Source organism: Methylocella tundrae (assembly GCF_038024855.1).
GTDB classification, from domain to species: domain Bacteria; phylum Pseudomonadota; class Alphaproteobacteria; order Rhizobiales; family Beijerinckiaceae; genus Methylocapsa; species Methylocapsa tundrae.
This window is the reverse complement of record NZ_CP139089.1, coordinates 111190-341875: the sequence shown is the minus strand read 5'-3', so window position 1 is coordinate 341875 and position 230686 is coordinate 111190. Positions and strand designations below refer to the sequence as shown.

The 230686-nt window shown below is 62.0% G+C and carries 207 protein-coding genes and 2 tRNA genes (1 of these 209 cut by a window edge); 104 read left to right on the top strand and 105 right to left on the bottom strand.

The features are described 5' to 3' along the window. Positions 1-1152: the 5' end (the start) of a ligase-associated DNA damage response DEXH box helicase gene (locus tag SIN04_RS03995; RefSeq protein WP_423136041.1), read on the bottom strand. It extends 1467 nt beyond the left edge of the window; only the first 1152 of its 2619 coding nucleotides appear in the window; its start codon is at positions 1150-1152; the stop codon falls past the left edge of the window. Between the two features lie 177 nt (positions 1153-1329). On the opposite strand from SIN04_RS03995, the gene SIN04_RS03990 reads away from it, so the two are divergent. The 12 genes from SIN04_RS03990 (at position 1330) to rpmG (ending at position 12253) form a co-directional block, all read left to right on the top strand. Further along, a complete protein-coding gene (locus SIN04_RS03990) occupies positions 1330-1737 on the top strand; it encodes a hypothetical protein (protein ID WP_341264230.1) in 408 nt (135 codons plus the stop codon). Between the two features lie 214 nt (positions 1738-1951). Next, complete coding sequence (locus tag SIN04_RS03985; RefSeq protein WP_134486337.1) at positions 1952-2266, top strand: hypothetical protein; 315 nt, start codon at positions 1952-1954, stop codon at positions 2264-2266. Positions 2267-2335: 69 nt separating this feature from the next. Beyond that, positions 2336-3370 (top strand): ligase-associated DNA damage response exonuclease, encoded by a 1035-nt coding sequence (locus SIN04_RS03980; RefSeq protein WP_341264229.1) that lies wholly within the window; start codon positions 2336-2338, stop codon positions 3368-3370. Then, a complete protein-coding gene (locus SIN04_RS03975; RefSeq protein ID WP_134486333.1) occupies positions 3367-5025 on the top strand; it encodes a cisplatin damage response ATP-dependent DNA ligase in 1659 nt (552 codons plus the stop codon). The genes SIN04_RS03980 and SIN04_RS03975 overlap by 4 nt, the downstream gene beginning before the upstream one ends. A gap of 598 nt (positions 5026-5623) precedes the next feature. Next, the gene (locus SIN04_RS03970; RefSeq protein ID WP_134486331.1) at positions 5624-6319 is read left to right on the top strand and encodes a response regulator transcription factor; all 696 of its coding nucleotides are present in this window, start codon (positions 5624-5626) and stop codon (positions 6317-6319) included. 45 nt (positions 6320-6364) lie between these two features. After that, a complete protein-coding gene (locus SIN04_RS03965) occupies positions 6365-8197 on the top strand; it encodes a stimulus-sensing domain-containing protein (RefSeq protein WP_341264228.1) in 1833 nt (610 codons plus the stop codon). 43 nt (positions 8198-8240) lie between these two features. Further along, positions 8241-8792, top strand: coding sequence for an HPr kinase/phosphorylase (locus tag SIN04_RS03960; RefSeq protein WP_134486329.1), 552 nt, complete (start codon positions 8241-8243; stop codon positions 8790-8792). A 345-nt stretch (positions 8793-9137) separates the two neighbouring features. Continuing rightward, positions 9138-9539 carry a PTS sugar transporter subunit IIA gene (locus SIN04_RS03955; protein WP_134486327.1) on the top strand — a complete coding sequence of 134 codons (402 nt, stop codon included), beginning with the start codon at positions 9138-9140 and terminating at the stop codon, positions 9537-9539. Beyond that, positions 9536-9871: an HPr family phosphocarrier protein gene (locus SIN04_RS03950; protein WP_134486325.1), complete on the top strand. Its 336-nt coding sequence runs from the start codon at positions 9536-9538 to the stop codon at positions 9869-9871. Before SIN04_RS03955 ends, SIN04_RS03950 begins: the two co-directional genes overlap by 4 nt. A 337-nt stretch (positions 9872-10208) precedes the next feature. Further along, the gene (locus SIN04_RS03945) at positions 10209-10658 is read left to right on the top strand and encodes a DUF983 domain-containing protein (protein ID WP_134486323.1); all 450 of its coding nucleotides are present in this window, start codon (positions 10209-10211) and stop codon (positions 10656-10658) included. A 23-nt stretch (positions 10659-10681) separates the two neighbouring features. After that, a complete protein-coding gene (locus SIN04_RS03940; RefSeq protein ID WP_244605658.1) occupies positions 10682-11881 on the top strand; it encodes an MFS transporter in 1200 nt (399 codons plus the stop codon). A gap of 204 nt (positions 11882-12085) precedes the next feature. Beyond that, on the top strand, positions 12086-12253 hold the full coding sequence (gene rpmG / locus SIN04_RS03935) for a 50S ribosomal protein L33 (RefSeq protein WP_134486319.1): 168 nt from the start codon (positions 12086-12088) through the stop codon (positions 12251-12253). A 104-nt stretch (positions 12254-12357) separates the two neighbouring features. Here the strand turns inward: rpmG and recO are convergent, their stop codons facing one another. The 11 genes from recO to pyrH form a co-directional block, all read right to left on the bottom strand. Beyond that, positions 12358-13104 (bottom strand): DNA repair protein RecO, encoded by a 747-nt coding sequence (gene recO, locus SIN04_RS03930; protein WP_134486317.1) that lies wholly within the window; start codon positions 13102-13104, stop codon positions 12358-12360. A gap of 51 nt (positions 13105-13155) precedes the next feature. Beyond that, positions 13156-14127, bottom strand: a complete 972-nt coding sequence (locus SIN04_RS03925) for a quinone oxidoreductase family protein (protein ID WP_134486315.1) — start codon at positions 14125-14127, stop codon at positions 13156-13158. Between the two features lie 101 nt (positions 14128-14228). After that, positions 14229-14708, bottom strand: a complete 480-nt coding sequence (fabZ, locus tag SIN04_RS03920; RefSeq protein ID WP_134486314.1) for a 3-hydroxyacyl-ACP dehydratase FabZ — start codon at positions 14706-14708, stop codon at positions 14229-14231. A gap of 125 nt (positions 14709-14833) precedes the next feature. Further along, positions 14834-15880, bottom strand: coding sequence for a UDP-3-O-(3-hydroxymyristoyl)glucosamine N-acyltransferase (lpxD, locus tag SIN04_RS03915; RefSeq protein WP_341264227.1), 1047 nt, complete (start codon positions 15878-15880; stop codon positions 14834-14836). 317 nt (positions 15881-16197) lie between these two features. Then, complete coding sequence (bamA, locus tag SIN04_RS03910; RefSeq protein ID WP_244605657.1) at positions 16198-18624, bottom strand: outer membrane protein assembly factor BamA; 2427 nt, start codon at positions 18622-18624, stop codon at positions 16198-16200. A 277-nt stretch (positions 18625-18901) separates the two neighbouring features. After that, a complete protein-coding gene (rseP, locus tag SIN04_RS03905; RefSeq protein WP_197731941.1) occupies positions 18902-20047 on the bottom strand; it encodes an RIP metalloprotease RseP in 1146 nt (381 codons plus the stop codon). A 161-nt stretch (positions 20048-20208) separates the two neighbouring features. Further along, entirely contained in the window at positions 20209-21438 is a 1230-nt protein-coding gene (gene dxr, locus SIN04_RS03900; protein ID WP_134486308.1) for a 1-deoxy-D-xylulose-5-phosphate reductoisomerase, read from the bottom strand. A 195-nt stretch (positions 21439-21633) separates the two neighbouring features. Continuing rightward, positions 21634-22569, bottom strand: a complete 936-nt coding sequence (locus SIN04_RS03895) for a phosphatidate cytidylyltransferase (RefSeq protein ID WP_244605656.1) — start codon at positions 22567-22569, stop codon at positions 21634-21636. After that, a complete protein-coding gene (locus tag SIN04_RS03890; RefSeq protein ID WP_134486306.1) occupies positions 22566-23348 on the bottom strand; it encodes an isoprenyl transferase in 783 nt (260 codons plus the stop codon). Before SIN04_RS03890 ends, SIN04_RS03895 begins: the two co-directional genes overlap by 4 nt. A gap of 270 nt (positions 23349-23618) precedes the next feature. Further along, the gene (frr, locus tag SIN04_RS03885) at positions 23619-24179 is read right to left on the bottom strand and encodes a ribosome recycling factor (RefSeq protein WP_134486304.1); all 561 of its coding nucleotides are present in this window, start codon (positions 24177-24179) and stop codon (positions 23619-23621) included. 225 nt (positions 24180-24404) lie between these two features. Next, entirely contained in the window at positions 24405-25163 is a 759-nt protein-coding gene (gene pyrH / locus SIN04_RS03880) for a UMP kinase (protein WP_341264226.1), read from the bottom strand. 324 nt (positions 25164-25487) lie between these two features. Between pyrH and SIN04_RS03875 the strand changes: the two genes are divergently transcribed. Both SIN04_RS03875 and SIN04_RS03870 read left to right on the top strand, forming a co-directional pair. Continuing rightward, positions 25488-26945 carry a histidine kinase gene (locus SIN04_RS03875; RefSeq protein ID WP_341264225.1) on the top strand — a complete coding sequence of 486 codons (1458 nt, stop codon included), beginning with the start codon at positions 25488-25490 and terminating at the stop codon, positions 26943-26945. Continuing rightward, on the top strand, positions 26942-27577 hold the full coding sequence (locus tag SIN04_RS03870) for a response regulator transcription factor (RefSeq protein WP_134486299.1): 636 nt from the start codon (positions 26942-26944) through the stop codon (positions 27575-27577). Before SIN04_RS03875 ends, SIN04_RS03870 begins: the two co-directional genes overlap by 4 nt. A gap of 112 nt (positions 27578-27689) precedes the next feature. Here SIN04_RS03870 and SIN04_RS03865 read toward each other — a convergent pair whose 3' ends face one another. Then, on the bottom strand, positions 27690-28478 hold the full coding sequence (locus tag SIN04_RS03865) for an invasion associated locus B family protein (RefSeq protein WP_134486297.1): 789 nt from the start codon (positions 28476-28478) through the stop codon (positions 27690-27692). A gap of 312 nt (positions 28479-28790) precedes the next feature. Between SIN04_RS03865 and SIN04_RS03860 the strand changes: the two genes are divergently transcribed. The 9 genes from SIN04_RS03860 (at position 28791) to SIN04_RS03820 (ending at position 39021) form a co-directional block, all read left to right on the top strand. Next, on the top strand, positions 28791-30626 hold the full coding sequence (locus SIN04_RS03860) for an extracellular solute-binding protein (protein WP_134486295.1): 1836 nt from the start codon (positions 28791-28793) through the stop codon (positions 30624-30626). 106 nt (positions 30627-30732) lie between these two features. Next, positions 30733-31506 (top strand): SPFH domain-containing protein, encoded by a 774-nt coding sequence (locus SIN04_RS03855; protein ID WP_134486293.1) that lies wholly within the window; start codon positions 30733-30735, stop codon positions 31504-31506. Between the two features lie 249 nt (positions 31507-31755). After that, positions 31756-32409, top strand: coding sequence for a DsbA family oxidoreductase (locus SIN04_RS03850; protein ID WP_134486291.1), 654 nt, complete (start codon positions 31756-31758; stop codon positions 32407-32409). 252 nt (positions 32410-32661) lie between these two features. Further along, positions 32662-36117 carry a chromosome segregation protein SMC gene (smc, locus tag SIN04_RS03845; RefSeq protein ID WP_341264224.1) on the top strand — a complete coding sequence of 1152 codons (3456 nt, stop codon included), beginning with the start codon at positions 32662-32664 and terminating at the stop codon, positions 36115-36117. A 266-nt stretch (positions 36118-36383) separates the two neighbouring features. Beyond that, a complete protein-coding gene (locus tag SIN04_RS03840; protein WP_244605654.1) occupies positions 36384-36770 on the top strand; it encodes an AtpZ/AtpI family protein in 387 nt (128 codons plus the stop codon). Positions 36771-36852: 82 nt separating this feature from the next. Beyond that, complete coding sequence (locus SIN04_RS03835; protein WP_134492241.1) at positions 36853-37593, top strand: F0F1 ATP synthase subunit A; 741 nt, start codon at positions 36853-36855, stop codon at positions 37591-37593. 54 nt (positions 37594-37647) lie between these two features. Then, entirely contained in the window at positions 37648-37875 is a 228-nt protein-coding gene (locus SIN04_RS03830; RefSeq protein ID WP_134486290.1) for a F0F1 ATP synthase subunit C, read from the top strand. A gap of 90 nt (positions 37876-37965) precedes the next feature. Then, positions 37966-38523 (top strand): F0F1 ATP synthase subunit B', encoded by a 558-nt coding sequence (locus tag SIN04_RS03825; protein WP_134486288.1) that lies wholly within the window; start codon positions 37966-37968, stop codon positions 38521-38523. Positions 38524-38538: 15 nt separating this feature from the next. Beyond that, entirely contained in the window at positions 38539-39021 is a 483-nt protein-coding gene (locus SIN04_RS03820; RefSeq protein ID WP_134486286.1) for an ATP F0F1 synthase subunit B, read from the top strand. A 250-nt stretch (positions 39022-39271) separates the two neighbouring features. On the opposite strand, the gene SIN04_RS03815 is transcribed toward SIN04_RS03820, so the two are convergent. Beyond that, positions 39272-40084 carry a transglutaminase-like domain-containing protein gene (locus tag SIN04_RS03815; RefSeq protein WP_134486284.1) on the bottom strand — a complete coding sequence of 271 codons (813 nt, stop codon included), beginning with the start codon at positions 40082-40084 and terminating at the stop codon, positions 39272-39274. A 194-nt stretch (positions 40085-40278) separates the two neighbouring features. Here SIN04_RS03815 and lptM point away from each other — a divergent pair, with 194 nt between their 5' ends. From lptM to SIN04_RS03790, 5 genes are all read left to right on the top strand, one after another. Then, positions 40279-40536 carry an LPS translocon maturation chaperone LptM gene (gene lptM / locus SIN04_RS03810; RefSeq protein WP_134486282.1) on the top strand — a complete coding sequence of 86 codons (258 nt, stop codon included), beginning with the start codon at positions 40279-40281 and terminating at the stop codon, positions 40534-40536. A 12-nt stretch (positions 40537-40548) separates the two neighbouring features. After that, positions 40549-41820: a diaminopimelate decarboxylase gene (gene lysA / locus SIN04_RS03805; RefSeq protein ID WP_134486280.1), complete on the top strand. Its 1272-nt coding sequence runs from the start codon at positions 40549-40551 to the stop codon at positions 41818-41820. Positions 41821-41856: 36 nt separating this feature from the next. After that, the gene (locus tag SIN04_RS03800; RefSeq protein WP_341264223.1) at positions 41857-44631 is read left to right on the top strand and encodes a TIGR02302 family protein; all 2775 of its coding nucleotides are present in this window, start codon (positions 41857-41859) and stop codon (positions 44629-44631) included. Between the two features lie 110 nt (positions 44632-44741). Next, positions 44742-44930: a twin transmembrane helix small protein gene (locus SIN04_RS03795; protein ID WP_134486278.1), complete on the top strand. Its 189-nt coding sequence runs from the start codon at positions 44742-44744 to the stop codon at positions 44928-44930. 68 nt (positions 44931-44998) lie between these two features. After that, a complete protein-coding gene (locus SIN04_RS03790; RefSeq protein ID WP_134486277.1) occupies positions 44999-45592 on the top strand; it encodes a cob(I)yrinic acid a,c-diamide adenosyltransferase in 594 nt (197 codons plus the stop codon). Between the two features lie 27 nt (positions 45593-45619). Here the strand turns inward: SIN04_RS03790 and SIN04_RS03785 are convergent, their stop codons facing one another. The 4 genes from SIN04_RS03785 to SIN04_RS03770 are packed head-to-tail and all read right to left on the bottom strand — an operon-like array spanning position 45620 to position 49397. Continuing rightward, a complete protein-coding gene (locus tag SIN04_RS03785) occupies positions 45620-47206 on the bottom strand; it encodes a peptide ABC transporter substrate-binding protein (RefSeq protein ID WP_134486275.1) in 1587 nt (528 codons plus the stop codon). Positions 47207-47247: 41 nt separating this feature from the next. Then, a complete protein-coding gene (locus tag SIN04_RS03780; RefSeq protein ID WP_134486273.1) occupies positions 47248-48087 on the bottom strand; it encodes a carbon-nitrogen hydrolase family protein in 840 nt (279 codons plus the stop codon). Positions 48088-48095: 8 nt separating this feature from the next. Continuing rightward, positions 48096-48743 carry an alpha-ketoglutarate-dependent dioxygenase AlkB gene (locus tag SIN04_RS03775; RefSeq protein WP_134486271.1) on the bottom strand — a complete coding sequence of 216 codons (648 nt, stop codon included), beginning with the start codon at positions 48741-48743 and terminating at the stop codon, positions 48096-48098. 33 nt (positions 48744-48776) lie between these two features. After that, positions 48777-49397 carry a 2,3-bisphosphoglycerate-dependent phosphoglycerate mutase gene (locus tag SIN04_RS03770; RefSeq protein ID WP_134486270.1) on the bottom strand — a complete coding sequence of 207 codons (621 nt, stop codon included), beginning with the start codon at positions 49395-49397 and terminating at the stop codon, positions 48777-48779. Between the two features lie 306 nt (positions 49398-49703). Between SIN04_RS03770 and SIN04_RS03765 the strand changes: the two genes are divergently transcribed. Beyond that, complete coding sequence (locus SIN04_RS03765; RefSeq protein ID WP_134486268.1) at positions 49704-50066, top strand: DUF6460 domain-containing protein; 363 nt, start codon at positions 49704-49706, stop codon at positions 50064-50066. A gap of 23 nt (positions 50067-50089) precedes the next feature. Here the strand turns inward: SIN04_RS03765 and SIN04_RS03760 are convergent, their stop codons facing one another. Continuing rightward, positions 50090-51175: a quinone-dependent dihydroorotate dehydrogenase gene (locus SIN04_RS03760; RefSeq protein ID WP_423135991.1), complete on the bottom strand. Its 1086-nt coding sequence runs from the start codon at positions 51173-51175 to the stop codon at positions 50090-50092. Between the two features lie 227 nt (positions 51176-51402). On the opposite strand from SIN04_RS03760, the gene SIN04_RS03755 reads away from it, so the two are divergent. Then, positions 51403-52092: a 4'-phosphopantetheinyl transferase family protein gene (locus SIN04_RS03755; protein WP_134486266.1), complete on the top strand. Its 690-nt coding sequence runs from the start codon at positions 51403-51405 to the stop codon at positions 52090-52092. Positions 52093-52170: 78 nt separating this feature from the next. On the opposite strand, the gene SIN04_RS03750 is transcribed toward SIN04_RS03755, so the two are convergent. The 3 genes from SIN04_RS03750 to SIN04_RS03740 all read right to left on the bottom strand — a co-directional run bounded on the left by SIN04_RS03750 (position 52171) and on the right by SIN04_RS03740 (position 54312). Then, positions 52171-52566: a YodC family protein gene (locus tag SIN04_RS03750; RefSeq protein WP_244605652.1), complete on the bottom strand. Its 396-nt coding sequence runs from the start codon at positions 52564-52566 to the stop codon at positions 52171-52173. Positions 52567-52609: 43 nt separating this feature from the next. Further along, entirely contained in the window at positions 52610-53509 is a 900-nt protein-coding gene (gene hemF, locus SIN04_RS03745) for an oxygen-dependent coproporphyrinogen oxidase (protein WP_134486264.1), read from the bottom strand. A gap of 293 nt (positions 53510-53802) precedes the next feature. Continuing rightward, complete coding sequence (locus SIN04_RS03740) at positions 53803-54312, bottom strand: tRNA (cytidine(34)-2'-O)-methyltransferase (RefSeq protein ID WP_134486262.1); 510 nt, start codon at positions 54310-54312, stop codon at positions 53803-53805. A 183-nt stretch (positions 54313-54495) separates the two neighbouring features. Here SIN04_RS03740 and petA point away from each other — a divergent pair, with 183 nt between their 5' ends. From petA to rimO, 9 genes are all read left to right on the top strand, one after another. After that, positions 54496-55023 carry a ubiquinol-cytochrome c reductase iron-sulfur subunit gene (gene petA / locus SIN04_RS03735; protein ID WP_134486260.1) on the top strand — a complete coding sequence of 176 codons (528 nt, stop codon included), beginning with the start codon at positions 54496-54498 and terminating at the stop codon, positions 55021-55023. 96 nt (positions 55024-55119) lie between these two features. Then, positions 55120-56373, top strand: coding sequence for a cytochrome b (locus SIN04_RS03730; protein ID WP_134486258.1), 1254 nt, complete (start codon positions 55120-55122; stop codon positions 56371-56373). A 133-nt stretch (positions 56374-56506) separates the two neighbouring features. Further along, on the top strand, positions 56507-57376 hold the full coding sequence (locus SIN04_RS03725; protein ID WP_341264222.1) for a cytochrome c1: 870 nt from the start codon (positions 56507-56509) through the stop codon (positions 57374-57376). Between the two features lie 154 nt (positions 57377-57530). Beyond that, a complete protein-coding gene (locus SIN04_RS03720; protein WP_244605651.1) occupies positions 57531-57635 on the top strand; it encodes a multicopper oxidase domain-containing protein in 105 nt (34 codons plus the stop codon). 42 nt (positions 57636-57677) lie between these two features. Beyond that, positions 57678-58907 carry a chromate efflux transporter gene (gene chrA, locus SIN04_RS03715; protein WP_197731940.1) on the top strand — a complete coding sequence of 410 codons (1230 nt, stop codon included), beginning with the start codon at positions 57678-57680 and terminating at the stop codon, positions 58905-58907. Positions 58908-59296: 389 nt separating this feature from the next. Further along, entirely contained in the window at positions 59297-60019 is a 723-nt protein-coding gene (locus SIN04_RS03710; RefSeq protein ID WP_134486254.1) for an outer membrane protein, read from the top strand. Positions 60020-60241: 222 nt separating this feature from the next. Continuing rightward, complete coding sequence (locus tag SIN04_RS03705) at positions 60242-61027, top strand: outer membrane protein (protein ID WP_134486252.1); 786 nt, start codon at positions 60242-60244, stop codon at positions 61025-61027. A gap of 257 nt (positions 61028-61284) precedes the next feature. Next, complete coding sequence (locus SIN04_RS03700) at positions 61285-62034, top strand: outer membrane protein (protein ID WP_134486250.1); 750 nt, start codon at positions 61285-61287, stop codon at positions 62032-62034. A 144-nt stretch (positions 62035-62178) separates the two neighbouring features. Continuing rightward, entirely contained in the window at positions 62179-63549 is a 1371-nt protein-coding gene (rimO, locus tag SIN04_RS03695) for a 30S ribosomal protein S12 methylthiotransferase RimO (protein WP_134486248.1), read from the top strand. A gap of 90 nt (positions 63550-63639) precedes the next feature. Here rimO and mltG read toward each other — a convergent pair whose 3' ends face one another. The 5 genes from mltG to fabD form a co-directional block, all read right to left on the bottom strand. Further along, on the bottom strand, positions 63640-65358 hold the full coding sequence (mltG, locus tag SIN04_RS03690) for an endolytic transglycosylase MltG (RefSeq protein ID WP_134486246.1): 1719 nt from the start codon (positions 65356-65358) through the stop codon (positions 63640-63642). Between the two features lie 341 nt (positions 65359-65699). Beyond that, entirely contained in the window at positions 65700-66962 is a 1263-nt protein-coding gene (fabF, locus tag SIN04_RS03685; protein WP_134486244.1) for a beta-ketoacyl-ACP synthase II, read from the bottom strand. 119 nt (positions 66963-67081) lie between these two features. Next, a complete protein-coding gene (locus tag SIN04_RS03680; protein WP_134486242.1) occupies positions 67082-67321 on the bottom strand; it encodes an acyl carrier protein in 240 nt (79 codons plus the stop codon). A gap of 270 nt (positions 67322-67591) precedes the next feature. Next, positions 67592-68329 carry a 3-oxoacyl-[acyl-carrier-protein] reductase gene (gene fabG / locus SIN04_RS03675; protein ID WP_134486240.1) on the bottom strand — a complete coding sequence of 246 codons (738 nt, stop codon included), beginning with the start codon at positions 68327-68329 and terminating at the stop codon, positions 67592-67594. A 25-nt stretch (positions 68330-68354) separates the two neighbouring features. Beyond that, positions 68355-69260 (bottom strand): ACP S-malonyltransferase, encoded by a 906-nt coding sequence (gene fabD / locus SIN04_RS03670; RefSeq protein WP_134486239.1) that lies wholly within the window; start codon positions 69258-69260, stop codon positions 68355-68357. Between the two features lie 347 nt (positions 69261-69607). On the opposite strand from fabD, the gene SIN04_RS03665 reads away from it, so the two are divergent. From SIN04_RS03665 to rplI, 5 genes are all read left to right on the top strand, one after another. Beyond that, on the top strand, positions 69608-70024 hold the full coding sequence (locus SIN04_RS03665) for a hypothetical protein (RefSeq protein ID WP_341264221.1): 417 nt from the start codon (positions 69608-69610) through the stop codon (positions 70022-70024). Between the two features lie 254 nt (positions 70025-70278). Next, on the top strand, positions 70279-70728 hold the full coding sequence (rpsF, locus tag SIN04_RS03660; RefSeq protein WP_134486237.1) for a 30S ribosomal protein S6: 450 nt from the start codon (positions 70279-70281) through the stop codon (positions 70726-70728). Further along, on the top strand, positions 70728-70970 hold the full coding sequence (rpsR, locus tag SIN04_RS03655; protein ID WP_134486235.1) for a 30S ribosomal protein S18: 243 nt from the start codon (positions 70728-70730) through the stop codon (positions 70968-70970). Before rpsF ends, rpsR begins: the two co-directional genes overlap by 1 nt. A 271-nt stretch (positions 70971-71241) precedes the next feature. Next, a complete protein-coding gene (locus SIN04_RS03650) occupies positions 71242-72303 on the top strand; it encodes a hypothetical protein (protein WP_134486233.1) in 1062 nt (353 codons plus the stop codon). A 22-nt stretch (positions 72304-72325) separates the two neighbouring features. Continuing rightward, positions 72326-72895, top strand: coding sequence for a 50S ribosomal protein L9 (rplI, locus tag SIN04_RS03645; protein ID WP_174511974.1), 570 nt, complete (start codon positions 72326-72328; stop codon positions 72893-72895). 231 nt (positions 72896-73126) lie between these two features. Here the strand turns inward: rplI and SIN04_RS03640 are convergent, their stop codons facing one another. Further along, entirely contained in the window at positions 73127-74773 is a 1647-nt protein-coding gene (locus SIN04_RS03640) for a porin (protein WP_341264220.1), read from the bottom strand. Between the two features lie 424 nt (positions 74774-75197). On the opposite strand from SIN04_RS03640, the gene SIN04_RS03635 reads away from it, so the two are divergent. Next, a tRNA-Ser gene (locus tag SIN04_RS03635) sits at positions 75198-75291 on the top strand. Between the two features lie 153 nt (positions 75292-75444). After that, positions 75445-75915: a DUF2147 domain-containing protein gene (locus tag SIN04_RS03630; protein WP_166795835.1), complete on the top strand. Its 471-nt coding sequence runs from the start codon at positions 75445-75447 to the stop codon at positions 75913-75915. Between the two features lie 861 nt (positions 75916-76776). On the opposite strand, the gene SIN04_RS03625 is transcribed toward SIN04_RS03630, so the two are convergent. The 4 genes from SIN04_RS03625 to gatC all read right to left on the bottom strand — a co-directional run bounded on the left by SIN04_RS03625 (position 76777) and on the right by gatC (position 81296). Then, positions 76777-77232 (bottom strand): histone H1-like repetitive region-containing protein, encoded by a 456-nt coding sequence (locus SIN04_RS03625; RefSeq protein ID WP_134486227.1) that lies wholly within the window; start codon positions 77230-77232, stop codon positions 76777-76779. Positions 77233-77917: 685 nt separating this feature from the next. Next, a complete protein-coding gene (gene gatB, locus SIN04_RS03620; RefSeq protein WP_134486225.1) occupies positions 77918-79405 on the bottom strand; it encodes an Asp-tRNA(Asn)/Glu-tRNA(Gln) amidotransferase subunit GatB in 1488 nt (495 codons plus the stop codon). A 64-nt stretch (positions 79406-79469) separates the two neighbouring features. Next, positions 79470-80951, bottom strand: a complete 1482-nt coding sequence (gatA, locus tag SIN04_RS03615) for an Asp-tRNA(Asn)/Glu-tRNA(Gln) amidotransferase subunit GatA (RefSeq protein ID WP_134486223.1) — start codon at positions 80949-80951, stop codon at positions 79470-79472. Positions 80952-81008: 57 nt separating this feature from the next. Continuing rightward, positions 81009-81296 (bottom strand): Asp-tRNA(Asn)/Glu-tRNA(Gln) amidotransferase subunit GatC, encoded by a 288-nt coding sequence (gene gatC, locus SIN04_RS03610; protein ID WP_134486222.1) that lies wholly within the window; start codon positions 81294-81296, stop codon positions 81009-81011. A 200-nt stretch (positions 81297-81496) separates the two neighbouring features. Between gatC and SIN04_RS03605 the strand changes: the two genes are divergently transcribed. Further along, positions 81497-82294, top strand: coding sequence for an alpha/beta hydrolase (locus SIN04_RS03605; RefSeq protein ID WP_134486220.1), 798 nt, complete (start codon positions 81497-81499; stop codon positions 82292-82294). Positions 82295-82404: 110 nt separating this feature from the next. On the opposite strand, the gene SIN04_RS03600 is transcribed toward SIN04_RS03605, so the two are convergent. Both SIN04_RS03600 and SIN04_RS03595 read right to left on the bottom strand, forming a co-directional pair. Continuing rightward, positions 82405-85302: a cation-translocating P-type ATPase gene (locus SIN04_RS03600; RefSeq protein ID WP_134486218.1), complete on the bottom strand. Its 2898-nt coding sequence runs from the start codon at positions 85300-85302 to the stop codon at positions 82405-82407. 168 nt (positions 85303-85470) lie between these two features. After that, entirely contained in the window at positions 85471-86169 is a 699-nt protein-coding gene (locus SIN04_RS03595) for a metal-dependent hydrolase (protein ID WP_134486216.1), read from the bottom strand. Positions 86170-86365: 196 nt separating this feature from the next. Between SIN04_RS03595 and ruvX the strand changes: the two genes are divergently transcribed. Beyond that, positions 86366-86848, top strand: coding sequence for a Holliday junction resolvase RuvX (ruvX, locus tag SIN04_RS03590; RefSeq protein ID WP_134486214.1), 483 nt, complete (start codon positions 86366-86368; stop codon positions 86846-86848). An 84-nt stretch (positions 86849-86932) separates the two neighbouring features. Here the strand turns inward: ruvX and SIN04_RS03585 are convergent, their stop codons facing one another. Continuing rightward, a complete protein-coding gene (locus SIN04_RS03585; RefSeq protein WP_134486212.1) occupies positions 86933-88438 on the bottom strand; it encodes an amino acid permease in 1506 nt (501 codons plus the stop codon). Positions 88439-88700: 262 nt separating this feature from the next. Between SIN04_RS03585 and SIN04_RS03580 the strand changes: the two genes are divergently transcribed. The 3 genes from SIN04_RS03580 (at position 88701) to SIN04_RS03570 (ending at position 91789) form a co-directional block, all read left to right on the top strand. Beyond that, positions 88701-89948 (top strand): NAD(P)/FAD-dependent oxidoreductase, encoded by a 1248-nt coding sequence (locus tag SIN04_RS03580; protein ID WP_341264219.1) that lies wholly within the window; start codon positions 88701-88703, stop codon positions 89946-89948. Between the two features lie 76 nt (positions 89949-90024). Then, positions 90025-91278 (top strand): GNAT family N-acetyltransferase, encoded by a 1254-nt coding sequence (locus tag SIN04_RS03575; RefSeq protein WP_134486208.1) that lies wholly within the window; start codon positions 90025-90027, stop codon positions 91276-91278. 76 nt (positions 91279-91354) lie between these two features. After that, positions 91355-91789, top strand: a complete 435-nt coding sequence (locus tag SIN04_RS03570) for an HIT family protein (RefSeq protein ID WP_134486206.1) — start codon at positions 91355-91357, stop codon at positions 91787-91789. Between the two features lie 79 nt (positions 91790-91868). Here the strand turns inward: SIN04_RS03570 and clpA are convergent, their stop codons facing one another. From clpA to SIN04_RS03555, 3 genes are all read right to left on the bottom strand, one after another. Continuing rightward, a complete protein-coding gene (gene clpA / locus SIN04_RS03565; protein ID WP_134486204.1) occupies positions 91869-94361 on the bottom strand; it encodes an ATP-dependent Clp protease ATP-binding subunit ClpA in 2493 nt (830 codons plus the stop codon). 13 nt (positions 94362-94374) lie between these two features. Then, positions 94375-94776 carry an ATP-dependent Clp protease adapter ClpS gene (clpS, locus tag SIN04_RS03560; RefSeq protein WP_423135990.1) on the bottom strand — a complete coding sequence of 134 codons (402 nt, stop codon included), beginning with the start codon at positions 94774-94776 and terminating at the stop codon, positions 94375-94377. Between the two features lie 521 nt (positions 94777-95297). Continuing rightward, entirely contained in the window at positions 95298-95639 is a 342-nt protein-coding gene (locus SIN04_RS03555; protein WP_134486202.1) for a phasin family protein, read from the bottom strand. Between the two features lie 248 nt (positions 95640-95887). Here SIN04_RS03555 and SIN04_RS03550 point away from each other — a divergent pair, with 248 nt between their 5' ends. After that, a complete protein-coding gene (locus SIN04_RS03550; protein WP_134486201.1) occupies positions 95888-97696 on the top strand; it encodes a serine hydrolase in 1809 nt (602 codons plus the stop codon). A 69-nt stretch (positions 97697-97765) separates the two neighbouring features. On the opposite strand, the gene SIN04_RS03545 is transcribed toward SIN04_RS03550, so the two are convergent. The 3 genes from SIN04_RS03545 to SIN04_RS03535 are packed head-to-tail and all read right to left on the bottom strand — an operon-like array spanning position 97766 to position 99910. Continuing rightward, positions 97766-98506, bottom strand: a complete 741-nt coding sequence (locus SIN04_RS03545; RefSeq protein WP_341264218.1) for a DnaJ domain-containing protein — start codon at positions 98504-98506, stop codon at positions 97766-97768. Positions 98507-98519: 13 nt separating this feature from the next. Next, positions 98520-99257, bottom strand: coding sequence for a VWA domain-containing protein (locus tag SIN04_RS03540; protein WP_341264217.1), 738 nt, complete (start codon positions 99255-99257; stop codon positions 98520-98522). Next, positions 99257-99910, bottom strand: coding sequence for a glutathione S-transferase family protein (locus tag SIN04_RS03535; protein ID WP_341264216.1), 654 nt, complete (start codon positions 99908-99910; stop codon positions 99257-99259). The genes SIN04_RS03540 and SIN04_RS03535 overlap by 1 nt, the downstream gene beginning before the upstream one ends. A gap of 282 nt (positions 99911-100192) precedes the next feature. Here SIN04_RS03535 and SIN04_RS03530 point away from each other — a divergent pair, with 282 nt between their 5' ends. Further along, positions 100193-100882, top strand: a complete 690-nt coding sequence (locus tag SIN04_RS03530) for a DUF599 domain-containing protein (protein ID WP_134486199.1) — start codon at positions 100193-100195, stop codon at positions 100880-100882. A gap of 7 nt (positions 100883-100889) precedes the next feature. Here SIN04_RS03530 and SIN04_RS03525 read toward each other — a convergent pair whose 3' ends face one another. The 6 genes from SIN04_RS03525 to SIN04_RS03500 form a co-directional block, all read right to left on the bottom strand. After that, entirely contained in the window at positions 100890-101684 is a 795-nt protein-coding gene (locus SIN04_RS03525) for a YdcF family protein (protein ID WP_134486197.1), read from the bottom strand. A 53-nt stretch (positions 101685-101737) separates the two neighbouring features. Then, on the bottom strand, positions 101738-101962 hold the full coding sequence (gene yacG / locus SIN04_RS03520) for a DNA gyrase inhibitor YacG (RefSeq protein ID WP_134486195.1): 225 nt from the start codon (positions 101960-101962) through the stop codon (positions 101738-101740). A gap of 22 nt (positions 101963-101984) precedes the next feature. After that, positions 101985-102683, bottom strand: coding sequence for a Maf-like protein (locus SIN04_RS03515; protein WP_341264215.1), 699 nt, complete (start codon positions 102681-102683; stop codon positions 101985-101987). A gap of 63 nt (positions 102684-102746) precedes the next feature. Beyond that, positions 102747-102965, bottom strand: a complete 219-nt coding sequence (gene infA / locus SIN04_RS03510) for a translation initiation factor IF-1 (protein WP_102844496.1) — start codon at positions 102963-102965, stop codon at positions 102747-102749. A gap of 235 nt (positions 102966-103200) precedes the next feature. Continuing rightward, complete coding sequence (locus SIN04_RS03505; protein WP_134492233.1) at positions 103201-104112, bottom strand: CDP-alcohol phosphatidyltransferase family protein; 912 nt, start codon at positions 104110-104112, stop codon at positions 103201-103203. Between the two features lie 169 nt (positions 104113-104281). Further along, on the bottom strand, positions 104282-104815 hold the full coding sequence (locus SIN04_RS03500) for a hypothetical protein (RefSeq protein WP_341264214.1): 534 nt from the start codon (positions 104813-104815) through the stop codon (positions 104282-104284). A 155-nt stretch (positions 104816-104970) separates the two neighbouring features. Between SIN04_RS03500 and SIN04_RS03495 the strand changes: the two genes are divergently transcribed. Further along, positions 104971-105951, top strand: coding sequence for a hypothetical protein (locus SIN04_RS03495; RefSeq protein ID WP_134486191.1), 981 nt, complete (start codon positions 104971-104973; stop codon positions 105949-105951). 22 nt (positions 105952-105973) lie between these two features. On the opposite strand, the gene SIN04_RS03490 is transcribed toward SIN04_RS03495, so the two are convergent. From SIN04_RS03490 to SIN04_RS03480, 3 genes are read right to left on the bottom strand one after another with little or no spacing between them, the layout of a single operon-like run. Then, entirely contained in the window at positions 105974-106957 is a 984-nt protein-coding gene (locus SIN04_RS03490; protein ID WP_166795834.1) for a phosphotransferase family protein, read from the bottom strand. 50 nt (positions 106958-107007) lie between these two features. Next, entirely contained in the window at positions 107008-108411 is a 1404-nt protein-coding gene (gene der / locus SIN04_RS03485; protein ID WP_197731939.1) for a ribosome biogenesis GTPase Der, read from the bottom strand. After that, the gene (locus tag SIN04_RS03480) at positions 108411-109280 is read right to left on the bottom strand and encodes a tetratricopeptide repeat protein (RefSeq protein WP_341264213.1); all 870 of its coding nucleotides are present in this window, start codon (positions 109278-109280) and stop codon (positions 108411-108413) included. Before SIN04_RS03480 ends, der begins: the two co-directional genes overlap by 1 nt. A gap of 411 nt (positions 109281-109691) precedes the next feature. On the opposite strand from SIN04_RS03480, the gene SIN04_RS03475 reads away from it, so the two are divergent. From SIN04_RS03475 to SIN04_RS03440, 8 genes are all read left to right on the top strand, one after another. Continuing rightward, complete coding sequence (locus SIN04_RS03475) at positions 109692-110561, top strand: aldo/keto reductase (RefSeq protein WP_134486184.1); 870 nt, start codon at positions 109692-109694, stop codon at positions 110559-110561. Between the two features lie 102 nt (positions 110562-110663). After that, positions 110664-111092: a cupin domain-containing protein gene (locus SIN04_RS03470; protein WP_134486182.1), complete on the top strand. Its 429-nt coding sequence runs from the start codon at positions 110664-110666 to the stop codon at positions 111090-111092. A gap of 167 nt (positions 111093-111259) precedes the next feature. Then, positions 111260-112177, top strand: coding sequence for a LysR family transcriptional regulator (locus SIN04_RS03465; RefSeq protein ID WP_134486180.1), 918 nt, complete (start codon positions 111260-111262; stop codon positions 112175-112177). A gap of 269 nt (positions 112178-112446) precedes the next feature. After that, positions 112447-113652, top strand: coding sequence for an NAD-dependent formate dehydrogenase (locus SIN04_RS03460; RefSeq protein WP_134486178.1), 1206 nt, complete (start codon positions 112447-112449; stop codon positions 113650-113652). 479 nt (positions 113653-114131) lie between these two features. After that, positions 114132-115292: a glycosyltransferase family 4 protein gene (locus tag SIN04_RS03455; protein ID WP_166795833.1), complete on the top strand. Its 1161-nt coding sequence runs from the start codon at positions 114132-114134 to the stop codon at positions 115290-115292. Positions 115293-115477: 185 nt separating this feature from the next. Continuing rightward, complete coding sequence (locus tag SIN04_RS03450) at positions 115478-116077, top strand: putative colanic acid biosynthesis acetyltransferase (RefSeq protein WP_134486174.1); 600 nt, start codon at positions 115478-115480, stop codon at positions 116075-116077. Between the two features lie 79 nt (positions 116078-116156). Then, positions 116157-117137 (top strand): D-2-hydroxyacid dehydrogenase family protein, encoded by a 981-nt coding sequence (locus SIN04_RS03445; protein WP_134486172.1) that lies wholly within the window; start codon positions 116157-116159, stop codon positions 117135-117137. A 760-nt stretch (positions 117138-117897) separates the two neighbouring features. Beyond that, entirely contained in the window at positions 117898-118149 is a 252-nt protein-coding gene (locus tag SIN04_RS03440; protein ID WP_134486170.1) for a hypothetical protein, read from the top strand. 70 nt (positions 118150-118219) lie between these two features. Here SIN04_RS03440 and otsB read toward each other — a convergent pair whose 3' ends face one another. Continuing rightward, positions 118220-118975: a trehalose-phosphatase gene (gene otsB / locus SIN04_RS03435; RefSeq protein ID WP_244605649.1), complete on the bottom strand. Its 756-nt coding sequence runs from the start codon at positions 118973-118975 to the stop codon at positions 118220-118222. A gap of 2 nt (positions 118976-118977) precedes the next feature. Further along, positions 118978-119418 carry a VOC family protein gene (locus SIN04_RS03430; RefSeq protein ID WP_341264212.1) on the bottom strand — a complete coding sequence of 147 codons (441 nt, stop codon included), beginning with the start codon at positions 119416-119418 and terminating at the stop codon, positions 118978-118980. Between the two features lie 137 nt (positions 119419-119555). Here SIN04_RS03430 and SIN04_RS03425 point away from each other — a divergent pair, with 137 nt between their 5' ends. The 3 genes from SIN04_RS03425 to SIN04_RS03415 all read left to right on the top strand — a co-directional run bounded on the left by SIN04_RS03425 (position 119556) and on the right by SIN04_RS03415 (position 122709). Beyond that, positions 119556-120956 (top strand): cation diffusion facilitator family transporter, encoded by a 1401-nt coding sequence (locus tag SIN04_RS03425; protein ID WP_134486164.1) that lies wholly within the window; start codon positions 119556-119558, stop codon positions 120954-120956. Continuing rightward, entirely contained in the window at positions 120953-122263 is a 1311-nt protein-coding gene (locus tag SIN04_RS03420; RefSeq protein ID WP_134486162.1) for an MFS transporter, read from the top strand. Before SIN04_RS03425 ends, SIN04_RS03420 begins: the two co-directional genes overlap by 4 nt. A 203-nt stretch (positions 122264-122466) precedes the next feature. Further along, a complete protein-coding gene (locus SIN04_RS03415; protein WP_134486160.1) occupies positions 122467-122709 on the top strand; it encodes a hypothetical protein in 243 nt (80 codons plus the stop codon). 32 nt (positions 122710-122741) lie between these two features. Here SIN04_RS03415 and SIN04_RS03410 read toward each other — a convergent pair whose 3' ends face one another. Together SIN04_RS03410 and SIN04_RS03405 are read right to left on the bottom strand one after the other, a co-directional pair. After that, positions 122742-123695, bottom strand: a complete 954-nt coding sequence (locus SIN04_RS03410; protein WP_134486158.1) for a beta-propeller fold lactonase family protein — start codon at positions 123693-123695, stop codon at positions 122742-122744. An 11-nt stretch (positions 123696-123706) separates the two neighbouring features. Then, positions 123707-124261: an SRPBCC family protein gene (locus tag SIN04_RS03405; protein WP_134486156.1), complete on the bottom strand. Its 555-nt coding sequence runs from the start codon at positions 124259-124261 to the stop codon at positions 123707-123709. A 135-nt stretch (positions 124262-124396) separates the two neighbouring features. Between SIN04_RS03405 and pepN the strand changes: the two genes are divergently transcribed. The 3 genes from pepN (at position 124397) to SIN04_RS03390 (ending at position 130579) form a co-directional block, all read left to right on the top strand. Next, a complete protein-coding gene (gene pepN, locus SIN04_RS03400; protein ID WP_134486154.1) occupies positions 124397-127051 on the top strand; it encodes an aminopeptidase N in 2655 nt (884 codons plus the stop codon). Positions 127052-127186: 135 nt separating this feature from the next. After that, positions 127187-127861, top strand: a complete 675-nt coding sequence (locus tag SIN04_RS03395) for an O-methyltransferase (RefSeq protein WP_341264211.1) — start codon at positions 127187-127189, stop codon at positions 127859-127861. A gap of 333 nt (positions 127862-128194) precedes the next feature. After that, entirely contained in the window at positions 128195-130579 is a 2385-nt protein-coding gene (locus tag SIN04_RS03390; protein ID WP_341264210.1) for a sensor histidine kinase, read from the top strand. On the opposite strand, the gene SIN04_RS03385 is transcribed toward SIN04_RS03390, so the two are convergent. From SIN04_RS03385 to SIN04_RS03360, 6 genes are all read right to left on the bottom strand, one after another. Next, positions 130565-133543, bottom strand: a complete 2979-nt coding sequence (locus SIN04_RS03385) for a bifunctional [glutamine synthetase] adenylyltransferase/[glutamine synthetase]-adenylyl-L-tyrosine phosphorylase (protein ID WP_341264209.1) — start codon at positions 133541-133543, stop codon at positions 130565-130567. The two genes, SIN04_RS03390 and SIN04_RS03385, sit on opposite strands and share 15 nt — an antisense overlap. Beyond that, a complete protein-coding gene (locus SIN04_RS03380; protein WP_134486149.1) occupies positions 133540-135006 on the bottom strand; it encodes a sensor histidine kinase in 1467 nt (488 codons plus the stop codon). Before SIN04_RS03380 ends, SIN04_RS03385 begins: the two co-directional genes overlap by 4 nt. Next, on the bottom strand, positions 134990-135673 hold the full coding sequence (locus tag SIN04_RS03375) for a response regulator transcription factor (protein WP_134492231.1): 684 nt from the start codon (positions 135671-135673) through the stop codon (positions 134990-134992). Before SIN04_RS03375 ends, SIN04_RS03380 begins: the two co-directional genes overlap by 17 nt. A gap of 372 nt (positions 135674-136045) precedes the next feature. After that, positions 136046-137620 carry a Do family serine endopeptidase gene (locus SIN04_RS03370; RefSeq protein ID WP_134486147.1) on the bottom strand — a complete coding sequence of 525 codons (1575 nt, stop codon included), beginning with the start codon at positions 137618-137620 and terminating at the stop codon, positions 136046-136048. Positions 137621-137811: 191 nt separating this feature from the next. Then, a complete protein-coding gene (locus SIN04_RS03365; RefSeq protein ID WP_134486145.1) occupies positions 137812-138510 on the bottom strand; it encodes a DUF2155 domain-containing protein in 699 nt (232 codons plus the stop codon). Positions 138511-138607: 97 nt separating this feature from the next. Next, positions 138608-139009 carry an NADH:ubiquinone oxidoreductase subunit NDUFA12 gene (locus SIN04_RS03360; protein ID WP_134486143.1) on the bottom strand — a complete coding sequence of 134 codons (402 nt, stop codon included), beginning with the start codon at positions 139007-139009 and terminating at the stop codon, positions 138608-138610. A 273-nt stretch (positions 139010-139282) separates the two neighbouring features. Between SIN04_RS03360 and SIN04_RS03355 the strand changes: the two genes are divergently transcribed. After that, positions 139283-142939, top strand: coding sequence for a vitamin B12-dependent ribonucleotide reductase (locus tag SIN04_RS03355; RefSeq protein ID WP_134486141.1), 3657 nt, complete (start codon positions 139283-139285; stop codon positions 142937-142939). Positions 142940-143722: 783 nt separating this feature from the next. Here the strand turns inward: SIN04_RS03355 and SIN04_RS03350 are convergent. Continuing rightward, positions 143723-143896 (bottom strand): DUF1328 domain-containing protein, encoded by a 174-nt coding sequence (locus tag SIN04_RS03350; RefSeq protein WP_134486139.1) that lies wholly within the window; start codon positions 143894-143896, stop codon positions 143723-143725. Between the two features lie 281 nt (positions 143897-144177). Here SIN04_RS03350 and SIN04_RS03345 point away from each other — a divergent pair, with 281 nt between their 5' ends. The 10 genes from SIN04_RS03345 to SIN04_RS03300 all read left to right on the top strand — a co-directional run bounded on the left by SIN04_RS03345 (position 144178) and on the right by SIN04_RS03300 (position 151992). After that, the gene (locus tag SIN04_RS03345; protein ID WP_134486137.1) at positions 144178-144561 is read left to right on the top strand and encodes a c-type cytochrome; all 384 of its coding nucleotides are present in this window, start codon (positions 144178-144180) and stop codon (positions 144559-144561) included. Between the two features lie 191 nt (positions 144562-144752). Further along, positions 144753-146063, top strand: coding sequence for an O-acetylhomoserine aminocarboxypropyltransferase/cysteine synthase family protein (locus tag SIN04_RS03340; protein WP_134486135.1), 1311 nt, complete (start codon positions 144753-144755; stop codon positions 146061-146063). Positions 146064-146219: 156 nt separating this feature from the next. After that, positions 146220-147215 (top strand): cysteine synthase A, encoded by a 996-nt coding sequence (gene cysK / locus SIN04_RS03335; RefSeq protein ID WP_134486134.1) that lies wholly within the window; start codon positions 146220-146222, stop codon positions 147213-147215. Between the two features lie 101 nt (positions 147216-147316). Then, positions 147317-147442, top strand: coding sequence for a hypothetical protein (locus tag SIN04_RS03330; RefSeq protein WP_280178122.1), 126 nt, complete (start codon positions 147317-147319; stop codon positions 147440-147442). A gap of 115 nt (positions 147443-147557) precedes the next feature. Next, complete coding sequence (locus SIN04_RS03325) at positions 147558-148130, top strand: hypothetical protein (protein WP_134486132.1); 573 nt, start codon at positions 147558-147560, stop codon at positions 148128-148130. Positions 148131-148226: 96 nt separating this feature from the next. After that, positions 148227-148526: a hypothetical protein gene (locus tag SIN04_RS03320; RefSeq protein ID WP_134486130.1), complete on the top strand. Its 300-nt coding sequence runs from the start codon at positions 148227-148229 to the stop codon at positions 148524-148526. A 419-nt stretch (positions 148527-148945) separates the two neighbouring features. Continuing rightward, positions 148946-149674, top strand: coding sequence for a hypothetical protein (locus SIN04_RS03315; RefSeq protein WP_134486128.1), 729 nt, complete (start codon positions 148946-148948; stop codon positions 149672-149674). A gap of 115 nt (positions 149675-149789) precedes the next feature. After that, complete coding sequence (locus SIN04_RS03310) at positions 149790-150197, top strand: DUF2147 domain-containing protein (protein ID WP_134486126.1); 408 nt, start codon at positions 149790-149792, stop codon at positions 150195-150197. 199 nt (positions 150198-150396) lie between these two features. After that, the gene (locus SIN04_RS03305) at positions 150397-151329 is read left to right on the top strand and encodes a ribose-phosphate pyrophosphokinase (RefSeq protein ID WP_134486124.1); all 933 of its coding nucleotides are present in this window, start codon (positions 150397-150399) and stop codon (positions 151327-151329) included. Between the two features lie 426 nt (positions 151330-151755). Continuing rightward, positions 151756-151992 carry a hypothetical protein gene (locus tag SIN04_RS03300; RefSeq protein ID WP_134486122.1) on the top strand — a complete coding sequence of 79 codons (237 nt, stop codon included), beginning with the start codon at positions 151756-151758 and terminating at the stop codon, positions 151990-151992. 247 nt (positions 151993-152239) lie between these two features. On the opposite strand, the gene SIN04_RS03295 is transcribed toward SIN04_RS03300, so the two are convergent. Next, the gene (locus SIN04_RS03295) at positions 152240-153151 is read right to left on the bottom strand and encodes a sulfite oxidase heme-binding subunit YedZ (protein ID WP_134492229.1); all 912 of its coding nucleotides are present in this window, start codon (positions 153149-153151) and stop codon (positions 152240-152242) included. Between the two features lie 453 nt (positions 153152-153604). Here SIN04_RS03295 and SIN04_RS03290 point away from each other — a divergent pair, with 453 nt between their 5' ends. The 7 genes from SIN04_RS03290 to greB all read left to right on the top strand — a co-directional run bounded on the left by SIN04_RS03290 (position 153605) and on the right by greB (position 166688). Then, complete coding sequence (locus SIN04_RS03290) at positions 153605-155074, top strand: efflux transporter outer membrane subunit (protein ID WP_244605648.1); 1470 nt, start codon at positions 153605-153607, stop codon at positions 155072-155074. Positions 155075-155357: 283 nt separating this feature from the next. Further along, positions 155358-156740 carry an MdtA/MuxA family multidrug efflux RND transporter periplasmic adaptor subunit gene (locus SIN04_RS03285; protein ID WP_341264208.1) on the top strand — a complete coding sequence of 461 codons (1383 nt, stop codon included), beginning with the start codon at positions 155358-155360 and terminating at the stop codon, positions 156738-156740. Between the two features lie 49 nt (positions 156741-156789). After that, on the top strand, positions 156790-159906 hold the full coding sequence (locus SIN04_RS03280) for an MdtB/MuxB family multidrug efflux RND transporter permease subunit (protein WP_341264207.1): 3117 nt from the start codon (positions 156790-156792) through the stop codon (positions 159904-159906). Then, positions 159903-163190: an efflux RND transporter permease subunit gene (locus SIN04_RS03275; RefSeq protein WP_134486116.1), complete on the top strand. Its 3288-nt coding sequence runs from the start codon at positions 159903-159905 to the stop codon at positions 163188-163190. The genes SIN04_RS03280 and SIN04_RS03275 overlap by 4 nt, the downstream gene beginning before the upstream one ends. Positions 163191-163359: 169 nt before the next feature. After that, positions 163360-164313 (top strand): acetyl-CoA carboxylase carboxyltransferase subunit alpha, encoded by a 954-nt coding sequence (locus SIN04_RS03270; RefSeq protein WP_174511465.1) that lies wholly within the window; start codon positions 163360-163362, stop codon positions 164311-164313. 404 nt (positions 164314-164717) lie between these two features. Further along, complete coding sequence (locus SIN04_RS03265) at positions 164718-166061, top strand: L,D-transpeptidase family protein (RefSeq protein WP_134486113.1); 1344 nt, start codon at positions 164718-164720, stop codon at positions 166059-166061. Positions 166062-166118: 57 nt separating this feature from the next. Next, positions 166119-166688: a transcription elongation factor GreB gene (gene greB, locus SIN04_RS03260; RefSeq protein WP_244605647.1), complete on the top strand. Its 570-nt coding sequence runs from the start codon at positions 166119-166121 to the stop codon at positions 166686-166688. A gap of 10 nt (positions 166689-166698) precedes the next feature. Here the strand turns inward: greB and SIN04_RS03255 are convergent, their stop codons facing one another. Then, complete coding sequence (locus tag SIN04_RS03255; protein WP_341264206.1) at positions 166699-168315, bottom strand: fumarate hydratase; 1617 nt, start codon at positions 168313-168315, stop codon at positions 166699-166701. A gap of 244 nt (positions 168316-168559) precedes the next feature. Here SIN04_RS03255 and SIN04_RS03250 point away from each other — a divergent pair, with 244 nt between their 5' ends. Then, complete coding sequence (locus SIN04_RS03250) at positions 168560-169558, top strand: glucokinase (RefSeq protein WP_134486111.1); 999 nt, start codon at positions 168560-168562, stop codon at positions 169556-169558. A 14-nt stretch (positions 169559-169572) separates the two neighbouring features. On the opposite strand, the gene ptsN is transcribed toward SIN04_RS03250, so the two are convergent. The 6 genes from ptsN to SIN04_RS03220 form a co-directional block, all read right to left on the bottom strand. Then, the gene (gene ptsN, locus SIN04_RS03245; RefSeq protein WP_134486109.1) at positions 169573-170073 is read right to left on the bottom strand and encodes a PTS IIA-like nitrogen regulatory protein PtsN; all 501 of its coding nucleotides are present in this window, start codon (positions 170071-170073) and stop codon (positions 169573-169575) included. 586 nt (positions 170074-170659) lie between these two features. Beyond that, the gene (rpoN, locus tag SIN04_RS03240; RefSeq protein ID WP_134486107.1) at positions 170660-172219 is read right to left on the bottom strand and encodes an RNA polymerase factor sigma-54; all 1560 of its coding nucleotides are present in this window, start codon (positions 172217-172219) and stop codon (positions 170660-170662) included. 218 nt (positions 172220-172437) lie between these two features. Next, complete coding sequence (gene lptB, locus SIN04_RS03235) at positions 172438-173388, bottom strand: LPS export ABC transporter ATP-binding protein (RefSeq protein WP_244605646.1); 951 nt, start codon at positions 173386-173388, stop codon at positions 172438-172440. A 170-nt stretch (positions 173389-173558) separates the two neighbouring features. Then, positions 173559-174221, bottom strand: coding sequence for an LptA/OstA family protein (locus tag SIN04_RS03230; protein WP_341264205.1), 663 nt, complete (start codon positions 174219-174221; stop codon positions 173559-173561). A 4-nt stretch (positions 174222-174225) separates the two neighbouring features. After that, positions 174226-174990, bottom strand: coding sequence for a lipopolysaccharide-assembly, LptC-related protein (locus SIN04_RS03225; protein WP_341264204.1), 765 nt, complete (start codon positions 174988-174990; stop codon positions 174226-174228). Between the two features lie 182 nt (positions 174991-175172). Continuing rightward, positions 175173-175787, bottom strand: coding sequence for a ribonuclease H-like domain-containing protein (locus tag SIN04_RS03220; protein WP_341264203.1), 615 nt, complete (start codon positions 175785-175787; stop codon positions 175173-175175). A gap of 191 nt (positions 175788-175978) precedes the next feature. Between SIN04_RS03220 and SIN04_RS03215 the strand changes: the two genes are divergently transcribed. Then, positions 175979-176419 carry a DUF1236 domain-containing protein gene (locus SIN04_RS03215; RefSeq protein WP_341264202.1) on the top strand — a complete coding sequence of 147 codons (441 nt, stop codon included), beginning with the start codon at positions 175979-175981 and terminating at the stop codon, positions 176417-176419. Between the two features lie 269 nt (positions 176420-176688). Here SIN04_RS03215 and SIN04_RS03210 read toward each other — a convergent pair. Then, positions 176689-176773: transfer RNA gene (locus tag SIN04_RS03210), tRNA-Leu, on the bottom strand. 440 nt (positions 176774-177213) lie between these two features. On the opposite strand from SIN04_RS03210, the gene SIN04_RS03205 reads away from it, so the two are divergent. Next, complete coding sequence (locus SIN04_RS03205) at positions 177214-178221, top strand: complex I NDUFA9 subunit family protein (RefSeq protein WP_134486101.1); 1008 nt, start codon at positions 177214-177216, stop codon at positions 178219-178221. A 112-nt stretch (positions 178222-178333) separates the two neighbouring features. On the opposite strand, the gene SIN04_RS03200 is transcribed toward SIN04_RS03205, so the two are convergent. Both SIN04_RS03200 and SIN04_RS03195 read right to left on the bottom strand, forming a co-directional pair. Then, positions 178334-179008, bottom strand: coding sequence for a sulfate transporter family protein (locus SIN04_RS03200; RefSeq protein ID WP_134486100.1), 675 nt, complete (start codon positions 179006-179008; stop codon positions 178334-178336). Positions 179009-179047: 39 nt separating this feature from the next. Then, positions 179048-179242 (bottom strand): YqaE/Pmp3 family membrane protein, encoded by a 195-nt coding sequence (locus SIN04_RS03195; protein ID WP_134486098.1) that lies wholly within the window; start codon positions 179240-179242, stop codon positions 179048-179050. Positions 179243-179473: 231 nt separating this feature from the next. Here SIN04_RS03195 and bioB point away from each other — a divergent pair, with 231 nt between their 5' ends. Together bioB and SIN04_RS03185 are read left to right on the top strand one after the other, a co-directional pair. Then, positions 179474-180460, top strand: a complete 987-nt coding sequence (gene bioB / locus SIN04_RS03190; protein ID WP_134486096.1) for a biotin synthase BioB — start codon at positions 179474-179476, stop codon at positions 180458-180460. Between the two features lies 1 nt (position 180461). Further along, the gene (locus SIN04_RS03185; RefSeq protein ID WP_244605645.1) at positions 180462-181706 is read left to right on the top strand and encodes a PQQ-dependent sugar dehydrogenase; all 1245 of its coding nucleotides are present in this window, start codon (positions 180462-180464) and stop codon (positions 181704-181706) included. A 135-nt stretch (positions 181707-181841) separates the two neighbouring features. Here the strand turns inward: SIN04_RS03185 and trpB are convergent, their stop codons facing one another. The 7 genes from trpB to SIN04_RS03150 form a co-directional block, all read right to left on the bottom strand. After that, positions 181842-183095 carry a tryptophan synthase subunit beta gene (trpB, locus tag SIN04_RS03180; protein WP_134486092.1) on the bottom strand — a complete coding sequence of 418 codons (1254 nt, stop codon included), beginning with the start codon at positions 183093-183095 and terminating at the stop codon, positions 181842-181844. A 101-nt stretch (positions 183096-183196) separates the two neighbouring features. Further along, complete coding sequence (locus SIN04_RS03175; RefSeq protein WP_134486090.1) at positions 183197-183886, bottom strand: phosphoribosylanthranilate isomerase; 690 nt, start codon at positions 183884-183886, stop codon at positions 183197-183199. Positions 183887-183978: 92 nt separating this feature from the next. Further along, the gene (locus tag SIN04_RS03170; protein ID WP_134486088.1) at positions 183979-184305 is read right to left on the bottom strand and encodes a lipopolysaccharide assembly protein LapA domain-containing protein; all 327 of its coding nucleotides are present in this window, start codon (positions 184303-184305) and stop codon (positions 183979-183981) included. A 158-nt stretch (positions 184306-184463) separates the two neighbouring features. After that, positions 184464-184754, bottom strand: a complete 291-nt coding sequence (locus SIN04_RS03165) for an integration host factor subunit beta (protein ID WP_134486086.1) — start codon at positions 184752-184754, stop codon at positions 184464-184466. A 156-nt stretch (positions 184755-184910) separates the two neighbouring features. Next, a complete protein-coding gene (sppA, locus tag SIN04_RS03160; protein ID WP_134486084.1) occupies positions 184911-185885 on the bottom strand; it encodes a signal peptide peptidase SppA in 975 nt (324 codons plus the stop codon). Positions 185886-186071: 186 nt separating this feature from the next. Next, positions 186072-186770 (bottom strand): phosphatidylserine decarboxylase, encoded by a 699-nt coding sequence (locus tag SIN04_RS03155; protein WP_134486082.1) that lies wholly within the window; start codon positions 186768-186770, stop codon positions 186072-186074. A gap of 59 nt (positions 186771-186829) precedes the next feature. Next, positions 186830-188710 (bottom strand): ABCB family ABC transporter ATP-binding protein/permease, encoded by a 1881-nt coding sequence (locus SIN04_RS03150; RefSeq protein WP_423135989.1) that lies wholly within the window; start codon positions 188708-188710, stop codon positions 186830-186832. An 895-nt stretch (positions 188711-189605) separates the two neighbouring features. Here SIN04_RS03150 and SIN04_RS03145 point away from each other — a divergent pair. The 4 genes from SIN04_RS03145 (at position 189606) to SIN04_RS03130 (ending at position 194330) form a co-directional block, all read left to right on the top strand. Continuing rightward, positions 189606-191264 (top strand): hypothetical protein, encoded by a 1659-nt coding sequence (locus SIN04_RS03145; protein ID WP_166795832.1) that lies wholly within the window; start codon positions 189606-189608, stop codon positions 191262-191264. A gap of 391 nt (positions 191265-191655) precedes the next feature. Next, positions 191656-192291, top strand: coding sequence for a TIGR00730 family Rossman fold protein (locus tag SIN04_RS03140; protein WP_244605643.1), 636 nt, complete (start codon positions 191656-191658; stop codon positions 192289-192291). A gap of 6 nt (positions 192292-192297) precedes the next feature. Continuing rightward, on the top strand, positions 192298-193356 hold the full coding sequence (locus SIN04_RS03135; protein ID WP_134486074.1) for an energy transducer TonB: 1059 nt from the start codon (positions 192298-192300) through the stop codon (positions 193354-193356). A 230-nt stretch (positions 193357-193586) separates the two neighbouring features. Then, the gene (locus SIN04_RS03130) at positions 193587-194330 is read left to right on the top strand and encodes a manganese catalase family protein (RefSeq protein WP_341264200.1); all 744 of its coding nucleotides are present in this window, start codon (positions 193587-193589) and stop codon (positions 194328-194330) included. 225 nt (positions 194331-194555) lie between these two features. On the opposite strand, the gene cimA is transcribed toward SIN04_RS03130, so the two are convergent. Genes cimA through cysS form a run of 3 tightly spaced genes read right to left on the bottom strand, consistent with a single transcriptional unit; the run spans position 194556 to position 198072 of the window. Continuing rightward, the gene (gene cimA, locus SIN04_RS03125; protein WP_134486072.1) at positions 194556-196148 is read right to left on the bottom strand and encodes a citramalate synthase; all 1593 of its coding nucleotides are present in this window, start codon (positions 196146-196148) and stop codon (positions 194556-194558) included. Next, the gene (locus SIN04_RS03120) at positions 196145-196639 is read right to left on the bottom strand and encodes a GNAT family N-acetyltransferase (RefSeq protein ID WP_134486070.1); all 495 of its coding nucleotides are present in this window, start codon (positions 196637-196639) and stop codon (positions 196145-196147) included. Before SIN04_RS03120 ends, cimA begins: the two co-directional genes overlap by 4 nt. Further along, positions 196636-198072, bottom strand: coding sequence for a cysteine--tRNA ligase (gene cysS / locus SIN04_RS03115; protein WP_134486068.1), 1437 nt, complete (start codon positions 198070-198072; stop codon positions 196636-196638). Before cysS ends, SIN04_RS03120 begins: the two co-directional genes overlap by 4 nt. Before the next feature lie 297 nt (positions 198073-198369). Between cysS and SIN04_RS03110 the strand changes: the two genes are divergently transcribed. Next, entirely contained in the window at positions 198370-198723 is a 354-nt protein-coding gene (locus tag SIN04_RS03110) for a hypothetical protein (RefSeq protein ID WP_134486066.1), read from the top strand. A 157-nt stretch (positions 198724-198880) separates the two neighbouring features. Here the strand turns inward: SIN04_RS03110 and SIN04_RS03105 are convergent, their stop codons facing one another. Then, on the bottom strand, positions 198881-199450 hold the full coding sequence (locus SIN04_RS03105) for a CreA family protein (RefSeq protein WP_423135988.1): 570 nt from the start codon (positions 199448-199450) through the stop codon (positions 198881-198883). 320 nt (positions 199451-199770) lie between these two features. Here SIN04_RS03105 and SIN04_RS03100 point away from each other — a divergent pair, with 320 nt between their 5' ends. Next, on the top strand, positions 199771-200886 hold the full coding sequence (locus tag SIN04_RS03100; RefSeq protein WP_341264198.1) for a DUF2865 domain-containing protein: 1116 nt from the start codon (positions 199771-199773) through the stop codon (positions 200884-200886). Here the strand turns inward: SIN04_RS03100 and SIN04_RS03095 are convergent. Continuing rightward, the gene (locus SIN04_RS03095; protein ID WP_134486062.1) at positions 200849-202210 is read right to left on the bottom strand and encodes a glutamate--tRNA ligase; all 1362 of its coding nucleotides are present in this window, start codon (positions 202208-202210) and stop codon (positions 200849-200851) included. The genes SIN04_RS03100 and SIN04_RS03095 overlap by 38 nt on opposite strands. 107 nt (positions 202211-202317) lie before the next feature. Here SIN04_RS03095 and SIN04_RS03090 point away from each other — a divergent pair, with 107 nt between their 5' ends. Further along, positions 202318-203457, top strand: coding sequence for a ceramide glucosyltransferase (locus SIN04_RS03090; protein WP_134486060.1), 1140 nt, complete (start codon positions 202318-202320; stop codon positions 203455-203457). 134 nt (positions 203458-203591) lie between these two features. Continuing rightward, positions 203592-204143 (top strand): peroxiredoxin, encoded by a 552-nt coding sequence (locus SIN04_RS03085; RefSeq protein WP_244605641.1) that lies wholly within the window; start codon positions 203592-203594, stop codon positions 204141-204143. A 41-nt stretch (positions 204144-204184) separates the two neighbouring features. Here SIN04_RS03085 and SIN04_RS03080 read toward each other — a convergent pair whose 3' ends face one another. The 7 genes from SIN04_RS03080 to SIN04_RS03050 all read right to left on the bottom strand — a co-directional run bounded on the left by SIN04_RS03080 (position 204185) and on the right by SIN04_RS03050 (position 211885). Next, complete coding sequence (locus SIN04_RS03080; RefSeq protein ID WP_134486059.1) at positions 204185-205915, bottom strand: NAD+ synthase; 1731 nt, start codon at positions 205913-205915, stop codon at positions 204185-204187. 161 nt (positions 205916-206076) lie between these two features. Then, positions 206077-207465, bottom strand: coding sequence for a class II 3-deoxy-7-phosphoheptulonate synthase (locus SIN04_RS03075; protein WP_134486058.1), 1389 nt, complete (start codon positions 207463-207465; stop codon positions 206077-206079). Positions 207466-207680: 215 nt separating this feature from the next. Continuing rightward, entirely contained in the window at positions 207681-208277 is a 597-nt protein-coding gene (locus SIN04_RS03070; RefSeq protein WP_197731937.1) for a GNAT family N-acetyltransferase, read from the bottom strand. Between the two features lie 156 nt (positions 208278-208433). After that, a complete protein-coding gene (gene gor / locus SIN04_RS03065; protein ID WP_134486057.1) occupies positions 208434-209855 on the bottom strand; it encodes a glutathione-disulfide reductase in 1422 nt (473 codons plus the stop codon). A gap of 130 nt (positions 209856-209985) precedes the next feature. Then, positions 209986-210540, bottom strand: coding sequence for a DUF2059 domain-containing protein (locus SIN04_RS03060; protein WP_174511512.1), 555 nt, complete (start codon positions 210538-210540; stop codon positions 209986-209988). A 107-nt stretch (positions 210541-210647) separates the two neighbouring features. Further along, positions 210648-211367, bottom strand: a complete 720-nt coding sequence (rpiA, locus tag SIN04_RS03055) for a ribose-5-phosphate isomerase RpiA (protein ID WP_134486055.1) — start codon at positions 211365-211367, stop codon at positions 210648-210650. A gap of 116 nt (positions 211368-211483) precedes the next feature. Then, positions 211484-211885, bottom strand: a complete 402-nt coding sequence (locus SIN04_RS03050; RefSeq protein ID WP_134486054.1) for a hypothetical protein — start codon at positions 211883-211885, stop codon at positions 211484-211486. A gap of 181 nt (positions 211886-212066) precedes the next feature. On the opposite strand from SIN04_RS03050, the gene SIN04_RS03045 reads away from it, so the two are divergent. Beyond that, positions 212067-212765, top strand: a complete 699-nt coding sequence (locus SIN04_RS03045; protein WP_174511432.1) for an HAD-IA family hydrolase — start codon at positions 212067-212069, stop codon at positions 212763-212765. Between the two features lie 159 nt (positions 212766-212924). Next, positions 212925-213083 (top strand): DUF3309 family protein, encoded by a 159-nt coding sequence (locus SIN04_RS03040; protein ID WP_134486053.1) that lies wholly within the window; start codon positions 212925-212927, stop codon positions 213081-213083. A 181-nt stretch (positions 213084-213264) separates the two neighbouring features. On the opposite strand, the gene ettA is transcribed toward SIN04_RS03040, so the two are convergent. Next, a complete protein-coding gene (ettA, locus tag SIN04_RS03035; protein WP_134486052.1) occupies positions 213265-214917 on the bottom strand; it encodes an energy-dependent translational throttle protein EttA in 1653 nt (550 codons plus the stop codon). Positions 214918-215285: 368 nt separating this feature from the next. Here ettA and SIN04_RS03030 point away from each other — a divergent pair, with 368 nt between their 5' ends. After that, positions 215286-217418 (top strand): P-loop NTPase fold protein, encoded by a 2133-nt coding sequence (locus SIN04_RS03030; protein WP_166795831.1) that lies wholly within the window; start codon positions 215286-215288, stop codon positions 217416-217418. Continuing rightward, positions 217415-217897: a cyanase gene (gene cynS / locus SIN04_RS03025; RefSeq protein WP_134486050.1), complete on the top strand. Its 483-nt coding sequence runs from the start codon at positions 217415-217417 to the stop codon at positions 217895-217897. The genes SIN04_RS03030 and cynS overlap by 4 nt, the downstream gene beginning before the upstream one ends. 65 nt (positions 217898-217962) lie before the next feature. Here the strand turns inward: cynS and SIN04_RS03020 are convergent, their stop codons facing one another. From SIN04_RS03020 to SIN04_RS03010, 3 genes are all read right to left on the bottom strand, one after another. Further along, positions 217963-219615 (bottom strand): OFA family MFS transporter, encoded by a 1653-nt coding sequence (locus SIN04_RS03020; RefSeq protein WP_341264197.1) that lies wholly within the window; start codon positions 219613-219615, stop codon positions 217963-217965. Positions 219616-219750: 135 nt separating this feature from the next. Then, the gene (locus tag SIN04_RS03015) at positions 219751-220959 is read right to left on the bottom strand and encodes a cupin domain-containing protein (RefSeq protein ID WP_134486049.1); all 1209 of its coding nucleotides are present in this window, start codon (positions 220957-220959) and stop codon (positions 219751-219753) included. A gap of 149 nt (positions 220960-221108) precedes the next feature. Then, positions 221109-221339 (bottom strand): hypothetical protein, encoded by a 231-nt coding sequence (locus tag SIN04_RS03010; RefSeq protein WP_134486048.1) that lies wholly within the window; start codon positions 221337-221339, stop codon positions 221109-221111. Positions 221340-221550: 211 nt separating this feature from the next. Between SIN04_RS03010 and SIN04_RS03005 the strand changes: the two genes are divergently transcribed. Further along, positions 221551-222399 (top strand): LysR family transcriptional regulator, encoded by an 849-nt coding sequence (locus SIN04_RS03005; RefSeq protein WP_134486047.1) that lies wholly within the window; start codon positions 221551-221553, stop codon positions 222397-222399. A 180-nt stretch (positions 222400-222579) separates the two neighbouring features. Here the strand turns inward: SIN04_RS03005 and rpsD are convergent, their stop codons facing one another. The 10 genes from rpsD to SIN04_RS02955 form a co-directional block, all read right to left on the bottom strand. After that, entirely contained in the window at positions 222580-223197 is a 618-nt protein-coding gene (gene rpsD / locus SIN04_RS03000) for a 30S ribosomal protein S4 (RefSeq protein WP_134486046.1), read from the bottom strand. A 336-nt stretch (positions 223198-223533) separates the two neighbouring features. Beyond that, positions 223534-224241, bottom strand: coding sequence for an arsenical resistance protein ArsH (gene arsH, locus SIN04_RS02995; RefSeq protein WP_134492213.1), 708 nt, complete (start codon positions 224239-224241; stop codon positions 223534-223536). After that, the gene (arsB, locus tag SIN04_RS02990; protein WP_134486045.1) at positions 224234-225289 is read right to left on the bottom strand and encodes an ACR3 family arsenite efflux transporter; all 1056 of its coding nucleotides are present in this window, start codon (positions 225287-225289) and stop codon (positions 224234-224236) included. The genes arsH and arsB overlap by 8 nt, the downstream gene beginning before the upstream one ends. Positions 225290-225345: 56 nt before the next feature. Beyond that, positions 225346-225771 carry an arsenate reductase (glutaredoxin) gene (gene arsC / locus SIN04_RS02985; RefSeq protein WP_341264488.1) on the bottom strand — a complete coding sequence of 142 codons (426 nt, stop codon included), beginning with the start codon at positions 225769-225771 and terminating at the stop codon, positions 225346-225348. 5 nt (positions 225772-225776) lie between these two features. Further along, positions 225777-226304, bottom strand: a complete 528-nt coding sequence (locus tag SIN04_RS02980) for an arsenate reductase ArsC (protein WP_134486044.1) — start codon at positions 226302-226304, stop codon at positions 225777-225779. A 6-nt stretch (positions 226305-226310) separates the two neighbouring features. Further along, positions 226311-226649, bottom strand: a complete 339-nt coding sequence (locus SIN04_RS02975; protein WP_134486043.1) for an ArsR/SmtB family transcription factor — start codon at positions 226647-226649, stop codon at positions 226311-226313. 46 nt (positions 226650-226695) lie between these two features. Continuing rightward, the gene (locus SIN04_RS02970) at positions 226696-227682 is read right to left on the bottom strand and encodes an NAD(P)H-quinone oxidoreductase (RefSeq protein WP_134492211.1); all 987 of its coding nucleotides are present in this window, start codon (positions 227680-227682) and stop codon (positions 226696-226698) included. Positions 227683-227885: 203 nt separating this feature from the next. Then, positions 227886-228638 carry a sulfite exporter TauE/SafE family protein gene (locus SIN04_RS02965; protein WP_134486042.1) on the bottom strand — a complete coding sequence of 251 codons (753 nt, stop codon included), beginning with the start codon at positions 228636-228638 and terminating at the stop codon, positions 227886-227888. A gap of 371 nt (positions 228639-229009) precedes the next feature. Continuing rightward, on the bottom strand, positions 229010-229627 hold the full coding sequence (locus tag SIN04_RS02960) for an acyl-homoserine-lactone synthase (RefSeq protein WP_134486041.1): 618 nt from the start codon (positions 229625-229627) through the stop codon (positions 229010-229012). A 287-nt stretch (positions 229628-229914) separates the two neighbouring features. Beyond that, positions 229915-230652 carry a helix-turn-helix transcriptional regulator gene (locus SIN04_RS02955; RefSeq protein ID WP_341264196.1) on the bottom strand — a complete coding sequence of 246 codons (738 nt, stop codon included), beginning with the start codon at positions 230650-230652 and terminating at the stop codon, positions 229915-229917. Positions 230653-230686: the final 34 nt, after the last annotated feature.

Genomic DNA, 230686 nt, shown 5'->3' with positions numbered 1-230686 from the left:
ATTGGCCGGCACGAGGATTGCGCGCGAAGGCTCGTCGAGCCGGTGATTGGCGCGGCCGATCCTCTGGGCGAGCCGGCTCGCGCCCTTCGGCGCGCCTATATTGATAACGAGGTCGACGTCGCCCCAGTCGATGCCGAGATCGAGCGTCGATGTACAGACGACGGACTTCAGCCGGCCAGCGGCCATCGCCTCCTCGACCCCGCGACGCTGCTGGACGTCGAGCGAGCCATGATGCAGGGCGATCGCGAGGCCATCGTCGTTGCGCCGCCACAGCTCCTGGAAGATATATTCCGCCTGCGCGCGCGTATTGACGAAAACGAGGCTCATCTTCGCGGCCCTGATCGCGGCGTAGATCTCTCCCAGCGCATGGCGCGCGCTATGACCCGCCCACGGCAGGCGCTCTTTCGTGTCGAGGATGGAGAGGTCCGGCGGCGCGCCCGGCTCCGCGATGACAAGGGCGGCGCAGGCTTCTGCACGCCCCTGCGGCGCAAGCCAGCGCCGCAGTTCGGCGGGATCGCGGACGGTCGCAGAGAGGCCGATCGCCCGCAGCCCCGGCGCCAGCGAGCGCAGGCGCGCGAGGCCGAGGCTCAGGAGGTCGCCCCGTTTGGAGGCGGCGATGGCGTGCAGCTCATCGAAGACGACGTGGCGCAGTCCCGCGAAAAGATGCTCTGCGTCGGGGCTCGCGAGCAAAAGCGCGAGCTGCTCCGGCGTCGTCAGCAGAATGTCGGGAGGATCGCGACGCTGGCGCTGGCGTTTTGCGGCCGATGTGTCTCCCGTCCGCGTCTCGACCTTGACGCCAAGGCCCATTTCGGCGATCGGCGTCTCGAGATTGCGCTCGACGTCGACGGCGAGCGCCTTGAGGGGTGAGATGTAGAGCGTGTGCAAGGCGCGCCGTTTCGCCGGCATTTCGAGATCAACAAGGCTCGGCAGAAATCCGGCGAGGGTCTTGCCGGCGCCGGTTGGCGCGATCAGCAGCGTATTTGTTTCGCGGGCCAAGCGCAGGAGTTCGATCTGATGCCGGCGCGGGCTCCAGCCCCGCGCGGAAAACCAGGCGAGAAAGCGCGGCGGAAGATCAAAGTCGAAGCCAGTCACAAAAGGCCCTTGGAATGTGAGGGGCGGCCCGCGCGCGGGCGGCGCGTCGGGGCGCCCCAGCGTGAAATAGTCATCGCAGCGAAAAATTCTCAGTGCGCGGCAATGACCCCCAACTCTCCTGAAGTTGAACCAATCGGCAGCGTCGTCATTCATTGGACGTTCAGGAGAGGCCCTCCATATGTATGGTTAAGCGGGCGGTGGGTTTGCTTGCCTGCCCTTAGGTTAAGGAGATCGAAAATGATGAGCAGATTGAAGAAAGGCGCCATTGTGGCGGTCTCTACTCTCGCGCTCGCTCTACCCGCTGCGACATTTGTGACGGCGCCTGCGGCGGCGCAGGGCTGGCACGGCGGCGGCGGGCATGGCGGGGGCGGCTGGCACGGCGGCGGCGGCGGCGGCTGGCGCGGTGGCGGCGGCTGGCGCGGTGGCGGCTGGCGCGGCGGCGGCTGGGGCGGAGGCTGGCGCGGCGGCGGCTGGGGCGGTCCGGCGGCGGCCGGTCTGATCGGCGGCCTTGCGGTCGGCGCGCTCGCAGCCTCGGCCTATCCTTATGGCTACGGCGGCTATGGCGGCTGCTATGTCCAGAATCAGCCGGCTTACGACGGCTATGGCTTTTTCCTCGGCTATCGGCCCGTGCGCGTTTGCTACTGACGCTTTTGCTTGGCCGCAAAGTCGAGCAGCGTCGGTTTATTACGGAAGCCCCGTCGAATTGACGGGGCTTGTTTAATTTTTGGCTAATTTTGTTGCGCGATCGGCGCAACTTTCCAGCTTGCGCTGCGTTATAGGTGTGATGCCGCACAGCGTGCCCTGACGTGATGAAGGAAAGTCGTCGTGTCAGACGCGCCGGGTGGAAGGAGACAGGCTGATGGTCAATTCTCGCAAAACAATCGGATTGCAGGCCCTGAAATTCACGATGGCGGGGATTGCGGTTTCGTGCCTTGGCGTGGCTGTCTTCGCGGCGCCGATGACGATGACGCCGAAGAGCAAAATTGCCGACACGAGCCAGATCTTTGAGCATAGGAGCGTATATTCGCCAGGTTACGAGCCGCTGGCTCGGGGTCCGGCAATGCAGCTTGGCCGCGCCGCTCCCGGCGAAGATGAAGATTGCGTGCGCGTCACCCGCGTCACCGGCCCCGATGGCCGCGTCTATGTGACCCGCGGGCTCGTCTGCGCGAACTGAAAGTTTCAATCCGGCGAGGCTTCGCCGGCGGATCTTGCTGACGTCGGGTCTCTTCCCCATCTCGGGATCATGGCGTCAGCTTATTTTCTCTCCCTGACGCCCGCTGGTCTTTATTGCCCGGCGGGCGATTTTTTTGTCGATCCGCTGCGGCCGGTCCCGCGCGCGCTCATCACACATGCGCACTCGGATCATGCCCGCGCCGGTCACGGCGCTGTTCTCGCAACGCGCGAAACGCTGGAGATCATGGCCATTCGGCTCGGCTCCGCTTTTGCCGGGTCGACGCAGACTGTCGCCTATGGCGACCAACTGCGGCTCGGCGCGATCGATGTCAGTTTTCATCCGGCGGGCCATGTCCTCGGCTCTGCGCAGATCCGAATGGCGGACAGGACGTGCGTCATCGTCGCTTCGGGAGATTACAAGCGCGAGGCCGACCCGACCTGCGCGCCATTCGAACCCTTATCCTGCAACGTCTTCATCACCGAGGCGACATTCGGCCTGCCGGTGTTCCGGCGCTCGAAGACGAAGGATGAGATCGAAAAGCTTCTTGCTTCACAAAGTCTTTTTCCCGAACGCGCGCATCTCGTCGGCGCCTATGCGCTCGGCAAGGCGCAGCGCATCATCGCCCTGCTGCGCGCGGCCGGCTATGACCGGCCGATCTATCTGCACGGCGGCGTCGAAAAACTGACGGCCTTTTATCAGGGGCGAGGGATCGAGCTTGGCGAATTGCGCAGTGTCGCTCTCAGCGATCGCGCGAAACTCGCGGGCGAAATCGTGATCTGTCCGCCGGGCGCCTTGCAGGACCTATGGTCCCGGAAATTTCCGGATCCGGTGGCGGCCCTCGCTTCTGGCTGGATGCGGGTGCGAGCACGGGCGCGCCAGCGGGGCGTTGAACTGCCTCTCGTCATTTCCGATCACGCCGACTGGGACGGCCTGACGCAGACCATCATCGAGACCGGCTGCGAAAAGGCGCTGGTGACGCATGGCGAGGCGGAAGCTCTCGTCCATTGGGCGCGCGGCGCCGGGATCGAGGCCGAGCCTTTGCATCTGCTCGGCTATGGCGACGAGGAAAACGAAGGTCAGCCCGCCACGGAGGAGAGCGCTTGAACGCTTTCGCCGAACTCCTCGACCGCCTCGCTTTCGAGCCATCGCGCCTCGGCAAATTGCGTTTGATGACGGAATTTTTCCGCCATCAGCCGGACCCGGAGCGCGGCTATGCGCTTGCGGCGCTCACCGGCGCGCTATCCTTTCAGCACGCCAAGCCCGGCCTTATTCGCGGCCTCATCAGCGAACGCGTCGATCCTGTCCTGTTTGCGCTTTCCTATGATTTCGTCGGCGATCTGTCGGAAACCGTCGCTCTGCTCTGGCCAGATCGCCCTGACGCAAATCGGGACGCCGGCGACAATGGCGCGCCTCTGCTGCTTTCGGATGTGGTGCGCGAACTCGGCTCCGGCGGCAAGATCGGTCTTGCAAGCCGGCTCGCAGCCTGGCTCGACGCGCTGGATGAGACCGGCCGCTGGGCGCTGTTGAAGCTGATCACCGGCTCGCTGCGCGTCGGCGTTTCCGCGCGGCTGGCGAAGACGGCGGTCGCTGAACTCGGCGGCAAGAAACCGAATGAAGTCGAAGAGACATGGCACAGCTTGAGGCCGCCTTACCTTGATCTCTTCGCCTGGATGGAGGGTCGCGAGGACCGGCCGGACCCTTCTGATCCCGCGCCCTTTTGTCCCGCCATGCTTGCTCATGCGATCGAAGAGAGGGATTTCGATGAAATTGTTCCGTCCGATTTCATCGGCGAATGGAAATGGGATGGAATCAGGGTTCAGGCGGCGAGCGGGCGCGACGGCGACGGACGCCGGGCGATGCGTCTGTTTTCGCGCACGGGCGAAGATATTTCCGCAGCCTTCCCGGACCTTACGGAATGTCTCGTGCAGCTTCCCTTCGAGGCTTTTTCGCTCGATGGCGAATTGCTCATCGTCAGGGACGCCCGCGTCGAGCCGTTTGGCGTGCTCCAGCAAAGGCTGAACCGCAAGACGGCTTCGGTCAAACTCCTTGCCGAGTTCCCAGCTCACATTCGCGCCTATGATCTGTTGCGGCAGGACGGCGAGGATTTGCGTGCGCTGACGTTCACCGAAAGGCGCGCCAGGCTCGAAGCCTTCGCCGCGGCGGCCGGTTGTTCCCGGCTTGATCTATCGCCGCTTGTTCCCTTCGTCTCCTGGGAGGAACTGGCGCAGGCGCGGAAAAATCCGGCGGCCTTCGGCGCCGGGCAAAACGCCGAGGCGATCGAAGGCTTGATGCTGAAGCGGAAGGATTCGATCTATGTGCCGGGGCGTCCGAAAGGCCTCTGGTACAAATGGAAGCGCGACCCCTTCACGGTCGACGCCGTGCTCATGTATGCGCAGCGCGGCCACGGCAAACGCTCATCCTATTATTCCGACTTCACCTTCGGCGTCTGGCGCGACGAGCCCGAAGGAGCCCGGCTGGTTCCCGTCGGCAAGGCTTACTTCGGTTTCACGGATGCGGAGTTGATCGAGCTCGACCGCTATGTCCGCAACCACACCGTCAATCGATTCGGTCCCGTGCGGGAGGTCGCCTACGGACGCGCCGAGGGGCTCGTCCTCGAGATCGCCTTTGAAGGGCTGAACCGCTCGAGCCGGCATAAATCGGGCGTTGCGATGCGCTTTCCGCGCATCGCCCGCATCCGCTGGGACAAGCCGGCGCGCGAAGCTGACCGGATCGAAGGGCTTGAAGCTTTGCTGCGGTAGCGTTTCTTCAAGGTACGGCGTCTTGCGCAGGACTCTCAAGTCTCCTTGGCGTTGACGCAAGCTCCGGCAAGTTACGGCGCGCGTTCGTTTGGATGCTTGCCGGCAAGCGGTCGCGTTCAAGAGTCGCAGGGCGAAAGAACGGCCAGGCTCACGCCCTCCCTCTATGATTGCGGCGAACTCAGCCTTTGTCGCAGCGCAAAACAGGCGATAAAACGGCGCCAAACCGGTCAACCGTGGGCTTGCCTTATTTCGGCCGCTGAATTTTCCTGTTATGACATTGAGGCACGCGTGGTAACCGGAAGCAAAATCTGCCGCCGGCTCCTAAAAATCCAACGTTGAAAGCTGTGGCGGTCGAGCTGACGGTAAGTTCAGTGATGATCTTCTAGGCAATAGCCTGTATCGGTGCTATCTGGAGTCTTCCCGATGCTGTCTCGGCGGTTCGTGCAAGTCCTGTCTGGCGCTGGAAAATTCGGTCCGGCGCGGGATTTGGACGAATATCGCGCTGACGCAATCATCAAATCGAGTGACTGAGACTACTGCATTTCCGGTAGTTCACGCGAAGTTCCTTGCGCGCTCACTTTCGAAGTTAGGACCATTCATGCCTATGATTGCCCTGGTCGATGATGACCGCAATATTCTCACCTCCGTTTCGATCGCTCTCGAGGGCGAAGGCTATCGGGTGCAGACATATACGGACGGCTCGACCGCGCTTGACGGCCTCAAGAGCGATCCGCCGGATCTCGCCATTTTCGACATCAAAATGCCGCGTATGGACGGGATGGAGCTGCTGCGCAGGTTGCGGCAGAAATCCGATCTGCCGGTGATTTTCCTCACCTCCAAGGATGAGGAGATCGATGAATTGTTCGGCCTCAAGATGGGCGCCGACGATTTCATCCGCAAACCATTTTCGCAGCGCCTCCTCGTCGAGCGGGTGAAGGCGATTCTGCGCCGGGCCAATCCCAAGGACGCCGCGTCGCAGAAGGAAGCCGATGCGAAAATTCTTGAGCGCGGCCTTTTGAAAATGGATCCGGAGCGCCACGCCTGCACCTGGAAAGACGATGCGGTGACGCTCACCGTCACCGAGTTCTTGATCCTGCAGGCGCTTGCGACGCGGCCGGGCGTGGTCAAAAGCCGCAACGCCCTGATGGACGCCGCCTATGACGATCAGGTCTATGTCGACGATCGCACGATCGACAGCCACATCAAGCGTCTGCGCAAGAAATTCAAGGCTGTGGACGATGAGTTCGAGATGATCGAAACGCTGTACGGCGTCGGCTATCGCTTCAAAGAGTAGCGGTGCGCATTTCTTGATCCGCTTCGCTTGGGGGAAGAGGAAGCGATGAGCCTCGAGGCGCAACAGGACTTAAACTTCGAGCGAACGCGCGTCGCCGCGCAGCGCGCCAAGCGCATGCGCCGCAGCTTTTCCGCGCGGCTGCGCGGGCTGCTGCGCAGCTTGAGCTCGCGTTTTTCCTCGTCGCTGACGCGTCGCATCGTCGTCCTCAATCTCGGCGGCCTCGTCGCCCTGCTCGTGGGATTTCTCTATCTCAACCAGTTTCGCGAGGGCCTCATCGACGCCCGCGTGCAGAGCTTGCAGACGCAGGCCGAAATCATCGCGGCGGCGGTCGCGGCCTCGGCGACGGTCGATACCGATTCGATCACGATCGACCCGGAAAAGCTTCTCCAGCTGGCGCCGGGAGAAAGCTACGGGCTCGCCGACGACAGCACGCCTTCTCTCCAATTTTCGATCAATCCCGAACGCGTCGGGCCCGTGCTGCGCCGCCTCGCCTCGCCAACGCGAACGCGCGCGCGCATCTATGATCGGGACGGCTATCTGCTGCTCGATTCGCGCTCGCTGACCAGCCGCTCGAATATTCTTCGCTTTGATCTGCCGCCTGCCTCCCCTGGCGACAAAATTTCGCTCATCGAGCGGCTGTGGAGCAAACTGACCAGCATGCTCTGGCGCTCCGACCTGCCGCTCTACGAAGAAAACGGCGTCGACAACGGCAGGAACTATCCCGAAGTCATTCACGCCCTCGGCGGCGGCGTCCAGTCGATCGTCCGGGTCAATGTCAAGGGCGAGACGATCGTCTCCATCGCCGCGCCCATCCAGCGCTTTCGCGTGGTGCGCGGCGCGCTCCTGTTGTCGACGGAAGGCGGCGACATCGACAAGATCATCGCCTCCGAGCGCTGGGCGATCGTGCGCGTCTTCCTCGTCTCAGTGATCATCATGTTTCTCCTTTCGCTGTTCATCGCCGGCACCATCGCGGAGCCGATCCGGCATCTTGCCGAAGCGGCGGAACGGGTCAGGCGCGGCACGAAATTGCGCCGGGAAATCCCGGATTTCACCGATCGCTCGGATGAAATCGGCCATCTGTCCGGCGCCCTGCGCGACATGACCAAAGCGCTTTACAACCGCATCGACGCGATCGAAAGTTTTGCCGCCGATGTCGCGCATGAACTGAAAAATCCGTTGACATCCCTGCGCAGCGCCGTCGAAACCTTGCCGAACGCGAAGAAGCCTGAGTCCCAGCAGCGTCTGCTCGCCGTGATCGAGCACGACGTCCGGCGCCTCGATCGGCTGATCAGCGACATATCCGACGCCTCGCGCCTCGACGCGGAGCTAGCCCGCGCCGACATGGACCAGGTCGATCTCGAACTGATCCTCAAAACGGTCACAGCGATCAGCAACGAGATCAAAGCCGAACCGTCCGTCCAGGTCAGCCTGACGATCGCGCGTCTATATCATGACGGGAACCATAGGCTGGAGTTCAGCGTGCTCGGCCATGATTCGCGGCTTGGTCAGGTCTTCAACAATCTGATCGACAATGCGCGCTCCTTTTCGAACCCGGGCGGATGGGTGCGCGTTCACATGCGCCCGGCCAAGGATTGCACGGACGATGGCTATTGGCGCGACGGATTTGAGATCACCGTCGATGATGATGGTCCAGGCATTCCGGCCGACGCCTTCGACCGCATTTTTGATCGATTCTACACTGACCGGCCCAATCAGGGATTTGGCCAGAACTCGGGGCTTGGCCTATCGATCTCCCGTCAGATCATCGAAGCGCATGGCGGCCGGATCTCCGCGCGCAACCGGCTTGGCGCGATGACCGAAGATGAAGAAGCGCCCGTGCTCGGCGCACGCCTGACGATCTGGCTGCCGAAAGGCTGACCCCAGAGGTCTCTTCTCGAGCGCGCGGAAACGCGAAAGACTCATGCCGCAACTCGATGTGCATGCAAGCGCGGTGGCGATCAGGGAGGCCGGCGTTCTCATTCGCGGGCCCTCCGGGTCCGGCAAGAGCCGGCTAGCTCTTGCCCTAATCGCGGGCGCGCGCGGCGCCGGCGCCTTTTCCCGCCTCATCGGGGATGACAGAATAGCGCTTGAAGCGCGCCACGGACGCCTGATCGCCCGCGGCCATCCAAAAATCCGCGGCCAGATCGAACAGCGCGGCGCCGGCATCTTGCGCCTGCCCTACATAGACGCAGCAGTCATCCGGGTCGTCGCCGACCTTGCACCCGCCGATGAAGCAGCGCGCTATCCAGAGCCGGCGAGCGAGGACGCGGAAGCCTGCCCGCTAAACTGCGAAGATTGGGATTTCCGAGGTCTGGGCTCCGTCAATGTCGGCGGCCTCTGGCTACCCTCTCTCGTGCTGCCGGCCTGCGTCGGGGCGAGCGACCTCGCTCTGGTGATCTTGCAGCGTTTTCGCTTCGGCTGCGAGTCTGGCTCCGGTCCGAGGCAAGGCGGCGGTGAAACAATGATGACATAGCTGGAAAGAAAATTTCCGAAATCAGACGCTTCATGATTCATTTCACTTGCCAAGACGGCCGCAACGCACAAAATGAGCGCCGCTTACGCGTCTGCAAGAGGTCACGTCTCCGCAAAGATCGTCCGCGCCGCGGTGGCGCTGGAGGAAACCGCTGGAAATCAGGTCATTTAAGCTGGGTCTTGTCATTTCGGATCTTGTCCATTCGAGACTTTTGCCGCATCGGGTTTTCCACAAGAGGCATTTCTGCTGTGAACCTTCCAAAAGCGCGCGGGTCCCACCTTTGACGAATGTTTGTCCTTTCCGCGCTGATCACCGACGGAGTTCCTGAATGCGCAGGCGCATCCGATGATTGGGATGGTTCTCGTCACCCACGGCCACCTCGCCACGGCTTTTCGTGCGGCCCTGGAGCATGTCGTTGGTCCTCAAAAGCAGATCGAAACAATTTCGATCGGTCCCGATGATGATATCGAACAGCGACGCAAGGACATCGTCGCCGCGGTGGAACATGTCGATAGCGGTTTTGGCGTCGTCGTCCTGACGGATATGTTCGGCGGAACGCCGTCGAACCTTGCAATCTCGGTGATGAATGGATCGCAGGTCGAGGTCGTCGCCGGGATCAATCTCCCCATGCTGATCAAGCTCGCTTCCGTCCGCGACACGTCGAGCCTCGAACAGGCCGTCATTCAGGCGCAGGATGCGGGCCGCAAATACATCTATGTCGCCAGCCGCGTGCTGAGTGGGAAATGATGCATAACGAGCGCGACCCTGCCGATTGGGAGGACTGTCCCGCGTGTCAAGCGCCGGATGGAGCGCTTGTGCGCAACCTCACGATCGTCAACCGCAAAGGATTGCACGCACGGGCGACAGCGAAATTCGTGCGCTGCGTCGATGGCTTTAAGGCCGACGTCATGGTCGGACGCTGCGGAGAGATGGTCGGGGGGACCTCGATCATGGGCATTTTGACCCTCGGCGCGGGACTTGGCATGACGATCACGGTGACCGCGACCGGCGCCGAAGCGCAAAAGGCGCTTGACGCCATCGAGGCGCTTGTGGCCGACCGCTTCGGCGAGGACGAATGAGCGCGAAGGGGCTCCCGTCGCGAGGAAGCTTCTTCATCGCGACCGTCACCTTTGCATGAAGCGACGCTCCTGAAAGCCGGCCGCCATTGCGGCATCGGCGCAGGATGACCATATAAATTAGGATCATGGACGGTCGAAGCTGTCGGGGCTGGCGCCTCGCAGGGATTCCTCGGCGCCGGACTTTCCATGATTTCGCATTTTCCTGTCGCCGAAGGCGGACTCCGCAGCTGAGAGGATGCTCTTTGCGAAAGCGTCTTACGCACGGCGCGAGAAAACAGTATCAGTCGGGCTGAAAATCCTTGATTGCTTTCTGGAATGATTGGATGAGGAGGCGTTCATGCCTACGCCCGCGCTAGACGCGCCGGCCTTTGCGCCGCAGGCTGCCGAGCAGGAAAAGCGCGACGTTTGGCTTTCCATTCGCCGCGGCTTGGCGGGGCATTGTCCGGCCTGCGGAAAAGGCAGGATTTTCGGGCGCTATCTCAAGGTCAACGCCGTTTGCCCGCATTGCGGCGAGGAGCTGCATCACCACCGCGCCGACGACGCTCCGCCTTATGCGACGATCTTTATCGTCGGCCACATCATCGGCACCCTGATGCTGCTGACAGAGGAATTCTGGCCGGACGCGCCGATTTGGCTGCACGCGATGATATGGCCAACGCTGACCGCCATGCTTTCGCTCTGGTTCCTGCCGCGCGTCAAGGGCGGCTTGATCGCGCATCAATGGGCTTTGCGCATGCACGGGTTCGAAACGGCCGCGTCGCCGCGCCCGCCGAAGCCGGCCGCCTAAATCCCAACTCACTGGATATTGCTGTGCTCAACCGGCCTGAACGCCCTGACAAGGGCGGCGGCGTAGCCTCCGCCCAGGGTCCCTTTGGCGCCATCGCCTGCGCGATCGCAACCGTCTCGATCGTCGGCGTCGGCCTCTCGCTGACGATGACGCTGATCGCCGTCCGCCTCGGCGAGCAGGGGTATTCCGCGCGCGCGATCGGATTCAATACGGCGGTCGCCGGCTTTGCGACTTTGATCAGCGCGGGATTCATTCCAGATCTCGCGCGGCGCATCGGCCTTCAGCGATTGCTCTTCGCCGCCCTGCTCCTTTGCGCGCTATGCCTCGCGGCCATGGCGGCCACGGATAATTACTGGGCCTGGCTTGCCCTGCGGGGAATATTCGGCGTCGGCCTCACCGTCCTTTTCGTTCTGAGCGAATATTGGATCAACGCCATCGCCCCGCCGCATCGGCGCGGCTCGGTCCTTGGATTTTACGCCGCGAGCGTCGCGCTCGGCTTTGCCGCCGGCCCTCTCATCCTCGCCGCCGTCGGGACGGCCGGGCCGGCCGCGTTCATTGTCGCGATCGGGCTTTTCACGGCGGCCGCTTTCCCGATCATTCTGGGCAGCGCGGCGGCCCCGGAGCTTACAAGGCAATCCTCTCTGCCGATCCTCAGCTTCCTGCTCGTCGCCCCGGTGGCCACCCTCGCCGGCCTCCTGCACGGCGCCATCGAGACGTCGAGCATGGGATTGCTTCCCGTTTACGCGCTGCGCTCCGGCCTCAGCCCCGAGACCGGCGCCTCATTCGTCACCCTGTTCGCGCTCGGCAGCGTCGCCTTCCAGTTTCCTGTCGGCTATTTGGCGGACCTCATGGAACGTGGAAGGCTGCTGGTCCTCATTGCGCTCATCAGCGTTCTGGGGGCTGTTGTTCTGGCGTTTTCGCCACCCGGGAGTTCGACCGGATTTGGCGCTCTGCTGCTCGTCTGGGGCGGCGTCGTCGGCAGTTTTTACGCCGTCGCGCTCGGCTATCTCGGCTCGCGTTACAAGGGCTCGGAGCTCGCCAGCGCCAACGCGGCCTTCGTTATGCTGTACTCCGCGGGAATGCTGGGCGGACCGCCGGTCATGGGGGTCGGCATGGATGCGCTGGGCCCGCGCGGATTCTTCCTCAGCATAGCCGCGCTGCTCATCGTCTATGTCGTCATCGTTGGGCTGGCGCGCGCCAACGCCTCGAAAGCGCATTCTTGACAAGTGGGCCGCGATCCTTATGGTCGCAACTTTCAGAAATCTTCGCCCCCTAAGCCTTTGGCTTGGGCCTGGGGCGTAGCGCCGCATCCGGAGCATGATCGTTCAGCATTGAATCATCATGTTTCTTTAACGTCTCGTTTCAACGTGTGACAGCATCCGAAAAGTCTGCGACTTTTCGGCGTCACGCCCTAAAGGACTGCTTCGATGGCCAAGGCCGCAATGCTCAAGATCAAGCTCCTGTCCACGGCGGACACGGGCTATTTCTACGTCACTAAAAAGAACGCGCGGACGAAGACCGAGAAGCTGACGTTCAAGAAATATGATCCCGTCGTGCGCAAGCACGTTGAGTTCAAGGAAACCAAGATCAAGTAGCCTCTGACAGTTCCGCGACGCGTTGGGGCGCGCCCGTGTGGCTGGCCGCGCGGCGGATGGAAAAGGCGGGAATGTCTCTGATTTTCAGAAAATCGGAGACATTTTTATTGGGCCCAGTCGGCGCGCTTGGCGAGTTCGGCGAGATAGGCGGATCGCGCTTCCGGCAGGCCGAGGCCGCGCGGCCCGAAAACATCGCGAATAAGAAAAAATTCGGTGAGCCTGAAGCCGTCGCGAATATCGCCGGGGCTCGGGCCGTTTGCTTCGTACGGATCGCCGCCCTGGCGCAAAAAGGGCGGCAGTGGCAGGAGCCGGCCGCGATAGGGCTCCCCCGCTCCCGATGAGACCGCCCGGCCCGATTTCGGCGACACATAGACGAGATCACGCGTGTCGCCCGTCGCCGCGCAGCGGGAAAGGTCGAGCCCGAACCCGGTCTCGGTCAGAATATCGACTTCGAGCCGCACGATCAGAGCTGGAAGCTCCTCGTCATCGATATGATCGGCGATGAACGTCGCCGCGTCATAAAGGTCTGGATGGGGGTCGCGCTCGGCCAGCAGCCGTAGCAGGGCCCCGATAAGGCCGATGGCGTGCAGCGCCTCCGCGCTCGCCATCAGGCGTGCTGTGCGCAACCGTGTCGGCTCAACGGCGAAGAAGCCTAAATGCTCGTCGAGCCGGGCGCGCCAGACGAGGTCTGCGCTATTGCCTGGCTGCAGAAAGGCTTGCATTTTCCGGGATCTACCGCCCTTGACGAGACCAAGATGGCGGCCATGCGCGCGCGTCATCGCCTCGACGATAACGCTCGTCTCGCCATATTTCTTCAACCCGATGATGAGGCTCTCATCACGCCATTCCATAGCGGCGAGTCTCTCGGCGTCCGGCCGCCACCCTCGTCAAGGCCAGCGTCATCAAGGAATGAGCACCATCGCGCCGGTCGTCTCGCGCGCTTCGAGGGCGCGGTGCACACTGGCGACATCGTCCAGCGGATAGGTTCCGTGCAAGGGTATCGTGACATCGCCGTTTTTGACGACGCGCAGCAGATCGCGCGCCATCTTGACGAGATCCTCGCGTTTTGCGGCATAAGTATTGAGCGAAGGCCGCGTTGCGAACAGCGAACCTTTGGCGGCCAGCAGTCCGATGTCGAAGGCCTCGATCGGACCTGAGGCCGAGCCGAAGCTAACGAACATGCCAAGCGGCTTCAGGCAATCAAGCGAGGCGGGGAAGGTCGCTTTTCCGACGCCGTCATAGACAACGTCGCACAGAGCGCCTTTCGTGATCTCCTTGACCCGCGCGGCAAAATCCTCCTCCCGGTAGAGGATCACATGTCTCGCTCCGGCTTTTTTGGCGAGCTTCGCCTTCTCGCGCGTGCCGACAGCGCCGATGACATGGGCGCCAAGCGCCCTCGCCCATTGGCAAAGGATGAGGCCGACGCCGCCCGCCGCGGCATGGACGAGGATCGTGTCACCCGCCTTCACCTTGAACGTCCGCCGCACCAGATACTGCGCCGTGAGCCCTTTCAGCAGCATCGCCGCCGCGACGTCGTAAGGAAAGCCTTTCGGCAATTTGATCAAGCGATCCTCGTTGACGATACGCGCCTCGGCATAGCCGCCGAGAGTCGCAAGGGAGGCAACCCGATCGCCGACCTTGACGCTTTTGACCCCTTTGCCGACTTCGATCACTTCGCCGGCCGATTCATTGCCCGGAGTAAAAGGGAGCGGCGCGGGATAATCGCCCTTACGGAAATAGACATCGATAAAATTGACGCCAATGGCGTGATTGCGAATGAGGACCTCGCCGCGCCCCGGCGGCGGCAGCTCGATCTCCTCGACGCGCATCGCCTCCGGGCCGCCAGTCTCGTGAACGCGAACAGCCTTGACCATGAACGCGCCTCCCATTTCTTGTCCAGCGTCCCTTTTGTGAAACCGGCAAGCCGGCGTCTTGCCGCCCATTCTTACCTTTTTCCCGGCGCACGAAACCGCCGTTATCTCCCGGCCCCGCCATCCTCCGCGACCATCGCGGCGATCTCAGCCTCGCATACGAGAACGCTATCGACGAAAGCCTTGCCCGAATACCACCACATATTGCGTCGGTTATTGGTTTTGGTCATGTGAAACTCGACGCGATCGCCCGGCAGCACAGGCTTGCGGAACTTCGCCTTGTCTATGCTCATGAAATAAACGAGCGGCGGGACCGCGCGGTCCCGGGTGTGGGCCTGGATGCACAGCGCGCCAGCCGTTTGCGCCATTCCCTCGATCAAAAGCACGCCTGGCATGACGGGGCGGCCGGGAAAATGCCCCTGAAATTGCGGCTCGTTGATGCTGACATTCTTGACGCCGATGCCGAAGGCATCGCCTCTCGCCTCGACGATCCGGTCGACCAGCAGAAACGGATAACGATGCGGCAGATATTTCAACAGCTGCAGAATATCAAATGATTCAAGTGTCGCCTCCGGCTCATTCATCTTGACGCTTTTGCCCTCATTTCTTGTGTGCGACGCTACTTTTCCGTGACATCTCCTTTGAGCATCTTCAGGCAAAGGGGATCAAGGTCGAAACGAAGAAAAACCAGCCTAGGCCTCGCCAGACGTCAATTTTTTCCGCGCGTCAATCGCTCGACGATCGCGAGGGCGCGCAGCCAACGGCGCAACGGCCGCGCGGGGGCGCCGGCGTAATGGGCTCCAGCCGGAACATCCGCCCCGACTCCCGATTGTGCGGAAATACGCACGCCGGACCCTATTCGCAGACCTTCCCCGACGCCGGACTGCGCTTCCACGCAGACGAAATCGCCGATGTGCGCCGAAGCGCCAATCATCACCTGCGGCGAAATCCAGCATTTGCGTCCAATCGAGACATCCGGACCAACTTGGGCGAGATTGCCGATTTTGGACGCTTCACCGATCACTGTATCGCGGGCGAAGCCTCGATCGATCGTCGCATTGGCTCCGATTTCGACGTCATCTTGAATGATGACGCGGCCGATCTGGGGCATTGCAAGCGCGTCTGAATGCATGAGACCAATCTCGCTGCGCCGTGACCCCGCTTGGCCTATGCGCGTGCCCGCATGCAGATGGACCCGATTGCCGACCAGCGCATTGGTCAGCGTCGCCTGCCCTCCGATCGAACAGTCCCGGCCGACGCGCACGCCAGCTCCGATAACGCTATTGGCCGCGATGATCGAACCGGAGCCGATCTCGGCGCGAGGCCCGATGACGACCCCCGGATCAATGATGACCCCAGGCTCAAGACGCGCCTCCGGATGGACGGACGCGCCAGGATTGACCCCGGTCGCGGCGAACAAGGAGACCGGCCGGAGCGCCGAAGGAAACATCCGCGCGAGGGCAAGCGCAAAGGCGTGCTCCGGGCGCTCCGTCACCAGCGCCACCGTCGGGGCCGGGACGCGACCCGCGAAACGATCCGTCACGAAGCATGCCGTGGCGTTGGTTTCCTGAAGAAGATCGAGACGCCCTGGATGCGCGAAATAGGTCAGATCGCCGGATTCAGCTTCATCGAAAGGCGCCGCCCCATGGACCAAGAGCGTCAAATCACTGCCATCGGCGACCGCCGCTCCAGTGAGGGCGATGATGTCAGCGAGCGAGAGCTGCATGGCTCTCAAGAAGAAAAGTGGATCACTCATTCAGCGCCCGCGCGGAGGCGAAAATGCAAATCAGACGACCGCGTCCGGAATGGTTCATCCGAAACGTCCCGCGCGTTTCAAACAAGGCCAGCTATCGGCTCTCGTCAAAGGAATGCGGACCACACAGTGAGATCGTCACGCATTTCGAATCCATGGGATCCGGCAACGCATCGACGCCGCATCGCCATGACGAACACACCAGCTCTTTTCGCGAAAGAGAGGCTAAAATTACTCGCCAGGGGACCGCGGCCCCGCTCAGATCGCCGGCTTAAGCCAGGCATACGGGCGCCAATGGCCGTGGCGCCCGGATTCGTGGCTCAAAAGCTCGTGCCACCAGTGAACCGGAAGAACTGGGTCTGGTCAGCATTGCTTTTGGTCACGGCCTTCGCGAAGTCAAACCGGATCGGACCCAAGGGCGACTGCCAGATAAGCGAAGCGCCAAGCGATGAGCGAATGGTCATGGCGGCCCCGCCCAGGACAATGCAGTTGCTCTGGGTATAGAGCGGAGGCATATCATTCAGCGTACAAGTGCCATTCGGGCTGAAATTCGTTTTGCCAGTGAAGCCCCAGAGGCTGCCGGCATCCGCGAATAGCGCGCCTTTAAGGCCAATATCCCGTGGCATATAGGGGATCGGGAATTGCACTTCGGCGCTGCCGCCGAAATAGCTGGTTCCGCCAAGCGCATTACCCTGAGAGTAGTAATAGCCGCTTGACACGTCGCGAGGACCGAGGCCGTTCGGAGCGAAACCGCGCACAAGGCTCGGACCAAGATTGAAATTATCGACGATCCGGAGCGGATTGCCGCCAAAGCCGAAGATCTCGCCGCCCTGCACGTGAATGACGCCGACTATCTGATCCATGATCTCGTGGTAGTAGCGAATGTCGCCGGTCGTGCGCACGAACTGGGATTGACCGCCGGCGCCGGCGATGTCCTGCCGCAGTTCCGCCAGGATGCCGCCCGTCGGATTTTTGTTGTTGTCCAGCGTATTGTACGAAAGCGAATAGCCAAACATGGATGTCAGCGTGTTGCCCTGCGCCTCTTTGAGCGCCAGCGAAGCTTCGCCATTGTTCAGGCAGCTATTGTAATAGTTCGGAACCGTCCAGTTGTAGCCTGGTGTCGTTCCCCAGAGAGGGTAAGTACAATCGTTGTAGGGGAACTGCGCTGAGTTCGGGATCGAGATATTCGTATTATAGATCGAGTAACGGGGCGAGAAGGTGAGCTCGTCGGTGATAGGGAGGCCGAAGCGCACCGTGCCGCCAGTGACGAAATTCGTATAATAGGAATACTGATTGACGCTCGATTGCTTCGCATAGAGATCGAAGCCCGCGGCGAGACGGTTACCTAGGAAATACGGCTCGGTAAAGTTGAGTTCGACGCCGCGCGCATATTGTCCCTCGGAGACCGAGAGGCGCACATATTGCCCGCGTCCCATGAAATTGGTTTCCGTCACGGCGACTTCGGCGATGAAGCCGTCCGAAGTCGAGTAGCCGCCGGACACCGACAGCGAGCCGGTCGGCTGATCTTCGACGTCGACGACGACGATGACGCGATCCGGCGCGGAGCCCTGCTCGTTGGTGATCTTCACCTTCTTGAAGTAGCCGAGATTGTTGAGGCGCCGCTCCGCGCGCTCGATGAGCACACGATTATAGGCGTCGCCTTCGCCGAGCTCGAACTCGCGCCTGATGACATAATCGCGCGTTCTCGTGTTGCCGCGGATGACGATGCGCTCGATGTAGACGCGCGGACCTTCCTCGACGACAAAAACGATGGCGACGGTGCGCGTCGCAGGATCACGATCGCCGCGCGGCCGCACCTGCGAGAAGGCGTAACCGTGGGTGGTGACTTCCTTGGTCAGTGCGTCCGTGGTCTTTTCGACGAGATCGCCGTTGTAGGTCTGCCCCGCAGAGAAGCGCACAAGCGGCCGCAATGTCGCCGCGTCGAGCGTTGGCAGGTGGGACTCAACGTCGACGGATCCAACCGTATATTGAGGACCCTCCTCGACGGTGATGGTGATGATGTAGCCGCCAGCTTCCGGATTATATTGCGCGTCCGAACCGATCACGCGAAAATCGGCGTAGCCATTTTTCAGATAGAACCGACGGATCAGCTCGAGGTCAGACGCGATCTTGTCCGGGTCGTAGACGTCGGACGTCTTGAAGAAGGACATAAAGTTCATTTCCGTCGTCTGCATGAGATCACGCAGCTTGTCGGAAGAATAAACATGATTGCCGACGAAATTGATGGTCTTGATGCCAGTCTTCTCGCCCTCGTCGACGGTGAACACCACATCCATCGTGCCATTTGGCAAATCCACGGTGCGGGCTGTCACCTTCGCCGCGGCGCGGCCAGACCGGCGATAGGCGTCCTTGATCCGCTCGATGTCGGCGTCGACCGTCGCCTGACTGTAAGGCCCACGCGACTTGGACTGAATTTCAGACGCCAGCGTTTCTGTCTTGACCTTGCTGTTTCCCTCGAAGGCGACGCGATTGATGACGTTATTTTCCGTCACTGCAATGACGACGCGGCCGCCTTCATGGAGGACGCGGACATTAGAGAACAAGCCAGTGGCGTAAAGAGCTTTCACGCCCTTGTTGATCGCATCCTGATCGGAGCCGCTGAAATAGGATTGGATCGTCTCGGTGTCGATGCGCTTGTTGCCCTGCACCGAAACGCCCGCGGCGGCGGCCGGCAGCGCGCCGATCAGCCACGCAAGGGCGAGCACGGTGACAAAAAGCCGGTTCATTTGACGACGCACAGACAGCATTAAGACCGGTCTCCACCACGCGCGCTCCCGCCGACTGCCGCCCGAACGCCAGAGTTTGATGCAACTGGCTTTAGGGCGTGGCAGACGCCGACTCGCAAACCCTCAGCTCTGCTTCTACAAGCTTTGCCCCTCGCTGCAAATCAAGATTCACCCGAACGCGGCGTTTTGGACAAGGCGTGGCGATCAAGACACGCTTTGCGGTGAGTAGAAGGTTAACCGTTAAAGTTAATGCTTTGCATCAATGGAGCCGCGGCGCTCAGCCCCAGCGCATCAGCTGCCGTGTCAAGCGTAAAATGTCATTATAGGTCGCGAAGATCATCAACCCCGCGACCAGCGTAAGCCCGACCTTGAAGCCGAATTCCTGCGCTTTTTCGTTCAGCGCCCTGCCGCGCACAGCCTCGACCGCATAGTAGAAGAGATGTCCGCCGTCGAGGAGCGGGATCGGCATAAGGTTCAAAAGCCCGACCGAGATCGACAGGACGGCGGCAAGGTTCAAGAGAGCCGCGACGCCGATCTTGGCCATTTCGCCGGAAACCTCGGCGATACGGATTGGTCCCGATAGCTGATCGGCCGACTCGCGCCCCATCACCAGCCCGCCGAGATAGGAGCCGGTGCGCGCGACGACATACCAGGTTTCTCCGGTCGCGCGCATGAAGGATTCGCCAAGGCCATAACGCTGAAGGCGCCAATTTTCCGGCTTCGCGTGCGTCTCGACGCCAAGAACGCCGACCCGCGTCGTTCCGAAAGGCGTCGAAATATCGCGTCGGCGCGGAGTCGCAACGAGTTCAACCGTCTTGCCCCCGCGATCGACGTCGAAGGTCAGCGCCGTGTCGCTCGCCGTCTGGACGATGCGCTGCATGTCCTCAAAGCTTTCGATCTTCTTGCCATCGATCGAAACGATGAGGTCGCCCGGCAGGAATCCCGCCGCCTCGGCGGCGCTTCCCGCCGTCACGCTGTCGACCAGGGGCGCGAGCAAGGCGCGCCCATTGATGAAATAAATGCCGGTGAATATCACGATCGCCAAAATGAAGTTGGCGATCGGGCCGGCGGCGACGATGGCTGCGCGCTTCCATACGTTCTGCGCGAAAAAGCTGACCGCGCGATCCTCGGGGGACATCGCGGCCGCGGCGGCGCCATCGGTCATGGAGGCGCCATTCGCGTCGCCATGAAACTTGACATAGCCGCCAAGCGGCAAAGCGCCGATGCGCCAGCGCGTGCCGCGGCGGTCAGTGAAATGGAAAAGCTCCGGCCCGAAGCCCAGCGAAAAGGCGTCGACTTTCACGCCGCACCAGCGGCCGACGAGAAAATGCCCGAGCTCATGGAAGAAAACCACGAGGCTCAGGACGAAAATGAACGGCACGATATAGGCCGCGACCGACCAGAGATGGGCAAGGATCGTCATTTCAGCTCCCGGAGCATTTCAAGCGATGCGGCTTGGCGGCTCGCATAGAGAAGATGCAGTAAAACAACATGCTAGGGCGTTTTCTAAAATTCCTGAAATTGCAAAAACTTAATCAAGGCCGCGCGGCGCCCTCTGTGGTTTGATCCCGATGATCGCCGCGATCAGTTGACGGCGGCGCCCGCTCTGCCCGCGAAAGCAAAGCGCGCTCTCTCACGCGTCGCCTGATCGATGGCGAGCGCATCTTCGATCGATTCCGGCTCACGCGCGAGGCCGTCAGCCAGAGCCGAATTGCAAGCCTCCTCGACCATTCGGGCGATCTCATGGAAAGAAATCAGTCTTTTGAGAAAGGCCTCGACCGCGACCTCGTTGGCGGCATTCAAAACAGTGGGAAGTCCGCGGCCCATTCGCAAGGCGTCCAAAGCGACGCGCAAAGCCGGAAACCGCTCGAAATCCGGACGCTCGAATGTCAATTGGCCGACCGCCGCGAGATCGAGACGGCGCGCTTTCGTCGAAATGCGCTTCGGATGGGAGAGGCAATGAGCGATCGGCACCTTCATGTCGGGCGCGGCCAGCCCCGCCGTCACCGAGCCATCGGAAAAAGCGACAAGACCGTGCACCACGGACTGGGCGTGCACGAGAACGTCGAGCCGCGCGGCTTCGACGCCGAACAGATAATGCGCCTCGATGAGTTCAAGACCTTTGTTCATGAGCCCGGCGGAATCGATCGTGACCTTTGGTCCCATAGCCCAGTTCGGATGGTTCAGCGCCTGCTCGGGCGTCGCCCTGGCGATCTCGTCGGCCGTCCAGGTTCGAAACGGTCCGCCGGAGGCGGTCAGCGTGATCATCTCGATGGTGGCGAGATCGGCGTCGCCCATCGCCTGGAAAATCGCATTATGCTCGCTGTCGACCGGCAGCAGTCGCGTTCCCGACGCGGCGGCCTGGCGCATGAAGGCGTGCCCGGCGCAGACGAGGCACTCCTTGTTGGCGAGGGCGACGGTGCGCCCGGCGGCAAGCGCCGCGAAGGTCGGAGCCACTCCGGCCGTTCCGGCAATGGCGCCCATGACGATGTCGGCTGGATGCAAAGCCGCCTCGATCACGGCCTGCGGGCCGGCCGCCGCCTCGATCGAGGTTCCAGACAACGCTTCTTTGAGGTCAGCATAGCCGTCGGGGTCGGCGACCGCCGCGAATTTGGCGCCGAGTTCACGCGCGACCTGGGCGAGCGCCCTGCCGTCGCGCCCTCCGGCGACCGCCTCGACGGTAAAGGCGCCGTCAGCGCCCTTGATGATCTCGGCCGTCGATCGGCCGATCGACCCTGTTGCGCCAAGCACGACGATGCTGCGCGGTCGGGCGGCCTCGTCCACGGCCTGCCGCAGTTGAATGATGCGTTCCATGCAGCCCCATTGTCGCTTTTTTGAGGATAACCAAAGGCGTGCGGTCTCAGGATAAGATCACGCCCGCAAACAATTGGATAGTGAAGCTTTGAAGCGCCGGAAATCGGCGTTCCGGCACATTCCAGAGCGCAATCATCGACGAAACCGATGAGACGCGCGCTTTTCCCGCTTTTGCGGCGGGGTCGGGAACGCCGACTAGAGCCAATCGAACAATCCTGACGCCAAGCTCCAGTCCCCGATTAACGCCGCGACCAGGGCGGCGAATGTCGCCGCGGCGAGAAAGCCGTCAAGCCGGTCCATGAACCCGCCATGACCCGGGATCAGGGCGCTGGAATCCTTGGCGTCGAAGCGGCGCTTGACGAAGGATTCGAAAATATCGCCGCCCTGCGACACCAGCGCGGTGAGAAGGCCGAGCGCGAAAATAGGCAAGGCGAGCCGCGCGCCGCCGAAACCGGCGGCCATCAGGGCGCCGATCAAGGCTCCGGCGAAAACGCCGCAGAGGGTTCCGGACCAGGTCTTCGAGGGAGAAATTCGCGGCCAGAGTTTTGGGCCGCCGATCAAGCGGCCGCCGAAATAAGCGAAAACGTCGGTGCCCCAGACCGTGGCGCAAAGCCAGAAAATCGCTCTCGCGCCGAATGCCGGCAACGCGTAGAGAAGGCTCACCGACACGATGAGGGCGCCTGCGTAAAGAATGCCCGCGAAGGCCCATATCCTGCGGCGGGGGCCCGCCGCCAGAGCGGCCAGCGCGCCAGCGGCCAGCAGCACGCCGCAACCCAGGATGAAACGGCCTTCGGCCGCGAAAAAAGTGGCGAAGGCCAGAGCCGTGGCCGCAATGAAGAAGCGCAGGCGCAGACGCGGCGCGTCAATCAGATTTTGCCATTCCCAGCCAACGGCGAGCGTTGCGCTGAACCAGATCACGGCAAAAATGGCGCCTCCCTGCCAGACCGCCGTGAGCGCCGCGCCGGCGAGCACGAGCGAGGAAGCGACGCGCGGGAGAAGATCGGCGAGCCGCCGCGCGCCCTGGCGCTTCGAGTCAAGGCCCTGCGAGGGTGGCGCGTCGACGCCGCGTGGGTTTTCGGCGCCGTCTTTCAGCATTGAGAGAGGAACCGGCCTATCGAGCAAATGACTCAAGTCCTCGCTTTGCCGGCCTCGACAGCCGGGGTGACGCCGCCGAACCGGCGCTCGCGCGAGCCGAACTCGGCGAGAGCCGCCGCGAAAGCCTTGCGGTCGAAGTCCGGCCAATGCATCGGCAAGAAGACGAATTCGGAATAGGCCGCTTGCCACATCAAAAAATTGGACAGCCGTTTTTCGCCGGAGGTTCTGATGATGAGATCGGGATCTGGAATGCCGGCCGTATCGAGCCGCTGGGCGAAAAGTGTCTCGTCAATATCACAGGCCTTGACGCGTCCGGCGGCGACATCTTCGGCGAGGGCGCGCGCGGCCGCGGCGATTTCCTGGCGCGCTCCGTAGTTGAAGGCGACGACCAGATTGAGCCCGGTGTTCGCGGAGGTCGCCTCCTCGGCCTCGACGAGCAATGTGCGTATATCTTCCTGGAGATCGTCGCGCCGGCCGATCACTCTGATCTTGACGTTAGCCTTATCGAGGTCGCTGAGATCGTGCCTGATGAAGCGCTTCAGCAGCCCCATGAGGTCGGCGACCTCCTGCATCGGCCGGCTCCAGTTCTCCATTGAGAAACTGTAGACCGTGAGATAATCGAGACCGAAATCAATGGCGGCGCGGACGGCGCCGCGCAAAGCTTCGAGACCGCGCCTGTGTCCCTCAAGACGCGGCAGTCCGCGGCTCGCCGCCCAGCGCCCGTTGCCATCCATGATGACGCCGACATGCGCGGGCGCGCCAAAGGGGCGCTGTTGCGCCGCCAGCGCGGGCTTGTCCGAGATCATGCTGTGCATGATGTTGTCCTGGTCGAGAATGGCGCTCGGCGGCCCCGCCCGCGCCTTCGTTCTTTTAAGCGAAATTTCACGGAAAGTCCCAATTCTGCCCGCGCCTTCGACCTGTTAGAAGCTTTAAGAGCCAGCGCCCGGAAGCTTTCAGCCCTGCAACCGGCCGGACCACGAGCGCGCGCTGAAACCGGAAAACCGCAAAGCCGATCGCTGCGCCGCCGGCCGGTTCGCCGCCGGCCCGGCGCCCGGCTCATGTGTCCTTATAACAAAAGACCTCGCTCAAACCTGCATGATTTCGCGCTCCTTGGCGGCGACCGCGGAATCGACCTCGCCGACGCTTTGATCCGTGACTTTCTGCACTTCGCTCTCGTGCCTTTTTTCATCGTCTTCGCTGATCGCCTTGTCTTTCAGCAACTTCTTCAATGTGTCGAGGCCGTCGCGGCGCACATGCCTGACCGCGATGCGCGCGTCCTCGGCATATTTATGCGCCACCTTCACCATTTCCTTGCGCCTTTGCTCATTCAGCTCCGGAATGCGAATGCGCAGGATCTGCCCTTCGACCGTCGGGGAGAGCCCGAGATTGGAGTTTCGAATCGCCTTGTCGACGGCGGCGACCATGCCTTTGTCCCAGACCTGGACCGACAGCATGCGCGGCTCCGGCACGCTGATCGTCGCAACCTGGTTCAGGGGCATCGACTGCCCATAGGCTTCAACATGCACCGGCTCGATGAGGCTCGCGGAGGCGCGCCCGGTGCGCAGTCCCCCCAATTCGTGCTTCAAAGTCGCGATCGCTCCCTGCATTCGCCGCTGGAGGTCTGAAATGTCGAATTCTGCGCTCATCGTAAAATCCTGATGCCTGTCCTCATGCACGGTCCTTTAGACCATTTTCGGGCGAAGGGGGATCTTTCGCGCAAAGAAATGCGCTATAACAAAACGATAGAGCTTTTCGTCGATCCCGCGCAATTGCATGGGCGCCTGAACCCCGCCGAGCGCTATGATCGCCGCGCCAACCGCCGCCCAACGCCGACGTTTGTTCGGCCAGCGCGCCGGAGCGAATTCGAGCCGTCAGGGCGAAACGAGGCTGTAGCGGCCATGGCCCTGAAGCGCGCTGCAGATCGCGCCAGGCTCACGAATCGAGAAAACGATGATCGGAATCCGGTTCTCCCGTGCGAGGGCGAAGGCGGCGGTGTCCATGACGGCGAGGCTTTTGGCGATCGCCTCGTCATGCGTCAGTTGTTCATAGCGGGTCGCGGCCGGGTCGCGCTTTGGATCCGCTGAATAAACGCCATCGACCTGCGTCGCTTTCATGATGAGATCGCAGGACAGCTCCGCCCCGCGCAGGGCTGCTCCCGTATCCGTCGTGAAAAAGGGATTGCCCGTGCCGCCGGCCAGCACCACGATGCGGCCCTTGCCGAGATGATGCAGCGCCGCCTGCCGGGAAAAAGGCTCGCACAGCGATGGCATCGGCACAGCCGACAAGGCCCGCGCGCTCTTGCCTTGTTTCTCAATGGCGTATTCGAGCGCGAGCGCATTCATGACCGTGGCCAGCATGCCGATCGAATCGGCGCGCGCCCGTTCGATGCCCTTATCGGCCCCTGCGATGCCGCGGAAAAAATTGCCGCCGCCGACGACCACCGCCACCTCGACCCCAAGCGCCGCCGCGCCGGAAAGATCCGCGGCGATCTGCGTCAGGGTCGGCATGTCAAGGCCGTGGCTGTGCGCGCCCATCAGCGCCTCGCCGGAAAGCTTGACGACGACGCGCCGCCAGGGCGAAGGCTTGGAGGCGAGGCTGGGCGCAGAGCCCTCTTGGCTGGTCTCGGTCATCAACGCCGCCATTCTCGTTGGTTGAAAATCTTCGCCTGAAATCCGGCCGCTCAGCCGGTCGCGAGCAGGCGGCGCCAAGGCGCCGCTACATGGCGCATGCCGCTTTGACCCGTCAAGTCATATGCAAATTATTGCGACGAAACCATTAAGCGGGCAAGGTGGGCCGGGCGCCCGCGACAAGAGCCGGCGCGCTCCGCTTTGCGCCCATGCCGTGAATAAATTGCTTCTTTCGTATTGGCCACTCATAAAACGCCGAAGTCGCCGGCTGGCGATGAAGGCGCGAACCATTTGTCCAGGATGCTTTCTAAAGAGCGCACCTCCGTCATGCCGCATTTGACCGCGCAAAACTCCATCAGAATGCGGCTTATTCTCATTCCGGCCTGCATTCTGTCGCTCGGCATCGCCGCTGTCATCGGCGTCACTCTCTATGGCGCGAAGGCCCGCATCGCTTCGGAAATCGACTCCGGCCTGACGCTTGGCGATCACCTGATCCGTTATGCGCTTGACGATCTCGCCGATGCGAGAAGCGGCGACGCCACAGCGCAGAGCCAGGCGCTGTCGCGGCTGCGCGAAGGCCTCGCGCATGTTCGCCATATCAAGGTCGCCTATGCCGCGGGGGCGGCCGCCGCCCCGTTCCCGGAATCGGGCGCTCCCCCGAAGCCGAAAACCACGGTCCCCGCCTGGTTTCAGGCCCTGCTCCGGCCGGCGACGATTGAAAAGATCTATCCCGTCACCATCGGCGGCGCGCCGCGCGGCGAGATCGTAATGTCGAGCGAACCCGCCGACGAAATCGCCGAGATCTGGTCCAGCCTTCTGTTTTTGACGGCGCTTTTGATCGCGATCTCGATCGCCATCGTGACGCTGATCCTGTTGACCGCGCGCCATACGCTGGCGCCGCTACGCCAGCTCGTCGATGGCCTCGATCGGCTGGGCCGAGGGCAGTTCGGCGCTGTGGGGGAGATCAGGATCGCCGAATTGCGCCGCATCGGCGAGCACTTCAACAAACTCGCCGCGACGCTCGCGCGCTCCGAAGATAATAATCATCTGCTCATCGACCGTCTGCTGTCGATCCAGGACGCCGAACGCAAAGAACTCGCCCGCGAGCTCCACGACGAGTTCGGCGCTTCCCTGTTCGGCGTCAGGGCCGCCGCCTCCTGCATCGTCGAGGCGGCGTCCGGCTCCCTCATCGGCCCTGCCGAGGCGCGCGAGATCGTCGAGCGCGCGCAAACCATCTCGGCGCTCGCAGACGCCATCCAAAAGCAGAATTATCGCATTCTCGATCGCATCCGCCCGGTCATCTTGCACCAGATGGGCCTACCCGACGCCCTGCGCCAGCTTGCCGAGGCCTGGCGGTCGCAGCACCGTGATTTCTCCTGCGTGATCGATATTGCGGGCCAAGGGCGGATCTTCAATGAAGAGGTCAGCCTGACGAGCTATCGCATCGTGCAGGAATGCCTGACCAATGTCGCACGCCATTCGAAGGGGAGCGCCGTTCGCATCGGCATGTCGGTTGACGCCGCCGCCGCGCCTTCGGGGAGCCCTGAACTCCGCTTGCGGATCGAAGACGACGGCGCCGGCCTGCCGCCTGATTTCAGATACGGCTTCGGATTTTTGGGTATGAGCGAGAGAGTGCGAAAACTCGACGGGCGCCTTAAGATCGGCGCCGGCGCAACCGGAGGAGCCTTGATCGAGGCGTTCATTCCTGTGGGGCCGAAAGCACAGGCAGAGACCGCCGGCGATCAAGCAGGCGGCAGACGGGCGGAAGAGACGGCTATTCCATGACTGAGCGCGTAAAAATCCTGTTGATCGAGGATCATCCGATCGTTCGCGACGGCTGCTTGCGAATCCTCGCGCGGCGATCCGATTTTGACGCGATGGAGGCCAATTCGGCGGCGGCGGGCCTTGCGGCCAACCGCAGCTTTTCCCCGCAGGTTATCATCCTCGATCTCGAATTACCCGACACTGGCGGGCTCGAGGTCATCCCGGAGCTTTTGCGCGACAACCCTTCGACGCGAGTCGTCATTTTCAGCATGTATGAGGCGGCGACCTTCGTCACCCGCGCGCTCGATCGCGGCGCGCGCGGCTATGTCACAAAAAACGACGATCCGAACGCCATCCTTCACGCCGTCGACAAAGTCCTGTCCGGCTCTGTCTATCTTGGCCAATCGGTCGCCCAGAACCTTGCGTTGGCCAATTTCGAACCGAGCGAGGATCCGCTGCGCGTCCTCAGCGACAGGGAGCGGCAGGTCGTGAACCTGCTTGGCGAAGGCATGAGTCTGACGGAAATTTCCGCTTCACTGGCGATTGGCTACAAGACGGCGGCAAATATCGTCTCGGCCGTCAAGCAGAAGCTTCATATCGGCACGAGCCCGGCCTTGATCAAATTCGCCGTCGAATTGAGAAGCAAGGTTTAGAGACAAGCCACAAATGCAAAGTCCGGGAGCCGCGCGGCTCCCGGACCTGAATGACGGGTTTCTGAAGGACAGCCGCCGGGCGACAGATGAACTGGCCCTTACGGCTTGGTCCTTACGGCTTGGCCGGGGCCGCCGGCGCAGCGGTGGGCGGCGCGGCGCCGCCCGTGGCGTCGGGCTTGGCCGCCTCAAGCTTCTTACGCTCTTCCTCGGCCCGCTTCTGCAATTCCTCCTGCAATTTCTTCTGCTGCTCCTCGAGCACTTTCGGATCGACCGGCGGGCCCTCGAAAGCCTTTTCGAAATTGGCCATCGGGACGCTGAAGGTAACCAGATTATTAGCCTGATTCTTGACGTCGATACTCATCGTCGTCCCCTTCTTCATCTCGGCGATGGTCGTTCCCTTGACCCGCGCCTCGGCGAAGCAGCCATTCGGGAAGCAGATTTCAAACGCGCCTTCCTGCGTCGCGCCCTTGTCGATCGCGAAACGAAAGCCTGGCCGGAGCATCAGACCGACCGGCAGCAGGAGACGCACGATGCGCGTATCCTCGCCCTTGATGTCGTAAACCGCGAGCGCGAGAACGGGCGCCTGGTCCTTTTGCGCGCTGAAATCGCGGGTCGTGTAGCAGATTTCCTTATTGGCCGCCTGATCTTTGCCGCAGACCTTCGTCCAGTCGTTCTGGGTCGGGTAAAGCTCAACCTTGAACGGCCCCTGCTGGGGAGCCGGCTGCGGCGCCGGCGAGCCGGGCACAGCCTGAGGCGGAGCTTCCGCCGGAGCGGCGGGCGCCGCCGCGGGAGCCGGCTTGGCTGGCGCCGTCTTTTTTGCTTGCGCGAAAGCTTCCGCGCCGGCCAGCAAAAACAAGCCAGCGAGACCAGCCGCGCCGAAGCGTTTCAACGAGAAAGACATTGGACTTCCTTTCAAATGGTCCGCCCTTATAGTTCAAGCTTTCGGCGAAATCACCCCCGCGCGTGAGCAAATTCAGACGCCAGGCAAAGAAATGCACGCGAGGCAGATAAAACCGATTTTGCGGACGTCGATAAGGATGGCGCTGACGCGCGCCGGTCATTATGTGTCAACGCCGCCATGGCGTTCCGGTTATCCAAGATGCGCGGGGCTGGCAAGCCCGGGTTCAAAATTGGGCGGCCAGGACCAGCGACTCCATCGGTTGCCGCGAGGCGGCGCCAAAAAAATCATGATTGAATGGTCTAAATTGGCGCGATGACTGAGATTTCAACCCGAATCATCGCAGCCGCGTCACTCGTTTGCGCGATTTTCTGCGGCCTCGCCGCGTTAACTTCGAAGGCCCGGGCCGATTCGGCGCCGCAGCCGGGCATCGCCATGCATGGCGAGCCGGCGCTGCCTGACGGTTTCGATCACCTGCCCTACGCCGATCCGGGCGCACTCAAGGGCGGGCGTGTCTCGATCGGCTTTCTGGGCGCTTTCGACAGCCTCAATCCCTTCAACCTCAAGGCGGGCTCGACCGCGCAAGGATTGAACGGCAACGTGTTCGAGACTTTGATGACGCGCTCGCTCGACGAGCCGTTCACGCTCTATGGGCTGATCGCAAAGACGATCGAGACCGACCCCGAGCGCACGCACGTGACCTTCAGGCTCGATCCTCGCGCACATTTTTCCGATGGGACGCCGATCACATCGGACGATGTGCGCTTCACCTTCGAATTGCTCAAGACCAAAGGCCGCCCGCAGCAGCGCGCCGCTTATTCTCTCATCAAATCGATCGAAACGCCGGATCCCTGGACCGTCCGCTATGAGATCGCCGCCGCCGGCGATCGGGAAATGCCGCTGACCCTGGCGCTGATGCCTGTCCTGCCCCGGCACGCCGTCGATCTCGCTAAATTCGACGACGCTAACCTCGACGTCCCGATCGGATCGGGCCCCTACAAGATCGCCGAGGTAAGGCCGGGCGAGCGCCTCATCTTGAAGCGCGATCCGAATTACTGGGGCAAGGATCTGCCGGTCCGTCGGGGTCTTTTCAATTTCGACGAGATCGACATCGAATATTTCCGCGACGCCAACAGCCTGTTCGAGGCCTTCGCCGCCGGCCTCCTCGATTTTCGCGAGGAGACAAGCCCGGTGCGCTGGACCACCGCCTATGATTTCCCGGCTCTTCGCGACCATCGCGATGTGAAAGAGACGTTGCCCGTCGGCGGCCCGAAGGGGATGGAAGGCTTTGTCTTCAATCTGCGCCGGCCGCTGTTCGACGACGTCAGGGTGCGCGAGGCGCTCGGCCTGATGTTCGATTTCGAATGGATCAACGCCAATCTCTACAGCGGCCTTTACAAGCGGACCCAGAGCTTTTTCGATGAATCCGAACTCGCCTCGACGGGGCGGCCGGCAAGCGCCGAGGAGCGAGCCCTGCTCGCGCCATTTCCGGGCGTCGTCCGCGACGACATCCTCGAGGGGCGCTGGCGCCAGCCGGTGACGGACGGATCCGGCAACGACCGGACGATGCCGAAGCGCGCGCTCGCATTGCTCGAAGCGGCCGGCTACGTCTTGAAGGACGGCCGGTTGATGAAGGGAAACGAGCCGCTCGCCTTCGAGATCATGGTGAAGGACCGCAGCCAGGAACGCCTCGCGCTGAACTATTCCGATTCTCTCGCGCGCATTGGCGTCGCGGCGAAGGTGAGACTCGTCGACGAAGTGCAATATCAGCGGCGGCGCCAGAAATTCGACTTCGACATGATGATCGGAAGCTGGATCGCCTCAGCTTCGCCCGGCAATGAGCAGCGTTCGCGCTGGGGATCGAAAAGCGCCGGTCAGGAAGCCTCCTTCAATCTTGCCGGCGTGAAATCGCCCGCGGTCGACGCCCTGATCACGGCCCTTCTCGCGGCCCGGACGCATGAGGAATTCGTCACCGCCGTGCGCGCCTACGACCGCGTGCTGCTGTCCGGTTTTTATATCGTGCCGCTCTTCCATGCCTCTGATGAATGGATCGCAGCCTCGGCGGCGCTGGAGCGGCCGCGTTCGCTGCCGCATTATGGCTCGCCAACCGGCAGTTCGACGCTCGATACGTGGTGGCGCAAACAGCCTTGAAGCATTGGACGCGGATTTTTTTTCATTTTCGGGCGAGGCGGTCGCACTACGCGTCAAAAAACTACGCTAAGCTCGCCAAAATTGCTGCGCCGAAAGGGCTCGGACGATGATCGAGGGCGATGCGACCTTGACCTTTCTGGCCTTGCTGCTTGTGCTTCTCGTCCTTTCGGGTTTCCGCATCGCCAATCAATATGAGCGCGCGGTGGTGCTGCGACTTGGCAAATATCAGCGCACCGCTGGGCCGGGCCTCTATTATCTGATCCCGCTCGTCGACCGGCGCTGGAAAGTCGACCTGCGCACGATGACGACCGAGGTCGGGCAGCAGGAAGCGATCACCAAGGATAATGTGCCGGTCAAGATCAACGCCGTGATCTGGCGGCGCATCGTGAATCCGCAGCGCGCCGTTATCGAGGTCGCCAATGTCGGCGAATCGGTGATCCAGGTCGCCGTGACGGCGCTGCGCAACGTCATCGGCCAGCACACGCTCGACGACGTTCTGAAAGAACAGGAAACCATCGCGCAGGCGCTGCAGACCTCGATCGACCGCGTGACGGAACCCTGGGGCGTAAAGGTCGAGCGCGTGCAGATGCGCAATGTCGAGATCCCGGAATCGATGCAGCGCGCCATGGCGCAGGAGGCCGAGGCGCTTCGCGAAAAGCGGGCCCGCAAAATCAAGGCCGAAGCCGAAGTCGAGGCGGCCGCCTTGCTGCGTCAGGCGGCCGAGATCATCATGCACAGTCCGGCCGGCCTCGAATTGCGCCGGATGCAGATGATCACCGAAGTCGGCGCCGAGCAGAACACAATGACCATCATCATGATGCCAAGCGAGTTCGTCGAAATGGCGCGCGCGTTCTCCGTCAGAAAGGCGGACGGACCCTGAAGCCTTTGAAGCGCCGGTATTGAGCCGGCGCAGCGGCGCAGCCTATGGTTGCGCTGCCGCGCCGCGGCTATTGTCAGTTGAGGCTTGACCATGTATTTTCACCATGAGAGCCTTGTGAAATTCCAGCTGAGGCACGGCGTCGGGCAGCTGAACGGCGCCCCGTTTTTTTGACGCATGATTTGATGTTATTTTCACACGTTTATAATGTTGAATGCGCAAGGTTGGACTTAAAAGCCCCAGGAGCCTTGCATGAGCATCGAAGATCCGTCGCCGATTGCTATTGACCTCGTGGCTGATATCGCCAGCTCCGAGTGCTTCATCGGCTTGCGCCTGATCCGGGCCGTTGTCGGCACGGTGCCGGGGCTTTCCGTCGATATTCGCTGGCGGCCTTTCCAGATAGACCCCGACATGCCGCCGGAAGGGCAGGATCGAGCCGCCTATCTGGCCGAGAAATGCGGCCCTCCGGGCGAGGTTCACGAAGTGCTTGCCAATCTTTCCGAACTCGCGCGCGAGTTCGGGCTCGAGCTTGCCTATGACAAGATCCAGCGCCAGCCCAACACGCTCGACGCGCATCGCCTTATCCGCTTCGCGCGCAACTTCGGCGTCGAGATGGCAATCGTCGAGGCTCTTTTCGAGGCTTTTTTTCTGCGCGGGCAGGACATCGGAGACCGCGGCGTTCTCGCGGCGATCGCCGGCCGCAAAGGCATCGATCCGGAGCTTGTCGAGGCGTTTCTCAGCGGATCGGACGATATCGGGGCGATGAAACAGGAGCTCTCTGGCTTTCGTGCGCTCGGCGTCGAGGATGTGCCGCGCTTTATCATCGCGGGAAAGGAAACCATCACCGGCGTCAAGTCGATCGAAGATTTCGCCGACGCGCTGTTCAGATCGATTGAGGACGAATGAGAGGGTTTTCGATCTGGCGGTTTGCTTGCGTCATAGCCGCCTAACTCCCCTCCCGCCGCTTTGAAGCTTGATGTGCACAGATAAATCACCGCGCGGTCTTGCGCGCGCCGCTTGGCTCGCGCCGTAATCAGGTGCGGCGAATCGCGCGCCTATCTATTTTCGGTTAACCAAAAGCTAACGGGTTCGGTAAACACTCAAATCTGATGCAGGTTTTTTCCGCGGGGCCGTGCGCCTCGCATTCATCTTGGTCCTATGAAATTCACCAAACTGCGCATCGCAGGGTTCAAAACCTTCGTCGAGCCGACCGATTTCCTGATCGAGCCGGGCCTCACGGGCATTGTCGGGCCTAACGGCTGCGGCAAATCCAATCTCGTCGAGGCGATGCGCTGGGTGATGGGCGAGACCTCGTCCAAAAACATGCGCGCCTCCGGCATGGATGATGTGATTTTTTCGGGCGGCGGCAACCGGCCCGCGCGCAACATGGCCGAAGTCGTCCTTTTTCTCGATAATAGCACGCGCACCGCCCCCGCCGCCTTCAACGATAATGACGCCATCGAGGTCTCGCGCCGGATCGAACGCGAATCGGGCTCGACCTATCGCGTCAACGGCCGCGAAACGCGCGCGCGCGACGTCCAGCTTCTGTTCGCCGACGCCTCCTCCGGCTCGCGCTCTCCCGCGATGGTGCATCAGGGGCAGATCGGGCAGATGATCTCGGCGAAACCCCAGGAGCGCCGCCGCATTCTGGAAGAAGCGGCCGGCGTCGCCGGCCTGCACTCGCGCCGCCACGAGGCGGAACTCCGCCTCAAGGCCGCCTCCGACAATCTTTTGCGCCTCGATGATATTTTGCAGCAGATCGAGAGCCAGACCAAAGGTCTCGAACGGCAGGCCCGGCAGGCGTCGCGCTACCGCGACCTTGCCGCCAGCATCCGGCGCTCCGAGGCTTTGCTCGCGCTGATCAATCATCGCGAGGCGACGCAGGCTCTCGCCGACGCCGAAGCCAAGCTCGCATTTTTTGCGTGCGAGGTTGAGGAAAAGACGAGGCTCCAGGCTGAGGCCGCGCGCGCACAAGGCATAGCGGCGCATGCTCTGCCAGTGCTGCGCGAGGCGGAACTCGCCCGCGGCGGCGATCTGCAAAGGCTGATCATCGCGCGGGAGGCCCTCGACGGCGAGGAAAAGCGCGCCAAGGCGCGCAGCGCCGAATTGTCGCAGCGCATCGCTCAAATGAGCAGCGATCTTTCGCGCGAACGCGCGCTGATCGCGGACGCCGCGGGCGTTCTCGAACGTCTCGACGTGGAGGCGGCTGAACTTTCGGACGCCGCCGCGGCTGAAGCCGACATCGAGACGCAGGGCCGCGCCCGCCTGATCGAGGCGGAGGCCGCCCTCGCCGCGGCGGAAGCGGAATTATCCGAGGCGCAGGAGCAGCGCGCGGGAATCGAAGCGCGCCGGATGAGCTGCGAGGCCGCGCTGCGCGACGAACGCGCGAGACTGGCGCGCCTCGAGGCGGAATTCACAAAGGTCGCCGACGAGAAAGCCGCGCTTCTCGCTGACCTCGGCGGCGGCGAGGACCGCGCTCTGCTGCAGGAAGCGCTGGAACAGACGATCGAAACCGCTGGCGCCTATGAAGATGAAATCGCCCAATTCGAGGCGGCCCATGCCGACGCGCGCTCATTGGAAGCCAGCGCGCGCGGAAAGCTGGCGGAGGCCGAACGCAAGGCGCAAAAGCTCGGCACCGAGGCCCAAACGCTCTCGAAGCTGCTGACCGCCGCGAGCGGCGGCTTCTGGCCCCCCGTCACCGACGAAATTACCGTCGCAAGGGGCTTTGAGGCGGCGCTCGGCGCGGCGCTTGGCGATGATCTCGACGCTTCAACCAATCCTTCGGCGCCGGCGCATTGGGCTGAAACCGACAGGCGGGCCGATCCGGCGCTGCCCGAGGGGGTCGAACCACTCGCCGATCTCGTCACGGCGCCCGAGGCGCTCGCGCGGCGGCTCAATCAGATCGGGGTCGTTTCCCGCAGCGAAGGCCCCGCCCTGCTCCCGCTGCTGAAGCCGGGTCAGCGGCTGGTCTCAAAAGAGGGCGACCTTTGGCGTTGGGACGGTTTCGTCCAGGCGGCGGAGGCGCCGACCCCGGCCGCGCGCCGCCTCACGGAAAAGAATCGTCTCGGCGAACTGACCCTTGAGGCCGAGGCCGCCCGCGAGACCGCCGATGCGCTGAAAGCCGAGGCCGAGGAGGCCGAGGCCAAAGTCGCCGCTTGCGCGGCCGCCGAAAGCGGAGCGCGCCAGAGCCACAAAGCCGCCTTGCGCGAGGTCGAAACAGCGCGCGCAAGACATGCCGCGGCCGAACGCGCCGAGGCCAGCGCCGCGGCCCGCCTCTCCGCGCTGGAAGAGGCGACGCAGCGCCTGACCAGCGGTCGCGACGAAGCGCGGGAAAAATTCGCCGAGGCGCAGATGGCGCTCGATGATCTCGCGGATTCCGCCGAATTGGCTGAACGGCTCGAAGTCTGCCGCACGCGAGCCGGCCGCGAGCGCGCCGTCGTCGGCGAGGCGCGCGCCGAACTGCAGGCGCATTTGCGCGAGGCGCAATCGCGGGCGAGGCGCCTCGAGGCGATCGCCAATGAGCGCAAATCCTGGCTGCTGCGCTCGGAAGGCTCCGGCGGTCAGATCAGCGCTTTCGAGGCGCGGATCGAGGAAGCCACAATCGAATATGAACGGCTCGCGGAGGCGCCCGATACGTTCCTCGCAAGCCGCCGGACGTTGATGGATCAGATCGAAGCCGCCGAGGCCGCCCGCAAAGAGGCCGCGGACGAGCGCGCCGCCGCCGAGACGATGGTCGCCGCGGCCGATCGCGAGGCGCGGATGGCGCTTGATGCGATGGGCGCGGCGCGTGAGCAAAAAGCGCGCAGCGAGGCGCGCATCGAAGCGGCGCGGGCGCGTCTCGACGAGGTTTTGCGCGCCATTGGCGCGGAGCTCGACTGCGCGCCTGAAGAGCTTCCGGCGCTGGCGCAAGTCGGCGCCAATGATGATCTTCCGGCGCTGACCGACATCGAACGCCGGCTCGAAGCCTTGAAGCAGGATCGCGAGCGGCTTGGGGCGGTCAATCTGCGCGCCGAGGAAGAACTCACCGAGGCCGAGGCGGCCAAGGCGCGTCTTGCCGCCGAACATGCCGACCTCACCGAAGCGATCCGGCGTTTGCGTCAGGCCATTCAAAGCCTCAACAAGGAAGGGCGCGAGCGTCTGCTCGCCGCCTTCGAAAAGGTCAACGCTCATTTCAGGGAGCTGTTCACGACGCTGTTCGGCGGCGGCTCCGCTGAGCTGCAGCTCGTCGAATCCGATGATCCGCTGGAGGCGGGGCTTGAAATCCTCGCGCGTCCGCCGGGCAAAAAGCCGCAGGTGATGACGCTGCTCTCCGGCGGCGAGCAGGCGCTCACCGCGATGTCGTTGATTTTTGCGATCTTTCTCACCAATCCCTCGCCCATCTGCGTTCTCGACGAGGTGGATGCGCCGCTCGACGACGCCAATGTCGAGCGTTTCTGCGATCTGCTGGAAGAAATGCGCCGCAAGACGGAAACGCGCTTCATCACGATCACGCATAATCCGATCACGATGGCGCGGATGAACCGGCTTTTCGGCGTCACAATGGCCGAGCGAGGCGTCAGTCAATTGGTCAGCGTCGATCTCGAAGACGCCGAACGCCTGCTCGACGCCGGCTGAGTGCGGCGATTCGTCATCGCGGCGGCTTTTGCCAAAAAACATGAATTTTGGTGTAGTTCTAAAGGCTTAGCGCGCGCAGTCTAAGTCTTGACAGGCATTTGCGCCGCCCATATGTTGCCCCCGCTCGCAAGAGTTTGTTCTGCAGTCGCCCTATTCCCGCGCCGCCCGCCCAAAATTCGCCGCCTTTGCTCGCTTTTCGCAGCGAGGCGACCTATAAAACGCTTCCGCGCCTCTTCGTGAGGCGCCTCGAAACGGAGGCGGATGCTGTGGGCGAGCGCGACGACTCTCGGAGCGAAGACCAAAAGCGCGCGGACGCTCGATTTGAAGCGGACCAGCGCGAAGCCGCGGCGCTGCGGTCAAGGCTCGACAAATTGTCGGCCGATCTTGGCGCCAGCAAGGATTCGAGCGCCGGAAACGGCGACAAGGACGCCGACCTTACGGCCGGCTCGTTCGGCGGCGCGATGAGCCTCGGCTTTCGCGTCCTTACGGAATTTGTGTCGGCGGTCGTCGTCGGCGCGCTGATCGGGTGGCAACTCGATAAATGGTTCGGGACCAGCCCGCTGTTTCTTCTCGTCCTCCTCCTGATGGGGACGGCGGCGGGATTTTGGAATGTGTATCGCATCGCCGTCAAACCTCCGGGCACGAAGCCTTGAGGGTTGAAGCGGCGGCTCCGGCGTTTTTAACATCGGGGCCGGAATCAAAGTCATACGAAGGGGTTTGCACGTGGCAGAAGCAATGGATCCGATCCATCAGTTCAAGGTAGAACCGATCATCAGCCTGCATCCTTTCGGCATTGACGCGTCTTTCACCAACTCCTCCCTGTTCATGCTGATTGTCATTCTAGCGGCGTCGGCGCTGATGATCGTCGGCACATCATCGCGTTCGCTCATTCCCGGCCGGCTGCAATCGGCCGCCGAGATGAGTTACGAATTCGTGGCGAATACAGTGCGGATGACCTCCGGCCAGGACGGGATGAGGTTTTTTCCGTTCGTCTTCACGCTGTTTCTCTTCGTGTTCTTCGCGAACATCATCGGGGTCATTCCTTATAGCTTTTCCGTGACGAGCCAGATCATCGTGACCTTCGCGCTCGCGGCGCTCGTCATCGGCATGGTCATCGTCTATGGCGTCATCCGCCACGGAACGCATTTCCTCGGCCTCTTCGTGCCGTCGGGAGTCGCGCCGGCGCTGCTGCCATTCATCGCGCTGATCGAGGTCATTTCCTTCGCTTCGCGCCCGATCAGCCTTTCGGTTCGTCTGTTTGCGAACATGCTGGCGGGTCACATCACCTTGAAGGTTCTGGGCGGCTTCGTCGCCGCTCTCCTCGGCGCCGGCGCTTACGCCATAGTCGCGCCGCTTCCTCTCATTGGCATCGTCGTGCTCACGGGCTTCGAACTGTTCGTGGCCGCGCTGCAGGCCTATGTCTTCGCCATTCTCACTTGCGTCTATCTGAACGACGCAATTCATCCGGGTCACTGAATAAATATCAACAACAGATCAGCGCCCGCTTCCGTAAGCCTCCAGGAGTAAAACATGGATCCCGTTGCAGCTAAATTCATCGGCGCCGGTCTCGCCGCCATCGGCATGGGCGCCGCCGCCATCGGCGTCGGCCTGATTTTCGGCAATTTTCTTTCCGGCGCCCTGCGCAATCCAACGGCATCCGACGCTCAGTTCGGGCGCGCCTTCATCGGCGCGGCGCTTGCGGAAGGCTTGGGCATTTTCGCCTTCCTCGTGGCGATTCTTCTGCTTTTCGTGCTTTAACGTCAAATGCGTTGCGCCCGGACGGAAATAGTCCGGGCGCATCTTTTTGCATCGGACTTTTCGCTCAGGATTTGACGCAGGAATTGGACAATGGCTAGTCATACACCCGAAGGCCACACCAGCGGCACAGTCGAGCCGGCTGACATAGACCATGGGGCGCATGCCTTTCCGCCATTCGATTCGGCCAATTTCTCATCGACGCTGATCTGGCTCGCGATTACGTTCGGGCTTTTCTATTATCTGATGTCGAGGATCGCGCTGCCGCGCGTCGAAAATATCCTCCATGCCCGCGCCGGCAGGATCAGGCAGGATTTGCACGAGGCTCACGCCGCCCGCGAAAAGTCGGAAAAAGCCGCCGCGGAGCAGGACAAAACCATCGCCGACGCCAGAGCCAAGGCGCAGGCCCTCGCCCAGCAAACGCAGGCGAAGATCAACGCGGAAAACGACGAGAAGCGGCACGCGCTGGAGGCCGACCTCAACGCCAAGCTCGCCGCCTCCGAAAAGCAGATCGTCGAAACCAAAGCCAAAGCGATGGACAATGTCGGAATGATCGCTGCAGACGCGGCCGCCGCCATCGTCGAACGGATCACCGGCAAGCCCGCCGACCAGAATGCGGTCAAAGCGGCCGTCACCCAAGCCAAAGCTTAAGGCCGGAGAAAGACGATGCTGAACGAAGAAACTTTCGTCGCCTTTGGATTCATCCTTTTCGTCGGCCTGCTTGCCTATCTCGGTGTCCATAAAAAACTAAACGCGGCGCTCGATCATCGCGCCGACAGGATCAAGGCCGAACTCGCCGAGGCCGAAAGGCTGCGCGCCGAAGCCGAGGCCGTTCTCGCCTCCTTCGGCAAGCGGCTCGCCGACGCCGAGGCCGAGGCGGCAGCCGTTGTCGCGCAGGCTCATGCCGAAGCGGATCGTCTCGCCAAGGAAGCCGCCGACCGGCTACAGGAATTCATCCAGCGGCGCACCAAGCAGGCGCAGGACAAGATCGCGACAGCCGAGTCTCAAGCGACAGCCGAAGTACGCGCAGCCGCGGCCGACGCCGCGACAAGGGCCGCTGGCCTCGTTCTCAAAGATCAGGCGAAGGGCCCCTTTGGCGAGCAGCTCATTCAAAAGGGCATCGCCGATCTGAAAGGGCTGTTTCACTAAAGCATGATGCCGTTGCAGACTTTTCGGACCCACATCATGCGTTCCAAGGCATAAGCCAAAGAAGTTACGAACGTCTCAGAGATCATGCGAGATCAGGAGCGGATGTTGTCCGAGGAAATCGGCAAACCCGCTCTTTTTTTATCGGCGTCTTCTCAGCTGAACTGACGCCCTGCTTGCGTGAAACTTCGGCGGCTGGCGCGGTTAAGGCCGCAGCCACGGAAATGAGGCCGGCGATCCACCGTCCCTGAACTCAGGCGTCCAAGACTTCATCTGTCCACACCCGGAAGCTGGCCAGCGTATTGGGTCCAAACGTCGTCGTAATGGCGACGTCGGCGGCGTCTCTGCCGCGCGCCAGGAGAACGCGGCCGATGCGCGGCTCATTGTTGCGCGCATCGAAGGTGCGCCATTGACCGCCGAGATAGACCTCGAACCAGGCGGCGAAATCGCCTGGCGGATAGGGCGGCGGCATGCCGACGTCGCCGAGATATCCGGTGCAATAGCGCGCCGGAATGTTGAGCGCGCGGCAGAACGCGACGGCGAGATGGGCGTAGTCGCGGCAGACCCCCTGCCCTTCCTGATAGGCTTCCGAGGCTGTGCGCGTCACGCGCGCAAAATGATATCCGAACTCGATGCGCTGATGGGTATAGTCGCAGATCGCCTGAACCCGCTCCCAGCCGGGTTTGGTCTGCCCGAACAAGGTCCAGGCGAGATCCAGCAGACGGTCGCTGTCGCAAAAGCGGCTCGGAAGGAGAAACAGTATCGCCTCTTCGGGAAGGGCTTCGACCGGCATCTGCGCGGCGCCTGGTGCGATGTCATCGACAAGACCCGAGTCGGAGATGATGGCGTCGGTCGACAGCGTCATCCTTCCCGCGGGCGCGAGGATGCGGCTGCACCAGTTTCCGTACATGTCGCGGTAGCCCGAAATCGGAACCGATGGGAACGTCTTGATGTGATCGGGCTCGGCGAGGTCAGCGACGCGCGAATAATGCACGTTCAACATGCCGATCAGCGGGGTCGGCTGGGGAAATTCATAGCTGATTTCGTAACCGATTCGAAGTTTCAAGGAGCGTCTCCGCATTGGGGCCGGCCGGAAGGCGAAGCCGCGTCCGCACAATCCGTCTCTCATGGTAGCAGCTATGCCGCTCGTCGCCTGAGGGTTTATTAGGCACTCATTCGCGCGCCCGGGCAGAGCCGGAGCCGCCTTTTCGTTTCCCATTGCGCTTCATTTATAGTAGCGCTCCTCCCCGGAGCTGCTTCGTGATTTGCTATCGCCCTATCTTCCGCGCCGCCGTCTGCCTCGCCTTCGCCCTGGCCCTTACGGGTTGCGGTCGTCGCGGGCCGCTTGAGGCGCCGCCTGGTTCGACTCCCGTGACGCCGCTGTCCGGGGTTCCCGAAGCCGCGCAGGAGCCGAGAAGCGAACTCGCCTTGCCGGGCGAGGCGACGGCTGCTGCGAAGCCGGCCGCGGCCCCTGTGAAGGCTCCGCCGCGGCCATTCATTCTTGATCCCCTGCTCTGACGTCCTGGCGCCATGCATCACTTTGCGATGAAGAACGGCGTCATGCACGCTGAGGATGTCGATCTTGCCGCATTGGCCGAGGTCGTCGAAACACCCTTTTATTGCTATTCAAGCGCGACGCTGAGCCGGCACTACGAGGTCTTCAAAGGCGCGCTCAGCCATCTCGACGCGCTCGTCTGTTACGCGTTGAAAGCCAATTCCAATCAGGCCGTGCTGACGACGCTGGCGCGGCTCGGCGCCGGAATGGACGTGGTTTCCGAAGGGGAATTGCGGCGCGCGCTCGCGGCTGGCGCGCCCGCCTCAAAGATCACTTTTTCCGGCGTCGGCAAGACGAAATCCGAGATGGCGCTCGCGCTCGAGGCGGGGATTTTGTGCTTCAACGTCGAGTCAGAGCCTGAATTGCGCGCGCTCTCCGAGGTCGCCGCCTCCATGGGCCGGACCGCGCCGATCGCGCTTCGCGTCAATCCCGACATTGACGCGCGGACCCACGCGAAAATCTCGACCGGAAAGGCCGAGAACAAATTCGGCATCCCGATCAGCCATGCCCGCGCCGTTTTCGCGGAAGCGGCGGCGTTGCCGGGGATCAGGGTAAGCGGCATCGATATCCACATCGGCTCGCAAATCACCGACCTCAATCCCTTTGACGACGCTTTCACGCTCACGGCCGATTTCGTCTCAATCCTTCGCTCGGACGGCCACGACATCGACCATGTCGATGTTGGCGGCGGCCTCGGCATTCCCTATCGCGAGAGTGAAGATCCAGACAGCTACCATCCCGACCGTTACGCCAAGATCGTCACAGCGCGGCTCGGCGGCCTCGGCTGCCGCCTGATTTTCGAGCCGGGACGCCTTATCGTCGGCAATGCCGGGATTCTCGTGACCAAGGTCATCTACGTGAAGCGCGGCGAGGCAAAGACTTTCGTCATCGTCGATGCGGCGATGAACGATCTCGTCCGCCCGACCCTTTATGACGCCCATCACGATGTGAGGCCGGTGCGCGCCACCCGGCCGCAGGCGCCGGAAATTCTCGCCGATATTGTCGGCCCGGTCTGCGAAACAGGCGACTATTTGGCGCAGGCGCGCAAAATGCCCGAGCCCCAGCCCGGCGATCTCCTCGCCGTCATGTCGGCTGGAGCCTATGGCGCGGTGCAGGCCGGAACCTATAATTCCCGGCTTCTTGTTCCGGAGGTTCTCGTCAACGGCGGCGAATATGCGCTCGTTCGTCCGCGTAGAACCTACGATGAATTGATTGCGCTGGACAAAATTCCGGCGTGGTTGCGCTAGATAGTCCCGGCTCGCCTCTGGCGAAGACGCGTCAACGTGCTAGCTTTATTGAAGACGAGGCGCGCGCCGGCTCAATATTCAGCCAAACCGCGCGAGAAGCCGCAGACCGCCGATCTGGAGATCTTTTTGCGGATATTTGGACGCCCGATCCCTGGCAACCCCGATGTCTCTCCCGAGGGGGCGCCCCCCGGCGCGTCGAAACATCCCCGGCTTGAGCAACTGGCCGCGAGGACTCGGGCGCTTCTACTCTTTGAACGAAGCTGGCGCCTCCTCGCGCCGCCGCTCATCCTCATCGGCCTTTTCATCTGCCTCTCCTGGACCGGGTTTTGGCTGGAAATCCCGCATTGGGCGCGGGCGCTTGGCGTCGGCGTTTTCGGCATCGGCCTTGTCCTCGGCCTCGCGCCGCTGCGAAAACTGCGTTTTCCGTCACGCCGGGAAGCGCTGGAGCGGATTGATCGCGTCTCGAAGCTAAAGGAACGTCCGGCGGCGGTGCTCGATGACCGACTCGGCAACGCTGGCGAGGATCCCGCGACGGCCGCCTTGTGGAGCCTGCACCGGCAGCGCGCAGCGAAGGCGGTGGCGCTGCTTCGGACAGGGCTGCCCTCGCCCCGCGTCGTCGACGTTGACCGCTATGCCTTGCGCGCCGCGGTTCTCGTCGGCCTCATCGCGACCGCCTTCGTCGCGGGGCCCGAAAAATATGCGCGCATCGCCGCCGCTTTCGATTGGCGGCTCAGCGGCCTGCCCTCCGCCGGGCAGCGGATCGACGCCTGGGTCGATCCCCCCGCCTATACCGGCCGCGCGCCCATCGTCCTTTCAAAGCAGATGGAGGCGCAGAAGATCGCGGCGCCGATCGGCTCGACCATCATCATTCGCAGCTCAAGCGGAGCAGTTGATTATCAGGCGGCCGGCGCCTTGACGGAAGCGCCGATCGAGCCCGCCAAGGATAAACAGACTGACGGCGCGAATGGGCCGGCGCCGGCTGCCGCGAAGGCGCAAAATCCGGGCGAGAAGAGGCTCGTTCTGAACGGCGACGCCAGTCTCACGATCGCCTCGATCGGCGCATTCCAATTCGCGGCGATCGCCGACAATCCGCCCGTGATCGCCTTGACCGACCCGCCAAAGGCGAATGCGCGCGGCTCCCTGACCCTGAAATATCTGATCACCGACGATTATGGCGCGATCAACGCAGAGGCGTCCTTCGCAAATCCGATCGCGCCCGGGGGTAAGCCGGGCAAACGCTCGCTGGTCGATCCGCCTAAGGCGCCGCTCCAGCTTCCACCCGCGGGCGACGAGGCCGGAGAGGCGGAAACGACGATCGATCTCTCCGAGCATCCCTGGGCCGGGGCCAAGGTCGAAATGACGCTGATCGCCCGCGATGAAGGCGGCAATGAAGGCAAAAGCGATCCCGTGACGATCACCCTGCCGCAAAAGCCATTCACCAAGCCGCTTGCCCGCGCGCTTGTCGAACAACGCCGCAATCTCGTGCTTGCTCCGGACGACAAGGGGCGCGTGTCGACGGCTCTCGACGCTTTGATGATCGAGCCTGACGCTTTTGGCGTCAGCGCCGGCGTTTATCTTGGCCTTCGCGTCGCCTCCGAGCGTCTCGCTGCGGCGAGCAAGGACAGCGATCTCGTCGAGGTCGCCGATTATCTCTGGCAGATGGCGCTGCGCATCGAGAACGGCGATCTCTCGGAGGCCGAACGCGACTTGCGCGCGGCGCAGCAGCAATTGCGCGAGGCGCTGCAGCGCAATGCGCCGCCCGATGAAATCAAGAAGCTGACCGAGAATTTGCGCGAGGCCATGGACAAGTTCCTGCGCGAATTCGCCGAGCAGCAGCAAAAGGACATGGATCGGGCGGATCAAGACGCGGATGACAAGCAGAGCAGCGGCAAGGCGATCAGCCAGAAGCAGTTGCAGGCCATGCTCGACAAGATGCAGGATCTGGCCCGGAACGGCGACAACGCCGAGGCTCAGAAAATGCTCGACCAGATGCAGAATATTCTCGAAAATCTGAAGCAGGCGCGGCGGCGCAACGCCGATCCGAAATCGCGCGAACTCAGCCGCGCGATCGACCAGCTCGATCAGATGAGCAAACAGCAGCAGGATCTGCGCGACGACACCTATCAAAGCGGCGAGGCGGCCAAGCGCCAGCAGCGGCGCCAGCGTAATCCGCTGGAGGACCAGGACGAGCAACAGGGCTTGGGCCAGCCACAGGACAATGGCGATAATGATCAGGAGAGCGAAGGCGACAGCCAGGCCGGAAAGGCCCCTCCTCCCGGTCAGAGCCAGGCCGAGTTGCAAAATCGTCAGAATGATCTCCAAAGGCGCCTTGAAGAGCTGCAGAAGCGACTGAACAAGGCGGGTCAAGGAGATACCGGCCTCAGTGAAGCGCAAAAGGCGATGCGCGATGCGCAAAAGGCGCTCGGAGAAGGCGCCCACGGCAATGATCCCGCGGTCGAAGCGCAGGGACGCGCCGTCGACGGGCTGCGTGAGGGCGCGCAAAAACTGGCGCAGGCGCTGCGCAACCAAGGGGAAGGCGAGGGCGAAGGCCAGCCCGGCGAAGGCGAAGGCCAAGGCGAGGGCGAGGGCGAAGGCCAGCAGGGGCAGTTCGGTCAGAATGGCACGGACCCGCTCGGCCGGCCGACGGGCCGCGAACGCGCCTTCAATCCGAGCGCCAAATATGACCCCTTGGGCGTTCCCGCGGCAGAGCGCGCCCAGCGGGTGCTTGAGGAATTGCGCCGCCGCCTCAGCGAACCGTCACGGCCGCGCGAGGAGACGGACTACCTCGAACGCCTGCTGCGCCGGTACTGAATTTTCAGAAGAGTAGCGACGCCTCGCCAGGCGTTTCGTCTCGATTCGATGGATTTCACTGAGTTTTTGTTCGTTCGCTTGCCCTAACTTTTCGCCGGAGCGCTTCAGGCATGTACGCCGCAACCAATTTCATCGCAGCCATCGCCATTGGCGCGGTATTCCTCGTCCTGTTGGCCGGATTCGCCAATATGATCCGTGGCGGCAATCCCAATCTGTCGCAAAAGCTGATGCGATGGCGGGTTGGTTTGCAGTTTGTCGCGATCATCGTCATCATTGGCATATTATGGTTGCGCCGTTGACGTCGGCGGCGAATGGATAAATTTTAATTGGCGCCGTCAAGAGCGCCGCCTTGGGATAATGGAAACGCATGGTAGTTTTGAATCGAATTTACACGCGCACGGGCGACTCGGGGAAAACGTCGCTCGGCAGCGGCGAGCGCCGCCCAAAGAACGATCTGCGGATCGAGGCCTATGGCACGATTGACGAAGCCAATTGCGCAATCGGCCTCGCCCGCGTCTCGACCTCGATCGCGCCGCATTGCGCAAGGGTCGACGCAATGCTGCTTTGCCTCCAGAATGATCTCTTCGACCTTGGCGCCGACCTTTGCGTCCCCGAATCGGATGAGGGCGTCGCGCCACAATATGAGCCGCTGCGGATCGTTCAGGCGCAGGTCGATCGGCTCGAACGCAAGATCGACGAACTGAACGCCGAACTGCCTCCCTTGCAGTCTTTCGTCCTGCCGGGCGGCTCGCCGGCGGCCGCGGCGCTCCACCTCGCCCGCACGGTGACGCGCCGGGCTGAACGGCTCCTCGTCGCCCTCGCCGACGCGCCAGGCGAAAAGGTCGGCGAGCCGGCGCTGAAATTTGTCAATCGGCTCTCCGATTTTCTGTTCGTCGCGGCGCGCTACGTCAACCGCAAGGGCGAAGGCGATATTTTGTGGGTGCCTGGACAAAACCGCTGAGATCAATGATTTATCCGAGCATCCGCTTCACGGCGCGATGGAAATATAGCGGCCGGGATGAACGTCGAGCGCATTCGGCTCCCAGCCGCGCAGTTTTGGCGAGATCAGATCGCTCGAGCGATAATCCATCAGCACGAGATAGGGCTGCTCTTTCAAAAGCAGCGCCTCGGCCTCGTGCAGAATGGCGGAGCGCCGAGCAGGATCGCCCTCCCCGCTCGCCTTGCGCATGAGCGCATCATAGGCTGCGCTGGAAAAGCTTGCGACATTCAAGCCCTGATTGCCGCTTTCGCCAAGGAACAGAAAGTTCTGGGCGTCGGGGTAGTCGGCGTACCAGCTCATTCGCGCGACGTCGAAAGACGGTTTTTCGCGCAAGAGAGCGTAGTGGGTTGCGGCGTCGGAGCCGATGAGGCGCGTCGTGACGCCGATCGTCGTCCACATGTCGGCGATAGCGACGGCGGTGGCGCGGTGGCTGCCTGAATTGTTGAACCGTATCTCGACATCAAGCGTCTTGCCACCCTCTCCGAAGCCCGCTTCACGCAAAAGACGGCGCGCCTCCTCCCGCCGCTGCGCAAGGCTCAAGCCTTTCCAGGACACCTCGGCCGGAGCGCCATAGCTCGCGATGCCGGGCGGCACAAAACTGTAGCTTGGCGACATGACGCCGCCCCAGATGCGGCCGGCAAGAAATTCGCGATCAATCGCCATTGAGAGCGCCTGCCGCACCCTGACGTCGCTGAAAGGCGCCCGCCTCGTATCGAAGGCGTAAAAACAGGCCCCAAGATTGGGCGAAATGCGTAGCGCCTCGCCCAAATTCTTGCGCACGAAAGCGATCTCCTCGACCGGCACTTCATCGTAAGAGTCGATTTCACCGGCCATAAATCGGCGCAACGCAGCCGAGCGGTCTTCCAGCGGAATAAAGACCTCCCGATCGAGCGCCACCTCGTCCGCGTCATGGTAGTGGGGATTTTTGACGAGAACGATGGAATCGTTCGGAATGAATTTCTGCAACGTAAAGGGCCCGTTCGTCACCAAGTGCTGCGGATGGGCGAAGTCGGCGCCGAACGCCTCGATCGACTTTCGATGCAGGGGCTTCGCGGTGAAATGGGCGAGCTGCTCGAGAAAATAGGGCGTCGGGCGTTCAAGCGTGATTTCAAGACGCCCTTCCGCCAAAGCGCGGACGCCCAGAGCCTCAGGCGCAACTTCACCCTTGTTCACTTTTTCCGCGTTCTTCAACGTGTAAAGAATGCTCGCGTAAGGAGCGCCCGTACGCGGCGCCATCAGCCGGCGGAAGGCGAAAACGAAATCATCGGCGGTCACAGCTTCGCCATTCGACCATTTCGCGTCCGGGCGCAGACGAAAAACATAGACGACGCCGTCCTGGCTGACGCTCCAGCTTTCGGCGACGCCGGGAACCAGAGCGCCATGCGCGTCGCGGCTGACGAGCCCCTCGAAGAGATCCTCAAGCACATTATTCTCGATGAGGGTCGTCGCTTTATGCGGATCAAGCGAACCGGGATCGCCAAGCGCGCCGCGCCGCCAGACCATTTCCGCATGCGAGGCGCCGCCGAGGCAGAGAAGCAGCGCAACCATGAGGAGCCCGCGCGAGATCAACGCCATGATCCTTTCGGGCGGCTTCCAACAAGACGCCATCCGCCCGCTCAGTGTTCCGGCGCGGAAAGGTCGAACCGGACCTTATGCTGCGCCACCGGAATTTGCCGGCGCACCCGATCGACCTGCGAGAGATCGATGCGGGTCGATACGATTCCAACGCCATCGGAGGCTTTGGCGATCACATGGCCCCATGGATCGACGACCAGCGAATGACCATAGGTCAGGCGCTTTTCATTGCCGACGACATGGGCGCCCGTCTGCGCCGGGGCGCAAAAAAAAGTCTGCGTCTCAATCGCCCGCGCCCGGCACAAAACCTCCCAATGGTCTTTGCCCGTCTGCTGCGTGAACGCCGCGGGCAGCGCGATCATTTGCGCCCCCCGCGCGGCGAGCGCCTGAAAAAGGTCCGGAAAGCGCAGGTCATAACAGATCGAGCAGCCGACGATCATGTCCTCGCAAGGATAGGTCACGACAGCCTCGCCCGGCGCGAAGGAATTGCTTTCGCGATATTGCGCGCCGTCCGGCGTCGTCACGTCGAACATATGGATTTTCCGATAGCGGGCGATCTCCGTTCCGCCCCGGTCGAAGACAACGGTCGTGTTATGGAGACGATCTCCCTGTTCCGGTTTTTCGAGGATTGAACCGGCATGTATGAAGATTTTGTGACGGCTGGCCAGCGCCTGCATGGCGGCGTAGGCGGGACCATCTGGGAGTTTTTCCGCGGCCCCGAATTTGTCGGCCCGGTCGCCGCCGAGGAAGTCGAAGCATTCCGGCAGGGACACCCAGTCCGGCCCTTCCTCCGCGACAGCCCGTTCAATCAGCCTGGCCGCCGCTTCGATATTGGCGGATTTGTCGCTGACCGAGTTCATCTGAATGAGCGAAACCTTCATCGTACCCTCTAAGGCTTTGGTCTCGTCACCCCGCGCAGGGTGAGATTGATGCGCCCCCCGCCCGGCAGCAGCGACGACGAGCCGGCGAGAATCCGGTCAACGCCGTGGAAGGCGAGCCGGGACGGGCCGCCGAGCACGACGACATCGCCCGAATGGAGCTTGATGCTTCTTGTTGGATCGGCGCGGCTGCGCCCGCCAAAGCGAAAAATGGCTGTGTCGCCGAGCGAGATCGAGACCACCGGGGCGGAGAAATCCCCTTCGTCGCTATCCTGATGCAGGCCCATGCGCGCGCCGGCGTCGTAGAGATTGACAAGACACGCCTGCGGCGGATGCGGATAGGACGAAAGCGCGCTCCAGGCGTCCATCGCCAGTTCAGGAATGGGCGCCCACGGCTCGTCCGTCACGGGATGGCGCGACTGGTAGCGATAGCCGTCGACATCGGAGACCCATCCGAGCGCGCCGCAATTCGTCATCTGGACGGAAAAAGGCTTTCCCGAGCGCGGCATGCGCGGCCGATACCAGGGCGATTGCGCGGCGAGGGCTTTGACGTCCGCGACCAGCTGTTTTTGAGCCGCGGCATCGAAAAAGCCGCGCGCGAGGATCAATCCGGGAGCGAGCTCGGCGTCAACTCGTGACGCTGGAAACAAGTCCTCCATCAAAATCGTCGGCGCTCCTTCGGGATCGCTTGATCAGCCGGCCAAAACCTCTTTGCTGTCCACGGTCGAATCGTACTTCAGCCGGTATAATATGGGGATGCCGGTCGCGAGCTCCATCGATGGAATCGTCTCCGGGGTCAATTTGTCGAGCACCATCATGAGCGCGCGCAAGGAATTGCCATGCGCGACGACGATGACGCGCCGCCCGTCGAGCACGGCCGGCAGGATGGTCTGGCAATAATAAGGGAGAACGCGCGCGACCGTGTCCTTCAGGCTTTCGCCGCCGGGCGGCGGCACGTCATAGGATCTGCGCCAGATATGAACCTGCTCCGGGCCCCATGTCTTTACCGCCTCAGCCTTGTTGAGGCCCGAAAGATCGCCGTAGTCGCGCTCATTGAGCGCAACACTATTCGCCGTCGGCACATCCGGCGCGCCGAGTTCGTCAAGGAGAAGCCGCATCGTCCGTTTCGCCCGCAGCAGATTCGACGTGAACGCGAGGTCGAAGCCGACGCCCGCCGTCTTGAGCCGGCGCCCTGCTATCCTGGCCTCCTCGACCCCCAAATCCGTCAGGTCGGGGTCTTTCCAGCCGGTAAAGATGTTTTTCAAATTCCATTCGCTCTGGCCGTGGCGCACGAGCACGAGAATGCGATCCATCTCTCATCCTTGTTTGGCGAATGAGCGATAACGCCTCTTTGCGCTCACGCTCATCGGCAGGCTTGAACTCCACCGAACTCCTCTAAAGCAATTTTCCGGCCCGGCAAACCCAAGGGCTGAGCGAACCTCGCCGGCCCGCGTGCATACGAAGCCCCGCGCAGGCTTGTGGCGTCAATGGAGAATGATGGCGAGCGGCGTCCGATGGCGCGGCATCTTCAGAGCGCCGCAAAGCCGATTCGCCAAGATCCGCGCAAATCCGATTTTTCGTTTTCTCCGAGAACGGAAAAATGCTCTAAAGGAGCTGCAATGACCGACCGCATGAGTGATCCGACGCGTTCGACGCCAGAACCGCCGCCCGGGTGGACGGCGGGCCAGCGCTCGCCCGCCGCGCCGCGCTCGGGCAGCGCCCTCAACCGTTTTCTCGGCGGCTCCCCCGCCAGCGTCTTTCTGCGCCTCTTTTTTGTCTCCCTTATCGTCGGCGCCCTCTTCATGTGGCTCGACATCAGGCCGATCGACATTTTTCGCGGGCTGACCGATCTCTTCAACCGCATCTATCGCATGGGTTTCGACGCCATTCGGGAGGTTTTCGATTATGTCCTTGTCGGCGCGGCGATCGTCGTGCCGATCTGGCTCGTTCTGCGGCTTTTGAACATGCGCGGAGAGCGCTGAGTTTTGGCTCCAAGGCCCCGGTTTCAGATGTCTTCCGCTGCGATTTTTCCCGCCGCCCAATCTTTCGCCGATGCGCCAACCGCGGCTGCAAGGGTCGGATAGGCGTTGCGCTCCAACGCTGCGAGAAGGCCGCGCTTGATCGTCGCGGGGAGACCGAGACCCTTGTAGACAAGCGCCGAATATAATTGAACGAGGCTCGCGCCCGCCTCGATCTTGGCCAGGGCGCGCGCCGCGCTGTCGACTCCGCCGGCCCCGACCAAGGGAAATTGGCCTTCGACGCGCAGAAACGCGGCGGCGAGCATCTGCGTCGATAATGCGAATAGCGGGCGTCCCGAAAGACCGCCTTGCTGCTTTGCCGTCTGCGTCTCCAAAAGCGTCGCCGGACGCGAGAGCGTCGTATTGGAGATAATGAGACCGTCGATCCTGCGAGCCCTTGCGCGGGCGACGATCGAATCAAGTTCAGCCAGCGAAAGATCCGGCGCAATTTTCAAAAGCACCGGCTTACGGCCAAAAAATTCGATTTGCTCGTCGCGAGCCGCGACGACGCGCGCAAGCAGATCGTCGAGCGCGTCCGCTTCCTGAAGATTGCGCAGTCCTGGCGTGTTCGGCGAAGACACGTTGATCGTGAAATAATCCGCAACCTCGGCGAGCGCAGCAATGGCGCGCACATAATCGGCGGCGCGGTCGGCGCTCTCCTTATTGGCGCCGACGTTGATTCCGATGACGCCCGGCTTTTGCGCGGCGGCAGAGCCTTTGCGCCGCGCAAGACGCTGGCCGACGGCCGCCGCGCCCTCGCTGTTGAAGCCGAAGCGATTGATGACGGCCTCGTCGCGCATGAGTCGAAACAGGCGCGGGCGGGGATTACCTGGCTGCGGCAGCGGCGTGATCGTACCGGCCTCGGTGAAGCCGAAGCCGAGCCTAAAGACAGCGTCCACGGCCTCGCCATTTTTGTCGAAACCTGCCGCCAGCCCCAGCGGATTGGGAAAATCGAGACCGAACGCCTTGACCGCAAGCCGCGCATCGTCCCGCTCCGCCAGAACGGCAAGCGGCAGGCGCGCCAGCGCCTTGATCGCTGCTTTATGCGCGGTCTCCGGATCGAGGCGGAACATTACGGGCTGCGCGAGCGCGCTTAAAAGTGCGATGCAGCGGGAACGATCGATGGGGATGGCTGAAACTCCTTGACGCGCCAGTTGCAACGCAGTGGAGAACCCGATCTATCATTTTCTGATTCCACAGGAATATGAAAAATTTCCGGTGATTGCGTCTCATCGGATATTTGTTAAGCGGCTTCCTGCTCCTTGAAGTTCTCTCCCAATAGGGCGCCCGGAAAAGCTTCATGCAGCACAAAGCGTCTGCCGGTTTGCAAAAGATCGAGAGTCCCGCTGCGACGGTCGAGCTCTGGCTCGTCGACGTTGGAGGAAGCGCTCGCCTCTCCGAGTCGGCTCTTGTCTTATCGGGCGACGAAATCGAACGAGCCAATCGGTTCTATCGTGCGGAGGATCGCGCGCGCTTCATGCTAACGCGGGCCGCCCTTCGGCGCGTGCTCGCCGATGCGAGCGGTCGGCGGCCTGAAGATCTCGCCTTCTCGATCGGTCCTTTCGGCAAACCGGTCCTCGCGGGGCGAGAGGATTTGCATTTCAACGTGTCGCATTCCAGCGCATTGGCCCTGATTGGACTGTCGCCGCTGCGTCCAATCGGCGTCGACATCGAGCTGATGCGCGAGAATATCGACGAGCTCGCGCTGGCTGAGGCTTTTTTCTGCGAGGACGAGCATCGCTTCCTTAAAAACCTTGAGGGAGCGGTGCAACTCGACGCATTTTACAAGATATGGACATGCAAGGAAGCCGTGCTCAAAGCATTCGGGGTCGGAATAACTGCCTATCTCAAGGACTTTCTGGTTGAATTAAGTCCGCAAAGGCTCGACATCCGCCCTCAGCACAATTGCTTCACGCCCGCGCTGGCGCAGGTGCGCGTTGAATCGCTCGAAGTTCCGGCCGAATACGCAGCCACCCTTGCATTGACTTGAACGCGCCGGCGCCGCGCCCCCGCGAGACTTGAATCGGCCTCGCAATGGCGCTTTGTTCATGCGCGCCGGCCAAATGGGTCAATCGTCGCGGCGGCGCTTCTTCTTGCCGGCCTGCTTGCCCTTACGATCGTCATCCTCATCGTCCTCGTCTTCTTCATCCTCGTCCTCATCGAGCACGGTGATTTTTTCGAGTGCGATCGCCGGGATGACATGCGTTTTCAGCTCATCCGTCGCTTCGCCATACCAAAGCACATGGACGCCCTCGGCGTCGACGGAGACGACCGTCATGGCCGGCCCAAAGGACCTCAGTTGAACGATGTCGCCTGGTTCGAAAGTCGCGCTGCCGATGCTGGTCTCGCTCAAGGGCTTGCCTCCCATGTTGTGCGCAAATGCGGCCTCTATTTGCCCGGCGCCGACGAGCTGCGGCGTTTCCTCGCAGCAGCCCGGCGCCAGACTCCCTTGCGTTAAATTCAACGCATGTCGCCGTCGTGACGGTCGCCTCGCGCGAGCCCGAAACTTACGGCCATTTTACTAGCGGCGGCATCGACGACAGGATCGCCTCGACATTGCCGCCCGTTTTCAGTCCGAAAATGGTGCCCCGGTCGTAAAGAAGGTTGAATTCGACATAACGCCCGCGCCGGACGAGCTGTTCGGAGCGATCCTCCGGCGTCCAGGCGAGATGGAAATTGCGGCGGACCAGTTCCGGGTAAATCGAAAGAAAGCTGCGGCCGACAGCTTGCGTGAAAGCGAACGTCCTGGCGAATCTTTCTTCGTCGTCGAGCGGGCATTCGAGATAATCGTAGAAAATTCCGCCGATCCCGCGCGCTTCATTGCGATGCTTCAGGTAGAAATAATCGTCGCACCAATTCTTGAATTTCGCATAATCGGCGAGGGGCTCAGAGCCCTCGCAGGCGCGCGCCATGGCCGCGTGGAAATCTCTGGCGTCCGCGTCGGTCTGGAGCCGGCGCCGGTCAAGGACCGGCGTCAGATCAGCGCCGCCGCCGAACCAGGCCTTGCTGGTTTCGACAAAGCGCGTGTTCATGTGAACGCATGGGACATTCGGATTCCAGGGATGCGCGATCAACGAAACGCCGGACGCCCAAAAGCGCGGATCCTCCTCTGCGCCCGGCATCTGCTTGGCGAATTCTGGCGTGAAGGCCCCGAACACGGTCGAGGTGTGGACGGCCATTTTTTCGAATACGCGGCCCTTGAGGATCGCCATCAGGCCGCCGCCGCCATTATTCGTCCTTTGCCAGGGCTTCGTCTCGAAACGTCCCGGCGCCATGCCGGGCTCGGCGAACGGCCCCGGAGCGTCTTCTTCCAGGCTTTCAAAGCCGGCGATGATCTTGCGCTGCAATGTCTCGAACCAGGCGCGCGCCTGCGCCTGGCGGCTTTCGCCAATTTGGCACTCAACCATTCGTCCAGCCTTCCCCGGCTTTCGCCAATCCGGCGCCGTCCTGAAATCGCTCGCGATCATCGCCCTCGCGCGCGCGTGAACGATCAGGAGCGCGCCGCGATCGCGCCGGCTTATCCGCAGCGCCAATCGCCGCCGGCCGCCGCGTTGAATATCCCGAAGCCGAGGTCTTTGGAAGCTACCCGCCGCATCCGGCGGGCTTCAGGTCTTGCCGAGCTGTCGGAGGCCCCCGCCCACCCGTCAAGGCGCGCGCCCGGCAGACGCCTGGCGTTGCATGACATTACGATGACGCAGCGTTAGCCGCCTTCGACAATATTGGCGTCGGCCAGGCGCGCGATCTGTATTTGCCGCGCCGCCTCTCCCGCGACCATCGCGGCGGCGACGGCGACATTCAACGATCGCATGGAATTTCGCAGCGGAATGAGAAGGCGCGCGTCGGCGGCCTGGTGCACTTCCTCCGGCGCGCCCGCCGATTCGCGCCCGAGCAGCAAAATGTCTCCCGCCTCGAACCGAAATTCCGTATAGGCGAGGCTCGCCTTAGTCGACAGCAGGATGAGCCGCGCGCCCTCGCGGCGGCGCCAGGCGTCGAACGCGCTGAACGAAGCGTGACGGGCGATCGCCACATGATCGAGATAGTCCATGCCGGCGCGGCGAAAGTGGCGGTCGCTGACAGGAAAGCCGGCCGGCTCGATGATCGCGGCGCCAAAGCCGAGACAAGCGCACATGCGCAGGATCGTTCCCGCGTTCTGTGGAATGTCCGGCTGATAGAGCGCAAGGGTCAATCGCGCTGGCGAAGTTCCCGGCATGATGGAGCGCTCCCGGTTCGGCGTCCGGCGGCCCGGCGCAAGTATGATGATTTATTTATGCCAAAAAAAGCGGCGTCGAAGCGTCACACCTTAGTCTGAGATGTTGATTCTTTCCCTACGCTTCATTAGTGCGTAGCGCAGAGGCGTTCGGAACTTGCGGACGCAGCGCCAGTCGAGGATGTCATGGCAGTCACTACGACGTTGCAAGAACCGACCCGCAGAGATTTCCTCTTCATAGCGACCGGCGCCGTCGGAGCGGTCGGAGCGGCTGCGGCGATTTGGCCGCTGATCAGCCAAATGAGCCCCGACGCGACGACTTTGGCTGCGGCTTCGGTCGAAGTCGACATCAGCGGCATAGCGGAAGGCCAGATCCTGACCGTCAAATGGCGCGGCAAGCCGATTTTCGTGTCGCATCGCACGCCCGACGAAGTCAAAGAAGTCCGCGCGGTGCCTTTGAACGAACTGAGGGATCCCGCGACGGATCAATCGCGGGTGCAAAAACCCGACTGGCTCGTCGTCATCGGCATCTGCACCCACCTCGGCTGCGTTCCGCTCAAGAACGAGGGGCCGTTCCGGGACGGCGGCTTCTTCTGCCCCTGCCACGGTTCGGTCTACGATCAATCGGGCCGCATCCGGCAGGGACCCGCGCCCGCCAATCTGGTGGTGCCGCCCTACAAATTCGCAAGCGACATCAAAATCATCATAGGCTAGGCTTGAGGCGAAACGGCATACCGTCCGCGCCTCAGGCGGGCGACCGCAAGCCGACTCGCAGATTTCCACGCGGCACACCATGGCAGAGACGAGAGCATGAGCGGAGATTCGACCTACGTCCCAAAGCATCCGGCTGCGAAGTGGCTTGAAAGCCGGTTGCCGATCCTCGGGTTGATCCACTCCTCCTTTGTGGTTTTCCCCAATCCGCGCAATCTGAATTATTGGTGGACGTTCGGCGGCATCCTCGCCTTCCTGCTGGTCTCGCAGATCGCCACGGGCGTCGTGCTCGCCATGCATTACACCGCGAACGCCGATCTCGCGTTCGACTCGGTCGAACACATCATGCGGGACGTGAATTTCGGCTGGCTGCTTCGCTATTGGCACGCCAACGGCGCCTCGATGTTCTTCCTCGGCCTCTACATCCACATCTTTCGCGGCATGTATTACGGATCCTATAAGGCGCCGCGCGAAGTCCTGTGGCTGATCGGCTTCCTCATCTACCTGCTCTCCATGGCCACCGCCTTCATGGGATATGTCCTGCCCTGGGGTCAGATGAGCTTTTGGGGCGCGACCGTCATCACCAGCCTGTTTTCCGCGATCCCCCTCGTCGGCGATGCGATCACGACATGGCTCTGGGGTGGCTATTCGGTCGACAACGCGACGCTTAATCGCTTCTTTTCATTGCACTATCTGCTCCCCTTCATGATCGCCGGCGTGGTCGTGCTGCATATTTGGGCGCTGCATGTGCCGGGCTCGAACAATCCGGCGGGCGTCGAGCCGAAGAGCGAGAAAGACACGCTGCCCTTCCATCCCTATTTTACTGTCAAGGATGGGTTTGCCCTGACCTGCTTCCTCGTCCTTTATGCCTGGTTCGTGTTCTACATCCCGAATTACCTTGGTCACGCCGATAATTACATCGTGGCCAACCCGCTCCAGACGCCGCCTCATATCGTGCCTGAATGGTATTACCTGCCCTTTTACGCGATTCTGCGGTCGATCCCCTCGAAGCTCGGCGGCTTTCTGGCCATGTTCGGCGCTGTGCTGATCCTCGCCGTGCTGCCCTGGCTCGATACCGCGAAGGTCAAATCGGCGGCCTATCGCCCGCTCTTCAGAATCTTCTTCTGGATCTTCGTCGTCGATGCGGTGTTGCTCGGCTATGTCGGCTCGCAGCCTCCGGCAGGCGGCGCCGTTCTCGCCGGACGCGTCCTCACGGCCTACTATTTCTTCCACTTCCTGGTGATTTTGCCTCTGCTCAGTCATTTCGAGACGACACGGCCGGTGCCCGCCTCCATCTCGGAAGCCGTGCTCGGCGAGCAGGCGGACGCGAGCCCCGCGCTGGCGGGTCACTAGAGACTTTTCCGGTTTCCCGGCGTCGGGAAACTGCCTGCCCGTGTTTGTCGCATTTGCTTAAGTCCGGTTAAGCGTCGCTCGAGAGCGCTCTAAAAAGCAAGATCGACGGCTGATGTCCAAAAGGAATGAATTCATGAGGCTTCGCAGGATATTCGCCGCGGGCGCAGGAACGGCTCTCATCGGCGCCTTGGCCCTGGCTCTGACCGCCGGCGGAACGCGCTCTGTCGCCGCCGACCAATCAGCTGCAACCGCCGCGCCGGCCCTCGAAGAGAATCCCGTGCCGGCGCGCCAGTCCTGGAGCTTTTATGGTCCCTTCGGAAAGTTCGACCGGGCGCAGCTTCAGCGCGGGTATCAGGTCTATCATGAAGTCTGCTCCAACTGCCATTCGATGAAGCTGGTCGCCTTCCGCGATCTGACGTCATCAAGCGGCCCCGCCTTCTCGGAAGATCAGGTCAAGGCGCTCGCGGCCACCTTCAAGGTCAAGGATGGACCCAACGAGGCGGGGGACATGTTTGAGCGTCCCGGCAGGCCGTCGGATTACTTCCCGTCGCCCTTCCCCAATCCTCAAGCGGCGCGCGCCGCCCTTGGCGCCGCTCCGCCCGACATGTCGGTTCTCGCCAAGGCGCGCGACATCGAGCGCGGTTTCCCTCTCTTTATCGTCGACGCCTTCACGCAATATCAGGAGGAAGGCGTAGACTATATTTACGCGCTTCTGAATGGTTACTCGAAGGCCGACAATCCAAATTACAACGAATACTTCCCCGGACACCGCATCGCCATGCCGCCGCCCTTGAGCGATGGCGTCGTTGATTACACTGACGGCTCGCCAAAGACAGTCCCGCAATACGCCAAGGACGTTTCGGCCTTCCTCATGTGGGCCGCCGAGCCCAAGCTCGAAGCACGAAAGAGCCTCGGCTTCGCTGTCATCATCTATCTCGTGATCTTCGCGTCGCTACTCTATCTCGTGAAGAAGCGTATCTGGGCGAAGGTCGGCCCGCACTAGCGGCTCGATCCAGTCAGATTGACCGGTAGAGGCGCTTGAGCTTGAAGCGGGCGTCGGCTGTTGTGAGCCCGCCCGCTTTGGCGTAGTTCGGCCGGCAGAGGCCTTCCTGCGCCATCAGCTGAGACGTGATCCGGCTCCATGAGAGCCGGCCTGAGTGGATCAAGCCGATTTTCGTGGCAATCCGGGCCCGGCGCGCTTCCACTGTCACCAGCAGCTTCACATGGATTTCGGATTCATGGCGCTCTTCAAGTATGCGTAAGCGCCGACGCTCGCGAACCTGCCAATACGGGGGAGAAACGCGATGATGATCGCGGCGCAATCGGCCACGATCAAAGACCAAGGGACAGGCTCGGCGCTTGAAGTGCTGCTTGTCTTCCTCAAGCTTGGCGTCACGTGCTTCGGCGGGCCGATCGCCCATATCGGCTATTTCCGCGACGAGTTTGTCGTGCGCCGACGCTGGCTCGACGAACACGCCTATGCCGATCTTGTCGGGCTGTGCCAGTTTCTACCGGGTCCGACGAGTAGTCAGGTCGGGTTTACCATCGGGCTCCTTCGCGCCCGTTACGGCGGCGCGCTCGCGGCGTGGGTCGGCTTCACGTTGCCGTCGGCGATCGCCCTTGTGCTCTTCGCCTATGGCGCGGCCGCGCTCAGCGGTCCGACTGGCGCCGGGCTGCTGCATGGACTGCAGCTCGTCGCCGTTGCGATCATCGCCCAAGCCGTGTGGGGCATGGCGCGCTCGCTATGCCCCGACCGCGAGCGCGCTTCCATCGCTGTTGTCGCCGCGCTGATTATTCTGTTCAGCGCTTCGTCAGCGGCGCAGATTGCTGCGATCGGGCTGGGCGCGCTTGCGGGGCTGTGGTTCTGCCGGGGCGCGCCGACCTCTCCTGCGGACCATGTTGTCGTGCCTGTCTCGCGCAGGGTGGGATTGGTCGCCTTGACCACCTTTTTCGGGCTCCTCTTTGGGCTCCCGGTCCTGCGCGACCTCGGCGGCTCCCAGCCTGTCGCCCTCTTCGACGCCTTCTACCGCTCCGGCGCATTGGTCTTCGGCGGTGGTCACGTTGTATTGCCCTTACTGCGCGAGGCTTTCGTCACGCCTGGTTGGATTGACGACAACGCCTTCCTCGCCGGCTACGGCGCCGCCCAGGCGGCGCCGGGACCGCTCTTTACCTTCGCGGCCTATCTTGGGACCGTGGTCAGCGCGCAGCCGCGTGGGCTGGCGGGCGCCGTCCTGGGCCTCCTCGCCATCTTTCTTCCCGGCATGCTAATTCTGCTGGGCGCGTTGCCCTTCTGGGATGTCTTCCGGAAGCATCCGAGGGCGCAAGCAATGATGCGCGGCGTCAACGCCGCCGTCGTCGGTGTGCTCGGCTCAGCACTCTACAACCCTGTTTGGACCAGTACAGTAGGCAGCCCGGGAGACTTTGGAATCGCTCTCGTGGGCTTTGTGCTTCTCACCGCATGGCGTGCTCCGCCCTTGCTCGTGGTCGTCCTCAGCGCGGCTGGCGGGATCGCGCTACCGCATATGATGTCGTAACGGCGCGTATCACACTCCGATCCAACGATACTTCGCCGGTCTTTCCCCGAAACGCCGCGGCGTTGTCAGCCCGATCGCGGCGCGAACCGCAGCGCCCAATCGCGGCGGCGGCATGGGCCGCTCGCTTGACCTTCGCGGGAGACAACGCCCCGCGCCGAGCGTGCTTGGCTGCTCATCCATCAAATTGCCGCTGAAGCGATTTGGTAAGGATATTCCGAGACATTTTAGTAACCGTTTCCCCCTATCCCGTAAGCAATTCGAAACGCTAAGCCGATCGCTCTGCCGCCAGCTGCGAATGCTTTACGCCAGGCATGAGAGCGGAACCGTTTCCGCGGGCCTTCGCGGCCGTTTCGACGCTTCGAACGTCTTGCCTTGGAAAGGAGACGAGCATGTTCAAAAGATTGCTCCTGACGACCGTCGCGGCCGCCACGGCCGGCTCGGCGCTGGCCGCCGACCTTCCCTACGGCCAGGGTCCGAGCGACTACGCTCCGGCAGTTCCTGTCTTCACCTGGAGCGGGCTCTATCTTGGCGGTCAGATCGGCTATGCGTGGGGAACCAGCGCTCTCTCGGCGTGGGGGCCCGGCTACTCCATATCCGGCGTCACGTACAATCCCAATGGCGTCCTCGGCGGCGCCCATGTCGGATATAATCTGCAATTCAATCAGGTCGTTCTCGGCGTTGAAGGCGATGTCGACGGAACCGGAATCAGCAAATCCTACGGCTTCGGACCCGTCACCTATGGCACCCAGATTCCGGTGGAGGGGACGATTCGCGGCCGGCTCGGCTTCGCGCTCGACCACGCGCTTTTCTATGTGGCGGGAGGCGCCGCCTTCGCCAGCGTCACAAACAACTATCAATCTTTCCTTGGCTACAATTCAATCGGAAAGTCGGTCGCGGGCTGGACCATTGGCGGCGGCGTTGAATATGCGCTGACCAATAACTGGTCTGTGCGGGCGGAATATCGTTACATGGATCTCGGCTCTTCGACCGACTATACTTTCGTAACTGGCCCTGGCGCCGGCGTTAATCATGCGCTCACGACCAACGACGTTAGGGTCGGCTTCAGCTACAAGTTCGACGGACTGCTGCCTCCCTCGGGGATCGCAAGATAGTGATATTATAAGCCCTTTTTTGAACATATCGGCGCGTGACACAGCCGGAAGCTGTGCTCGGAACGGCTGCGCCAGAGCGATCCCTTCGAATCCGTTGCGCCTAGGTCACACCAAGGGGAATTGCGTCTCGAAAAAGCCTATTTCTGCCTAGACTCGGTTTGTTGGTCACCTGAAACGGAGTAGTTTGCAAGAGCTTCCAACCCTTGAAAGGAGAAAGCAATTATGTTCCGTCGTATGCTTTTAGCTTCGGTTGGCGCTGTTGCGCTTGCCGGCACGGCCTTCGCGGCCGATCTTCCCTCGCGGGCTCCGCCGCCAGTCTATGTGCCGCCGGTTCCGATCTTCACCTGGACCGGCGTCTATATCGGTGGCCAGATCGGCTACGCCTGGGGTAAATCAAACGTCAGCTATGGCGACAACTTCGGCGACTATGCGGCCTTCAGCACCACGAACAGTGGCGTTATCGGCGGCGCGCATGTCGGCTATAACCTGCAGCTCAGCCAGTTCGTCGTCGGCCTCGAGGGCGACGTTGACGGCTCCAGCTTGAGCAAGACCTGGAACGGCTATGTTCCTCTCTTCGGCGTCGTTCCCGGTTTTGCTCCCGCTACCGCTGTTCACACGAGCCTCGGCGTCCAAGGTTCGATTCGCGGCCGTGTCGGTTATGCCTGGGATCGCGTTCTCCTGTACGCCACCGGCGGCGTGGCCTTCGCGGGCGTCAACGGCAGCATTTCGACGCCGTTTGGCTATGACAGCGCTTCGTCGACCCGCGTCGGCTGGACTGTCGGCGGCGGCCTCGAATATGCCGTCACCAACAATTGGTCGATCCGCGCGGAGTATCGCTACTCTGACTTCGGCCACTCCACGGTTTACGCCGCGAACTCCTTCGCTTTCCCGGGCTTGACCGCCGTCGGCGCCTTCGCAAATCGTCGAATCACCGAAAATCGCGTTCAGGTCGGATTCAGCTACAAGTTCGACACGGCCATGCCGGCTCCCGTCGTCGCCAAGTATTGAGGCCAAGCGTCTCGGCTTCAACTTTCAAGGCGTAAAGATTAAAAAGCCCGACCAGCAATGGCCGGGTTTTTTCTTATTTTTAAGGACTTAGTAAGATTTGTAGCGGTCGGCTCTGGATCTTGAATTCGTATGTGGCATGCCCGCCACACCCCTCTGAATTACGGCCTTCGATTGGCGATTTCGCCGCCCTGGCGGTTGTGCTCAAGCGGAAACGCGGTAGTTTGCGGAAGCTTTGAACCCCGGAAGGAGAAAGCATTATGTTGCGTCGTATTCTTTTAGCTTCGGTTGGCGCGATCGCGCTGGCCGGCTCGGCCTTTGCGGCCGATCTTCCCTCACGCGCTCCGCCGCCAGTCTATGTGCCGCCGGTTCCGATCTTCACTTGGACTGGCGTCTATATCGGCGGCCAGATCGGCTACGCCTGGGGCAAGACAAATAACAGCATCGGTGACGCGTTCGGCGATTATGCGGCGTTCAGCACCAACAACAGCGGCGTCATCGGCGGCGCCCATGTCGGCTATAACCTGCAGCTGAGCCAGTTCGTCATCGGCCTCGAGGGCGATGTCGATGGTTCGAGCATGAGCAAGAGCATCTCGGGCTTCGTCGGCGACGTGCCGACCACGGTCAGCTCGAACATGAGCGTTCAGGGTTCGATTCGTGGCCGCGTCGGCTACGCATGGGATCGCGTCCTGATCTATGGCACCGGCGGCGTCGCCTTCGCTGGTCTCAACGGCAGCATTTCGACGCCGTTCGGCTATGACAGCGCTTCGTCGACCCGCGTCGGCTGGACCGTTGGCGGCGGCCTCGAATATGCCGTCACCAACAACTGGTCGATCCGCGCCGAATATCGCTACGCCGATTTTGGTCATTCCACTGTGTATGCCAACAATTCGTTCGTTGGGCTCGGCGCCTACGCCAATCGCCGCATCACCGAGAACCGCGTGCAGGTCGGCTTCAGCTACAAGTTCGACACCTTCGGGCCGCCGGCTCCGGTCGTCGCCAAGTACTGAGATCAAGCCCTCAGCTTGCAGAAAAAGAACGCCCGGCCAGCAATGGCCGGGTTTTTTTTGCCTTGCTCCGGGCTCTTTTTCCGCCTGCCGCCGGTCGGACGCGCTTTCGCTTGCAAGGCGCATGCGCTCGTGTAAAGCAACCGGATGATACTTGATCCTCCCCCCAGCGCAGCGGTCCCTGGCGGCGACGCTCCTCGCGGCGCCGCGGCGCCGAAAATTGCGTTCGTCTCCCTTGGATGTCCAAAGGCCCTCGTCGACAGCGAGCAGATCATCAGCCGCCTGCGGGCCGAAGGCTATGAGCTGACCAAAAGCTATGACGGAGCAGCAGCCGTCATCGTCAACACCTGCGGCTTTCTCGACAGCGCCAAGGCCGAATCACTTGCGGCGATCGGCGCGGCGGCGGCGGAGAACGGCAAGATCATCGTCACCGGCTGCATGGGCGCCGAGCCAGAATCAATCGAGACGCGCTTTCCGAATATCTTCAGCATCACCGGCCCGCAGGCTTTCGAATCAGTGATGCAGGCGGTCCACGCCGCGGTCGCCCCACCGCATGATCCGCTCTTCGACCTTCTGCCCGCGCAAGGCGTCAAGCTGACGCCGCGCCATTACGCCTATCTGAAAATCTCCGAAGGCTGCAACAACCGCTGCTCCTTCTGTATCATTCCGAAGCTGCGCGGCGATCTCGTCTCACGTCCCGCGGCCGACATTTTGCGCGAGGCCGAGAAGCTCGTCGCCGCCGGCGTCAAGGAGCTCCTCGTCATTTCTCAGGACACCAGCGCTTATGGTCTTGACCTGCGCTATGCGGAAAGTGTCTTCCACGATCGCGCCGTGCGGGCGAAGTTCATTGATCTCGCCCGCGAACTCGGCTCCCTCGGGGTCTGGGTGCGTCTCCATTACGTCTACCCCTACCCGCACGTAGACGACGTCATCGAACTGATGGCGTCGGGTCTCGTCCTGCCCTACCTCGACATTCCTTTTCAGCACGCGAGCCCGAGCGTCTTGCGCGCGATGAAACGTCCGGGCGATCAGGAGAAAACGCTGGAACGCATCAAGCGTTGGCGTTCGATCTGTCCCGATCTTTCGATCAGATCCACTTTCATCGTCGGCTTTCCCGGCGAAACGGAAGCCGACTTTGAATTTCTGATGAACTGGCTCGGCGAGGCCAAGCTCGACCGCGTCGGAGCGTTCAAATATGAGCCGGTCGAAGGCGCCGCCGCGAACGGTCTCGGTCTGCCGCATATAGAGCCGCAAACGCAAGAGATTCGCTATCGCCGCTTCATGGAGCAAGCGCAGGCCGTCAGTACGCGCAAACTGAAAGACAAAGTCGGCAAACGGCTTTCAGTCATCGTCGATGAGGCAAGCCCGCGCGCGGCCGAAGGACGTACGAAAGGTGATGCGCCCGAGATCGACGGGAAAGTTCATATTGTCTCGCGGCGGCCGCTGCGGGCCGGCGAAATCGTTAGTGTGAAGATCGAGCGAAGCGACGCTTATGATCTTTACGGAACGGCCGTGTAAATCTTGGCGACGGGAGCCGGACCGCTGTCATGACGGCTGGCCGCGCACCGTTTCGCGCCGCGGCGTCCGACCGATTTGCAAGCTGAGCGTCTAATTCGGCAGCACCATCTGCTTTGCCGAGGGCACGGTCTTGGCGTAATTCAAATCATAGGTCTTGTCGCGAAGCGGATCGAGAGGCGTGCCTTCCGAAACGTCAATCACGCGCGGATGCGGGGCCTTGCCGGTGGGCGCCGGCGGCGCGTCGCCCTTGTCTGCGCCGTCGACGGGCTGATCGACTTGCGCGCCCGGCGCCGCCTCCGCCGCGCCAGCGTTCGCAGCAAAAGAACGCGTCGAGGCCGCGGTTGGCGCGGGAGAATCAGGCGCGTCGACGCCGTCGGAGCGGCCGATCGGACCGTCGAGATCGACAATGCCCGGCGCTCCCCGCACGCTGATGCCGAGTTCGCTGAGGCCGGGGCCCATCGCGAACGCGCGGGGCTGCGGCAAGGCTGCATCGGCCTGACCCTTTTTCGCCTGCATCTTATTGCTTGTGGAGCCCTCAGCCGGATTCAAGCTTGCGCCGGTCCAGGGCGCAGCCGCCGCCAGGGCGAGGCTTCCGGCTCCATAGGCATGCGTGAACGAAGCAGGGGCTGCAAGCGCCGGATCGCCGGCCGTGCGCGAGTCGACCGAGGCCGGTAGGGCTCCATAGATCGATCCTCCGTCGTCAAGCTCTCCATGCTGATCGCCGCGTGAGGGGCCTGCCGGCGCAGCGCCGGGGGGCGGGCCTCCAGCGGGACCGGACGCGGGCGCGGGCGACGCCTTGTCTACATCCGCGCCAGCGGCCCCGGCCTTGTCCTTTGCGTCTTTCTCGATCTGGCGCCAGCGCTGAACATTGCGGGCATGCTGATCGAGCGTTTCCGCGAAGACATGGCCGCCGGTCCCGTCGGCGACGAAATAAAGGTCCTGCGTCCGGGATGGATTGGCGACGGCCTCGAGGGCTGCGCGGCCGGGATTTGCGATCGGGCCCGGCGGCAGCCCGTCGATCATATAGGTATTATAAGGCGTTGGCTTTTCGAGTTCGACTCGCGTGATGCCGCGGCCAAGCGTGCCCTTGCCGCCGACGAGGCCATAGACGATCGTCGGATCCGATTGCAGCCGCATGCGCTTTGCCAGCCGATTCATAAAGACGCTCGCAACGCGCGACCTCTCGTCCGCCTTGCCCGTTTCTTTTTCGACGATCGAGGCCAGAGTCACGAGCTCATAGGGCGAATGCAGCGGCAGATTATTGGCCCGCCGCGCCCAGATCTGGTCGACGACCTTCTTTTGATCGTCCTGCATTTTTCTGATGAGGTCGGCCCGCGACGCGCCCCGCACGACCTTATAAGTGTCCGGCATCAGCGTGCCCTCTTTGGGCAAATCCCTGACATCGCCGATGAGAACGTCATTCTCCTGCAGGCGCTCGACGATCTGCTGGGTGGTCAGCCCCTCCGGGATGGTAATCGCGTGCAGGACCTGCTTGCCGCTGACCAGCGTATCCATCACCTCGCGCAGGCTCGCGCCTTGCTTGAAGAGATATTCCCCGGCCTTTACCTTGGAACGGTTGCCTTCGACCAAAAGCGCGACATTGAGCGCAAAGGGGCTGTCGATTATCCCTTCATGCTCCAGCTCGCTGATGATTTCCGGAACATCGGTGCCCGGAACGATATAGAGCACTTTGTCGGCGGCGAGCGGTCCCGGTTCGCGCATGCGCTGCTCGCTCCAGATCAGCCCGATCATTACGGCGACGGCTGCGATCAGAAGAAACGACAGGAAGCCGCTGAGGGCGGAAAGCATCGGCCGCCGCCGGCTCGGAGGCAAAGGCGGCGGAGGCGGCGCCGCGTCAGGCTGCAGCGCTTCGTTCGGGCTTTGGGGCGCGACCCGATAGCCGGCGAATCGACCACCCGGACGTTGATCGGATCTCTGCCCCGTTTTGTCGTCTTGGTCGTTTGGAGGCGCGCCGCCCATCAACTCAACTCACCCAGTCCGCTTCATTGCGCCGCCTCTCGCCCGTGGACGCCCCACGGACTGCGACTTTCGACGGCGCATTTTGCCAGCCGGTTGGATCGGCGACAACCCAACCCGAAAAATGTGGCTAATTCGCGTTGAGATTCAAGCGGCCAGCGTCGCCGCCAAAGCTATTCGGCTTGCTTGAAGATCAAACAGGCGTTTGTTCCGCCAAAGCCGAAGGAATTCGAAAGAACGAATTCGACCTCGCGCTTGCGCGCCTTGTGAGGAACAAGATCGATCTTCGTTTCCATCGAGACATTGTCGAGGTTAAGGGTCGGGGGGACGATCTGATCGCGCATCGCCAGAATCGAAAAGATAGCTTCGACCGCTCCGGCCGCGCCAAGCAGATGTCCGATGGCGGATTTTGTCGAGGACATGGACAGCGAACTCACCCCCTCGCCGACAAGCCGCTGGACGGCCTGCAACTCGATCTCGTCGCCAAGCGGCGTCGAAGTGCCATGCGCGTTGATGTAATCGATGTCGCCCGGCGAAATTCCGGCGCGCTTGATCGCGCTGCTCATGGCCCTGAAGGCGCCGTCTCCGGTCGGTTGCGGCGCGGTGATGTGATAGGCGTCGCCCGACATGCCATAGCCGACCACTTCGGCGTAGATGCGCGCGCCACGCGCCTTGGCATGTTCATAGGCTTCGAGCACGACGCAGCCGGCGCCCTCGCCGACGACGAATCCGTCGCGATCCTTGTCGTAAGGGCGTGAGGCCTGCTTCGGCCGGTCGTTGAAGCCGGTCGACAGCGCCCGGCAGGCGGCAAAGCCCGCGATCCCGATGCGGCTGATCGGCGATTCGGCGCCTCCTGCGACCATCACTTCGGCGTCGCCAAGGGCAATCAGGCGCGCGGCGTCGCCGATCGCGTGAGCCCCCGTCGAACAGGCGGTGACGACCGCATGATTTGGACCGCGCAATCCATGCTGGATCGAGACATAGCCGCCGGCAAGATTGATGAGGCGGCCCGGAATGAAAAAGGGAGACACGCGGCGCGGCCCTTTTTCGTGCAGCGTGATCGCGGTTTCGGCGATGCCGCCAAGGCCGCCGATGCCTGAGCCGATGAGAACGCCGGTCTCGATCTGGTCCTCGTAGCTCGTCGGCTTCCAGCCGGCGTCGTTCAACGCCTGCGTCGCCGCCGAGACAGCGTAAAGGATGAAATCGTCAACCTTACGCTGCTCTTTCGGCTCCATCCATTCATCGGGATTAAAGGCGGCGTCCCGGCCATCGCCACGCGGAACCGGCATGGCGACCTTGCAGGGCAAATCCGATGTGTCGAATCCGTCGATGATGCGGGCGCCGCTTTGACCTGCAAGTAAACGGCTCCAGGTCGGCTCGACGCCGCAGGCGAGCGGCGACACCATGCCGAGACCGGTAACGACAACCCTACGCATGTTTGGACCCGGCCAATATGTCACCCCGCGCCCAGCCAATTCCGGCGGCCGCTTCAGCTCCTACCGAAAGGATTCGCTCTCGAGATTGAGTTCGCAGCCGCCCGACTACGCTTGCAACATCAAGCGGCGGTCGCCTTTTGGAGAAAGTTGACCGCATCGCCAACGGTCACGATCGTTTCGGCTGCGTCGTCGGGAATCTCAACGCTAAATTCCTCTTCGAACGCCATGACCAGCTCGACGGTGTCGAGCGAGTCCGCGCCGAGATCCTCGATGAAGTTGGCGTTGTCGACAACTTTATCGGCATCCACCCCGAGATGCTCTATGACTATCTTCTTCACCCGCTCGGCGACATCGCTCATGGTCGTTTAATCCCTCGTCCTAACAAATTTGCCGACATAGGCCGACGTCGATGCGCGGCACTCGGCGTCCTTGCCATGCTCGTTGCCCGTAACTCGCGCCGGCGTCGCCGATCGATCGAGTTTCATGCACGGCGCCGGGCCGAGGTCCAGAAACTGGCGCCTCAATCCCGCAAAGATCGCTTCCCTGACTGCTCAACGCTGGCTTGGTAACACACTTCAATCCCATTGGCGAGAGGCTGCGCGAGGCGCCGAAAACTCGCCCTAATATACTCAAATCATTGCCATTCCTCCGTTAACATGCAGAGTTTGGCCAGTCACGTAGGATGCTTCCGAACTCGCCAGATAAACGACCGAGGCGGCGATTTCGGCGCCGGTCCCGAGCCTGCCCATCGGCACAGTCTGAAGCACGGCGGCCCGCTGCTTCTCATTGAGGACGTCCGTCATCGGGCTTTCGATGAACCCCGGGGCCACGCAATTGACCGTGACGTTCCGGCTCGCCACCTCGGCGGCGAGACTTTTGAACATGCCGATCATCCCCGCCTTCGAGGCGGCATAATTGCCCTGCCCCGGATTGCCGACGACGCCGACGACGGACGAGATCCCGATGATGCGCCCGTAGCGTTTGCGCATCATCGATTTGACGCACGCCCGCGCCAGACGGAACGTCGCCGTGAGATTGACCGCGATGACCTTGTCCCACTCCTCATCCTTCATTCGCATGAAGAGATTGTCTTTCGTCACGCCGGCGTTGCTGACCAGAATGTCGAGGCTGCCCATCGCGGCTTCCGCGGCCGGAACGAGCGCCTCGACGGCCTTTGTGTCGGAGAGGTCGCAGGGCAGCACCTCGACCCGCGCGGCGAGCTCGGTCGCAAGCGCGTCGAGCGCATCGCGCCGCGTGCCGGATATGGCGACCGTCGCGCCCTGAGCGTGCAGGGCGCGGGCGATTGCCTGGCCGATGCCGCCGCTGGCGCCGGTGACGAGGGCGGTCCTGCCAGTGAGATCGAACATTTGAGGAAAACTCCAAAAGCGCCGGTCAGGCTTGCGCCTTATAGCCGGCTATATCGGCGGGCGTCCCTACGGAAATGCCGGTCGCGTCGGCGCAAACGCGCTTGACGAGGCCTGACAAGACCTTGCCGGCGCCGCATTCGACGAACAGGATGACCCCCTTGCCCGCCATGAAAATCAGGCTTTCGCGCCAGCGGACGGCGCCCGTCACCTGCGCTACGAGAAGACGGCGGATTTCGGCCGGATCGCTCACCGGCGCCGCCAGCACATTGGCGACGAGGGGCGCGCAGGGGGGCCGGATCTCGACCTTCGCCAGGGCCGCCGCCATAGCCTCGGCCGCCGGCCGCATCAAGCTGCAATGGAAAGGCGCCGACACTGGCAGCAGCAGCGAACGCCGCGCTCCTTTCGTCTTGGCGATTTCGATGGCGCGGTTGACGGCGGCGACTGAACCAGACACCACCACCTGACCGCCGCCATTGTCATTGGCGACGTCGCAGACGGCGCCGGGGCCTGCTTCTTCAGCCGCCTGTCTCGCAATCTCGGCCGCCGCCTCGACCTCGACGCCGAGCAGGGCGGCCATCGCCCCTGCTCCGACGGGCGCGGCGTCCTGCATGGCCTTGCCGCGCAGACGCAGCAATCTCGCCGCCTCGGCGACGCTGAAAGATCCCGCCGCCGCCAGCGCCGAATATTCGCCAAGGGAATGGCCCGCGACAAAGGCCGCGTCGCGCGAGAGATCAAGCCCGGCTTCCGCCTCGAGCACGCGGATAGCGGCGAGGCTCGCCGCCATCAGGGCCGGCTGCGCATTCGCCGTCAAAGTGAGTTCGTCCTGCGGGCCCTCGAACATCAGCTTCGACAGGCGCTGCCCCAAAGCCTCGTCGACGTCGTCCAGAACAGCCCGCGCCTGCGAAAACTCATCCGCCAAAGCCTTGGCCATGCCAACAGACTGCGATCCCTGGCCCGGAAAAATGAAAGCTTTCGACGTCCCGCCCAATGCGCCAACCTGACCTGTTGCCCGTTTCGGAAGCGGCAGCGAGTCGCATTGCCGTCAACGCCTGTCAAGACGCCCGGGCCAAATCATTTTCCAGGCGATGCGGAAGCGCCCTTCGCAGCCCGGAGCCAAGCGCCGCCCAAACCATCGCATTCTCTTGCATCGCGCCGCGTGCTCTTGGGTCGCGCCGCGTACTCTTGGATCGCGCCGCGTGGAATTCTCTTGCGTCCGGCCGCGCGCGGGTGAAGCTTTCAGAAAGCGATTCGGCCAATGGCGAAGGATTGAAGAAGCCCATGCTGCCAATTCCCGGCAAGGCCTGCGGCGCGTGCAGCTTCTGCTGCAAGGTTCTCGAAATCGTCGAATTCGAGAAGCCGGCGGGCGTGTTGTGCGAAAACTGTCTGAAATCGGGCGGCTGCGGCATCTACGAATCCCGGCCCGATGTTTGCCGTGACTATGAATGTCTCTGGAAGGGCGATCGCGGCCTTGGAGCGCCATTGCGCCCCGACCGGGTCGGCGTCATTTTGATGGAGGATCCCGATTCGGACGAGTATCGCGCCGTTTGCGATCCGGCCAAGCCCTTGGCCTGGCGCCACCCGCTCGTCTTCCAACATCTTGTGGCGATGGCCAGGAGCGGCCGGATCGTCGTCGCCAAGGCGGGGCTGAAATCCTGGCGGATCAGGGCCAGCGGCGAAACTGGACCCTGCATTTGAAACGCGCGGAACGCCCCGCGCCGCCACAAAATCCGCACGCGGCGGCGAACGCGCCTTGCCTACTGGCGAAATCACGCTATAAAGCGCCCTTCGCGGCTTCGGCTGGGGGCTGAACGGAAAGCTCGTCTTGCGGGCAGGATCTTCAAAAGATCCGATTTCCAGTGTCTCCGCCTTCGTTTGTCTTGTCGAGCCTTTCCAGGGCTCGAAGGGCTCTGCGCCGAAGCGCCGCGACCATGTAAAGAAAGGCAATGAAAATGGCTCTCTACGAGCATATTTATCTTGCTCGTCAGGACATTTCCGCCCAGCAGGTGGAAGCCTTGACCGAGCAATTCAGAGCGATCATCGAAGGCCTCGGCGGCAAGATCGAGAAGGTCGAATACTGGGGCGTAAAGTCCCTCGCCTATCGCGTCAAAAAGAATCGTAAGGCCCATTTCACGCTTCTGAACATTGACGCCCCGCCAGCCGCCATCACCGAGATGGAGCGCCAAAGCGGCATCAACGAAGACGTCATCCGCTTCCTGACCATCCGCGTCGAAGCGCTCGAACAGGGCCAGTCGGCGATGATGCGCAAGCGCGATGACGACGACCGCGGCGATCGCGGCGACCGGCCCGACAGAGGAGACCGCAGTCGCGCCCCGCGTCCTGACCGGGGTCCAAGACGCCAGCGCGACGATGCCGGCGCCGTTGAGGAGGGCACTTTCTGATGACGACCGCAGCAGCTCCCCGCCGTCCGTTCTTTCGCCGCCGCAAGACCTGCCCATTTTCGGGCCCCAACGCGCCGAAGATCGACTACAAGGATACGCGCCTGCTTTCGCGTTACATTTCGGAGCGCGGCAAGATCGTGCCCTCGCGCATCACCGCTGTCTCCGCCAAGAAGCAGCGCGAGCTCGCGCAAGCGATCAAGCGCGCCCGCTTCCTTGGACTGTTGCCTTACGTGATCCGCTGATCGACAGGCGCGCCTCCGCCGCATGATCATCGAAAAGACGCAAGCTTTTTCGATAACGCATGCTCGAAAGCAAAATGATGAAGAGCGCGGTTGCCCAAGGCGCTGCGCTTTCGCCTTCGGCGGCCCTTAAGCTCATTGAGCGACATGGCTTCAGGCGGACTTCAGTTTTCCCGGATCGGCCATTTGTCCGGTTCGGCCAATGTGTTGGGACGGGTGGAGGCGTTAAGTTTCCAACCCGCCTCTAACCGCCGATGAGCGGGACAGCAGGATTATGAAGAGTCGCTTTTCTCAGTTTGGCGCTTCGAGCGCGGTCGCAGTCGGAGCAGGTCTTGCTTCCGCCCTGCTGTTCAGCCTGGTCAGCCAGGCGACCATCGTCGCTATCGCGCTCGCCTATCTTTCGCCGCTCCCGATCATGATCGCCATGATCGGTTTCGGCCGCGCCGCCGGCGTGACGGCGACGATTGTCGCCACGCTTGCCGTGTTCGCGGTCGCATTCGTCCAGCAGGCGGGCGAAGCTGAAGGCGCAGCGCTTGCCGCGGCGGGAATCGCGGGATTGACTTTTGCGCTAAGCCTGGCGGCGCCGGCTTTGTGGCTAAGCTATCTTGCCGCGACCAGCCGGCCGAAGGATGGCCCCAACTGGAGCAGCGCGCCCGCAGCCGGACGATCCGGCGCGCAGGACCGGTCAACGCTCGAGCGGCTGCTCGCCTATGGCGTGGCTGTATCTGCGACGATCGCAGTCATAGCCACTGTCGTCGTCAGCGCGCGTCAGGGTGGCTTCGAGGCGGCGCTGAACCACGCCGCCGGCGCGTTGACGCCCATGCTCAAGATCCTCGCCGCGGAAGCGCCGCTTCCATCTGGCGTTGATCTTCTCAAACTGGCGCGGCTGATCGTGCTGGCCGCGCCGCCGGCGGTCGCGGCTTCAACCCTGCTGATGCTGCTGCTCAATCTCTGGCTCGCCGCACGCGTCGCGCAGGTTTCCGGACGATTGCCGCGCCCCTGGCCCGACATTCCCCACGAATTGCGGCTTTCGCGCATCTATGCCCCTGTCTTCCTCGCGGCGGTGGGCGTCGCTTTCGTCGGGGGCCTTGCCGGAACCATCAGCGCCATCGTCGCGGCGGCGCTCGGCATGGCGTTCGCTCTGCAGGGCCTTGCGGTCATCCACGACGTGTCGCGTGGGTCGAAGTACCGGGTCTTCATTCTCGGGCTTGTCTACATAGCCCTCATTATATTGGCGCCGCCGTGGCTGCTTATCGCTTTCGCCGCGCTCGGGCTCGTCGAATCCATATTCTCTCTGCGTGATCGCAAAAAGAATTCGATTTCTCCAAAATCTTGAAACAACTCGAAGGATTAAACCAATGGAAGTGATCTTGCTGGAGCGCGTCGCCAAGCTCGGACAGATGGGCGATACGGTTCGCGTCAAGGACGGCTATGCGCGCAATTTCCTCCTGCCCGGCGGAAAGGCTCTGCGCGCGACTCCCGGCAATAAAGCCAAGTTCGAGGACCAGAGGATTCAGCTGGAAACCCGCAACCTTGAACTCAAAACTGAAGCGTCGCGCGTCGCGGAAAGTCTGAACGGCCAGAGTTTCGTCGTCATTCGCCAGGCTGGCGAGACCGGGCATCTCTACGGCTCGGTGTCTCCGCGTGACATAGCCGACGCGATCACGGCCGGCGGCTTTACCGCCAACCGCAACCAGGTGGTGCTCGGCGCGCCGATCAAGACCATCGGATTGCATCAGGTCCCGGTTCATCTCCATCCCGAGGTTATCGCGACGGTCACGGTCAATGTCGCCCGCTCGGTCGCCGAAGCCGAACGCCAGGCTGTCGGCGAAGAAATCAATGTCATCGAAGAAACCACGATGGATGATCTTGGCCTTGAGGTCGGAGCGGCTCTTGCCGACGCAGGCGGCAGCCTTGGCGACAGATAAGCTTCGCGGCGGTCTGTGGGCCGCGGCCGGAGCTCAATAATAATTCCTCTAAACTCAAAGCCTCCCATGCAAACGCGGGAGGCTTTTTCTGTTCAGGGACAGCAGCGCCAGAGCGGCCCGCGCGGACAGCATTGGCGCCGGGCGGCGCGGGGGTTGCGGAAGCTGAGGTCAATCAAACGAGCGGCGCTTTCGCTGGCGCCCCGTCGTTGGTTTGATTTTGCAAAGATGCGATCAGAAAGCGCGCTGGACTCGAACGCGGCCTTCATATTCGTTCTCGCTGCCCTTGAAGCCCGGCAGGCCGACAGAGTTCAGCACGCTGTCGGGCGCAAGACCCGCCGGACGCGACTGGGATACGTTGACATACATAAACTCAGCGCCGACGTCGAAGCCTTTGATCGGCGTCCAGACGAGGTTCGCGCCAACGCGCGTGTTCGTGAGGTTTGCGGCGCCAACGGCCCCGCCAAAGCCCGCAAGCGCATTGTTCGAATAATTGATGGCCGCGAAAGATCCAAAGAACGCCGAGGCAAGGGTTGGCAGCCAATAGTGCTTATAGGCCCCCGTTACGGAAAAACCCGATTGCTGCTCGCAGATGCCGCTGAGGGTGAAGATGCAGTCGTATAAATTGGCGTTCCAGCCAGCGCCGCCGTCGGACGGGGAATAGCCTGAGCCCGTGAAGCGATTGTTCGAGACGGCGCCATAGGATGAAGAAAGATTATCGCCCCAGATGTAGCTGACCGCCCCTTTTTCATAGGCCGCTTGCAGCCACAGCTTGTCGCCCGGCGAGAGATAATCGGCGTTCAGCTGAACGCCGGTCTGCGCCGCCCAGCCATAGGCGTTCGCGCTCGCAGCGGGAGAAGCGTAGGACGCGCTCGCAGGACTGGCGGAGGTGGCGTAGAGGCTGCCGCGCGCTTCGTGACCCGCGGCGGACACCTGAACCGAGCCCCAGGGCTGATCGACGCGGACATTGCCGACAATATCGGGCCAGGCCGTCCCCGACGGAGCGCCGGCGAAGGATGTTCCGGAGACGCCGCCGACCCGGATATTCTGGATCGAACCTCCGGCGTAAGAGGTGCTCGCGACCGTGCTGCCGATCTGAGCCTCGCGCGCATTCTCATCCTCCAGCGAGATCGTGCCGGAAAAGCCGTCGCCGAATGTATGGGTATAGGCGAGCAATTGCGTCGTCGCCGAAGATCCGGCTATTCTTTGAAAATTATAGGCGTTTGCGTAAAAGTCGAACATCGACTGCGCGCGGCCCGCGGTCAGGCCCGCGAACTGGATGAACGCCTTGTTGATGACGGTCGTCGCGCGCGTCACGCTGTTTCCGGCGCCGGCGTTATAGGGGTTCGCGGCGAAGCTGGAGGCTGTGCTCCAGGACCCGACATTCCCTGCGCCGGTCCCGACAAAAGCGTCCATGCGGAAGAAGGCGCGCAGGGTTCCCCAAGGCGTGCCGGTGCGGGCGTCCAATTCGACGCGGCCGAGCGCATCCCACCCGGCGTCATCACGCGAGCGCGCGTTCGAAAATTGCGCGACGGTCGGAATGTAACCCCAGGCCGTGGAGCCGCCGCCGTTGCGCACGGGATTGGAATAGATCCAGGGGTTTGAAGTCCCGCCCTTGCCCGAAATCATGCCGGTGGCGCCAATCGGGGCGACGCTGTAGCCGGCGTTAAAGGACTGGACCTCGGAAAGGGCAAGGCCGCCGATCTTAAGACAGGTGTCTGTGCCGGGCACAAAGAAGAAGCCCGCCCCATAGGCGTCGCAGACCCTCACATAGTCGATAGGAGCCTCAACCGTCGCCGCAGGCGAATCTGCCGCATGCCCCTCGGGCGCGCTCGCCAGGGCCAAAACGGACCCTAGCAGGAGGCCCTTCAAGAGCATCATGTCAAACCTCCGATTGAAGACCCAATCAGGACCGGCCTGGCATCCGGCGCCACAGCGGCAGTAACAATTGCCTTCGCGAAGCTTAAGATTTGGACTGTCCAAGCATATTTTGGTCCCGTTCTTTGCTCGGATCAAACCGCATTATAGGCCGCGTCGCCCTGACCGCCAATTGCGTTCTATCGAATCGAAGATCGGTTCTCGCCTCCCCTCTTGCTCGCATCGCCACCCTAGACGCGAGCCGTATCCGGGGAAACAGATTTCAGGCACAAGACCGCGTTTCAGTCATTAACTGTGGCGTTAGTGCAACCTTTACAAGAGGCGGCGGCCAAGATCGGTCGCTGGAGGGTCTTGCCATCGCCCTAAGGGTCGGGCATATGTGCCAAATCAACGGAGACCGCGCAGCCATGCGCCGCTCCGCTGGTTTGGAGATGTGGCCGAGAGGCTGAAGGCGGCGGTTTGCTAAACCGTTATAGGGTTGTAAAGCCCTATCGAGGGTTCGAATCCCTCCGTCTCCGCCAACCAGCCTCCAGCGGCTCGCTTCAGGTCTGTTCAGGCTGGGACGGGTGCGGCGCTGGGCCCGGTCCGGAGTAAACGCAATGTATCTGGCTGGATTTCGACTTGACCGTTTTCGACGCGGCGGCGCTGGCGGCCGAGGACGATCGAGGGCTTTCTTGCCAGCGACGGCGTCGCTCGCCCTCGCCATAGCGGCCGCCATGTCCTCGCCGGCGAGCGCCGCTCCCGAACCGCCGACGGGCTTGTGGTTCACCAAGAATGACGGCTCGATCATCAAAATCGCGCCTTGCGGCGCGGATTATTGCGGCACGCTGATCTGGCTGAAAGAGCCGAACGGCTTCGATGGAAAGCCCAGGATCGACAAATATAACGAGGATCCCGCCAAAAGGGGGCGGTCACTGGTCGGGATCGAAATCCTCATAGATCTCGCGGCGGACAATGACCGTTGGCGCGGCAAAGCCTATAATCCTGAGGACGGCAAAACCTATGACATCACCTTCAAGGTCGTGCCGGACAAAATGACCGGCGATAAGGCGGAAATCGAAGGTTGCATCCTGAAGATTCTTTGCAAGACCGACGTTTTCACCAAAACGCAAGCCGTGCCGAAGGACGCGACGCCGGCGCCATAAATGGAGCCCTTGCGCCAGCGCTTGCATTCGCATCGGCGGGGCCGCATTGATCGGCCCGTGAGGTCCAGGTGGATGGTACTGTAGTGTTTCGTCGCCGTCAGCGAAGTTTGAGGCTTTTGCGTCCGCTTGCCCGAGGAGCCTTGTCCGCTAATCCTTGGGCCCTTGGCTCGGGGCCATCGTTCGGCCCGGCGCAAGTCTTTCCTGCGAGGCTGGCGATCGCCCTTGTCTGCGCCACGGCATCGATGGCGGGCGCCATGGCGCAGGAGCCAAATCCCAAGGCCAAGCCAGGCCTCATCATGCCGCTCCCTCCATCGCGCCCAGCCAATCTGGGCTCGCCGCCAGCCGCCGCCATCCCGGCCCCGGTCGCGCCTCCCACGGCCGCGCCACAGCCGCCAGCACCCGATACAGCTCCCGCCGCTCCCGTTCAAAGCACGACGGCGAGGCCGCATCCCTTGCCGGTGGCCTCGCGTCAAAGGATGCATGAGTGCGGCGCCGAATGGCAGAAAATGAAAATGGACGGATCGGCGAGGGATAAGACCTGGCATGATTTCGCGGAGATCTGTCTCGCTCGATAAAGTGAGACCAGCTGCGGTGCGATCATCGCGCGATTGGCGTCTTGCTCGAACCGAGCTTCACCCCGGCGTCGCGCCGGGAGAGATGAGTCGACGACGCGAGCGCCTTCATCAGACACGGCGACATTTGGAGTCGCTCATCGCCTCGTCATCTTTGCTCCGGCTTTGATGGATCAATCAAAAAAAACGGAGACAGCCCGCGACGAAATCGTGGCGCGCAGGCAGCGCGTTGCATACGGCCGAGGCCGGCTGTCTCCATGCATTCGCAAACGGTCGAGATCCGCAGCCGTTAAGCCGACTCCGGCGGAGTCGCCGGCGGAGGCGCCTTTGGCTTGCGGGGCGCGGCTTTCTTGACGGCGGCTTTCTTGACGGCGACCTTCTTGACGGCGGCCTTCTTGACCGCGACCTTCTTGACGCTGGCTGACTTCGCGGGGGCCTTGCGCGCCGTCGACTTCACCACAGCCTTTTTCGCAACCGTCTTTTTGGCGGTCGCCTTTTGCGCGACGGCTTTCTTGGCCGGGGCTTTCTTGGCGACGGTCTTTTTCGCAACGGTCTTTTTGGCGACGGTCTTCTTTGTCGCCATTTTCTTCGTCGCGGTTTTCTTCGCCGGCGCCTTCGTAGCCACTGTCTTCTTCACAGCGGCCTTGGCGGGCGCGCTCTTTTTCGCAGCCGAAGTTTTCTTCGCTGCTGTCTTCTTCGCAGCGGTCTTCTTCGCTGGCGTCTTCTTGGTTGTTGCCTTAACCATGCTCGAACTCCCCTCCGATAAAACGTCAGTCGGTTCATGCGCCGACTAGAGGCGTGCATAGCGTAGCGTTGTTAATAAGACGCGCAAGAGGCGTTGCGATCCAGGCGTCATCATCACATGCGAAGACGCCATCGCTGGCGGCGTCAAAAACACATCGGCGCCAAGCGCGAAGAGCAAGCCGAGCGATCGTCATTCAATCGCACGCCGCCCGTGATGAGCCGCCGATGATCGGGCGAAACACACCGCCATTAAACGATGAAAGGCATCTCCAAAAGCCTTCGCCGGCATCCGTTGCCTAAATACAAAGCCATTGTTTTTTGAGGCTCTATTCAATTTTTGAAATTCATTCGAAGGCGCATACGGCAGTCGTGCAAAGCGCACTTCGAGCGAATGCAAAGCCAAGGAGCAACGCGCGGCAAGGGCTGTCAAAGCGCGTAAACAAGGATGAAAATAGATCCATTCGTCAGACTCGAATGGCAAACGTCAGCCGGCGATTTTGCAAGACTGCAGGCGCCAAAAAAAAATGCTGGCAACTTCAAAAAAGATACGCCGCGGGGCGCGCCCGGCGTTTCGAACAACGATCGAGTCGCGAATCATCCAAAGTGATTCGCGACTCGCATTCCACCGCCCGTGACTCGCAATCGCATCGCGGCGTCGAAACGAGGCGCCGCGCGAGGCTTGCGCGTCAGATGCCGAGCTTCGATTTCAGCTCATCATTGACGGCTTGCGGATTGGCTTTGCCGCCAGTCTGTTTCATCACCTGGCCGACGAACCAGCCAAGCATCGAAGGCTTCGCCTGCGCCTGCGCGACCTTATCCGGATTGGCCTTGATGATGGCGTCGACCGCGGCCGCGATGGCGCCGACGTCGGTCACCTGCTTCAGGCCGCGCGCCTTGACGATAGCTTTTGGATCGCCGTCCTTCTCTTCATTGATGATGATGGCGAGAACGTCCTTGGCGATCTTGCCGGATATCGTGCCGTCGGCGATGAGGTCGACGAGCCCGGCGATCTGGCCGGGCTTGATATGTGTCTGCGCGACCGGCAGCCCGACTGAATTCGCATAGGCTGCAACGTCGCCGGTGATCCAGTTGGCGACGAGCTTTGGATCGCGCGTCACGCCGCCGAAGCCGACTGCCGCCTCATAATAATCGGCGGTCTCCTTATCGGCGACGAGCACGCCGGCGTCATAGGGCGGCAGCCCATAGTCCTTGATGAAACGCGCCTTCTTGGCGTCCGGCAATTCGGGCAGCCCGGCCTTCAGCCGATCGACATAAGCCTGATCGAACTCGAGAGGCAGCAGGTCGGGATCGGGAAAGTAGCGATAGTCGTGCGCTTCTTCCTTGGAGCGCATCGAACGCGTCTCGCCGCGCGCGGGATCGAACAGGCGCGTCTCCTGCTGGATGACGCCGCCGTCTTCGATGATGCCGATCTGGCGGCGCGCCTCGGTCTCGATCGCCTGGCCGATGAAGCGGATCGAATTGACGTTCTTGATCTCGCAGCGCGTGCCCAAAGGCTCGCCCGGCCGGCGCACCGAAACATTGACGTCGGCGCGCAAGGAGCCCTGCTCCATATTGCCGTCGCAAGAGCCGATGTAGCGCAGGATCGTGCGCAGCTTGGTGACATAGGCGCGCGCCTCATCGGACGAGCGCATGTCGGGCTTCGATACGATCTCCATCAGCGCGACGCCCGACCGGTTGAGATCGACGAGCGACTCCGTCGCCGACTGATCATGCAGCGATTTGCCGGCGTCCTGCTCGAGATGCAGCCGCTCGATGCCGACTTCGATCTGCTCGGTCGGCGACACGTCGACCGTGACGACTCCCTCGCCGACGATGGGGCTCTTGTATTGCGAGATCTGATAGCCCTGCGGCAGATCGGGATAGAAATAATTCTTGCGGTCGAACACCGAGCGCAGGTTGATCTGCGCCTCAAGGCCAAGCCCCGTGCGGACAGCCTGCGCCACGCATTCCTCATTGATGACCGGAAGCATGCCAGGCATCGCCGCGTCGACGAGCGAGACATTGGCGTTGGGCTCATTGCCGAATTGCGTGGAGGCGCCGGAAAACAGTTTCGATCGCGATGTGACCTGAGCATGGATCTCCATGCCGATCACGACTTCCCAGTCGCCGGTCGCGCCCTTGATGAGTTTGGATGGTTTTGCGTGCGTGTTCATGACCGTTCCCTGCTCGCCAGATCGTCTTTGCCCATGGCGTCTATCATCGCGTCGTCTTGCTCAGTTACGCCCACCATTTTTGCGGCGGCTTCACCTTCGGCGCCGCGTCTTCGATGACCTTCGCGACTGCGAACAAAGTCTCCTCATCGAAGGGGCGCCCGATCAGTTGCAGGCCGAGCGGCAGCCCTTCGCTCGACGCCCCCGCGGGAACGGCGAGGCCGGGCAGGCCCGCCATATTCACAGTCACCGTGAAGACGTCGTTCAGATACATTTCGACCGGATCGGCGGAGCCCTTTTCGCCGAGGCCGAAAGCCGCGGACGGCGTCGCCGGAGTCAGGATCGCATCGACGCCCTCGGCGTAGGCGCGTTCGAAATCGCGCTTGATCAAGGTGCGGATCTTCTGCGCCCGCACGTAATAGGCGTCGTAATATCCGGCCGAGAGGACATAGGCGCCGATCATGATGCGACGTCGCACTTCCTTGCCGAAGCCGGCTGCGCGCGTCGCTTCATACATGCCGATGATGTCCTTGCCCGGAACGCGAAGGCCGTAGCGCACGCCGTCATAGCGCGCGAGGTTCGACGAGGCTTCCGCCGGCGCCACGATATAATAGGCCGGCAAGGCATAGCGCGTATGCGGCAGCGAAATGTCGACGATCACGGCGCCCGCCTCTTTCAGCCATTCGACGCCCTGGCGCCAGAGCGCGTCGATCTCGGCGGGAATGCCGTCAAGCCGGTATTCTTTCGGAATGCCGATCTTCAGGCCTTTGACGCCGCGCCCGAGCGCGGCCTCATAGTTCGGCACCGGCGTATCGACCGACGTCGTATCCTTGGGATCATGGCCCGCCATCGAGCGCAGAAGGATCGCGGCGTCCTGAACCGTGCGGGCGATGGGTCCTGCCTGATCGAGCGAGGACGCGAAAGCGATGATGCCCCAGCGTGAGCAGCGCCCATAGGTCGGCTTGACGCCGACGGTGCCTGTGAAGGCCGCCGGCTGGCGGATCGAGCCGCCGGTGTCCGTCGCCGTAGCGCCAAAGCAGAGCCGCGCCGCGACCGCCGCAGCCGAGCCGCCGGAGGAGCCGCCGGGAACCAGCGGCGCGTCGGAGCCATTGCGCCGCCACGGCGAGATCACCGGCCCGAAATAAGAGGTCTCGTTCGACGAGCCCATCGCGAATTCATCGAGATTGAGCTTGCCCAGCATCACCGCGCCGTCGCGCCAGAGATTTGCGCTGACGGTCGACTCATAGGCCGGCGTGAAGCCTTCGAGAATATGGCTCGCGGCAGTCGTCGGCACGCCTTCCGTGCAATAGAGGTCCTTGATCCCAAGAGGTATGCCTTCGAGCGGTCCCGCCTCGCCCTTGGCGATCCTCGCATCGGACGCCGCCGCCATCGCCAAAGCCTTGTCCGGCGTCTCGGCGAGGAAAGCGTTGAGGGTTCGCGCCTTCTCGATCTCGGCGATCTGCGCGCGCGCGAGATCGACGGCGGAGACTTCTTTCTTCAGAAGCGCATCGCGCGCCTCAGTGAGGGTAAGGTCGGTGAGTGCGGTCAACGTCGCGTCCGTTCTGCCTTGAGTTATCGTTCCGGGTTGTCGAGCGCCTGAACGCTTCTATTCAACCACCTTCGGCACCTTGAAGAAGTGGTCGTCGCGCTCCGGCGCATTGGCGACGATGGCGTCGGCGATCCCGCCATCGGTCACGACGTCGGGACGTTTCTTCATCGGCATCGGCATGACCGAGGTCATTGGCTCTATTCCCTCGACGTCGACGCTGGCCAGCTCCTCGACAAAGCTCAAAATGGCATTGAGCTCCTCCTGCAGATGTGGCACGTCTTCATCGCTGACCTTGATACGAGCAAGATGCGCGATACGCCGCACGGTCGCCTGATCGACGGACATGAGTTCTTCCTTGCCATGATTACGAAGAGGCAGCCTATAGCACCGGCAGTCGGCGCTGGGCAAACAGCGAGGCGATCGGCCGCACGCGGAGGGTTCCCGCAAGGAAAAGTCTTCGGCCCGCGCCGCCGCCCGGATGTCGGCGATATGGGCGCGGCCGCCCGAATTTTCATCGCCGCCGGCGCAAATACAGGAATTTTTTCGTGAAACAGGAAGTCTTGCATCGCCTTCCAAACGCGCCGGCCGGGCGTCCGCCCGTCCTTTTCGTCCACGGGGCGTATAGCGCCGCCTGGATCTGGGAGGAACATTTCTTACGCTTTTTCGCCGATCGGGGTTATCCCGCCTACGCCGTCTCCCTGCGTGGTCATGGCGCGAGCGAAGGCGATCTTTCGAGCGCGTCCTTCAGCGACTATGTGGACGACGTCGAAATCGCCGCCAAAGCGATCGGCGGCGAGCCGGTTTTGATCGGCCATTCGATGGGAGGCCTCGTCGCCCAGCATTATCTCGCCCGCGGCGGCAAGGCGAAGGCTCTTGTGGCGCTCGCCTCGGCGCCGCCCTCAGGGCTTCGATCGTCGGCGCTGCATATGACGATGTTCGCGCCGGACGTGCTGTTCCAGCTGGCCCTGCTGCAAAGCCTCGGACCCGATTGGACATCGCCGGCGGTGATCAGCCGGGCGCTTTTTTCCAGCCGGTCAACGCTCGAATCCAAATCGGGGCTTTTTCAAAAAATTCAGCGGGAGTCGCCCCGCGCCAGCGCCGACTTGCTGGCGCCGCCGGCGCTCAGCCTCTTCGATGCGGGTAAAAAAACCCCGACCTTTGTGCTCGGCGGCGACGCCGATGTATTCCTGCCGCGCTCGGCCCTGCAGGAGATCGCCGATTTCTGGCAGGGCGACCTCGAAGTGCTGCCCGGCGCGCCGCATGGGCTGATGATCGACACGGCATGGCGTGACATCACCGCCGAGAAGATCATCGCCTGGCTCGACGCCAAGGTCGCGGCCTAGAGCATATTCCGATCAGATCGGTTTGATCTGATTGATAAGAATATGCTCAAGCTTTTGAATCTGGAGCGATTTCTGATCGATCGAATGACTCCATTCGATCGGAAAACGCTCTAGCCGCAGCGGGCGCGCGCCAGCCGCCCGATCAGCTTGCTTGCCTCGCGCAACCACAGCACCGAGCTCGCCACCGCGGCGCAGAGAAGCCAGTCGCCCGCGCTAAGGCCCGTGGTCGAGAAAGCCTCCTGCAGAAAAGGCAGATAGATCACGCCAGCCTGCAGGAGGAGCGAAAGACCGACTGCCCCCCACACCCAGGGATTTGCGGCGGAGCCGCTGAACGCGCTACGCTCATCGGAGCGCGCATTGAAGACGTTGAACAGCTGAAACATCACCAAGGTCGTGAAGGCCATCGTTTGAGCGTGGCTGATCGTGCCTGTGCCTTCGATCAGGCCGCCCGGAAGCGACAAATCGAGCACAAGCAGCGTTCCAACAGCCATCACCGCGCCGACGAAGAAGATGCCCACCCACATCCGGCGCGTAATCACGCCTTCCCCGCGCGGGCGCGGGGGCTGGTTCATAATTCCCGGATCAGGGGGATCGACGCCGAGCGCCAGCGCCGGCGCCCCGTCTGTGACGAGATTGATCCATAGAATTTGCGTCGCCGCCAGCGGCAGGACGACGCCGGAATCTCCCACAGCTCTCAACCCGAGCGTCTGGGTCAAAAGCACTCCAAAGAACATGGTCATGACTTCGCCCATGTTCGACGAGAGCAGGTAGCGCAGAAATCGTCTGATGTTCGAAAAGATGGCTCGGCCCTGCTCGACCGCGGCGACGATGGTGGCGAAATTATCGTCGGCGAGCACCATGTCGGCGGCCTGCTTCGTAACTTCCGTCCCGCTCACGCCCATGGCGACGCCGATATCGGCTGTCTTCAGGGCGGGCGCGTCGTTGACGCCGTCGCCGGTCATCGCGACCGTCATGCCTTCGCGCTGCAACGACTTGACGATCCTGAGCTTATGTTCGGGATCGACGCGCGCATAGACCGAGACGTCGCGGACCGTCCGGTCCAAGACATCGTCCGGCATCAATTCGATCTCCGCGCCTGTGACAGCGCGGCCGTCGTCGCAGATGCCGAGTTCCCTCGCAATCATAGCCGCGGTCCTCGGATGATCGCCGGTAATCATGATGGGGCGGATGCCAGCGCCCTTCGCGCGCGCGACGGCCTCTCTCGCTTCGTCTCGAGGCGGATCGATCATCCCGATCAGGCCGAGAAAGACGAGATCATGCTCCACCGCATCATCGAATGGTCGATGCGCTGAGGCGGCTTCCGGCAGCGAACGGAAGGCGACGCCGAGTACGCGCAAGGCTTCGCCGGCAAGCTCGTCGTTGACGGCGAGTATTTCCGCGCGTCGCTTCGCCGTCAAAGCAATGGCCTTTTCACCGACACGTTCGTGCGAGCAGCGCGCCAGCACGGCGTCCGCGGCGCCCTTTGTAAAGACCAGCAGGCGCTCCGCTCGTTCGGCATCGGCATGCACCGTGCTCATCAACTTGCGCTGCGAGGAGAAAGGCAGCTCTCCAAGGCGCTCGAAGCGACGATTCAACTCTTCCGGTTCGAGCCCCGCCTTGCGTGCGGCGACAAGCAGCGCGCCCTCGGTTGGATCGCCCTGCACTGTCCAGCGTCCGCCGTGATCCACCAGGACTGCGTTGTTGGCGCAACCGGCTGCGATAAGCGCCCACGACACTTCGGCTTGCAGCACGTCGCCGAGCGGCCCGCCATCGCAGCTCAACTTCCCATGCGGATCGTAACCCGTTCCGGCGAAGTCAGCGCGCCCTTGCGCGGTCACGGCGACGCGCGCCGTCATCTCGTTCTTGGTGAGCGTGCCCGTCTTGTCCGACGCGATGACAGTTGCGGAGCCGAGCGTTTCGACAGCCGCGAGGCGGCGGATGATGGCGCGCTTTTGCGCCATACGCTGGACGCCGAGAGAAAGCACCGCCGTTACGATCGCCGGCAGGCCTTCCGGCACGGCGGCGACGGCGAGCGCCACGCCGAAGATCAAGACATCGATCACGGCCCGAAAACCGCGCACGTCCTCAACGAAAAGAATCGTCGCGATCATCACCACGGCGATCGCCACGACGCCCGCCCCGAGCAGCTTGCCAACGTGGTCCAGCTCCCGCTGCAACGGTGTCGGCTCGGCCGGCGCTTGCATCAACATGCCGGCGATGCGCCCCATTTCCGACCGCATCCCTGTCGCCGTGACGACCGCGCGGCCGCGACCGTAAGTCGCGGCGGAGCCGTTGAAGATCATGTTGCGCCGATCGGCCAGCGCGACCTCTCCAGAAATCGCATCAATGTCCTTCGCCACCGGCACGCTCTCGCCGGTCAGCGCGGCCTCGGCAATCTGCAAAGAGGTCGATTCAATCAGCCGCGCGTCGGCGGGGACAGTGTCGCCTTCCTCGATCAGGATGATGTCGCCCGGCACGAGCTCGGCCGCCGGAATTCGCGCTCTCTCGCCGCCGCGAACCACGTTGGCGTGCGCCGTCGACATCCGTTGCAGCGCGGCGGCGGCCTGCTCCGCGCGAGCCTGTTGGACATAGCCCATGATGGCGTTGACAAGAACGATAGCGATGATCGCCATAGCTTCGAACGGCAATGCCGAGTTGCGCTCATAGAGCCAGCTCGCGGCAGAGACGAGCGCTGCGATCAGCAGCAGGATTACAAGAACATCCTTGAACTGCGCCGCGAATTTACGCCATCGGGGCGTTGGTTTTTCGGGCGTAAGCTCGTTCTGGCCATATTGGCTGAGCCGCTCGCGCGCCTGCGTCTCGCTCAATCCGGATCGCCAATCCGTATGGAGCGCCGCCAGCACCTGATCGACCGACCGTTGATGCGGCGCAATCGTCGATTCTATGCTGTTGCTTCCCACCGCGTCTTTATGCGGAGCCGGCGACGAGGATGGCTGATGGTCTCGCGCCGGATCATCGCAGGCTTGGTCCCGTTCGCTCTCCACCATCACGGCGCTCGCTCCTTCGCCCGGTCGTTTACCGCTGAAATACGCTCGTCCAGATGGTCGCACACAAAAGCGTCAACCACGATGAATTGCGGCTAACGGAAGCGAGTTGCAGGCTTCGCGTTCCGGAAAGCGCCCGGCTTCAAAAGCCATGCCGCCAGAGCCCGCTCTTCAGTAAATCTGGCTGCCGCCGATTGGCAGCGCGTCCACCCTGACGTTCGCGCCTTTGAGCGCCTCGACGAATTCGCGCGGGTCCTGCGCTAGAGCGTCAAAGGTGCCATAGTGGCACGGCACGACGGCCTCGAATGCGAAAAAACGCCTGACCGCGAGAGCCGCCGTTTTGCCGCTCATGGTGAAGCGGTCTCCAACCGGCACGAGGCCGATTTTGGGCTGATGGATTTCTGCGATCAGGGCCATGTCCAGGAAAATGTCGGTGTCGCCCATATGATAGACGCTTGGACCGGCCTTTGGCTTGATGACGACGCCGTTGGGGTTGCCAAGGTAGATCGACTGCCCGTTCACGACGGTCCCCGAGGAGTGGAGCGCGTCGGTGAAGCTGACGGCGAAAGCGCCGCAATCGATCGTGCCGCCGGTGTTGCCTGGATTGATGTTTGCTGCGCCCTGCCCTTGCAGGAACATGCAGACCTCGAAATTCGAGATCACCTGCGCCCCCGTCGCTTTGGCGATGGCGGCGGCGTCGCCGATGTGATCGTCATGGCCATGCGTAAGGATGATATGCGTCGTTCCTTCGGACGCCTGCTCTACTGTCCCGGTGAATTTCGGATTGCCGCTGAGGAACGGGTCGATCAGGATGACCGCCTCGGGCAGCTCGATCCGGAACGCCGAATGTCCGAGCCAAATCAGTTTCATCTTTAAGTCTCCTGGCGAAAGCGAAATCGTTTTAGAATCCGGCAGCCGCGCCGGAAAGGCTTTTTCGCGCAGATGAGGATCACGGCTTCGAAAAGGCTGCGCGTTTTCGGCTGAACCATGCGATGCAGGCGGGATGTTCGATCATGGACTCTTCGATTGAAGCCAACATGACCGGAAGGAAAGGCGGAAAGGCCGAATGGCTGCGGAAATTCTGGATATCATCGACCTCCGGCCGCGCTTGGGCGCGCGTCAGCGTCTCATCGGCGTCGATCTCGGCACGAAAACCATCGGCCTTGCGCTCTCCGATGTCGAGCGCCGCATCGCAACCCCGCTGGAGACGATCAAGCGCACCAAATTCACGCAGGACGCCGCCCGGCTGATCGAGCTCATGGACAAATTCGAGGTCGCAGCGCTGGTCATCGGCCTGCCGCTGAATATGGATGGATCGGAAGGACCGCGCGTGCAATCGACGCGCGCCTTTGTGCGCAGCCTCGGCGCCCTCATGACGCGGCCTTTCGTCTATTGGGACGAACGCCTTTCGACCGCCGCGGTGACGCGCTCGCTGATCGAGCAGGACGCCTCGCGCGCCAAACGCGCTGAGGTGGTCGACAAGATGGCGGCCGCTTACATCCTGCAAGGCGCGCTGGACCGGCTGCGCTGGCTCGCCGACGCGCCATAGCAGAGTTGTCCTCGCCCCGGAGCGAACGCCCTGCATTTTGACGTGCGCCTTTTTCCGGCGCCTCCGCGCCTTCGCGGTCGCGCTTTATGTGTTGGCCTTGCTTTGCGCCATCCGGCTTTGGCCGAGGCGGCTGTGCCAACGCCCGTAAGCGAAATAGATCGCAAGGCCAATCGCCAGCCAGATGGCGAATCTGATCCAGGTGTCGCGCGGCAGGCCGAACATTAAAAACACGGAGGCCGCGGCGCCGAGCGGAGCGACGATAAAAACCGCCGGCGCCCTGAATGGCCGATGAATCTCCGGATGCGTTAAGCGCAGCACCAGGACGCCGACGCAAACGATGGTGAAGGCGAATAGAGTGCCGATGCTCACCAATTCTCCGACGAGGCCGATCGGCAGCAGGCCCGCCATGATCGCGACGACGGCGCCCATCAGCAAGGTCGTGATATAGGGCGTTCGAAAGCGCGGGTGCACCCTGGCGGCGATCGCAGGCAGCAAACCGTCCCGCGCGATCGAAAAAAGGACGCGTGTCTGGCCGAGAAGCAGCACGAGCACGACAGAACTCAATCCGAGGATCGCGCCGAATTTGATCACCGGAGACAGCCAGCCGAGCCCGATCATGTCGACGCCGAGCGCGATCGGGTCCGGCACGCTCAGACGATCGAACGGAACAATGCCGGTGAGCACAAGGCTGACCAGCACATAAAGAACGGTGCAGATGAGGAGCGAGCCCAAAATGCCGATCGGCATGTCGCGCTGCGGATTTTTGGCTTCCTGAGCCGCCGTCGAGACCGCGTCGAAACCGATATAGGCGAAAAACACAACAGCCGCGCCGCGGATGACGCCGCTCCAGCCATATTCGCCAGGGCCTGCGTTCGGAGGGATGAAAGCCCCTGAGGGATTGCTCGCCGTCGCCCAGTTCGATGTGCTGAAGGACCAGATTCCAGCGAAGATGAAAATGACGATGATCGCCAGCTTGATCGCGACGATGACATTATTGACCTTCGCTGATTCATGGATCCCGGCGATGAGCAGCGCCGTCAACAGGAGAATGATTGCGACAGCTGGAGCATTGCAGAGAGCGCCCGTGTGCGTCCAACGCTCGCTCGCCGGATCAAAAGCGAAGGGCGCGCCGTCCAGCACGGCCGGAACCACGATATGGAGATCGCGCAGGAAGCTTGTGACATAGCCGGACCAGCCGATGGCGACGGTGGCTGCGCCGAAAGCGTATTCGAGCAGAAGGTCCCAACCGATGATCCAGGCAATGAATTCGCCCATAGTGGCGTAAGCGTATGTGTAGGCGCTCCCGGCGATCGGAACGGTCGAGGCCATTTCGGCGTAGCAGAGTCCGGCAAGGCCGCAGACGAGGCCGGCGAGGATGAAAGACAGGCTGATCGCCGGACCTGCGTAAGCCGCCGCCGCATGCCCCGTCAGGACGAAAATGCCGGCGCCAATGATGCAGCCGATGCCGAGCGAAATGAGACTCGTCAATGAAAGCGTGCGGTGAAGATTGGGGCTTTCAGAGCCGAACTCGGCCTCATGCGCTTCCGCCTTCAACAGCGCGACTGATTTCCTGATCCAGATGTTCCCCACGTTTGCCCTCGCTCAAATTCAAGACGCGTCCTTTGCAACGAGATGCTCTGGGCTGCTGCTTCGCCAGGTCCCGCACGCCGCCGCGCCGCTTTCGCTTTGAACGAACGATCATGCCAGGACCATCGCCCCGGCCCATCGCCGCATCGCCAAAAAGTGTTGTCGCATGTCAGCGCAATGTTGCAAGGAACCTGCAAGAATCGTCCCGCCGGTCATGGCGTTGCAACCCGACAGCGCGGCGCCGGCGCCGGAAAAAGGAGACCCAATGACGAAAACGCCGGGCGATTTCGATGTCGTCGTCATAGGGGCCGGAGCCGCCGGACTGGCGGCCGGCACGCGGCTCGCAGCTGAAGCGCTGTCGTTCATAATCATTGAGGCGCGAGAGCGCATCGGCGGCAGAGGACTGACGCGGACCCTCAATGGTTTTCCTCTTGATCTCGGCTGCGGCTGGCTCCATTCCGCCGACCGCAATCCCTGGGTCGCGATCACCGAGAGCCTTGGACTTTCGATCGACAGAAGCGCGCCCGCATGGACGAGACAAAGCCTCGATCGCGGCTTCAGCCAGCAGGATCAAGCAGCGTTCGCCGCCGCCTCGCAGGCGTTCCACGCGCGTCTTGAGGGCGCCGACGTCAGCGCGGGCGACTTTCCGGCAGCGCGCCTGCTCGATCCCGAAGGCGATTGGAACGCCCTCATCAACGCCGAAAGCGCTTTTATGAATGGCGCCGAACTCGACCGCGTTTCCACGCAGGACTGGAAGCGCTACGCCGACAGCGGCGTCAACTGGCGCGTCGCCGAAGGCTTTGGCGCGGCGATCAAAGCCTATGGCGCCGGCCTTCCGGTCCGCACCGGCTGCGCAGTCACTTTGATCGATCATGAGGGCGCAAACATCAGGATCGAAACCGCGCAGGGGCGCTTGAGCGCAAACGCCGTCATCCTGACCATTCCGACGAATTTGATCGCCAACGAAGCCATCGTCTTCAAACCGGCTCTGCCGGAAAAAATCCGCGCCGCCGACATGCTGCCGCTCGGCCTCGCCGACAAGCTTGTCATGACGATCGATGAGCCAGGGCTGCCGAAGGGCGGTCATCTCTTCGGCGACCCGAAGGCAACCGCGACGGGAAGCTATCATCTGCGCCCGTTCGACAGGCCGCTGATCGAAGGTTTTTTCGGCGGCGAACTCGCGCATGATCTCGAACGAAGCGGGCCCGGCGGCTTCTTCGATTTCGCGCGCGGCGAACTCCGTCATTTGTTCGGCGGCGCGTTCGCCGCCCGGCTCGCGCCCCTCAGCGAGACCGCCTGGGGGCGCGATCCATTTTCGCGCGGCTCCTATTCTTATGCGCGGCCGGGTCATTCCGAGGCGCGCTCAAGCCTCGCGGCGCCGGTCGACGGGCGGCTCTTCTTTGCCGGCGAAGCCTGCTCCAGGCATGGTTTTTCCGCAGCGCACGGGGCTTATGCTTCGGGAATCGCAGCGGCCGAGGGCGTCATCGCCGGGCGCCGGAAATCGCGGGCGTGACAGCACTGCGGCTTGACCGCGCGCCTTCGCATGGTGTCTCCTGCGGCGCCTCAAAAGCCAAGGACATCGTCCCCCAATGCCTCAGCCTTACAAGGTCGAGATCGCGACCTCCATCGCCAGGATCGATGCGGCGGAATGGGACGCTTGCGCCAACCCGGATGCGCGCTCCCGCGCTGCGAGCGATCGCGCAACGGCTGTGGCGGCCGCGCCAGCGCTTTTTAACGCTGTTGAAGAAGCCGAGGCGCGCGATGACGGCGAGCGTTTCAACCCTTTTCTGACGCACGCCTTCCTCAAGGCGCTCGAGACATCGAAGTCGGTCTCGCCCGCGGCCGGCTGGAGCAGCGCGCATGTGCTCGTCAGGGACGCCAATGGACGGCTGGCGGCGGCCGCGCCGACCTATTTGAAAAGTCATTCCATGGGTGAATATGTTTTCGATTTTGGCTGGGCCGACGCCTATCAGCGCGCCGGGCTCGACTATTATCCGAAGCTGCAGGTCGCCGCGCCCTTCACGCCCGTCACCGGCCGCCGGCTGCTGCTCTCCCCCGGCCACGGCGAAGCGGCGCGGCAGGCGCTCATAGCCGGCTTGCGCGCCTGCCGGGAAGCGGTCGGCGCCTCCTCGATCCATGTCACTTTCCCGACGAAGGCCGATTGGGAGGCGCTGGGATCGGAGGGATTTCTGCTGCGCACCGGTCAGCAATTTCACTTCATCAACAAGGGCTACGCGACTTTCGACGATTTCCTGAACGATCTTGCCTCGCGCAAACGCAAGATGATCCGGCGCGAACGCAAGGAGGCGCTGGCTGCCGGCGTCGAGATCGAATGTCTGACGGGATCTGACATCAAGGATGAGCACTGGGATGCGTTTTTCCTCTTTTATACGGACACCGGCGCCCGGAAATGGGGAACGCCCTATCTGACGCGCGCCTTTTTCGAGAGCATCGGCGCAGCGATGGCCGACGATATTTTGCTGGTGATGGCGAAACGCGCAGGCCGCTATATCGCAGGCGCGATCAACTTTCTGGGCAAGGACGCCCTCTATGGCCGCAACTGGGGCGCGATCGAAGATCATCCCTTTCTGCATTTCGAGGTCTGTTATTATCAGGCCATTGCGTTTGCTATCTCGCGCGGGCTGTCGCGCGTCGAGGCTGGAGCGCAAGGCGAACATAAGCTTGCGCGCGGCTATGGGCCTGTCGCGACCTATTCGGCGCATGAGATCGCCGATCCGCGTTTCGCCCGCGCCATTGACGATTATCTCAAAAGAGAGCGCCTGCAATCCGAGATGACGTTGGCGGATTACGCGGAGCAGACCCCCTTCAAGAAAGCGCCCTGAACAGCTTTGCGGCAAGCCTCTTGACCCCAGCTTGCGGCCTTGCCTAATCAAGCGATCTCTTTGAGGAGCTTGGGCCATGGCGTCGGCGACCTACGACAACAACAATATTTTCGCGAAAATCCTGCGCGGCGAGATTCCCTGTCAAAAAGTCTATGAAGACGATGTCGCACTGGCTTTCATGGACATCATGCCGCGCGCTGATGGCCATGTCCTCGTCATCCCCAAGGCTCCATCGCGCAACATTCTGGACGCAGATCCCGGCGCCCTCGGCGCGCTCATGGCGCGGGTCCAGACGCTGGCGCGCGCCGTCAAGACAGCGGTGGCGGCGGAAGGAGTGATGATCCTGCAGTGCAACGAGCCGGCCGCCGGGCAGACGGTGTTTCATCTGCACTTCCACATCCTGCCGTGCTGGAGCCATGTTGAACTGCGCCCGCACGCGGGCGATATGGTGAGCGCCGAAGCTCTCGTACCCATCCGCGACAAGATTATCGCGGCGCTCCAAGCCGGCTGAGCTTTTCGCTCCGCAAAACCAAAGAGGCCGCGACGACGCCGCGGCCTTTTCTTTTTCGGTCAGCCTCGCGGCTTCAACCTCAGTGCTTCGTCTCCGACTCGTCCGCGGCGCCAAAGGGCTCCGCTTCATCGTCGTCGGCAAGCGGCTCATCGTCGTCGCCCTCGCCCTCATCCGTCTTGAGACGGCGGGATTTGGCGCGGCGCACCTCCGGCTCCGGCCTCACGCGTTTCTTGCTGGCCTCGACGATGTCGCGCTCCGGCCGCGGCAGGATCGGACCTTCGGGGAAGACGAAGCCGAGCTTTTTGACGCCATCCTCTTCCGTGACCACCACACGCACCGCGCCGCCGTTCTTGAGGCGCCCGAAAAGCACCTCGTCGGCGAGCGGCGTCTTGATCGTCTGCTGGATGACCCGGCCCATCGGCCGCGCGCCCATCTGCTCGTCATAGCCATGCTCGACCAGCCAGCTGCGCGCCTCATCGGCGAGTTCGATCGTGACATTGCGGTCGGCGAGCTGAGCTTCCAGCTGCATGATGAATTTGTCGACGACCTTGACGATGACTTCCTGCGGCAGATGGCCGAAGGTGACCACCGCGTCGAGGCGGTTGCGGAATTCGGGAGCGAACATCCGATTGATCGCCTCGATGTCCTCGCCTTCCCGTTTGCCGCGGGTGAAGCCGAAGGAGGAGCGCTGCATGTCGGCAGCGCCCGCGTTGGTCGTCATGATCAAGATGACGTTGCGGAAATCGACCTGCTTGCCGCTATGGTCCGTCAGCTTGCCGTGGTCCATCACCTGCAACAGGATGTTGTAGAGGTCTGGGTGGGCCTTTTCGATCTCGTCGAGAAGCAGCACGCAATGCGGATGCTGGTCGATGGAGTCGGTGAGCAGGCCGCCCTGATCGAAGCCGACATAGCCGGGAGGCGCGCCGATCAGCCGCGACACAGTGTGGCGCTCCATATATTCCGACATGTCGAAGCGGACGAGTTCGACTCCGAGCGCGACGGCAAGCTGCCGCGCGACCTCAGTCTTGCCGACGCCGGTCGGACCGGAAAACAGATAGCTGCCGATCGGCTTTTCGCCATCGCGCAGGCCGGCCCGCGCCAGTTTGATCGCCGAGGTCAAAGCCACGATGGCGCTGTTCTGGCCATAGACCACGCGCTCCAGCGTCTCGGTGAGATGCTCGAGAACTTCGGCGTCATCCTTCGACACCGTCTTCGGCGGAATGCGCGCCATCGTCGCGATCGTCGCCTCGACTTCCTTGATGCCGATTGTCTTCTTGCGCTTGTTCTCGGGCAGAAGCATTTGACTGGCGCCCGTCTCGTCGATCACGTCGATCGCCTTGTCCGGCAATTTGCGGTCATGGATATAGCGCGCCGAAAGCTCCACCGCGGCCTTGATCGCCTCATTGGTGTAGCGGATCTTGTGGAACTCCTCGAAATAGGGCTTTAGCCCCTTCATGATCTCGATGGCGTCCGGAACCGACGGCTCATTGACGTCGATCTTCTGAAACCGCCGCACCAGGGCGCGATCCTTTTCGAAATACTGGCGGTATTCCTTATAGGTCGTGGAGCCGATACAACGCAGCGTGCCCTGCGCCAGAGCCGGCTTCAGGAGATTGGACGCGTCCATGGCGCCGCCGGACGTCGCTCCCGCGCCGATCACTGTATGGATTTCGTCGATGAAGAGAATCGCATTCTTGTGATTCTCGATTTCCTTCATGACCTGCTTCAGGCGTTCCTCAAAATCGCCGCGATAGCGCGTTCCCGCGAGCAGCGTGCCCATGTCGAGCGCAAACACAGTCGCTTCGGCGAGCACCTCGGGAACCTCGCTCTTGACGATCTTGCGCGCGAGCCCCTCGGCGATGGCGGTCTTGCCGACGCCGGGATCACCGACCAGAAGCGGATTGTTCTTGTGGCGGCGGCAGAGCACCTGAATCGTGCGCTGCACCTCGGCCTCGCGGCCAATCAGCGGATCGATGCGGCCTTCGCGCGCTTTCTTGTTGAGGTTGACGCAATAAGCGTCGAGCGCCCCTTCCTTCTTTTTTGAATCGCCCGCGTCCTTGCCTTCCTTCGCCTCGCGCGCTTCGGCCTCCTCGTCCGCGCCGCGCGGCGCTTTGGACGGATCGGAGAGTCCTGGACGTTTGGCGATGCCATGGCTGATGTAGTTCACGGCGTCGTAGCGGGTCATGTCCTGCTCCTGCAGGAAATAGGCGGCGTGGCTTTCGCGCTCTGCAAAGATCGCAACCAGCACATTCGCGCCGGTGACTTCCTCGCGGCCCGAGGACTGGACGTGAATGACGGCGCGCTGAATGACGCGTTGAAATCCGGCGGTCGGCTTGGCGTCTTCGCGGCCGTCGCTGACGAGATTGTCGAGCTCCTGGTCGATGTAGTCGCGAAGATTCTTCTTCAGATGATCGAGGTCGACCGAGCAGGCGCGCAGCACCGCCGATGCATCGCTGTCGTCAGTCAGGCTCAGAAGCAAATGCTCCAGCGTGGCGTATTCATGATGGCGCTCGTTAGCGACCGCGAGAGCGCGATGGAGCGATTGTTCGAGATTGCGGGAGAAGGACGGCATAGGCTCCAACCTCTCATTTCTTTTCCATGATGCACTGCAGGGGGTGCTGGTGCTTGCGGGCGTAATCCATAACCTGCGTTACTTTGGTCTCGGCGATTTCGTAGGTGAATACGCCGCATTCTCCGACGCCATGCTGATGGACATGGAGCATGATGCGCGTGGCTTCTTCCGGGCCCTTGTTGAAATATTTCTTCAAGACGGCGACGACGAATTCCATCGGCGTATAGTCGTCATTCAGAAGCAGGACCCGGTACATATTCGGCCGGCGCGTCTGCGTTTTGGTCCGGGTAATGACCGCTGTTCCTGAGCCCGGGCCGCCCCCCTCTCCGCCTTTTTGCGGGTCTTTTGCAGCAAAGATCGGCGCGTCGACGCCATTCGCATGAGTGCCCCTAAGACGAGCGCACGGTTGCGTCAAAGCTGGCCGCTCCATTCGAGGAAACGATCGTGCAAGAAGTCCGTCCGTCACCCCAATCCCCGTCCTAGCCAATGTTCGTTCAACCCAAATAGGTACGCTGCTTGCCAAACTCCAGTGAACAACGCGCGCGGCTTTCGAGCAAGAGAGAATTGGCCGCAGTGAACTGCGTTTCGGCCAACGCGTAAGGCTCGCTCCAGTTCGAAATGCCATCGTCACAGAAAATTTTAGGCAAAAATCGCGCCGCGGGCCGCAAGACCGGCGCGCTGGCGCGCGCCATCGGACATGGGCACAACAAAAAGCCCGGCAAAAGCCGGGCTGTAAGCGTGATGGTTGCTGAGCCGAATGAAGGATGCGCATCGAGCCGCCTGGGCTGGCGGCTCCCGCGCGAAGCTCGGCTTCATCGTCAAGGAGCGCGCTCCTGAGCATAAGTCAGGCCCGGAGCTCGAGCGTTGCTCCAACGCCTGGGAGCCGGATGATCCGGCGCCGGCGGTCGAGGCAACGCAGGAGCAATCGGCAGAGAGTTATTCCTTCGCCGCCTGCACCTTGGCGATCGCGAGCTCGATCGGCTTGAACGCTTCCTTGGCGAGGGCGGAATAAAGCTCCCCGAGCTTTGTCGCTTCGGCGACAAAATCGGCATAGGAGGTCTTGGCGTATTCGGTTTGAAGCTGAATCGCGGCGTCGAGCGATTTGACGCCAAGCAGTTTCTCGAGGAAAGCGGATCCGTTCTCCAGCGTCTTCTTTGAATAATCCGTCGTTTCAGCCGCGATGGACTGCAGCCCCTTCACGAAAGAGGAAGAAGAGGAGGTCGCCGACTCGAACTGCGCTTTGCCGAATTTCTGGAAGTCTTCCAACGTATTTGCCATGTTGATTTCCCTTGGTCGAGCTTGCGCCGACTCTCCCTAGCTCGAGGCGGCTGACTATGAGCGTTAAATGCTCACGCCATTTTTTATAGTGCGGCGCACAAATCACGTCAAGTTTATATTGCACTGCACCATTCTCATCCGTTAAGGGAAACGGGCCGGTTGAAACTGCTCTCTTAACCAAGCAGTAACCGAGGGGAATTAGCGTCCAAGGGGAAATCACGCTGCGTAAATGGCTGGGGACGCTAAAAATGTTGACGCTTGGTGCGACAGTTCGCCGCATGATGAAAGGCGACGCTCTATCCACCCTCTCGATGGCGATGGCGGCGTCGTGCGTCCTTGCGACCAGCGTCGCCGTGACGGGCCTGACCGCGTCGCCCGCCGAGGCGCGTCATCGGCCGCATGTCCACCATGCCGCGAGACATTTTCCAAGGCATTTCGCCCGCGAGAGCCATTCCCGCCATTCCGTGCGCTACATGCGCGTGCGGACTTTTGCGCCGAGCCGGAATTTCGCGGCGATCGTCGTCGACGGCAACAGCGGCGAGACCCTTTACGCCCGCAATGATGACGAGCCGCGCCATCCCGCCTCGATCACAAAAGTAATGACGCTTTATCTTCTGTTCGAGCAGCTCGAACAGGGACGGCTGAGGCTGGACAGCGAGTTGCGCGTCTCCGCCCATGCCGCGGCGCAAAAGCCGACCAAGCTTGGTTTGCGGCCCGGCCGGACAATCACGGTTGAAGACGCGATCAAGGCGGTGGTCACACGTTCGGCGAACGATATGGCTGTCGCCATCGCCGAGGCCATCGGCGGCGACGAAGACCATTTCGCTGAAATGATGACCCGCAAAGCTCATGAGTTGGGCATGAGCCACACGCGTTACGTCAACGCCTCGGGGCTTCCCGACGACGCGCAGATCACGACGGCGCGCGACCTTTCCATTCTCGGCCGCGCGGTGCAGGAGCGTTTCCCCCGCTACTATCATTATTTCTCGACCCGGGCGTTCTACTACGCCGGCGCGACGATCATGAACCACAACCATCTGATGGACCGCGTGGAGGGAATGGATGGCATCAAGACCGGCTACACGCGCGCGTCCGGCTTCAATCTTCTGACCTCCGTCAAGCGCGACGGTCACTATATCGTCGCCGTCGTCATGGGCGGCGTCAGCGCGCCCTCACGCGATCGGATCATGGCCGATTTGATCGAAGATCAGATCGATCATGGGAAGACGGTCCGAACCGCCTCCGTTCTTTCCGATTTGCCGCCTCGGCCGCAAGAAACGGAAGCGGCGCGGCCCGATCTGCCAACGCTCCGCGCGCCGGCGCCGCAAGAAGCGCAGCAGCGGCCCCAGCAGGCGCCAAAGGCCGCCCTGGCCTATATTGAGCCGGAGGCAGCGGCGGCCGCGAGCGCGAGTTCGAAGCTTGCCTTGTCGGCGATCGCGCCAAAGCCGGCGCGGGCGATTGATCCGATCCGCGTCGCCTCGATCAGCCCGGAAGTTCCGGTCGAGAAGCCGCGGCCGGCCTATGTCTCGGGCGCGGTCAGACAGTCAGCGGCGGAGGCCCGGCCCGCAGCGAAAGATTGGGCCGCCAAAGCCGCCGCGCTCGACGGTTCGACCATTCATGCGGCGTATTTCGCGCCGCCTAGCGCCACCCCTTCGACCCTGCGCTGGGTCACAGGCCCAGCTCCCGCCAAAGACCGCAAATTCGAGAAACCCAACGACAGGACAGCGGCCCTCAGCGTCGAGACCGCCCCTTCCGAAAAACTCAAAGCCGCCGAGAAAGCCCCGGAGGAAGCGCGCCGTCCCGCCGCGGCCCGCACCGGATGGATGATTCAGATCGGCGCGACAGATGACATCGCCAAGGCCAACGCGCTGCTCGTCAAAGCCAAGGCCGATGGACGCAAGACTCTGAGCAGCGCGCAGCCCTTCACCGAAAAGGTGCAAAAGGGTTCGGAAACGCTTTATCGGGCGCGTTTTGCCGGCCTTGAGGCGGACAGCGCCGAACTTGCCTGCAAGACGTTGAAGCGAACGGGATTTTCCTGCTTCGCAACGAAAAACTAAGGGATTGGCGGCAAATATAGATCATGACCGCGCGCGCCGATTCGCTTGACCGCTGCGCAAAACTGGACGCTACGGATGACGCCGCATCAAGACTTCCTTCGCTTCGTTCACACGGGCCGCCAAGTCCGTCGTCCCGCCATGATCTGGATGAAGCTTTTTTATCAGGGAACGGTGCGAGCGAACGACTTCTTCGCGCGACGCGCCTTTTTGAAGCCCCAGAACTTCATACGCTTCATCCTGGGACATAGCGCCGGAACGTCGTCGCGCCTCACTGCGCCACGAGTCTCTTTGAGTCTCGCCTGCCGGACGCCAGCCGGCAAAGCGGCGATCGAGATAAGCCTCCAGAAGTCGGGCGCCCTCCGGATCATCTCGACGGCAAAGATCGTAAACGACCTCGCATTGCGGGCGCGTCAGCGCGTCTAGCTCCTTGCCTTCGTCCGGACCAGCGAGAATGACGCCGCGCATCTTGCCGGTCTCGTGATCGAGCTCCATTTCGATCATCGCTGATCGGACGCAGGACACGCGGCCGGCCCGCCCGCCGGCCGGCGCTGCGGCCCCCATCGCCCGCCATCTGAACAAGCGCGATAACGGCTGCCTGCTCGAATTCAAAAGCCAGAAGCCCAGTCCGGCAAAGCCCATCGCAACGGCAAAGCCCCCGCGCAACACGAGGAATCCCGCGACGATCAGCGCCGCGGCGCCGGCCCCCCGCCTGATGACATAGGCAAGCGCCGCCGGGCTCGCGCGCGTAAAAGCGCGCAGCCCGGCCATCGAAAGCCAGAAAATCAAGAAACCGACCAGAAGATAAACCATCAAGCGTCGCCACTCAGCGCATTTGCGCCAACAAAAGATCGGCTGCGGCGCCGCGAGACCGGGCTTCCAGCTCCAAAGCCTGACGACCGCCCGCCGCATAGGCCGCCACCGCCGAGAGAAGCGCCTCGAGCCGCTGCGAAGCGCCAGCGTCAAATGTGGCATAGGCGCCGCCTGTCAGCAAGGCGATCTGGCGGAAGGCCTGTTCGGCGGCTCTATCGCGCCCTTCCTGAAACACAAAGGCCTTGACGCCGAGAAGCCCGGCCCGCCCGGCAAGATCGGCGATTTCGTCGACCGGCTCCTCCAGCGCGTCGCCGATGAAAACCAGGGCCTGGACCGGCAGGCGCTGCGCCTCATCCAGCGTATGGCGCAGCACCCTCGCGATCTGGGTGGCGCCCGCCGCCACCGAGATCTTCGCCATCAGCGCGGCGAGATCCTTGCCGCCGTTGAAGAAGCGCGAGGCCTTGCACTCGCCAAATCCACGATAGTAAACGAGTTGCACGTCAAGCCCGCCATGAGACGCCGCCGTCACGAACATCCGGCTTTGAAGGCTTTGCGCCAGATCCCACGTAGGCTGGCGGCTCATCGTCGCGTCGAGCGCGAAGATCAGCCGGCCGTGTCCGGACACGGCGGGAGGGCGCTCCCTGGCCGCGCTGAGAAACTGATCAATCTCGGCGCTGGAGTTGGATTTTGGTCCAACGACGGCGCGGCCGTCCCTTGAGGGATGCAAAGGCTCCTCGCAATCTGCGCGCATTAGACTATTTCGTATTTTTCAATTGTCCAGGGTTCCGCAAAGGCGCCCTCGCGCCAGTCCCCCCAGGCCGGAAGCGCCATGACCGCGTCCATATAGGCGCGCGTTTGGGGCGCCACCGCGACCGCATATATATGGAGGCGGTTGACGACCGGCGCAAACATCGCGTCGGCAGCCGAGAACTCGCCAAACAGAAACGTCCCTCCCGCGCCAAACTCCTCCCGCGCCGAAGAAAAAGCCTCCTCGATCCGGGCGACGTCGGCCGCCGCTTCCGGCGTCAGCGGCCGTTCGCGCACCGGCCGGCGAAAATTCGTCGGCAAATGCGATCGAAGCGCCATGAACCCTGAATGCATCTCGGCGCTGAGGGCGCGCGCCCGCGCGCGCGCCGCCGGGTCACGCGGCCAGATCGCGAGATCGGGGAAGGCTTCGGCGACATATTCAATGATCGCGAGCGAATCCCAGACGGTTCGGTCGCCGTCGCGCAAAACCGGGCACCTCGCCGCCGGCGAATAACGCAAAATCTCCGCACGAGTCTCGGCACGGCCGAGCGGCACGACGACTTCATCGAAGGCGATGTCGAAATGCCGCATGAGAAGCCACGGCCTCAGCGACCATGAGGAATATGCTTTATTGGCGATGATAAGAGTATAGGTCACGGTCGGGCAGCATCTTTGGAATGAGAATGGCGCGTTTCGGAGGCGTTCCGATCGAATGAGTCATTTGGCCGATTGCAAAAGGCTCTAACTTTGCCTGAGCATATTCCAGCCGGCCGGATTGAACCAATCTGACCGGCCCATGCTCTGGCGCGCCGCTTTCGTTGGAGACTGCGATTTGAAAGAATGCGAGCGCGGCGAAGATTGATATGCTGGAATTGTGCGCGCTTCAAAACGCTTTTCACGGATGAACCATCAAATGAACCATCGCCGCCGCGAGGAAACATGCTCGATCTTTCAATAGCAGACAGCATCGGTCTTGCATTCTTTCTTGGCGTCTGGGTCCTCTATCGCTTCGTCAACGAACACGGCCTTGGCCGCTTGCGCAGCCTCTCGGTGCTGATGAATGAGCATCGGATGGGGTGGATGCGATCGATGAGCACGCGCGATTCGCGCATCGCGGACGCCAGCATTATGTCGAGCTTGCAGAACGGCGCCGCATTTTTCGCCTCGACGTCGCTGATCCTGCTCGGCGGCGCGGCGGCCTCGATGCGGGCGACCGATGACGTGCTCAAAGTATTCGGCGACCTGCCGTTCGGATTGACGGTGACGAGGGGAACCTGGGAGCTCAAGGTGCTCGGCCTCGCCCTTCTCTTTGGCTATTCTTTCTTCAAATTCGCCTGGGCCTACCGCCTCTTCATCTATGCGGCGATCCTTCTTGGCGCGACGCCCGGCCCCGAATCCCCCGATGCGGAAGCTCGGGAAAAAGCCTCAAAGCGCGCGGGCTTTATGACCATCGACGCCGGACTTCACTTCGCCAAAGGGCTGCGCAGCTTCTACTTCGCCTTCGCCTATGTAGGCTGGTTCGTCAGTCCTTACGTGCTGATGACGACCACCGCCGCGATTTTTATTATCGTCATGCGCCGCCAGTTTTTCTCGGCCGCCCGGGCCTCGCTGACACACGAGCCGTCATAAGCGTCCTTCATGGCGCTGGAAACAGGGCGCCGGTCTTGCCGGTCAGACGATAGGCGAGAAGCCCGATCCATTCACGAACGCTGAGATCGAGCATGGGGATGCGATCCGAGGCCGAAGCGAACCAGGACCAGTCCCGCGCATCGCCGAAGGTGCGATAGGCGACGGGATAGGCGATCACGTCGAAGCCAAGACGCCGAAAAATGCCCATCGAGCGGGGCATGTGCCAGGCCGACGTCACGAGCAGCCATGTCTCGCCCGGCTTCGGCTGCAAAAGATCGCGCGTGAACAGGGCGTTTTCCCAGGTATTGCGGGATCTTGATTCAAAACTCATCCTGTCGGCTGGCCCGCCAAGGGCAAGCCAGAATTTTCGCGCGCCGACCGTCTCCGCCGAACTTTGGTCCAGGAGATCGCCGGACCCGCCAGAGTAGATGAGGCGAGCCTGCGGATAGCGTCGCGCCAGTTCGAGCCCGGCGATGAGTCGCGCGCCATCTTCGGAAAAGATCACCTGTCCGCGCGATTCGCTCTTGCGCTGCTGTAGCGCGCCTCCGAGAACGATGATGCCCGTTGGCGGCGCGAGATCGGCGGGAGGCGCCGGAAACCGATTCTCGAGCGGCAGCAGCAGCGCCGCGCTGAGCGGCGTCAGCAACAGCACGGCCAGCGCCAGCGTCGTCGCGGCGGTCCACCGCCGCCCTAACCGCGCCCGGCGGGTAAATTGCAGAGCGACGCCGATACAAAGAAGAATAAGGAGAAATGTGAGCGGTTCGGCGATCAGCCAAAAGATTTTGGAGAGAGCAAAGAACATGGGCGGCGCTTTAAGACGCCGCCAGCGGCGTCAGTGATCTCCGCGTTTTCGAGCTACTCGCCATCTTTGCCCTCGGGCGGCGTCGGCTCCTCGTCGGATTCCTTTGCCGGGATGGCGTAGACGCCGCCGAGCCAGCGGTGCAGATCGACGTCGGCGCAGCGCTTCGAGCAAAAAGGCCGCATCTCGAGGACGGCGGGCTTGCCGCAGATCGGGCATCGCCGCGTTGAGGCCGCGGGCGGGGATTCTTGAGCAGCGTCCTGAGCTTTGCGATCAGCCATGGCGGTTCCGGTCATCATGCGCTCAGACGCGATTGAGCCAGGCGACATGGGCTGGATAGCCCTCGCCGACGAGCAGCGACATTGTCTCGTAGAGCGGCAGGCCGACGACAGAAGAATAAGAGCCGATGAGCTTCAACGCAAACGCTCCGGCAAGACCCTGGATCGCATAGCCGCCCGCCTTGCCGCGCCATTCGCCGGAGCCAAGATAAGCCTCTATCTCGCTCGACGACAGGCGCTTGAAGCGCAGCCGCGTCTCGACCAGCTTGTGGCGCTCGCGTCCCTTCGGCGTCACGAGGTAGATTGCCGTATGCACGCGATGCGCGCGGCCGGACAGTAGCCGCAGGCACTGCGCCGCCTCCGCCACAATCTCGCATTTGGGCAAAATGCGACGTCCTACGCTGACCACCGTATCCGCCCCGATGATATAGCTATCGGCGAGCTCAGGCTTTGCCGCTGCGATCTTGGCGGCGGCGTGCGCCTTCTCTCTGGCGAGGCGGCTCGCAAGGGTGCGCGGCAACTCATTTTTGCCTGGGGTTTCGTCGAGGTCGCAGGGAAGCAAGGCGTCAGGCTCGACGCCGATCTGCTGCAGCAGCTCCAGGCGGCGCGGCGACGCCGACGCCAGAACGAGCCTTGGGCGCCAGGTTGGGCCATTCGGAAGCTGGCGATCCGGAGGCTGGCCATGCGGCGCCTCGTTACGCAAAACCTTATCTTCGGCGGTCATCGAGGCGAATCCGGGCGATCTTGCGCGCCTCGTCCTGAAGTCTCACCATCATCCGGGATCGGCTCACTTGAAGCGGTAGGTGATGCGACCCTTGGACAGGTCGTAGGGCGTCATTTCGACGAGGACCTTGTCGCCCGTGAGAACACGAATCCGGTTCTTGCGCATTTTGCCGGCCGTGTGGGCGATGATCTCATGCTCGTTTTCGAGCTGAACCCGAAATGTCGCATTCGGCAGCAGTTCGACGACGACTCCTGGAAATTCAAGCAATTCTTCTTTCGACATCTGGGTCCTTGTATTTGAACGGCGATCTCCCGCGCGCCTCTTTGACTACGAGGCGGGCCGGCGCCGAAAAGGTGAGTGCTCCCGCAAGGTCGCGCAATGCCGGCGCCGGCGTGCGCAAACCCCGGCAAGGTTTTGCAAGACCCTTCCGGAATCCGGCGGAGACAATTGGCCGGGACCCTAATCGAGAACCAGACATTTGTGAACAGGCGCGTTTATTCCGCCGCGGCAAAAAGCCTCACAAATGATGGGAGGGCTCGGACGCGGTCTTAAGCTTTTCGGTTTCCCCCGTCTCATAGGCCCTGAACCGGCGGATTGCGAGGGGAATCGTCGCCAGATAGAGCACAGACAGGAAAATCAGCATCTCCATCGGGAAAGTCGCGAGCAGAAGCAGGCTGACGACGATGCCGAACAGCACGACGATGACATATTCGCGGGGCACGCGACCGATCTTCTTGCCGGAAAAATGCGGAATCCGGCTCGCCATCAGGAGCGCCACGAGCAACACATAAACAATATAGATCGAAACCATGAAGCGCCCGTTCGGCGCGCCCAGAATGGAAAGATTGAGGTAGAGCGGCAGCAGGCCAACGATCGCTCCCGCGGGCGCCGGCATGCCGGTAAAGAAATGCGCATGCCAGGCCGGACGGTTCGGATCCTCGATCATGACGTTGAACCTTGCGAGCCGCAAAGCCGCCGCGATGGCGAAAACGAGCGCGGCAAACCAGCCAAGGCTTTTGATCTCGTGCAAACCCCAAAAATAAAGGATCAGCGCGGGAGCGACGCCAAAATCGACAAAATCGGCGAGCGAATCGAGCTCCGCGCCAAAACGCGTCGCGCCGCGCAGCGCCCGCGCGATGCGTCCGTCGAGCCCATCAAGGACGGCGGCGATGATCACGGCGAGCACGGCGATCTCGAATTGCCCTTCGATTGCGAAGCGGATCGCCGTGAGACCCATGCAAAGGGCGAGCAGGGTGACGAGATTGGGCAGAATGACGCGCATCGGAACCGCGCGAAAGAGCCGCTTTGGGGGCGGAGGCGGATCGAACGCGTCGAACTCGCTCGCATCGTCGGCGCGCGTCCATCTCGATGCACCGCCCGCGGCGTGGCGAGAATCTGGCGCGCCATTGTTCACAGAGGTGCCCTTCATGGCCGGCAACATAGGCGCGCCACAGGGAAGCCGCAAGCGCGCCGCAGCTCCGCCACGGGCCGTTCGTCTTTAGGGCGCGGACGGCGACAGGGCGGCGAGCGCCTGACGTTCGCCCAAGCCATCGCCTGCGCTACGTCTAAGCTCAAAAGGGGCGCTCTCCGATCGCGTTCTAACCGAGCCCGAACCGCAGGCGCAATCGCCGCAAAATATCCGCGCCGCGCCGCTTGACCCTCAGAAAGAAAGCCCAGGCCTCGGTCGATTTCGCCCATGCGATGAGGCGATCGCGAAAAGCGAAAAGCCAATCCATGAGCCGGGCGAACCAGCCGATCGTCCGGAGCTTGTCCCTGCCCGCGCTGTATACGCGCTCCACGACGACGAAGCTGACGAAATAGGCGAGCACAAAAACGGTGATCCCGACCAGTTCATGTCCGGTGGCGAACAGGAAGAGCGCATAGACCTTGGCTGGTTCGGCAAGCGCGAAGGGAATGGCGAGCAGCGCCAGAATGCCATAGGGCGGCAACTCTGCGACGAGATGCTCGAGCCTGATGACGAAACGCAGTTTCGCCAGCCAACGGATCAGCGGACGAAAGACCGGCGCGACAAGCGCGTCGAGCGTCAGATAGAAAATGATCAGCGCTTCGGCGCCGAGCAGCAGAAACCGGCGCAAGCCATGCGCCCTGGTCGATTCGCGCGGTGACATCATTGACCATCCATCTCGTCAGAGCGGAGCGCAGGGTGGGTGCGCACGGGCACAGTCGCACGCCGGGCAAACGACTAAGCTCCGTTTTCCAGAACATTCCTAGCCGCGGTCATGGGATGACCGCCGAAGAGCGGCGCAAATCAGCATAGGGGCGAAGCATGGAATTTCAAACGCCGAGGGGAAGAGCCCTGACCGAACTTTGCGTCGACTCGACCCCCAACGCGTCCGGCGCCGGCAAGAAAATCGCGCTGAAGTGCAAATATGACAGAGCCGACAAGAATATCACGCTGACTTCCTCGCCCAGCGTCAAGATCGTGACCCATAAAGACAACAGGCATGGCGTCATCGACTTCGTCGTGGAAATCCTGGCGAAGAACGTCGATGAGCGCATCGCTTACATTATCGCGTCTTATGACTCTCTTTCGTTTGGGGTCGCCTATCGCGCCGATGAAACATTGCGGCTGACGATCGGCAAGGTCAAAAAGCACGCGAATTTCGAATCGGATCTGCTGGCGCAGATATTGGGGATGAGCTCGGACGCCGATCATCTGCTCGCCTACTACCGCGTGCTCGCCGCCAAAAACAACAAGGATCTCCCCAGAAGCGATTGGGACGAGCTCAATGACAATCCATTGAAACAGAACACAGGTCCCGACCCGAAGAAGTGGAATTGCGGCGGCGCCCTGCAGACCTTTGGAGCAAGATACGCCGAGCATCATTACATCAGCGGCGCCACCATTTATTATAAGCGGCCGAGCCCCTTGAAACTCTCTGAAGTTCAGTTCAAGGCGGACACGGTCCGCGCCGGCGCGCAAAAGCTAAGAACGCAGTTGAAGAACGGGAATTTCGTTCAGGTTTTCGTCGGCCACAATGAGCAATTGACCGTGGTGGACGGCGTGATCAAGCCGAGCAGCAATACGCATTTCATCACGCTGTTCGGCTGCAGTCAGGATGGCAAGCAGTTCATTTTCTTCGATCCGTGGCCGCAAGGCTCGATCCTCGACTACCAAAGCGGGATCATGGGGACGGTCAAATCCATGTTCATGGGGAGCATCAATTTCTTCGAGGACGAAGGAAAGATCAGATCTCCCGACAACGCCCCGGGCCTCCATAAATATGTGATATTGACCGGACCGTGAGTTTTGGCGGTCCTGAGCTTCGTCAGGACCCGATAACGCGCCCGATCATCAAGCGCGCCGATTGAATGACCGCCGGTCCGCAATAAGGCTGCGATACGAAATCGACCCAGGACAGCAGGTCTGCCATCCGCGAAGCCTCAAGCCAGCCGTCCGGCAGATCCTTGCCGGCGCCGCGATAGCCTTCCAGCACGCCGGCGATGAAATCGGCGTTGTCGCCAAGGGGCGGACGCAGGAGATTGCCGAAATCGAAAGAAGGTCCCCCGGCGAAGGCAAATTCCCAGTCGAGAACGGCGGCGACGCGCCAGCCGGAAGGCTCCTCTCGGACGAGAATATTCGAAGCGTTGAAATCGGAATGCGTCAGCGCCGGCTGCCGCGCCCAGGGGGAGCCGAGAACCGCGCCCTCCCGCGCGACGAAAGCAAACAAGGCCCCGGTCAGATCGGCTCCAAGACGCTCACCGCCCGGCCCTTCGCGCAGACAATGGTCGAGCCAGGTGAGCAATCCGGCCGTATCCATATCGAGAGGCTCTGTTGGGACGAGATCAGGTCCGAAAAAACCTTGCTGCTCGAAGCGAAATGCATGGATGGCGGCCAGCGTTTCGCCAACATGACGGCCGACATCCATCAGAGCGCGCGGCAAAAGACGCGCCGCAACAATTTCCAACTGCTCACCCTCGATCCATTGCAGGAATGCATAGGGCAATCCGAAATCGGGATCAGCGCGGCCGCTTGTGAGAACGGCCGGAACCGGCACGCGGCCGCTGACGCGCGCGAGAAGCGCGATTTCCTTGGCCGCCTGCTGCTGATCGCGCTGCCAGTAGCGCAGCAGCGCCTCGCGATCGCCGGTGGGGGTGCGGAGGCGCAGTTTGAAATTGGTGTTGGCGAGGCCGCCGAACGTGCTCTCTATCTTGGTGAGTTCAGCGTCTGGAAAAGCCTTGCCGACAAGCGCTTCGACGCTGGAGCGGCGGGGTTCGAGGATCGCTTGCGTCCGGCTCCATTTCTCACGCAACGAGCGTTCTCCGCCGCGCCATTTCCTTAAGCCTTCATTCTCGTCTGCGCCTAACGCTGCCTGGATTTGCGCCCGGCGTAAGGATTGTCGCTGGTCTTTTTCGACATGCGGATCGGCACGCCCGGCAGCTCGAAGGTCTGCCGCAGGCTGTTGACGAGGAATCGTTCATAGCTCGCCGGCAATGCGTCAAGCTGATTGCCGAACAGAATGAAATAGGGCGGCCTCGCGCGAAGTTGCGTCATATAGCGGATTTTAATGCGGCGTCCCGAAACAGCCGGCGGCGGGCTTTTCTCCAGCGCGCTTGCAAGCCAGCGGTTGAGCCGCGCGGTGGAGATTCGTTTGTTCCAGACTTCATGCACCCGCAAGATCGAATGCATGAGATTTTCAATGCCTTCGCCGGTCGCTCCCGCGAGCGGAACCACAGGCGCCCCCTTCACCTGCGGCAGCAGCCGCAACGCTTCCTCGCGCAGCTCAGAGAGCTTCGCGCCCTTGTTCTCGATCAGGTCCCATTTGTTGAGGCCGATGACAAGCGCCCTGCCCTCGCGTTCGACGAGATCGGCGAGCGTCAGATCCTGCTTTTCGAATGGGATCGTCGCATCAAGAAGCAGGACCACGACTTCCGCGAATTTGGCGGCGCGCAGAGCGTCGTGACCCGCCAGTTTTTCGAGCTTGTCCTCGACTTTCGCGCGGCGGCGCAAGCCCGCGGTGTCGAACATTTTGATCTTGCGGCCGCGCCACTCGAAATCAATGCCGATCGTATCGCGCGTCAGCCCCGGCTCGGGTCCGGTCAGAAGCCGATCCTGCCCTATGATCGTATTCAATAAGGTTGACTTGCCGGCGTTCGGCCGGCCGATGATCGCGATGCGCAGCGGCTTTGTAATGTCGAGTTCGGAGCCATCTTCGTCCTCGCCGAGAACGAGGCGCGTCGCTTCATCGGCCTCGTCAGCGGGCAATTCGGTCTCCTCGGGGAGCGCCTCCCGGATTGCCGCGTAAAGCTCGGAGAAGCCTTCGCCATGTTCGGCCGAGAGCGGCACCGGATCGCCAAGGCCGAGATCATAGCCTTCGACCGCGCCGGCCTCGCCAGCCCGCCCCTCGGCCTTGTTGGCGATGAGGATCAAGGGTTTGTCGGCGCGGCGCACGAGATTGGCGAAGAAGCGATCGTCGGGCGTGAGACCGGCGCGGGAATCGAAGACGAAGAAAATGGCGTCCGCGAGCTCGATCGCCATCTCGGTCTGCGCGCGCATGCGCCCCGGCAAGGACGCTTCGTCGCCCTCCTCGAGGCCGGCGGTATCGATGATCTTGAAGGAAAGATCGCCGAGCCTCGCCTCGCCCTCGCGCCGGTCGCGCGTCACGCCGGGGCGATCATCGACGAGCGCGAGCTTCTTGCCGACGAGCCTGTTGAACAGGGTCGATTTGCCGACGTTCGGGCGTCCGATGATCGCGATCGTGAACATTATTTCGCCGGCGCTTGTTCAGCCGGCGCATTTTCCGCGGGAGCAGCGGAATCGGCGGGGGCTTTTTCGGGCGCAGCTTCACTGGCGGGGGCGTCGGCGGCCGGCGGAGCGGCTGGCGTTTTTTCAGGCGCCTCAGCTGCAGGCGGCGCGGCGGTCGCGGCCGGAGCAGCCGGCGGTGCGGTCAAGGGCGGCGCCGTCTCCGCAGGGGCGAGCGGCGGAGGCGCTTTGCCGGCCTGGACGAGGCCGAGGAACGCCTCCGCCCGCTGGCGCAACGCCGACGGCGCGCGCGGGTCGGCGATGATCATGTCGAGCCAGCGGCCTGCGCCATCGAGATCCTCCCGCCGGAAGGCGGCGAGCGCGAGAAGCTCGCGGATGGTGTCACGATAGGTGAAATTCGCTCCGGCCAGCGCGCCATATTTTTGTTCGAACGCCTTGGGGTCGTCGCTATCGACGCGCAGGATCGCCGCACGCGTCTGCGCCATATCCTTGAACGCCTGCGGATAATTCGCATCCGCGACGAGAGCGTCGAAGGCCGACGCCGCCGCGGCGGGATCGCGGCCCGCGATCTCATCCGCGGCGCGAAGACGCGCGAGCGTCGCGTAGCCCTTCGGCCCGGTCCTGGCCAGTTGCTCGAAAGCGGCCTGCGCCTCGGCTGACTTGCCGTCCACGGAGAGCTGCAGCGCCGCTTCATATTGCGCGCCCGCCGCCTCGGCCGCCTTTGTGCTGAAGTGCTGATAAATGCGCCAGCCCGCCGTCGCCGCGACGATCACAACCGCCGCGGCAATGAATAAGGACTGATATTTCGTCCAGATCTGGAGAAGCCTGTCGCGACGGTAGTCTTCGTCGACTTCGCGGAAAAAATCGGTCATGGCGGTCTCTGGGCGTTTCGTTGACGGTCGGTCTTCGGGCGTGAACCGCCTCAGCTAGCATGCGCCGGAACGAAATGCGACAATCCTTTGCACCGACTGGCGATCAGTGTCGTCGAGGCCCCGCTCCGCTCCGTTGGAGCTTCGGCGATCCCGACGCGGCCAGCGCCCGTCATGAAGAACGCCCGACGTGGTGCGAGACGGTTCGGGGTCATGAGCGCGATCCGAGTTTTGGCGCGTTCAAAAGACGGTGATAAACCGGGAGCCGGTCTCGCCTTGCTTCTCGGCTTGCTGGCGCCATATTGGGGCGACGCGCGGCAGCGCCCAAAAACAGCTTTCCAGGTTTTTTTTGCATTTCACGACAGGACGTTCTCGTCCCGCCAATCCATCCCCCTGCTTTTGAGGAGCATGTCCATGACCCCTAGCAACGCCGCGGCGTCGGGCCGTTTCGTCCTTGGCGACATCGAAATCCATCGTTTAGGCTTCGGCGCCATGCGCATCGTCGGCAAGGGCGTCTGGGGGGAGCCAGCCGACCGAAGCGAGGCCTTGCGCACGCTGCGCCGGCTGCCCGAACTTGGCGTCAACTTCATCGACACGGCCGACAGCTATGGCCCCTTCGTCAGCGAGGAGTTGATCGCCGAGGCGCTCCACCCCTATTCCGGCCTGTTGATCGCGACAAAAGGCGGCTTCACCCGGCACGGGCCGGATATTTGGGCGCCATTGGGGCGCCCGGAATATCTGCGCCAATGCGTCCTTATGAGCTTGCGCCGACTGAAAATCGACAGGATCGATCTTTGGCAGCTGCACCGCATCGACCCGAAAGTGCCACGCGACGAACAGTTCGGCGTGATAAAGGACATGCAAAATGAAGGGCTGATCCGGCACGCCGGCCTCAGTGAGGTCGGCGTCGAAGACATCGGCGCCGCGCAAAAATTCTTCCCCGTCGTCTCCGTGCAAAATCGCTTCAACCTCGTCGATCGCGCCAGCGAGGATGTGCTCGACCATTGCGCCAAAGCAGGGATCGGCTTCATTCCATGGTTCCCGCTCGCCGCCGGGGCGCTGGCGAAGCCCGGTTCGATCCTTGATTCCATCGCAAAGAGCAAGGGCGCGACGCCGAGTCAGATCGCTCTCGCGTGGGTGCTGAAGCGCAGCCCGGTGATGCTTCCCATTCCCGGCACCGGCAGCGTCAAACATCTCGAAGAAAACGTCGCAGCCGCTTCGATTTCTCTGACCAATGAGGAATTCCGCACGCTCGACGAGCAAGGCAGGGCCGCCGCGAACTAGCAGCGGCTCGCCAATCGGCAAGCTGGATTATCTCGGCGCCTTGGGATGGCTTGAGGTTTCGCGATTGGGCGCGGCCCAAAAACAGAGATGGAGATCAACGCTATGAACGAGCAAACGCAGAGCCGCGACTTCGCCAGTTTCGATCTCCATGACATCGCTCGATCCTTTCCCGACGCCGCAGAAACGATGCTGCTCGACACCTATCTGACCTATGAGCCGGCGGCGAGCTCCCGCGTTTTCAGGGTCTATCGCGGCACGCCGCCGCATTATCATGCGACCTGCGACGAATACCTTTTCGTGCTCTCCGGCAGAGGGACCTACTGGATGGGCAGCGCCGCCAACGGGGGCGTCTTCGCTCCCGGCCAATTGCTGTTCTTCAAGCGCGGAATCATCCACGCGATGCCCGAACTCATCGAAGGTCCGGTCGTGTTCTTCTCGGTCGACACGCCAAGACGCGATCCCAAGGACATCATCTTCGTCAATCCGGAAGACGGCACGCCGGAAAGCTTTATCCAGGACAAGAGTAAGTAAAGCTCATCCGCCAGCCGCTGGATTTGCGCGACGGGCATTATCCCATCATCCCGATCAATCGAAGAACGATACGAGTTGCGTGGCATGATGGCGCAACGAATTTGGATCCCGGCAAATCGCATCTATAGTCTGGAGGGAACAGCTGAAGCTCCGTCCGGCCTCTGATCATGTTGGTTCGCCATCTATCCTATTTTGTCACCCTCGCTCGCGAGCGGCATTTCGCACGGGCCGCGGAAGTCTGCCATATCGCGCAGCCGACGCTCTCAGCGGCGATCCGCACGCTTGAAGAAGACCTTGACGTCCGGCTTGTCGTCAGAAATCACCGCTTCGTCGGTCTGACGCCCGAGGGCGAGAAGCTCCTCGTCTGGGGGCGCCAGATCCTGACGGATTACAACAGTCTGCGCGACGATCTTAGCGGCCTGCGGCGCGGATTGACGGGCGTGCTGCGGCTTGGCGTAATCCCGGCGGCGATGCCGGCGATCTCATTTCTCACCGCGCGTTTTTCCGCCGCGCACCCGAAGGCGAGCGTCGAAATTCAATCGCTGACTTCACGGGCAATCCAACGCGCGCTCGACGCTTTTGAGATCGACGGCGGCGTCACCTATCTCGACAACGAGCCTCTCGAAAACGTGCGCCGGACGCAGCTCTATCGCGAGCGTTATGTTTTCGTGGTCAATCGTCTCCATCCGTTTGCCGCTCGCGCCACCGTCACCTGGGCCGAGGCCGCGGCCGAGCCGCTTTGCCTGCTCAGCGAAGACATGCAGAACCGCCGTATCATGGATAAGGTCGCCGCCTCGATCGGCGTGACGTTAAGGCCCACCGTCGTCAGTAATTCCTTTCTCGGCGTCTGCTCGCATCTGCGTCACGGTGAATGGTCGAGCATCGTGCCGCACAATTTTTTTTATGTATTCGGCCAGACGCCGGATCTTGCCGCGATCAATCTCATTGAGCCAGCCCATGCGCAGGCGATCGGCCTCGTCCTTTCGGACCGCGACCCGCCGTCGCCGATGGCCGGCGCGCTGCTCGCCGCGATAAAGGATATTGACCTCGACGCCGAATTCGACGCCGCCATGAAGCGGATCTGATCGAAAGCGCCTATCAGGCATTCCAAGCTTTTCATTGGCTTTTTTAAAAGCAATACGTAAGTCTTCGCATCGTTCGATGTGACAGACATTAAATAGAATTGTCGCAACTTCTCGAACGGGGAAACGTTCTTAATCCAGCGGCGTCTTAGAACAACCTATAACTAGGAAGTTCAGTGGTCTTGTCTGCTTGGAAATATGCGCTGCTTTAGGTGAAAATGCCTGGCAGCCAGGGCGTTTTCTCTTTTGCTTTCAGCTCAAAGGAGGAAAATATGGCAAAAATCGTTTGCGTTCTCTATGATGATCCGGTCGATGGATATCCAAAATCCTATGCGCGCGATGATCTGCCGCACATTGATCACTACCCCGACGGGCAGACTTTGCCGACGCCAAAGGCGATCGATTTCCAGCCGGGCGCGCTGCTCGGAAGCGTCACGGGCGAGCTTGGCCTTCGCAAATATCTCGAATCGCTCGGCCACACTTTCATCGTCACCTCGAGCAAGGACGGCCCCGATTCCGTGCTGGAGCGCGAGCTGCCGGACACCGAGATCGTCATTTCGCAGCCGTTCTGGCCGGCCTATCTGACCGCCGAGCGCATCGCCAAGGCGCCGAAGCTGAAACTGGCGATCACCGCCGGCATCGGCTCCGACCACGTTGACCTGCAGGCCGCGATCGATCGCAAGATTACAGTGGCGGAGGTCACCTACTGCAACTCGATCAGCGTCGCCGAACACGTCGTGATGATGATCCTCGGGCTCGTGCGCAACTACATTCCGTCCTATCAATGGGTGGTGAAGGGCGGCTGGAACATCGCCGATTGCGTCGAGCGTTCTTATGACGTCGAGGGCATGCATGTCGGCACCGTGGCGGCCGGCCGCATCGGCCTTGCGGTGCTGCGCCGCCTGAGGCCCTTCGACATGCATCTTCATTATTACGACCGGCATCGCCTGCCCGAGGCGACCGAGAAAGAGCTTGGACTGATCTGGCATCCGACGGTCGAAGACATGGTGAAGGTCTGCGACGTCGTCACGATCAACGCACCGCTGCACCCTGAAACCGAGCATCTCTTCAACGACGCGCTCTTGGCCAAGATGAAGCGCGGCGCCTATCTCGTGAATACCGCGCGCGGAAAAATCTGCGACCGCGACGCGATTGTCCGGGCGCTCGAAAGCGGCCGGCTCGCGGGCTATGCCGGCGACGTCTGGTTCCCGCAACCAGCGCCTAAGGATCATCCCTGGCGCAGCATGCCCCATCATGGCATGACCCCGCATATCTCGGGCTCCTCGCTCTCGGCCCAGACGCGCTACGCGGCCGGCACGCGGGAAATTCTCGAATGCTGGTTCGAGGGAAGGCCGATCCGCGACGAATATCTGATCGTCGACGGCGGCAAACTGGCAGGGGCCGGGGCGCATTCCTATAGCGCCGGCAACGCAACCGCCGGATCGGAAGAGGCGGCCAATTTTTCCAAAGCCAGCTGATTTTTTTGGCGGCGCCCACGGCGCCGCCTCCGCTGCCCCCCGCGCTTCCCTGTCGCGCATTCGATCGCGATCGAGCGACGGCGCCTCGAAGTCAAATCATCCAGATCGTTGCATTGCGCCGCGGAGCGTAGGGCTGGCCATTTCCGGCTCACGCCGCCGTTCCCACTTAAGAAGGACGGCGACCCTCGTTGCTGCCCCGCGACGATCCGCCTAACGCCCACGACCCGCGTCTTGAGCCTTGATGAGAGGAGGCTTATTCCTCGATCGGCCGGACCATAGCCCTCAATTATTTCCAAATCGACCCATTCGAGCCTTGACCGGGCGCCCCCTGAGAGGACTATTCCGGAGCAGGAAGGGATCGGCGGCGAAAACGCATCGTTCACTGGAAAAATGCGAGATGAGATGGATGTTGACGCCTTGGACGCTTTTTGGGCGTTCCGCCTTTCGACCGACTATCCGGGCCATAGATGGATCGTGTTTTGACGAGTTCAGGTAAGCCCGAACGGATCGTTATTTGCGCCCTGCAAACCTATTCGAAAATAGGCGGATTGCAGAATTTCAATCGCCGGGCGTTCCAGGCCCTCGCCGAGAGGGCGCAGCTGCGAGGGCAACCGAACCCGGCAGCGCTCCTTTCTGGAGATGAGCCCGCGTCGATCACGCCGATCCCAGGAATTGAGTTCATCCCCGTCAAGGATAGCCTGATTTTCCTGTCGAAGGCCGTTTGGCGCGGCGCGCTTGAGGCGGACATACTCGTTTTATGCCATGTCAGACTGGCTATTATCGCGCCAGTCGTGCGGCTGTTGCGGCCAAAACTTCCGATTCTCATGTTTGTCCATGGCATAGAGGTGTGGACGCGGCCGCAGCTGCCGAACTTGCATTACTTCGACCCCTGGTTCTTGCGCGCGGTAACGCGGATCGCCTCCGTCAGCGCATTTACCGGCGCCACCATGTCGCGGGTTTTCAAGATCCCCGCCGCCAAATTCCGGCTTCTTCCCAACGCGGTCGACCTCCTTCCGCAACCGCCAGGCCCGCAGAAGCGCGAAGGCGCCACGATTCTTTGCGTTTCCAGGCTCAGCGCGCGCGATCGCAAAAAAAACGTCAATCAGGTGATCCGCGCCATCGCCAAGCTCAAGGATCTTATACCGTCCCTGAAGTTCGAGATCGTTGGAGACGGGAAGCTGCGAGCCGAACTCGAAACACTCGCAAAAAATCTCGGCGTCTTCGACAAGATCACGTTTCTCGGACAAGTCGAGGACGAGGAGTTGAACGCCGCCTATGCACGGGCGACGGTTTTCGCCATGCCCTCCTCGAAGGAGGGGTTTGGGATTGTCTATCTCGAGGCCTGGTTGCGCGGCCTTCCGGTCATTTGCAGTTCGGAAGGGGCGTCAAGTGAAGTCGTGTCGGACGGCGTCGACGGTTTCGTCGTTGACCCAGACGATGTGTCGATGATCGTGGACCGGCTGCACAGACTGCTGACGCAACCCGAGCTTGCAAAAGCGATGGGCGAAAATGGTCTGCAGAAGGTCCGGCGGAACTATCTGGATGCAAATTTCCGCGCAAATCTCAACGCCATCCTCGATGAACTCGTCGATGAGGGAACGCCTCGAGCCCCGGCTCCATGCGATGTTGGGAACGCGTGAATTCACAACGCCAAACGAGGCGACAAAGCAGTGGACGGCAAGGCGGGCAAATCGTCGCATATCGCCTGCAAGAACTTTCCCGAAAGATTGCGCGCTGTGCTCTCTATCCTAAAATTGAGATATGCTTCGAGGACGCATACCCTCAGCGATGATGATAGCTGAACGAGATAACAGCGAGGCGCTGGATGTTGGAACCACTCGAAGCTTCTAAAGCCAATGCTTTACATGGCGGTCCAAGCTTCTCGCTCAAAAACCGGATCATCCGCGCGGCGTGGCATCTGACCTGGCTGCTGCTGGCGTCATGGACGCCGCCTCCGCTGCATGGCTGGCGGCGCTTTCTCCTGCGCGCCTTCGGAGCAAAGATCGGTCGCGGCGCCCGCATTTACGGCAGCGTTAAGGTCTGGCTCCCGTCAAATCTGGAAATGGGGGACCATTCGACCATTGGCTGGAACGTCAATTGTTATTGCCAAGGCAAGGTCACCTTGGAAGATTATGCGAGCGTCTCCCAATATAGTCACCTGGTGTCGGGAACGCACGATATCGACAGCCCGACTTTCCAGCTCTATACGCAGCCAATCCGCATCTGCCGATATGCGTGGGTCGCATCCGATGCGTTCGTCGGTCCTGGCGTGACCGTTGGAGAAGGCGCGGTTCTCGGCGCCCGAGGCGTCGCCTTCAAATCCCTGGAGCCATGGACCGTCTATGGCGGCAATCCGGCTCGTGTGATACGCAAGCGAAGATCCGCCATCGCGCAACAGCCAAATGAAATTCAGCCGGCCGATTGACATGGGCGCGACAGAATCCGGCACTGCGGTCATTTGACGATAGCGCATCGACGCTCGACCAAGACGAATGAGATGCGACATGAATGCGATCCCCGAGCCCGTCGATATCGCCATTCTGGATGACTATCAGAATGTCGCGCTGGACATGGCCGACTGGTCGCAGCTTCAGGGCCGCGCAATCGTGACTGTCTTTAATGACCACATCGAGGACCCCGAGGCGCTGGTCGCGCGCCTGCTGCCCTTCGACATTATCTGCGTCATGCGCGAGCGCACGCCTTTGCCGCGCGCAATCCTTGAAAAGCTGCCCCGGCTGAAGCTGATCGTCTCCACTGGCCGACGCAATGCTTCGATCGACGTCGCCGCCGCCACTGAGCGGGGCATTCCGGTTGCGCGCACTGGCTACTCGTCCGATGCGACAATTGAATTCACATGGGCCATGATCCTTGCAAGCGCGCGCCACATCGCGTCCGAGAATGCTTCGCTGCGCTCTGGCGGCTGGCAACGCTCGATCGGCGCTCACCTGCGCGGCAGGACCCTCGCCATTCTCGGACTTGGCAATATAGGCGCGGAGGTGGCGCGCATCGGCGCTGCGTTCGGCATGAAAATCATCGCCTGGAGCCAGAACATGACGGCGGAAAGCGCGGCGGCGGCGGGCGCTGAATTCGTCGCGAAGGACGAACTCTTCAGTCAGGCCGACATCCTCACCATCCATCTTGTTCTCAGCGGCCGGACGCGAGGCCTGGTCGGCGCGCGCGAGCTCGCTCTGATGAAGCCGACCGCGCGACTCGTCAACACTTCGCGCGGACCGATCGTCGACGAAGCCGCGCTGATCGACGCGCTGCGGGCTCGCAAAATCGCCGGCGCCGCGATCGACGTATTCGACGTCGAGCCTTTGAGCCCTCTGCATCCTTTCCGCTCGCTCGATAATGTGCTCGCGACCCCTCACATCGGCTACGTGTCCGATAGCGCCTACCGCACCTTCTATTCCGACACGGTCGCCGACATTCGCGCCTTTCTCGACGGCGAGCCGTTCCCTTTGTCGCCCCCGCCGCGAGTCTGAGTCCGCTCTCGGAATCGATGCTGAGAGACGGAGCCTTGGGGGGCGGCGTTCAATCGCCATCCGGCGCCTCGCGTTGTTTTCATGCCTGATCCGCAGACCTTGTGAAGGCAGCCTAGATATGATGATGATCATCATACACTGACTGACGAAAAACTCAACGGATCAATCCGGTTGCGTAGGGGCGGCTCAGGCCGAGGCTCGCAAAGCGCGGTTTTTGCGGACGCCGACCAGCGATTCCCCCCGCCGGGGCGTTGCTCTTTCCCGTGGCCTTCCCGAAGCTGATTCTCAGAGCGCGCAGACGCCTGTCGTTTTGCAGCGTTCCGCGCGGCCGCTCGAGAATCGCATGGCCAATAAAAAAGACGCCGCTCATCGCCCAGCCAAAGGCCAAAGGATGAAGCGGCGTCGCTTGAGTTGGGGACCTGCCATCGAAACAGGGACATTAAAGCAATTGCGGCGCCAGATAGTTTCGTGGCGTGAAAATGATTTAACTTTGCCCCCGCGCGGAGAAATCCTCCTCGGGGCCTCGCCTCGAAAGGCTCGCTTGGCCTCGCCGGCCACCACGGCGACGCTCAAGCCATTGCCTTCGGCCGCGCTCCAATCGCAATCGCGATAGGCATATTTACGGGCGGAATGATTATATGCTGCGCAGCCGCAAATCGCGCGCCTCGTCAAGCTGGGCTATTGGCTTGCTTGATGACGCGGATTATGGGATACTGACAACGTAAAAATTCAAGGTCTGTTCGAGATAAGGTTTCGCCCGATGGCGCCAGCTAAGCTTATCTTTTCCATCATGGGGCTCGGCATCGCGGCGCTGGCCCTTCCAGCCGCCGGCCACGCGAATTCATTGGGCACAGACGACACCTTGGGTTTCTGGGGCCGTCCCTATCCTTATGGTTACGTATACCACCGGCCTCCGGCGGAATGTTTCGACGTTCATCCCGTGGAGACGCCGGACGGTCCGCGCCTCGAAGAAACCTGGATTTGCGGAGCGCCCGTTTCTGCTCGCTATTGAGGCGCCTCTGACGCCGTTCGGCCCATCGCCCGGCGGCGCCTGTTTTCCGGCGTCCTGACACTCACCAGGACTAGCCCTTCAGCGCCTCCAGTTCAGCGCGCAGTTCCGCCGGCTCACCAACCCGGAACTGCGCGGCGGTCATCGTCCGAGCCGCTCCGACGCGAATCGAAATGCCGCCCCGCGCATTGACAAAAACAAAGCCGCTCTCATCGGTCAGATCGTCACCGATGAAAACGGGCGTTCGCCCGGCGAAAGGCGCGCTCGCCAGCAGAGCTTCGACCGCCGTCGCTTTGGTGTGGTCCGACTGCTTCAGTTCAGCCACCATCTTGCCCGGCTGCACCGCGAGCCCTGGACCGTCTGCGACCGATTCAAGCATCGTCAAAACCTCATCCGCAAGTTCCGGCCGCTGACGAAAATGCAGGGCAAGGGTCGCGCCCTTGTCTTCCAGCCTCAGGCCGGGATGAAGCTCGGCAAACGCGCGCAGCTTCGGCCGCGCGGCGTCCATGACGCCGCTCTGCGCAAAAATCCGGCTGCCGTCGACGAAACGGATCTCTGCGCCATGCAATCCGGCGGCGGGCAAAACCAGCGGCTCGAAGATGCGGTCGAGGTCGTCGATCTTGCGGCCGCTGACCAGCGCCAGCGCCGCCCCGGCTCGCCCGGCGACGTCCTGCAGCAGCGCGCGCAAAAACGCGTCGGCTGCGACATCCTCGGGCCGCGGCCTGATCTCGAGCAAAGTGCCGTCGACATCGAGAAAATAGGCCGAGGTCCGAGGCGGCGCCAGCCTTGCCAGTTCGCCCGATAGCAAAGACCGAGGAGAGGCGCTCAAAGTTACCACGCCCCTGTATTGGCCATCGAGGCCCAGGGCTCCTGTTTCGGCAGCGCGCCGCCCTTCTGCAACAGTTCGATCGAGATGGCGTCGGGTGAGCGGATAAAGGCCATGTGGCCATCCCTTGGCGGTCTGTTGATCGTGACGCCCGCTTTCATCAGCCTGTCGCAGGTCGCATAAATATCGTCGACGGCGAACGCCAGATGGCCGAAATTGCGGCCGCCAGTATAGACCTCGCTCTCCCAATTATAGGTCAGTTCGATCAACGGAGCTTGCGATTGTTTGGCGCGAACCGCATCGCCGGGCGCCGCCAGATAAATCAGCGTGTAGCGGCCAGCTTCGCTTTCGACACGCTTGATTTCAACAAGGCCGAGCTTGTCGGTATAGAATTCAAGCGACTTCTCAAGATCCGAGATTCGAACCATCGTATGAAGATATTCCATGTTCAATTCTCCCTTTCCGCCGCTGCCCGGTCGCGGCCCGCGACGCTCCGTCGAACTGGCGAGCCTATAGCACGAAGCGCGTCGCCTGCCGCCCCCGGCAAGCTGCCGCAGCGCGGCGGACGAAGGAACCCGTTTCGATGAGCGACAGCGTGAACGTCGAAAAGGCCGATCAGAGACTAAAGGAAGGCGCCGCGCTCGCGTCGATCGCGGTCAGCGCGGCGATGACGATCGCCAAGCTGATCGCCGGCCTCTTATCGGGCTCGCTCGCCGTGCTCTCCGAGGCGGGACACAATCTCGCCGACGTCGCGACAACGGCGCTCACCTATTTCGCAATCCGCATCGCCCACAAGCCCGCCGACAACGAGCACCAATATGGCCACGCCAAGGTCGAAGCTTTGGCCGCGCTGATCGAAACCGGATTCCTCTTCGCGCTTTCGGCCTTCATCCTGGTCGAAGCGGTGCGGCGGCTTTTTAGTCACGACGTCGAAATAAGCGCGGGCTATATCGTTTTCGCGGTGCTGATGGCCTCGATCGTGGTGGATCTGATCCGCTGGCGCAGCTTGAGAAAAATCTCAAGGGCGACAAAAAGCGAGGCGCTCGCGGCGGACGCGCTGCATTTTTCGAGCGACATCATTGCGTCGCTGCTGGCCATCGGCGGTCTCGTCGCGGCGCGCTTCGGTTTCCCGCAAGGCGACGCCATCGCCGCGCTGGGCGTCGCCGCCTTTGTCGCCGTCGCCGGCTATAAGATCGGCCGCCGCACGATCGACACGCTGGTCGACGCCGCGCCGAAGGGTTTGACCGAAAAAGTGTGGGCCATAGCCGCGTCGGTTCCCGGCGTGATCAGGATCGAGAAGGTCCGGCTGCGGCCCGCCGGACCGCAGGTGATCGGCGATATAGAGATCACCGTCGCCCGCACGCTGTCTCTCGAGACAATGGCGGCGATCAAGGCGAATGTCGCGGCGGCGATCAAAGCCCGGCATCCGGAAGTCGCGGTCACCATCTCGACGCAACCGATCGCCATCGACAGCGAAACCATCATCGAGCGCATTCTTCTCATCGCCGCCAAACGCCATCTGCCGGTGCATCACGTCACTATTCAGGAAATCGACGGGCGGGCGTCGATCAGCTTCGATGTCGAACTCGATGGCCGCATGCCGCATCGGAACGCCCATGAGATCGCCTCCGGGCTCGAAAACGAGATCAGCAAGGAACTCGGCGCCGGCATCGAGGTCGAGAGCCATATCGAGCCTTTGGAGCCGCGCCAGCTTCCAGGCCATGACGCGGAGCCGAAGGTCAGGGCGGACATCGAGGAGGCCCTGATCAAAAAAGCGCATGACCAGGGCGCCGAGCTGCGCGACATCCACAATGTTCGCGTACGGCGCACGCCGTCGGGACTCGTGGTGAATTATCACTGTCGCGTTGATCCGGCGCTCTCCGTCGACGAGGTGCATGACCAGGTCGATGCGCTGGAGCGCAAAGTCCGCGCCGCCTTCAAAACGATCATCCGGATCGTCGGCCACGCCGAGCCGGCAGAATGAAGGCGCCGACGTCCGCCGCGTCCCCCCGCGCCGCCATCGCGACGCTGGCGGGCCTCATGCGCAGCCGGCGCTTTGCGCCTTTGTTCTGGTGCCAGTTTTTTTCCGCGTTCAATGACAATTTCGTGCGCAACATGCTCGCCATGCTCATCCTGTTCAGGCTTGGCGAGCAGGGAGCGGGCGTGCTGGTGACGCTCGCGGTCGGCGTTTTTGTGCTGCCATCGCTCCTGCTGTCGGGGCTCGGCGGCGAGATGGCGGACGCGCAGGACAAGGGACGTCTCGCGCGCGTCTTGAAAGCCGCCGAAATCGGGGTTCAGCTTGTCGCGGCGGCAGGGCTGTGGCTCGCGTCCCTGCCGCTGCTTTATACGGCGCTGTTCGGCCTTGGTGTCATCGCCGCGCTGTTTGGCCCCCTCAAATACGCCATCCTGCCGGATCTCCTGAAAACCGGGGAGCTTATCGCCGCGAACGCTCTGGTGGAGGCGGCGACCTTCGCCGCCATCCTGCTCGGGCTTATCGCGGGAGGCCTCTCCGCGGCGCGCTCGTCCGAAAGCGTCACGCTGCAGCTACTGCTCATCGCCCTCGCCTGCTGGGGTTTCAGTCTTTTCATTCCAGCGACAAGCCGCGCGGCGCCGGGCCTTCGCATCACGCCCAATATTCTCGTCTCGACCGGCGCGCTTTTGCGCGAGGTCAGGCGAGAGCGTCAGCTGTGGAGCCGCAGCATCGCGGTTTCGTGGTTCTGGATGACGGGCGCGGTGGCGCTATCCCTGACGCCGGTCGTCATCCGCGACAGGACCGGCGGCGGCATCGGCGTCGAAACCGCCGTCAGCGCCCTCTTCGCAATCGGCATAGGAATCGGCTCGATGGCGGCGGCGCTGATCGCGAAGGGCCGCCTCCTGTTGCGTCCGGTTCTCTTCGCCGCGATCGGCATGGGGCTGTTCCTTGTCGATCTCGGCGTCTCGACCTCAAGACTTCCTACCGCGCGCGCAACGATCGGGCTCGAGGCGTTCTTCACCTCGGCGGCCGGACTGCGCGTGTCCTTCGACGTCGCGGGGCTCGCCTGCGCGGGCGGTCTTTTCGTCGTGCCCCTGTTCACCGCGATTCAGGCCGACGCCCCCGCCCCTTGGCGGTCAAGAATCGTCGCCGGCGTCAATGTGCTCAATTCCAGCCTGATTGTCGCAGGCGTCGCAGCGACAGCCGCGTTGCAAAGCAGGGCCGTCGGCCTGTCCGAACCGTTCTTGCTCGGAGGCCTTGGCGTCCTCACTCTCGCTTTCGCCGTTTACGTTCGCAGATGCGTGGCGCCAGCCGCTTGACGTGCGGCGGCGGATCAGTCAGCGACCGGCCGTTGGCGCTTCATAAGGCAACCCAAGCTTTGTCTCAGGCGCCGATGCGCTTGGCCGCAGTTGCCGAACGCCGTGGCGCGCAACATATGAAACCCAAAAGCGCCAAAAAGCGTTCATCGGGCGCCAAATGACGTGGATAGAGGGGAGGAGTTGCACTGATAGGAGTTATCAGAATGAACATGATTTCGAAGACCGTTCTCGCCGGCGCGCTCTTTGGGCTGTGCCTCGCCGGCGGCGCCAGCGCCAGCGCGCGGGAAAGTGGTTACCCTTGGGGCAGTCCAATCGCGGCTGGGTCCGTCAGCCCCAACGGCTCACTCGGCCCTGTCGCCGCGCCACCGCTCTATCATGGCCGTTCCGTCGCAACAGACGCGCGGCACGAATACCAGCGTCGCGCCGAGATGGACAGCAGGCGGTAAGAATCGGCCGCTGCGCGCTACCGGGGTTTCCATCACGGCGTTTTGCGCAAAAACGTTCCGAACCCGCGCGGACCGTCGCCGACCTGCATTTCGGCCGTGACCTTCAGCGTTTGTGCGTCGATCGCGAAAACGTCATTGGAAAACCAGTTCACGACATAGACCGTCCGCCCGTCGGAACTGGCTTGCAGCCCGTCGGGATATTCACCTACCGAAACGCGCCCGACGGACTTCAAAGTTTCGAGATCGAAGGCCGAGACAGTGCCGCCATATTGGTCGCTGGTGAAGCCGCGCCCGCCGGCGAGAGCGACGACATAGGGCCGCTTTCCGGCTGGCGCCGTGCCGATCAGTTTTCGCGCCTGAAGGTCGACGATCGAAACATCGTTGCTTTCGACATTGGCCGTATAGACGCGCGCGCCAGCGGCGTCGATTGTGACGCCAAAAGGATGAGCGCCTACTTTGACGGTGGCGATGGCATTGAAGCTCTTGGCGTCGATGATCGAGATGGCGTCGTCGTCTCGGTCCGCGACGACGATCAAGGCGCCGTCCGGCGACACCGCGACGCCGGAGGGCGATTTTCCGACGCTGGCGGTGGCGACGATCGCCCGCGTGGCAACGTCGATCTTATAGATGCGCGGGAGATAGAATCCCGCAACATAGATGAAAGCGCCGGTCGGATCGACGGCGATGCCGAGCGGCGTATCAGGCACGTCGATTTTCGCCCTGATCGCGCGGGAGGCCGCGTCGATCACAGAAACGAATTTCCCCTCGGTGCTGGTGACGAACGCCGTTTTGCCGTCGCGCGACATGGCTATTCCGGCCGGTTTGCCGCCAACCGAAATATGCGCCGCGACCTTATGCGTCGAAAGGTCGAGCACGCTCAGCCCGTCGCCATTCTGCTCCGTGATGAAAGCTTCGTCGGCCGTCGCCGGGCCGTGGCGCAGAAAGACGCCCAGCACGGCGAACGCGACTAGCGCCGCGCGGCGCATCAAAAACACGCCTATTTGGCCGAATCGATTTTCGTCTTGAGGGCCGCGAGGCCGCTCTTGTAGAGGTCGGAGACGGCCTTGATCGCGGCTTCGTCGTTGAGGTCGGGCGGCGGATCATTGTTGGGGTAGCCGCGATAGAAGGCGCCGTGCCATTCGACGGTGCTCGTCTTGCCATCGTCGCTCGGCCGCACATCGATTGTCGATGAATAATTATTGACCGGCAGGACCTTCACGTCGATTTTCGGGACGTAATAAGAATAGCTGTATTTGTCGGCGTCATATTTGGTCAGCTCCTCATCGATGGAGGCGCCGCCGCCGAGGTCGATGTGACGCTTCGCCGTGCCCGGCGTATTGCCGCCTTCGCCGGTCGTCGCCTTGACGACAGGAAGCCAGCTCATATCCTGAAAATTGCCGATGACCGCCCACACCTTCGCCGGCGGCGCGTTGACCTCAACTGTTTCGGTAACCTTCTGGCGCGTCGGCCCGTGCGCCCATGCCCCGCCCGGCAAAGCCGAAACGATCAGGGCGGCGCCCAACAGAGCAGACTTCAGTATGCGTTCAGCCATTGTTTCGCGTCCCTTAATAACTTGTTTGCGTGCTGATCCTTTGCATCGCACCCGCACTTTACGCCTCGCCGGCGCAAGCCCTATGATCGGCTCGACCCGCGAGCCCTTTTGCCGCCGCCTTGTGTTGAGGTTTTGATGCGTACCGACAGTGCCGAACCCGTTCGCCTGAAAGACTACAAGGCTCCAGACTATCTGATTGACGCGGTCGATCTCGATGTCAAGCTCCACGCGACCGCGACCCGGATCGTCTCGCGCCTCAGCATTCGGCCCAATCCACATGGCCGGCGCGACGCCGCGCTGGTTCTGGACGGGGACGGGCTCAACGCAAGGCGGATCACGCTGGACGGCGAGGCGATCGACCTCGACAAAGCCTTGCTCAGCCCGGATCAACTGACGCTCGCAGCGCCGCCGCAGCGGCCATTCGCACTGGAGATCGAGACGGAAATCGACCCATCGGCGAACACGCGCCTGATGGGCCTCTATCGCTCGGGCTCCGCCTATTGCACCCAGTGCGAGCCGGAGGGTTTTCGCCGCATCACCTATTTTCTCGACCGGCCTGACGTGCTCAGCGTCTATACGGTGCGCATCGAGGCGGATCGCTCGGAGGCGCCGCTGCTTCTCTCCAACGGAAATTTGATCGAGGCGGGCGATCTCGAAGGAGGCAAGCGCCATTACGCGGTCTGGCGCGACCCCTTTCCAAAACCCTCATATCTGTTCGCTCTGGTCGGCGGCGATCTCGGCTCCGTTCACGATGAATTCATCACGAAGTCGGGCCGCAAGGTCGCGCTTGGCATTCATGTCGAACACGGCAAGGAGCCGCACGCCGCTTACGCCATGGATGCGCTCAAGCGGTCGATGGCCTGGGACGAGACCGCTTTCGGCCGGGAATATGACCTCGACGTGTTCAATATCGTCGCCGTGTCCGATTTCAACATGGGCGCGATGGAGAATAAGGGCCTCAACATCTTCAACGACAAATATGTGCTCGCCTCGCCCGCGACTGCGACGGACGCCGATTACGCCCATATCGAGGCCGTGATCGCGCATGAATATTTCCATAACTGGACCGGCAACCGCATCACCTGCCGCGACTGGTTCCAGCTCTGCCTCAAGGAAGGCCTCACGGTCTTCCGCGACCATGAATTCTCCTCGGACATGCGCTCGCGCGCGGTTCATCGCATCGCCGACGTGCGCGCGTTGCGGGCCGCGCAATTTCCCGAGGACGCAGGCCCGCTCGCCCATAATGTGCGGCCTGAGACCTATCATGAGATCAATAATTTCTACACGGCGACGATCTATGAGAAGGGCGCCGAAGTGATCCGCATGCTGAAAGTGCTGATCGGCGAAGAGGCCTTCGCCAGGGGCATGGATCTTTATTTCGATCGCTATGACGGGACGGCGGCGACGATCGAAGATTTCATCTCCTGTTTCGCGGAAGCCGCCAACCGCGATCTGACGGCGTTCTCGCGCTGGTATCATCAATCCGGAACGCCGCTCGTTGAGGCGAATGGCGCTTATGACGCGGCGGCGCGAACGTTTACGCTTGAATTCCGGCAATCCTCGAAGCCGACGCCGGGACAGGACCACAAGGAGCCTTTCGTCATTCCGATCGCGCTTGGCCTCGTCGGCCGCGATGGCGATTTGCCGCTGAAGGTCGGCGCCCAGAACGGCGCCAGCGCGCTGGAGATTTCACGCGCCGTCTTCGAGCTTTCGGCTCCGAGCCGGAAGATCACTTTCCTCGACGTGCCGAGCCGTCCGGTGCCTTCCCTGCTGCGCGGTTTTTCGGCTCCCGTGCGGCTCGACTATCCGGCCAGCGAAGCCGATCTCATCACGCTCATCGCGCATGACAGCGACAGCTTCAACCGCTGGCAGGCGGCGCAGACCTACGCCAGCCGGCTGTTGCTGCGCTCGGTCGCCAATATCCGCGGCGGCGGCGAAGCGCGCCACGATCAGGGCTTCATCGACGCGCTCGGCGTCGTCCTCAATAAAAGCTCGGACCCCGCTTATACGGCGCAGATGATCACCTTGCCGAGCGAGGCCGACATTGCCCGCGATATGGGCGAGGATGTCGATCCCGACGCCATTCACGCCGCGCGCGACGCGTTGCGGCAGGCGATCGGCAAAAGCCTCGCCGCCGGTCTTCTCTCCGCCTATGCGCGGCACGCCGAGAACGGGCCTTATTCGCCTGACGCCGAGGCCGCCGGCCGCCGCGCCTTGCGCAACGCCGCGCTCGATCTTTATTGCGCGGGCGAGCCAGCGGAAGGCGCCCGCCTCGCCGCCCGCCAGTTCGAGGCCGCCGACACAATGACCAATGAGATCGCCGCCCTCGGCGCGTTGGCGCAGAAGGCGGGCTCGTTGCGGGAGGGGGCGCTCGACACATTCTATCGCCGCCACGCCGCTGAGGCTCTGGTGATCGACAAATGGTTCGCGCTGCAGGCGATGATCCCCGAAACCGACACGCTCGAGCGGATTCAGAAGCTGATGCGCCACGCCGCCTTTTCGCTTCAAAATCCGAACCGGGTGCGCTCGCTTATCGGCGCCTTCGCAACCGGAAACCAGACGCGCTTCAACGCGCCGGACGGAAGCGGCTATGATTTTGTCGCCGGCGTCGTGCTCGATCTCGACCAGAAAAACCCGCAGGTCGCCGCCCGGCTGCTCGCCGCCTTTAAGAGCTGGCGCTCGCTCGAGGCGAAACGGCGGGGGCTCGCAGAGGCGGCGCTGCGCCGCATCGCCGCCGAGGGCGCGCTTTCAGCGGACGTCAAGGACATTGTCGAGCGTTCGCTCGGCTAGCTGATCCGGCAAAGCGCATAGGAACGCATCAGGACGATAAGGGAAAGAGAGGGCTTTCGGACTTTGAAGAGTTGGAAGCCTTCCTCACGCGCCGCTTTCAAGCCAAAGGACGAATGCAAACCAAAGGACGAACGAATGAGCGAGCAGCTCTGGACCGCCGTCGACTCTTATATCTGTGACCTTCTCGCGCCCGGCGATCCGGCGCTCGACGCCGCGCTGGAGGCGAGCGCCGCCGCCGGCCTTCCCTCGATCCAGGTCGCGCCCAATCAGGGAAAGCTCCTGCAGCTTCTGGCGCGCATCCAGGGGGCAAGAAGCATTCTCGAAATCGGAACGCTCGGCGGCTACAGCACGATCTGGCTCGCGCGGGCCCTGCCGCCCGAGGGGCGTCTGATTACGCTCGAGGCCGATCCCAAACATGCTGAAGTCGCGCGCGCCAATTTTGCGCGGGCAGGACTTGCCGGCCAGATCGAACTGCGGCTCGGCCAGGCGCTCGATACGCTGCCGCAATTGTCGATGGAGCGCCTTGGCCCCTTCGATCTTTTTTTCATCGACGCCGACAAGGCGAACATTCCGGCCTATTTCAACTTCGCCCTTGGTTTATCGCGCCGCGGAAGCCTCATCATTGTCGATAATGTCGTGCGCAAAGGCGCGGTGATCGACCCTGACAGCGCCGATCCCGACGTCAAGGGCGTGCGGCGGTTCAATGAGATTCTCTCCTGCGAAACGCGCGTCGACGCAACGGCGATTCAGACGGTTGGCGGCAAAGGCTATGACGGTTTCGCGCTGGTGCTGGTCACCGCTGATCCTTGAGCGAAGCCGCGCGGCTTAAGGCTGCGCGAGGGGCCGCGCCTCGCCGCCGCGGCGCTTGGCGTCCTTCACCTACGCAATTGTTTTTACGATCTTTTCGCCCCGGAGGCGAGCTGTTTCCCGGACGCAGGACCAACGCGCAAACGCTTCTTTTTCAAATACTTACGCAATTGATGCGGATTTTTTGCGAGAGCGCATCAGGATCTGCCGTCAAGCTTAAAAATTACATTCATTCTTAATGAATTTTCTGGACAAAAAAGCGAAGTCGGAGTCTCATGATTCTCGACTCGGAGAGGTGCGGCACATCACTCCGGTCAAGTTTCGAGGGGGCCTGACATGGCGCGTGCAAACGCGGCTGATGCGTCTGCGCATGCAGACGCATTGCTAGAACTTGCCGGGACTCCGGCGCTTCACGCCGCGTCGGCGCGGACTGCGCTCTCCGGGATAGGAAGTCTCGAGATCTGGGTGCGTCGCGGCGTTCCCGCGATGGTCGTTCTCTTCATCGCAGCCCTCATCGCCATGACGAGCGTGATGGCGCATGATTCGTATGACCGCACCGTCTCCGACGCCCTTTCCGACCTCGAGCTGCTCTCCGCCGTCGTCACCGACGATCTTCGTGACATTCTGAAACAGACGCCGCAGAGCGATATCGGCGCCGCGCTCGCTGATACGGTCCCCTCACGCGCCATCGCCCGCGGACAACAGGTGCTGATCACAAACCTCGCCGGCGACGTCATCGCATCCGCCCCAGGCTCCGAACGGGTGAGAGGCTCACTCACCGACTATCTTGGCGTGGCGCAACCGCTGACCATTTTCGCCGAAAAGGCCGGTGTCCTTCGCATCAATCTCGCCGACGGCACGGACGCCCTCGCGACCGTGCGCAACTTGCGCGCGCCGCTGGGGCAGATCGCCTTCATCGCGCCGATGTCGTCGATTCTCGCCGAATGGCGCACCGCCGCGTTGCGCACCGCCGTTCTCCTCGTCTCGACCACTCTCGTACTCATCGCGCTCGCGGTCGCCTATTTCTGGCAGGCGTCCCGCGCACGCGAATCCGATCGCATCTGCGATCGCGTACGCGATCGCATCGACACCGCCCTGACGCGCGGCCGATGCGGGCTTTGGGACTGGGATCTCGCGCGTGGACGGATCTACTGGTCGGATTCGATGTATGAAATCCTCGGCATGGCGCCCGTCGGCAATTTTCTCTCCTTCGGAGACATCAACACGCTGGTGCATCCGCAAGATGGCGATCTTGCCGCCATCGCGGAAATGCTGACCGCATCGAAAGCCGAGAGCGTCGACCACGCCTTCCGGATGCAAAATGTCAGGGGCGAATGGGTTTGGCTGCGCGCGCGCGCCGAACTCGTGCGCGAACGGCCGGGATCAACGCCCCATCTCGTCGGCATCTGCGTCGACATCACTGAGCAAAAGACGCTTGCGGAACGCTCCGCCACGGCTGACCTGCGCCTGCGCGACGCTATTGAATCGGTGTCGGAAGCCTTCGTCCTCTGGGACGCCGACAATCAACTCGTCATGTGCAATTCGAAGTTCCAGAAATTCCACAATCTGTCGAGCGAGGCCGTCACCGCCGGAACGCCTTACGCCCAGGTCATGGAGCGGGGCACCCCGCCGCTCATCCAGGCGCAGACAGCGCTCGGCGAGAGGCCTCAGGCCGGCGCCCGGACCTACGAAGCGCGGCTCGCTGACGGGCGCTGGCTACAGATCAACGAACGGCGCACCAAGGACGGCGGCTATGTTTCCGTCGGCACCGACATCACCACCCTGAAGCGTCATGAAGAACAGTTGATGGAGAGCGAACGCCGTTTGATGGCGACCGTCGCGGACCTGCGCAAATCTCGTCAGACGCTGGAAGTCCAGGCGCAGCAGCTCGCCGATCTCGCCGAGAAATATCTCGAACAGAAAGCCGAGGCTGAAACGGCCAACCGCGCAAAGTCGGAATTCCTCGCTAATATGAGCCATGAATTGCGAACGCCCCTGAACGCCATCATCGGTTTCTCCGAATTGATGCAGCAGGAAACGTTCGGCCCGCTCGGCTCCAGCAAATATGTCGACTATTCCAGCGACATCAAACAGAGCGGCGAATATCTGCTGGGCGTCATATCCGATGTTCTCGACATGTCGCGCCTCGAGGCCGGCCGCGTGCGCCTGCAAAAGACTGATTTCGACATCGACACGGCGGTCAAGCGCGCCGTCTCGACGATCGAACAGATCGCGCGCGAGAAAGACATCACTGTCATCGCCGAAACCTTGCCTGAGAAGCGCATTCACGCCGATCGCGACGCTTTCGAGAAAATCCTTACTATCCTTCTTCGCAACGCCGTGAAATTTACGCCCAATGACGGGCGCGTCAGCGTACGCACGCGCATCGTCCAGGGAGCCCTCAACGTTTATGTGGAGGACACCGGCATGGGCATCGCGGCGGCGCCGCTGGCGCGGCTAGGTCGGCCGTTCGAACAGTTGGACGGCGGCCTCGACAATGGCATGAAGGGCTCGGGGCTTGGCCTCGCGATCGCGCGCTCGCTCGTCGATCTACATGGCGGCTCGATGCGTATTCGCTCAACCGTCGGCTCCGGCACCATTGTCCTCGTGCATCTGCCGCAATCGCGCGACGCGCCGCGCCAGAAGCTGCTGATGGCGGCGGCCGCGCCGCGCCGCCCGCACGCCCCGCCGCAAAAACTGCGCGCTTCAGTGCGCGGATAGCACCTGCCTGAAAATCGCGCGCACCTTCGAGCGCGCCTCGACGAGATCGCTTTCCAGAGCGCTGATGCTCGGCAGTTCAGCGGCGTTGGCGAGGCGGCGCTGCACGGCTTCGCTCGCAAGGCGTGGATCGGCGCCAGGGTCGAGGGTCAGCCGCAGCATTTGCGTGACATTCGTCATCAAGCGAAGGGCGTCGAGCAGCGTTCGCGCATCCTCGCGCTCGATCAAGCGGAGTTCCGCTGCGGTCTCGAGCACCGCCGATGTCGAAACGCTGATCAGCGAGGGATGTGCGTGCGCGTGGCGCAGCAGCAGATATTGCGCGAGGAACTCGATGTCGATGAGGCCCCCGGACGCCAGCTTCAAATCCCAGGGGTCCTTGTCGCCCTTGACGCTTGCGATCAGCTTGCGCATTTCGACGACCTCGCGCGCCAGTTTCGCGGGACGCTCGCGCATCAGAACGGCGCGGATGGCCTCGCCCGTCTCAAGGCTGAGGCCACAGTCGCCGGCGACAGGCCGCGCGCGCGTCAGCGCCATATGCTCCCAGGTTTCCGCCGCGTTGTTTTGATATTCGACGAAACTGCGAAGCTGCGTCGCCACCGGGCCCTGGCGCCCAGACGGACGCAGGCGCATATCAACCTCATAAAGCGGGCCGCGTTTCGTCGCGACCGTCAAAGCTGAAATGAGGCGCTGTGCGATGCGCGTGTAATACTGCACGGCATGCAATGGCCGGGCGCCGTCCGACTCCGGACGGTCGCGGTCGAAATCATAGATGAGAATAAGGTCGAGATCGGACGCCGCGGTCATCTCGTATGAGCCGAGCTTGCCAAGACCAAGGACAATGCAGCGCCCTGCCGGCACGCGGCCGTGTTCGGTGGCGAAAAGGCGCTCGATAAAGGCGAGCGCCGCCTCGACGATGGCGCCAGCGAGCGAGGAATAGTCGCGCGCCGCCGCCATCGGGCTGATCGCCCCCGACATGAGCTTGAGCCCGATCGGAAACATCTCTTCCTTGGCGAAATCGCGCAGCGCATCAAGAAATTCCTCAAGATGCGCCGAGGCTCCAAGGAGCCGCGCGGCGCGCTGCCCGTAAACGCTGTCATCTATTGGCGTTTCGAGGATGCGCGGATCGACCGTCGCGTCGAGGATATGCGGATTGTTGATGACCATGCGCGCAAGGCGCGGGGCGCCGCCAAGAATATCGGCGAATAATTCGCAAAGCCGCGGGTTCGATTTCAGGAGCGAGAAGAGTTCGACCGCCGCGGGCATGCGCGCGAGCGCGCTGTCAAAACCGGCAAGCGCCATGTCGGGATCGCCTGAACTCGCGAAGGCCTGAACGAGCCCTGGAACAAGTTCGGTCAAAACCTCCCGCGCATGCGGCGTGCGCACCGCGGGCCGTCGGCCAAAATGCCAACCTCTGATCGTCTCCAAAGCCTTGGCCGGCTCCTTGAAGCCAAGCCGCGCCAGCGTCTCCAGCGTCTCGGGATCGGCTTCGGCGCCGGCGAAGACGAGACTGCCGACTTCGGCGTCAAGCGCCGGCGCATCCTCGAACAGGCGCGCGTAATGATGGGAAACCCGGCCCATGTGGCGCATGAGGGAGGTTTCGAAATCCTGTTCTTTCGCAAAGCCGCAAAAGCGCGAAAAGCGCGACAATTCTTCGCGATCGGCAGGCAGGCGCTGCGTCTGTTCGTCGGCCACCATCTGCAGACGGTGCTCGACTTCGCGCAGGATGACGTAAGCGGCGCTGAGATCGTTCACCGCCTCGCCCGTCACCCAGCCGTCGGCGCCAAGTTCGGCGAGCATGTCGAGCGTGCGCGAGCCGCGAAGGTTCGGCCTTTTTCCGCCGAAGATCAATTGCTGGGTCTGGACGAAGAATTCAATCTCGCGAATGCCGCCGCGGCCGAGCTTGACGTCGTGGCCCGGCACGGTGACTTCGGCATGGCCGCGCACGGCGTGGATCTGCCGCTTCATGGCGTGAATGTCGGCGATGGCGGCGTAGTCGAAATATTTACGCCAGATGAACGGCGTCAGGGTCGCGAGAAACGTCCGGCCGAGCGCGCTATCGCCTGCGGCCGGACGCGCCTTGATATAGGCGGCGCGCTCCCAGTTCTGGCCGAGCATTTCGTAATAGCTGTAGGCGGCGGGAAGCGAGACCGCGACGGCTGTCGAGCCAGGGTCCGGCCGCAGCCGCAAATCCACCCGCAGCACGTAGGAATCGACCGTCCGCTCCTGCAAGAGTTTGACGAGGCGCTTCGTCAGGCGAACAAAGACGGCGGAGGCCGCCGCCCCTTCGGCCAGGGCTGACGATTCGGGATCGTAAAAAACCGCGAGATCGACGTCGCTTGAATAGTTGAGCTCATTCGCGCCGAGCTTGCCGAGCGCGAGAATGACGAGGCCGCAGCCTGTCTCGGGCTCCGCCAATGAGGCAAGCTTCAGGCTGCCGGCGTGATGGGCCTCGCGCAGCAGAAAGCGCAAAGCGGCTTTGAGGAAGGCGTCAGCCGCGCGTGAAAGCGCGGCGGTCGTGCGCACAACGTCAGTGACGCCGCCAAGGTCCTCGAGCGCGATCAAAAGCGCGGTTTCCTGCTTCGCCCGGCGCAAGATGCGCATGGCGACGGCCTCATCCGCTGTCTCGTCGCAGGCCGCGCTCATCGCTTTGAGGCAGGCGTCAATCCGCGCGTCCGGATCGCTCAAAAGGCATTGCGCGAGGCGGCCAGGATCGCAAGCCGCAAGGCGCCACAGAAAGGGCGAATGATCGGCCAGCGCCTCGAGCAGTGGCTTGACGTGAGGCTCGCCGGCGAGAGCGCGAAGATCAGCCGCCGCATCGGATTGAAGGAGATCATCGACCCCCGCGCGCGCGCGGCGCCGATCCGTGAGGCGCGGGGCCTGACGCAGACGCCGATACAACGGCAGATCGGCCTCGCCCTCAGGCCTGTCGGCGGCGCGCGCCGGGTTCTGCGGCTTTCGTTCGGTCACGCCGCGGCCTCCGGCGGCGGAAGCGCCAGTCGCGGCGGCGGTTCGCGCACGATAGCGATCGCAGGCAGAGCGATGACGACGCGCAGGCCCGGCGCATTATCCTCGATTCGTAACGAGCCGTTATGCAGCCGCGCGACGGCGGCGGCCAGAGAGAGGCCAAGCCCCGATCCCGGCCGCGAGCGCGAATTCTCCAGCCGCACGAAACGATCGAGGACGCGTATGCGATCGGCCTCCGGGATACCCGGGCCATGATCGGCGACGCTGATCTCGACGTGAGGGCCACAGCGATGCGCGGACAGTTCGACGATGCGCTCGACGGTTGCGCGAGACTGCGCGCCAGCGGTCTGCTCCTCCGCCTCGCCGCCATATTTCAGCGCATTGTCGACGAGGTTTGCAATCGCCTGTCCGACAAGCTCGCGGCTGCCATGAACCATGAGATTGGGCTCGGCGTCGATTTTCAGGACGAAGCCTCGTTCCTCGGCCGCCGGCTCATAGAGTTCGCCGACGTCGCGCGTCACACATTCTGCGTCGAAATCGATCATGCCTTCGCGCCCTGAGCCCGCCTCCGCCCGGGCGATATTCAGGAGGGCGTCGAAAATATGGATCAGGCGGTCGGATTCCTCGATCACTTTTTCCAGCGCGCTGCGATAGTCCTCAGCCGTTTTGCCGAATTGCAGAGCCTGCTCGGCGCGGCTGCGCAAACGCGTCAGCGGCGTCTTGAGATCATGCGCGATATTATCCGAGACCTGCTTGACGCCAGCCATGAGTTCGCCGATGCGGTCGAGCATGGCGTTGAGGTTCTGGACCAGCCTGTCGAGTTCATCGCCCGTGCCGGCGACGGGCAGCCGGCCGGAGAGATCGCCGGCGACGATCGTTCGGGCGTTGGCGTTGATGGCCTCGACGCGATTGAGCACGCGTCGCGCCACCCATAGGCCGCCGAGCGTGCCAATGACCACCAGCCAGAACAGGGAAGTGAGCAGCGCGCCGCCGAGAATATGGCGCAGGCTCTCGCCTTCCTCGAGGTCATGTCCGACAAGCAGCCGGAAGCCGCCCGGGAGCGCGAAGATGCGCGCCATGGCGCGGCGCTTCTTGCCGACGCCTCCCGCCGGCTCATAGGCGGTCTCGACAAGCCCCGGACGCTCCAGGACGCCTAGCGGCAGATTTTTGATGTTGCCCGCGATCGGCTCGCCCGCCGCTGTGGTGACGAGATAGAGATCGGCGCCCGGCCGCTGCGTCCGCTTTTCGACGCTTTCGACGAGGCCGCGGATGCCGCCTTGCGCATATTGCTCAGCCAGTCCGCCGATGTCGGCGTCGACCGTTTGGGCGATCTGCTGGTTGATCAGCATCTTCACATTGTCGCCGACGCTGCCAAGGACCAGTCCCGCGCCGATCGCCGATATCACCAGATAAGCCAGCGATACTTTGAAAACCGTCGTGCGAAAAAGCCTAGCGAGAGCCGTCACGGATCATATATCCCGCGCCGCGAATGGTTTGCAGAAGGGGCGGCTCGAAACCCTTGTCGATCTTGCCCCGCAGCCGGGAAATATGAACGTCAATGACATTGGTCTGCGGATCGAAATGATAGTCCCATACATTTTCGAGCAGCATGGTCCGCGTCACCACTTGCCCGGCGTGCTTCATCAAATATTCCAGCAGCCGAAATTCACGCGGCTGGAGCTGGATTTCCTTGCCTTCCCGCGTGACCTTGTGGGCCAAGCGGTCAAGTTCCAGGCCATTGACGCGATAAACCGTTTCCTCTCCCGTTCCCGTCTGCTTACGCCGCGCCAAAACTTCGACGCGCGCAAGAAGTTCAGAAAAAGCATAAGGCTTTGCAAGATAATCATCGCCGCCGGCGCGCAGGCCCTTGACGCGGTCATCGACCTGGCCGAGCGCCGACAGGATCAGCGCCGGCGTCTCGATCTTCTGCGAGCGAAGGCCGCCGATGAGCGAGAGCCCGTCGAGCTTCGGCAACATGCGATCGACGATCAGGACGTCGTAATCTTCTTCGCGCGCGCGGGCGTAGCCTTCCAGTCCGTCGCCCACGTGATCTGCGACGTGCCCCGCTTCGCGAAACGCCTTGGCCATGTAGTTGGCCGCTTCCGAATCATCTTCGACGATAAGTATGCGCATAAGGGACATAATACTCATTTCCTGAAAAAGCAGCAGGCCGGGAGTCGCCTCCCGGCCTGTCGCGTCCTGGAGCCCGCGCCGTGGCGGGGGGCGACCCGTCGCGGACTCGCAAAAGTCTCGCAGCCGAGACTTAGGAAGCTGAAACTTTGAAAGCCCTCTTCAAAATTGAAGCGATCATGCCCGGCGTCACTTAATTCGCCGCGTCAACTTGTCCGAAAAGTCTGCAACTTTTCGGGTTCATGCTTTTTTGGCGCCGCGCCGGCCGCATGAACTTGTCCGAAAAGTCTGCAACTTTTCGGGTTCATGCTTTTTTGGCGCCGCGCCGGCCGCATGAACTTGTCCGAAAAGTCTGCAACTTTTCGGGTTCATGCTTTAGGAAGCCGGATTGGTCGCAATCGCGACGAAGCGCGTGCCTTCGCCGCTCTTGACGCGAAGCAGCACGGCTTTGCGGCCATCCTTCTTGGCGTCGGCGATTACCGAAGAGATATCCGACGGCTTGCTGACCGCGTGACCGCCCGCCTCGAGGATCACGTCGCCGACGCGAAGGCCCTTTTGCGCAGCGACGCCATCGGGATTGATGTCCGCGACGACGACGCCATCGCTGCCCGCGCCCTGAATGGACGACGCCGGGGCGAGCTTCAGGCCAAGGCCAGTCAATGCGGAATTATCCGCCAGAGCCGCGGGCTTCGAGCCCGCCTTGCTATCGTCAGGAAGCGACCCGAGCTTGACCGCGACCGTCTTCTCTGACCCGTCGTGCCAGTAAAGAAGATCAGCCTTCTTGCCCGGCCCGAGCGCCGCCACCTTCTTTGCAAGATCGCGCGGACCATCGACGCGCTCGCCATTGACGCCCAAAATGACGTCGCCGGATTTGATGCCCGCCTCTTTCGCAGGGGAATTATCCTGCGCGTCCGCGACCAGCGCGCCCTTGCTCGACTTGAGGCCGAGGCTATCGGCGATTTCATCGGTGACAGGCTGAATCTGCACGCCAATCCAGCCGCGGGCGACGGAGCCCTTGTCCTTCAGCGTGGCGATGATCGACTGCGCCGTCTCCGCCGGAATGGCGAAGCCGATGCCAACGCTGCCGCCCGAGGGCGAGAAGATCGCGGTGTTGACGCCGACGACGTCGCCCTGGGTGTTGAAGGTCGGTCCGCCTGAGTTGCCGCGATTGACTGGCGCGTCGATCTGCAGGAAGTCGTCATAGGGGCCGGCGCCGATATCGCGGCCGCGAGCCGAGACGATGCCCGCCGTCACAGTGCCGCCAAGGCCGAACGGATTGCCGACGGCGATAACCCAATCGCCGACGCGCGGGGTCGCGCCCGCGAAATTGACGTGCGGATAGGCGCCCGGCTCCGTGATCTTGAGCAGCGCGAGGTCGGTCTTCTTGTCGGTGCCGACGACCTTGGCATGGAGAGTCTTGCCCTCATCCGTCGTCAGGGTCACGTCGGTCGCTTTCTCGACCACGTGATTGTTGGTCACGACATAGCCGTCCGACGAAATGATGAAGCCCGAGCCTTGAGCCTGCGCGGTGTGCGGGCGCGCCGGGCCGAACTGATGCGGTGCGCCCTGCTCGCCGAAGCGCTTGAAGAAGCGCTCGAGAGGATCGCCGGGAGCAAGATGGGGAACGGGGCTGCTCGGGGCGTCGCTGTCGTCATCGCCTTCGCTGTCGCTCGCGTCGGCGGTTTCGGTGATCTTGACTTTGACGGAGACGACGGCGTCGCGGACATGGTCGACAACGTCGGCGAAGGAAACCGGCGAGGCCGCCGGAGCCGCCTGAGCCGAGGTCTCGGCGATCGCCGGTTGCGTCGAGATGAAACTATTCGCGAGCGCTCCGGTCAGGGCGACCGTCGCCACGGCGCCGAGCAGCGCGAGGCGAAGTCCTTGCGGGCGGCGCGGCGCGTTATGCGGGGCGCCTGTCTGATCGGGGCCGGGAAGCAAGGGAAGAGCCATTGATCAATATCTCCATCGTGGCCGTTATGACAGCGCTGCGGCGTTGGCGCCGAGCTGATGGAGGCACTATGGATGCGCTTTGCTTACGCCGCTCTTTCGGCGAGATGAAACTTAGGTAAGGTTTGCCGAGCTAAAGCCGGCCTCTCTCGCCAACCGCCGGTCACTTGCGCCAGGGGCCGACAAAAATCGCGTCAGAAACCGTCGCCCGGAAAACGCTGGCTCGGCCGCCCGTTCGGTATGTCGGCTGGAGGAACCAGCGAATCCGGATCGTCCGCCGGACGGCGGGGGCGCTGCGTCGGAGCCTTGAAGCCCGGCGGCGGCGCGACTTCCACGGGGCCAGGACTTTGCTGCGGCAGCCCGTCGCCGAAATCATCGACGGGCGGCGGCGGCGTCTGCGGCTGGACGCGGCGCGGTTTGGAGGCCGGCTTTTTCGGCGCGGGCGCGGCGTTTTCCGGCGGCGGCGGGGGCGTGTTCGGTTCGGTCGCCGCGGACTCGGGGCTGGCGATGGTTTCGCCGCCGCCTTTGCAATCCGTCAGCCAGATATCATAGACGGGGTGTTCGATGCCGTGCAGGCCGGGGCTCGCCGCGAACATCCAACCGGAAAAAATGCGCTTGTAGTCATTCTTCGCGTCGACTTCGTCAACCTCGACGAAGGTGACGGTCTGCGGCGCCTCGGTCGCCGGGCGGGTATAGCAGGCGCGCTCGGTGATCTGAAGCGTGCCGAATTGCACGGTCTCGTCGGTCGCGACCTCGAACGAAATGATTCGCCCGGTAATCTTGTCGAGGCCGGAAAACACTGCGATCGGATGCTTGATCTTGTCCGCAAGGGCGCCGTCGAGCGGCGCGAGCCCGGCGCAGACCGCGACGCCGGCGCACAGAAGCGATCGCATGGAGGCGCAGCGGCGCGCGGAGGGGCTCACCGGCGCGCATGCTCGGCGGCGTCGGGCGGCAGGCTGGAAATCCGCTTGTCTGGCCAGAGTGAAAACCTCAGCCTTCGGGCGTCCAGGCGTCGTAGTCGCCTGTCGCTTTCGGACGCGCATTGGCGCGCAGCATCGACCCCGGCGGGCGCCAGGCTTCCGGCGTGCCGGTCAGATTGGGCAGATGAGGAAGCTGCCAGCCGCGCGGCTTGTAATCCTCCTGCGTCGGCGGCGTATCGACCGTGTGATGGAGCCAGCCATACCAGCCGGGCGGCGTCATCGAGCCCTCGCTGACGCCGGCGTAGATCACCCAACGCCGCTCGAAGCCCAGCGCCGGATCGACCTTGGCCGCGCGGTAATAAGTGTTGCCGAACTCGTCCTTGCCGACGGCCTTGCCATGCAACAAAGTGTAAAACCAGGTGTTGAACGACTGTCCATTCCACCAGGTAAAAATCATCGTGAGCAGTTTCATCGGCAGCGCGCCTTGGGCTTTGCAGATTTTTCCACGTCGAGGCGCCTTTATGGCTGGCGCCAGCCGCGCTGTCCAGCCTGTGCGGCGTTACAAATCGCGCGCGGGCGGTTTGCCCTGATTCGCATGGCCTAATCGGGAGTTCTCCACAAGTCTCGAATTGCTGTGACTCCGGCGAATTTTTCGTTTGTCCATTGATGAAAGATGTACGACATTTACGGCATCTTAAGCGATCAGCTACTATATCTAGTGATAAGAAGTTCCGGGGATACGACAATGCACATTGCGCGACGCTACACCAAAGAAGGTCAGTCCCCTTACGCCGGGATCGGGTTCCGCTCGACCAATAGCGAAATCCGCAACCCGGACGGCTCGGTCGTGTTCGCGCTGGAGAGCATCGAAGTCCCGGCCGCCTGGAGCCAGGTCGCGGCCGACGTATTGGCGCAAAAATATTTCCGCAAGGCCGGCGTTCCTGCGCGGCTGAAGCGAATCGAGGAAAACGCGATCCCCTCTTTCCTTTGGCGCTCGGACGCCGACGAAGAGGCGCTCGCGGCCCTGCCCAAGGCCGAACGCTTTGTGTCGGAAACGTCGGCGCGGCAGGTGTTCGACCGTCTCGCCGGAACCTGGACCTATTGGGGCTGGAAGGGCGGCTATTTCGATTCGGAAACGGACGCGCAGGCGTTTTTCGATGAACTGCGCTACATGCTGGCGAAGCAGATCGCCGCGCCCAATTCGCCGCAATGGTTCAACACCGGCCTGCATTGGGCCTATGGCGTCGATGGGCCGAGCCAGGGCCATTATTACGTCGATCCGGAGACGAAAGAGCTCGTCAAATCGCTGACGGCCTATGAGCATCCGCAGCCGCACGCCTGCTTCATTCAGTCCGTCGCCGACGATCTCGTCAACGAGGGCGGCATCATGGACCTTTGGGTGCGCGAGGCGCGGCTGTTCAAATATGGCTCCGGCACCGGCTCCAATTTCTCAAAACTGCGCGGCGAGAACGAGAAGCTTTCGGGCGGCGGCAAATCCTCCGGCCTCATGTCGTTCCTGAAGATCGGCGACCGCGCGGCCGGCGCCATCAAATCCGGCGGCACGACGCGGCGCGCGGCGAAGATGGTCGTCGTCGACGCCGATCATCCCGACATTGAGGATTACATCGAATGGAAGGTGCGCGAGGAGCATAAGGTCGCGGCTCTCGTCACCGGCTCGAAAATCCTGAAGAAGGCTCTGAAAGCGATTCTCCGCGCCTGCGTCAATTGCGAGGGGCCGGGCGATGATTGCTTCAATCCTGAAAAGAATCCTGCGCTGAGACGAGAGATCAAGCTGGCGCGACGCGCTTTCGTGCCGGACGCCTCGATCAAGAAGGTGATCCAGATGGCCCGACAGGGCGAGACGGACATCGACTTCGAAACCTTCACCACCGACTGGGACAAGGAAGCCTATCTTACCGTCTCCGGCCAGAATTCCAATAATTCCGTGCGCGTCACCGACGCCTTTTTGCGCGCCGTCGAGGAGGATGGCGACTGGACCTTGACGCGCCGGCTCGACGGCAAGGCGCACAAGGTTCTGAAAGCGCGCGCGCTGTGGGAAAAGATCGGCCACGCCGCCTGGGCCTCCGCCGATCCGGGGCTGCAATATCACACGACGATCAATGACTGGCACACCTGCCCGGCGGCGGGTCCGATCGTCGCATCGAACCCCTGCTCCGAATATATGTTCCTCGACGATACGGCGTGCAATCTCGCCTCGTTGAACCTGTTGCAGTTCCGTGATCCGGCGACGGGCGCGCTCGATGTCGAATCTTACGAACACGCCGTGCGGCTGTGGACGATCGTGCTGGAAATCTCGGTGATGATGGCGCAGTTTCCCTCAAAGGAGATCGCCGAGAATTCCTACAGATATCGCACGCTCGGCCTTGGCTACGCCAATATCGGCGGCCTTTTGATGTCGTCCGGCATCGCCTATGACAGCGACGAAGGCCGCGCCATCTGCGCCGCTTTCTCGTCGATCCTGACCGGCGTCTCCTATGCCGCCTCGGCGGAGATGGCGGCTGAACTTGGCCCCTTCGAGGGCTACGCCGAAAACGCGAGCGCGATGCTGCGCGTGATGCGCAATCATAAGCGCGCGGCCAGGGGCGAGGCCTTCGGCTATGAGGCGCTGTCGATCGCGCCGGTTCCGCTCGACCACGCGGCCTTGCGCGTCAAGGCGCTCAGCGATCATGCGAAGGCCGCGTGGACAAAAGCCGTCGAGCTTGGCGAAAAGCATGGCTATCGCAATGCGCAGGTTTCCGTCGTCGCGCCGACCGGCACGATCGGCCTCGTGATGGATTGCGACACCACCGGCATCGAGCCCGATTTCGCGCTGGTCAAATTCAAGAAGCTCGCCGGCGGCGGCTATTTCAAGATCATCAACCGCGCCGTTCCAGAAGGGCTGCGCTCGCTCGGCTACGCCGGCCACGAGATCGACGATATCATCACTTTCGCTGTCGGGCGCGCGACGCTGCAAGGCGCGCCCGCGATCAATCACGATACCCTGCTCGCCAAGGGCTTTACGCCGGAAAAACTCACCGAGCTGGAGGCGACGCTGAAGAGCGCCTTCGACATCAAATTCGTCTTCAACAAATGGACGCTCGGCGCTGATTTCCTGAGCGGCGTGCTGAAGATTCCGGCGGAAAAGCTAGAGGATCAGAACTTCAATCTGCTCGCTCATCTTGGCTTCTCCCGCGCGGAAATCGACGCGGCGAATGTGTATGTCTGCGGCGCCATGACGGTCGAAGGGGCGCCGCATCTAAAACTCGAGCATTATGGCGTGTTCGACTGCGCGAGCCCGTGCGGGCGCACCGGCAAACGCTACCTCTCGGTCGAAAGCCACATCCGCATGCTGGCCGCCGCGCAGCCCTTCATTTCGGGCGCGATCTCGAAGACGATCAACATGCCGAACGACGCCAGCATCGAGGATTGCAAGGAAGCCTACATGCTGTCCTGGCGGCTCGGGCTCAAGGCCAATGCGCTCTACCGCGACGGCTCGAAACTGTCGCAGCCTTTGAACAGCCAGCTGATCGAAGACGATGACGAGGAAGCCGAGGAAGCGGTCGAAGTGTTGCTCGCCTCCAATGCGCCGGCGCGCGCCAGCGCGGTCGCCGAGAAAATCGTCGAGCGCGTCGTCGAGCGGATCGAGCGCATTCGCGAGCGCGAGCGCCTGCCCGACCGGCGCAAGGGTTATACGCAAAAGGCTGTTGTCGGCGGCCACAAGGTGTATCTGCGCACCGGCGAATATGTCGACGGCCGTCTCGGTGAAATTTTCATCGACATGCACAAGGAAGGCGCCGCCTTCCGCTCGCTGATGAACAACTTCGCCATCGCGATCTCGGTCGGCCTGCAATATGGCGTGCCATTGGAAGAATATGTCGACGCCTTCACCTTCACGCGCTTCGAGCCGGCGGGTTTCGTGCAGGGCAATGACGCGATCAAGAACGCGACCTCGATCATCGACTACATCTTCCGCGAACTCGCCATCTCCTACCTTGGCCGCAACGATCTCGCCCATATCGATCCAACCGACATCGGCCCCGATGTGTTGGGCAAGGGCGAGACTCAGGGACGCCAGCCGCAAAGCCCGATGCCGCCCGCGACAGCGAAATATGTGTCGAGCGGTTTTGTGCGCTCGAAGACCGACAAGCTGATGCTGGTGCAGGGCGGATCGCAAGGCGCCACAGCGTTGAAAGAAAATCTCGAACAGGACGTCGAGGCGGAACTCGGCCAGCTCAACTGGACGACGCCGGCAGAGGGCGCGGCGATCGCCGAAAAGCGCAGCCAGGCGCGCATGAAAGGTTATACAGGCGAGGCCTGCGGCGAGTGCGGCAATTTTACGCTCGTGCGCAACGGGACGTGCCTGAAGTGCGACACATGCGGGGCGACCACGGGGTGTAGCTAAAATTCGATAGCGAGTTAATTCAATTCTGTAGATGCGCGGCGTCGCCGCGCATCTACAGAGGCGTTGAACTTTTGTCCAAAGCGAGAGGAGAATAAATCATCTGAAGGTAAAGTCAGATCTAACGGAATCGGCGCCTGTGCCTATTCATCGGACCAATGCAACTGGTCCGATGAAAGCACAAGCGCCCTTACTCACAGCAAACCCTAGACGGAGTTTAACAATGAGAACCGAAACGGTAAGCGATCTAATTTGGCTTCAATCCGGCGATCAGAACCGGCAATTCATTCGTGTCGCGCATCCCAGATGGCCTGAGCGATCCATCTTCCGGGCGAACGATGGTGCATACCTAGCCATCTATATTATCCCGAATAAGTCAGCCTCGTTGCGGGATGATCCACACGCTATCGCCGCTTCTTGGCAAGATTAGCTGAACATTCGAAAATTAAGCGTTAATGCAACCGGTGTATGACGCCTTGTAGCGGATTTTTGATCGAGTCGGCAAGCGGAATTTGCATAAATGCAGAACGTTCTTTTCCACTGGAAACTCAAACTCGATGCAACGTAGCGAAGCCGAATGGTATGTTTCATGCTTTCTGCGTTGCATCGAACTCTCATGACAAAACCTCGGACGATGGAGATGGCTTGGCCCTCTGCGGCCACACCATCCCATTCACCGCACGGCTGACCCGAGCACATCCGGTCGGCCGCCTCCACGACGTTTGCTTCGCAAGCCGCTTTGCTCGCCGCGGAGCCTTCTCTTTATTCTGCCAGCCGTGCGCCTCGCTAGAAGATGGCTTCGCCAGCCAGCAGGCCGAGCACAAGGAAGATGACGAAGATCACAATGGCGATGAAAAACAGGATTTTCGCGATCTGCGCTGTCGTCGCCGAAACTCCAGAAAATCCGAAAAAGCCGGCGATGATCGAAACGATAAAGAAAATAAGCGCCCATTTTAGCATTTGGCGTCCCCTGTCTGCCTGAGTATGTGAGCCTGGCGAATCCCTCGCCCACCTGTTCAGGTCAGGCCAAAAACGGGATTGCGGCAACTTTGTTCCCGATCATCGGCCCGGCGTCGATGAGCGGGCGCCCGCGTTCAGGACAGGCGCCCGCTTCGCGCCGCCGAACGCCCCTCCCCCAAAAGGCGTATTTTGCCTCACATCAATGCTTGCCACTGTCGGCGATGGTCTAGGCGCGTGGGGAGGCCGCTCGCGCGGCGCGGCCCATCAGGCAGGAGACAGACATGCGACTTGAAACTCTCATCAGCGGGTTGGCGCTGGCGGCGGGCCTTGGCCTCGCGGGCGGCGCATCGGCGGCTGGCGACGCGGCCGCCGGCAAAGCCATCTTCGCCAAGACCTGCCAGAACTGCCACTCGCTTGACATCGGCGTCAACAAGGTCGGCCCAAGCCTCAGCGACATCATCAATCGCAAGGCTGGCGTCGTTCCCGGCTTTGAATATTCCGACGCTCTCAAAAATTCCGGCAAGACCTGGACCGTCGAAGAACTCGACCTCTACCTCTCCAATCCGCGCGGCGTGCTGCACGGGGTGAAAATGTATTTTTCGGGCCTCAAGACCGAAGCCGAACGCGCGGATGTGATCGCTTATCTTTTGTCCGTGCAGCAGTAAGCCGCTTCAGGCCGGCTCCTTTCGGCCAGCGACAAAACGCTTCTCTCTACAAATCTGATGGTCTAAGATGGTTTCGATCGGCGCGTCCGCTGGGCGCGCCGCCGCGAAGCTTATGGTTTGAACGCCGTAATGCTCAAAGAACGGGAAATGGCGCGCGCTTTGCGCCAAACATCGACCATTGGGAGACTTTGATGCCGGCTCCGACGCGTAAGCCAGAGACCCTTGCCCTGCACGCCGGCTGGCGCGCGGACCCTGCGACCGGCTCCGTCGCCGTGCCGATCTATCAGACCACCTCCTATCAGTTTCACGATACGCAGCACGCCGCGGATCTCTTCGCGCTGAAAGAGCTCGGCAATATTTACACGCGCATGGGCAATCCGACCCTCGACGTGCTGGAGCAGCGCGTCGCGGCGCTTGAGGGCGGCGTCGCGGCGCTGGCGCTCGCCTCCGGCCAGGCGGCCTCGGCCTTCGCCGTGCAAAACATCGCCCGCGCCGGCGACAACATCGTCAGCGCCACCGATCTCTACGGCGGCACCTGGAACCTTTTCGCCAACACGCTGAAGGATCAGGGCATCGAAGTCAGGTTCGTCGATCCGAACGATCCCGAAGCGTTCCGGCGCGCGACGGACGATCGCACCCGGGCCTATTACGCGGAAACGCTGCCCAATCCAAAGCTCACGGTCCTGCCCATCGCCGAGGTCGCCGCCATCGGACGTTCTCTTGGCATTCCGCTGATCGTCGACAACACCGCCTCGCCGATCCTGTCGCGCCCGCTCGATCATGGCGCCGCGGTCGTCGTCTATTCGGCCACCAAATATCTCGGCGGCCACGGCAATTCGATTGGCGGCGTGATCGTCGACGGCGGCAATTTCGATTGGGAAAGCCACAAGGAGCGGCAACCCGCGCTCAATACGCCCGATCCGAGCTATCATGGCGCGATCTGGACCGAGGCGGTCAAGCCGCTGGGACCCATCGCCTATATCATCAAGGCGCGCACGACGCTGCTGCGCGATATCGGCGCCTGCCTCTCGCCTTTCAACGCCTTTTTGATCCTGCAGGGAATAGAGTCGCTGGCGCTGCGCATCGAGCGCCACGTCAAGAACGCCGAGGCGGTGGCGAATTTTCTCTCGCGTCACCCGGGCGTGCGAAAGGTCATCTATCCCTCGTTGCAGACGGGTCTGGCGCGCGAGCGGGCCGATCGCTATCTGACCGGCGGTTACGGCGGCCTTGTCGGCTTCGAACTGGACAATGCGGAAGCCGGCCGCAAATTCATCGATTCGCTGGAGTTGTTCTACCACGTCGCCAATATTGGCGATTCCCGCAGCCTCGCGATCCATCCTGCGACGACGACGCATTCGCAGCTTTCGAGCGAAGAACAGCTCGCGACGGGCGTGACGGCCGGCTATGTGCGCCTTTCAGTCGGCATCGAGCATATAGACGACATCATCGCCGATCTCGAGCAGGCGCTGTCGACCGCGACGGGCCTGGCGCGGGCCGCCTGAGCGTCGCCTGGGCCGCGGCCGGAGCGGCGCGCGCGCTCCGCGGCGCCTGGTCAGGAACAGCGCACTGATCTTGCGCCTTCGCGAGGTCGCCAATAGAACGCTAGCCATTGCTGACCTTCGGCGCGAAGTGCAGCTCAACCAGATGGAGCAAAGATCATGGCGCAAACCGCTGCGCAGCAGGCTAAAGCCTCCGCTCCCGAGCAAGCTCCGGGCCGCGGACGCATTTATGATTCGATCACGCAGACGATCGGCAACACGCCGCTCGTGCGCCTTAGGAAAATCGAGGCGCTGAAAGGCCTCAAGGCCAATCTCCTCGCCAAGCTCGAATTCTTCAATCCGCTGGCGAGCGTCAAGGACCGCATCGGCGAGCATATGATTTCGGCGCTCGAAGCGGAGGGCAAGATCACGCCCGGCAAGACGACGCTGATCGAGCCGACCTCAGGCAACACCGGCATCGCTCTCGCCTTCGTCGCTGCGTCGCGGGGCTACAGGCTGATTCTCGTCATGCCGGAATCGATGTCGATCGAACGCCGCAAAATGCTCGCGCTGCTTGGGGCTGAACTCGTCCTCACCCCTGCCCCGCAAGGCATGAAGGGGGCTATCGCCAAGGCGCAGGAAATCGCCGAAGCGACGCCCGACGCCGTCATCCCGCGTCAGTTCGACAATCCCGCCAACGTCGAGATCCACAGGCTGACGACGGCTGAGGAAATCTGGAACGACACAGACGGCAAGGTGGATATCTTCATCTCCGGCGTCGGCACTGGCGGGACGATCACCGGCGTCGGCACAGCGCTGAAGCCGCGCCGCCCGAGCCTCAAAGTCATCGCCGTCGAGCCCGAGGATTCGCCCGTCCTGTCGGGCGGGCAGGCCGGACCGCACAAGATCCAGGGGATCGGTGCCGGCTTCATTCCCTCGATCCTCGACCAGTCCGTCATCGACGAGGTCGTCACCGTCGGCAATCAGACGGCGTTCGATACGGCGCGGCTGCTCGCGCGCGTCGAGGGCATTCCCGTCGGCATCTCATCGGGAGCGGCGGTCGCCGCCGCTATTGAAGTCGCCTCGCGGCCGGCGAGCGAAGGCAAGAATATCGTCATCATCATTCCATCTTTCGCGGAGCGCTATCTTTCGACCGCCCTCTTCGACGGCCTTTGAACAGAGCGTCATCGCCCCGCATGGAACTTCGTCCTGTGCGGGGCGTTGAGGCAGCATGCATTCGGGAGGCCGAAATGCGCCCTCGAAAGAAGGATAGCTTTATGCGAACCTTGGCAATTCTCGCCGCCGCGCTTGTGTCGTTCAGGATTATATCGAACCTCATCTATAATCACCGGTTTATGGCGGCTCCGGCTTTCGTGCGGCGGCTCAATCGCCGGTATCTTTGAGACAATAATGGCACAGCCGATGTAAAAATTGGGCCGGCGGCTCGCCGTCGGCCAAGACTTGACCCAGCGGCCTTCCCTTTTCTCACGCCCCCCGCGATCTCCCGAAGAACTTGAGATGCTCCGCTCGACTTGGCCGTCGTTGCTTGCCGTCTGCTTCGCGCACGCTTTTAGCCTGATCTTTGCCAGTCAGGCGCAATCTTCCCAAGCACCGCCGCCGTACATCATTGCAGCCCAAGCTGATGACTCAACGGCTTTACCTTCCGACCCAGCGAATTCATGGCGGATTACGCGCTCTCCCGGAGTCGACGGCGGGGCTGATTCTTCCGCTATACTGCGTATCTCTGATATCAAACGCTCAGATCCGCGTTTAGCCGGACTAATGCTGCGCTGCAGCAAGCAAGGCGTGGAGGCGATTATAGTAGTGATTGAACCGTTTCCTCCGCAAACACACCCCAAAATTACCTTGCACGTTGGAGAACAAGAGTTTTATTTTGTGAGTAGCGTAGTCGCGACCGGCGTCGGCCTTATCCTGCCAGCAGACGGAATGCAGTTGGCAACAGGCCCCTGGCGGAATGCGAACGAGCCGTCTGTCAAGATTTCCGAGGGCGACGCCGAGATCAGCGGCGTCATAAAACTTTCGGGTCTTGAAGCCGCAATTCAGTCTCTCGCTGGATGTGCTGCAAAATGAGGCTTTGGATTTTTGAGCCGTTAGGGCAAACCCGTCGAAGGAAAACAGACAAGAATTAAGAAACTAAGAACGATAAGACGATCGGGAGGCATCGAAATGATAAGCTTACTGCTCGGGGCGGTCCTTTTCGGACTGGTCCTCGGACGTTTCTTCAGGGTCTATATTCTTATCCCGACTTGCGCGGTGGCGATCATTTTGGTGCTCACAGGCCCTGGGCTCATCAATCAAACTTTGACGGCGTCATGCCTGCAGATCGTCGGATTGGTCGCCGGCCTTCAGTTCGGCTATGTCGCAGGCCTTGTGCTCACGCAATATGCCGCTGCTTTTTCAGGCCGCAGGCAGAGCTGGAGTTCTCGCGCCCATGCGCTGCCTTCGCGCAGCCTGCACATGAGATAGGCTAACAATCCCAGCGCGGCTGATGTCCGGTTGGGCTGGCGCCGACCTCTTATTGCCTGCACGACAAACAGCGAGCCCCAACGGCCGGCCGAGTGTTGCCTTGAAACTGCTTGCGGCCACTGGGACGCTGCCGTGAGCGCAAAGTACGACAGACGCTCAATTATTGCAAATGCGAACGAATTGATGCGGCGCAAACCGGGGCGCGTTTGATCTGCGCGGGCGCTCTACGGGGCCGAGCTTCCAAAATGCTAGACCTTGGTTAAGATTCAGTTTACCGCTTCTCACGATTCGCGGATTTGGACGCCGGATTTCCCGGCGCAAAGACGTGATCGAGCGTTCTGAAAGCGTCTGGCTCGGCCGCACGGCTTCGGGTCAAAAACCAAATTCGGGGTCCAAAAGCAATTAAGGGGATGACACAAATGGCTCAGTCCTCCTCGTCGCGCCGGCGCAACCCGCAGCCGCGGGTCCTAGCTGGCGTCAGCTGCGTCATTTTATCCGCCTGCCTCGCCGGTTGCGTCGAGACAGCCCCCACCGCCGAGGCGCCGCAACCGCTCGTCAAACCCGTTGCGGCAAAGCAGCCCACGGGCGCCACGCCGCGCGGGGTCAGCGTTGCCCTGACGAGTTTGACCGGCGTTCCAGAACCGATCGAAGCTCAGATGCGGGATGCGTTCACCGCGCAGGCGAAGGAGCGCGACATCGCGCTTGGAGCCTCGCAGGAGCCTGCCTATCTGATCCGCGGCTATGTGACGAGCTACCCTGCTGAAAAAGGAACCGCCATCGCCGTGGTGTATGATGTTTTCGACGGGATGAAAAAGCGCGCGCAAAGGATCGAGGACAGCGTTGTCGTCAAGGGCGACGGCGCCGATCCCTGGTCCGGTTTCGACGCCGCGGCGATGAACGAACTTGCCGCCAAAAGCGCGGACGACCTCGCGGCCTTCCTTGTCGCAACTCCCGAGGCGATGGCCGCCCGATCCTCGCCGGCAACCGATACAAGCGCAAGCCTGGCAAGCGATTCATCGCGATCCCAGCTTTCCGCGAGCGCCAACTCGCCTCCATCCGGTCTGGACGACGGCCAGACAATCGTGCAAAGAGCGCGCTCAACGCAATCGGCGTCGGCCGGCGACTTCAGCGCCGCCGTCCTTCGCTGAGAAGTTACGCCGTCTTCGCCAGATTTTTGGGGCGGGTCGAAACACTGGACGGGTTTCGCCGCCGCTGCGATAGCCGCGCGGATTAGGCAACCGAAATAATCAGGCTGGAGGAACAATGAAGCGGATCATCTTGGCGGCGTTTGGATTTGTTGCCTTGTCCGTCGGGGCGGCCAGCGCCGATCCGATCGGCGAGTGGCGCGTCGGCGACGGCACTGCGACCGTGCGTATCAAAAAATGCGGCGCGGCTCTTTGTGGATTTGTCGCCTCAACGCGGGGAGCGCCCGGAAAGGACGTTCGCAATCCAGACCCCAGCAAGCGCAACCGCTCGGTGATCGGACTTGAAGTCTTGATCAATTTGCGCCCAGGCGGCGACAAGACCTGGACCGGCACGACCTACAACGCTGAGGACGGTCTGCTATATAATGCGACCGTGACCGAGGATGGCGAACGCGCCCTCCAGATCAAGGGATGCGGCGCCAATGGCGGAGTGTGCGGGTCAGAAACGTGGACCCGCGTCAAATAACCGGCGCCCCGCCCTGCCGCTACGCTCCGGCGCTCACGAAGCGGCGCGCGCCGCTTCGTGCGTTGAAAGAAGCACAAATCTTGAGGTTCCGGCCTGCCGCGCGAGGCGCATAGAATTTTGCTTCCCGGCCATTGCTCCGCTGAGGCTATTCTATTTAAGAGTGTGCTATCGACTGGCGGCGACGCGGGAATTTCATCAAATGAAGATTTTGTCAGGCAACTCCAACCGGCCGCTTACCGAGGCGATCGCCGCTTATCTCGGGCTTCCGCTCACCAAGTGCCAGGTCCGCCGCTTCGCCGATATGGAGATTTTCGTCGAGATCCAGGAGAATGTCCGCGGACAGGATACGTTTATCGTTCAGTCGACCTCCTATCCGACGAACGATCATCTCATGGAAATGCTGATCATGACCGATGCGCTGAGGCGCGCGTCGGCCCGGCGAATTACCGCTGTGCTTCCGTATTTCGGCTATGCCCGCCAGGATCGGAAGCCCGGCCCGCGCACGCCGATTTCAGCGAAGCTGGTCGCCAATCTCATCACGCGCGCAGGAGCGGACCGCGTGCTGACGGTCGATCTGCACGCGGGACAGATTCAGGGCTTCTTCGATATTCCGACCGACAATCTGTTCTCCGCTCCAGTTCTTGTGCGCGATATTCAAGCCCGGCTGAAGCTTGACAATGTGATGGTGGTTTCGCCCGACGTCGGCGGCGTCGTGCGCGCGCGCGCGCTGGCGAAACGCATCGATGCGCCGCTCGCCATCGTCGACAAGCGTCGTGAACGCGCCGGCGAATCGGAAGTGATGAACATCATCGGCGACGTTGACGGTAAAATCTGCATATTGATCGACGATATCGTCGATTCCGGCGGCACCCTCTGCAATGCGGCGGATGCCTTGCGCGCCCAGGGCGCAAGCGATGTTTACGCCTATATCACGCATGGCGTTCTTTCCGGCGGCGCGGCGGCTCGAATCGCCGCATCGAGCCTCAACGAGTTGGTTCTGACCGATACGATTCAGACGACGGAAGCCGTTCGCGTTTCCAAGAACATTCGCGTCGTTTCGATCGCGCCTCTGATTGGCGAGGCGATTGCGCGCATCGCCAAAGAAGAAAGCGTGTCCAGCCTTTTCAACTGAACGATCCTTTTCCGATCGTTTCCTTGCGCACGGCCAACGCATCGCGGCAATCCGTGGCGGCGCTCCCGCACGCCGATGCGCCTGATGCCAGGCCCCGCTGCGCGCGATGGCGCAACCTGCATTCATCAAAAAGATGAGACGCATCTCGGCTCGGCTGTGGCGGGGCGCGCGAGCCGCGGGGCAATTTCCCGGTTCACCGCGCATGCGGCCCGCGGCCCATCGGCCGAACACGACATCGGGATTGAACCACAAGCCTCGCGCAACATTCCTATGGCGTTGTGCGCGACGCGGCGTTATCGCGCGCACATTGCTCCAGGGTGGAACGGCTTTTGCGTCAGAATGGGATCGTCGATGCGTTGACATTTACACTCTATAGATTTTATCAACTATTGGTCGCCCGTTAGAGGCTGGTCGAAGGGGAGCTTAATGCCCGACGCATATGTCATTCAAATCAGCGGCCGCACAGCCGGCATCGTCGCCCGGGACGGGCGTGACGTTTCGTTTAACTTTTTTGCCGCTTCTCATCTCTTCGATGCGATGGAAGGCCAGAGCTTCGCAGATCCCCTGGCGGCCGAACGCGCGGCGCGCTATCTGGCAAGGCACGGAAGCCTGCCGCGCCGGGGCGAGCAACATCCCCCCGAAGCTGGGACGATCGAAGCTTAGGTCGAAGAAAAAGAATTTTGGAGGCGCCTCGCTCGCCGCTTCCTTTGGCTCGACCCTCTTCGCTGCCGCCGTCTCCGCCAGAACTGTGTCGGCCGGCTCATCGCGGCGCTGCGTTTCAGGTCCCTGGCTTTGCAACGACCTCTTATTTCTTCGGTCAAACGCCCCCGTCTTAACGTCGCACCTGGAAATCACCTGGAGCGCCGTGGTCCGCCTTGAGGGCGCGGGAACAAATCCAGCGCTTTGCCGCCTAAATTTTCAGCCGCAGCGCCGCTGCCTGGTTGGAGTTTAGCCGAGCATCATCCACCTTTTCGCGCCCGCTCGGCGCGCCGCCGCCAACGATCAAAGGACGCGCCAGGCGCGCGATCCAAAGAAGAAAGGCGGCGCCCGCGACGAACCAGCATGGCCGGACGGCGTAGGAAAAGTCGAAATTCGCTGCAAGGACGAGCGGCAAAGACACGCCGGTCGAAATCTTGAACCAGACAGCTTCGCCGATTGCCGTGCCGACCGCCGCACACGCCCCGACGCTGGCGACGGCCCCCGCCGACAGGTCGCCAAGCCGCCACGTCGCCACACGGCATCCCAGCAAAAGCGCAAAAATGCCCGCCATCGCAATCGGCTGGCTGACGTCGAGCTTGGCTTGCATGAAGAAGTGAATCGCCGATGCGATGGCGGCCGCATAGACGAGCTTATGCAAACGGCTCCATCTTTGGGCGCCGAGCCGGGCAATCATGGCGTCGGTCGAGGTAGCACCGAGAGCGCACAGTAAGCAAAGAGCGATAAAGCCGATCGTCAGATAGAATCTGGCAAAAATCTCCGATGCGATATGCGGCGCGTCAAAATGCTGTCCCCAAGCGTAGAGAATGACGTGCAGCAACGCATAAGCGAGGGCCGAGAGGCCGACGATCCGTCTAATCGAGATCAACCTGGACCAGCGCGTCGCACGCCTCAGCGGCGTCACCGCCAGCGTCACGGCAAGCAGCCACAACGACCAAAGCCCGGACTGATGGATCGCCTCGTTCAGCGGACGCGCCCCAAGCAGCCCCAGCCCCGCCTCTATGGCAAGCCAAAGAGCCGGCGCAAGCGCGCTCAGAAGAGCGACGGTCTTTAGCGGCGAAACACGGCTCTTCCGGCTGGTCGAGGGATAGATTGAGTGCGGCATCGCCAAGGAAACTCCGGGCGCGAGAGGTTCGCCCAATATCTTCGCCGCAAATCCGGCCTATGTTTCAGAGAAATAAAGACCATCACGGATTAGTGACGGCGTGGCTCAAGGCCGAGGACAAGCAAACGCCGAAGCCCCTATCCCGGCCCGCAGACAAGCCGTCGGGCGTGAGAGGCGGCGGTTCGCGGTCACGTTTTCTCGTTTGGCGCAGCCTTGTTCGCGCCTCGGTAAGTTGTTAACGAGAACCTCATGGCCAAGCTTGATGCTTATTCTTCTTCGGCGGGATGCATCGCCCTCGAAGAGAGATTCCGCCCGCAGGAAACGAGACGTCACGCCAAAGCCGGAGCGTCAGGCCGACGCGGGCGGCTGATGCCCCGCCCGGCAGGACATTGGCTAAGACTGCAGCCGCAGCCTGGATGCACAGGCGACATTCTACGAGTGAGCGAGCGCCGAGTGAAAACACTACTCGCCTACCCGGCGCTGCTACTCGGTATGGGATTGGCCGTGGGCCTTTCGGCCTGCACCGTCGGTCCTGATTATATCAAGCCGCCAGCGCCGGAGCCGGCCAGATATAAAGAGCTCAAAGGGTGGAAAGTCGCAACGCCGCTGGACGCGGCGGACCGCGGCCCCTGGTGGGCGGCGTTCCGGGACGCCAAGCTCAACGAACTCGAAAGCCAGGTCGTGGTCTCAAATCAGACGGTCATCGGAGCCGAGGCCGCGTATCGGACCGCGCAAGCGCTGGTCAGGGAGGCGCAAGCGGGGCTTTTTCCGACCGTCGCGGTCAATTACTCCGCGACGGGAACGCATAATGGATCGAAAACGTCGGGGTTCACAGGCACGTCGAGCACCCTTGTAACATCCGATCTGTCCGCGAGCGCCGCCTGGACGCTCGACGTCTGGGGCCAGATCCGCCGCTCCGTCGAGAGCAATGTCGCCGGCGCGCAGCTTTCGGCGGCCGATTTCGCCAATGCGACGCTTTCCACACAGTCTCTGCTCGGAATCGCCTATTTCAATCTACGCGCCGCGGATGCGCTGCAAGACCTGCTCAACCGCACCGCTCAGAGCTACCAGAAAACGCTCGAAATCACGCAGCATCAGTATTCAGCGGGAACCGTGTCGAAAGCCGACGTCGCGACGGCGCAGGCGCAGCTTTTGAACACGCAGGCGCAAGCGATCAATGTCGGGATCAGCCGCGCGCAATATGAGCATGCGATCGCGGTGTTGATCGGCAAGCCCCCGGCGGAGGTGACAATCGCGCGAAACGCCTTCAAGAACGCCCTGCCGGCGATCCCCGTCAGCGTGCCTTCGATATTGCTGGAGCGACGTCCCGACATCGCCGCGGCCGAGCGGTCGATGCAAGCGCAAAACGCGCTCATCGGCGTCGCCATCGGCGCCTATTATCCAACCATCAGCCTCTCGGGCGCGTTTGGCTTCGCCGGACGCGGGCCTCTCGCCGTCTCGCTCGCCAACGAAGCCTGGAGCCTTGGCGCCGCCGCCGTGCAGACGACCTTCGATGGCGGCCTACGCAGCGCGACCGTCGACGCCGCCAGAGCCACTTACGATCAAAGCGTCGCAAATTACAGGCAGACGGTGCTGTCCGCCTTTCAGGGGGTCGAGGATCAACTCGCGGCTTTGCGCATTCTCGCGCAGCAGGCGAAAGTCCAGGACGCTGCCGTCAAGGCCGCGCAGGAAGAGGTCGACGTGCTCCTCAATCAGTATGCCGCGGGCACGGTCGCCTTCACGGCCGTGGTCGTGGCGGAGGCGCAGTTGCTGAGCAATCAGGAATCCGCACTGACCATTCGCCAGGACCGTTTCCTTGCCAGCGTTCAATTGATCGAGGCTCTCGGCGGCGGCTGGGACGTCGCATTGCTGCCAAGCAGCGTGGCGCTCGAGGACGCCAACCCGCTGATCCCGCATTTTTGATTTTGAGTTTTCCTTGCCGCGGCTGCGCCTCGGAACAAAGCGCGCCGCGAATAGCAAACCATTTTATCAACAAAGAGTTGATTAGAGAAACGCCATGATTATGTTTCACTGATGCGCATGATTAACGCCGACGGTAGCGTGCATCAAGACCACAATCCTGTCTGGTTGCTTACGTTACGAAAACCTCATGCGTTGGATAGACGATAGCAATCGATTTTAGGCGATGATTGCTGAATGGGAACCATCCAAGGCGCAGTCAGACACGGGTATTGGACGCAAGACGATGGATGACCGCACACGCACGGTGGAAAATGATGCTGCCGGCGCGTTCTTCCTCCGCGAGGCTGAGCCAAGCGCAGAAGCAAAGCCCGACACCGAAAAGGGCGCGCCGGCCGCGCCCGAATCCGAACCGGCGACGCGGAAAAGCTCGCCGCTGCGGTCAGCGATTCTGATCGTGCTCGCGGCGGGGATCGCGTTTGCAACCTATCATTTCGTCACCGCCGAGCGGGCGCCTCCGAGCGGCCCCCCGCGTCACGCCGTCGCCCAGCCGGTGGGCGCGGCGACCATCGCCCTCGGCGACATCAATGTCGTCGTCACGGGGCTTGGCACGGTGACGCCGCTCGCCAACATAACGGTGAAAACGCAGGTCAACGGCCAATTGATGGAAGTCGCCTTCACGGAAGGCCAGATCGTCAAGAAAGGCGATCTCTTAGCCCAGATCGACCCGCGCCCGTACCAGCTGGCGCAGGCTCAGTACGAAGGTCAGCTGGTGCACGACCAGGGGTTGCTCGACCAGGCGCGAAACGACATGACGCGCTATCAAACGCTGCTGAAGCAGAATTCGATCGCGCGTCAAACTGCGGAGGATCAGGTTTATCTCGTCAAACAGTACGAGGGCTCGGTCAAGACCGACCAGGCTCAGATCGACACGCAGAAGCTGAACCTCACCTATGCGCGGATCGTCTCACCGATCGACGGCCGCGTCGGCCTGCGTCTCGTCGATCCCGGCAACTACGTTCAGACGAGCGACGCCGGCATCGCGGTGTTGACGCAGATCCATCCGATCTCGGTCATCTTCACCGTGCCGGAGGACGATATTCCGCAGATCATGGCGCAGACGAAGGCGGGCGCGCCGCTCGAAGTCACGATATATGATCGCGCCAACATCAATAAGCTCGCCGTCGGCAAGGTGATGACGATTGACAACCAGATTGATACGACGACCGGGACCGTGAAAATCCGCGCCGAGTTCGAAAACCTCGACGACAAGCTCTTTCCCAATCAATTCGTCAATGCGAGGCTCCTGATCAGATCGTTGAACGGCATCGTCACGGCCCCGGTGACGGCGATCCAGCGCGGCGCCCCTGGAACCTATGTCTATCTGATCGGCCCGGACGACAAAGTCTCCGTGCGCAAGATTGAACTCGGGCCGCAGGAAAATGGCAAGGTCGCCGTCACCTCCGGCCTCGCGCCGGGCGATCGCGTCGTTGTCGACGGCGCCGATCGGTTGCGCGAAGGGGCGAGCGTCTTCGTCGCGGCGAGCGACGGCGTGGCGATGAACGCGTCCGGCGCCGTCGACGCCGCGCAGGGCAAACATCAACGCCATCCTGACGCAGCCTCCCAGGGCGCCGCGCAGGCGCCAAGGCCGCCCGCTGGCGCGCCGTGAGTGATTCCGGCGCCGCGCCAAGGCAAGCCAATGGCCCGGGGACTCTAAAATGAACCCGTCAAGGTTATTCATCCTCCGGCCAGTGGCGACCTCGCTTCTGATGCTGGCTATCCTTCTCGCCGGAGCGGTCGCCTACCGATTCCTGCCGCTGTCCGCCTTGCCCGAAGTCGATTATCCGACGATCGAGGTGCGCACTTTTCTGCCCGGCGCAAGCCCCGAGGTGATGACGTCTTCGGTGACGGCGCCGCTCGAGCGGCAGCTCGGACAGATGCCGGGCTTGAGCCAGATGACGTCGGAGAGTTCGGCGGGCGCCTCCGTCATCACTTTGCAATTCAGTCTGAGCCTCAGCCTCGACGTCGCCGAACAGCAGGTCCAGGCGGCGATCAACGCGGCGACCAATCTGCTGCCGGCGGACCTGCCGGCGCCGCCGGTCTATTCCAAGGTCAATCCCGCCGACGCGCCGATCATGACGCTGGCGGTTACGTCGAAAACCCTCAGCCTGATCGACCTGCAGGACATCACCGAAACCCGAATTGCACAGAAAATCGCGCAGCAGCCGGGCGTCGGCCAGGTTACGATCAGCGGCGGCGAACGGCCAGCGATTCGGGTTCAGTTCAATCCAACGGCGCTCGCGGCTTACGGGCTGAACATCGACGACCTTCGCACGACGATCGGCAACGCCAACGTCAACGGCCCCAAGGGCGGCTTTGACGGCGCCGCCCAATCATCGACGATCACCGCGAATGATCAGCTGAACAGCGCCGAGGGTTATCGCGACGTCGTCGTCGCCTATCGCAACGGCGCGCCCGTGCGCCTGTCCGACGTCGCCACGATCGTCCACGGTCCCGAGAACACGAAGCTGCGCGCATGGGCCAATGGCGAGCGCGCCATCATCCTCAATATTCGCCGTCAGCCGGGCGCCAATGTGATCGCCGTCGCCGATGGCATAAAGAAGCTGCTGCCGACGCTCCAATCCAGCCTGCCGGCCGCTCTCGACGTCACGGTTCTGAGCGATCGCACCACGACCATTCGCGCCTCCGTCGCCGACGTCGAGTTCGAACTCACCCTCGCTATCGCTCTCGTCGTCGTCGTCATCTTCGTGTTTTTGCGCAATCTGCCGGCGACGATCATCCCGAGCCTCTCGGTGCCCTTGTCGCTCGTCGGCACCCTTGTCGCGATGTATCTCCTTGGCTTCAGCCTCGACAATCTGTCCTTGATGGCGCTGACCATTTCGACCGGCTTCGTCGTTGACGACGCCATCGTCATGATCGAAAATATCAGCCGCTTCGTCGAGGACGGCGATCCGCCGATGGATGCGGCTCTGAAGGGCTCAAAGCAGATCGGCTTCACGATCATATCGCTGACCGTCTCTTTGCTCGCCGTGCTCATTCCGCTTCTCTTCATGGGCGATGTGATCGGCCGCCTGTTCCACGAATTCGCCATCACCCTCGCGGTCACCATCGTCATTTCCGCGGTGGTGTCATTGACGCTCGTGCCGATGATGTGCGCGCGCCTGATCCATCATCGGCCGGCTGATCAGCGCGGCCGGTTCGATCTTTGGGCGGAGCGCGCATTCAACTCCATCGTCGAAGGCTATGGCCGCGCGCTGAGAATCGTTCTGCGTCATCAGCCGCTCACGCTTCTCGTCGCGATCGCGACGCTCGCCGTCACGGTCTGGCTCTATGTCATCATCCCAAAAGGCTTCTTCCCGGTGCAGGACACCGGCATGATCCAGGCCACCTCGCAGGCGGCCCAAAGCATCTCCTTCGAGGCCATGTCGAATTTGCAGCGACAGCTCGGCGACGCGATTTTGAAGGATCCGGCGGTCGACAGCGTCAGCTCATTCATTGGCGTCGACGGCGACAATGCGACGCTGAACAGCGGCCGCTTTCTGATCAATCTCAAGCCCCGCGAGGAACGCCGCCTCAGCGCGTCGGAGGTCATGCGCAGGCTGCAAAAAGAAGTCTCGACGATTCCAGGGATCCAGCTTTTCATGCAGCCGGTGCAGGATCTCACCATCGATTCCTCGATCGGCCGGGCGCAATATAATTTCATTCTCGAGAACGGCAACGCATCCGAGTTCGCGACGTGGACGCCGCGCCTCCTCGAGCGTCTGCGCGAGATGCCGGCGCTGGCCGACGTCGCCAGCAATACGCAGGCGCAAGGCCACGCTGTCGACCTTGTCGTCGACCGCGCTACCGCGGCCCGCTTCGGCATCACTCTGGCCAGCGTCGACAACGCTCTCTACGACGCGTTCGGACAGCGCATCGTTTCAACCATCTACACGCAGGCCAACCAATATCGCGTCATTCTGGAGGTCGATCCGAAGCTGCAGCGCGATCTCTCGCAGCTCTCCTCGCTCTATCTGCCGTCATCGTCGTCGAGCGACAACGGGCAGACGCCGCTGTCGGCGATCGTGCATGTTGAAGAACGTCGAGGTCCGTTGCTGATCAGCCATTTCGGCCAGTTTCCGGCGACCTCCATCTCATTCAATGTCGCGCCGGGCCACTCGCTTGGCGACGCCGTCACGGCGATCGAGCAGGCGCAGGCGGACATCGGCCTGCCGCGCAGTTTCGTGGTCTCGCTGCAAGGCTCCGCCGCGGCGTTCCACGCCTCGATGACGAATGAGCTTTTCCTCATCATCGCCGCCGTCGTCACCATGTATATCGTTCTCGGCGTGCTCTACGAGAGCTTCATCCATCCGATCACGATCCTGTCGACTCTGCCGTCGGCCGGCATCGGCGCGCTGCTCGCTTTGATGGCCTTCGGCGGCGAACTCGACGTCGTCGCGGTGATTGGCATCATCCTGCTCATCGGCATCGTCAAAAAGAACGCGATCATGATGATCGACTTCGCGCTCGACGCCGAACGCAATGACGGGCTTTTGCCGGAAGAGGCGATTTTCCAGGCCTCGCTCCTGCGTTTCCGGCCGATCCTGATGACGACGATGGCCGCGATCCTCGGCGCCTTGCCGTTGATGCTTGGGACCGGCGTCGGCTCGGAGCTGCGCCATCCGCTCGGCGTCTCGATCGTTGGCGGCCTTATCCTCAGCCAGGCGCTGACGCTGTTCACGACGCCGGTCATCTATCTCTATTTCGACAGGCTCGCCGCGCGCCTTCGCCGGCGCCCGCCAGCGGCCGCGCTCGCCGGAGAGAGCGCGGAATGAATATTTCGGCGCCCTTCATCAAGCGCCCGGTCGCGACGACGTTGGTCGCCGTCGGAATAGCGCTTGCCGGCGGCCTCGCCTTTTTGAAGCTGCCTGTCTCGCCGCTTCCAGAGGTCGATTTTCCGACTATTTCCGTGCAGGCGACGCTTCCCGGCGCCAACCCCGATACGGTGGCCTCGAGCGTCGCCAGCCCGCTCGAACGTTCTCTTGGCCGCATCGCCGCCGTCACCGAGATGACCTCGGTCAGCGCCATCGGCAACACCAACATTACGCTTCAGTTCGACCTCGATCGAGACATCGACGGCGCGGCCCGGGACGTTCAGGCAGCGATCAACGCGGCGCGCGCGGACCTGCCGACAAGCCTGCGCAGCAATCCGATCTACCGCAAGATCAACCCCGCCGACGCGCCGATCCTGATCCTGTCCCTGACCTCGCAAACGATGACTCCGGGGCAGATGTATGATTCGGCGAGCAATATTCTACAGCAGAGGCTGTCGCAGCTCGACGGCATAGGCCAGGTGGTAATCGGGGGCGCCGCCCTGCCCGCCGTTCGTATTGAAGTCAACCCTTACGCGCTGTCCAAATATGGCATCGGGCTCGAGGACGTGCGGGCGGCTCTCGCCGCGGCCAACGCCAACAGTCCGAAAGGCTCCATTGAGGGCGATGGCCGGCATTTGCAAATCTACACAAACGATCAGGCGACGGTCGCAGCCGATTACCGTCCGCTGATCGTCGCCTATCGTAATGGCGCGCCGGTGCATCTGATAGATGTCGCCGAAGTGATTGATTCCGTCGAGGACCTGCGCAACGAAGGCCTCGTCAAAGGCCAGCCCGGAATCATTCTTTTGCTGTTTCGCCAACCCGGCGCAAACATCATTCAGGCGGTTGACGCGGTGAAGGCGGAGCTGCCGCATCTCATAGCCGCGATGCCGGCCGCCATCAACATCACGCTCGCGGCGGATCGAAGCAACACCATCCGCGCTTCGCTGCAAGACACCGAATGGACCTTGCTGCTTGCGATCAGCCTCGTCACGTTGATCGTCTTCCTTTTTCTGCGCGACATTCGGGCGACCTTGATTCCGGCGGTCGCAGTGCCGCTTTCGATCATCGGCACATTCGGCGCGATGTATCTCGCAGGCTTCAGCCTCAACATATTGTCGCTGATGGCGCTCACCATAGCGACGGGCTTTGTCGTCGACGACGCCATCGTCGTGCTTGAAAATATCAGCCGCTATGTCGAGGCCGGGATGAACCCGCGCGAGGCGGCTTTCGTCGGCGCGCGGGAGGTCGGCTTCACGGTTGTGTCGATCAGCATTTCGCTGATCGCCGTGTTCATCCCGATCCTTCTGATGGGCGGCATTCTCGGTCGCCTTTTTCGCGAATTCGCCGTGACCCTGTCTTTCGCCATCATCGTCTCGCTCCTGCTGTCGCTGACGCTGACGCCGATGATGTGCGCGCTTATGCTAAAGCCTCGCCCACGCGAGCAGGCGCCGCGGCGCCGCCGTTTTGATCCATTGGCGGCGCTCGTTCATGGCTATGGAACAACGCTGCGTTGGGCGCTCCGCCACGGCGCCCTCATCATGTTGATCCTCTTCGCCACGGTATGTCTCAATGTGGCGCTGTTTACGGTCATACCGAAAGGGTTTTTCCCGCAGGAGGACACCGGCCGCATCATGGGCGCCATGCAGGGCGACCAGAGCATTTCTTTTCAGTCCATGCGAAAGAAGCTGAAGGCGCTGCAGGATATCGTTCAGGCCGACCCCGCCGTCGACAGCGTCGTCGGCTTTACGGGCGGCAGCCAAACCAACTCGGGGCGAAGCTTCATCACCTTGAAGCCGAAAGCGCAGCGCGACGTCACCTCGGATGAGGTCATTGCGCGCCTGCGCGGCAAGCTCGGGCATGTTCCAGGCGTCAATCTGTTTATGCAGTCGATCCAGGATATCCGCATGGGCGGACGTCTTTCCAACGCGCAATATCAATATACGCTGCAAGGGGATGACGCGAACGACATCTACGCCTTCACGCCAAAGCTCATCGAGGCGCTTCAAAAGAGCACTGTGATCACCGACGTCAGTTCGGACCAGCAGCAGGGGGGACTTGCGACCAATATCGTCATCGATCGTGACACGGCCTCCCGGCTCGGACTGATCACAAGCCAGATCGACAACACGCTCTACGACGCCTTCGGCCAGCGGCAGGTCTCGACGATCTATAGCGCGGTCAACCAATACCATGTGGTGATGGAAGTCGCGCCGCGTTACTGGCAGGATCCTGCGATCCTCAAGGACATCTATGTCAGTACCTCCGGCGCCAATCCAAGCGGCACGGCGCAAAGCAATCTGCCCGCCGGCACGGTGCAAACCGCCGCGACGGCGGCGTCATCAACGGCGACTGCCGGCGCCAGCGACTCAGCGCGCAACGCGACGACCAATTCGCTGGCGAGCGTCGGCAACAGCAGCGCCTCGGCCGGCGCCGCTGTCAGCACCGCGCGGGAGAAAATGGTTCCGCTTTCGGCTTTCGCACATTTCGAGCACGCCAAGACGCCGCTGACGGTAAATCACCAGGGCCTCTTCGTCGCCAGCACCATCTCATTCAATCTGCGACCGGGCGCGTCGCTCAGCGACGCCATCATCGATATCAACCGGACGGCGGCGCAGCTCAAGATGCCCGCGACCATTCATGGCGTTCCTCAAGGCACCGCCAAAGCTTTCCAGGATTCGCTCGGCAACCAGGGGCTGTTGTTTTTAACGGCGCTGGCGGCGGTCTATATCGTCCTCGGCATTCTCTATGAAAGCCTCATCCATCCGATCACGATCCTTTCCACGCTACCGTCGGCGGGCGTCGGCGCGGTGCTGGCTCTCATGCTGTTTGGCTCCGAGTTCAGCATCATCGCCCTGATCGGCGTGATTTTGCTGATCGGCATCGTCAAGAAAAACGCGATCATGATGATCGACTTCGCCCTGGAGGCGGAGCGCACGCAGGGGCTGTCGCCCGAGGAGGCGATCTTTCAAGCCTGCATGCTGCGGTTCCGGCCAATCATGATGACGACCTTCGCGGCAATTCTCGGCGCTGTTCCTCTGGCGCTCAGCTTCGGCGAGGGCGGCGAGATCCGCCGCCCGCTCGGCATCGCGATCGTCGGCGGATTGATCGTCAGCCAGCTTTTGACCCTTTATACCACCCCAATCCTCTATCTCTACATGGACGAGTTCCGCCTTTGGGCCAAACGGCGCTGGCAGGGCCTTTTTCCAGGTCTCTCGGCGCCGTCGCCCGCGAATCCCGCCTGAGAACCTCCCCGCCATTCCGGCTGGTTGACCGCGCGGCGTGTCCCCGCTTCGTCAAATCCTTGACTTCGCGCTGCAAAATCGCCAGTTTCCGCCCTCCCCGACGCATGATCGATTGACCATGTCGCCCCTTGTTTCCTTGCATGATCATGCCTCAACCAAGCCAGCGCCAATGCGAAGCTATCTCGATTTTGAAAAACCCGTCGCTGAACTCGAAGCCAAGGTGCAGGAGCTGCGCTCGCTCGCATCCGGCGGCGACGCCGTCTCGATCAGCGAGGAGCTGGCGCGGCTGGAAGGCAAGTCAGAGAAGGCGCTGGCCGACATCTACGCCAGTCTGACGCCCTGGCAGAAAACGCAGGTGGCGCGCCATCCGCAGCGCCCCCATTTCAATGATTATATCAAAGGCCTCATCACCGGTTTCACACCTCTCTCGGGCGATCGGCAATTCGGCGAGGACGCCGCCCTGATCTGCGGCCTTGGCTGGTTCCGCGGCTACTCGGTGTGCATCATGGGGCAGGAAAAAGGCACCGACACCGCGGCAAGGATCAAGCATAATTTCGGCATGGCGCGGCCCGAAGGCTACCGCAAAGCCGTGCGCGTGATGCAGCTCGCCGATCGGTTCAATCTGCCGGTCATCTCGCTGGTCGATACGCCCGGCGCTTTTCCCGGCGTCGACGCGGAGGAGCGCGGCCAGGCTGAAGCCATTGCGCGGGCGACGGACGCCTCGCTCTCGCTCGGCGTGCCCAACATCGCCGCGGTCGTCGGCGAAGGCGGCTCGGGCGGCGCCATCGCCATCGCCAGCTGCAACCGGGTCTTGATGCTTGAGCATGCGATCTACACGGTCGCCTCGCCCGAGGCCTCGGCGTCGATCCTCTGGCGCGACGCCGCGAAGGCGGAAGACGCTGCCACCACCATGAAAATCACAGCGCAGGATCTTTATAAGTTCGGGATAATCGATGGCGTCATCCCCGAACCCATTGGCGGCGCGCATCGTGATCCGGCGGCGGCCATCACCGCCGTTGGCGACGCCATCGAGAGCGCGCTCGAGAGCCTCCTCATCCTGTCGCATGATGAAATCAAGAGCAGCCGCGCGGATAAATTTCTCGCCATTGGGCGCGCTCTTTGATCGGCTGAGGGTCGCCGCCCGGCGTTGCATCAGGGCCACAGACAGAAACAATTTTCAGATTCGGAGTTAACGCCGCCCCCGTTCGGGCGCGGAGCCTTGCTTCACGGGCCGCGAAACCTGGCAGCAAGGCTGCCGCAAGCTTCGCCTCACTCCTGCCGTTTTGGAGACGGAGATTGAGAGGGCTTCGGGGCGCACGAATCGAATGAGCCTCCGACGTCAAATCTGCAATTGGCCGATGGTTGGCTGATCATGATGGCCTGTTGCGATTTTGCGTTCCATTCAAAGGGTTTATTTAACCTTTGAGCGTGAAATCTGGCCGGGTTCGGCAGCTTGCCAATAGGGATAAGGGCTGTACACTATAGCCCAGCCGCAGATCAAAACCTGATTGAACGCGCGAGATGCAAATGAGTTCCAAAAGCGCTCTCTCTTTCCGCATCGGAGCCTTTGCGCTGATCGCCGCCGCCGCAACTTTCTTGTCGGGGTGCGATGAGGGCGGCCTTGGCTCAAATTCGCGCGCCTATGCGCCGATCGCGCCCGAAACCCTCGCCCTGATGAAGGAAAAGGACACGACCAAGGCGGCGCCGGTCCTCATCCGCACTTATAAGAAGGAATCAGAGCTCGAAATCTGGAAAATGAAGTCGGACGGGCGCTACGCTCTTTTGAAGACCTATCCCGTCTGCCGCTGGTCGGGACAGCTTGGTCCCAAGACGCGAGAGGGCGACCGCCAGGTGCCGGAGGGTTTCTATTCGATCACGCCGGCGCAGATGAAGCCGAATTCCGCTTACTACCTCGCTTTCAACGTCGGCTATCCCAATGCCTATGATCGCGCTCTCGGGCATGACGGCGGCTCGATCATGGTGCACGGCATTTGTTCGTCAGCGGGCTGCTTCTCGATGACCGACCCCCAGATCGGCGAAATCTACGCCATTGTGCGGGAGGGTTTTTCCGCCGGCCAGCGCGAAGTGCAGATGCAGTCCTATCCCTTCCGCATGACAGCAGAGAACATGGCCAAGTACCGGCTTGATCCCAACATCGGCTTCTGGAAGCAGTTGAAGGAAGGCTCGGATAATTTCGAGGTGACGCAGCAAGAGGTGACGGTCGGCGTCTGTAGCAAGCACTATGTCTTCAATGCGACTCCGGTGAATGGACGCTTTGATCCGGATGGCCCGTGCCCCCAGTTGAAGCAGGATGAAGGCGTGCGCAATCTGGTCGCCGCGAAAGAAACGCGCGATGACGCCAAGGTCGCCGAATTGGCGGCGCAGGGCGTGAAGCCGGTGCGCACGGTCTACGCCGATGGCGGCGGCCATCCGAGCTTCTCCTCCATCTTCGCTTATGCGAGCCGGCCGGACGCCTTGGCGCGCGGACCTATCGACATCGCGCTCGACGAAGGCAAAGCCAGGAAGGGCCGCGCGTCGCCCGTGGTGCAGATGGCGGCGGGCAAACTCAATGCGTCGGCGCCGGATGTCAAACTCGCCGACGCGCGGGACGTTACCGGAGCCATCGCGCCCACGGCGCCAGCGAAAGAGGCCGAGAAGCCCTGGATGTTCGTGCACCTTTTCGGCGGCGAAAAACCAGCGGAGCCGGCAGAGCCCGCAGCGCCGGCGCCGGTTGCGGCCAACGAGCCGCTGGTGCCGCAATTCGCGGATGTTCCTCTGCCGCCGCATCGGAGCGACAGCGCCGCCAGGCCCGCGACGACGAGCGAGGGCACCTCGTCGAGCAACCCGGCGCTTGCTCAGGCCGAACATTAGGCTATCAAACCTCGCTTCCCCTCGGCGCCCGCTGTTGAGTGGAGCGGACTTGAAAGGATGCTCGCCGCGGCCCATCTTGCGGCGATGAGCAAAGCCTTCACCAAGGAAATCGACGGCGACGACGATCTCGAAGACGAGATTGCCCCGCTTCCCGCCGGTCTCAAGAATTACATCACGCCCCAAGGCTTGGCGCGGATGCAGGCCGAATTTGCGGAGTTGCAACAGGTCGAGCGGCCCAAGGTCGTCGAAACGGTCTCCTGGGCGGCCGGCAATGGCGACCGCTCCGAAAATGGCGATTATATTTATGGCAAGCGCCGCCTGCGCGAAATCGACCGCCGCCTGCGTTTCCTGCGCAAGAGAATGGAAATCGCCGAGGTTGTCGATCCAGCGCGCCAGACCAACCACAGCCGCGTATTCTTCGGCGCCACTGTCGACTATCTGACGTCGCAGAACGAGACGAAACGCGTGCGCATCGTCGGCGTCGACGAAGCGCGCTCGGAGTTTGGCGAAGTGAGCTGGATCTCGCCCATCGCCAAAGCCCTTCTCAAAGCCGAGGCTGGCGACATCGTCGAGGTGAGGACGCCAAAGGGCATCGAGCGCATCGAGATCCTCAAGATCGCTTATTGAGCGTTCCTGCTCACCCCAGATTGAGCTCCTTGAAAAAGTCGTTGCCCTTGTCGTCGATGACGATGAAGGCAGGGAAATTCTCGACTTCGATGCGCCACACCGCCTCCATGCCGAGTTCGGGGTATTCCAGAACGTCGACCTTCTTGATGCAGTCCTGCGCGAGGCGCGCCGCGGCGCCGCCGACCGAGCCGAGATAAAAGCCATGATGCCTGGCGCAGGCCTCGCGCACCTGCGGCGAGCGATTGCCTTTGGCGAGCATCACCATCGAGCCGCCGGCCGCCTGGAACTGCTCGACATAGGAATCCATGCGGCCCGCCGTCGTCGGGCCGAAGGAGCCGGAGGCGAAGCCTTGCGGCGTTTTCGCAGGGCCCGCGTAATAGACCGGATGGTTCTTGAAATAGTCGGGCAGCGGCTGGCCGCTCTCCAGCCTTTCGCGGATCTTGGCATGGGCGAGATCGCGCGCGACAATCATCGGCCCCGTGAGTGACAGCCGGGTCTTGATTGGATGCTTCGTCAGCTCGGCGAGAATCTCGGGCATCGGCCGGGTCAGGTCGATCCTGACGACCGAACCGCCGAGCGCCGCCTCGTCAATGGCGGGGAGAAAACGCGCCGGATCATGTTCAAGTTCTTCGAGAAAAACGCCATGCCGGTTGATCTCGCCGAGCGCCTGCCTGTCGGCTGAACAGGAGACCCCGAGCCCGATCGGCAGCGAGGCGCCGTGGCGTGGCAGCCGGATGACGCGCACGTCATGGCAGAAATACTTGCCGCCGAACTGCGCGCCAATGCCGGAAGCCTGCGTGAGACTCAGAATTTCCGCCTCCATTTCGAGATCGCGGAAGGCGTGGCCGTCTTCACCGCCCTGGGTCGGCAGTTGATCAAGGTAATGCGTCGAGGCGAGCTTGACGGTTTTGAGGTTCAATTCCGCCGAGGTGCCGCCGATGACGATGGCGAGATGGTAGGGCGGGCAGGCCGCGGTGCCAAGCGTCAGGATTTTCTCGCGCAAAAATTCGACGAGGCGGTCATGCGTCAGGAGCGACGGCGTGCCCTGGAAAAGATAGGTCTTATTGGCCGAACCGCCGCCCTTGGCGATAAACAGGAACTTATAGGCGTCCTCGCCCTCGGCATAGATTTCGATCTGCGCCGGCAGATTGGTTTTGGTGTTGAGTTCCTCGAACATGCTGAGGGGCGCGAGTTGCGAATAGCGCAGGTTTTTCTTCGCATAAGCATCGCGAATGCCTTCGGCTATGGCGCTCGGGTCGTCACCCTCCGTAAAGACCAGCCTGCCCTTCTTGCCCATGACGATAGCGGTGCCGGTGTCCTGGCACATCGGCAAGACGCCGCCGGCGGCGATATTGGCGTTCTTCAACAGATCATAGGCGACAAATTTGTCGTTTGAGCTCGCCTCCGGATCGTCGAGGATTTTGGCGAGCTGCGCCAGATGGGACGGACGCAGGAGGTGATTGATGTCCGACATCGCCGCTTCCGCCAGCGCGCGGATCGCCTCGCGGTCGACGACGAGAAATTCGCGCGATCCGAAAGTCTCGAGCCGCACTCCCTCACAGTCGAGCTTGCGAAACGGCGTCTCGTCCTTGCGGAGGGGAAATGGCGAATGATATTGGAAAGTCATCTCAAGGCCTTCGTTCCTGAGCATCATTTCCGGGGACGGACGCCGGTTCTCGGATAAAGATGATGCGCAATCAAAAATCCTAAGCTCGCTTAGGGCGTCAACCATTTTAGGCTCCAAAACCAGCCCGGCCAAGGCCCCTCGCAAAACAACTGCGCCGCTTAAGGAAACCTTTTCCGGCTGCCGCGTTTTCAGCTCGTTATGGCGTGCAGACAGGCGCGCCGCAAACCGATGAAAGTCAGATCGCTTGCTGTTTCCTTTTCCGGTTCTGCTCTGCGACATAGGCGGCACCAACGCGCGTTTTGCGCTGAAGAGCAGTCCTGACGCGCCTCTCCTGCCGGGCCTCCCGGTCAAGACGGCGGCCTATGAAAGCTTTGAAGCCGCGACGGCCGCCGCGATCGCCGGCTTCGACGCCAGGCCGCGCTCGATGATCGCCTGCGCCGCGGGCCCCATTTTCGGCCGCAGCGTCCAGCTCACCAATGCGGCCTGGTCGATCGACGGAGCGCTTGTCGCGCAGGAGCTTGGACTGGATCAAGGTCTGCTTCTCAACGACTTTGAAGCGCAGGCGCTCTCTCTTCCCGCGCTTGAGCATGACTGGACGACGCCGATCGGAGCGCCGATCCCGCCGCAACCTGGGGTTCAGCTCGTCATCGGCGTCGGCACAGGCCTCGGCGCCGCGGCGCTCATCGAGGTCGAGGGGCGATTTCTTGCCCTGGCGAGCGAGGCCGGGCATGTGGATTTCGGGCCCGTCGGCGCGATCGAAGCCGAGATTTGGCCTCATATCGACATTTCGGCTCACGGAAGGGTTAGCGCCGAGACGATTTTGTCGGGTCCGGGGCTGGTCCGCCTCCACCACGCGCGCTGCGAGGCGGCTGGCATTGTCTCGCCCGCGCTGGATGAAATCGCGCTGGTCGAGCAGGCGCACGCCCGGCCGGACGGCGAGGAAGCGCGAACGCTTGGTCTCGTCTGGGCCCTTACCGCCCGCTGTGCGGGCGATCTCACCCTCAATCTGCTGGCCAAGGGCGGCGTCACCTTTTCCGGCGGGATATTGCCGCGCCTCACGGCCTTTCTCGAACCCTCGAAATTCCGCGCTCGTTTCGAGGACAAGGCGCCCTTCGTCGAAATGATGAAAGGAATCGGAACACGGCTTGTCGTCGCCAGCGACGTCGTCCTGCCAGGCATGGCGGCGATCGCCGCCTCCCCGCAAAAATATATGATCGATTATCAGGCGCGAGCATGGCGGTGAACGCGGGCGGACAATTACGCCGCGTGCGAAGCCGCCTCCTCGCTGAGCACCGCGTAAAGAGCGTTGACGTCGCGCGCAGCGCGTAGCTTCGCTGTCGTCGCCGGATCGCGCAGCATGCGGGCGAGGCGGGCGAGCGCCTTCAGATGATCGGCCCCCGCGGACTCCGGCGCCACCAGGAGAAAAATCAGATCGACAGGCGCCCCATCGATCGATTCGAAATCGATCGGGCGCGGCGTGCGCGCAAAAATGCCGAACATTGAATGCGCCTTGGCGAGCTTGGCGTGCGGGATCGCAATGCCGTCGCCAGCACCCGTCGAGCCGAGACGCTCCCGCTGAATCAATGCGTCGAGGATTTCCCGCGCGGGCAGACCGGAAAGATCAGCGGCGCGTTCGCTCAATTCCTGAAGCGCCTGCTTCTTCGAATTTGCCTTCAGCGAGGGGATGATCGCCTCGGGAGTGATCAGGTTTGTCAATAAAGTCAGTCCAAGCAATCTGCTCTGCGCCCGTGCAGACATTCAGCCGATAAGGATCAAGGCGAATCGATAATAGGAAGCGAGCGGCAAACAATCCTTCTATCGCAAGCCGCGCTTATATCGCAAGGTCCAGCGCCGCCGGGTCGATTCAGCACGCCCGTTGAAACGGCGTTGGACGACATTCGTTCGGCCATCGAAGCGTGACATAAAAAGCAAAGAGGGCGTTCCTGCGGCGTCAAATCTAAGCTCCTGCCCAGGCCCCGCCACGAATGCGGCGGGCCTCCAGCTGAAGCGACTAAGCCTGAGTTGGCGTTACGCTGAACCTGCGGCGTCAGATCCGCTTCGCGCGCAATCGCGGCCTTCCTTTTGAATCGCGCAAGCCCACCGTCTTCCTTCCTCCGCCGACGCCGACCTTCACAGCCGCCCTTTTGGGGCAGCGTTAGGCGTGGCGGACCTCGAAGTCAAGATTTGCCTGTGGACGGCTGAGCAGGCCTCATAGCTGCTCAAAATAAATTTAGCCAGGCCGAGACAATAAGACATGGGCCATGCGGGTGAGTTGATCCCGCGTGGCGCCTGTTTGTTACGCAAAGTCAGGCGGCTTCACGCCATTTTGGCAGCCGCGCAAAGCTCAATAGGCTTGCGCCTTTTCTCTGCGGCGCTCGACCGATGAACGAATTTTGAGGCTTTCCCGATATTTCGCCACTGTCCGCCGCGCAATGTCGATATTGGCTTCCTTCAGCTTGGCGACAATTGCGTCATCGGACAAAATGTCGCCCGGTGTTTCCTGATCGATCATATTGCGAATGCGGAAGCGCACCGATTCCGCCGAATGGGCGTCCCCGCCATTGTGAGAGGCGATCGAGGCGGTGAAAAAATATTTTAGTTCAAACAGCCCACGCGGCGTCGCCATATATTTGTTCGAGGTGACGCGCGAAACCGTCGACTCGTGCATGCCGATCGCCTCGGCGATGGTCTTGAGATTGAGCGGTCGCAAATGTTCGACGCCGAGACGGAAGAACGCATCCTGCTGACGCACGATTTCGCTTGAAACCTTCAAGATTGTGCGCGCCCTCTGTTCAAGGCTTTTCGTCAACCAGTTGGCGGTCTGCATGCAGGTCGACATGAATGTCCTGTCGACGTCGCTGGCGTTCGATTTCGTCACCCGCGTCGCATAGCTGTTGTTGACGAGAATGCGCGGCAATACTTCCGTGTTGAGTTCGACGTGCCACGCGCCACCCGCCAAGGCGCGGACGATGACATCTGGCACGAGCGGCTGAATCGAGCCGCCGCCGAAGGCCCGCCCCGGCTTTGGGTCGAGCTGACGGATCTCGGCCAGCATGTCGACGATGTCTTCCTCATCGACGTTGCAGATCTTTCGCAGGGCGGAGAAATCGCGCTTCGCCAGCAGGCCGAGATTGGCGACGAGAGCCTGCATCGCCGGATCGAAACGGTCGCGTTCACGCAGCTGGATGGCGAGGCATTCGGCGAGGTCGCGGGCGCCCACGCCAGAAGGGTCAAAACCCTGAATGATCTTGAGGACGCGCTCGACCCGCTCAAGCGGCGCCTGCAGACGGGCGGCCGTCTCGGCGAGGGAATCGGCGTAATAACCGGCGTCGTCGATGGAATCGATCAGCACCTGGCCGATCAGGCGCTCGATCCGATCGGTCGTGGCAAGGGTCAATTGCGCTTCAAGGTGATCCTTGAGATTGGTCGGCGCCGCCGCGTAGGCCTCGAGATTGGCCGTTTCTCCATCCCCCGCCCCGCCCCCGGACGATCCGGACCAGGAGGTCGCCGAAAGGCCGGCGCCTTCGAGATGTTCGACATATTCCAGCGGCGCCGCCGTCCGCTCGTCATCGAAGGTGTTGGAAAGTTCGGTTCCAAGGCTCTGCTCGAGAGCGCCGCGATCGGTCGCAAACGACTCCGAATTCCAGTCCGCCTCGCTCGGTTCATTGAAATCGGGACTGGTCGGCGCGTCGCCCGCGTCCGCGCCGACTTCGACGCCGCGCGACTCCAGCGGATCGGGCGCATCCTCGGCGCGCTCAAGGAGAGGGTTGCGTTCCAGCTCCTCCTGGACGAAAGCGGTCAATTCCATATTGGAAAATTGCAGAAGCTTGATCGCCTGTAAAAGCTGCGGCGTCATGACCAGGGACTGTCCCTGGCGCATCATGAGCTTAGTGCTAAGCGCCATGTTTAGATCGACCTCAAATGCGTTCGCAGAAAACGATAACGGCCCGTTTTTTGCTTACAACATAATTGCTGAGGTTGCACGCACAGGATGAAACTTTCTTCGAAATTTTTGTCGGAGCCAATGGAAAGCTGCGTCCGCATGGCGCGATTTCAGCAACGCGGCTTTCCGTCAAGCATCCAAGACGGCAGGCGGGAGCGCCAGGACGCGAATTAGGGGCATCAGAGCTGGAAATCGTCGCCGAGATAGAAGCGGCGCACGTCGGCGTTGCCGACGATTTCCTCGGGCGCGCCTTCCGTCAGCACGCGCCCCGCGTGAATGATGTAGGCGCGGTCGATCAGTCCCAATGTTTCGCGCACGTTATGATCGGTGATGAGAACGCCGATGCCGCGCCGTTTCAGGTGATGGACGAGAAGCTGGATGTCCGCGACCGCGATCGGGTCAACGCCGGCGAAGGGCTCGTCGAGCAGGATAAACGCGGGCCGGCTGGCCAGCGCGCGCGCGATCTCGCAGCGGCGCCGTTCGCCTCCAGAGAGAGCAACGGACGGCGATTTCCGCAAGGCCTTGATGTCAAATTCGTCAAGCAGCGCTTCAAGTTCGAGTTCGCGCTTGCGCCTGTCCCGCTGCGTGATCTCGAGCACGGCCCTGATATTGTCCTCAACCGAGAGGCCGCGGAAAATGGACGGCTCCTGCGGCAGATAGCCGATGCCGAGGCGGGCGCGCCTATACATAGGCAGCCGCGTCACATCATGGCCGTCGAGCTCGATCCGTCCCGCATCCGGCCGAACGAGTCCGGAAATCATGTAAAAGAGCGTGGTCTTGCCGGCTCCGTTGGGGCCAAGGAGGCCGACAGCCTCGCCACGGCGCACGTACATGCTCACATCTTCGATGATGCGGCGCATTTTATAGGCTTTGCGCAGTTGGCGGACGCAAAGGACGCCTTCCGAAGCAGCATAGAACGACGACACACGTCCGTCCCCGGCCGCGACGAACGCATCGTCTTGCGCGGCCGGCTCAGCGCCGCGCCAATCCCTGACGTCCGGCGACGTTTCCGGAACCTCCTTTTCGATCACCCAGGCGCCCGAGTTCTCTGCCGGCCGGCGTTGCCGGCGCCAGAACAGGCTGCCGGCCCCAACCACGGCGGCCAAATCGGGAAAGAAGCGAACGGCCAATCGCAGAAGTCCTTTGTTGTCAGTCCGGCTGCTCTCCGCCCGTCGCCCCTTCGGGACGCATCGCCGGAAAGCGCTCCGGGCGCAGCGTCGTCAACGGCGATCGACTTTTGCCATACAAGCCAGACCAGGTCTAAAACATTTTCGTGCGCGCATAGGCAAGCCAAGCCCATTCACGGCGTCTTGCCGGAAGACTTCTTGCCGCTCGCGCCGGCTGCGCCCTCTCCGGCGCCCTCATGCGCTCCCCCGCTCGGGATGAACATGCTTTTGACGCGGCCCGTAACCACCGCCTGACTGGTCGTCAGATCGTAGATCAGCTTGTCGCCTTTGGTGACGTTCGGGCCTTGAGTCAACGTCACATTGCCTATCAAATAGACTTTGTTTTCCGCCTTCTCATAGATGCCGCTGTCGCCAGTGCCGACCTGATCCTTTGAAATCACGGTGACGGGGCCCGTGGCTTCCATGCGCCTCAGCTCGCTCGACGACGACGGCACGCCGGATTGCGCTTTTGCGTCCTTTTGCGTCAGGTAGAGCACCAGAACGCTCGCCTTGAGCTTGCTCGGCCCCTGAGTTGCAACCACATTGCCAGTATAGACGAGCTTTTGCTCCTTGTCGAAATAGTCGAGCTTGGCGGCGTCGATGTTGATCGGCTCCTTCGAGTTGCCGCCGGGAAGGACAGCGGCGGGCTGCGCTTTTTGCGCCTCCGCCGCGGCTGCGCCAGCCATTATCAGCATGGAGCCGAGAATGGCGGCGGCAATCGCAAGCACGCCACGCCTGGCGGCGAGACGGCGGGCGTGGCGGCTCGCGATGCTCGGAGAATCAGACGGCCAAGACACAGATCTACTCCGCGACCACCGGATTGGTCGCTGTTCCCTTCTCGTTCGCGCCAGACTCGATGACCGATTTGATATCGCCTTCGAACGAGACTTTGCCGTCGTTCTCGATGTCCATCTGATCGGCGGCGACGACGCCCCCTTGCAGGACGACCTTGACGCGCTCCTTCGAGATCAGCGAGCCCGTCTTAAAATCCATTTGCGCGGTTTTCATGAAGATGGAATAGCGAACGTCATTCTTGATCTGGGCTGAACCGTCCATCGCCAACCGATCATGCAGGCTGTCATAGACGCCGTGGTCCGCGAGCACCTGCAGCGTTGAAGCGTCGTTCAGCCCGATCCTCGCGTCAATGCCCTGCAGCTCCACAATGTTCGGCGTCGTCGTGTCCTGGATGCCGGCGCGCGCCGTCACCTCATAGGGGTTCCCATCCTTTTGGAAGCCTGTGATTTTCGGCGATTCGACGGTTATGCGCGTCCCGTCGACATGAACCTGACCGATGGTGAGGTTGCGCGGCAGGCGACGGAAGGGATCGAACAGGCCGACGACGAGGACGACGCCGACCGCGACGACGCAGAGGCCAACGATCGCCCGCCGCAGAAAACGCACGCGCGCCGAATGCCGGCCCGCCGCCTTGAACGCGCCGCGCCAGGGCGATTCCGTCAGATCGAGAACCTGGCCGAGCTGACCCTGGCCGCGCGCGCCCAGGGAGTCGCGCGGATCATCGATGCGCTCGCTCGCCGCCCAATCGGTATCGCCTGAGACTGCCGTCATTCGATGCGCTTCGTTTTCAGACAAGAGAGAGGGGCCGCCGTCGCCAAGCGTCACTCAAGAAATCCCGTCGACGAGCCCGGCTCGCAAAGAGCCGGCTCACGACGCGGCTAGCGTCAGACAGCAAGCAAGCAAGGCGAAGTCAAGGCGAGGTTAACGCTGCCTTATTGGACACAAAAAATGTCTTATTGATGGGAAAAGATATCCGCCTCCGCCCAACCCATCAGATCGAGGCGGGCCCGCGCTGGAAGAAAGCCGAAACATTCCTGCGCGATTTCGAAGCGGCCTTCACGCTTCAGCATGGCGTCGAGACGCGTGCGCAGCGTGTGCAGATATAAAACATCCGAGGCCGCGTAGGCGAGCTGCGCCTCGGACAAACTGTCGCTCCCCCAATCCGAAGATTGCTGCTGTTTTGAAATTTCGTGTCCGAGCAGTTCGCGCACAAGATCCTTGAGGCCATGACGATCGGTATAGGTGCGGGCCAGCTTCGAGGCGATCTTGGTGCAATAGATGGGGCCGGCCATCACGCCGAAGGCCCTGAACAGGACAGCGATGTCGAAGCGGGCGAAATGGAACAGTTTGAGGACGCTCGGGTCGGCGAGCAGGCGCTCGATATTAGGGGCGCGGCTTTGTCCTGCTGCGATCTGCACGACGTCGGCTGTCCCGTCGCCCCGCGAGAGCTGGACGACGCAGAGCCGGTCGCGGTGCGGCACGAGCCCGAGCGTTTCGGTGTCGATTGCAACGCAATCCCCCAAATTCGCGTCATCGGGCAGATCGCCCCTGTGCAGGCGGATGGTCATTGCGCGCAGCCGGCTGAGAGGTTTGCGCGCGGGCGCTGGAAAAACGAAAGCGTTTGCATAGGGCGCGCCTAGCATCCATCGTCCCACGAAGCAAGCCCGGCCGCCGGACAGGAACCGGGACCGATTCCGGAACCCGCGCCAATTCGCGGGAGTTAGGCAGGCGCTTGTCGAAACAAAACGGAGACCGGAAGATGGAAAGAAAGTTTGGAATCGCGGTGATCGCCGCCCTGCTCGCCATCCCTCTTGGCGCCCAGGCCCAGGGTCTCGTCGGCGGCGCACAAACCGGCGCCGAGAGTGGCGCAGCCGCGGGAAATAACGCGGCGGGCCCCATCGGCGGCGTGGTGGGGGGCGCGGTCGGCGGCGCGGTTGGCGGCGTCACCGGCGGCGTCACCGGACTGCTCGGCCTCGATCAGGCGCCGCGTTTTCGCGACTATGCGCTGCGCGAGCATCGCTCGAGCTTCAGCTACAGCGAGCGCATCCAGCCGGGCGCGCGACTGCCGCTCAGCGGCGTCACTTATTATCCGGTGCCGGCGGAATATGGCGTCAACCCACGCTACCGCTATACAATCGTGAATAGTCACGCCGTTCTGGTCGATCCGACGACGCGGCGAATCGTTCAAGTGATCGATTAGCGCGCAACCATAGGGGGCGCGGCTGACCGGGCGCCGGCTCGGGGAGCGCATGGCCCTCGTTTTTCAGGCGTTCCTCGAAGTCGCCGCCGCTGGAGCATGACGCCGGAAAGCGGAAGCCGGCTTTCCGGCGTCATGCTTTGACTTATTGATGAGAGAGGGATTCAGAATTTGGATGGAATCGCGCTGCGATGCATCCGAGCTGATCCGGCGGGACGAAATGCGTTCAACCGCGGCCAGCGGACGTTCTAGATCAGCACCATAAGAAATAATGGTGCCCTGGAGAGGACTCGAACCTCCACGGCTTTCACCACAGGTACCTGAAACCTGCGCGTCTACCAATTCCGCCACCAGGGCATTGCGCTCTGATACGTGCCGAGCTTCCCTCTTGTCAATCGCCAAGCAGGCGGCGAGGGCCGCGACGCGGAGAAAAAGCTCTGATTGAGATTGATCCTCGCCGCGCTCCTCCCCGCATCGCTCACGCGCCCGTGGCGAACGAGGGTGCCCCGCAGCTTTTCCATTCATGGCCAGCCCCAGCGAGGCGAATGGCCCCCTACAATGACAAAGCTGTCCTATGGGCTTGACCTGGCGTATCATTAAAGACCGCGTCCCCGGCCGGAGAATCGGCTCTATACAGGCGCGGCCTTGGCGACTAAAACGGCGCAGCGGCTTTGAGCGTTTGAAAACAATCTGCTTGATCGGGAAGCGTCCGAGCGTGTGCGCTAATGGCGCTGCGAGGAAAAAGGCGCGGATCGAAGTGTTTTCAACCGGCGTCTTGAGAGCGAAGGCGAGCGAAAATGGCGGATGAATTGGTCAGGACAAACCAGCTAGTGACAGTTTTCGGCGGTTCGGGGTTCATCGGCCGCCATGTCGTGCGGGCCCTGGCGCGAGACGGCTGGCGCGTCCGCGTCGCAACGCGCAGGCCGGATCTTGCCTTCCATCTGCAGCCTCTCGGCAACGTCGGCCAGATCTCTCCCGTTCAGGCCAATCTGCGCTATCCCGATTCGATCGTTCATGCTCTGCGGGACGCGCAGGCGGTGGTCAATCTTGTGGGCATCCTCAGCGAAACCGGCGAACAGAAATTCGACGCCGTGCATGCTGATGGCGTCAAGACCCTCGCCAAAGCGGCGAAAGCCGGGGGCGCCAGCGCTTTCGTGCAGATTTCGGCGATCGGCGCCGACCCAGATAGCGCTTCGGCCTATGCGCGGAGCAAAGCCAGGGGAGAAGCAGCGGCGCGGGAGGCGTTCCCAGAAGCCGTCATCCTGCGTCCATCGGTCGTCTTTGGCCCGGAGGATCATTTCTTCAACCGCTTCGCCGCCATGGCGCGCTACATGCCCGCGCTGCCGCTCATCGGCGAAGGCAAGACGAAGCTTCAGCCGGTGTTCGTCGGCGATGTCGCGAAGGCCGTGGCGCTCGCCGTTGAGGGCAAGGCGACGCAGGGGGCGATCTATGAATTGGGCGGCCCGGAAGTCGCAACGCTGAAGCGCATCCTCGAATTCGTGCTGAAAATCACCGAGCGCAAGCGGTTCCTCGCGCCGATCAGTTTTGCGCAGGCGAAAACCATCGGCGGACTGACGGAAACGCTGACCAAACTGTCGCTCGGACTTTTTCCAGAGATGTTCGCCATTACGTCGGATCAGGTCGAGCTTTTGAAGACCGATAATGTCGTGTCGGCGGCCGCCATCGCAGACAAGCGCACCCTTCAGGGCCTCGGCATTACGCCGGAATCTTTTGAGGCTTTCGTCCCCACCTATCTCGGCCGTTACCGCGCGACGGGCCAGTTCGCCGACCGCCGCGCCGCCTGAGAGGGCGGCGAGGCCCCGCGGGCGAGGCGACCTCATTCGCCGCCTGCATTGCCCTTTCCAGCCTTTGTTTTGGCATCGGTCCGAAAAGTCAGCACCTTTTCGGCATCATGCTTCAGGCAAGCCGGTATCCGTTTCGCTGTAAGATGCTTCTTGCAATGCGCACCATAAAGGCCGTCCCAAACAGCGGCGTCAGCAAATTGATCAACGGAATCGCGAGCATTCCGGCCATGATCAGCCCGGCGACGAAGAGCTGAAGCTCATTCGTCTTGCGCAAGCGCCTGACTTCCGCCGGCGCCGCGTACCGCAAGGCCGCGAGCTCGAAATAGCCGCGTCCGAACAAATAGGCGTTGGCTCCGAAAAACGCGATGGCGTTGACGCCCGGCACAAGCAGCAGCAGGAGCGCGATCAGATTCACAAGGAGGGCGACGGCGGAAAACTCGACAGCCACCCGCGTCGCATCCTTGAACGGCAGAGCGCGTCCGACGCCGTTCGGGTCAATCTCGCTTTCGACATGTTCAGCAAGTTCGTCGAAAAAGAAACCAGCGACGAGAAACGACACAGGCGTGACTAGGAAGGCGAGGCCGATAAAAAGCCCTGCTCCGCTGACCAGCGACAATATCGTCGTCAGCCAAGGATAGGGCAAAGAGAGCGAGGCGACGATCAGCTTTTCGAGACCGATCCAGACCAGCGCCAGCAAGGCCAGCGTCAAGCCAAGGGTCTTCCAGAGAACATTGCGAAATGGCGGCGTGAAAATCTGGCCGGCGGCGGCGGCAGCGGCGTCGAGCACGTTGCGGTGATCCTTTCGGGCGAGGTGAAAAACGCGGCCTCAGCGCATTTGGCGAAACGCCCGGTTGATTTTCTCGTCGGTCTTATACTGGCTCAAAGCGTAAACAGCCCAGAGCGCGGCCGGAATCCAGCCAATCAGCGTCACCTGCAGGATGAGGCAAATAATTCCGGCGATCGGCCGGCCGATCGTGAAAAACAGGAGAAAAGGCAAAAATACCGCAATCAACAGGCGCATGGAGATCCCTTGGGCTTCGACATTCGGCTTGCAGTCCAAGACATGCGCATCAATCTGCGTTTCGGCAAGGTTTGCGCCTCGCTATCATTAGCGCGCAGCTTCTTTGAAGGCGCGACCTTGAAGATTGCCAAACGGCCGCGCACGGTCCATTTTGCGCGGCAAAGACGCCGCCGGTCCGCATGAAGCGAATGCGGCAACGCGAAACAAAGAGATGATTTTGAAAGCGAATGCATGACACATCAAGCCGTCGACTCTTTCATCCGGCATGATTGGACGCCGGAAGAGATCATTGCGATCTACGACCTGCCGCTGCTCGATCTGATCGCGCGCGCAAACGCGGTTCATCGCGAATTCCATGACGTCAACGATGTCCAGAAGGCGAGCCTGCTCAGCATTAAAACAGGCGGGTGCCCGGAAAATTGCAGCTATTGCCCGCAATCGGCGCACCATAAGGAAGTCCATCTCGATCGCGTCGACATGATGAAGACGGAGGAGGTTCTATCGGTCGCCGCGCGGGCCAAAGCGGCGGGCGCCGACCGTTTCTGCATGGGCGCCGCCTGGCGCAATGCGCGCGACGGCGCCGAGTTCGACTCTGTCCTCGACATGGTGCGCGGCGTTCGCGCGCTCGGGATGGAGGCCTGCGTCACGCTTGGCATGCTGAACGGCGAGCAGGCCAGCCGGCTGAAGCAGGCGGGCCTCACAGCCTATAATCATAATCTCGATACGGGGCCCGACTACTATAAAAGCATCGTGACGACGCGGAACTATGAAGACCGGCTCGACACTTTGAAGGCGGTGCGCGGCGCGGGGATCGAAATGTGCTGCGGCGGCATTGTCGGCATGGGCGAGAGCGTCGCGGACCGGGCCGGCCTGCTGCAGGTGCTGGCGAGCTTCACCCCCCATCCCGAAAGCGTGCCGATCAATGCGCTGGTGCCGGTCGCGGGCACGCCGCTCGGCGAACGCGAACGCATCGACCCGCTTGATTTCGTGCGGATGATCGCGACGACGCGCATCGTACTGCCGGCCTCGCGCGTCCGCCTCTCGGCCGGCCGCTCCACCCTGAACCGCGAGGCGCAGATCCTGTGCATGGTCGCCGGCGCCAATTCGATCTTTTACGGCGAAGCCCTGCTGACGACGCCGAACGTTACCGAAAACGAGGACGACGCGCTATTTTCCGCTCTGAGTCCACAATCCCATGCTGAAGAAGCGATGGGCTGACTTGAGCGGGAAAGGCTTCGCCCCGCGGCGCCGGGCGCTGCTCCTCGCAGCCGCCCTGTCGAGCGGCGTTTTTGCAACTTTGGCTCTTGCGGACGCAGGGGCTCCGGCCCTCGTCCCGGCGGCAAAGCCTATCGCCGATGAGGCCGCCAGACTGCGGGGCGAACTGGCGACAATCAAGCTGCCACCGGGATTCGAGATCACGCTCTACGCGCTCGTTCCCGGAGCCCGCACGATCGCGGTGGGGCCGCAGGGCAAAATGATCTTTGTCGGAACGCCCGGGACGCAGGTCTATGCGCTTCCCGTTCGTCCCGGCGCCGCGCTCGTCGGAGAGGTTTCCGAGTTCGCGCCCGCGACGATGAAGAAAATGCCGCATGGCGTCTGCTTCGCGAACGACGGCACTTTGTTCGTCGCCGAGCAGAATCGCATTCTCTCCTTCGCGAACGCCGAAGCCGACTATGATAAACCCGCGCCCAAAGCTCAGACCGTCGTGGCGCAGGGCCAGCTCATTCCAGCGGAAGACGAAAGCGACAATCACAGCACGCGCGTCTGCCGCGTCGGCCCCGACAACAAGCTCTATGTCTCGCTCGGGCAGCCTTATAATGTGCCGCCGAAGGACAAACAGGCGCAATTCGCCAGGCTCGGCATCGGCGCCATCATTCGAATGGACCGCGACGGCAAGCGCCGCAAGATTTATGCGAGCGGCATCCGCAATTCGGTCGGCCTCGATTTCAACCCGGCCGACAAGACGCTCTGGTTCACCGACAATCAGGTGGACCGCATGGGCGACGACATTCCCCCCGGCGAATTGAACCGCGCGACCAGGGCAGGCCAGAATTTCGGCTTCCCCTGGTACGGAGGCGGCCATGTTCGAACCAACGAATATAAGGACGAGACGCCGCCGAAAGACGTCGTGTTTCCTGAGGTCGAAATGGTCGCCCATGCAGCCGATCTCGGCATGACTTTCTATACGGGATCGCAATTTCCGAAAGACTACAGAGGCGGCATTTTTTCCGTGCAGCACGGCTCGTGGAATCGCACGGTTCCGGTCGGCGCGCGGGTGATGTTCACCTCGCTCAAGCCGGATGGAACGGCGGCGAAGAGCGAACCATTCGCCGAGGGCTGGCTCGAGCCGGATGGCTCCTATTGGGGCCGGCCGGTCGACGCCGCGCAGCTTCCCGACGGCTCGCTGCTGATCACGGACGATTATAACGGCGCGCTCTACCGGCTCGCTTACACGGCGCGATAGAGCATGACGCCGAAAAGCGGAAACCTCGCTTCGTCCTCGGCCCTTCTTGTTTCCCTTCGGGCGAAGGGCCAGGGCCGCAACTCCGCTCGCCGGTTTTCGGGCGCCATCATGCTCTCACTTTTTGATGAGAGCCCGTTACATCCCGCCAAGATGATCCGCGACGGTAAAAATGTCCTTGTCGCCGCGGCCTGAGATATTCACCACCATCAGATGGTCGCGCGGCTTTTGCGGCGCTATGTCCGCCACTTTGGCGAGCGCATGCGCCGGCTCCAGCGCCGGAATGATGCCCTCCTGAAGCGCGCAGAGTTGGAACGCCTCGAGCGCCTCGTCGTCGGTCGCGGAGAGATAGGTCACGCGGCCGGTTTCCTTCAGCCAGGAATGTTCGGGACCGATGCCCGGATAGTCGAGCCCCGCCGAGATCGAATGGCCTTCCTCGATCTGGCCGTCGGCGTCCATCAGCAGATAGGTGCGGTTGCCATGCAGCACGCCGGGACGCCCGCCCGCGAGCGAGGCCGCATGTTTGTTGTCGAGCCCGAAGCCGGCCGCCTCGACGCCATAGATCTCGACCGAGCGATCGTCGAGGAAGGGATGGAAAAGCCCGATCGCATTGGAGCCGCCGCCGATGCAGGCGAAGAGCGAATCGGGCAGCCTGCCTTCGGCTTCATGGAGTTGTCGCCTCACCTCTTCGCCGATGATGCACTGGAAATCGCGGACCATCGCCGGATAGGGATGCGGGCCGGCCGCCGTGCCGATGCAGTAGAAAGTATTTGCGACATTGGTGACCCAATCGCGCAAGGCCTCGTTCATCGCATCCTTCAACGTCCTGGCCCCGGATTCGACGGGAATGACTTTGGCGCCGAGCAGCTTCATGCGGAAGACATTGGGCTTTTGCCGCTCGACGTCGACCGCGCCCATATAGACGATACATTCGAGCCCGAAGCGCGCGCAGGCGGTGGCCGTTGCGACGCCATGCTGCCCGGCGCCCGTCTCGGCGATGATGCGCGTCTTGCCCATGCGGCGCGCGAGCAGGATCTGCCCCAGCACATTGTTGATCTTATGCGCGCCCGTGTGGTTCAGCTCCTCGCGCTTGAAGTAGATTTTTGCTCCGCCATCGCCGCCCGCCGCGGCGGCTTTCTGGCGCAGATGCCCAGTCAGGCGCTCGGCGTAATAAAGCGGGCTCGGCCGTCCGACATAATGAGTGAGCAGATTGTCGAGTTCCGCCTTGAACGACGGGTCGACCTTGGCGGCCTCATAATGACGCTCAAGGTCAAGGATCAGCGGCATCAGCGTTTCAGCGACGAAGCGGCCTCCAAATACGCCGAAATGCCCGCGCTCGTCGGGACCGGCGCGATAGGAATTGAGACTTTGGCCGAATGGCTCTTTGGTCATGATCGCCCCTTGTCGTGTCGAGGAAGGCCGCTCCCGCCTCCGCGCCTCATTTTGGCGCCGACAACACTGGTGTTTAAACGCATACGCGCGGCAAACCAAGCCTATCTCGCGGCCACCGTCCCGCGCCGTTTCTCCCACAGCGCGGCAATCTCCGCCGCGCGCGCCCTTGCAACGAAATCGGCGATCTTGTCCTTGTCCTTGACGCCTGGCGCGCTCTCGACTCCCGAGGACACGTCAACGCCCGGCGCGCCGGTCTCGATCAGAGCCTGCGCGACATTCCCGGCATTGAGGCCGCCGGCGAGCAGCCAGGGTTTTTTCGTCTTGAGGCCGCGAAGCAGCGACCAGTCGAAAGCGCCGCCATTGCCGCCGGGGCGGTCCGTCGCCGCCTTTGGCCGCGCATCGAACAGCAGCATGTCGGCAACATCATCATAGCGGCCGATCTCGGCAAGGTCGGCGCTGTCGCCAATGCCGATCGCCTTGATGACCTTGACGCCGAAACAGGCCCGAATCGCCGCGACGCGCTCCGGCGTTTCTCCGCCGTGCAATTGCAGGAATTGCGGATCAAGCGCCGCGATCGCCGCGGCGAGCAGCGCGTCGTCTGCATCGACGGTCAGCAAAACCCTGGCGGCGCCGGAGCCGGCGCGCGCGCCAAGGCGCCCCGCTTGTTCAAGCGACACATGCCTCGGGCTTTTGTCGAAAAAAACGAAGCCGAGCAGATCGGCGCCGGCTTTCATCGCCGCATCGACGGCCTCAGGCGCGGCAAGGCCGCAGATCTTGATCAATGTGCTCATGAACAAACTCGCCATCCCTCGCGAGGCGGAACGTGAGGGTTGGCGCTCCCTTAAAGAGGCAATCGATCCGCCGAGCGCAACCGGCGAGGCGATCAGGCGCCGCGGCGATTCTCGATCGCCGGATGCAGATTGTGGCGGGTCCGTTCGGCCGAGAGGCGCCTCAGTTCAGCGCGCGTGCGCCGTGCGGCGCGCCGATGCGGCGCCTGTCCGATCCAGGTCGCGACGCCGCCGATGACGACGCCGGCCATCAGCGCAACAAAGAGAATGAGGAAGAAGGGCGCGCTGATTTGCGGGCCATTAACGCCGCCATTCGGAAAAGGATCAAAGTAGATGGTTGCGATCTGCCGGTTGGCCAGGGCGAGAGCGAGGCCAATGACGATGATCGGGAGCAGAAACAGCCATTTCAAGAATTTCGCCATCGCGCCCGCCGGAATGGTTCGCGCGCGAAGGGCGCGCTTCGGAAACAGTCTAGAGTTGGATCAAAAGCCCAGGCCCGCTTGCATGGGCGCTGATGCTTCGAGCCGTTTCATGGGAGGCTGACGCCGGCTCGCATAAGTTGAACATTTTTTGGCTGCGCTCAACCGTCATAGCCATCATTCAATCGCTCACGCATTTCCTTGCCGGTCTTGAAAAAAGGAACGACCTTTTCATCAACCGAGACATGAGCGCCTGTACGCGGATTGCGGCCGACGCGCGCGTCCCGATGCTTGACCGAAAACGCCCCGAAACCGCGCAGTTCTACGCGATCCCCGCGGGCGAGAGCGCCGGTGATTTCATCGAGAATCGCATTCACGATCTTTTCCACATCACGCAAATAAAGATGCGGATTGCGGTCGGCAATACGCTGCACGAGCTCGGATTTGATCATTCGCCCCGCCCAAAAAAAGCACTTAGAAGTGTAGCAAATCAGAAAACAGGATCAGCAAAAATCTACGCCATTTTCGCAACGATCTTGCATCTTAGGAGCGGAAGCGCGATCTTGACGCCGAAGGAAGCGACCATGCTCCCATGTCTGGCGCAAGCGTCAGTTCGCGCCGTCAACCTGCCAAATCGAAACGAGACCGTCAAGCATGCGCGAGCGCGTGAACTCATCGCCTTGAGCGAAGAGCTGGCTCAGCCAGTCAAGATGGAAGAGCGCGGCGCCGCGCGCGGCGAAGCTGAATATCCCGAGACGCTCCAGCGATTGGGTCGGCTTCCAGTCGCGCACCTTGAGGCCCTTCGGCACGGATTTTTCCTGTTCCAGCCAAGCGATTGCTTCGCGTTCTCCGCCGATGCGATCAACGAGATGGAGGTCGCGACCCTGACGGCCGGTAAAGACGCGGCCGTCGTCGACGGCTGCGAGCTGAGCGTCGGTCATTCCGCGGCGATCCTTCACAAGCGCCTTGAACCACGCAAAACTGTCGTCAACGATTGAGGCGAGCGCGGCCCGCGCTTCAGGCGTCGTCGGCTCAAAGCCGTTTGGCGAAGCCTTGAGAGGGGACGATTTGACGTCCTCCACCTTGACGCCAATCGTGTCGAGCAGCTTGGTGAAATTCGGATATTCGACCAAAACGCCGATCGACCCGACGAGCGAATTGCCCTGCGCGACGATCTGATCAGCGCCAAGTGCCGCGATGTAGCCGCCCGAGGCGGCCATCGTGCCGACGACGGCGACGGTCGGCTTTTTAGCTGACAGACGACGGATTGCCTCAAAAAGCCGTTCGGCGCCCGTCGTCGTTCCGCCCGGGCTATTGATCGAGACCAACACCGCGGCCGCGTCCGAATCCTCGATCCTCGAGATGAGCTTCAGCGTGTCGCGGTCGCCTGTGATGATCCCGGAGATGGAAAGCCGCGCGATCCGCGGCGAGAAATTGAACGCGCCGTCAGAACCGAAAACCCGCAGCCCGAGGATAATGACGACGAGCGCGGCCACAGTGAAAGCGAAGACGCGCCAGAACGACAGACGGCGCCGCAGAAGCCGGCGCTCGACGAGATAGTCTGCAAACAGGGGCGCAGGCATAGGCCATCCGAAGGTTTACGTTGATATGGGTTGAAATCCGCCAACCCCCATAACCGTCTTTCATGTCCGCAGGCGCGGGCGAGGCTCTAGTGCCATGAAAAAACAGGGTTTCTTTGTAACGGCAGAGGCCTCGCAACGCAACTGAAATAAAGGCGGACCGCCCTCGCGTCTGCTCGCGCGCCGCCTCTAGCTTGCCTTGAATACGCGTTTGCCCGCGCTCGAGCGTAGCTCCGCCAGCACGGTTTCTCCTGCGACCGCCTTTGAGCCGATCGTCACCAGGCTGCGCGCGACGCCGGGCAGATAAACGTCGACGCGAGAGCCGAACCGGATGAGGCCGAGCCGGTCGCCTGCGCCAAGCGATTCGCCCTGCCGCACAAAGCAGACGATGCGGCGCGCGATCAGGCCGGCGATCTGCACGACGCCGAAGCGGCCGCCGGCGGTTTCGATGACAATGCCGTTGCGCTCATTATCCTCGCTCGCCTTATCAAGGTCGGCGTTCAGAAAAAGCCCCGGCTTATAGGCGATCTTCACGATCCGCCCGGCTACGGGCGCTCGATTGACGTGGCAATCGAACACCGACATGAAAACGGAAATGCGCTGCAAAGGCTCGACTCCAAGGCCGAGTTCGGGCGGCGGAATGAAATAGCCGATCGATGAAATCACGCCGTCGGCCGGCGAGACCACCAGCGTGTCGTCGACCGGCGTGTGGCGCACGGGATCGCGAAAGAAATAGACGCACCAGACCGTCGCGATGGCGCCGATCCAGCCGAGAGGGCTGAAGAACGAGCCAAGGATCAAGGCGGCGACGCCGAAGGAGGCGATAAAAATATATCCTTCAGGGTGGATCGGCGTCACTTGCCTGCGAATGGAATCGATAATCGACATTGGTTTTTGTTCTCGCAATTGGCGTCACACCCAGGGATTGGCCGCATCGGTGAGCTTGGTCAAGCGGCGGCGGAATCCTTTTCCGCAGTCCTTGGTTCGTCGCTCCCTTCCCCATCGCCGGGCTCGATGCTGATGCTGACCCTGTCGCCCTCCGCCAGCGCCGCCCGGCGAAGGATTTCTTCGGCCTGGCGGATTTCATACTGGCGGCTCCACATGGCGGCATAGACGCCGCCGCGCTCCAGCAATTCCCCATGCGAGCCGCGCTCGATGATGGCGCCCTTGTCGAGCACGATGATCTCGTCCGCGTTGACGACGGTCGCCAGCCGGTGCGCGATGACGAGCGTCGTGCGTCCGCGCGCAACACGGTCGAGCGCGTCCTGAATCTCGCGCTCGGTAAAGGAATCCAGCGCCGAGGTCGCCTCGTCGAGAACCAGAATGGGCGGGCCTTTCAGGATCGTGCGGGCGATGGCGACGCGCTGCTTTTCGCCGCCCGAAAGTTTCAGCCCGCGCTCGCCGACCTGCGCGTCATAGGCGCCGGGCGCGCCCTCGATAAAGCGGTCGATCTGCGCGAGTCGCGCCGCCTCCCGCACTTCGGAGTCGCTGGCGCCGTCGCGGCCATAGCGAATATTATAGGCGATGCTGTCGTTGAACAGCACTGTATCCTGCGGGACGATGCCGATGGCCCCGCGCAAGGAGGTCTGCGTGACGGCGCCGATGTCCTGCCCGTCGATGAGGATGCGCCCCTTGGCCGGCTCGTAGAAGCGAAAGAGCAGGCGCGCGATAGTCGATTTGCCAGCGCCCGAAGCGCCGACGATGGCGACAGTCTTGCCCGCGGGAATGTCGAAACTGAGGCCTTTGAGGATCGGCCGGCGCGGATCATAGTGAAAGAACACATTCTCAAAACGGATCTCGCCCTTGCCAACCGCGAGCTGTTTTGCGCCGGGACGATCCTTCACCTCGGGATTTTGCGACATGATGTCGAACATCATTTCAATGTCGATCGTCGACTGGCGCAATTCGCGGTACACCATGCCGAGATAGCTCAAGGGCTGAAACAGCTGAATCATCATCGCATTGACGAGGATGAAATCGCCTATCGTATGAGAGCCGCTGCGGACGCCCGCCAGGCTCATGATCATGATGGCGGTGAGCCCGAAGGTGAAAATCACCGCCTGTCCTGCGTTGAGGAAAGCGAGCGAGGTATAGGTCTTGACGCTCATGCGCTCATAGCGCGCAATGGACACGTCATAGCGCTGTTTTTCGCGCTCCTCCGCATTGAAATATTTGACCGTCTCGAAGTTCAGCAGACTGTCGATGGCCTTGGTGTTGGCGTCCGTGTCGCTCTCGTTCATGGCCCGGCGGATGCCGATCCGCCAGTTGGTCGCCGTGAAAGTGAAGGCGACATAGACGCCGATCATGAGAGTCACCACGCCGACATAGCGCCAGTCGAACTGGACGAGCAGAACGGTGAGGATCAGGCAAAATTCGACGAGTGTCGGAATCGCCGTCAGCATCGAGGTGCGCACGATCGTCTCGATTGAATTTCGGCCGCGCTCGAGAATGCGCGTAAGGCCCCCGGTCTTGCGCTCGAGATGAAAGCGCAGGGACAAAAGGTGAAGATGCTCGAACACGTCGCTTGCGAGGCGCCGGACGGCATGCATTGCGACATCGGCGAAAACCGCGTCGCGCACCTGCGTGAACAGCGCCATTGTGATGCGCAGGACGCCATAAAGGAGCGTGAGCGCCAAAGGCGCCGCGAGAAGGCCGGAAAACGGCAGCCGCGCGGGGTCGACAAGCGAATCCGTCGCCCATTTGAATGAATAGGGCGCCGCGATGGTGACGAGTTTCGCCGCCAGCAGGAGCACAATGGCGGCGTATATGCGCCATTTGAGATCAGGCCGGCTCGACGGCCAGATATAGGGCCAGAGGCGACGCATCATGGCGCCGGCGTTCATCCGCGCTGGCGCCGCCGGGGACGGTTTGATTCTGGCCTGCGTCCGCGCCGCGTCTTTCGCCGCGGACAATGGGAGCGATGATTCGCCAGATTGCTGCTGAAAGGTCAAGGCCGTCTATTCATCCTGACTGAGGCCGCCCGGCGATGGGGCGAAGCCGATGTCCATGCAGCTTATATAGGCGAAGCAGCCGCCAAACGCACTCGTCGCCCCAAAGATCCTCCAAAACCGGCGAAGAGCCGCCAGCGGGCTCGGTTCTTATGGGCCTCATCAACTCCGCCGGGCGCCCATCGGCGCAGCTATTGGTTTTGGCGATAGCAGTAATTGGCGCCGCCCCTCTACCAGGAACTTTGAAAAGCCATAGTGACAATCAGATGATGCCTCAGTCCGATCAACAGGACACGGCAGGGAAGAATACAAAAAAGGGGGGTGAAGCATGGCCGCTTTAATGGTCCTGCTCAATGTATCGGCGCCGCGCGAACGATATCCGCGAGGCGTGCTGAGTAGAAGCGCGCGGCGCGTCAGCATTAAGCATCTCACCAGGCTCTCAACTCTGCCCGGCAGTCTCCTCGGAACGGGTCGAATCGTTCCGGCCGGAACAGTTGCGCCGCATGCCCGATCTAGTGGCTTTCAATTTGCTACGCATACTGGCACTAGATATGCATTAAGCATGGGCCGGAAAAGACTATACAAAAATATGCGTAAAACCGACGGAAAGTATTTTTCTCGTCGGACGAGGCTCTATAAGAATTAAAAATAATAAGAATAACAAACCGGCGATAAATGATCGCATCGAACTGCAGGGAGGGCACATATAATGCAGATACGGGTGAACAAGCGCGAAAAACGCCAGACTATTACAACAATAGCCTTAGGAATGCTTTTGGCGCTGCCAGCTTCCGCCCGGGCGGACGATACCGCCGACGAAATTCGCGCGCTCAAGGCCCAGCTGAAGAGGCTGGAGGCTAAGGTCAATGAACAGGCCCGCAGCCAGAAGGAAACTCAGGTTCAGATCCGCGCCGTGTCATCGAAGGCTGCGCCAGCCGCAGCGGCCGCGGCCGCCTCACCCGGGACGCCGTCCTATAGCGGCATCGGCGTTGGATCTTTAGGGGGCGTCGCGCCCACGGGCTTCGCGGCGCGGGAGGCGGCGATACGAGGCCTGCCGGTGCCCGGCGCGCCGAGCCTCTACATCAATGGCGTAAGCATCACGCCCGGCGGCTTCCTTGCGCTCGAAGGTCTTTTCCGGGACCGCTTCGTCGGCGCCGACATCGCCACTCCGTTTAACAACATTCCTTACAGCAACGTCCGCACGGGCAACGCAAACGAATTCCGCTTCACGTCGCGCCAGAGCCGGCTCAACCTTCTGACCAAAGCCGACATCAATCCGACGACGCATATCGCGGGCTTCCTCGAAGTCGACTTTCTTTCCGCGGCGCAAACCGCCAACTCCAACGAAAGTAATTCATTCAATCCGCGCATGCGTCAATTGTATATGACGCTGGATCAGGATGATTTCGGAGCGCATTTCTTCGCCGGTCAGGCTTGGTCTTTTGCGACCCCCTACTCCAATGGTCTTCTTGCACGCTCCGAGGCGCTGCCTCTGACCATCGAGCATCAGCTGGTGCCCGGCTTCGTCTGGACGCGCCAGCCAGGGCTCCGCGTCATCAAGGATTGGGACAAGACCCTCTGGGCCGGCCTTGCGGTCGAAAGCCCGCAGACGACATTCTCCGGCGGCCCCTTCCCGGGAGCCGGTCCCTATGTCGGCGGCCTGCCGACGGCCACGGCGGCTGCGGCGTTGCCGTCCACGCTGGTATTTAACCAGCTGCCGCCCGGCGGATCGCTGTTCAATTCGCTCAACGCGGTCTCTCTCAACCACTTCCCGGACGTCATCGGCAAAGTCGCCTGGGATCCGACGATCGCCGACCGGCATATCCATTTCGAGGCGATCGGCATATTCCGCGACTTCTACAGCCAGGTTAACAACCATAATCAGGACGTCGCGTCGGGCGCATTTGGCGGCTCCCTCCTAGTGCCGATTATTCCAAAACAACTCGAGTTCCAGTTTTCCGGTTTGACCGGCCGCGGCATCGGACGCTATGGCACGTCGCAACTGCCCGACGTGACTTTCAATTCCAGCGGATACATCACGCCCCTCCAGGAAACCATGCTCTTTGGCGGTCTGATCTGGCACGCGATGCCAGAGCTGGATCTCTATACATACGCCGGCGAGGAAATCACGAACGCCAGCTACAATACGGTCACGACGGCAGGCGGCGGGAAGCTCGCCTACGGCTATGGCAATCCCCTCTACACGAATGCCGGATGCACGATCGCCGGCTCCACGGTGTGCGTCGGCAACGTCGCTCTCGTCAGGCAGATTACCGGCGGCTTCTGGGACAAGATCTATCAAGGCGACTTCGGCCAATTGCGGGTCGGCATGCAATATTCGTTCACCCAGAAATATTCTTTCCCGGGCATCGGCGGAACCGCGAAAGCCCAGGAAAACATAGTGATGGGCAGCATCCGCTATTATCCTTTCTAGACCAAGACGCTGAAAAGCCACGGACTTTTCAGCGTCACGCCACGCGTCAAAACAAAGACTTGATGAGCAGGATGCGATTCCCTCGAACGCATTCTGCTGTCACGCGGCGAACGGAAAGACGCAGCGCGAATTTCCGTTCGATCCCGTCTGAGGAAGTTGTTGCGGCTTAGCTTGTCACGAATGCGTGAACGGCCGGGCGAAGGCCTCCGTCCGGCAATGCGGGACCTCCCCATCGGACTGCTTCCGGCGCAATGATCGTCGATATGGAGTGCGTGGCGGCGTTGAATTTGCTGAAACATTCCACCGGCCACGGCGGCCTCGTCCAGCGGGCCTTGACCCATTTCGGGCGGCAGGCCACAACGAGACCATGATCGACGCCGTGAATAAAGTCATGTCAGCCAAACCACTTCGCATCCAGCCGGAGGCTCCGCGCATCCGCGCCATTTGCGTTTATTGCGGCTCGGCGCAGGACGTCGAGCCCGCCTATGCGGCCGCCGCGACAAGCCTTGGCGGCGCCTTGGCGGCGGCCGGCATCGAGCTTATCTATGGCGGCGGCGGCAATGGCCTCATGGGAGCAATCGCGCGGGCGGCCCTGGCCGGCGGCGGCAAAGTCACCGGCATCATCCCTGAATTTCTCCATCGCAGGGACAGGCTGCTGCCGGAAATTCAGGAAACCATCATTGTTTCCGACATGCATACGCGCAAGCGCCTGATGTTCGAGCGCGCCGACGCTTTCGTCGCGCTGCCGGGCGGCATCGGCACGCTCGAGGAGCTTGTCGAGCAATTGACCTGGGTCCAGCTTGAGCGCCACACAAAGCCGGTGGTGATCGCCGACGTCGGCGGATTCTGGCAGCCGCTGCTTGATCTTTTCGAACACATGCGTGAACGCCGTTTTATTCAATCTTCGTTCGAAATCCGCTATCTTGTAGCCGAGAAGATCGACGACGTTCTGCCGATGATCGAATCCGCCGCGGCCAGGGTCGATCTCCTCGGCGTCCGTAAGGAGACCATCGATCCACGATTGTAAACCACGATGCTTCATAAGCTTGCCGGCGGCGACCATGGTTCTGGATCGCAACGCGATGTGACCGAAGATCCTTTGATCGCCGATCCGCCCCTTCGGGCGGATCTTGACGATCATCTGGTCGCGCCGCCTGACGCCTCGTTGGATGAGACGCGGCGGCGACGGTTCATCTGGATTCTGGCCGCCTGCGTCATTGCTCACGCGCTCGTGCTGGCGATTCTCTTTTACGAGAGCAATTCGCCCCAGAAGATGGCGCAGGTCGAGGAAATCCCGGTCGAGCTCGTGCCCCAGATGCCGGAGGAGAAAGTCGAACCGCCGCCCCCTCCTCCGCCGCCGCCGCCGAAGCAAAAGGAGCAGCCAAAGCCCAAGCAGAAGGTGGTCGACGATGAGCAGCCGGCCTACGACGCTCCGCGAGAAGCCAATAAGGAAACCATAGAAAGAGAAGCCCCCGAAAAGGAAACGCAGGCGCAGCGCGTCGCGCCGCCATCGACGCAGACCGCCGAGACGCCGGCGCCGCCGAAGCCGGCGGAAGCGCCGCCGAACGCCATTGTTCAGGCGCCGGAGGAAGAGGCGCCGGCTAAGCTTGCCGACGACAATCCAAACGCCGAACCGCTCGACAAGGCCGAGCCCGCGCCGCAGAAGAAGCCAACCGAGAAAAAAGCGCCCGTCATCAGCAAGGCGCCCTCGACGAGATCCAAGAACCTCTCCGTGTCGGATCAGCTGGCGGCGCTGTCCTCGGTTCCCGAATACCATCTCGGATCGGCGGCGAAACCTTCCCCAATCGGCGGCGGGACCGCGAAGACCACCTATTTGTCGATTCTGTTCGGCCTCATCATGCGCCAGATGCATGTTCCCTCGGATCTGCGGAACGGCCATCAGCAGGTTGAAGGAATTGTCGCCTTTTACGTCGATGAGAACGGCAATCTGACGCATCAGGCTGTCTATCGCGCGAGCGGGCGCCCTGATCTTGACGCGGCGGCGCTCAACGCCGTGCGCCGGGCGGCGCCCTTCCCCGCCCCGCCACGGGGCGATCCGCACGCCATCTGGTTCCATTACGACACGAGATAGCCTGCTTGCCGAAGCGCTAAGACCGCGCCACGTGGGCTGAAACTCCCCCTTGCGCTGGCGATCATTCCATCGGCGCTTCAGCCGGCGACCGGCGGCGCCACGTCGCGCTCGGCTCCCCTTCAATGCGCGAAATAGCCAAATAACGGATAGTTGATGGCGCCCGACGCCGGCGGCTTACGTTCGCCCGCCGCAACCCCACAGGAGAGTCGCATCCCAAAGGAGAAGAGAGCATGTTTTTGCACAAGACCCTGCCCATTCACGAAGTCCGCGTCGAAAATCCAGACCCCGTCTTTGCGGAAAAGCTTCTCGAGCAGTACGGCGGCGCGACCGGGGAATTGTCCGCGGCTCTGACGTATCTGACGCAGTCTTATCATACGGATGATCCCGCCATCCGGGACATGCTTCAGGACATCGGGACCGAAGAACTCGGTCACCTCGAAATGATCGCGCTCCTCATCGAGCAACATACAAAGCGCGCCTCGGGGGATTTGCAGGACAAGGCCTATCAAAGCACGCTCTTCGCCATTCGCGGTCCTGGCCCGCATCTTGTCGATTCGAAGGGCACAACCTGGGATTCGCGCTATGTCAGCGAAGGCGGTCACGTGGTGCGTGACCTGCGCGCCAATATTTCCGCGGAGGCCGGCGCGCTCAATACCTATGAGCAGCTCATCGCCATGGCGACCGACGACGGCACGCGCGCGGCGTTGAGACATCTCGCAACGCGCGAGGTCTCCCATACGCATATGTTCATGGAGGCGCTGAATTCCCTGAACGCGCTCGACAAACCGCTATTTGGCGATCTCAAGCCGGACGAGACCGTTAATCTCTACTTCAATCTCTCCTCCGGCCCGGGCGGCGACGAGCGCGGTCCGTGGAATCGCGAGCCGACGTTCCAATATGTCGCCGAGCCGTTGCACGAGGCGGAGCAACAGCAGCGCGGCGCGTCTTCGTCGCGCAGCAGCAGATCGAAATGAGCATTCGCGCCTTGAAGGCCACGACGGCGTCCGCACGCTAACATTTGAGGGCGCCAGCGGGGCGTCCCGGCCGAAGATTGCGCTTGCACGACTGGGCGAATTGAACATCGCGCAAGCGGCCGCTCCATTCCGTTCGCGATATGGACTGATTTGGCCTGAACACCTCCCATCAAAAAGGACAGGTGCGACGATCGCCCCTGTCCTCCTTGAGGAAAGCAATTGATCTTAAGCCCCCGACTTCAAAAGCCTGAAGGTGATGGCGTCGGTCAGCGCCTGAAATGACGCGTCGATGATATTGGCCGACACGCCGACCGTCGACCAGTTCTCGCCGGACGAGTCGGTAAATTCGACCAGCACGCGCGTCACGGCGTCGGTGCCCCCCTGGAAAACGCGCACGCGATAATCGACGAGATTGAGGTCTTCGATGAAGGGCTGATACTTGCCGAGATCCTTGCGCAGAGCGAGATCGAGCGCGTTCACCGGCCCTTCGCCTTCGGCGGCCGAGATCGAGGTTTCGCCGTCGATGCGCACCTTGACCACTGCTTCCGAGACGGTGACGAGATCGCCTTGCGCGTTGTGGCGGCGCTCGACATCGACGCGAAAACGCTCGACCTCGAAGAAATCCGGAACCTCGCCAAGGACGCGGCGCGCCAGCAGCTCGAAAGAGGCGTCGGCCCCCTCATAGGCATAGCCAAGCGCCTCTTTCTGTTTGACCTCGTCGAGCAGACGGCCGACGCGCGCATCGTTCTTCTCGAGCTTGACGCCGATGCGCTCCAGTTCCGCGAGAATGTTGGATTTGCCGGCCTGATCCGACACGAGCAGACGGCGCTTGTTGCCGACCGCCTCGGGCGACACATGCTCGTAGGTTTTTGGATCCTTCACCACCGCCGAGGCATGGATGCCCGCCTTGGTCGCAAAGGCCGAGGCGCCCACATAGGGCGCATGGCGGTTCGGCGCGCGGTTCAGCAATTCGTCCAGCGTATGACTGACCTTGGTGAGGCTCTTCAGTTTTTCCAGCGAGACGCCGATCTCGAAGGCGTCGGCGAAATCCGGCTTCAGGAGAAGCGTCGGAATGATCGAGGTGAGATTGGCGTTGCCGCAGCGCTCGCCGAGGCCGTTCAGCGCGCCGTGAATCTGCCTGACGCCGGCCCGCACCGCCGCCAATGAATTGGCCACCGCATTGTCCGTGTCATTATGGGCGTGGATGCCAAGATATGCGCCCGGCACGCGATCCCTGACCACCGCGACAATGGCCTCGACCTCATGCGGCAGCGCGCCGCCATTGGTGTCGCAAAGAACGATCCAGCGGGCGCCGGCCTCAAACGCCGTCCTGGCGACATTCAGCGCATAGAAAGGATCGGCCTTGAAGCCGTCGAAGAAATGCTCGCAGTCAAGGATGACTTCACGCTTATGAGCGAGCGCCGCCTCGATGGACAGCCGGATCGCTTCGAGATTTTCTTCCAGCGAAACGCCGAGCGCGACGCGGACATGATAGTCCCACGCCTTGGCGACGAAAGTGATCGTATCGGCGTCGGCCTCAAAAAGCGTTGCGAGGCCCGGATCATTTTCGACGGAGCGCCCGGCGCGCTTCACCATGCCGAAAGCGGCGAAGCGCGCATGGCGGAGGTTCGGCCGCGCGGAGAAAAACGCCGTATCGGTCTGGTTCGCGCCCGGGTAGCCGCCCTCGATATAATCAAGGCCGAGGTCATCCAGCATCGCCGCTATATGGCGCTTGTCGGCCAGCGAAAAATCAACGCCCGTCGTCTGCGCGCCGTCGCGCAGAGTGGTGTCGAAGAGGCTCAGACGTTCTTTCCTCATGGGGACAGTTTTTTCTTCATGCGCGTGTTGCCGAGCCACACATCTCCGAGCGCGATCGTGTTGCGCCGCTCGGCGACATAGCCGCGCCTGTCGAACAGGGGTTTGGCGGTATCGCTGGCGTCGACGACGAGGCTTTCGAGTTTTCGTGCGGCGGCGAGTTTTTCGATCGCATCAACGAGCGCGGTTGCGACGCCGGTGCGCGCGACCGCCGGATGGACATAAAGTTGACTGATGAGGCCGCCCTCAGTGAGCACAATGAAGCCGACCGGCGCGCCGCCGACGAGACCCACAAGGCTCAAGCCTTTCTTTAAAGCTTCCCCGAGCGCTTCTTCATCATCGGCAAGCTCCGCCCAGGCGCGGCGCTGCGCCTCGTCATAATCCTCTTCGGTCAATTCCTCGATCGCCGAGAGTCTGATCTCGAACAGCAGCGGCAGATCGGCGGCGAGATAAGGTCGCAGCGTCGGCTTTGGAAAAGCGGCGCTGGCGTTCATCGCTTTGCCTCCCAGCTCGTCGCGCCGTCCTTGTTGTCCTTGAGCGCCACGCCCATAGCGTCCAACTCATCGCGGATGCGGTCGGATTCGGCCCAGTTTCTACTCTTGCGCGCGTCCTCGCGGGCGGCGATCAAGGCTTCGATCTCAATTCTCCGAGAAGCATCGATTTTGCTAGAAGGTCGATTCCAACTCGGGGCCCATATCCGGTCCAGCCCGAGCAAGTGTAAGCAACTACGCAATTGAGCCGACGAGCGTTTGGTTTCCGCATTAAATGCTCGTACGCGTGGCTCCTCGTCATTTTCGGGCGGAGCACCGGAGATAACGCCAACTCGATAGAGCGAATGAATCTCACTTAGCGCCTTTGGCGTATTGAGGTCGTCTTCCAATGCTTCAAGAAATGCCGGAGGAGCGCCGTCGGATTGGTCCGAAAGAACTGCGTAATTCCGCCATCGCTCCAAAGTCTGCTCCGCCTCCTCCAACGCCTTCACCGTAAAGTCGATCGGCTGGCGGTAATGCGTGCGCAGCATCGCAAGCCTTAGCACTTCGCCCGGCCACGGCCTTCCACCGAACTTGTCGCTATGCAACAGTTCGTGGATGGTGATGAAATTGCCGAGGCTCTTCGACATTTTCTCGCCTTCGACCTGAAGGTGCCCGTTGTGCATCCAGATATTGGCCATGATCCGATGGCCAAAGGCGCAGCGCGTCTGCGCGATTTCATTCTCGTGATGCGGAAACACGAGGTCGATGCCGCCGCCGTGAATATCGAATGTCTCGCCAAGATGCTTCCAGCTCATCGCCGAGCATTCGATATGCCAGCCGGGGCGCCCGCGTCCCCAGGGGCTTGGCCAGCCGGGCTCCTCCGGCGCCGAGGGCTTCCACAAGACGAAATCCATCGGCCCGCGCTTATAGGGCGCGACTTCGACGCGCGCGCCGGCGATCATTTCGTCGAGCGGGCGCTTCGAGAGCTGGCCATAGTCCGGCATGGAGGGCACGTCGAACAGCACATGGCCGTCGGCGACATAAGCGTTGCCCTTCGCGATCAGCCTTTCAATAATGGCGATCATCTCCACCATATGCCCGGTGGCGCGCGGCTCGACGGTCGGCGGCAGGCATCCGAGCGCCTCAACGTCCTGATGAAAAATCGCCGTCATCTCGCCGGTGAGCACGCTGATGTCGACGCCGCGCTCGGCGGCGCGGGCGTTGATCTTGTCATCGACGTCCGTGATGTTGCGGACATATTTGACGTGATCCTGCCCGAACTCATGACGCAGCACGCGGAACAGCAGATCGAAAACGATCAGCATGCGGCCGTTGCCGATATGCAGGTGATCATAGACTGTCGGGCCGCAGGCGTAGAGGCGCACATTGGCCGGATCAATCGGCCGGAAATCCTCTTTCTGGCGGGTCAGCGTGTTATAGAGCCGCAACGACATGAATTTCCCTCGAGTCTGCGCTGACTTCAAAAGCCGGTGCTGACGTGGGATGTCGAGATTGAAGTCTTAAATCAGGACAAGACGGCTCCAGCCAGCGGCAAGGCTAGCGGATACAAATGGAGGCGATAATCGTCCGGTCAAGCCCGATCATATGGATCATGGCAGCCGTATAGGCGCGCTGACGCGGCTGCGTCAAGTTTTTCGCGTCATTCAGGGCTCAAAGACGCGCGGGTTAACGCATTTTTCAAGCGCATTTGAGAGGATTGATTCAAGGTCATTAGCCGCCGCGAGCGCTCCATGTCATCCATTACACTCCCTTCCATTGCCCCCGGCCGCCGCCGGAAACTGTTTCGCGGCGTGCTTTTCCTCATCAGCGGCGCGCTGGCGCTTTTCGCGCTCGGCATTTCGGCAAGGGCCGCGCCAAGCCATGTTCTGATCATTCCTCCGGACGACGGCTATGGGTTCGAGGAATGTCTCATGACGAAATCGGCCTGCGGAACAATCGTTGCGGACGCCTGGTGCGAAGCAAACGGACTGAAGGCGTCCAAGGCCTTTGGCCGCACGGAAGATTTCGCGGCGATCGCCGGCGAAGAGAAGCCGGAGAACATCGGCCCCGGCGCGTTCTTTGTCGCCTGTGGCGACAAGATCTGATTCGCCGAACTCAGGTTCACCCGATCATTCGAGACAGCGCTTTCGGCCTGCCTGACTTGGCCTCAAAAGAATTGGCCTCAAAGAAATTGGCCTCAAAAGGCGGATCCCGGAACAGCCCGGGATTCAGCGGCCTCCTGAGAACAAGAGGCAATCGCGCTCAACCTTTGAGAAAATCGCCGCATTTGGGCGCGTCGGCGGCGGCGCCCCAGGGCATGACAGGCACAGTCGACGTCGAGTTCTTCGGCGAACCCTCAACGAGCTTGTCGCTATAAACCATATAGACGAGCACATTGCGCTTGGCGTCGCAGCCGCGCACGATCTGCATGCGCTTGAAGATCAGCGAGCGCCGCTCGCGGAAAACCACGTCGCCCTGCTCGAATTTATCCTTGAATTTGATCGGGCCGTATTGGCGGCAGGCGAGCGAAACGTCCGAGACCTCTTCGGCGACGCCGAAAGCCCCCGCGATGCCGCCCTTTTCGGGAGTGGTATAATAGCAGGCGACGCCCTCAACCAACGGATCGTCGATAGCGTAAGTCGCCAGCTTATCATTGGGCGTCAAAAGCTTGAAGGTGGTCGATTTACGGAAAATCAGATCCGGATCGTCGGAACCTGCGAGCACGGGACCGGCGAAAAGGCCTTGCGCCGCGAGCGCGCCGAGCCCGAGAGCGAGAAGTCGGAACATTGTTGAAAACATGAGCGTGGGCTTCTCCGCAGAGATAAAATCCATAGCGGCCAAATCGATATCAGTCTTGGCCGGATCGAAAACAGACCGCCCCAATATGGCCCGTCACGCCCGTAACGGGAAGGGCGGGGCGCGGCGGCGCGCATGCTGGAGCGTCGCCAAATCGCCTTTAAGGCTGTAAACAGCGCATCAGAAGGTCCTGCATGGTCATGGTAACACCACGATGACGTGACAAAGCGGCGAATCTGGCGCAATTGCCGCCTGGAAGCAGCGAGCCGAATGGGTTTGGGCGCCCGGCGGCGGAAGGGCGTGGCGTCGCCGGTCGCGGCCTCGCTTGGCGCGAGAAAAGGTGCGATAGGGTTTTGATGATCGATGTGTCCGGCTTTCACGGTTTTCCCGCGCGATGGTTGAACAAATCCAGCCGGTTTTCGCGCGCCGCGGTGGCGATTATGGGCCTCGTCTGCCTTGGCCAAGGGGCGCTGGCGCAAAATTATGATTGCGCCGGATTGCAGGCGAAGATCGCCGAACTCGATCGCGGCGGCGGCGGCTCCCGCGGTTCCGGCCCCTCCCGCCAGCAGATGGCCGAACTTGGCCGCCTGACGACCTATGCGCGCTCGCTCGGCTGCGATCGGCCGGAGATCGCCTTTTCAGGCGGCGGCGGCGGACGTTGTCCCGGCCTTAACGCGCAGATTCTCCAGTTGCAGGCGACCATTGGCGTGGCGCAGGCGGGCGGCGGAGCCGCCGACCGCGCCGCCGCCAGAGCTGATCTCGTAGCCAAGTTCAACGCCTATTGCCGCAACCAGGCGCCGCCGCCGCGCCAGCGCGGCTTTTTCGAGCAGCTTTTCGGCATTCCGAGCGCGCCCGAGACGCAGCCGCAACCGGGGACTGGCCCCTATGACGACAATGCCCGGGAGAGCGATGAGGAGCAAAAGGCGCATGGCGGATCGCAGGCCGTCTGCGTGCGCACCTGCGACGGCGGCTTTTTCCCATTGAGCATTTCCGCCCGCAACGCAGATCACGAGCAACTGACCAATCTGTGCCAGGCGCTGTGTCCCAATGCGACGGTCGCCGTTTACACGCGCGCGCCGAGCAATCAGATCGACACCGCCGTCTCGCTCGACGGCGAGCCTTATTCGGAAATGCCGAACGCCTTGAAATTCCAGAAGACCTTCGATCCAAGCTGCACATGCAAGCCGCCGGGACAATCCTGGGTCGACGCGCTCGCAGGCGCTGACCGCGTGCTTGGAGGAGAGCGCAAGGGCGATATCCTGGTGACGCCGGAAAAATCAGTCGAACTCTCGACCCCGAAAAGCGCTCCAAGGAGCCAGGTCAACCTCGATGGATCTCTGACGCCCGCGCCCGCGCCATTGGCGAGCGCCCCTCAAAGCCTGCCCAAAACACAGAGCGCAGATGTGACGCGAGAGGTGATCGGCCCCGATGGGGTCAAGCGACGCGTCCGGATAGTCGGGCCGACGCTTTGATTTTGCCGATGAGCGGCAAGAGCGCGGCGAGTTCCGGGCCATTCTCCTGTCCTGTCAGGGCAAGACGCAACGGATGGAACAGCGCCCTGCCCTTGCGGCCGGTGCGTTCTTTCAACACTTTGATCCACTCTGCCCAGCTCGTTTCGTCGAAGGGCTCTTCGGGCAGGCTGGCGGCGGCTTCGCGCAAGAAATCAGGATCGAGATCAGGGGCGCTCATTGGTTCGATTTCGCCTTCGACGACGCGCCACCAGTCGATGACGTCGAGGAAGGTCGAGAGATTGCCGCGCACCGCGAGCCAGAATGGCTGCGCCTTATAGCCGGCGATGTCATGGGCGGCGAGCCGCTCGCGCACCGACTCAAAGCTCAAGCCATGCAGCGTGCGAGCGGACAGGGCGACGAGTTCAGCCGGATCGAAACGCGTCTGCGTGCGGGAAATCTGCTTCAGATCGAGCGCCGGGAGAAGCTCATTCAGCGATCCGATCGGATGCAGCGCTGTCGAGGATCCGATCAGCACAGCCGCGGCGGCGACGGCGAGCGATTCGACGCCGGCGTCGCGCAAGCCGCCGATCGAAAGGGCGCCGCTGCGCTTCGACAGGCCCTCGCCGCTGACCGACGACAAGAGATTGTGGTGGGCGAAATCAGGCGCCGAACCTTCGCCGGCCAGAGCCTCGAAGAGCTGAATCTGCACCGCGGTGTTAGTGACATGATCCTCGCCACGAATGATCAGCGTGACCTTCTGATCGATGTCGTCGACCACCGAAGGCAGCGTATAGAGGTAGCTGCCGTCCTCGCGGATGAGCACGGGATCGGACAGCGAGGCCGAATCAATATGGCTCTCGCCGCGCACGAGATCGTCCCAGCGGATGATTTTATGATCGAGCCTGAAGCGCCAATGCGGCCGGCGCCCGTCGGCCTCGAGCCGTTTGCGCTCCTCCAGCGTTAGCGTGAGGGCGGCGCGATCATAGACGGGCGGCAGACCGCGCGCCTGCTGACGCTTGCGCTTACGGTCGAGTTCCTCCGCACTCTCGTAACAGGGATAGAGCCGTCCAGACGCGCGCAACCGTTCGGCGGCTTCGTCGTAAAGCGCAAATCTCTGCGACTGGCGCAGCACGATATCGGGAATGACGCCGAGCCAGGCAAGATCGACCTCAATCGCCTGTGCGTATTCTTCTTTTGATCTTTCCACGTCAGTGTCATCGAAGCGAAGAATGAATTCGCCATGATGCTTTTTTGAAAAAAGGAAATTCAATAATGCGGTTCGCGCGTTACCGATGTGAATGGCCCCGGTCGGAGAAGGCGCGAAGCGGACGATGGGATGCGACATCACTTTCCTGACGTGGTGCGGGATGGAACGCGCTTCATACGCGCCCGCCTCAACTTTATAAGACTTATTTGTTGCCCCTCAAGGAAGGCTAGCTCGGGAGTGCGCACATGACGTCAATTTATGCGGCGGCCTTTTTCTGCCTTGTCCTGATCAGCCTCAATATCCTCAGTATCGGGATTGCGATGGCGCGGGCAAGACCGCCACGCCGTCCCCTGCCCGCCCCTGAGGCGGCTCCCGGCGTCAGCATCGTCCGTCCGGTGTGCGGTCTCGACAATTTTTGCGACGAAACGCTTGGATCGAGTTTTTCGCTCGATTATCCGGTCTATGAGCTGATTTTCTGCGTCGCGCGGGCGAATGATCCGGTCGTTCCGCTCGTCCGGCGCCTCATCGCCGCCAATCCCGCAACTCCGGCGAAGCTCATCATCGGCGACGAAAAAGTGAGCCAGAACCCAAAGCTCAATAATTGCGTCAGGGGCTGGGACGCCGCTGCGCATGAATGGATCATCCTCGCCGACGCCAATGTGTTGATGCCGAAAGATTATGTCCAGCGCATGCTGGCCAGTTTCGGGCCGACCACCGGCCTTGTCTGCTCGATGCCGCTTGGCTCGCGCCCGCAAAACCTCTGGGCCGAGCTTGAATGCGCCTTCCTCAACAGTTTCGAGGCGCGCTGGCAATATGCCGGCGAAACGCTCGGCGGCGGCTTCGCGCAGGGCAAGAACATGCTGTGGCGGCGCGATGTGATGGAGGCCGGCGGCGGCATCAGGGCGCTCGCCGCCGAGATCGCGGAGGACGCCGCCTCGACGAAACTGGTGCGCCGTCAGGGCCTTATCGTCAATCTCGTCGACAGCCCCTTCGAGCAGCCGCTTGGCGTTCGCGGCCTGCGCGACGTCTGGATGCGGCAGGTGCGCTGGGCGCGCATGCGGCGCAAGACTTTTCCGCTCTTTTATGCGCCGGAGATTTTCGCTGGCAGCGCGCTGCTTCTGCTGGTCGCCGCTTACGCCGCCTACGCCGTTGGCGGCAGCATCGCCGCCGCGCTGATCGCCGTCTCTCTCGCCTGGTATGTCCCCGAGGCTTTGCTGGCGCGCTCCGTCGGCTGGCATTTTTCCTGGCGCATGCCGTTCATGTTCATCCTGCGCGACCTGATGCTGCCGGTGATCTATGTCGACGCCTGGTTTGTTGATAATTTCGTCTGGCGCGGCAATGAGATGAGCGTGCGCGAGGAAGAGCCGAGCGTCGGCAAGGGGTGAACGAGCGTTTGGAGCGCCCTTTGGCCGTGCTCCGGCAGCTTTGATTGGACCGAACGCGCATCTATGGGTCATATGGCGGGGCGTTCGGCTCTCTGTTGGCCGCCTCTGCGCGTTCGCGACAAAAGGATGCCGCCTTGAAGCCCTCGACCCTTTTCCTTTCTCTTTTCTTTGGCCTTTTCGCCACCGCCGCCATGGCGGCCCTGAAGCCGGGAGACGCCGCGCCAGACTTCACCGTAGCGGCGGCGCAAGGCGGCAAGGTGTTTGAGTTCTCCCTTGCGGAAGCCTTGAAGAAAGGCCCTGTGGTCCTCTACTTCTACCCAAAATCATTCACGAGCGTCTGCACGGTCGAGGCGCATGAATTCGCCGAGAGCATCGAAGATTTCGCGGCGGCGGGCGCGAGCGTCATCGGCGTTTCGAGCGACGGCATCGACGTTCAGCGCGAATTTTCGAGCAAGGAATGCCGCGACAAATTTCCGGTCGGCGCGGACCCAAGCTTTTCGGTCATCAAGGCCTATGACGTCGCCTTCACGATTCCGGGCGCCGGGCCGGCCTTCGCCCATCGCGTTTCCTTTGTGATTTCGCCAGAGGGAAAGATCATTTCCACTTTAGCCGACAATGGCGCGGAAAAACACATTGAGAACGCGCTCGCCGCCGTGAGGAAATGGCGCGAGGAGCATGGGAAGTAAAGGCCGGGGCATCTGTAAGAGTTCAGCTCCCCGGTTCCTCCCTAAATTGCGTCATCCGTCGGCGCGAAGCCGCGTCCGCTCGGCCCCTCTTGCGGCGCAACGGCGGGAGCGCCGGCGTCGCGGAAGCGGTTGAGGATCGGATAGCGCCTGTCGCGGCCGAAATTCTTCCTCGTGACTTTCACGCCCGGCGCCGACTGGCGGCGCTTATATTCGGCAAGATAGAGCATCCGCTCGATGCGTTTCACCGTCTCGAGATTTTGGCCCGCGGCGACGAGGTCCGACACCCGCATTTCCTTCTCGACGAGACCTTCGAGGATCGCGTCGAGCTCTTCATAGGGCGGCAGGGAATCCTGATCTTTTTGGTTCTCCCGCAGCTCCGCCGACGGCGGCTTGATGAGAATATTTTTCGGGATCACCTCGCCGGCAGGCCCCAGCGCGCCCTTGGGGACAAAACGGTTGCGCAGGGCGGCGAGCCGGAACACCTCCATTTTATAGAGGTCTTTCAGCGGGTTGAAGCCGCCATTCATGTCGCCATAAATGGTGGCGTAACCGACGGACAGTTCCGACTTGTTGCCGGTTGTCACCAGCATCGCGCCGAATTTGTTGGAAACCGCCATCAAAATCGCGCCGCGCACGCGGCTCTGGATGTTTTCCTCCGTAAGGCCCGGCGTCGTCCCTTGAAAGATCGGGCCGAGCGCCGTCTCAAAGCCCGCGACGACCGGCTCGATCGGCACAATATCGTAGCGCACGCCAAGCGCGCGGGCGCAAGCCTCGGCGTCCGCGAGAGATTCCTTTGAGGTGTAGCGATAGGGCAGCATGAGGCAATGGACGCGCTCGGGACCAAGCGCATCCACCGCCATCGCCGCGCAGAGGGCCGAATCGACGCCGCCTGAAAGCCCAAGCACGACGCCGGGAAAACCATTCTTATCAACATATTCGCGAAGGCCGAGGACGCAGGCGGCGTAATCGGCCTCCTCGCCCTGCTCGACCTGGACTTTCGGGCCTTCGACGCAGACAAAGCCTTTGGGGCCGCGCCGCCAGACCGTTTTGGCGACGGTCGATGTGAAAGCCGGAAGCTGAAAAGCGAGCGTGGCGTTAGCGTTCAGCCCGAAAGACGCGCCGTCGAACACGAGTTCGTCCTGCCCGCCGACCTGATTGAGATAGATCAGCGGCAATCCGCTCTCGATGACGCGGGCGACGGCCACGGCGAGCCGTTCGTCGCTCTTGCCGCGCCAATAGGGCGAGCCGTTCGGCGAAAGAAGGATTTCGCCGCCGGTCTCGGCGATGCATTCGACCGGGTCCGGCCCCCAGATGTCCTCGCAGATCGGCAGGCCGATGCGCACGCCCCTGAAGACGATCGGCCCCGGCATCGGGCCGGCCGCGAACACCCGCTTTTCGTCGAAGACGCCATAATTCGGCAGGTCCACCTTGAAGCGCACAGCCTCGATGCGGCCCTTGTCGAGCAAGGCGTAGGCATTATACGTGCGCCCATCCTCGACGAAAGGCAGGCCGACGAGGATCGCCGGACCGCCATCGGCGGTGTCGCGGGCGACGTCCTCGCAGGCGGCGCGGCAGGCCTCAAGAAAGGCCGGCTTGAGGACGAGGTCTTCCGGCGGATAGCCCGCGATGAACAGTTCGGAAAACATCAAAAGATCGGCGCCGAAAGCGGCGGCCTCCGCGCGCGCGGCGCGGATGCGGGCGACGTTGCCGGCGATGTCGCCGACCGTCGAATCGATCTGGGCAAGGCCGATGACGAGGCTGTCTGCGATCATCGAAGGACGCGGGCGCCCAAGATCATCGCGCAACCCGCGGAGCGCGCGGCGCGGCGTTTTTGGCCGGGCGCCCTTTGCTTATGCGAACCGGCCTCCTCTTCGCCCGGATAGACTCCAGGCGAAGAGGACCGACTGAAAGAAAATTTCATTTGGCGCCCTGACTACTCGGCGGCGGCCTGCGCCGCGAGGCCCCGGCCGATGCGCTCGGCCTTGAGGAGTTCGGCGATCAGGAAAGCGATCTCGATCGCCTGCTCCGCATTGAGCCGCGGATCGCAATAGGTGTGGTAGCGATCATGCAGATCGGCGTCAGAGATCGCCCGCGCGCCGCCGGTGCATTCGGTCACGTTCTTGCCGGTCATTTCGAGGTGCACGCCGCCGGCATAGGTCCCCTCGGCCTGATGCACCGAAAAGAAGGTCCGGATTTCGCTGATGATCCTGTCGAACGGCCGCGTCTTGAAGCCGGACGCCGCCTTGACCGTATTGCCATGCATCGGGTCGCAGGACCAGACGACGCTGCGCCCTTCCTTCTTCACCGACCGAATGAGCGTCGGCAGATGGTCCGCGGCCTTATCCGCGCCAAAGCGGCAGATCAGCGTCAGCCGCCCCGGCTCATTGGCGGGATTCAAAATGTCGATCAGGCGGATCAGTTCATCGCCGCTGAGCGAGGGACCACATTTGAGGCCGATCGGATTTTTCACCCCGCGCGCATATTCGATATGCGCATGATCCAACTGGCGCGTGCGGTCGCCGATCCAGATCATATGGCCGGAGGTCGCGTAATGATCGCCGGTTGTCGAATCGACGCGCGTCAGCGCCTCCTCGAAGCCGAGCAGCAGCGCCTCATGCGAGGTGTAGAAATCGGTCTGCCGCAATTCCTGATGCGATTCGGGGTCGAGCCCTATCGCGCGCATAAAACCGAGCGTCTCGGTGATGCGGTCGGCAAGCTCCTGATAACGCGCCGACTGCGGGCTGTCCTTGATGAAGCTCAGCATCCAGCCATGCGCGTTTTCGAGATTGGCGTAGCCGCCGGTCGCGAAGGCGCGCAGCAGGTTCAAGGTCGCCGCCGATTGGCGATAGGCGTCAAGCTGGCGCACGGGGTCCGGCACGCGCGCCGCCGCCTTGAATGCGATGTCGTTGACGATGTCGCCGCGATAGCTCGGCAGGGAGACGCCGCCAACGGTCTCGTCAGGCGCCGAGCGGGGTTTTGCGAACTGGCCCGCGATCCGGCCGACCTTGATCACGGGCAGAGCGGCGGCGAAGGTCGCAACGACGGACATCTGCAGGAAGACGCGAAAGAAATCGCGGATATTGTCGGCCGAATGTTCAGCAAAGCTTTCGGCGCAATCGCCGCCCTGCAGAAGGAAGGCTTCGCCATTGGCGACTTTACCGAGCATGCGCTTCAGCTTGCGCGCCTCGCCGGCGAAGACGAGCGGCGGAAAGCCGGCGAGCTGCCTCTCGACGTCGGCCAGCGCGGCGGCGTCGGGATAAGCGGGCGATTGCTCGATTGGCTTGCCTCTCCAGCTGGAGGGCGACCAATTATCGGCGGACATTTTTGTACTCCCGGACGGCCATTCGCCGCCGTGTGATTGTCGCATTGAGAATCTTAAGCCTCAGACCGCGCCAAAGGCCGCGGATCCGAGCCGAACAGATCGGCATCTATAACGGCGCCTCCTAACATAGGAAACGCTTTTCTAAAATGCTCTAGCAGGCGAAAACCCATTGACGCAAGGCGCCCTGCGCTACCCGGCGCGCGCTTCCGCCGCGCCTATCTGGCTGGCTTGCGAAGCATCGACCAGCATAGGGGCCCGTTCCTGACCTTCCACTCGCCGATGACATTGAAGCCGAGCGAGTCGTAAAACGGCAGATTGCTTTCGGTCGCCGTTTCCAGATAGGCGGGGACGCCATCGGAATCGGAGCGCAGGAGCCCCGCGCGAATGGCCGCGCTGCCAAAACCTTGTCGTTGCGCTGCGGGGTGACAGCCCGCGATGTGAAGATACCAATGCGCCTCGGAGGGGTGATGCCTGTCGCTGGCTCCGCTGTAGGCGAGCGCGCGGCCCAGCGCGGAACCGGACGCGGCCACCCACGGCCAGGCCTGCTGTATTTTCTCGCGCAGAGAGAGGCGCCCGTGACCCGGCGCCCGCCAGAGGGTCGCCGCCTCGCCGTTGACCGTCATCAAGCGAGCGCCGTTTGCGCCGTCGCCGTCATAAATGACGCCGAAAAAGCCCGGCAGCCGGGCGCGCCGCGCCTCGGGATCGGGGAAGATGAAGCACATGACGGGATCTTCCTGGAACGCGGCTCCAAGCATCGCCGACACGGCGCCTTTGTCCGCAACGGTGCATTGCCTGACAGATAAGTCACCCATCGCTGCGAACTCCATGTCGCCCATCGGCGCGGACCCGCAACGCACGAATCGCCAATCCGACTTTCGGAAGGAAACGGCGCGGGCCGCAAACTGGGACGCCGCTGACAATACCCTCTAAATGCGGACGTTTCACGATTTCCCCGCTTACGCGCTCAACTACGCTTCAACGGCGGCGATGGCGTCAGGCGCCTCGGGCCCCATGGTCGCCCGCTCATAACGGGCCGTGCGCGTGCGCATCGTGACAAGCTCCTCGGCGGAGGTCGGGTGCACCGCGATGGTCGCGTCGAAATCGGCTTTTTTCGCGCCGAGCCTGACCGCGATCGCCAGCAGCTGCGCCATTTCGCCCGCGTCGTCGCCAAGGATGTGCACCCCGAGCACCACATCGGTCGCGCCATCGACGACGATCTTCATGCAAACCTTCTCAGCCCGGCCGGAAAGCGTCGCCTTGAGGGGGCGAAAACTCGCCGAATAGATGTCAACGCAATCATAGATGGCGCGCGCTTCGCTTTCGCTGAGGCCGACTGTGCCGATCTCCGGCGTCGTGAAGACCGCGGTTGGAACATTGACATGAATGACCGCGGTCGGCTTGCCGCCGAAAACGGTGTCGGCGAAAGCGTGGCCTTCACGAATGGCGATCGGCGTCAGCGCGAGGCGGTTCGTCACGTCGCCGACCGCATAGATGGAATCAATGCTGGATTTCGAGAAGGCGTCGACCACGACGGCGCCGAGGCCATCGAGTTCGACTCCCGCCGTTTCAAGGCCGAGCCCGGCCGTATGGGGGCGCCGGCCGGTCGCGAGCATCACGTGATCGACGTCGAGATAAATTCCCGAAGTCAGATGGGCGCGAAGGTCGCCGGAGTTCTTTTCGATCCGCGTCGGCAAATGGCTGAAATGAAAATCGACGCCCGCATGGATCAGCGCATCGCGAACGCCGTTACGCAAATCTTCGTCGAAGCCGCGCAAAACATTCTCGCCCCGCGTCGCGATCGCGACCTTGGTTCCAAGCCGTGCGAAAATCGAGGCGAACTCGACCGAAATATAGCCCGCGCCGACGATCAGCAGGCGCCCTGGCAAGGATGGAAGATCAAAGACGTCGTTCGAGGTGATCGCATACTCGCGTCCCGGAATATCAGGGTCGAGCACCGGCGTTCCGCCTGTGGCAATGAGGATTTTTTTGGCGCGCAGCTGGCGGCCGTCCGCCAGAAGGCGCACGGTGTTGGCGTCCTCCACCACGGCCCGGCTGTTGATGGTCAGGACGCCGGCCTTGTCGAGATTGGCGCGATAGATCGCCGACAGCCGCGAGATTTCCTGTTCCTTGCCCGAAACCAGTTTCCGCCAGCTGAAAGACGGGGCAGGAACGGTCCAGCCAAATCCCGCCGCGTCGTCGAAATCATCCTTGAAGCGGCTGGCGTAGACCATCAATTTTTTGGGAACGCAGCCGCGGATGACGCAGGTGCCGCCGATCCGGAACTCCTCCGCGATGGCGACCCTTGCGCCGTAGCCGGCCGCGATCCGCGCGGCCCGGACGCCCCCGGAGCCTGCTCCGATGACAAAGAGATCAACATCGAAATCAGCCATTCTCAGCGCCTCCGTAGGCAAAATCGGCGACAAAAGGTTTTGAAGGACTGTCAAGCTGGCGTTCAGCCCGGGTTTCCGGGCGAGGCTTTGAGCCTGTCGCGCGCCAGAGGCGCTTGTTTCGGCGCGATCCCTAGATGTCGTGACCCTTTTTCTTCATCTCTTCGCGCACGCGGGTCATCATGTCGGTCGAGATCTTGCCCTGCCAGCCCTGCATGGCGGTTACGATATCGGTCAAAATGGCCGGCTGCGCCGCCACATAGTTCTTGCCGGCGGTGCTGTTGAAGAAAGCGACGGCGGCGTTGAGATCCGCCTCGCTCAGACGCTTGGCGAAAATTTGCGCGGCGATATCTGTCATTTCGTCGGCCTGCTTTTCAAATTCTGGCCGAAGATTGGTCAAAACTTCCTTGAGATCCTGAACGATTTCCGGCCGCGTCTGCGAGAGCGAGCTGCCGATCTGGTCCACGAACTGCGGTATGACGACGCCGAACGAGCGCGACATGCCGGATCCGATGACCAGCGCGCGCGCGGCGGCGAGATGAGCCGGAGTGATCGGCGCCGCCGCCGGGGCGGGACTCGCCGGCTGGGCGGGGGCGGGCGCCTTTTGCTGGGCCGCCGCGGGACAGAGCGTCGCCGCGGCCATCAGAGCGAGCCCAAAGCCAAGCATCAACTCATGTCTCGCGATCATCTTGAGCAACCGGCAATCTCCCAAAGCAAGCCTCAATCTCGAGCGGAATTTGCTCTTCCGATGCGTGTTCGGGAGCCGATGGCCCCGCCCATCGCCAGAATTATTCGCTATGGCGCTTCGTCAAGCCGGCCGAAAATCTCGACGCCTTCCGGACCCGCGCTGATGACAGCCTTGGCGACGCCGATGAACAGCCCATGCTCCACGACGCCCGGAATGGCGGAAAGACGCCGCGCCAGCTCATCGGGATCTGGCAGCGCGCCGAAATGGCAGTCGACGATGTAATTTCCATTGTCGCTGATAAAAGCTTTTCCTCCAGCGGTCTGACGCGGCCGGATGCTTCCTGTTGCTCCCGTCGCTTCAGCTGTGGCGCGGATCATGCGGCAGGTCACTTCAAGACCGAAAGGAGTGACCTCGACCGGCAGCGGGAATGCGCCAAGGGTTTTAACCTGCTTCGAGGAATCCGCGATGACGATCATCCGTCGCGAGGCCGTAGCGACGATTTTCTCACGCAGCAGGGCTCCGCCGCCGCCTTTGATGAGCCGCAGGCGCGCATCGAATTCATCGGCGCCATCGACGGTCAGATCGAGTTCCGGCACGGAGTCGATCGTCGCGAGAGGTATAAAGAGTTGTTCCGCCTGAGCTCTCGTCTGTTCTGACGTCGGCACGCAGATTACATCGAGGCCGCCCGCTACCCGCGCGCCGAGCAAATCGACGAAATGCCTCGCCGTCGATCCTGTGCCAAGCCCAAGCCTCATGCCGGGCGCGACCAGTTTCAGGGCCTCGGCGGCGGCAAGGCGCTTTGCGGCGTCGGAACTGAAGGCGCTCATCGGCAAATCTCTGGCCTCGGCCGCGCAAGGCTTTTCGCGAGAGACTGCGGCGTCCCAAGCGGCGTAGTCCTTTGCGCATGTTTCCGTCAAGCTTTGCCTTCAGGCTCGTTCGCGCGTCACCGCGCCTGCGGCGTGCAGACGACGGACTCGTTCAAAACATAGCAAATAGACATCATGCCCGTGCGCAGGTCGACGCGGAACACGCCGCCTTCGCGCTCATGCCGCGAGGCGATCAGCGAATATTCGCTTGAAGCCTGCGGGCCGGCGCCCTCCCCAGACGGATAGCAAAGCGTGACGCCGACGGTTCCTTCCTTCAGCCCATATTGGCATGCGCCGATCTCACCCGTCGCGCGGTCAAGGCGGTAGACTCGGTTCAAATCCGTCTCGGGAGCCGCCAGAAACTCGTAATTCGCGGCGAGGGCGGGCGCGGCGGCGCCCATCGCCGCGGCCAGAGCGGCGGCGAGCCAGCCGCGTTTTGACGCGCACGGTGGTGAAAAAAGAAAATCCAAGACCCGCATATGTGAGCTCCCCGAGCGCCTCTTCACCATTGATTTTGACGCTGTTCTACACCAAATCGCCGGGACATCTAAGGGTTCGCCGCTCACGGCGGCGGCGATATGACCAAAACTGTCGCTTGCCTAAAACCCCGCCTTCCCTAAAGGTTCACGACCATATTTCTTCCGGCTTGAGCAGGAGCCCATGACCCAGTCTCTTTCGCCGCGTCCGCTGCTCGTCTTTGATCTCGACGGCACGCTCGCAGACACCGCCGTCGATCTCGTCTCGACGCTCAACGCCCTTCTCACGCGCGAGGGGCTAGCCGCTATTCCCTTCCAGGACGCCCGCTCCATGGTCGGCGCCGGCGCCAAAGCGCTGCTCCAGCGTGGGCTAAAGGCCAATGGCGTCGAAGTGGACGAGATCAAGCTCGATCAGCTTTTTAGCGATTATCTCCTCCATTACGAGGAGCACATCGCCGACGACAGCGTGCTTTATCCGGGCGTCACCGCGGCGCTTGACCGGTTCGAGGAGGCGGGCTGGAGCTTTGCCGTCTGCACCAACAAGATCGAAGGCCCTTCCGTCCTGCTGCTGACCGCGCTCGGCGTCGCCGAACGGTTCAAGGCGATCTGCGGCAAGGACACATTCGCCGTCAGCAAGCCCGACGGCGGAGCTTTGCTGCACACCATCGCCAAGGCGGGCGGCGACCCGCGCCGGGCCATTATGGTCGGCGACTCCAAAACCGACATTGAAACGGCGCGCAACGCCGAAGTGCCGGTCGTCGCCGTCAATTTCGGCTATACGGACCTGCCCGTCGAGACGTTCAAGCCTGACCGCGTCATCGCTCATTTCGATGAATTATGGGAAGCGGTCGAAGAGCTCAGCGCCGCCTTTCACGTCGCTTGAACGTGGCCGCCCAAGAGAGGGAGCTTCAAAAAAAAGCTTATTTGCGTCCATGCCTTGCACAAACATTTGAACCAAACTCTGCAGTTTGCGTTAAGCTAGCGCCCTCGATGATTGCCTCGTTGGACAAGCGTCAGAAAGCAATCTGGCCGGAGACAAAAAATGAGCACCCTCCTTATCATCATTATTTTGTTGTTAATCTTTGGCGGCGGAGGCGGTTACTACGCGCATAGCCTCTACGGCGGCGCGGGCCTTGGCGGCGTGCTTGGCACGGTTCTTATTATTTTGCTGGTCCTCTGGCTTGTCGGCGCATTGCGCTGAATTCACGGCGCGAAACGCATGATCCCGGTAAGCGCGTTACCGGGATCATCAGCCTCTATTTTATTTTGAAGACACTCGAAAACGATCCCGAAAGATTGCAGACTTTTCGGACCCCTCATTCGTTAAAATAAAGACTTAAGGAACGGAATGCCGTTCCGCTCGAAAGTCCGGCCGCCGCGAGCTACCGCGAGAACTTCTTATATTTCATCCGGTGCGGGATGAGGCTCTCCTGCCCGAGGCGGCGCTTCTTGTCCTCTTCATAGTCCTGGAAATTGCCCTCGAACCATTCGACATGGCTGTCGCCCTCATAGGCGAGAATATGGGTCGCGATCCGGTCGAGGAAGAAGCGGTCATGCGAGATGATGACGGCGCAGCCGGCAAAATCCGTCAGCGCCTCCTCGAGCGCGCGCAAAGTCTCGATGTCGAGATCATTGGTCGGCTCGTCGAGCAGCAGGAGATTGGCGCCTGATTTCAGCATCTTTGCAAGATGCACGCGATTGCGCTCCCCGCCCGAGAGCTGCCCGACCTTTTTCTGCTGGTCCGGCCCCTTGAAGTTGAACGCGCCGGTATAGGCGCGCGAATTGATCTCGCGCTTGCCGAGATAGATCACTTCGGCGCCCTCGGAGATTTCCTCCCAGACGTTTTTCTTCGGGTCGAGCGAATCGCGCGACTGATCGACATAGCCAAGATGCACCGATTCGCCGACCGTCACCGTGCCCTTGTCCGGCTTTTCCTGACCGGTGATCATGCGAAACAGCGTCGTCTTGCCGGCGCCGTTCGGGCCGATGACGCCGACGATGCCGCCAGGCGGCAGCTTGAAGGTGAGATCGTCGATCAGCAGCTTGTCGCCAAAACCCTTCGACAGATGCTCGAAATTGACCACCGTATTGCCAAGCCGCTCGGCCACGGGAATGACGATCTGGCCGGTCACCGCCTGCTTGTCGTTCTGCTTGTTGACAAGATCCTCATAGCGCTGAATGCGGGCTTTCGATTTCGCCTGACGGGCCTTCGGGCTCGACGAAATCCAGCCGGCTTCCGCCTCAATAGCGCGCATGCGCGAGGCGTCCTCGCTCTTTTCCTGCTGCAGGCGCTTTTGCTTCGCTTTCAGCCACGCCGAATAATTGCCCTCGTAAGGGATGCCGCGGCCGCGGTCGAGTTCGAGAATCCAGCCCGTCACATTGTCAAGAAAATAGCGGTCATGGGTGACGATCAGGATCGCGCCAGGATAGGCCCGCAAATGGCCTTCGAGCCAGTTCACCGTCTCGGCGTCGAGATGGTTGGTCGGCTCGTCGAGGAGAAGCAAATCGGGCTGCTCCAGCAGCAGACGGCACAGCGCGACGCGGCGGCGCTCGCCGCCGGAAAGTTTGCTGACCGGCCAGTCGTCCGGCGGGCAGCCCAGCGCATCCATGGCAAGCTCAACCTGCGCGTCGAGATCCCAGAGCCCCTTGGCCTCGATCTCGTCCTGCAGTTTCGTCATTTCATCGGCGGTCTCGTCGGAGTAATTCATCGCGAGATCATTGTAGCGCTCGAGAACGGCCGTTTTCGATGCGACGCCCTGCATGACGTTGCCCCGCACGTCGAGGCCGTCGTCGAGTTGCGGCTCCTGCGGCAGATAGCCGACCTTCGCGCCTTCGGCGACAAAGCCTTCGCCAGTATATTCCTTGTCGATCCCGGCCATGATTTTCAAAAGCGTCGATTTGCCGGCGCCATTGACGCCGAGAACGCCGATCTTGGCGTCCGGATAAAATGACAGATTGACGTTCTCGAGAATCTTCTTGCCGGTGGAGAAGGTCTTGGTCAGACCTTGCATATGATAAATGAATTGCCGCGCCATCAGGGCTCGCATCCGTTGCCAGAGATTAAAGGGTTGGACGCTATGTAAACGCGCAGGGCGCAGGGGTCCAGATAAATGGGGCGCCGCGCGCTTTGGCGACGTCGAAAAAGGAGCGCAAGGGCAAGCTTTGCAAAAAGCATCACGCAAACTTGAGGCGCGCCGCGTCACATTGCCCGCGGATTTCGCCGGATCGCTTGCGCCCGGGCCCGAGCCGGGTCAAGACTTCCTGCGGGGAAGATCCCTGATATTGGAAGTTGCAGGCCTTCGCGATGAAATCCCGCGTTGAAACAACGAGATAGCAAGACTGACCAATTCCGCTCCAAGCGAGGATGGTCTACAATAACTATGCCTCAATAAGGATAAACGCCTTGCCTGACATCGGATTGCGGAACCTCGGAACGATCATTCCCGGCGCGCGTGGCGCGGAGCCCGCGCCAGCCCAGGGAGCCGCCCGCTCGGTCGCGAAGACGGCCGCCGCGCCGGCCCTTGCGGCGGAAGCTGCGCCGCCTGCGGCCGAGGCGCCGATTTTCGCAGCGGACGTCGCGGACGATCCCGCCGCCCTCGCCTCCGACGCGCTGGGGCTCGACGCGCCGCTCAACCTCCTCGCCGAACTCGCGGCGCATCGTCGAACGCAGACGCCCCTCGCGATCGGTCTGCTCGGCCCCTCGGGCTGCGGCAAGAGCGTCGCGCTGAACAAGCTCATTCATGCGATCGAACGCTTGAGCGCGGGCGCGGCGCGCGTCGGCTCAACGCCGTTCCTCGCGAAAGTTTTGACGCTTCGCGTCAACGCCGCCGACCTCGACGGGCATCCCGTTCCGGCGCTCGCAAGCGCCCTTTATGCGCGCCTTGCGATCGAAGCGCCAAACCTTGCCATCGAAGCCAGCCAGGCCGCGCGCGATCCCGCGCTCGCCGCGCGCGAGGCCTTTGAGCGACTCGACGCCGCAAGACGAAAGCTCGAGGCAGAGCGCCGCTCGCTCGAGGAGGCGGAGACTCGCCGAGCGAAGCTGGCCGAGACCGTTCTCTATGAGACGCCGGGATCGCAGGTTGACGCTTACGCGAGCCGCCGGCGCAACCGAATCGCCACGACGATGGCGCGCTTCGGCGTCGCCGGCGATCCTCTGCTGGGCTATAAGGATATGGTGCGCGCCCTTGCCGACAGCCAGGGCGTGTCGCGCACGGGCTTCGCGCTGCAGGCCTTCTGGGGCCTCAAGGGGCAATCGAAACTGATCGTCACGGCGATCGTCTTCGCGCTGATCGGCTTCGGCCTCGGCCTTGCCTTCGATAATCAATCGACCTGGCTCGGATGGCTGCGCACGCAGCCGCAGATGGCGGGCGCGACAGACTGGATCGAGGCTCACGTCGGCTGGCTTCTAACCCTGCGGGGGGCGGCCTTTGTCGCCGCGGCTTTGGCGCTTTTGACCAACATCTGGCGGGGCCTGCGTCTGATCCAGCTCGTGTTTCGCGGCGAAAGCCTGCTTAAGGGCGATCTTTTCGAGCGGCGGCGCGAAAGCGACGCTTTCTTCGGGCATCAGACGCGCCGCGTGCAGGATTTTGCCGCCGAAGTCGATCGTCTCAGCCGCCACGCCGCCGAGGCGGAGCGGCGGGCCGGCGGTCTTCACTCGGCCAATCCGGCGCTGGCTGAACCATCGCCTTTCCAGACGGACGTTTTAAAGCAGCAGGCCCAGCGCTTCATCGCCGCGGTCGGCGCGCTGGTGCAAAAGCGCGGCGCCGCGCAAGGACGATCGGCCGAGACGCCGCAACGCATCGTCGTCGCGATCGACAATCTCGACCTTCTTCCGACATCGCGCGCGCGGGACGTTCTCGTCCATGTCCGCAACCTGCTCGGGCCAGGTTACGTCAGCCTCATTTCCACCGATCCGCTCCGCTTCGGCGCTGGTTCGCCGGACGACGCGCTGGATCTCGATAAATGGATCCAGGCGCCGTTCCAGGTCGGCGAAATATCCGCGCGCCAGGATTACTCCGCGCAAATCCGCGCCATCATTGGAGGCGGCGCCCCGGACGCCAGGGAGTCGAAGCAGCCAGCCACCCTTCCAGACGCGGCGCGCTCCGTGCTCGATGAGCCCTTGACCGACGACGAGGCGCAGCTCCTCACCGCCCTCGCGCCGCTCGCGGGCCCTTCGGCCCGTGCGGTGAAGCGCTTCGTCAATCTGTACCGGCTTCTGCGCGGCGAATGGCGCGATCGGCCCGAGGAGCGCGGCGCGCTGGCCTTTATGCTGGCCCTCGACGCGGGCGGAAGCCCGTCCGACGTCGAGGCCGTCAAAACGGCGCTGCTGGCTCCAGGCGGCGACGCCGCGTTCGATCATTATAAGGTCGGACCCCGGCTTGCTTCGGCGCTCCTCGCTCTTGGCTCCGCGCAGGGACGCCCGAGCATCGACGCCCTGCGCCGCGCCGCCGCCGCGGTTCGAGCGTTCTCATTTCATCCTGCCGACAGGACAGAAGCTTCGAGAAGCCTGCAGACGTCATGGAGCGATCAATCGTGAAGCGCGAAGAACTGACCGAAAAAATCCTCGACATCAAACGCGAGCACAATTGGAGCTGGAAATATATCACCAGCGAGATCGGCGGCGTGTCGGAGATCATCATCGTCGGCGCGCTGCTCGGCCAGATGAAGCTCGTAAAGCCTCTGGCGAGAAAGGCCGCGGCGCTTTTCGGTCTTTCCGAGCTTGAGGAGCGGATGCTGAATGAAGTGCCTCACAGAGGCTCTCCGATGCCTCCGACCGATCCGCTTCTGTATCGCTTCTTTGAAATGGTGATGGTCAACGGTCCGGCATGGAAGGCGCTGATCGAAGAAGAGTTCGGCGACGGCATCATGTCGGCGATCGATTTCGATCTGCAGATTGAGCGGGAGCCGAACCCCAAGGGCGATCGTGTGAAGCTCACCATGTCGGGCAAATTCCTGCCCTACAAATATTATGGCGCCGAACAGGGCGTTCCTGAGCTCGGCTATAAGGAAGACTGAGCGCCGCTGAATTTCAAGGAAGACGGACTGGCATTTTACCGCCAGCCCTCATTCCCCGGACAGGCTTACTGAAACATTTTGGCGGCGCTTTCGAGCGCTTTCCAGACGCCCCAGAGGATCGGAAGTCCGACCAGCGCCCACGGGATCGCCGTCGCCACGCCGAAGCCCCCAACGCCGATGCCGGAAGCGCCCGGCCCTGCCTTCGCAACGGCGCCGCCGGCCGTCGCCCCATGCGCCAGCGGCTCGTCCTTCATGAGCCACTTTTCTTTCACCGGACGAACCAGCGCGTTGCAGACGAGGCCGACCGCCAGGAAACCGGCCAGAATGTACATGGTGCGGTCATAGACCAGCGCCCGGTTGATTCCAGCGGCGATCTGCGCGTCGCGTATATAGCCGATCACCACCGGACCGACGATGCCGGCGGTCGACCAGGCGGTCAGCAAACGCCCGTGGATGGCGCCAACGAACCGCGTGCCAAAAACATCCGCGAGATAGGCTGGCACTGTCGCAAAGCCGCCGCCATACATCGAGAGGATGATGCACATCGATGCAACGAAAAGCGCCTTCGATCCCATATGCGCAAAAGTGGGAGCCAAGGCGTAAAGCACGATGCCGAGACCAAAAAAGGTGAAATAAGTCGTCTTGCGCCCGAGCTTGTCGGAGAGCGAGGCCCAGACGAAACGGCCGCCGATGTTGAATAGAGATAACAGCCCGACGAAGCCGGCGGCGATCGTCGCGACGGCTGCTTTCTGCGCCGTATCCAGAGCCGAGAATCCGACGTCGGGATGACCGATGAGCGAGCCTGCGAAGATTTCCTGCAGCATCGGCGACGCCATCGAAATAACGCCGATGCCGGCCGAGACGTTGAGGCAGAGCACCGCCCAGATGAGCCAGAACTGTGGCGTCTTATGCGCGTCCTTCAGATCGACATTGCCGCTCGTGACAAGCGCGCTCTTATGCTGCGATGGGATCCAGCCCGCGGGCAGCCAGTCTTTCGGCGGAACGCGATAGCCGAAGGCGCCGCACAGCATTGCGACGAGATAGATGCCCCCCATCACCGCCATGGTCTGCCAGACGCCGGCGTCGGTCGGCGACTTGAAGTGGTTGATCAGAATGTTGGCGAGCGGGGAACCAATCAGCGCACCGCCGCCAAAGCCCATGATGGCCATGCCGGTCGCCATGCCGCGCCGGTCCGGGAACCATTTGATCAGAGTGGAAACCGGCGAAATATAGCCAAGTCCAAGACCAATTCCGCCGATGATGCCGAGGCCTAGCCAAAGAAGCCAGAGCTGGTGGATATGGACGGCGTAAGCGCCGATCAGGAAGCCGCCGCCCCAGCAGATCGCGGCGGCGAGACCCGCCTTGCGCGGCCCGGCGCGTTCGAGCCAGCCGCCGAACAAAGCAGCGGACACGCCAAGAACGACAATCCCAACTTCAAAGGTGACGAGGAGATCGCTGATGCGCCAGTCGCAACTCGTCGTGAACAACGCGCTGAAGACGGACATGTCGGGACAGGCGAGCGACTTGTCATGCCCCAGCGCGCGCGACAGCGGCAGCCAGAACACGCTGAGCCCATAGGCCATGCCGATGCAAAGATGAATGGCGAGAGCGGCGGGTGGCACGAGCCACCGGTTGAAGCCGGGTTTGGCAACAGTGTTTTCGCGCGAAAGAAACCCGGCCTTTTCGACGCCGTGTTCCAGATTCAAGGTCGTGCTCACGTCGGTCCTCCCTGACCATTTGCGCCTTTTATTGCGCTGTCGATGCGCATCGTAAGAGAAGGGCGGGCTCGCGACCTGCGAGTCCGCCTCAATCTCAGCCTGGCGTCCGAATTTTAACGCATGGTAGCGAATGGTCTAGACCGGCACAACCGGCGTCTTGCGCTGCGCCAGTTTCTGCAGCGTCGCCACGTCGATGTTGAGATGGGCGGCGACAAGCTCATGCGGCACATTGTTCATCCACGACGCCAGGGAGACGTCGGCGTATTGCGGCGTCGTGAACACTTCGAGGAAGCGCACCGTGTCCTTGCCGATGTTCTGGACATAATGGCCGATCGACTGCGGCACATAGCCGACGTCGCTCGGATGGAACTCCACCGTATTATTGCGGCCTTCGCCATGGAAGACGCCCATGCGCGCCGTGCCGCTGATGTAATATTGCCATTCGTCGGAGAGCGGATGCCAGTGCAGTTCGCGCAGCCCGCCGGGCTCGAGTTCGACCAGCGCGGCCGACATTGTGGTGGCGGGGAAGTTGTTTACGTCGGCGATGCGGACAGAGCCGCCGGCCGACTGGAACACCGGCTTCTGGTCGCCCAGCGGAAACGCATAGGGGTTCGTCACGAAGGGTTGCTGGCTCTGCGCGAGATCATCGGCAAGGCTGCCCGGCACCGGGGCGCCGAAGATCCAGAGATCCTTTTTGGTCGTGTTGTCGAAGGTCGAGGCTGGAACGCCGAAGTTCTTGGCGAGAACCTCTTTTGGCGTGTGATTGAACCAGTCGGTAATCAGAAAGGTGCTGTCTTCCGAGAAATTGCCGTCGTTGAACACGAGAATGAACTCGCATCCGTCAGGCCCCAAACCTTGAATGGAATGCGGCACGCCGCCGGGGAAGAACCAGAGATCGCCTTCCTTGACGTCGGCGACGAAACGTTGCGCGCCGGAATCCACCGCGGTGATCCGGCCGACGCCATAGGTCACGAAGGCCCATTCGGCCGGCACGTGCCAATGCAATTCGCGGACGGCGCCCTTGGGCAGGCGCATGTTGACGCCGGCCATGTTTTTCGAGATCGGGAAATTGCGGACCGTCACCTCGCGCGCCCAGCCGGCGTCGGTATGGCGATTGTGCACCTGCGAGAAGGAATGCCGAAGCATGCCGAGATTGCCGTGATCGGTCGGCAGTCCCTGCCAGTCATAAGGGTTGGTCGCCGCCTGGGCGGGGTCATGCGGGCCCGGATCGCTCATGGCCGCGGCTGAATAGTCTTCGGCCGACGCTCCTGTGGCGGCCGCCGCGGCTACAAGGCCGCCGGCCGCGCCGGTCGCAAGAAGCTTGCGTCGCGAATATAAAGTCATTTTTTGTTCCCTCGTCTTTTCTTGTTGAAGCTTTCAGACTGCAACTGGCTCATTATGGGAGATTGCTTTTACGAGCTGAACGGGGGCGATCGCGATAAGTGCAATAGGGTTTGCTGATAGCCTGGCGCGAGACCTGCGACTGCGAGCCGTCAACCCTTCGCCTCGCCGAGCGGCGACGGCGGGCGCTGCGCCCGCCTGACCCCATACAGCCGCCGACCGATGAAGAGCCAAAGCCCGGTCGCCAACAGCAGAGGAAAAGTCAAGCATTGCACGACAGGCAATCCATATCGCCATTCATGCACGGGCGTATAAATGTAAACGAACTGGCAGGCGGCGATAAAAATATGCGTCGTTGACGTCAGCTTGCGGGAAATCATCATGGCGCGCGGCTTCATTCACTGCCAAGCGCGCGAACGCCGCCGACGCGCCCCGGCTGAAGGACGATCGCCTTGCCGATGTAACATCATCCTGTCCTCCCCTGTCTCTTCTTGTTTCGCCTTTCACAGTGTAAGGCGATCCATTATTCAGTTTGTGTTGCGCAGCTGAACGCGGATAATCGCGATAAGTGCGATGGGTTTTGCCGATAGCCTTATGCTTGATCCAGTATGTTTGCGGACTTTTCTCGTCATTGCGGAGGGCGCGAGCTTCTCCGAAGCGAGCCGTCGCCTTGGCCTTGGCCAACCAACCGTCAGCGAGCATGTTCGCAAGCTCGAAAAAATGGTCGGCCACCGGCTTTTCATCCGCGATACGCACTCCGTGACCATGACGGTCGAAGGCGAGGCGATGGTGGCTTTCGCCCGCAGCATTATTGAAACGAATGAGAGAGCGACGCGCTATTTTGGCGGAGCCAAACTGCGCGGCCGCCTGCGCTTCGGCGCGTCGGAGGATCTCGTTCAGTCCTGGCTGCCCGATATTCTGGCGGGATTCGTCCAGAACCATCCGCTCGTCGATCTCGAATTCACGATCGCGCTGAGCAACACGCTGATCAACCGGTTCGACGCCGGCGAACTCGACCTCGTGCTCTGCAAGCGCTGGCCGGGCGAAGAGCGCGGCGACCTCATCTGGCGCGACAAACTCGTCTGGGTCGGCGCCGAGAAGTCGCCCTCGACGCCAAACGATCAGGTGCAGCTGATCCTTTATCCGCCACCGAGCATCACGCGCTTCATGGCGCTGGCCGCGCTGGAGCGGGTCGGCGCGCCCTGGCGCATCGCCTGCACGAGCGGCAGCCTCAGCGGCCTCGTCGCCGCGACAGAGGCCGGACTAGGCTATATGGCGCATTCGCGAAAGCTGATTCCGAAAGGCCTCGTCGAACGGGCGCCGGTCAACGGCATGCCGATCCTTGGCGATCTTGAATTCGTGATGCTGCGCACGCGCCGCAGTTCACAGGCGCCCGTGGCGGAGCTGAGCGCGGCAATCTGGGCGAAGGGCGAGAAGTTTTGAGGGTGCGAAGCGGAATTCAAGCGTGATCGACGCCAATGGACTCAATCACGCTTTTCCCCGGAGACGGTCCGCACTTTAGAGCAGGATGCGTTCAGACGGAATCACATCCTGCTCTTTTTAAGCTTTTGTTTTAACGCATGATACGGGGCCGAAAAGCCTATAGATTTTCGGCGTCATGCTTTAGCGCGAATAGAACTCGATGACGAGATTTGGCTCCATCAGCACCGGATAGGGCACGTCCGCCGGCAGCGGAATGCGCGTCATCTTGGCGGTCATCTTATTGTGGTCGACTTCGTAATAGTCCGGCACATCGCGTTCGGCGAGTTGCTTCGCCTCGAGGACGATCAGAATCTCACGTGAAGATTCCTTGATCTCGACAACATCGCCGACCTTGACGAGATAGGAAGCGATATTGACGCGCTTGCCATTGACCTTGACGTGGCCGTGATTGACGAACTGGCGCGCGGAGAAAACCGTCGGTACGAATTTCGCGCGATAGATCACCGCATCGAGACGGCGCTCGAGCAGGCCGATCAGATTGTCGCCCGAGTCGCCGCGCAGCCGGATCGCCTCGGCGTAATATTTGCGGAACTGCTTCTCGGAAATATTGCCGTAATAGCCCTTGAGCTTCTGCTTGGCTTTGAGCTGCGTGCCGAAATCCGAGAGCTTGCCTTTGCGCCGCTGCCCATGCTGGCCGGGACCATATTCGCGCCTGTTGACCGGGCTTTTCGGACGGCCCCAGATGTTCTGGCCCATACGGCGGTCGATTTTATATTTTGCTTCTGCGCGCTTTGTCATCGCGTGTCCTCTTAAAAAATCATTGCGCTGGCAATGAGGACACGCGCACGAACGCCAGCGCTTTTTGAAAAAGCGCGGCGCTCAAAAACTCGCGTCCTCCCGCCAACAGGGGGAGGAACGCGCCCTCCTCTGCCCGGTCTTTCACAACCGGGCCGACAGGCTCTTGTCTTCGCCATTCGGACGCCCGGCTGTTCGCCGCGAGGTTCGGAATGGTCTGAAGGAAGCGCCGCGGGTGCGTTTGGGCGGGCCGGAGCCCGCCGCAAAGTTTGCGCGCCCGGAGGCGCGACAAGCGGCGTCAATTAGAGCAGTTTGGCCGGAGCGTCAAGGCCGAGCCGGTCAGATCGCGCCGAGTTTGACACGCGCGGAAAGTTTTTCCGCCTCCTCCTTACGCTCGCTGTAGCGGTTTGTGAGGTAGGATGAAACGTTGCGCGTCAGAAGGGTGAATTTGATCAGCTCCTCCATGACGTCGACGACGCGGTCATAATAGGGCGAGGAGAGCATCCGGCCCGCTTCATCGAATTGCTCGTAGGCCTTGGCGACGGAGGACTGATTCGGAATCGTGATCATCCGCATCCAGCGGCCGAGCACGCGGAGCTGATTGACCGCGTTGAAGGACTGCGACCCCCCGCTCACCTGCATCAGAGCCAGCGTCTTGCCCTGGGTCGGCCGCACGGCGCCGATCGAGAGCGGAATCCAGTCGATCTGCGCCTTCATGACGGCCGTCATGGCGCCGTGCCGCTCCGGCGAGCACCAGACCTGCCCTTCCGACCAGGCGGAAAGCTCGCGCAACTCAACCACTTTCGGATGGGTCTGCGGCGCATCGTCCGGCAAAGGCAATCCGCCTGGATCATAGATGCGGGTTTCGGCGCCGAAAGCTTGCAAAAGACGTTCCGCCTCCTGCGTCAGAAAGCGGCTATAGGACCGCTCCCGCAGCGACCCATAAAGCAAAAGAATACGCGGCGGCCGCGTCTCGAGCCGCGGCAGGAGGCAATCCGTGTCGGGAGCCTCGAACGCAGAGGGCGTAATGTTGGGTAAGTTATCCAATGCGTTCAATCTCTCCTTTTGGCGTCGCGCCAAGCTCGTACCAGCCGCGGCTGGCGTTGACGATAAAGACGAGCGACAACATCGCCGGAACTTCGATCAGCACGCCGACGACGGTCGCCAGCGCGGCGCCCGAATGAAAGCCGAACAGGCTGATGGCGGCCGCAACGGCAAGCTCGAAGAAATTGCTGGCGCCGATCATGGCGGAAGGGCCGGCGACGCAATGCGGCTCCCCGGCGAGCCGGTTCAGGAGATAGGCGAAGCCGGCGTTGAAATAGACCTGCACCAGGATCGGCGCCGCGAGCATGAGAATAATCAGCGGCTCTGCGACGATTTGCTCACCCTGAAACCCGAAAAGCAGGACAAGGGTCGCGAGCAGCGCGGCGAGCGAGAGCGGCTGCAGCAGCGCCAGAACACGTGCGAGCGCCGAGAGGCCGCCGCGCCGCAACAGTGCGCGCCGCGCCATCTGCGCCGCTATGACCGGAATCACAATATAAAGGCCGACTGAAAGGGCGAGCGTATCCCAGGGAACGGCGATCGCCGACAGACCGAGCAGCAGGCCTACCAGAGGCGCGAAAGCGACGACCATGATGACGTCATTCAGCGCCACCTGACTCAAGGTGAAATGCGGCTCGCCCCTGATCAGATTCGACCAGACAAAGACCATCGCGGTACAGGGCGCGGCGGCAAGAAGGATCAGCCCCGCGATATAGGACGCGATCTGATCGGCTGGCAGAAAGGGGCGAAATATATGGCCGATGAACAGCCAGCCGAGCGCCGCCATCGAAAACGGCTTTACCGCCCAATTGATGAACAGCGTTACGCCCATGCCGCGCCAATGCCGACGCACCGCGCCGAGCGCCGCAAAATCGATTTTAAGCAGCATCGGAACGATCATCAGCCAGATCAGCGCCGCGACAGGCAGATTGACTCTCGCGAGCTCCATCACCCCCACGGCGTGAAAAAACCCCGGGCTCAGTTTGCCGAGGACGACGCCCGCGCCGATGCAGGCGCAGACCCACAAAGAAAGGGTGCGTTCAAAGAAGGACATTTCAAATTCTTTCGGTTTCACCAAGCGCTGTCGCGACGCTTCGAGCTGACATAAGGTCAGGCGCTCGCGACATGGCGGCCATGTTCGTCGACGACGCGCTCGCCGTCTTCCTTGAAGAACTCGCCCTGCTGCGCCGGCAGAAGATCGAGCACGAGCTCGGAGGGGCGGCAGAGCTTGACGCCCTTCGGCGATATGACGATCGGCCGGTTAAGCAAAACCGGATGCTTTTCTATCGCGTCGAGCAAGGCCTCGTCGGGAAGCGCAGGATCATCGAGCTTCAGTTCACGAAAAGCCGCCTCCTTCTCTCGCAACAGAGCGCGCAGCGGCTGGCCCGCGCGCGCCGCGAGCTGCCTCACCATCGCGCGCGTCGGGGGCGTTTTGAGATATTCGATGACATGCGGCTCAACCCCCGCGTTGCGGATGAGGCCCAGCACATTGCGCGAAGTGCCGCATTTCGGGTTGTGGTAGATGATCACATCCATCGCCGTCACGCCGCTCCCTGCCGTCTGCTGGTTGCGCCTTCGGTCCGGCCAATGTCCTGCAAACGGCCGCTCAGCGTCAATTTGTCGAGGCTCTTGAAAGGCAGAGCGATGAACAGGGAAATCCGGCGCTGCAGATAGGAATAGGCCATGTCGAACGCCGCCTCCTTTTGAACGTCGGTTCCTTCGACCGAGGCCGGATCTTCGATGCCCCAATGCGCCGTCATCGGCTGGCCCGGCCAAACCGGACAGGTTTCGCCCGCGGCGTTGTCGCAAACCGTGAAGACGAAATCGAGGGCAGGCGCCTCCGGCCGCGCGAATTCCTCCCAGCTTTTCGCGCGGAGGCCCGCCGTCGGAACTTCGAAGCTTTCGAGCGTCCTGATGGCGAATGGATTGACCGAAGCTTTCGGATGGCTGCCCGCTGAAAAAGCGCGAAAGCGTCCTGCTCCGATCTTGTTCAGGATCGCTTCCGCCATGATCGAGCGGGCGCTGTTGCCGGTGCAGAGAAATAGAACGTTGAAGACGCGATCATTCATGACTGATCACTCCTTGGGACAGCAAACAAGGTCGGCCAGCAACGGAGCGCAGCTTTCCGCCCTTGCCCCGCAGCAATCCTCGACGAGAAAGGCCACAAGCCGCTGAATCGCGCCAAGATCGGCGCGATAGATGATCGAGCGGCTCTGGCGTTCGCGGCGAATCAGTCCGGCGCGCGAGAGAACCGCGAAATGCGCCGACAGCGTATTATGCGGCGCGCCGAGACGGTGAGCGATGTCGCCGGCGGAAAGGCCCGCCGGTTCATGCTTCACAAGAAGGCGAAACACATCAAGGCGCGTCGCTTGAGCCAGCGCAGCCAGACTTTCTATCGCCATTTGATTTTCCATGTGTCGATAATAACCGACATATGGAAATATGCAAGAGCGACCGCGCCTACCGGCCCGTCACAAGCAGGATCTTGCCGACATGGGACGATGACTCCATCAACTCATGCGCCTCGCGCGCCTGTTCGAGCGGAAAGGTTGCGTGGATGATCGGCTTGACCTTGCCGTCTTCGAGCAGCGGCCAGACGCTTTCGCGCAAAGCGGCGGCGACTTCGGCCTTTTGCGCTACGGATCGCGCGCGCAGCGTCGAGCCCGTGATGGTGAGGCGGCGCAGCAGCACCGGCCACAGGTTGAAGCCCTCGATTTTTCCGCTCGCGGAGCAGGCGATCTGGACGAGCCGCCCTTCCACCGCAAGGAGTGACAGGTTCTTGGTGAAATAGGAGCCCGCGACCATGTCAAGAACGAGGTCGACGCCGTGCTCTCCCGCGAACGCCTTGGTTTCGGCGACGAAATCCTGCGTCTTGTAGTTGATCGCGAAATCGGCGCCGAGCGTCCGGCAGAACGCGCATTTATCGTCCGATCCCGCGGTCACGATAACCCGCGCGCCGAACGCCTTCGCGAGCTGGATCGCCGTCGTGCCAATGCCGCTGGAGCCGCCATGAACGAGCAAAGTCTCGCCCGCCTTCAGGCGCCCTCGCGTAAACACATTGTCGTATACGGTGAAGAAGGTTTCGGGAACGCCGGCTGCCTCGATGAGACTCAGCGTTTTGGGAACTGGAAGGCAAAGAGGCTCGGCGGCGAGGACGTAATCGGCATAGCCGCCGGAGCCGAGAAGCGCGCAGACCTCGTCACCGGGCTGGAGCGTTTTGACGCCCTCCCCAAGAGCCGCGATGCGGCCGGCGACCTCGAGCCCCGGAACATTGGATTCGCCCGGCGGCGGCGGATAGACGCCTGCCCGCTGCATGCAATCGGGCCGATTGACGCCTGCCGCGACGACCTCGATCAGAACCTGGCCCGCGGCGGGCGCCGGCGCTTCGGCTTCGCCGATTCGGATGACCTCAGGGCCGCCTTCGCCGTCGAAATACACATAACGCATCAGACTCATGCCGCCCGCTTCCTTCAAACTCTAGCCTGTCAATCGCCTTGTCCCGGCGCCGCCGGACGCCCTTTTTTTTTTGTCGAAACGGCTCCAAAGCATGATGCCGAAAAGCTGCAGGTTTTTCGGGCCGGCGTCATGCGGTATCATAAGAGCTTCAAGTGCGGAGCGCGATTCTTCGTGAACGCGTTCTGCTCCGGCTTTTACGCCTTCATGAAGAAATAGACCGTAAGGACAAGGCCGATCACGATAACGAAGCTTTTGACGGCGATGGGCGGAAGGCGCCGCGAGGCATGAATGCCGACATAGCCCCCGATGATCGCAGCGATCGCGGCGACGAACGTCAACTCCCAGTGCACAAGACCGGCAACGATGAAGGTGACGACGGCGGCCGCGTTCATTAGAACGGCGAGCAGAATTTTGAGGCTGTTCATCAGCCAGATGTCGCGCAGGCCGTAGAGCGTCAAGCCGGCCAGCATGAGAATGCCGATGCCGCCGCCAAAATAGCCGCCATAAATGGAAATGAAGCCCTGCGCGACAAAAACGCCGGTGCGGCTCAGCCTGAAGCGTTCGCTGTCGGTACGCAGAAAATTGCCCCCCGCAAACACCAGCGTGGCGAACAGGATGAGCCAGGGAATGATGCGATTGAACAGTGATTCCGGCGTCACAAGGAGCAAAAGACCGCCGATAAGGCCGCCCGTGAGACTGATCGCGGCCAGCACCGGCACGTTGATCCGGTGATCTTTCGACGCGGCGGCGATTCCATCGCGGGCCGAGATGCCCGTCGTGATCTGGCCCGGAAAGAGAGCGACGGTGCTCGAGGCGTTAGCAGCGACCGGCGGCACGCCGGCCGCGATCAGCGCCGGAAGCGTCAAAAACGAGCCTCCGCCAGCCATCGCGTTGATGAAGCCCGCGGCGAAAGAGGCGAGAGCCACCAGCGCGATCGCAATGAACATCTTGAGCCCTCCCTGCCCCGTTGCCGCGTGCCGCCAGCGGAATGCGATTGATAGTGACGAGGCTGGAGGAAAGAGACGTGTTTTCCGCTTCTTCGTCTGACCGGCGGAGCCACCCATCCATAGCTTAACTTACAAGCCGATGCGAAAGCGAGTTCCACGCTGCAAAATGTCGCAGCGTCCGCCGTGTGTGAGCGGCGCTAGCGGTCGCGATGCGGCGCCTGCGCCCGCGGACAATGCGAATGGCGGGTGGCGCGCCCGCCAAAACACGAATCTGTCCGGAAAGACCGCGTCTTTCCGGACAGAAGGGTTTCGATGCCTAAATCTGTGATAACCGCCCGCCCCGTGAGCGGCTTTGGCGTTCTGCCGGCTGCTTATTCCGCCGCTTCGGCTAAAACCTCGACCGGCTTGAGGCCGGTCGCCTCGCGGATCGCGATCTCCATGTCGCGGGAAACGTCGGCGAGGGCAAAATGCACCGCGCCGTGCTCCGCACTCCTGTGACGTCCCAGAATAAAATGTTTGACGCCGCATTTCCGGTAGATGCGTGCATTCGGCGCCTCATAGATACCGGTCAATTGCGAAACGCCGTGTTCGAGACCAAAAAGAAATGTCCCGAGCATCACTTCACAGGCCGCGCGAGAGATTCCATTGCGCTGCATGCGCTGATCTTTCGCGACTGCGAAGCGTGTCGCCTCCCAGATCGTCGGCGAGCGGATCATCAAGCCTGGAAACATATGCTGGAAGGCGCCGCTGGCCATATGATCCGTAACCGTGCTCAGCAGGCGAACCGACCCGGCAAGGCTTCCGTCGGGGCGCAGGCTGACGACATAGACTGTGTCATCCCGGTCATATTCGTCGATTTCGAATTCTCCGTCGACGGCCTTGATGTCCCATTTCTTCTCGTCAATGAAGATTTTTTTGCGCTGGCGAAACATCTCATCGAAGAGTTCGGGATGTTCCTGACGTTCATAGCCAAAAATGTATTTGATCATTTCGGGGGCTCCTTAAATCGTGGATGCCCCAAATTGATGCCTGCCATACGTTAAAGATATTCCCCGAATCGGGGATGGCCGGCATAAGCAGCACAGTTTACACTCAATTTAAGCAACGCTTGCGAGACAGCGTCGAGGAGTGTTGCGCTTTTCGCCGAGCTATCGCCTCGCTAAGCCCTAGCCCGCGCAAGCGAAATTAGCAGGGACCGATCTATATACGGTCCGACCGCGATAATCAATGACAAATGACGACATTTATCAAGTAAAATAATTTGACTGGCGGGAAATTAGCGAATCAAGCCAGCGCGGATCGCTTTGGTGACAGCGTGAACGCGATTGATTGCTTGCAACTTGAAGCGAGCCGAATCGAGATGCGACTTGACCGTCTCGGCCGAAATCCGCATCAAAATCGCGATGTCCTCCAGCGTTTTCCCCTCAGCGGACCATTCGAGCGCTTCAATTTCGCGTTTCGTGACGACGTTTAGGTCGACCGGCAACTCTTTGGCGTGCAACTGAAAGGCGCGCTGATGGACATAATGCGCCACATGCACGAGATCTCGCATGAGCTCGTAACGCCGACCCGACCATTCGGGATCGCTTTCACTCGAGGTCGCAACAAAAAGCGCCCAGTGCGAGTTGGTTGGACCGCGCACAGGAATTGTCAGCCCTTGATGGCCGACGCCCGCATCCTTCGCCTCGCCGAAGAGACGCTGAACCTTTTTGCCCTCTCGTGGAAGCCGCGCCCAATCGACCGGCAGAACAGATCGCGCGCCGACGGTAACGGCAGGGTCTATAAAGGTGTATTTATGGGCCTTATAATGTTTGGTCCAAGCCTCGCTATAGGTCATATGCGCATAGGGATCGAGCACCGATCGGCCAGGAAACGAAGGGCAAAGATAGGCGATATTGGCAAGACCATAATGCTCGCGAATGAAACCGATAAATCCATCGAGCGTTTGATCGGTGAGGTCGGCTTCAAGTTGCAGCATCGTTCGAATATCGACGCCGTCGAGATTCGCCATCATAAACCCTCCATCATCCCCGCTCTCAAATAAAGAG

Bases quoted from the DNA above. Each gene is read 5' to 3' on its own strand.
- SIN04_RS03990 (WP_341264230.1), top strand. From the start codon at position 1,330: ATGATGAGCAGATTGAAGAAAGGCGCCATTGTGGCGGTCTCTACTCTC.
- SIN04_RS03985 (WP_134486337.1), top strand. From the start codon at position 1,952: ATGGTCAATTCTCGCAAAACAATCGGATTGCAGGCCCTGAAATTCACG.
- SIN04_RS03980 (WP_341264229.1), top strand. From the start codon at position 2,336: ATGGCGTCAGCTTATTTTCTCTCCCTGACGCCCGCTGGTCTTTATTGC.
- SIN04_RS03970 (WP_134486331.1), top strand. From the start codon at position 5,624: ATGCCTATGATTGCCCTGGTCGATGATGACCGCAATATTCTCACCTCC.
- SIN04_RS03965 (WP_341264228.1), top strand. From the start codon at position 6,365: ATGAGCCTCGAGGCGCAACAGGACTTAAACTTCGAGCGAACGCGCGTC.
- SIN04_RS03960 (WP_134486329.1), top strand. From the start codon at position 8,241: ATGCCGCAACTCGATGTGCATGCAAGCGCGGTGGCGATCAGGGAGGCC.
- SIN04_RS03955 (WP_134486327.1), top strand. From the start codon at position 9,138: ATGATTGGGATGGTTCTCGTCACCCACGGCCACCTCGCCACGGCTTTT.
- SIN04_RS03950 (WP_134486325.1), top strand. From the start codon at position 9,536: ATGATGCATAACGAGCGCGACCCTGCCGATTGGGAGGACTGTCCCGCG.
- SIN04_RS03945 (WP_134486323.1), top strand. From the start codon at position 10,209: ATGCCTACGCCCGCGCTAGACGCGCCGGCCTTTGCGCCGCAGGCTGCC.
- rpmG (WP_134486319.1), top strand. From the start codon at position 12,086: ATGGCCAAGGCCGCAATGCTCAAGATCAAGCTCCTGTCCACGGCGGAC.
- recO (WP_134486317.1), bottom strand. From the start codon at position 13,104: ATGGAATGGCGTGATGAGAGCCTCATCATCGGGTTGAAGAAATATGGC.
- SIN04_RS03925 (WP_134486315.1), bottom strand. From the start codon at position 14,127: ATGGTCAAGGCTGTTCGCGTTCACGAGACTGGCGGCCCGGAGGCGATG.
- fabZ (WP_134486314.1), bottom strand. From the start codon at position 14,708: ATGAATGAGCCGGAGGCGACACTTGAATCATTTGATATTCTGCAGCTG.
- lpxD (WP_341264227.1), bottom strand. From the start codon at position 15,880: ATGAGTGATCCACTTTTCTTCTTGAGAGCCATGCAGCTCTCGCTCGCT.
- bamA (WP_244605657.1), bottom strand. From the start codon at position 18,624: ATGAACCGGCTTTTTGTCACCGTGCTCGCCCTTGCGTGGCTGATCGGC.
- rseP (WP_197731941.1), bottom strand. From the start codon at position 20,047: ATGACGATCCTTGCCCATCTCTGGTCGGTCGCGGCCTATATCGTGCCG.
- dxr (WP_134486308.1), bottom strand. From the start codon at position 21,438: ATGGAACGCATCATTCAACTGCGGCAGGCCGTGGACGAGGCCGCCCGA.
- SIN04_RS03890 (WP_134486306.1), bottom strand. From the start codon at position 23,348: ATGCACAGCATGATCTCGGACAAGCCCGCGCTGGCGGCGCAACAGCGC.
- frr (WP_134486304.1), bottom strand. From the start codon at position 24,179: ATGAGCGCAGAATTCGACATTTCAGACCTCCAGCGGCGAATGCAGGGA.
- pyrH (WP_341264226.1), bottom strand. From the start codon at position 25,163: ATGACCGAGACCAGCCAAGAGGGCTCTGCGCCCAGCCTCGCCTCCAAG.
- SIN04_RS03875 (WP_341264225.1), top strand. From the start codon at position 25,488: ATGCCGCATTTGACCGCGCAAAACTCCATCAGAATGCGGCTTATTCTC.
- SIN04_RS03870 (WP_134486299.1), top strand. From the start codon at position 26,942: ATGACTGAGCGCGTAAAAATCCTGTTGATCGAGGATCATCCGATCGTT.
- SIN04_RS03865 (WP_134486297.1), bottom strand. From the start codon at position 28,478: ATGTCTTTCTCGTTGAAACGCTTCGGCGCGGCTGGTCTCGCTGGCTTG.
- SIN04_RS03860 (WP_134486295.1), top strand. From the start codon at position 28,791: ATGACTGAGATTTCAACCCGAATCATCGCAGCCGCGTCACTCGTTTGC.
- SIN04_RS03855 (WP_134486293.1), top strand. From the start codon at position 30,733: ATGATCGAGGGCGATGCGACCTTGACCTTTCTGGCCTTGCTGCTTGTG.
- SIN04_RS03850 (WP_134486291.1), top strand. From the start codon at position 31,756: ATGAGCATCGAAGATCCGTCGCCGATTGCTATTGACCTCGTGGCTGAT.
- smc (WP_341264224.1), top strand. From the start codon at position 32,662: ATGAAATTCACCAAACTGCGCATCGCAGGGTTCAAAACCTTCGTCGAG.
- SIN04_RS03835 (WP_134492241.1), top strand. From the start codon at position 36,853: ATGGATCCGATCCATCAGTTCAAGGTAGAACCGATCATCAGCCTGCAT.
- SIN04_RS03830 (WP_134486290.1), top strand. From the start codon at position 37,648: ATGGATCCCGTTGCAGCTAAATTCATCGGCGCCGGTCTCGCCGCCATC.
- SIN04_RS03825 (WP_134486288.1), top strand. From the start codon at position 37,966: ATGGCTAGTCATACACCCGAAGGCCACACCAGCGGCACAGTCGAGCCG.
- SIN04_RS03820 (WP_134486286.1), top strand. From the start codon at position 38,539: ATGCTGAACGAAGAAACTTTCGTCGCCTTTGGATTCATCCTTTTCGTC.
- lysA (WP_134486280.1), top strand. From the start codon at position 40,549: ATGCATCACTTTGCGATGAAGAACGGCGTCATGCACGCTGAGGATGTC.
- SIN04_RS03795 (WP_134486278.1), top strand. From the start codon at position 44,742: ATGTACGCCGCAACCAATTTCATCGCAGCCATCGCCATTGGCGCGGTA.
- SIN04_RS03790 (WP_134486277.1), top strand. From the start codon at position 44,999: ATGGTAGTTTTGAATCGAATTTACACGCGCACGGGCGACTCGGGGAAA.
- SIN04_RS03785 (WP_134486275.1), bottom strand. From the start codon at position 47,206: ATGGCGTTGATCTCGCGCGGGCTCCTCATGGTTGCGCTGCTTCTCTGC.
- SIN04_RS03780 (WP_134486273.1), bottom strand. From the start codon at position 48,087: ATGAAGGTTTCGCTCATTCAGATGAACTCGGTCAGCGACAAATCCGCC.
- SIN04_RS03775 (WP_134486271.1), bottom strand. From the start codon at position 48,743: ATGGAGGACTTGTTTCCAGCGTCACGAGTTGACGCCGAGCTCGCTCCC.
- SIN04_RS03770 (WP_134486270.1), bottom strand. From the start codon at position 49,397: ATGGATCGCATTCTCGTGCTCGTGCGCCACGGCCAGAGCGAATGGAAT.
- SIN04_RS03765 (WP_134486268.1), top strand. From the start codon at position 49,704: ATGACCGACCGCATGAGTGATCCGACGCGTTCGACGCCAGAACCGCCG.
- SIN04_RS03760 (WP_423135991.1), bottom strand. From the start codon at position 51,175: ATGTTCCGCCTCGATCCGGAGACCGCGCATAAAGCAGCGATCAAGGCG.
- SIN04_RS03755 (WP_134486266.1), top strand. From the start codon at position 51,403: ATGCAGCACAAAGCGTCTGCCGGTTTGCAAAAGATCGAGAGTCCCGCT.
- hemF (WP_134486264.1), bottom strand. From the start codon at position 53,509: ATGGTTGAGTGCCAAATTGGCGAAAGCCGCCAGGCGCAGGCGCGCGCC.
- SIN04_RS03740 (WP_134486262.1), bottom strand. From the start codon at position 54,312: ATGCCGGGAACTTCGCCAGCGCGATTGACCCTTGCGCTCTATCAGCCG.
- petA (WP_134486260.1), top strand. From the start codon at position 54,496: ATGGCAGTCACTACGACGTTGCAAGAACCGACCCGCAGAGATTTCCTC.
- SIN04_RS03730 (WP_134486258.1), top strand. From the start codon at position 55,120: ATGAGCGGAGATTCGACCTACGTCCCAAAGCATCCGGCTGCGAAGTGG.
- SIN04_RS03725 (WP_341264222.1), top strand. From the start codon at position 56,507: ATGAGGCTTCGCAGGATATTCGCCGCGGGCGCAGGAACGGCTCTCATC.
- chrA (WP_197731940.1), top strand. From the start codon at position 57,678: ATGATGATCGCGGCGCAATCGGCCACGATCAAAGACCAAGGGACAGGC.
- SIN04_RS03710 (WP_134486254.1), top strand. From the start codon at position 59,297: ATGTTCAAAAGATTGCTCCTGACGACCGTCGCGGCCGCCACGGCCGGC.
- SIN04_RS03705 (WP_134486252.1), top strand. From the start codon at position 60,242: ATGTTCCGTCGTATGCTTTTAGCTTCGGTTGGCGCTGTTGCGCTTGCC.
- SIN04_RS03700 (WP_134486250.1), top strand. From the start codon at position 61,285: ATGTTGCGTCGTATTCTTTTAGCTTCGGTTGGCGCGATCGCGCTGGCC.
- rimO (WP_134486248.1), top strand. From the start codon at position 62,179: ATGATACTTGATCCTCCCCCCAGCGCAGCGGTCCCTGGCGGCGACGCT.
- mltG (WP_134486246.1), bottom strand. From the start codon at position 65,358: ATGCTTTCCGCCCTCAGCGGCTTCCTGTCGTTTCTTCTGATCGCAGCC.
- fabF (WP_134486244.1), bottom strand. From the start codon at position 66,962: ATGCGTAGGGTTGTCGTTACCGGTCTCGGCATGGTGTCGCCGCTCGCC.
- SIN04_RS03680 (WP_134486242.1), bottom strand. From the start codon at position 67,321: ATGAGCGATGTCGCCGAGCGGGTGAAGAAGATAGTCATAGAGCATCTC.
- fabG (WP_134486240.1), bottom strand. From the start codon at position 68,329: ATGTTCGATCTCACTGGCAGGACCGCCCTCGTCACCGGCGCCAGCGGC.
- fabD (WP_134486239.1), bottom strand. From the start codon at position 69,260: ATGGCCAAGGCTTTGGCGGATGAGTTTTCGCAGGCGCGGGCTGTTCTG.
- SIN04_RS03665 (WP_341264221.1), top strand. From the start codon at position 69,608: ATGCTGCCAATTCCCGGCAAGGCCTGCGGCGCGTGCAGCTTCTGCTGC.
- rpsF (WP_134486237.1), top strand. From the start codon at position 70,279: ATGGCTCTCTACGAGCATATTTATCTTGCTCGTCAGGACATTTCCGCC.
- rpsR (WP_134486235.1), top strand. From the start codon at position 70,728: ATGACGACCGCAGCAGCTCCCCGCCGTCCGTTCTTTCGCCGCCGCAAG.
- SIN04_RS03650 (WP_134486233.1), top strand. From the start codon at position 71,242: ATGAAGAGTCGCTTTTCTCAGTTTGGCGCTTCGAGCGCGGTCGCAGTC.
- rplI (WP_174511974.1), top strand. From the start codon at position 72,326: ATGGAAGTGATCTTGCTGGAGCGCGTCGCCAAGCTCGGACAGATGGGC.
- SIN04_RS03640 (WP_341264220.1), bottom strand. From the start codon at position 74,773: ATGATGCTCTTGAAGGGCCTCCTGCTAGGGTCCGTTTTGGCCCTGGCG.
- SIN04_RS03625 (WP_134486227.1), bottom strand. From the start codon at position 77,232: ATGGTTAAGGCAACAACCAAGAAGACGCCAGCGAAGAAGACCGCTGCG.
- gatB (WP_134486225.1), bottom strand. From the start codon at position 79,405: ATGAACACGCACGCAAAACCATCCAAACTCATCAAGGGCGCGACCGGC.
- gatC (WP_134486222.1), bottom strand. From the start codon at position 81,296: ATGTCCGTCGATCAGGCGACCGTGCGGCGTATCGCGCATCTTGCTCGT.
- SIN04_RS03600 (WP_134486218.1), bottom strand. From the start codon at position 85,302: ATGGTGGAGAGCGAACGGGACCAAGCCTGCGATGATCCGGCGCGAGAC.
- SIN04_RS03595 (WP_134486216.1), bottom strand. From the start codon at position 86,169: ATGAAACTGATTTGGCTCGGACATTCGGCGTTCCGGATCGAGCTGCCC.
- ruvX (WP_134486214.1), top strand. From the start codon at position 86,366: ATGGCTGCGGAAATTCTGGATATCATCGACCTCCGGCCGCGCTTGGGC.
- SIN04_RS03580 (WP_341264219.1), top strand. From the start codon at position 88,701: ATGACGAAAACGCCGGGCGATTTCGATGTCGTCGTCATAGGGGCCGGA.
- SIN04_RS03575 (WP_134486208.1), top strand. From the start codon at position 90,025: ATGCCTCAGCCTTACAAGGTCGAGATCGCGACCTCCATCGCCAGGATC.
- SIN04_RS03570 (WP_134486206.1), top strand. From the start codon at position 91,355: ATGGCGTCGGCGACCTACGACAACAACAATATTTTCGCGAAAATCCTG.
- clpA (WP_134486204.1), bottom strand. From the start codon at position 94,361: ATGCCGTCCTTCTCCCGCAATCTCGAACAATCGCTCCATCGCGCTCTC.
- SIN04_RS03555 (WP_134486202.1), bottom strand. From the start codon at position 95,639: ATGGCAAATACGTTGGAAGACTTCCAGAAATTCGGCAAAGCGCAGTTC.
- SIN04_RS03550 (WP_134486201.1), top strand. From the start codon at position 95,888: ATGTTGACGCTTGGTGCGACAGTTCGCCGCATGATGAAAGGCGACGCT.
- SIN04_RS03545 (WP_341264218.1), bottom strand. From the start codon at position 98,506: ATGGTTTATCTTCTGGTCGGTTTCTTGATTTTCTGGCTTTCGATGGCC.
- SIN04_RS03540 (WP_341264217.1), bottom strand. From the start codon at position 99,257: ATGCGCGCAGATTGCGAGGAGCCTTTGCATCCCTCAAGGGACGGCCGC.
- SIN04_RS03530 (WP_134486199.1), top strand. From the start codon at position 100,193: ATGCTCGATCTTTCAATAGCAGACAGCATCGGTCTTGCATTCTTTCTT.
- SIN04_RS03525 (WP_134486197.1), bottom strand. From the start codon at position 101,684: ATGTTCTTTGCTCTCTCCAAAATCTTTTGGCTGATCGCCGAACCGCTC.
- yacG (WP_134486195.1), bottom strand. From the start codon at position 101,962: ATGGCTGATCGCAAAGCTCAGGACGCTGCTCAAGAATCCCCGCCCGCG.
- SIN04_RS03515 (WP_341264215.1), bottom strand. From the start codon at position 102,683: ATGACCGCCGAAGATAAGGTTTTGCGTAACGAGGCGCCGCATGGCCAG.
- infA (WP_102844496.1), bottom strand. From the start codon at position 102,965: ATGTCGAAAGAAGAATTGCTTGAATTTCCAGGAGTCGTCGTCGAACTG.
- SIN04_RS03505 (WP_134492233.1), bottom strand. From the start codon at position 104,112: ATGAAGGGCACCTCTGTGAACAATGGCGCGCCAGATTCTCGCCACGCC.
- SIN04_RS03500 (WP_341264214.1), bottom strand. From the start codon at position 104,815: ATGATGTCACCGCGCGAATCGACCAGGGCGCATGGCTTGCGCCGGTTT.
- SIN04_RS03495 (WP_134486191.1), top strand. From the start codon at position 104,971: ATGGAATTTCAAACGCCGAGGGGAAGAGCCCTGACCGAACTTTGCGTC.
- der (WP_197731939.1), bottom strand. From the start codon at position 108,411: ATGTTCACGATCGCGATCATCGGACGCCCGAACGTCGGCAAATCGACC.
- SIN04_RS03480 (WP_341264213.1), bottom strand. From the start codon at position 109,280: ATGACCGATTTTTTCCGCGAAGTCGACGAAGACTACCGTCGCGACAGG.
- SIN04_RS03475 (WP_134486184.1), top strand. From the start codon at position 109,692: ATGACCCCTAGCAACGCCGCGGCGTCGGGCCGTTTCGTCCTTGGCGAC.
- SIN04_RS03470 (WP_134486182.1), top strand. From the start codon at position 110,664: ATGAACGAGCAAACGCAGAGCCGCGACTTCGCCAGTTTCGATCTCCAT.
- SIN04_RS03465 (WP_134486180.1), top strand. From the start codon at position 111,260: ATGTTGGTTCGCCATCTATCCTATTTTGTCACCCTCGCTCGCGAGCGG.
- SIN04_RS03460 (WP_134486178.1), top strand. From the start codon at position 112,447: ATGGCAAAAATCGTTTGCGTTCTCTATGATGATCCGGTCGATGGATAT.
- SIN04_RS03450 (WP_134486174.1), top strand. From the start codon at position 115,478: ATGTTGGAACCACTCGAAGCTTCTAAAGCCAATGCTTTACATGGCGGT.
- SIN04_RS03445 (WP_134486172.1), top strand. From the start codon at position 116,157: ATGAATGCGATCCCCGAGCCCGTCGATATCGCCATTCTGGATGACTAT.
- SIN04_RS03440 (WP_134486170.1), top strand. From the start codon at position 117,898: ATGGCGCCAGCTAAGCTTATCTTTTCCATCATGGGGCTCGGCATCGCG.
- SIN04_RS03430 (WP_341264212.1), bottom strand. From the start codon at position 119,418: ATGGAATATCTTCATACGATGGTTCGAATCTCGGATCTTGAGAAGTCG.
- SIN04_RS03425 (WP_134486164.1), top strand. From the start codon at position 119,556: ATGAGCGACAGCGTGAACGTCGAAAAGGCCGATCAGAGACTAAAGGAA.
- SIN04_RS03420 (WP_134486162.1), top strand. From the start codon at position 120,953: ATGAAGGCGCCGACGTCCGCCGCGTCCCCCCGCGCCGCCATCGCGACG.
- SIN04_RS03415 (WP_134486160.1), top strand. From the start codon at position 122,467: ATGAACATGATTTCGAAGACCGTTCTCGCCGGCGCGCTCTTTGGGCTG.
- SIN04_RS03410 (WP_134486158.1), bottom strand. From the start codon at position 123,695: ATGCGCCGCGCGGCGCTAGTCGCGTTCGCCGTGCTGGGCGTCTTTCTG.
- SIN04_RS03405 (WP_134486156.1), bottom strand. From the start codon at position 124,261: ATGGCTGAACGCATACTGAAGTCTGCTCTGTTGGGCGCCGCCCTGATC.
- pepN (WP_134486154.1), top strand. From the start codon at position 124,397: ATGCGTACCGACAGTGCCGAACCCGTTCGCCTGAAAGACTACAAGGCT.
- SIN04_RS03395 (WP_341264211.1), top strand. From the start codon at position 127,187: ATGAGCGAGCAGCTCTGGACCGCCGTCGACTCTTATATCTGTGACCTT.
- SIN04_RS03390 (WP_341264210.1), top strand. From the start codon at position 128,195: ATGGCGCGTGCAAACGCGGCTGATGCGTCTGCGCATGCAGACGCATTG.
- SIN04_RS03375 (WP_134492231.1), bottom strand. From the start codon at position 135,673: ATGCGCATACTTATCGTCGAAGATGATTCGGAAGCGGCCAACTACATG.
- SIN04_RS03370 (WP_134486147.1), bottom strand. From the start codon at position 137,620: ATGGCTCTTCCCTTGCTTCCCGGCCCCGATCAGACAGGCGCCCCGCAT.
- SIN04_RS03365 (WP_134486145.1), bottom strand. From the start codon at position 138,510: ATGCGATCGCTTCTGTGCGCCGGCGTCGCGGTCTGCGCCGGGCTCGCG.
- SIN04_RS03360 (WP_134486143.1), bottom strand. From the start codon at position 139,009: ATGAAACTGCTCACGATGATTTTTACCTGGTGGAATGGACAGTCGTTC.
- SIN04_RS03355 (WP_134486141.1), top strand. From the start codon at position 139,283: ATGCACATTGCGCGACGCTACACCAAAGAAGGTCAGTCCCCTTACGCC.
- SIN04_RS03350 (WP_134486139.1), bottom strand. From the start codon at position 143,896: ATGCTAAAATGGGCGCTTATTTTCTTTATCGTTTCGATCATCGCCGGC.
- SIN04_RS03345 (WP_134486137.1), top strand. From the start codon at position 144,178: ATGCGACTTGAAACTCTCATCAGCGGGTTGGCGCTGGCGGCGGGCCTT.
- SIN04_RS03340 (WP_134486135.1), top strand. From the start codon at position 144,753: ATGCCGGCTCCGACGCGTAAGCCAGAGACCCTTGCCCTGCACGCCGGC.
- cysK (WP_134486134.1), top strand. From the start codon at position 146,220: ATGGCGCAAACCGCTGCGCAGCAGGCTAAAGCCTCCGCTCCCGAGCAA.
- SIN04_RS03330 (WP_280178122.1), top strand. From the start codon at position 147,317: ATGCGAACCTTGGCAATTCTCGCCGCCGCGCTTGTGTCGTTCAGGATT.
- SIN04_RS03325 (WP_134486132.1), top strand. From the start codon at position 147,558: ATGCTCCGCTCGACTTGGCCGTCGTTGCTTGCCGTCTGCTTCGCGCAC.
- SIN04_RS03320 (WP_134486130.1), top strand. From the start codon at position 148,227: ATGATAAGCTTACTGCTCGGGGCGGTCCTTTTCGGACTGGTCCTCGGA.
- SIN04_RS03315 (WP_134486128.1), top strand. From the start codon at position 148,946: ATGGCTCAGTCCTCCTCGTCGCGCCGGCGCAACCCGCAGCCGCGGGTC.
- SIN04_RS03310 (WP_134486126.1), top strand. From the start codon at position 149,790: ATGAAGCGGATCATCTTGGCGGCGTTTGGATTTGTTGCCTTGTCCGTC.
- SIN04_RS03305 (WP_134486124.1), top strand. From the start codon at position 150,397: ATGAAGATTTTGTCAGGCAACTCCAACCGGCCGCTTACCGAGGCGATC.
- SIN04_RS03300 (WP_134486122.1), top strand. From the start codon at position 151,756: ATGCCCGACGCATATGTCATTCAAATCAGCGGCCGCACAGCCGGCATC.
- SIN04_RS03295 (WP_134492229.1), bottom strand. From the start codon at position 153,151: ATGCCGCACTCAATCTATCCCTCGACCAGCCGGAAGAGCCGTGTTTCG.
- SIN04_RS03285 (WP_341264208.1), top strand. From the start codon at position 155,358: ATGGATGACCGCACACGCACGGTGGAAAATGATGCTGCCGGCGCGTTC.
- SIN04_RS03280 (WP_341264207.1), top strand. From the start codon at position 156,790: ATGAACCCGTCAAGGTTATTCATCCTCCGGCCAGTGGCGACCTCGCTT.
- SIN04_RS03275 (WP_134486116.1), top strand. From the start codon at position 159,903: ATGAATATTTCGGCGCCCTTCATCAAGCGCCCGGTCGCGACGACGTTG.
- SIN04_RS03270 (WP_174511465.1), top strand. From the start codon at position 163,360: ATGCGAAGCTATCTCGATTTTGAAAAACCCGTCGCTGAACTCGAAGCC.
- SIN04_RS03265 (WP_134486113.1), top strand. From the start codon at position 164,718: ATGAGTTCCAAAAGCGCTCTCTCTTTCCGCATCGGAGCCTTTGCGCTG.
- greB (WP_244605647.1), top strand. From the start codon at position 166,119: ATGCTCGCCGCGGCCCATCTTGCGGCGATGAGCAAAGCCTTCACCAAG.
- SIN04_RS03255 (WP_341264206.1), bottom strand. From the start codon at position 168,315: ATGACTTTCCAATATCATTCGCCATTTCCCCTCCGCAAGGACGAGACG.
- ptsN (WP_134486109.1), bottom strand. From the start codon at position 170,073: ATGTCTGCACGGGCGCAGAGCAGATTGCTTGGACTGACTTTATTGACA.
- rpoN (WP_134486107.1), bottom strand. From the start codon at position 172,219: ATGGCGCTTAGCACTAAGCTCATGATGCGCCAGGGACAGTCCCTGGTC.
- SIN04_RS03225 (WP_341264204.1), bottom strand. From the start codon at position 174,990: ATGACGGCAGTCTCAGGCGATACCGATTGGGCGGCGAGCGAGCGCATC.
- SIN04_RS03220 (WP_341264203.1), bottom strand. From the start codon at position 175,787: ATGACCATCCGCCTGCACAGGGGCGATCTGCCCGATGACGCGAATTTG.
- SIN04_RS03215 (WP_341264202.1), top strand. From the start codon at position 175,979: ATGGAAAGAAAGTTTGGAATCGCGGTGATCGCCGCCCTGCTCGCCATC.
- SIN04_RS03205 (WP_134486101.1), top strand. From the start codon at position 177,214: ATGGCGGATGAATTGGTCAGGACAAACCAGCTAGTGACAGTTTTCGGC.
- SIN04_RS03195 (WP_134486098.1), bottom strand. From the start codon at position 179,242: ATGCGCCTGTTGATTGCGGTATTTTTGCCTTTTCTCCTGTTTTTCACG.
- bioB (WP_134486096.1), top strand. From the start codon at position 179,474: ATGACACATCAAGCCGTCGACTCTTTCATCCGGCATGATTGGACGCCG.
- trpB (WP_134486092.1), bottom strand. From the start codon at position 183,095: ATGACCAAAGAGCCATTCGGCCAAAGTCTCAATTCCTATCGCGCCGGT.
- SIN04_RS03175 (WP_134486090.1), bottom strand. From the start codon at position 183,886: ATGAGCACATTGATCAAGATCTGCGGCCTTGCCGCGCCTGAGGCCGTC.
- SIN04_RS03170 (WP_134486088.1), bottom strand. From the start codon at position 184,305: ATGGCGAAATTCTTGAAATGGCTGTTTCTGCTCCCGATCATCGTCATT.
- SIN04_RS03165 (WP_134486086.1), bottom strand. From the start codon at position 184,754: ATGATCAAATCCGAGCTCGTGCAGCGTATTGCCGACCGCAATCCGCAT.
- sppA (WP_134486084.1), bottom strand. From the start codon at position 185,885: ATGCCTGCGCCCCTGTTTGCAGACTATCTCGTCGAGCGCCGGCTTCTG.
- SIN04_RS03155 (WP_134486082.1), bottom strand. From the start codon at position 186,770: ATGTCGATTATCGATTCCATTCGCAGGCAAGTGACGCCGATCCACCCT.
- SIN04_RS03150 (WP_423135989.1), bottom strand. From the start codon at position 188,710: ATGATGCGTCGCCTCTGGCCCTATATCTGGCCGTCGAGCCGGCCTGAT.
- SIN04_RS03140 (WP_244605643.1), top strand. From the start codon at position 191,656: ATGTCAGCCAAACCACTTCGCATCCAGCCGGAGGCTCCGCGCATCCGC.
- SIN04_RS03135 (WP_134486074.1), top strand. From the start codon at position 192,298: ATGCTTCATAAGCTTGCCGGCGGCGACCATGGTTCTGGATCGCAACGC.
- SIN04_RS03130 (WP_341264200.1), top strand. From the start codon at position 193,587: ATGTTTTTGCACAAGACCCTGCCCATTCACGAAGTCCGCGTCGAAAAT.
- cimA (WP_134486072.1), bottom strand. From the start codon at position 196,148: ATGAGGAAAGAACGTCTGAGCCTCTTCGACACCACTCTGCGCGACGGC.
- SIN04_RS03120 (WP_134486070.1), bottom strand. From the start codon at position 196,639: ATGAACGCCAGCGCCGCTTTTCCAAAGCCGACGCTGCGACCTTATCTC.
- cysS (WP_134486068.1), bottom strand. From the start codon at position 198,072: ATGTCGTTGCGGCTCTATAACACGCTGACCCGCCAGAAAGAGGATTTC.
- SIN04_RS03110 (WP_134486066.1), top strand. From the start codon at position 198,370: ATGTCATCCATTACACTCCCTTCCATTGCCCCCGGCCGCCGCCGGAAA.
- SIN04_RS03105 (WP_423135988.1), bottom strand. From the start codon at position 199,450: ATGGATTTTATCTCTGCGGAGAAGCCCACGCTCATGTTTTCAACAATG.
- SIN04_RS03100 (WP_341264198.1), top strand. From the start codon at position 199,771: ATGATCGATGTGTCCGGCTTTCACGGTTTTCCCGCGCGATGGTTGAAC.
- SIN04_RS03095 (WP_134486062.1), bottom strand. From the start codon at position 202,210: ATGTCGCATCCCATCGTCCGCTTCGCGCCTTCTCCGACCGGGGCCATT.
- SIN04_RS03090 (WP_134486060.1), top strand. From the start codon at position 202,318: ATGACGTCAATTTATGCGGCGGCCTTTTTCTGCCTTGTCCTGATCAGC.
- SIN04_RS03080 (WP_134486059.1), bottom strand. From the start codon at position 205,915: ATGATCGCAGACAGCCTCGTCATCGGCCTTGCCCAGATCGATTCGACG.
- SIN04_RS03075 (WP_134486058.1), bottom strand. From the start codon at position 207,465: ATGTCCGCCGATAATTGGTCGCCCTCCAGCTGGAGAGGCAAGCCAATC.
- SIN04_RS03070 (WP_197731937.1), bottom strand. From the start codon at position 208,277: ATGGGTGACTTATCTGTCAGGCAATGCACCGTTGCGGACAAAGGCGCC.
- gor (WP_134486057.1), bottom strand. From the start codon at position 209,855: ATGGCTGATTTCGATGTTGATCTCTTTGTCATCGGAGCAGGCTCCGGG.
- SIN04_RS03060 (WP_174511512.1), bottom strand. From the start codon at position 210,540: ATGATCGCGAGACATGAGTTGATGCTTGGCTTTGGGCTCGCTCTGATG.
- rpiA (WP_134486055.1), bottom strand. From the start codon at position 211,367: ATGAGCGCCTTCAGTTCCGACGCCGCAAAGCGCCTTGCCGCCGCCGAG.
- SIN04_RS03050 (WP_134486054.1), bottom strand. From the start codon at position 211,885: ATGCGGGTCTTGGATTTTCTTTTTTCACCACCGTGCGCGTCAAAACGC.
- SIN04_RS03045 (WP_174511432.1), top strand. From the start codon at position 212,067: ATGACCCAGTCTCTTTCGCCGCGTCCGCTGCTCGTCTTTGATCTCGAC.
- SIN04_RS03040 (WP_134486053.1), top strand. From the start codon at position 212,925: ATGAGCACCCTCCTTATCATCATTATTTTGTTGTTAATCTTTGGCGGC.
- ettA (WP_134486052.1), bottom strand. From the start codon at position 214,917: ATGGCGCGGCAATTCATTTATCATATGCAAGGTCTGACCAAGACCTTC.
- SIN04_RS03015 (WP_134486049.1), bottom strand. From the start codon at position 220,959: ATGACTTTATATTCGCGACGCAAGCTTCTTGCGACCGGCGCGGCCGGC.
- SIN04_RS03010 (WP_134486048.1), bottom strand. From the start codon at position 221,339: ATGATGATTTCCCGCAAGCTGACGTCAACGACGCATATTTTTATCGCC.
- SIN04_RS03005 (WP_134486047.1), top strand. From the start codon at position 221,551: ATGCTTGATCCAGTATGTTTGCGGACTTTTCTCGTCATTGCGGAGGGC.
- rpsD (WP_134486046.1), bottom strand. From the start codon at position 223,197: ATGACAAAGCGCGCAGAAGCAAAATATAAAATCGACCGCCGTATGGGC.
- arsB (WP_134486045.1), bottom strand. From the start codon at position 225,289: ATGTCCTTCTTTGAACGCACCCTTTCTTTGTGGGTCTGCGCCTGCATC.
- arsC (WP_341264488.1), bottom strand. From the start codon at position 225,771: ATGGATGTGATCATCTACCACAACCCGAAATGCGGCACTTCGCGCAAT.
- SIN04_RS02980 (WP_134486044.1), bottom strand. From the start codon at position 226,304: ATGAATGATCGCGTCTTCAACGTTCTATTTCTCTGCACCGGCAACAGC.
- SIN04_RS02975 (WP_134486043.1), bottom strand. From the start codon at position 226,649: ATGGAAAATCAAATGGCGATAGAAAGTCTGGCTGCGCTGGCTCAAGCG.
- SIN04_RS02970 (WP_134492211.1), bottom strand. From the start codon at position 227,682: ATGCGTTATGTGTATTTCGACGGCGAAGGCGGCCCTGAGGTCATCCGA.
- SIN04_RS02965 (WP_134486042.1), bottom strand. From the start codon at position 228,638: ATGTTCATTGCGATCGCGCTGGTGGCTCTCGCCTCTTTCGCCGCGGGC.
- SIN04_RS02960 (WP_134486041.1), bottom strand. From the start codon at position 229,627: ATGATCAAATACATTTTTGGCTATGAACGTCAGGAACATCCCGAACTC.
- SIN04_RS02955 (WP_341264196.1), bottom strand. From the start codon at position 230,652: ATGATGGCGAATCTCGACGGCGTCGATATTCGAACGATGCTGCAACTT.